The 224,674-nt window shown below is 68.5% G+C and carries 213 protein-coding genes, 5 tRNA genes and 1 pseudogene; 131 read left to right on the forward strand and 88 right to left on the reverse strand.

Annotation, left to right across the window (positions count from 1 at the left end; translation table 11 throughout):
• Nucleotides 1-175 precede the first annotated feature (175 nt).
• From E2L08_RS04900 to tdh, 5 genes are all read left to right on the forward strand, one after another.
• Nucleotides 176-1,000: a glycosyltransferase gene (locus E2L08_RS04900; RefSeq protein ID WP_133395955.1), complete on the forward strand. Its 825-nt coding sequence runs from the start codon at nt 176-178 to the stop codon at nt 998-1,000.
• A complete protein-coding gene (locus E2L08_RS04905) occupies nt 997-1,851 on the forward strand; it encodes an NAD-dependent epimerase/dehydratase family protein (RefSeq protein WP_133395956.1) in 855 nt (284 codons plus the stop codon). The genes E2L08_RS04900 and E2L08_RS04905 overlap by 4 nt, the downstream gene beginning before the upstream one ends.
• Nucleotides 1,852-1,898: 47 nt before the next feature.
• Nucleotides 1,899-1,975 (forward strand) — tRNA-Met (locus E2L08_RS04910).
• Between the two features lie 404 nt (nt 1,976-2,379).
• Nucleotides 2,380-3,567: a glycine C-acetyltransferase gene (locus tag E2L08_RS04915; protein WP_133395957.1), complete on the forward strand. Its 1,188-nt coding sequence runs from the start codon at nt 2,380-2,382 to the stop codon at nt 3,565-3,567.
• Between the two features lie 14 nt (nt 3,568-3,581).
• Nucleotides 3,582-4,610, forward strand: coding sequence for an L-threonine 3-dehydrogenase (tdh, locus tag E2L08_RS04920; RefSeq protein ID WP_133396137.1), 1,029 nt, complete (start codon nt 3,582-3,584; stop codon nt 4,608-4,610).
• 50 nt (nt 4,611-4,660) lie between these two features.
• Here tdh and E2L08_RS04925 read toward each other — a convergent pair whose 3' ends face one another.
• The gene (locus E2L08_RS04925; RefSeq protein ID WP_133396138.1) at nt 4,661-5,125 is read right to left on the reverse strand and encodes an Lrp/AsnC family transcriptional regulator; all 465 of its coding nucleotides are present in this window, start codon (nt 5,123-5,125) and stop codon (nt 4,661-4,663) included.
• A gap of 102 nt (nt 5,126-5,227) precedes the next feature.
• Between E2L08_RS04925 and E2L08_RS04930 the strand changes: the two genes are divergently transcribed.
• The 9 genes from E2L08_RS04930 (at nt 5,228) to E2L08_RS04970 (ending at nt 14,871) form a co-directional block, all read left to right on the forward strand.
• Entirely contained in the window at nt 5,228-6,688 is a 1,461-nt protein-coding gene (locus E2L08_RS04930) for an aminotransferase class V-fold PLP-dependent enzyme (RefSeq protein ID WP_133395958.1), read from the forward strand.
• Between the two features lie 361 nt (nt 6,689-7,049).
• Nucleotides 7,050-8,516, forward strand: a complete 1,467-nt coding sequence (locus E2L08_RS04935; protein ID WP_133395959.1) for an NAD(P)-binding domain-containing protein — start codon at nt 7,050-7,052, stop codon at nt 8,514-8,516.
• A gap of 26 nt (nt 8,517-8,542) precedes the next feature.
• Nucleotides 8,543-8,995 (forward strand): hypothetical protein, encoded by a 453-nt coding sequence (locus tag E2L08_RS04940; protein WP_240758125.1) that lies wholly within the window; start codon nt 8,543-8,545, stop codon nt 8,993-8,995.
• Nucleotides 8,992-9,570, forward strand: coding sequence for a peroxidase-related enzyme (locus E2L08_RS04945; protein ID WP_133395960.1), 579 nt, complete (start codon nt 8,992-8,994; stop codon nt 9,568-9,570). Before E2L08_RS04940 ends, E2L08_RS04945 begins: the two co-directional genes overlap by 4 nt.
• A 99-nt stretch (nt 9,571-9,669) precedes the next feature.
• The gene (locus E2L08_RS04950) at nt 9,670-10,782 is read left to right on the forward strand and encodes an NAD/NADP octopine/nopaline dehydrogenase family protein (protein WP_133395961.1); all 1,113 of its coding nucleotides are present in this window, start codon (nt 9,670-9,672) and stop codon (nt 10,780-10,782) included.
• Nucleotides 10,783-10,823: 41 nt separating this feature from the next.
• Nucleotides 10,824-11,933: an ABC transporter substrate-binding protein gene (locus tag E2L08_RS04955; RefSeq protein WP_133395962.1), complete on the forward strand. Its 1,110-nt coding sequence runs from the start codon at nt 10,824-10,826 to the stop codon at nt 11,931-11,933.
• Nucleotides 11,934-12,004: 71 nt separating this feature from the next.
• Nucleotides 12,005-12,985, forward strand: a complete 981-nt coding sequence (locus tag E2L08_RS04960; protein WP_133395963.1) for an ABC transporter permease — start codon at nt 12,005-12,007, stop codon at nt 12,983-12,985.
• Nucleotides 12,982-13,785, forward strand: a complete 804-nt coding sequence (locus E2L08_RS04965; protein ID WP_133395964.1) for an ABC transporter permease — start codon at nt 12,982-12,984, stop codon at nt 13,783-13,785. The genes E2L08_RS04960 and E2L08_RS04965 overlap by 4 nt, the downstream gene beginning before the upstream one ends.
• A gap of 3 nt (nt 13,786-13,788) precedes the next feature.
• Nucleotides 13,789-14,871, forward strand: coding sequence for an ABC transporter ATP-binding protein (locus E2L08_RS04970; protein ID WP_133395965.1), 1,083 nt, complete (start codon nt 13,789-13,791; stop codon nt 14,869-14,871).
• Between the two features lie 89 nt (nt 14,872-14,960).
• Here the strand turns inward: E2L08_RS04970 and E2L08_RS04975 are convergent, their stop codons facing one another.
• Together E2L08_RS04975 and E2L08_RS04980 are read right to left on the reverse strand one after the other, a co-directional pair.
• Complete coding sequence (locus E2L08_RS04975; protein ID WP_206076967.1) at nt 14,961-16,169, reverse strand: cytochrome P450; 1,209 nt, start codon at nt 16,167-16,169, stop codon at nt 14,961-14,963.
• Nucleotides 16,170-16,343: 174 nt separating this feature from the next.
• Nucleotides 16,344-16,553, reverse strand: coding sequence for a hypervirulence associated TUDOR domain-containing protein (locus E2L08_RS04980; RefSeq protein ID WP_133395966.1), 210 nt, complete (start codon nt 16,551-16,553; stop codon nt 16,344-16,346).
• Between the two features lie 168 nt (nt 16,554-16,721).
• On the opposite strand from E2L08_RS04980, the gene E2L08_RS04985 reads away from it, so the two are divergent.
• From E2L08_RS04985 to E2L08_RS05015, 7 genes are read left to right on the forward strand one after another with little or no spacing between them, the layout of a single operon-like run.
• Nucleotides 16,722-17,462 (forward strand): endonuclease/exonuclease/phosphatase family protein, encoded by a 741-nt coding sequence (locus E2L08_RS04985; protein ID WP_133395967.1) that lies wholly within the window; start codon nt 16,722-16,724, stop codon nt 17,460-17,462.
• Nucleotides 17,459-18,178: a CDP-alcohol phosphatidyltransferase family protein gene (locus E2L08_RS04990; protein WP_240758117.1), complete on the forward strand. Its 720-nt coding sequence runs from the start codon at nt 17,459-17,461 to the stop codon at nt 18,176-18,178. Before E2L08_RS04985 ends, E2L08_RS04990 begins: the two co-directional genes overlap by 4 nt.
• On the forward strand, nt 18,157-19,089 hold the full coding sequence (locus tag E2L08_RS04995; RefSeq protein ID WP_240758118.1) for a lysylphosphatidylglycerol synthase transmembrane domain-containing protein: 933 nt from the start codon (nt 18,157-18,159) through the stop codon (nt 19,087-19,089). The genes E2L08_RS04990 and E2L08_RS04995 overlap by 22 nt, the downstream gene beginning before the upstream one ends.
• Nucleotides 19,086-20,654: an alkaline phosphatase family protein gene (locus E2L08_RS05000; RefSeq protein ID WP_133395968.1), complete on the forward strand. Its 1,569-nt coding sequence runs from the start codon at nt 19,086-19,088 to the stop codon at nt 20,652-20,654. Before E2L08_RS04995 ends, E2L08_RS05000 begins: the two co-directional genes overlap by 4 nt.
• Nucleotides 20,651-21,937: an extracellular solute-binding protein gene (locus E2L08_RS05005; RefSeq protein WP_133395969.1), complete on the forward strand. Its 1,287-nt coding sequence runs from the start codon at nt 20,651-20,653 to the stop codon at nt 21,935-21,937. The genes E2L08_RS05000 and E2L08_RS05005 overlap by 4 nt, the downstream gene beginning before the upstream one ends.
• The gene (locus tag E2L08_RS05010) at nt 21,934-22,833 is read left to right on the forward strand and encodes a carbohydrate ABC transporter permease (protein WP_133395970.1); all 900 of its coding nucleotides are present in this window, start codon (nt 21,934-21,936) and stop codon (nt 22,831-22,833) included. Before E2L08_RS05005 ends, E2L08_RS05010 begins: the two co-directional genes overlap by 4 nt.
• Nucleotides 22,830-23,663 carry a carbohydrate ABC transporter permease gene (locus tag E2L08_RS05015; protein ID WP_133395971.1) on the forward strand — a complete coding sequence of 278 codons (834 nt, stop codon included), beginning with the start codon at nt 22,830-22,832 and terminating at the stop codon, nt 23,661-23,663. The genes E2L08_RS05010 and E2L08_RS05015 overlap by 4 nt, the downstream gene beginning before the upstream one ends.
• An 11-nt stretch (nt 23,664-23,674) precedes the next feature.
• On the opposite strand, the gene E2L08_RS05020 is transcribed toward E2L08_RS05015, so the two are convergent.
• Nucleotides 23,675-24,259 carry a YceI family protein gene (locus tag E2L08_RS05020; protein WP_133395972.1) on the reverse strand — a complete coding sequence of 195 codons (585 nt, stop codon included), beginning with the start codon at nt 24,257-24,259 and terminating at the stop codon, nt 23,675-23,677.
• 207 nt (nt 24,260-24,466) lie between these two features.
• Here E2L08_RS05020 and E2L08_RS05025 point away from each other — a divergent pair, with 207 nt between their 5' ends.
• The 4 genes from E2L08_RS05025 to E2L08_RS05035 are packed head-to-tail and all read left to right on the forward strand — an operon-like array spanning nt 24,467 to nt 29,177.
• Nucleotides 24,467-26,017, forward strand: a complete 1,551-nt coding sequence (locus E2L08_RS05025) for an OpgD/OpgG family glucan biosynthesis protein (protein WP_133396143.1) — start codon at nt 24,467-24,469, stop codon at nt 26,015-26,017.
• Nucleotides 26,014-26,163: a hypothetical protein gene (locus E2L08_RS16945; RefSeq protein WP_168771050.1), complete on the forward strand. Its 150-nt coding sequence runs from the start codon at nt 26,014-26,016 to the stop codon at nt 26,161-26,163. Before E2L08_RS05025 ends, E2L08_RS16945 begins: the two co-directional genes overlap by 4 nt.
• Nucleotides 26,156-27,931 carry a glucans biosynthesis glucosyltransferase MdoH gene (gene mdoH, locus E2L08_RS05030; protein ID WP_133395973.1) on the forward strand — a complete coding sequence of 592 codons (1,776 nt, stop codon included), beginning with the start codon at nt 26,156-26,158 and terminating at the stop codon, nt 27,929-27,931. Before E2L08_RS16945 ends, mdoH begins: the two co-directional genes overlap by 8 nt.
• A gap of 4 nt (nt 27,932-27,935) precedes the next feature.
• The gene (locus tag E2L08_RS05035) at nt 27,936-29,177 is read left to right on the forward strand and encodes an OpgC family protein (RefSeq protein ID WP_240758119.1); all 1,242 of its coding nucleotides are present in this window, start codon (nt 27,936-27,938) and stop codon (nt 29,175-29,177) included.
• A 21-nt stretch (nt 29,178-29,198) separates the two neighbouring features.
• Here E2L08_RS05035 and E2L08_RS05040 read toward each other — a convergent pair whose 3' ends face one another.
• Both E2L08_RS05040 and E2L08_RS05045 read right to left on the reverse strand, forming a co-directional pair.
• Entirely contained in the window at nt 29,199-30,092 is an 894-nt protein-coding gene (locus E2L08_RS05040; protein WP_133395975.1) for a universal stress protein, read from the reverse strand.
• 56 nt (nt 30,093-30,148) lie between these two features.
• The gene (locus E2L08_RS05045) at nt 30,149-31,069 is read right to left on the reverse strand and encodes a mechanosensitive ion channel family protein (RefSeq protein ID WP_206076968.1); all 921 of its coding nucleotides are present in this window, start codon (nt 31,067-31,069) and stop codon (nt 30,149-30,151) included.
• Between the two features lie 144 nt (nt 31,070-31,213).
• Between E2L08_RS05045 and E2L08_RS05050 the strand changes: the two genes are divergently transcribed.
• Nucleotides 31,214-32,491, forward strand: a complete 1,278-nt coding sequence (locus E2L08_RS05050) for a D-amino acid dehydrogenase (protein WP_338069517.1) — start codon at nt 31,214-31,216, stop codon at nt 32,489-32,491.
• 59 nt (nt 32,492-32,550) lie between these two features.
• Here the strand turns inward: E2L08_RS05050 and E2L08_RS05055 are convergent, their stop codons facing one another.
• Nucleotides 32,551-34,914 (reverse strand): YbcC family protein, encoded by a 2,364-nt coding sequence (locus tag E2L08_RS05055; RefSeq protein ID WP_133395977.1) that lies wholly within the window; start codon nt 34,912-34,914, stop codon nt 32,551-32,553.
• Nucleotides 34,911-36,473, reverse strand: a complete 1,563-nt coding sequence (locus tag E2L08_RS05060; protein WP_133395978.1) for a proton-conducting transporter transmembrane domain-containing protein — start codon at nt 36,471-36,473, stop codon at nt 34,911-34,913. Before E2L08_RS05060 ends, E2L08_RS05055 begins: the two co-directional genes overlap by 4 nt.
• A gap of 97 nt (nt 36,474-36,570) precedes the next feature.
• Between E2L08_RS05060 and E2L08_RS05065 the strand changes: the two genes are divergently transcribed.
• The 4 genes from E2L08_RS05065 (at nt 36,571) to E2L08_RS05080 (ending at nt 40,660) form a co-directional block, all read left to right on the forward strand.
• Nucleotides 36,571-37,452, forward strand: coding sequence for a LysR family transcriptional regulator (locus E2L08_RS05065; protein WP_133395979.1), 882 nt, complete (start codon nt 36,571-36,573; stop codon nt 37,450-37,452).
• A gap of 139 nt (nt 37,453-37,591) precedes the next feature.
• Nucleotides 37,592-38,842 carry an extracellular solute-binding protein gene (locus E2L08_RS05070; protein ID WP_168771051.1) on the forward strand — a complete coding sequence of 417 codons (1,251 nt, stop codon included), beginning with the start codon at nt 37,592-37,594 and terminating at the stop codon, nt 38,840-38,842.
• A 4-nt stretch (nt 38,843-38,846) separates the two neighbouring features.
• Nucleotides 38,847-39,725, forward strand: coding sequence for a carbohydrate ABC transporter permease (locus tag E2L08_RS05075; RefSeq protein WP_133395981.1), 879 nt, complete (start codon nt 38,847-38,849; stop codon nt 39,723-39,725).
• Complete coding sequence (locus E2L08_RS05080) at nt 39,722-40,660, forward strand: carbohydrate ABC transporter permease (protein ID WP_133395982.1); 939 nt, start codon at nt 39,722-39,724, stop codon at nt 40,658-40,660. The genes E2L08_RS05075 and E2L08_RS05080 overlap by 4 nt, the downstream gene beginning before the upstream one ends.
• A gap of 25 nt (nt 40,661-40,685) precedes the next feature.
• Here E2L08_RS05080 and E2L08_RS05085 read toward each other — a convergent pair.
• The 8 genes from E2L08_RS05085 to leuC all read right to left on the reverse strand — a co-directional run bounded on the left by E2L08_RS05085 (nt 40,686) and on the right by leuC (nt 48,218).
• Nucleotides 40,686-40,762 (reverse strand) — tRNA-Pro (locus E2L08_RS05085).
• Nucleotides 40,763-40,777: 15 nt separating this feature from the next.
• A complete protein-coding gene (locus E2L08_RS05090) occupies nt 40,778-41,776 on the reverse strand; it encodes a DMT family transporter (protein ID WP_133395983.1) in 999 nt (332 codons plus the stop codon).
• Between the two features lie 81 nt (nt 41,777-41,857).
• Nucleotides 41,858-42,964 (reverse strand): 3-isopropylmalate dehydrogenase, encoded by a 1,107-nt coding sequence (gene leuB / locus E2L08_RS05095; RefSeq protein ID WP_133395984.1) that lies wholly within the window; start codon nt 42,962-42,964, stop codon nt 41,858-41,860.
• A gap of 57 nt (nt 42,965-43,021) precedes the next feature.
• The gene (locus E2L08_RS05100) at nt 43,022-43,993 is read right to left on the reverse strand and encodes an endonuclease/exonuclease/phosphatase family protein (RefSeq protein ID WP_168771049.1); all 972 of its coding nucleotides are present in this window, start codon (nt 43,991-43,993) and stop codon (nt 43,022-43,024) included.
• A 38-nt stretch (nt 43,994-44,031) separates the two neighbouring features.
• Nucleotides 44,032-44,865 carry a hypothetical protein gene (locus tag E2L08_RS05105; protein ID WP_133395985.1) on the reverse strand — a complete coding sequence of 278 codons (834 nt, stop codon included), beginning with the start codon at nt 44,863-44,865 and terminating at the stop codon, nt 44,032-44,034.
• A 283-nt stretch (nt 44,866-45,148) separates the two neighbouring features.
• Nucleotides 45,149-45,754: a 3-isopropylmalate dehydratase small subunit gene (leuD, locus tag E2L08_RS05110; RefSeq protein ID WP_133395986.1), complete on the reverse strand. Its 606-nt coding sequence runs from the start codon at nt 45,752-45,754 to the stop codon at nt 45,149-45,151.
• Between the two features lie 11 nt (nt 45,755-45,765).
• Nucleotides 45,766-46,791 carry a hypothetical protein gene (locus tag E2L08_RS05115; protein WP_133395987.1) on the reverse strand — a complete coding sequence of 342 codons (1,026 nt, stop codon included), beginning with the start codon at nt 46,789-46,791 and terminating at the stop codon, nt 45,766-45,768.
• Nucleotides 46,792-46,796: 5 nt separating this feature from the next.
• Nucleotides 46,797-48,218 carry a 3-isopropylmalate dehydratase large subunit gene (leuC, locus tag E2L08_RS05120; protein WP_133395988.1) on the reverse strand — a complete coding sequence of 474 codons (1,422 nt, stop codon included), beginning with the start codon at nt 48,216-48,218 and terminating at the stop codon, nt 46,797-46,799.
• Between the two features lie 247 nt (nt 48,219-48,465).
• Between leuC and E2L08_RS05125 the strand changes: the two genes are divergently transcribed.
• The 4 genes from E2L08_RS05125 to E2L08_RS05140 all read left to right on the forward strand — a co-directional run bounded on the left by E2L08_RS05125 (nt 48,466) and on the right by E2L08_RS05140 (nt 52,970).
• Nucleotides 48,466-49,788, forward strand: coding sequence for a mechanosensitive ion channel family protein (locus E2L08_RS05125; protein WP_133395989.1), 1,323 nt, complete (start codon nt 48,466-48,468; stop codon nt 49,786-49,788).
• Nucleotides 49,789-49,827: 39 nt separating this feature from the next.
• On the forward strand, nt 49,828-50,151 hold the full coding sequence (locus E2L08_RS05130) for a DnaJ family domain-containing protein (protein ID WP_133395990.1): 324 nt from the start codon (nt 49,828-49,830) through the stop codon (nt 50,149-50,151).
• 37 nt (nt 50,152-50,188) lie between these two features.
• A complete protein-coding gene (gene tspO / locus E2L08_RS05135) occupies nt 50,189-50,659 on the forward strand; it encodes a tryptophan-rich sensory protein TspO (protein ID WP_133395991.1) in 471 nt (156 codons plus the stop codon).
• A 91-nt stretch (nt 50,660-50,750) separates the two neighbouring features.
• Nucleotides 50,751-52,970, forward strand: a complete 2,220-nt coding sequence (locus E2L08_RS05140; RefSeq protein WP_133395992.1) for a mechanosensitive ion channel domain-containing protein — start codon at nt 50,751-50,753, stop codon at nt 52,968-52,970.
• A 3-nt stretch (nt 52,971-52,973) separates the two neighbouring features.
• Here E2L08_RS05140 and crtC read toward each other — a convergent pair whose 3' ends face one another.
• Together crtC and crtD are read right to left on the reverse strand one after the other, a co-directional pair.
• Entirely contained in the window at nt 52,974-53,876 is a 903-nt protein-coding gene (gene crtC, locus E2L08_RS05145; RefSeq protein WP_502243736.1) for a carotenoid 1,2-hydratase, read from the reverse strand.
• The gene (gene crtD / locus E2L08_RS05150; RefSeq protein ID WP_240758120.1) at nt 53,792-55,348 is read right to left on the reverse strand and encodes a 1-hydroxycarotenoid 3,4-desaturase CrtD; all 1,557 of its coding nucleotides are present in this window, start codon (nt 55,346-55,348) and stop codon (nt 53,792-53,794) included. The genes crtC and crtD overlap by 85 nt, the downstream gene beginning before the upstream one ends.
• Nucleotides 55,349-55,444: 96 nt before the next feature.
• Between crtD and E2L08_RS05155 the strand changes: the two genes are divergently transcribed.
• The 12 genes from E2L08_RS05155 to pufX all read left to right on the forward strand — a co-directional run bounded on the left by E2L08_RS05155 (nt 55,445) and on the right by pufX (nt 65,384).
• On the forward strand, nt 55,445-56,317 hold the full coding sequence (locus E2L08_RS05155) for a polyprenyl synthetase family protein (protein ID WP_133395994.1): 873 nt from the start codon (nt 55,445-55,447) through the stop codon (nt 56,315-56,317).
• Nucleotides 56,318-57,403 (forward strand): methyltransferase, encoded by a 1,086-nt coding sequence (locus E2L08_RS05160; RefSeq protein WP_133395995.1) that lies wholly within the window; start codon nt 56,318-56,320, stop codon nt 57,401-57,403.
• A 75-nt stretch (nt 57,404-57,478) separates the two neighbouring features.
• On the forward strand, nt 57,479-58,420 hold the full coding sequence (gene bchC, locus E2L08_RS05165) for a chlorophyll synthesis pathway protein BchC (RefSeq protein ID WP_133395996.1): 942 nt from the start codon (nt 57,479-57,481) through the stop codon (nt 58,418-58,420).
• Nucleotides 58,417-59,448, forward strand: coding sequence for a chlorophyllide a reductase iron protein subunit X (locus E2L08_RS05170; protein WP_133395997.1), 1,032 nt, complete (start codon nt 58,417-58,419; stop codon nt 59,446-59,448). The genes bchC and E2L08_RS05170 overlap by 4 nt, the downstream gene beginning before the upstream one ends.
• A 66-nt stretch (nt 59,449-59,514) precedes the next feature.
• The gene (bchY, locus tag E2L08_RS05175; protein ID WP_133395998.1) at nt 59,515-61,095 is read left to right on the forward strand and encodes a chlorophyllide a reductase subunit Y; all 1,581 of its coding nucleotides are present in this window, start codon (nt 59,515-59,517) and stop codon (nt 61,093-61,095) included.
• On the forward strand, nt 61,089-62,561 hold the full coding sequence (bchZ, locus tag E2L08_RS05180; protein ID WP_133395999.1) for a chlorophyllide a reductase subunit Z: 1,473 nt from the start codon (nt 61,089-61,091) through the stop codon (nt 62,559-62,561). Before bchY ends, bchZ begins: the two co-directional genes overlap by 7 nt.
• Before the next feature lie 4 nt (nt 62,562-62,565).
• Complete coding sequence (pufQ, locus tag E2L08_RS05185; RefSeq protein ID WP_133396000.1) at nt 62,566-62,796, forward strand: cytochrome PufQ; 231 nt, start codon at nt 62,566-62,568, stop codon at nt 62,794-62,796.
• Nucleotides 62,797-62,901: 105 nt separating this feature from the next.
• Nucleotides 62,902-63,051 (forward strand): light-harvesting antenna LH1, beta subunit, encoded by a 150-nt coding sequence (pufB, locus tag E2L08_RS05190; RefSeq protein ID WP_036177768.1) that lies wholly within the window; start codon nt 62,902-62,904, stop codon nt 63,049-63,051.
• A gap of 13 nt (nt 63,052-63,064) precedes the next feature.
• Nucleotides 63,065-63,247, forward strand: a complete 183-nt coding sequence (pufA, locus tag E2L08_RS05195; RefSeq protein ID WP_133396001.1) for a light-harvesting antenna LH1, alpha subunit — start codon at nt 63,065-63,067, stop codon at nt 63,245-63,247.
• 89 nt (nt 63,248-63,336) lie between these two features.
• On the forward strand, nt 63,337-64,167 hold the full coding sequence (gene pufL / locus E2L08_RS05200; RefSeq protein WP_133396002.1) for a photosynthetic reaction center subunit L: 831 nt from the start codon (nt 63,337-63,339) through the stop codon (nt 64,165-64,167).
• A 12-nt stretch (nt 64,168-64,179) separates the two neighbouring features.
• On the forward strand, nt 64,180-65,163 hold the full coding sequence (gene pufM, locus E2L08_RS05205; protein WP_133396003.1) for a photosynthetic reaction center subunit M: 984 nt from the start codon (nt 64,180-64,182) through the stop codon (nt 65,161-65,163).
• A 5-nt stretch (nt 65,164-65,168) separates the two neighbouring features.
• A complete protein-coding gene (gene pufX, locus E2L08_RS05210) occupies nt 65,169-65,384 on the forward strand; it encodes an RC-LH1 core complex protein PufX (protein WP_133396004.1) in 216 nt (71 codons plus the stop codon).
• A 71-nt stretch (nt 65,385-65,455) separates the two neighbouring features.
• Here the strand turns inward: pufX and E2L08_RS05215 are convergent, their stop codons facing one another.
• The 15 genes from E2L08_RS05215 to E2L08_RS05285 all read right to left on the reverse strand — a co-directional run bounded on the left by E2L08_RS05215 (nt 65,456) and on the right by E2L08_RS05285 (nt 78,064).
• The gene (locus E2L08_RS05215; RefSeq protein ID WP_168771052.1) at nt 65,456-66,052 is read right to left on the reverse strand and encodes a L,D-transpeptidase; all 597 of its coding nucleotides are present in this window, start codon (nt 66,050-66,052) and stop codon (nt 65,456-65,458) included.
• A 114-nt stretch (nt 66,053-66,166) separates the two neighbouring features.
• A complete protein-coding gene (gene idi, locus E2L08_RS05220; RefSeq protein WP_133396005.1) occupies nt 66,167-66,697 on the reverse strand; it encodes an isopentenyl-diphosphate Delta-isomerase in 531 nt (176 codons plus the stop codon).
• On the reverse strand, nt 66,694-67,905 hold the full coding sequence (locus E2L08_RS05225; protein ID WP_133396006.1) for a geranylgeranyl diphosphate reductase: 1,212 nt from the start codon (nt 67,903-67,905) through the stop codon (nt 66,694-66,696). Before E2L08_RS05225 ends, idi begins: the two co-directional genes overlap by 4 nt.
• Complete coding sequence (locus E2L08_RS05230) at nt 67,898-69,181, reverse strand: BCD family MFS transporter (RefSeq protein WP_133396007.1); 1,284 nt, start codon at nt 69,179-69,181, stop codon at nt 67,898-67,900. Before E2L08_RS05230 ends, E2L08_RS05225 begins: the two co-directional genes overlap by 8 nt.
• Nucleotides 69,178-70,086: a chlorophyll synthase ChlG gene (gene chlG / locus E2L08_RS05235; protein WP_133396008.1), complete on the reverse strand. Its 909-nt coding sequence runs from the start codon at nt 70,084-70,086 to the stop codon at nt 69,178-69,180. Before chlG ends, E2L08_RS05230 begins: the two co-directional genes overlap by 4 nt.
• A gap of 90 nt (nt 70,087-70,176) precedes the next feature.
• Entirely contained in the window at nt 70,177-70,986 is an 810-nt protein-coding gene (locus E2L08_RS05240) for a DUF1217 domain-containing protein (RefSeq protein ID WP_133396009.1), read from the reverse strand.
• The gene (locus E2L08_RS05245; RefSeq protein ID WP_133396010.1) at nt 70,983-71,384 is read right to left on the reverse strand and encodes a flagellar biosynthesis repressor FlbT; all 402 of its coding nucleotides are present in this window, start codon (nt 71,382-71,384) and stop codon (nt 70,983-70,985) included. Before E2L08_RS05245 ends, E2L08_RS05240 begins: the two co-directional genes overlap by 4 nt.
• Nucleotides 71,384-71,746, reverse strand: coding sequence for a flagellar biosynthesis regulator FlaF (gene flaF / locus E2L08_RS05250; RefSeq protein ID WP_133396011.1), 363 nt, complete (start codon nt 71,744-71,746; stop codon nt 71,384-71,386). Before flaF ends, E2L08_RS05245 begins: the two co-directional genes overlap by 1 nt.
• Nucleotides 71,747-71,830: 84 nt before the next feature.
• Entirely contained in the window at nt 71,831-73,042 is a 1,212-nt protein-coding gene (locus E2L08_RS05255) for a flagellin N-terminal helical domain-containing protein (RefSeq protein ID WP_133396012.1), read from the reverse strand.
• A gap of 186 nt (nt 73,043-73,228) precedes the next feature.
• A complete protein-coding gene (locus E2L08_RS05260; protein WP_133396013.1) occupies nt 73,229-73,864 on the reverse strand; it encodes an ATP-binding cassette domain-containing protein in 636 nt (211 codons plus the stop codon).
• Nucleotides 73,857-75,530 carry an ABC transporter permease gene (locus E2L08_RS05265; RefSeq protein WP_133396014.1) on the reverse strand — a complete coding sequence of 558 codons (1,674 nt, stop codon included), beginning with the start codon at nt 75,528-75,530 and terminating at the stop codon, nt 73,857-73,859. Before E2L08_RS05265 ends, E2L08_RS05260 begins: the two co-directional genes overlap by 8 nt.
• A gap of 21 nt (nt 75,531-75,551) precedes the next feature.
• Nucleotides 75,552-76,745 (reverse strand): ABC transporter substrate-binding protein, encoded by a 1,194-nt coding sequence (locus E2L08_RS05270; RefSeq protein ID WP_133396015.1) that lies wholly within the window; start codon nt 76,743-76,745, stop codon nt 75,552-75,554.
• A 10-nt stretch (nt 76,746-76,755) separates the two neighbouring features.
• Nucleotides 76,756-77,364: a CDP-alcohol phosphatidyltransferase family protein gene (locus E2L08_RS05275; RefSeq protein ID WP_133396016.1), complete on the reverse strand. Its 609-nt coding sequence runs from the start codon at nt 77,362-77,364 to the stop codon at nt 76,756-76,758.
• 102 nt (nt 77,365-77,466) lie between these two features.
• Entirely contained in the window at nt 77,467-77,805 is a 339-nt protein-coding gene (locus tag E2L08_RS05280; protein ID WP_133396017.1) for a hypothetical protein, read from the reverse strand.
• A complete protein-coding gene (locus E2L08_RS05285; protein ID WP_133396018.1) occupies nt 77,798-78,064 on the reverse strand; it encodes a rod-binding protein in 267 nt (88 codons plus the stop codon). The genes E2L08_RS05280 and E2L08_RS05285 overlap by 8 nt, the downstream gene beginning before the upstream one ends.
• Nucleotides 78,065-78,164: 100 nt before the next feature.
• Here E2L08_RS05285 and E2L08_RS05290 point away from each other — a divergent pair, with 100 nt between their 5' ends.
• A complete protein-coding gene (locus E2L08_RS05290; RefSeq protein WP_133396019.1) occupies nt 78,165-79,460 on the forward strand; it encodes a flagellar hook-length control protein FliK in 1,296 nt (431 codons plus the stop codon).
• 6 nt (nt 79,461-79,466) lie between these two features.
• Nucleotides 79,467-80,108: a flagellar hook capping FlgD N-terminal domain-containing protein gene (locus E2L08_RS05295; protein ID WP_133396020.1), complete on the forward strand. Its 642-nt coding sequence runs from the start codon at nt 79,467-79,469 to the stop codon at nt 80,106-80,108.
• Nucleotides 80,109-80,128: 20 nt separating this feature from the next.
• Here E2L08_RS05295 and ubiB read toward each other — a convergent pair whose 3' ends face one another.
• Both ubiB and ubiE read right to left on the reverse strand, forming a co-directional pair.
• Nucleotides 80,129-81,661 carry a 2-polyprenylphenol 6-hydroxylase gene (gene ubiB / locus E2L08_RS05300; protein ID WP_133396021.1) on the reverse strand — a complete coding sequence of 511 codons (1,533 nt, stop codon included), beginning with the start codon at nt 81,659-81,661 and terminating at the stop codon, nt 80,129-80,131.
• Nucleotides 81,662-82,408 carry a bifunctional demethylmenaquinone methyltransferase/2-methoxy-6-polyprenyl-1,4-benzoquinol methylase UbiE gene (ubiE, locus tag E2L08_RS05305; protein ID WP_133396022.1) on the reverse strand — a complete coding sequence of 249 codons (747 nt, stop codon included), beginning with the start codon at nt 82,406-82,408 and terminating at the stop codon, nt 81,662-81,664.
• An 85-nt stretch (nt 82,409-82,493) separates the two neighbouring features.
• Between ubiE and mutM the strand changes: the two genes are divergently transcribed.
• The 8 genes from mutM (at nt 82,494) to xylA (ending at nt 92,831) form a co-directional block, all read left to right on the forward strand.
• Complete coding sequence (gene mutM, locus E2L08_RS05310; RefSeq protein ID WP_133396023.1) at nt 82,494-83,345, forward strand: bifunctional DNA-formamidopyrimidine glycosylase/DNA-(apurinic or apyrimidinic site) lyase; 852 nt, start codon at nt 82,494-82,496, stop codon at nt 83,343-83,345.
• A gap of 62 nt (nt 83,346-83,407) precedes the next feature.
• Nucleotides 83,408-84,184, forward strand: a complete 777-nt coding sequence (locus E2L08_RS05315; RefSeq protein WP_133396024.1) for an enoyl-CoA hydratase — start codon at nt 83,408-83,410, stop codon at nt 84,182-84,184.
• Between the two features lie 154 nt (nt 84,185-84,338).
• On the forward strand, nt 84,339-84,605 hold the full coding sequence (rpsT, locus tag E2L08_RS05320) for a 30S ribosomal protein S20 (protein WP_133396025.1): 267 nt from the start codon (nt 84,339-84,341) through the stop codon (nt 84,603-84,605).
• Nucleotides 84,606-85,073: 468 nt separating this feature from the next.
• The gene (dnaA, locus tag E2L08_RS05325) at nt 85,074-86,468 is read left to right on the forward strand and encodes a chromosomal replication initiator protein DnaA (protein WP_133396026.1); all 1,395 of its coding nucleotides are present in this window, start codon (nt 85,074-85,076) and stop codon (nt 86,466-86,468) included.
• A gap of 115 nt (nt 86,469-86,583) precedes the next feature.
• On the forward strand, nt 86,584-87,702 hold the full coding sequence (gene dnaN / locus E2L08_RS05330; RefSeq protein ID WP_133396027.1) for a DNA polymerase III subunit beta: 1,119 nt from the start codon (nt 86,584-86,586) through the stop codon (nt 87,700-87,702).
• Between the two features lie 89 nt (nt 87,703-87,791).
• On the forward strand, nt 87,792-88,877 hold the full coding sequence (recF, locus tag E2L08_RS05335; protein ID WP_133396028.1) for a DNA replication/repair protein RecF: 1,086 nt from the start codon (nt 87,792-87,794) through the stop codon (nt 88,875-88,877).
• A gap of 99 nt (nt 88,878-88,976) precedes the next feature.
• Nucleotides 88,977-91,394, forward strand: coding sequence for a DNA topoisomerase (ATP-hydrolyzing) subunit B (gyrB, locus tag E2L08_RS05340; RefSeq protein ID WP_133396029.1), 2,418 nt, complete (start codon nt 88,977-88,979; stop codon nt 91,392-91,394).
• A gap of 129 nt (nt 91,395-91,523) precedes the next feature.
• Nucleotides 91,524-92,831: a xylose isomerase gene (gene xylA / locus E2L08_RS05345; protein ID WP_133396030.1), complete on the forward strand. Its 1,308-nt coding sequence runs from the start codon at nt 91,524-91,526 to the stop codon at nt 92,829-92,831.
• A 175-nt stretch (nt 92,832-93,006) separates the two neighbouring features.
• Here the strand turns inward: xylA and E2L08_RS05350 are convergent.
• Nucleotides 93,007-93,092, reverse strand: a tRNA-Leu gene (locus tag E2L08_RS05350).
• 128 nt (nt 93,093-93,220) lie between these two features.
• Here E2L08_RS05350 and E2L08_RS05355 point away from each other — a divergent pair.
• Nucleotides 93,221-94,246, forward strand: a complete 1,026-nt coding sequence (locus E2L08_RS05355; RefSeq protein WP_133396031.1) for a complex I NDUFA9 subunit family protein — start codon at nt 93,221-93,223, stop codon at nt 94,244-94,246.
• On the opposite strand, the gene E2L08_RS05360 is transcribed toward E2L08_RS05355, so the two are convergent.
• Nucleotides 94,243-95,046, reverse strand: coding sequence for an undecaprenyl-diphosphate phosphatase (locus E2L08_RS05360; RefSeq protein ID WP_133396032.1), 804 nt, complete (start codon nt 95,044-95,046; stop codon nt 94,243-94,245). The two genes, E2L08_RS05355 and E2L08_RS05360, sit on opposite strands and share 4 nt — an antisense overlap.
• Before the next feature lie 225 nt (nt 95,047-95,271).
• On the opposite strand from E2L08_RS05360, the gene E2L08_RS05365 reads away from it, so the two are divergent.
• Together E2L08_RS05365 and gltB are read left to right on the forward strand one after the other, a co-directional pair.
• Nucleotides 95,272-96,705, forward strand: coding sequence for an NAD(P)-dependent oxidoreductase (locus tag E2L08_RS05365; protein WP_133396033.1), 1,434 nt, complete (start codon nt 95,272-95,274; stop codon nt 96,703-96,705).
• Between the two features lie 95 nt (nt 96,706-96,800).
• Nucleotides 96,801-101,351: a glutamate synthase large subunit gene (gltB, locus tag E2L08_RS05370; RefSeq protein ID WP_133396034.1), complete on the forward strand. Its 4,551-nt coding sequence runs from the start codon at nt 96,801-96,803 to the stop codon at nt 101,349-101,351.
• A 34-nt stretch (nt 101,352-101,385) separates the two neighbouring features.
• Here the strand turns inward: gltB and E2L08_RS05375 are convergent, their stop codons facing one another.
• The gene (locus tag E2L08_RS05375) at nt 101,386-102,225 is read right to left on the reverse strand and encodes an EamA family transporter (RefSeq protein WP_133396035.1); all 840 of its coding nucleotides are present in this window, start codon (nt 102,223-102,225) and stop codon (nt 101,386-101,388) included.
• 142 nt (nt 102,226-102,367) lie between these two features.
• On the opposite strand from E2L08_RS05375, the gene E2L08_RS05380 reads away from it, so the two are divergent.
• The 7 genes from E2L08_RS05380 to E2L08_RS05410 all read left to right on the forward strand — a co-directional run bounded on the left by E2L08_RS05380 (nt 102,368) and on the right by E2L08_RS05410 (nt 108,025).
• Nucleotides 102,368-102,604 (forward strand): hypothetical protein, encoded by a 237-nt coding sequence (locus E2L08_RS05380; RefSeq protein ID WP_133396036.1) that lies wholly within the window; start codon nt 102,368-102,370, stop codon nt 102,602-102,604.
• 48 nt (nt 102,605-102,652) lie between these two features.
• Nucleotides 102,653-103,399: a monofunctional biosynthetic peptidoglycan transglycosylase gene (gene mtgA / locus E2L08_RS05385; protein ID WP_133396037.1), complete on the forward strand. Its 747-nt coding sequence runs from the start codon at nt 102,653-102,655 to the stop codon at nt 103,397-103,399.
• 78 nt (nt 103,400-103,477) lie between these two features.
• On the forward strand, nt 103,478-104,143 hold the full coding sequence (gene fzlA, locus E2L08_RS05390) for an FtsZ-binding protein FzlA (RefSeq protein WP_133396038.1): 666 nt from the start codon (nt 103,478-103,480) through the stop codon (nt 104,141-104,143).
• Nucleotides 104,144-104,182: 39 nt separating this feature from the next.
• A complete protein-coding gene (locus tag E2L08_RS05395; protein ID WP_133396039.1) occupies nt 104,183-104,926 on the forward strand; it encodes a hypothetical protein in 744 nt (247 codons plus the stop codon).
• Between the two features lie 76 nt (nt 104,927-105,002).
• Nucleotides 105,003-106,043 carry a tRNA epoxyqueuosine(34) reductase QueG gene (queG, locus tag E2L08_RS05400; protein ID WP_133396040.1) on the forward strand — a complete coding sequence of 347 codons (1,041 nt, stop codon included), beginning with the start codon at nt 105,003-105,005 and terminating at the stop codon, nt 106,041-106,043.
• 10 nt (nt 106,044-106,053) lie between these two features.
• Nucleotides 106,054-107,067 (forward strand): App1 family protein phosphatidate phosphatase, encoded by a 1,014-nt coding sequence (locus E2L08_RS05405; protein ID WP_168771053.1) that lies wholly within the window; start codon nt 106,054-106,056, stop codon nt 107,065-107,067.
• Between the two features lie 40 nt (nt 107,068-107,107).
• Nucleotides 107,108-108,025 carry a DMT family transporter gene (locus E2L08_RS05410; protein WP_133396042.1) on the forward strand — a complete coding sequence of 306 codons (918 nt, stop codon included), beginning with the start codon at nt 107,108-107,110 and terminating at the stop codon, nt 108,023-108,025.
• Nucleotides 108,026-108,029: 4 nt separating this feature from the next.
• Here E2L08_RS05410 and E2L08_RS05415 read toward each other — a convergent pair whose 3' ends face one another.
• Nucleotides 108,030-108,899, reverse strand: coding sequence for a branched-chain amino acid aminotransferase (locus E2L08_RS05415; protein ID WP_133396043.1), 870 nt, complete (start codon nt 108,897-108,899; stop codon nt 108,030-108,032).
• 159 nt (nt 108,900-109,058) lie between these two features.
• Here E2L08_RS05415 and E2L08_RS05420 point away from each other — a divergent pair, with 159 nt between their 5' ends.
• From E2L08_RS05420 to E2L08_RS05430, 3 genes are read left to right on the forward strand one after another with little or no spacing between them, the layout of a single operon-like run.
• Nucleotides 109,059-109,562: a MarR family winged helix-turn-helix transcriptional regulator gene (locus tag E2L08_RS05420; protein ID WP_133396044.1), complete on the forward strand. Its 504-nt coding sequence runs from the start codon at nt 109,059-109,061 to the stop codon at nt 109,560-109,562.
• Complete coding sequence (locus tag E2L08_RS05425) at nt 109,559-110,266, forward strand: response regulator (RefSeq protein ID WP_133396045.1); 708 nt, start codon at nt 109,559-109,561, stop codon at nt 110,264-110,266. Before E2L08_RS05420 ends, E2L08_RS05425 begins: the two co-directional genes overlap by 4 nt.
• A 30-nt stretch (nt 110,267-110,296) precedes the next feature.
• A complete protein-coding gene (locus E2L08_RS05430; RefSeq protein ID WP_133396046.1) occupies nt 110,297-111,187 on the forward strand; it encodes an SDR family oxidoreductase in 891 nt (296 codons plus the stop codon).
• On the opposite strand, the gene E2L08_RS05435 is transcribed toward E2L08_RS05430, so the two are convergent.
• Both E2L08_RS05435 and E2L08_RS05440 read right to left on the reverse strand, forming a co-directional pair.
• Nucleotides 111,158-112,222, reverse strand: coding sequence for a hypothetical protein (locus E2L08_RS05435; protein WP_133396047.1), 1,065 nt, complete (start codon nt 112,220-112,222; stop codon nt 111,158-111,160). The two genes, E2L08_RS05430 and E2L08_RS05435, sit on opposite strands and share 30 nt — an antisense overlap.
• Nucleotides 112,219-114,003, reverse strand: a complete 1,785-nt coding sequence (locus E2L08_RS05440) for a hypothetical protein (protein ID WP_133396048.1) — start codon at nt 114,001-114,003, stop codon at nt 112,219-112,221. The genes E2L08_RS05435 and E2L08_RS05440 overlap by 4 nt, the downstream gene beginning before the upstream one ends.
• Before the next feature lie 195 nt (nt 114,004-114,198).
• On the opposite strand from E2L08_RS05440, the gene E2L08_RS05445 reads away from it, so the two are divergent.
• Nucleotides 114,199-115,443: an O-fucosyltransferase family protein gene (locus tag E2L08_RS05445; protein WP_168771054.1), complete on the forward strand. Its 1,245-nt coding sequence runs from the start codon at nt 114,199-114,201 to the stop codon at nt 115,441-115,443.
• Nucleotides 115,444-115,509: 66 nt separating this feature from the next.
• Nucleotides 115,510-115,791, forward strand: a complete 282-nt coding sequence (locus E2L08_RS05450) for a hypothetical protein (RefSeq protein ID WP_133396050.1) — start codon at nt 115,510-115,512, stop codon at nt 115,789-115,791.
• Here the strand turns inward: E2L08_RS05450 and E2L08_RS05455 are convergent.
• From E2L08_RS05455 to E2L08_RS05465, 3 genes are all read right to left on the reverse strand, one after another.
• A complete protein-coding gene (locus tag E2L08_RS05455; protein ID WP_168771055.1) occupies nt 115,773-116,837 on the reverse strand; it encodes a glycosyltransferase family A protein in 1,065 nt (354 codons plus the stop codon). The genes E2L08_RS05450 and E2L08_RS05455 overlap by 19 nt on opposite strands.
• 13 nt (nt 116,838-116,850) lie before the next feature.
• A complete protein-coding gene (locus tag E2L08_RS05460) occupies nt 116,851-118,008 on the reverse strand; it encodes an NAD-dependent epimerase/dehydratase family protein (protein ID WP_133396052.1) in 1,158 nt (385 codons plus the stop codon).
• An 84-nt stretch (nt 118,009-118,092) separates the two neighbouring features.
• On the reverse strand, nt 118,093-119,061 hold the full coding sequence (locus E2L08_RS05465; RefSeq protein ID WP_240758121.1) for a glycosyltransferase: 969 nt from the start codon (nt 119,059-119,061) through the stop codon (nt 118,093-118,095).
• A 144-nt stretch (nt 119,062-119,205) separates the two neighbouring features.
• Here E2L08_RS05465 and E2L08_RS05470 point away from each other — a divergent pair, with 144 nt between their 5' ends.
• From E2L08_RS05470 to E2L08_RS05490, 5 genes are all read left to right on the forward strand, one after another.
• Nucleotides 119,206-120,504, forward strand: a complete 1,299-nt coding sequence (locus E2L08_RS05470) for a multidrug effflux MFS transporter (RefSeq protein WP_206076969.1) — start codon at nt 119,206-119,208, stop codon at nt 120,502-120,504.
• A 36-nt stretch (nt 120,505-120,540) separates the two neighbouring features.
• Entirely contained in the window at nt 120,541-122,367 is a 1,827-nt protein-coding gene (locus tag E2L08_RS05475) for a DUF4422 domain-containing protein (protein ID WP_133396054.1), read from the forward strand.
• The gene (locus tag E2L08_RS05480) at nt 122,364-123,005 is read left to right on the forward strand and encodes a sulfotransferase (RefSeq protein ID WP_133396055.1); all 642 of its coding nucleotides are present in this window, start codon (nt 122,364-122,366) and stop codon (nt 123,003-123,005) included. Before E2L08_RS05475 ends, E2L08_RS05480 begins: the two co-directional genes overlap by 4 nt.
• A gap of 85 nt (nt 123,006-123,090) precedes the next feature.
• Nucleotides 123,091-124,044, forward strand: a complete 954-nt coding sequence (locus tag E2L08_RS05485) for an NAD-dependent epimerase/dehydratase family protein (protein WP_133396056.1) — start codon at nt 123,091-123,093, stop codon at nt 124,042-124,044.
• A gap of 17 nt (nt 124,045-124,061) precedes the next feature.
• Complete coding sequence (locus E2L08_RS05490; protein ID WP_133396057.1) at nt 124,062-125,201, forward strand: hypothetical protein; 1,140 nt, start codon at nt 124,062-124,064, stop codon at nt 125,199-125,201.
• Here the strand turns inward: E2L08_RS05490 and E2L08_RS05495 are convergent.
• Nucleotides 125,198-126,322: a hypothetical protein gene (locus tag E2L08_RS05495; RefSeq protein WP_133396058.1), complete on the reverse strand. Its 1,125-nt coding sequence runs from the start codon at nt 126,320-126,322 to the stop codon at nt 125,198-125,200. The two genes, E2L08_RS05490 and E2L08_RS05495, sit on opposite strands and share 4 nt — an antisense overlap.
• 159 nt (nt 126,323-126,481) lie before the next feature.
• Here E2L08_RS05495 and E2L08_RS05500 point away from each other — a divergent pair, with 159 nt between their 5' ends.
• The 3 genes from E2L08_RS05500 (at nt 126,482) to E2L08_RS05510 (ending at nt 129,290) form a co-directional block, all read left to right on the forward strand.
• Nucleotides 126,482-127,237 carry a phosphoadenylyl-sulfate reductase gene (locus tag E2L08_RS05500; protein WP_133396059.1) on the forward strand — a complete coding sequence of 252 codons (756 nt, stop codon included), beginning with the start codon at nt 126,482-126,484 and terminating at the stop codon, nt 127,235-127,237.
• 65 nt (nt 127,238-127,302) lie between these two features.
• A complete protein-coding gene (locus E2L08_RS05505) occupies nt 127,303-127,965 on the forward strand; it encodes a potassium channel family protein (RefSeq protein ID WP_133396060.1) in 663 nt (220 codons plus the stop codon).
• Nucleotides 127,962-129,290 carry a TrkH family potassium uptake protein gene (locus E2L08_RS05510; RefSeq protein WP_133396061.1) on the forward strand — a complete coding sequence of 443 codons (1,329 nt, stop codon included), beginning with the start codon at nt 127,962-127,964 and terminating at the stop codon, nt 129,288-129,290. The genes E2L08_RS05505 and E2L08_RS05510 overlap by 4 nt, the downstream gene beginning before the upstream one ends.
• On the opposite strand, the gene dxs is transcribed toward E2L08_RS05510, so the two are convergent.
• The 4 genes from dxs to E2L08_RS05530 all read right to left on the reverse strand — a co-directional run bounded on the left by dxs (nt 129,287) and on the right by E2L08_RS05530 (nt 133,328).
• Nucleotides 129,287-131,224, reverse strand: a complete 1,938-nt coding sequence (gene dxs / locus E2L08_RS05515; RefSeq protein WP_133396062.1) for a 1-deoxy-D-xylulose-5-phosphate synthase — start codon at nt 131,222-131,224, stop codon at nt 129,287-129,289. The two genes, E2L08_RS05510 and dxs, sit on opposite strands and share 4 nt — an antisense overlap.
• Before the next feature lie 72 nt (nt 131,225-131,296).
• Entirely contained in the window at nt 131,297-132,157 is an 861-nt protein-coding gene (locus tag E2L08_RS05520) for a polyprenyl synthetase family protein (RefSeq protein WP_370450628.1), read from the reverse strand.
• Complete coding sequence (locus E2L08_RS05525; RefSeq protein ID WP_133396150.1) at nt 132,154-132,369, reverse strand: exodeoxyribonuclease VII small subunit; 216 nt, start codon at nt 132,367-132,369, stop codon at nt 132,154-132,156. Before E2L08_RS05525 ends, E2L08_RS05520 begins: the two co-directional genes overlap by 4 nt.
• Nucleotides 132,370-132,404: 35 nt before the next feature.
• Nucleotides 132,405-133,328, reverse strand: coding sequence for a histone deacetylase family protein (locus tag E2L08_RS05530; RefSeq protein WP_133396151.1), 924 nt, complete (start codon nt 133,326-133,328; stop codon nt 132,405-132,407).
• A gap of 183 nt (nt 133,329-133,511) precedes the next feature.
• Between E2L08_RS05530 and E2L08_RS05535 the strand changes: the two genes are divergently transcribed.
• Nucleotides 133,512-134,987 (forward strand): AMP nucleosidase, encoded by a 1,476-nt coding sequence (locus tag E2L08_RS05535; protein ID WP_133396063.1) that lies wholly within the window; start codon nt 133,512-133,514, stop codon nt 134,985-134,987.
• 144 nt (nt 134,988-135,131) lie between these two features.
• On the forward strand, nt 135,132-135,422 hold the full coding sequence (locus E2L08_RS05540) for an HU family DNA-binding protein (RefSeq protein WP_133396064.1): 291 nt from the start codon (nt 135,132-135,134) through the stop codon (nt 135,420-135,422).
• Nucleotides 135,423-135,505: 83 nt separating this feature from the next.
• On the opposite strand, the gene E2L08_RS05545 is transcribed toward E2L08_RS05540, so the two are convergent.
• The 4 genes from E2L08_RS05545 to E2L08_RS05560 all read right to left on the reverse strand — a co-directional run bounded on the left by E2L08_RS05545 (nt 135,506) and on the right by E2L08_RS05560 (nt 138,796).
• Nucleotides 135,506-136,165, reverse strand: coding sequence for a DUF998 domain-containing protein (locus tag E2L08_RS05545; RefSeq protein ID WP_133396065.1), 660 nt, complete (start codon nt 136,163-136,165; stop codon nt 135,506-135,508).
• 146 nt (nt 136,166-136,311) lie between these two features.
• Nucleotides 136,312-137,406 (reverse strand): site-specific DNA-methyltransferase, encoded by a 1,095-nt coding sequence (locus E2L08_RS05550; RefSeq protein ID WP_133396066.1) that lies wholly within the window; start codon nt 137,404-137,406, stop codon nt 136,312-136,314.
• An 89-nt stretch (nt 137,407-137,495) separates the two neighbouring features.
• Nucleotides 137,496-138,131: a ribonuclease HII gene (gene rnhB, locus E2L08_RS05555; protein ID WP_133396067.1), complete on the reverse strand. Its 636-nt coding sequence runs from the start codon at nt 138,129-138,131 to the stop codon at nt 137,496-137,498.
• Nucleotides 138,132-138,286: 155 nt separating this feature from the next.
• Nucleotides 138,287-138,796, reverse strand: coding sequence for a hypothetical protein (locus E2L08_RS05560; RefSeq protein WP_133396068.1), 510 nt, complete (start codon nt 138,794-138,796; stop codon nt 138,287-138,289).
• Between the two features lie 200 nt (nt 138,797-138,996).
• On the opposite strand from E2L08_RS05560, the gene E2L08_RS05565 reads away from it, so the two are divergent.
• Both E2L08_RS05565 and E2L08_RS05570 read left to right on the forward strand, forming a co-directional pair.
• Nucleotides 138,997-139,278: a hypothetical protein gene (locus E2L08_RS05565; protein WP_133396069.1), complete on the forward strand. Its 282-nt coding sequence runs from the start codon at nt 138,997-138,999 to the stop codon at nt 139,276-139,278.
• Nucleotides 139,250-139,954, forward strand: coding sequence for a winged helix-turn-helix domain-containing protein (locus tag E2L08_RS05570; RefSeq protein ID WP_133396070.1), 705 nt, complete (start codon nt 139,250-139,252; stop codon nt 139,952-139,954). The genes E2L08_RS05565 and E2L08_RS05570 overlap by 29 nt, the downstream gene beginning before the upstream one ends.
• A 9-nt stretch (nt 139,955-139,963) precedes the next feature.
• Here E2L08_RS05570 and E2L08_RS05575 read toward each other — a convergent pair whose 3' ends face one another.
• On the reverse strand, nt 139,964-140,740 hold the full coding sequence (locus E2L08_RS05575; protein ID WP_133396071.1) for a protein-disulfide reductase DsbD domain-containing protein: 777 nt from the start codon (nt 140,738-140,740) through the stop codon (nt 139,964-139,966).
• 104 nt (nt 140,741-140,844) lie between these two features.
• Between E2L08_RS05575 and E2L08_RS05580 the strand changes: the two genes are divergently transcribed.
• Nucleotides 140,845-141,408, forward strand: a complete 564-nt coding sequence (locus tag E2L08_RS05580; RefSeq protein WP_133396072.1) for a YqgE/AlgH family protein — start codon at nt 140,845-140,847, stop codon at nt 141,406-141,408.
• Between the two features lie 57 nt (nt 141,409-141,465).
• Nucleotides 141,466-142,833, forward strand: coding sequence for a phosphohexomutase domain-containing protein (locus E2L08_RS05585; protein WP_133396073.1), 1,368 nt, complete (start codon nt 141,466-141,468; stop codon nt 142,831-142,833).
• 22 nt (nt 142,834-142,855) lie between these two features.
• Here the strand turns inward: E2L08_RS05585 and E2L08_RS05590 are convergent, their stop codons facing one another.
• The gene (locus E2L08_RS05590; RefSeq protein WP_133396074.1) at nt 142,856-143,050 is read right to left on the reverse strand and encodes a DUF1127 domain-containing protein; all 195 of its coding nucleotides are present in this window, start codon (nt 143,048-143,050) and stop codon (nt 142,856-142,858) included.
• Between the two features lie 184 nt (nt 143,051-143,234).
• Nucleotides 143,235-145,850, reverse strand: a complete 2,616-nt coding sequence (clpB, locus tag E2L08_RS05595; RefSeq protein ID WP_133396075.1) for an ATP-dependent chaperone ClpB — start codon at nt 145,848-145,850, stop codon at nt 143,235-143,237.
• Nucleotides 145,851-146,062: 212 nt separating this feature from the next.
• Between clpB and E2L08_RS05600 the strand changes: the two genes are divergently transcribed.
• On the forward strand, nt 146,063-146,338 hold the full coding sequence (locus tag E2L08_RS05600; protein WP_133396076.1) for a hypothetical protein: 276 nt from the start codon (nt 146,063-146,065) through the stop codon (nt 146,336-146,338).
• 112 nt (nt 146,339-146,450) lie between these two features.
• On the opposite strand, the gene E2L08_RS05605 is transcribed toward E2L08_RS05600, so the two are convergent.
• Entirely contained in the window at nt 146,451-147,233 is a 783-nt protein-coding gene (locus E2L08_RS05605; RefSeq protein ID WP_133396077.1) for a hypothetical protein, read from the reverse strand.
• Nucleotides 147,234-147,346: 113 nt separating this feature from the next.
• Here E2L08_RS05605 and pyrF point away from each other — a divergent pair, with 113 nt between their 5' ends.
• From pyrF to E2L08_RS05650, 9 genes are all read left to right on the forward strand, one after another.
• Nucleotides 147,347-148,039, forward strand: a complete 693-nt coding sequence (gene pyrF, locus E2L08_RS05610) for an orotidine-5'-phosphate decarboxylase (protein WP_133396078.1) — start codon at nt 147,347-147,349, stop codon at nt 148,037-148,039.
• 44 nt (nt 148,040-148,083) lie between these two features.
• Nucleotides 148,084-148,160, forward strand: a tRNA-Arg gene (locus tag E2L08_RS05615).
• A 265-nt stretch (nt 148,161-148,425) separates the two neighbouring features.
• Nucleotides 148,426-150,582, forward strand: coding sequence for a PAS domain-containing sensor histidine kinase (locus E2L08_RS05620; protein WP_168771056.1), 2,157 nt, complete (start codon nt 148,426-148,428; stop codon nt 150,580-150,582).
• Between the two features lie 88 nt (nt 150,583-150,670).
• A complete protein-coding gene (locus E2L08_RS05625; RefSeq protein ID WP_206076970.1) occupies nt 150,671-151,693 on the forward strand; it encodes a LacI family DNA-binding transcriptional regulator in 1,023 nt (340 codons plus the stop codon).
• A 151-nt stretch (nt 151,694-151,844) separates the two neighbouring features.
• Nucleotides 151,845-152,903 (forward strand): sugar phosphate isomerase/epimerase family protein, encoded by a 1,059-nt coding sequence (locus tag E2L08_RS05630; protein ID WP_133396081.1) that lies wholly within the window; start codon nt 151,845-151,847, stop codon nt 152,901-152,903.
• The gene (locus E2L08_RS05635) at nt 152,900-154,042 is read left to right on the forward strand and encodes a Gfo/Idh/MocA family protein (RefSeq protein ID WP_206076971.1); all 1,143 of its coding nucleotides are present in this window, start codon (nt 152,900-152,902) and stop codon (nt 154,040-154,042) included. The genes E2L08_RS05630 and E2L08_RS05635 overlap by 4 nt, the downstream gene beginning before the upstream one ends.
• On the forward strand, nt 154,039-155,553 hold the full coding sequence (locus tag E2L08_RS05640) for a sugar ABC transporter ATP-binding protein (RefSeq protein WP_133396082.1): 1,515 nt from the start codon (nt 154,039-154,041) through the stop codon (nt 155,551-155,553). The genes E2L08_RS05635 and E2L08_RS05640 overlap by 4 nt, the downstream gene beginning before the upstream one ends.
• The gene (locus E2L08_RS05645; RefSeq protein ID WP_168771057.1) at nt 155,550-156,548 is read left to right on the forward strand and encodes an ABC transporter permease; all 999 of its coding nucleotides are present in this window, start codon (nt 155,550-155,552) and stop codon (nt 156,546-156,548) included. Before E2L08_RS05640 ends, E2L08_RS05645 begins: the two co-directional genes overlap by 4 nt.
• A 40-nt stretch (nt 156,549-156,588) precedes the next feature.
• Nucleotides 156,589-157,536, forward strand: coding sequence for an ABC transporter substrate-binding protein (locus E2L08_RS05650; RefSeq protein ID WP_133396154.1), 948 nt, complete (start codon nt 156,589-156,591; stop codon nt 157,534-157,536).
• A 42-nt stretch (nt 157,537-157,578) separates the two neighbouring features.
• Here the strand turns inward: E2L08_RS05650 and chrA are convergent, their stop codons facing one another.
• The 6 genes from chrA to E2L08_RS05680 form a co-directional block, all read right to left on the reverse strand.
• On the reverse strand, nt 157,579-158,913 hold the full coding sequence (chrA, locus tag E2L08_RS05655; protein WP_133396083.1) for a chromate efflux transporter: 1,335 nt from the start codon (nt 158,911-158,913) through the stop codon (nt 157,579-157,581).
• A 52-nt stretch (nt 158,914-158,965) separates the two neighbouring features.
• Nucleotides 158,966-162,316, reverse strand: a complete 3,351-nt coding sequence (locus E2L08_RS05660) for an efflux RND transporter permease subunit (protein ID WP_133396084.1) — start codon at nt 162,314-162,316, stop codon at nt 158,966-158,968.
• Nucleotides 162,313-163,776, reverse strand: a complete 1,464-nt coding sequence (locus E2L08_RS05665; protein WP_133396085.1) for an efflux RND transporter periplasmic adaptor subunit — start codon at nt 163,774-163,776, stop codon at nt 162,313-162,315. Before E2L08_RS05665 ends, E2L08_RS05660 begins: the two co-directional genes overlap by 4 nt.
• Nucleotides 163,777-163,864: 88 nt before the next feature.
• Nucleotides 163,865-164,407: a molybdenum cofactor biosynthesis protein B gene (gene moaB, locus E2L08_RS05670; RefSeq protein WP_133396086.1), complete on the reverse strand. Its 543-nt coding sequence runs from the start codon at nt 164,405-164,407 to the stop codon at nt 163,865-163,867.
• A 1-nt stretch (nt 164,408) separates the two neighbouring features.
• A complete protein-coding gene (yghU, locus tag E2L08_RS05675) occupies nt 164,409-165,236 on the reverse strand; it encodes a glutathione-dependent disulfide-bond oxidoreductase (protein WP_133396087.1) in 828 nt (275 codons plus the stop codon).
• 26 nt (nt 165,237-165,262) lie between these two features.
• Complete coding sequence (locus tag E2L08_RS05680; RefSeq protein WP_206076972.1) at nt 165,263-166,039, reverse strand: uracil-DNA glycosylase; 777 nt, start codon at nt 166,037-166,039, stop codon at nt 165,263-165,265.
• A gap of 154 nt (nt 166,040-166,193) precedes the next feature.
• Here E2L08_RS05680 and E2L08_RS05685 point away from each other — a divergent pair, with 154 nt between their 5' ends.
• The 3 genes from E2L08_RS05685 (at nt 166,194) to pyrC (ending at nt 169,078) form a co-directional block, all read left to right on the forward strand.
• Nucleotides 166,194-167,135, forward strand: coding sequence for an aspartate carbamoyltransferase catalytic subunit (locus tag E2L08_RS05685; protein WP_133396088.1), 942 nt, complete (start codon nt 166,194-166,196; stop codon nt 167,133-167,135).
• A gap of 80 nt (nt 167,136-167,215) precedes the next feature.
• Nucleotides 167,216-167,755 (forward strand): hypothetical protein, encoded by a 540-nt coding sequence (locus tag E2L08_RS05690; protein WP_133396089.1) that lies wholly within the window; start codon nt 167,216-167,218, stop codon nt 167,753-167,755.
• A gap of 63 nt (nt 167,756-167,818) precedes the next feature.
• Nucleotides 167,819-169,078, forward strand: coding sequence for a dihydroorotase (pyrC, locus tag E2L08_RS05695; RefSeq protein WP_133396090.1), 1,260 nt, complete (start codon nt 167,819-167,821; stop codon nt 169,076-169,078).
• A gap of 101 nt (nt 169,079-169,179) precedes the next feature.
• On the opposite strand, the gene E2L08_RS05700 is transcribed toward pyrC, so the two are convergent.
• Nucleotides 169,180-170,136 carry an L-threonylcarbamoyladenylate synthase gene (locus E2L08_RS05700; RefSeq protein ID WP_133396091.1) on the reverse strand — a complete coding sequence of 319 codons (957 nt, stop codon included), beginning with the start codon at nt 170,134-170,136 and terminating at the stop codon, nt 169,180-169,182.
• A 126-nt stretch (nt 170,137-170,262) separates the two neighbouring features.
• On the opposite strand from E2L08_RS05700, the gene E2L08_RS05705 reads away from it, so the two are divergent.
• From E2L08_RS05705 to E2L08_RS05735, 7 genes are all read left to right on the forward strand, one after another.
• Nucleotides 170,263-171,342 carry an MBL fold metallo-hydrolase gene (locus tag E2L08_RS05705; protein ID WP_133396092.1) on the forward strand — a complete coding sequence of 360 codons (1,080 nt, stop codon included), beginning with the start codon at nt 170,263-170,265 and terminating at the stop codon, nt 171,340-171,342.
• A gap of 55 nt (nt 171,343-171,397) precedes the next feature.
• Nucleotides 171,398-171,532 (forward strand): aa3-type cytochrome c oxidase subunit IV, encoded by a 135-nt coding sequence (locus tag E2L08_RS05710; protein ID WP_133396093.1) that lies wholly within the window; start codon nt 171,398-171,400, stop codon nt 171,530-171,532.
• A gap of 4 nt (nt 171,533-171,536) precedes the next feature.
• Complete coding sequence (locus E2L08_RS05715; RefSeq protein WP_133396094.1) at nt 171,537-172,142, forward strand: hypothetical protein; 606 nt, start codon at nt 171,537-171,539, stop codon at nt 172,140-172,142.
• Nucleotides 172,143-172,239: 97 nt separating this feature from the next.
• The gene (locus tag E2L08_RS05720) at nt 172,240-173,130 is read left to right on the forward strand and encodes a formate dehydrogenase accessory sulfurtransferase FdhD (protein ID WP_133396095.1); all 891 of its coding nucleotides are present in this window, start codon (nt 172,240-172,242) and stop codon (nt 173,128-173,130) included.
• On the forward strand, nt 173,123-173,746 hold the full coding sequence (gene mobA, locus E2L08_RS05725; protein ID WP_370450631.1) for a molybdenum cofactor guanylyltransferase MobA: 624 nt from the start codon (nt 173,123-173,125) through the stop codon (nt 173,744-173,746). The genes E2L08_RS05720 and mobA overlap by 8 nt, the downstream gene beginning before the upstream one ends.
• A complete protein-coding gene (gene mobB / locus E2L08_RS05730) occupies nt 173,743-174,237 on the forward strand; it encodes a molybdopterin-guanine dinucleotide biosynthesis protein B (RefSeq protein ID WP_133396096.1) in 495 nt (164 codons plus the stop codon). Before mobA ends, mobB begins: the two co-directional genes overlap by 4 nt.
• Complete coding sequence (locus tag E2L08_RS05735; RefSeq protein ID WP_133396097.1) at nt 174,234-176,366, forward strand: molybdopterin-binding protein; 2,133 nt, start codon at nt 174,234-174,236, stop codon at nt 176,364-176,366. Before mobB ends, E2L08_RS05735 begins: the two co-directional genes overlap by 4 nt.
• Here E2L08_RS05735 and E2L08_RS05740 read toward each other — a convergent pair.
• Nucleotides 176,363-177,175: a zinc-ribbon domain-containing protein gene (locus E2L08_RS05740; protein WP_133396098.1), complete on the reverse strand. Its 813-nt coding sequence runs from the start codon at nt 177,173-177,175 to the stop codon at nt 176,363-176,365. The genes E2L08_RS05735 and E2L08_RS05740 overlap by 4 nt on opposite strands.
• Before the next feature lie 153 nt (nt 177,176-177,328).
• On the opposite strand from E2L08_RS05740, the gene E2L08_RS05745 reads away from it, so the two are divergent.
• Genes E2L08_RS05745 through E2L08_RS05755 form a run of 3 tightly spaced genes read left to right on the forward strand, consistent with a single transcriptional unit; the run spans nt 177,329 to nt 179,663 of the window.
• Complete coding sequence (locus E2L08_RS05745; RefSeq protein WP_133396099.1) at nt 177,329-178,006, forward strand: cell division ATP-binding protein FtsE; 678 nt, start codon at nt 177,329-177,331, stop codon at nt 178,004-178,006.
• On the forward strand, nt 178,003-178,905 hold the full coding sequence (locus E2L08_RS05750; RefSeq protein ID WP_370450633.1) for a cell division protein FtsX: 903 nt from the start codon (nt 178,003-178,005) through the stop codon (nt 178,903-178,905). Before E2L08_RS05745 ends, E2L08_RS05750 begins: the two co-directional genes overlap by 4 nt.
• A gap of 41 nt (nt 178,906-178,946) precedes the next feature.
• Nucleotides 178,947-179,663 carry a lysophospholipid acyltransferase family protein gene (locus E2L08_RS05755; protein WP_240758128.1) on the forward strand — a complete coding sequence of 239 codons (717 nt, stop codon included), beginning with the start codon at nt 178,947-178,949 and terminating at the stop codon, nt 179,661-179,663.
• Here the strand turns inward: E2L08_RS05755 and pheT are convergent.
• Entirely contained in the window at nt 179,660-182,062 is a 2,403-nt protein-coding gene (pheT, locus tag E2L08_RS05760) for a phenylalanine--tRNA ligase subunit beta (RefSeq protein WP_133396101.1), read from the reverse strand. The two genes, E2L08_RS05755 and pheT, sit on opposite strands and share 4 nt — an antisense overlap.
• 153 nt (nt 182,063-182,215) lie before the next feature.
• Here pheT and E2L08_RS05765 point away from each other — a divergent pair, with 153 nt between their 5' ends.
• The gene (locus E2L08_RS05765; RefSeq protein WP_133396102.1) at nt 182,216-182,410 is read left to right on the forward strand and encodes a hypothetical protein; all 195 of its coding nucleotides are present in this window, start codon (nt 182,216-182,218) and stop codon (nt 182,408-182,410) included.
• A 49-nt stretch (nt 182,411-182,459) separates the two neighbouring features.
• Here the strand turns inward: E2L08_RS05765 and pheS are convergent, their stop codons facing one another.
• From pheS to pyk, 5 genes are all read right to left on the reverse strand, one after another.
• A complete protein-coding gene (gene pheS / locus E2L08_RS05770; protein WP_133396103.1) occupies nt 182,460-183,533 on the reverse strand; it encodes a phenylalanine--tRNA ligase subunit alpha in 1,074 nt (357 codons plus the stop codon).
• A gap of 415 nt (nt 183,534-183,948) precedes the next feature.
• Nucleotides 183,949-184,314, reverse strand: coding sequence for a 50S ribosomal protein L20 (gene rplT, locus E2L08_RS05775; RefSeq protein WP_133396104.1), 366 nt, complete (start codon nt 184,312-184,314; stop codon nt 183,949-183,951).
• A gap of 12 nt (nt 184,315-184,326) precedes the next feature.
• Nucleotides 184,327-184,527, reverse strand: a complete 201-nt coding sequence (gene rpmI / locus E2L08_RS05780; RefSeq protein WP_133396105.1) for a 50S ribosomal protein L35 — start codon at nt 184,525-184,527, stop codon at nt 184,327-184,329.
• 127 nt (nt 184,528-184,654) lie between these two features.
• Nucleotides 184,655-184,900: a TVP15 family protein gene (locus tag E2L08_RS05785; protein ID WP_133396106.1), complete on the reverse strand. Its 246-nt coding sequence runs from the start codon at nt 184,898-184,900 to the stop codon at nt 184,655-184,657.
• The gene (pyk, locus tag E2L08_RS05790) at nt 184,897-186,342 is read right to left on the reverse strand and encodes a pyruvate kinase (protein ID WP_133396107.1); all 1,446 of its coding nucleotides are present in this window, start codon (nt 186,340-186,342) and stop codon (nt 184,897-184,899) included. Before pyk ends, E2L08_RS05785 begins: the two co-directional genes overlap by 4 nt.
• 131 nt (nt 186,343-186,473) lie before the next feature.
• Here pyk and E2L08_RS05795 point away from each other — a divergent pair, with 131 nt between their 5' ends.
• Together E2L08_RS05795 and E2L08_RS05800 are read left to right on the forward strand one after the other, a co-directional pair.
• The gene (locus E2L08_RS05795) at nt 186,474-186,773 is read left to right on the forward strand and encodes a DUF1244 domain-containing protein (RefSeq protein WP_133396108.1); all 300 of its coding nucleotides are present in this window, start codon (nt 186,474-186,476) and stop codon (nt 186,771-186,773) included.
• Nucleotides 186,770-187,048, forward strand: a complete 279-nt coding sequence (locus E2L08_RS05800) for a hypothetical protein (protein WP_133396109.1) — start codon at nt 186,770-186,772, stop codon at nt 187,046-187,048. The genes E2L08_RS05795 and E2L08_RS05800 overlap by 4 nt, the downstream gene beginning before the upstream one ends.
• A 4-nt stretch (nt 187,049-187,052) precedes the next feature.
• Here E2L08_RS05800 and E2L08_RS05805 read toward each other — a convergent pair whose 3' ends face one another.
• Nucleotides 187,053-187,910 carry a D-amino-acid transaminase gene (locus E2L08_RS05805; RefSeq protein WP_133396110.1) on the reverse strand — a complete coding sequence of 286 codons (858 nt, stop codon included), beginning with the start codon at nt 187,908-187,910 and terminating at the stop codon, nt 187,053-187,055.
• A 150-nt stretch (nt 187,911-188,060) separates the two neighbouring features.
• Between E2L08_RS05805 and E2L08_RS05810 the strand changes: the two genes are divergently transcribed.
• Together E2L08_RS05810 and E2L08_RS05815 are read left to right on the forward strand one after the other, a co-directional pair.
• Nucleotides 188,061-189,017, forward strand: a complete 957-nt coding sequence (locus E2L08_RS05810) for an acetyl-CoA carboxylase carboxyltransferase subunit alpha (protein WP_133396111.1) — start codon at nt 188,061-188,063, stop codon at nt 189,015-189,017.
• The gene (locus tag E2L08_RS05815; RefSeq protein ID WP_133396112.1) at nt 189,017-189,460 is read left to right on the forward strand and encodes a YtoQ family protein; all 444 of its coding nucleotides are present in this window, start codon (nt 189,017-189,019) and stop codon (nt 189,458-189,460) included. Before E2L08_RS05810 ends, E2L08_RS05815 begins: the two co-directional genes overlap by 1 nt.
• 285 nt (nt 189,461-189,745) lie before the next feature.
• Here E2L08_RS05815 and E2L08_RS05820 read toward each other — a convergent pair whose 3' ends face one another.
• A complete protein-coding gene (locus tag E2L08_RS05820) occupies nt 189,746-190,447 on the reverse strand; it encodes a glutathione S-transferase family protein (protein WP_133396113.1) in 702 nt (233 codons plus the stop codon).
• Nucleotides 190,448-190,612: 165 nt separating this feature from the next.
• Between E2L08_RS05820 and mscL the strand changes: the two genes are divergently transcribed.
• The 3 genes from mscL (at nt 190,613) to E2L08_RS05830 (ending at nt 194,856) form a co-directional block, all read left to right on the forward strand.
• Nucleotides 190,613-191,041: a large conductance mechanosensitive channel protein MscL gene (mscL, locus tag E2L08_RS05825; RefSeq protein WP_133396114.1), complete on the forward strand. Its 429-nt coding sequence runs from the start codon at nt 190,613-190,615 to the stop codon at nt 191,039-191,041.
• A 66-nt stretch (nt 191,042-191,107) separates the two neighbouring features.
• Nucleotides 191,108-191,281, forward strand: a complete 174-nt coding sequence (locus tag E2L08_RS16950; protein WP_168771058.1) for a hypothetical protein — start codon at nt 191,108-191,110, stop codon at nt 191,279-191,281.
• Nucleotides 191,282-191,406: 125 nt separating this feature from the next.
• A complete protein-coding gene (locus tag E2L08_RS05830; protein ID WP_133396115.1) occupies nt 191,407-194,856 on the forward strand; it encodes a chromosome segregation SMC family protein in 3,450 nt (1,149 codons plus the stop codon).
• A gap of 18 nt (nt 194,857-194,874) precedes the next feature.
• On the opposite strand, the gene E2L08_RS05835 is transcribed toward E2L08_RS05830, so the two are convergent.
• From E2L08_RS05835 to E2L08_RS05845, 3 genes are all read right to left on the reverse strand, one after another.
• Nucleotides 194,875-195,861, reverse strand: a complete 987-nt coding sequence (locus E2L08_RS05835; protein WP_240758122.1) for a 1-phosphofructokinase family hexose kinase — start codon at nt 195,859-195,861, stop codon at nt 194,875-194,877.
• 1 nt (nt 195,862) lies between these two features.
• Nucleotides 195,863-197,050, reverse strand: a complete 1,188-nt coding sequence (locus E2L08_RS05840) for a lytic murein transglycosylase (RefSeq protein WP_133396116.1) — start codon at nt 197,048-197,050, stop codon at nt 195,863-195,865.
• Between the two features lie 155 nt (nt 197,051-197,205).
• The gene (locus tag E2L08_RS05845) at nt 197,206-198,180 is read right to left on the reverse strand and encodes a glutathione S-transferase family protein (RefSeq protein ID WP_133396117.1); all 975 of its coding nucleotides are present in this window, start codon (nt 198,178-198,180) and stop codon (nt 197,206-197,208) included.
• A 187-nt stretch (nt 198,181-198,367) separates the two neighbouring features.
• Here E2L08_RS05845 and E2L08_RS05850 point away from each other — a divergent pair.
• Nucleotides 198,368-198,444 (forward strand) — tRNA-Arg (locus tag E2L08_RS05850).
• A 211-nt stretch (nt 198,445-198,655) separates the two neighbouring features.
• Here E2L08_RS05850 and E2L08_RS05855 read toward each other — a convergent pair.
• A complete protein-coding gene (locus E2L08_RS05855) occupies nt 198,656-199,084 on the reverse strand; it encodes an RrF2 family transcriptional regulator (protein WP_133396118.1) in 429 nt (142 codons plus the stop codon).
• A gap of 80 nt (nt 199,085-199,164) precedes the next feature.
• On the opposite strand from E2L08_RS05855, the gene E2L08_RS16955 reads away from it, so the two are divergent.
• The 5 genes from E2L08_RS16955 (at nt 199,165) to E2L08_RS05875 (ending at nt 204,365) form a co-directional block, all read left to right on the forward strand.
• Nucleotides 199,165-199,320, forward strand: coding sequence for a hypothetical protein (locus E2L08_RS16955; RefSeq protein ID WP_168771059.1), 156 nt, complete (start codon nt 199,165-199,167; stop codon nt 199,318-199,320).
• Between the two features lie 154 nt (nt 199,321-199,474).
• Nucleotides 199,475-200,737, forward strand: coding sequence for an imelysin family protein (locus E2L08_RS05860; RefSeq protein ID WP_133396119.1), 1,263 nt, complete (start codon nt 199,475-199,477; stop codon nt 200,735-200,737).
• Nucleotides 200,738-200,854: 117 nt separating this feature from the next.
• A complete protein-coding gene (locus E2L08_RS05865; protein WP_240758130.1) occupies nt 200,855-202,357 on the forward strand; it encodes a di-heme oxidoreductase family protein in 1,503 nt (500 codons plus the stop codon).
• Nucleotides 202,354-203,319 carry an imelysin family protein gene (locus E2L08_RS05870; RefSeq protein ID WP_133396120.1) on the forward strand — a complete coding sequence of 322 codons (966 nt, stop codon included), beginning with the start codon at nt 202,354-202,356 and terminating at the stop codon, nt 203,317-203,319. The genes E2L08_RS05865 and E2L08_RS05870 overlap by 4 nt, the downstream gene beginning before the upstream one ends.
• On the forward strand, nt 203,319-204,365 hold the full coding sequence (locus tag E2L08_RS05875) for a DUF1513 domain-containing protein (protein ID WP_133396121.1): 1,047 nt from the start codon (nt 203,319-203,321) through the stop codon (nt 204,363-204,365). The genes E2L08_RS05870 and E2L08_RS05875 overlap by 1 nt, the downstream gene beginning before the upstream one ends.
• Before the next feature lie 7 nt (nt 204,366-204,372).
• Here E2L08_RS05875 and E2L08_RS05880 read toward each other — a convergent pair whose 3' ends face one another.
• Nucleotides 204,373-205,395, reverse strand: coding sequence for a ribose-phosphate pyrophosphokinase (locus tag E2L08_RS05880; protein WP_133396122.1), 1,023 nt, complete (start codon nt 205,393-205,395; stop codon nt 204,373-204,375).
• A 117-nt stretch (nt 205,396-205,512) separates the two neighbouring features.
• Here E2L08_RS05880 and E2L08_RS05885 point away from each other — a divergent pair, with 117 nt between their 5' ends.
• The 9 genes from E2L08_RS05885 (at nt 205,513) to E2L08_RS05920 (ending at nt 214,649) form a co-directional block, all read left to right on the forward strand.
• Nucleotides 205,513-206,115 (forward strand): 2-hydroxychromene-2-carboxylate isomerase, encoded by a 603-nt coding sequence (locus tag E2L08_RS05885; RefSeq protein ID WP_133396123.1) that lies wholly within the window; start codon nt 205,513-205,515, stop codon nt 206,113-206,115.
• Between the two features lie 102 nt (nt 206,116-206,217).
• Nucleotides 206,218-206,961: a DeoR/GlpR family DNA-binding transcription regulator gene (locus E2L08_RS05890; protein ID WP_168771060.1), complete on the forward strand. Its 744-nt coding sequence runs from the start codon at nt 206,218-206,220 to the stop codon at nt 206,959-206,961.
• Nucleotides 206,962-207,207: 246 nt separating this feature from the next.
• Nucleotides 207,208-207,393 carry a hypothetical protein gene (locus E2L08_RS16960; protein WP_168771061.1) on the forward strand — a complete coding sequence of 62 codons (186 nt, stop codon included), beginning with the start codon at nt 207,208-207,210 and terminating at the stop codon, nt 207,391-207,393.
• Between the two features lie 95 nt (nt 207,394-207,488).
• Nucleotides 207,489-208,418 carry a deoxyribose-phosphate aldolase gene (gene deoC / locus E2L08_RS05895; protein ID WP_133396160.1) on the forward strand — a complete coding sequence of 310 codons (930 nt, stop codon included), beginning with the start codon at nt 207,489-207,491 and terminating at the stop codon, nt 208,416-208,418.
• Between the two features lie 9 nt (nt 208,419-208,427).
• Nucleotides 208,428-210,788, forward strand: a complete 2,361-nt coding sequence (locus E2L08_RS05900) for an aldehyde dehydrogenase family protein (protein ID WP_206076973.1) — start codon at nt 208,428-208,430, stop codon at nt 210,786-210,788.
• A 130-nt stretch (nt 210,789-210,918) separates the two neighbouring features.
• A complete protein-coding gene (locus E2L08_RS05905) occupies nt 210,919-211,692 on the forward strand; it encodes an ATP-binding cassette domain-containing protein (protein WP_240758123.1) in 774 nt (257 codons plus the stop codon).
• Nucleotides 211,693-211,727: 35 nt separating this feature from the next.
• Nucleotides 211,728-212,714 carry an autoinducer 2 ABC transporter substrate-binding protein gene (locus E2L08_RS05910; RefSeq protein ID WP_133396125.1) on the forward strand — a complete coding sequence of 329 codons (987 nt, stop codon included), beginning with the start codon at nt 211,728-211,730 and terminating at the stop codon, nt 212,712-212,714.
• Between the two features lie 73 nt (nt 212,715-212,787).
• On the forward strand, nt 212,788-213,684 hold the full coding sequence (locus tag E2L08_RS05915; RefSeq protein ID WP_240758131.1) for an ABC transporter permease: 897 nt from the start codon (nt 212,788-212,790) through the stop codon (nt 213,682-213,684).
• A complete protein-coding gene (locus E2L08_RS05920; protein WP_133396127.1) occupies nt 213,681-214,649 on the forward strand; it encodes an ABC transporter permease in 969 nt (322 codons plus the stop codon). Before E2L08_RS05915 ends, E2L08_RS05920 begins: the two co-directional genes overlap by 4 nt.
• Here the strand turns inward: E2L08_RS05920 and E2L08_RS05925 are convergent, their stop codons facing one another.
• The 10 genes and pseudogenes from E2L08_RS05925 to E2L08_RS05970 form a co-directional block, all read right to left on the reverse strand.
• Nucleotides 214,650-215,654, reverse strand: a complete 1,005-nt coding sequence (locus E2L08_RS05925; RefSeq protein ID WP_133396128.1) for an SIS domain-containing protein — start codon at nt 215,652-215,654, stop codon at nt 214,650-214,652.
• 14 nt (nt 215,655-215,668) lie between these two features.
• On the reverse strand, nt 215,669-216,610 hold the full coding sequence (locus E2L08_RS05930) for an IF-2B domain-containing protein (RefSeq protein ID WP_133396129.1): 942 nt from the start codon (nt 216,608-216,610) through the stop codon (nt 215,669-215,671).
• A complete protein-coding gene (locus E2L08_RS05935; protein WP_133396130.1) occupies nt 216,603-217,637 on the reverse strand; it encodes a carbohydrate kinase family protein in 1,035 nt (344 codons plus the stop codon). The genes E2L08_RS05930 and E2L08_RS05935 overlap by 8 nt, the downstream gene beginning before the upstream one ends.
• Complete coding sequence (locus tag E2L08_RS05940) at nt 217,534-218,724, reverse strand: carbohydrate kinase family protein (RefSeq protein ID WP_133396131.1); 1,191 nt, start codon at nt 218,722-218,724, stop codon at nt 217,534-217,536. The genes E2L08_RS05935 and E2L08_RS05940 overlap by 104 nt, the downstream gene beginning before the upstream one ends.
• A gap of 163 nt (nt 218,725-218,887) precedes the next feature.
• Nucleotides 218,888-220,525 (reverse strand): dihydroxyacetone kinase subunit DhaK, encoded by a 1,638-nt coding sequence (locus tag E2L08_RS05945; RefSeq protein WP_133396132.1) that lies wholly within the window; start codon nt 220,523-220,525, stop codon nt 218,888-218,890.
• Between the two features lie 10 nt (nt 220,526-220,535).
• Nucleotides 220,536-221,531 (reverse strand): ABC transporter ATP-binding protein, encoded by a 996-nt coding sequence (locus tag E2L08_RS05950; protein ID WP_133396133.1) that lies wholly within the window; start codon nt 221,529-221,531, stop codon nt 220,536-220,538.
• On the reverse strand, nt 221,524-222,621 hold the full coding sequence (locus E2L08_RS05955; protein WP_133396134.1) for an ABC transporter ATP-binding protein: 1,098 nt from the start codon (nt 222,619-222,621) through the stop codon (nt 221,524-221,526). Before E2L08_RS05955 ends, E2L08_RS05950 begins: the two co-directional genes overlap by 8 nt.
• 3 nt (nt 222,622-222,624) lie before the next feature.
• Complete coding sequence (locus E2L08_RS05960) at nt 222,625-222,933, reverse strand: hypothetical protein (RefSeq protein WP_133396135.1); 309 nt, start codon at nt 222,931-222,933, stop codon at nt 222,625-222,627.
• Nucleotides 222,930-223,868 carry a carbohydrate ABC transporter permease gene (locus E2L08_RS05965; RefSeq protein ID WP_133396136.1) on the reverse strand — a complete coding sequence of 313 codons (939 nt, stop codon included), beginning with the start codon at nt 223,866-223,868 and terminating at the stop codon, nt 222,930-222,932. Before E2L08_RS05965 ends, E2L08_RS05960 begins: the two co-directional genes overlap by 4 nt.
• A pseudogene (locus E2L08_RS05970) lies at nt 223,865-224,548 on the reverse strand (carbohydrate ABC transporter permease); the annotation flags it as partial. The gene E2L08_RS05965 and the pseudogene E2L08_RS05970, both read right to left, overlap by 4 nt.
• Between the last annotated feature and the right edge of the window lie 126 nt (nt 224,549-224,674).

Genomic DNA, 224,674 nt, shown 5'->3' on the forward strand with positions numbered 1-224,674 from the left:
GGTACTGCGTCTCAAGACGTGGGAGAGTAGGTCACCGCCAGACCTGGCGAACGACATCTAAACGTATCTCTGAAACGATACAAAACACCCCCGCCAGAAATGGCGGGGGTGTTCGTGTGTTCGGGGGGCAAGAATCCGGTGGCGGAGCGATGGCGAAAGGGCGTACCCCAAGGCCATGTTGCCCAAGGACGTCAATCCGGATCGCCGCGCCTATGTGACCCTCGTCACGGCCGACAGCTATCTTCCGGGCGCGCGTGCATTGGTGAACTCGCTGAAGCTGAGCGGCACGGCAGCAGATATCGTCGTGATGCACGACCCTGGGATCGACCTGGCCGGGCTCGACGATCTCGCGACGCGCGGCGCCCGGCTCGTTCCCGTTGAGCTGCCAAGATTGTCCCGCGAGTTCCATGAACTACACGAACGCGGGAATCTCCATGGCCGCGCCCCCTTTTCCAAGGGGAACAAGCCGGCGTTCCATGTGCCCTTGCACAATTTTGCCAAGCTACGTCTTTGGCAGCTCGATTACGACGCGTTGGTTTATATCGATGCCGATGCCATCGTCCTGCGGAATTGCGATCGGCTTTTTTCGTACCCGCAATTCTGTGCCGCGCCCAACCTGTACGAAAGCCTCGTCGATTTCGGTCGGCTCAATTCCGGCGTATTCACGGCACGGCCAGACCCCGCGATCTATGAAGATATGCTGCGCGTTCTGGATCGACCGGGAAAATTCTGGCGTCGTACCGACCAGACCTTCCTCGAAGAATACTTCCCCGACTGGCATGGCCTGCCGATCTATTACAACATGATGCAGTATGTCTGGCTCAACCTCCCCGAGATATGGCGATGGCAGGATATCAGGATCGTGCATTTTCAATATGAAAAGCCCTGGGACACGCCGCATGACAAAAGCTCGCGGCTCCTGCCCCTGATCGAGCTCTGGCGCGCTTTCGAACGCGGCCACGACATTCCCGATCTCTCGACCCTGCCACCGCCCCCATGAGGATCGCGATCACCGGAGGCACGGGCCTGGTCGGAAAGTTCATGGTCGAGCGCGCGTTGGCCGAGGGGCATCAGGTTCTGCTGCTAGGCCGCACGCCCCCCCCGCCGATCTGGCGGAACCTTGGGATTGGACATGTGCGATGGCAGCTCGGGGACCGACCACCTGAATTGCCCGTCGATCTTCTGGTTCATTGCGCGTTTCATCACGTTCCGGGCCGATATCGCGGGGGCGAAGGTGCGGACCCCGAGCTGTTTCGACGGCTGAATGTCGACGGCACCTTGGCGCTGTTCGAGGCTGCACCGCATGTCCGAATCGCGTTTCTCTCGTCGCGCGCGGTCTATGGCCCCGGCCCCCGTGCCGAGCGTCCGAACGAGGCTACGCCACTCAAACCCGATACCCTCTATGGCAGGGTCAAGGCCGAGGTCGAGGCGTATCTCGCGCCACGCGACGCGGTGTCGCTGCGCGCGACAGGCGTCTATGGCCCACCCGCGCCGTGGCAAAGGCATAAATGGGCCGAACTCTTCGACAATTTCCGCGCCGGTCGCCGGATCGCACCGCGCTGCGGAACCGAAGTTCATGGCGCGGATCTGTGGCAAGCGTTGTCACTTGCCATCGACGCGGGCCACATCGGCCCGCTCAACGTGTCGGACCTGATCCTCGACCGCGCAGACCTGCTGCATCGCTATGCGGAAATCAGCCGCATGACCGGCAAGCTGCCGCCACACGCGCCCTTCGACCCCGCAAGCGAGATGGATTGCTCCTTACTTCAGGGTCTAGGATGGCGCCCGAAAGGGAGCGCGGGCCTAGACGAAACGCTCGCACAAATCACCGCCGCGGAACGCAATCTTTGACGCCGAGAACCCCTTGCACCCACGCTGCACACGGTCTATCCACCCCCTGCGGGATGGAGCAGTCCGGTAGCTCGTCAGGCTCATAACCTGAAGGTCGTAGGTTCAAATCCTACTCCCGCAACCAAATCTCCCTGTGTACCGTCAATCATACACGCAGCCTATCGGCGCGGCATTGGCGTTTCCCGCGCCTGCTGAAGCCCGAAGGTCCGCCGTGTTGCGTTACGGATACATCCCCGCAGTTTACCCCCCCCGTGACGCTCTCCCTCGCGAGCGGTCGCCTCGCGGGGCAAACTTCGCTCCGATTGCATAACGCCAAGCCAGCCACTAACTTACGCCCGATCCGCATCGATGGCACCCGCCGACGACCCGCATCACGCGGTAGTTTCTTGCCGTTCGAGACCCGCAATGGTTCACCATGTCCGCGAACGATGCCCTCCTCGCCGGACGGTTCCCGCCAGCGTCGGTGCTTGATTGCGGATTGCCGTCAGCTATGTTTCGCCCTCCGCCGGTAGGAGAGGGGATTTACCGATGTCCGACCGTTTCATCGCCGATCTGCGAAGCGCTCTGGCGGAAATCGATTGCGATGGCCTGATGAAGCGTGAGCGGATGATCACCTCGCCGCAGGGCGCCGAGATCACGGTCGACGGGCGCGAGGTTCTGAACCTCTGCAGCAACAATTATCTCGGCCTTGCCGATCACCCGGACCTGATCCGGGCGGCCTGCGAGGTGATGAACGACAAGGGGTTCGGCATGGCCTCGGTCCGGTTCATCTGCGGCACCCAGGACCTGCACCGTATACTGGAGCGGAAACTCGCGTCCTTCCTGAAAAAGGACGACGCGATACTGTTTGCCGCATGCTTCGATGCCAATGGCGGCCTGTTCGAGCCCCTGCTGGGGGCGGAGGACGCGGTTGTCTCGGACAGCCTCAACCATGCCTCGATCATCGATGGCATACGGCTCTGCCGGGCAAAGCGGTACCGCTATGCAAATAACGACATGGCCGACCTGGAGGCAAAGCTGAGAGAGGCCCGCGACGCCGGCGCGCGGCACGTGATGATCGCCACCGACGGGGTGTTCTCGATGGATGGGCACCTGGCTGACCTGCCCGCCATCACGCGGCTGGCGCAGGAACACGAGGCGGTGGTCATGGTCGACGACTGTCACGCCACGGGGTTCATGGGGCCGAGCGGTGCCGGGACGCCGGATCATTTCGGGGTCGAGGTCGATATCCTTACCGGGACGCTGGGCAAGGCGCTCGGCGGTGCCCTGGGCGGGTATGTCGCCGGTCCCCAAGCGGTGATCGACCTGCTGCGGCAGCGCGCGCGGCCCTACCTGTTCTCGAACGCCCTGCCGCCCTCGATCGTGGCCGCGGGCCTCGAGGCAATCCGCCTGGTGGATGAGGGTGCCGCATTGCGCGAGCGGCTGTTCGAGAATGCCGCCTATTGGCGGAAGGGATTGACCGATCTGGGTTTCGATCTTCTGCCCGGCGAACATCCGATCATACCCGTCATGCTGGGCGAGGCGCCGCTGGCCCAGGAGATGGCCGCCGGGCTGTTCGAAGAAGGGATCTATGTATCGGGCTTTTTCTACCCGGTGGTGCCTCGGGGACAGGCCCGCATCCGCACGCAGATGAATGCCGTCCTCACCCATGCGCAACTCGACCGCGCCCTCGCCGCATTCGCCAGGGTGGGCCGTAGCCTCGGAGTTATCGGATGACCCGGCCCAACACGATGAGGGCGTTGGAGAAATCCCGCCCCGAAGAGGGGCTCTGGATGGTGCAGGCGCCGATCCCCGAGATCGGCCCGGACGAGGTGCTGATCCGCGTCAATGCGACGGGCATATGCGGCACCGATATCCACATCTGGAACTGGGACGACTGGGCCAGAGCCACGGTTCCGGTGCCGATGATCACCGGGCATGAATTCGCGGGCGAGATCGTCGAGATCGGGCGCAACGTCACCGGGCTTGAGATCGGCCAGCGCTGCTCGGGCGAAGGTCATATGGTGGGCACCGAAAGCCGGCAAAGCCGGTCGGGCAAGTTTCACCTGGATCCCGGCACGCGCGGCATCGGCGTGAACGTTCAGGGGGCGTTCGCGGAATACCTCAGACTCCCGGCGTTCAATGTCGTCCCGCTGCCCGATGACATTCCCGACGAGATCGGCGCGATCCTCGATCCCCTGGGCAATGCGGTCCACACGGCGCTGAGCTATGATTTGCTGGGCGAGGATGTGCTGATCACCGGGGCCGGGCCGATAGGCATCATGGCGGCCGCGGTGGCGCGCCATGCCGGGGCGCGGAACGTGGTCATCACGGATATCAATCCGGCCCGTCTCGAGCTTGCGGAAAAGGTCTGCCGATCCGTGCGCGCGGTCGATGTGAGCCGCGAGGATCTGAGCGACGTGGTTCACGAACTGGGCATGAAGCAGGGTTTCGATGTCGGGCTCGAGATGTCGGGAAGCCAGCAGGCGCTGGACCAGATGGTCGCCAGTCTCGTCATGGGTGGCAAGATCGCGCTCTTGGGCATACCGCCGGGCAAATCGCCGGTGGACTGGTCGCGCATCGTGTTCAAGGCGATCACGATCAAGGGCGTTTACGGACGCGAGATGTTCGAGACCTGGTACAAGATGATCGCGATGCTGCAGAACGGGCTGGATATCAGCCAGGTGATCACGCATCGGATGGACGCGACTGCGTATGAGGACGGCTTTGCCGCGATGAAAAGCGGCCAATCCGGCAAGGTGGTGCTGCACTGGCGCTGACCGGGGCACCCGCGCCGTCGAGGACGTCGATCTGTGCGGATGGCGCGGCGTTATCCTAGCGGGATCGGGCGCTGTTCCTCGATCGCCTCCATGGCGAAATAGGACGTCACGGTTTCCAGCTCGATATTCTCGATGAGGCGTTTGTAGACGTCATCATAGCCCGCCATGTCGTGGACGATGATCTTGAGCAGGTAGTCGTATTCTCCGCCGATGCGGAAGAAGTCGATGACTTCGGGGATGGCCGAGACATGCTTGCGGAACAGTTGCAGCCATCCTGCCGAATGATGCCGCGTCTTGATCATCGAGAACACGACGAACCCGCCGCCCAGTCTTTCGCGATCGATCACCACGGTGCGTTTGCGGATCGCGCCGGATGTCTCGAGCGCCTTGAGGCGACGCCAGCAGGCATTCTGCGAAAGCCCGACCCTGTCGGCGAGTGCGCGCTGGGACAAGGACGCATCGCGCTGAAGCTCCTCGAGGATTCGAAAATCAAAATGATCGAGGTCATGCGCCATACGCAGATCATATGACCCAAAAACAGCTACTTCAACGAGAAAAACGGTGATGTTTTTTGCGCCAAGTAGGTCATGCTCGGCTCGATCCAGACAGGGAACGACATGACCGCGCTCGACGATTTCAAGGCTTCGCTGCAAGGCGCCGACGTGCATGAACGCGTCCGCGCGGGGCTGATCGGCGAGGATGCCCGGATCGACGGGCCGTTCGGGTCGCGGCCGATGATCTATGCCGACTATGTGGCATCGGGCCGTGCGCTGGCGCAGGTCGAGGATTTCATCCGCAATTCCGTTTTGCCCTACTACGCCAACACCCATACGCAGGCGTCGTTCTGCGGCGAATACATGACGAAACTGCGCGAGGCGGCGCGGGCCGAGATCGCGCGTCTGACCGGCGCCGATGCGGGCATGAGCGTGGTGTTCACCGGTTCGGGTTCGACCGCCGGGATAAACCGCATCGCGGGCCTTCTGGACCTTGCGGCCATGGCGCGTCAGGGGCAGCGCGTGGTGGTGCTGACAGGCCCTTACGAGCATCATTCCAACATCCTGCCCTGGCGCGAAACCGGCGCCGAGGTGATCGAGATTGCCGAGGCGCCCGGCGGCGGTGTCGACATGGCGGCGCTCGAAATGGCGCTCAGGACGTCGCAGGGCGCGGCGCGGATCGTCGGGACGTTTTCGGCCGCGTCGAACGTGACCGGCATCCTGACCGATGTGGATGCCGTGACGCGGATGCTGCGCGCGCATGGCGCGCTGGCCATCTGGGATTACGGCTGTGCCGGCCCTTATCGCGACATGAACATGAAGGCGGGGACCGATGCGCAGAAGGATGCCATCGTGTTCTCGGCGCACAAGTTCCCCGGCGGCCCCGGTTCCAGCGGTGTCGCGGTCATTCGGGACGGGATCGCCTGCCGGTTGACGCCGACGCTGCCGGGCGGCGGCACGGTCAGTTTCGTGTCGCCCTGGGGGCATGTCTATTCCGACAGGCTGTCTGCGCGGGAGGAAGGCGGAACGCCGAACGTGATCGGCGATATCCGCACTGCCCTGGCGATGCTGATCAAGGAGGCGCTTGGCCAGGACTGGCTGGATGCGCGGCAGACGGAACTCAGGCAACGCGCGCTCGAGGTCTGGGCGCGCAACGATCGGATCGAGTTGTTGGGCATCCCGGATGCCGCCGCGCTGCCCATCTTTTCGTTCCGGGTTCGGGATGGGCAGGGGAGGCTGGTGCATCACCAGTTCTTTACCCGCTTGCTCAGCGATCTGACGGGGGTCCAGGCCCGCGGCGGTTGCGCCTGCGCGGGGCCATACGGCCATCGGTTGCTGGGGCTCGGCCGCGCCGATTCGGATGCGACCATCGCGGCGCTCGCGCAGGGCGAAGAGACCGCCAAGCCCGGCTGGGTCAGGTTGAACCTTTCCGCCCTCATGAGCGACGACAAGGCGGATGCCGTCATCGCGGCAGTGGACAGGCTTGCGCGGATCGCACCCGATTTCGTCGACGCATACCGGGTCGAGACCAGTACCGCGCGGTTCAAGGCCAAAGACCTCGCCGGGGGCATGCTCGCGTCATGATCGCCGCACGGTCCATTCCGGTGTTTCGCAGGTCGTTCGCCGTCCGGTACCGGCGTCCCGTTCCCGCCCCTGCGCAGGCCGCTGCCCGCATGATCGACCCGGTATCGGTGCCGTGATGCCGGTGTTGACGCCGAACGCCGGTATGGCGACCATGGCGGGACCGATCCAGCGGGGATCCCATCCCCTGGCCGGTGATCGCGCCGGAACCGAACGATCGGGCAAAGGCCTCTATCTGCGCAACCCGCTTTTACACAAGGCGCATCATCGGTATGCCCATGACCGCTAGATCGTCGGCTTTCGAACGGATCGGTTCGACGATCGGCCCGGCCGCAGCCGAAACCAGAGTCACAGGAAAGACGCCATGAAACTCGACACCGCCTCCCCGATCGACGGTCAAGGGCTGCCCCGGCTCGAGGCGCGGCTGCACGAGGATCTGAGATTCCTCGGCTGGCCCGGCAAGGATTGGGTTCCGGCCCGCGAGGGGATCAGCGACGTGGTCATCATCGGCGGCGGCATGTGCGGCATGGTGGCGTGGATGGCCCTCAAGACCGGCGGCATCCACAATCTGCGGGTGCTCGACCGCAGCCCGGTCGGACGCGAAGGCCCCTGGCTGACCTATGCCCGGATGGAAACGCTGCGATCCCCGAAAGAGTTGACCGGCCCCGCCTACGGCCACGGCGCCTTGAGCTTTCAGGCGTGGTATCGCGCGCAGTTCGGCACCGAGAAATGGGAGTCGCTGGACAAGATCCCGCGCCCGATGTGGATGGATTACCTGAAGTGGTATCGGAGGGTTCTCGAGATCCCGGTGGAAAACGGCGTGTCCGTCGACCGGGTCGAACCGGAGGGCGATCTGCTGCGGCTGCATCTATCGGGCGCGCGCGAAAGCTCGATCCTCACGCGCAAGCTCGTCTTTGCCACCGGGCGCGACGGCACCGGTCGTCCGAATATTCCGGGTTTCGTTCATGGCCTCGACCGCAAGTACTGGGCGCATAGCGCCGACGAGATCGAGTTCGACCGCCTCAGGGGCAAGCGCGTGGCGGTCGTGGGCGTGGGTGCGTCGGCGGTGGACAACGCGGCCGAGGCGCTCGAACACGGTGCCGCCGAAGTGCGCCACCTGATCCGCCGCAAGGAGATGCCCACCATCAACAAGATGATGGGGATCGGTTCCTTCGGCTTCACGGCCGGTTACGCCAGCCTGCCCGACGAATGGCGCTGGCGCTTCATGCAGTATTCCTTTGCCACCCAGACGCCGCCGCCGCATGGCTCGACAAAGCGGGTCAGCCGCCACCTCAATGCCTACTTCCACTTCGGGAAGGCTGTGGAAAGCACGGTCGAACGGAATGGCGCGGTTCAGGTCGGCTTTGCCGACGGCACGTCCTACGAGACCGATTTCGTGATCCTCGGCACCGGCTTTACCATCGATCCCATGTCGCGGACCGAGTTCGGCGACGCGGCCGGCGACATCCTGCTGTGGCAGGACGTCTATACCCCGCCAAAAGACGAGCCCTCGCGCGACTTGGGGCGCTTTCCCTATCTGAACGAGGATTTCACCTTTCGCGAAAAGGTGCCGGGACAGGCGCCGTGGCTCGGGAATGTCTACTGTTTCAACTACGGCGCCTCCGCCAGCCTTGGCAAGGTCAGCGGGGACATCCCCGGCATCTCGGAAGGCGCCGGATGGCTGACGCGCGCGATCGCGGCAAAGCTGTATGCCGAGGACGTGGCGCTGCATTGGCAGGCCATGCTGGACTATGCCAAGCCCGAGCTCGACGGCAGCGAATGGGTCGCCTCGGAACTGATCTGCGAGGACAGGAAAGGAAAAGTGGCCTGATGGCGCAAGACACGACCGCGTTGCGGGTGGCCGGATCGACAGCCGCCAGCGGGTCTGCCGCCGCCGTCGAGCGGCGCGCGAATATCTTCGGGATGACCCAACAGGCAGAGGTTGCGGTGCTGCGCCCGCGGGATTGCGGCCGGTGGCCGCACGGCTTGCGCGCCGCAATGGCCGCGCGGATCGCGGCGCTGAACGGGGAACCCGAACTCGCCGGGCATTACCGGACGGATGCGGGGGACTACGCCGCGCTCGCCGATCCGTCCGTCGACGGGTCCGGGCAAGGGCTTGCCGAGGTGATGGCCTTCATGGACAAGGTCGCGGTCGAGACGCGCGACGTTTCCGCGCCCGACATCGCGTCGTTGCAGGCGGCGGGGATCGGCGATGCCGATATCGTGCGGCTTTGCGAACTGAATGCGTTTCTTGCGTATCAACTCAGGGTGATTGCCGGGCTGCGCGTGCTGAACGAGGTCTACGCATGACCAGGGTGATCACGAAATTCACCCGCAACGTGCCCCATTGGCAGCCGCGGCTGAAACCGGTCGATCTCGAAGAGGCGAGCCAAGAGCAACTGGACGCGCTCAAGGTCACGCCATCGAACACCAAGGTGTCGGAATACGTCCTGACGCTGGCCCATGATGTCGAAAGCCTCAAGGTACGCTCTCCGCTGTTCAACGCCATCATGTATGACGAAGGCGGCATGTCGCGGTCCGAGCGGGAACTGGGCGCGCTCGGGGCCTCGATGGTCAACCATTGCATCTATTGCGCCGCGGTTCATGCGGCACGGCATGCGCAGCTCGAGAAATCCACAGATGTCACCGACAAGCTGTTCCGCGACGGGGCCCGGGCGGATCTGAGCCCGCGTGATCGCGCGATCTTCGATTTTGCCGTTGCATTGTCCGAGGCGCCGCCTCGGGTCGGGCAAGAGCATGTTGCGGCGCTCAGGGACGCGGGGCTGGACGAGGCCGAGGTGCTGGACCTCATCCTGTCGTCCGCGCTGTTCGGCTGGGCAAACCGCCTGATGCATGTGCTGGGCGATCCCGTGCGGGTGTCGTAAACCTCTTGCGGATCATGTTTTCGAAAGAATGAACGACAATCTGCTATACTGCGACGGGATCGCGGAAACGTATCGCAGAAAGCCGGAGGGGGAGGGGATTTGGGCAAGAAAGTAGGGTTGGCAGGCGCGGGGTCGGTCGCGTTCGGAACGGCGGCCGTTCTGAAAGAGGCGGGCCATGATCCGATGCTCTGGTCGCCCTCGGGTCGCGGCACCGAGGACCTGGCCCAGGGCGGAACGCTGCGCGCGACGGGCGCCGTGGAAACCACGCTCACCCCGCGGATCGCCAACAGCGCGGCCATGCTGGCACGCGAGAACGAGGTGTTGATCGTCGCCTTGCCCGCCTATGGCCACAAGGCCGTGCTCGATGCCCTGGCGCCGCATATCGCGGAGGGGCAGCATGTCATCATGTCCTCCCATGCTTCGCTCGGGGCGGTCTATCTCATGGGGTTACTGTCCGAACGTGGCGTCAGCGCGCCGATCACCGCCTGGGGCACCACGATATGCACGGGGCGGCGGCAATCGGGAACCGAGGTCACGGTGAACACCGTCCGAAACCGGGTCGACCTCTGCACAGTGCCCGCGGATCGCTCGGCCGAGGCGCTCAAACTTTGCCAGAAGCTTTTCGGGGATCGGTTCCAGCCGCGTGACGGGTTGCTGGCGATTTCGCTGTCGAACCTCAATCCGCAGAACCACATGGGCATCGCGCTGGGCAACATCACCCGCATGGAGCGGGGGGAAACCTGGTCCCAGGGTCAGAACGTGACGCCGAAGGTCGGCCGCCTTCTAGAAGAGCTCGACCGCGAAAGGCTGGAGATCGCGCAGGCGCTGGGCTTGGGCGTCAAGACGATCTTCGAGCATTTCCACCTGTCTTTTCACGTTCCCATCGCCTCGATCTCGGAGATGAACCAGCAGATGCACGCCCAGGGCAATGGCGGCACGGGGCCTGCCACGGCCGATAGCCGCTATGTCACCGAGGATGTGCCATATGGGCTGGTCCTGACCGCCGTCCTCGGCCGGCTGGCGGGACATCCGGCGATGCTGCACGAGGCGGGCATCCGCGTCTTTTCGGCGATGTATGGGCGGAACTTCGAGGCCGAAAACGAGATACTTGCGGCGCTCGATCTGGAGCGGTTCAGCCTCGACGATCTGCAGGAAGCCGCGAAAACGGGCCTTTTGCGTGACGCGCCGAACGCGGCCCGCGCGACGGCGTGACTGGCAAATCGACCAACCAGAATCAACAGGGAGACGAAACCATGACGAAACTCATTCTCAACCGCAGGCGCTTTCTCGGCACCGCCTCGATCACGGGTGCGGCGCTGGCATCGCCCGCCTATCTGCGCCGCGCCATGGCCCAGTCGGGCGGCGAGGTGAATATCTGGACCTACAACGATTTCGTGCCCGAGGCTTTCCGCGAGCAGTTCGAGTCCGAGACCGGCATCAAGGTCAATGTCCGCCTCGTCGACGACCAGGGCAAGCAGTTCAACCTGCTGGCGGCCGAACAGCCCAACCCGACGGTCGACATCATGACCGTTGCCGGCCACCGGTTCCTGCAGTTCATCCAGAGCGATCTGCTTGCGCCGCTGGACACCGACCGCCTGTCCAACTGGTCGAACATCAATCCGACCTTCTCGGAAAGCGATTGGTCGACGATCAACGGCAACAAATGGGGCGTGCCGATCCTGTCCGGCATGGAGGTGCTGTCCTACAACACCGAGGTCGTCAGCGAAGAAGAGGCGATGACCTGGGATACGCTGTTCTCGCAGGAATACGCGAACCAGACCGCCTATATCATCCAGGACATGTTCTCGATCATCATGCTCAAGATGGGCTATGACGGGAACATGGTCGAATACATGGACGACCCGGAAAAAGCTGCGGCGATCGTGGAAGAAGCCAAGAATTTCCTGATCGAGAAAAAGCCGCTCGTGCGCAAGTATTACGACAGCGGTGCCGAGTTCCAGCAGATGATGGTCAACCAGGATATCGTCCTGGGCCATAGCTGGAACGGGCCTGCCGCGGCGCTGATCAATGACGGCTTCCCGCTGGGCATGACGATCCCGCGCGAGGGCTCGTATGGCTTTGTCTACACGTTCAACATCGCCAATAACGCGCCCAATTCCGAGAACGCCTACACGTTCCTCGACGCGCTGCTGGCCTCGCCCGAGATCGGCGCCGCAATGACGAAAGCGTCGGGCTTCATCTCGACCTACAAGGGCGCGTCGGAATACCTGACCGATCTGGAACGGAAATCGACCGTCTTCCCCGACGAGCAGCTCGCGAACCTGCAATTCTTCCGTGCCGAGGCGAACGAGATGAAATACAGCCTCGTCGATCCGGCCGTCGAGGCGGTCAAGGCCGCCTGATCGCGCTTCGTCATCCAGGGCCCCGCCTCTTTCGAGGGGCGGGGCAATGACACCAGCGAAAGACAATCCGAATGAGCTTTGACGCATCCGCGAAACGCGGCGGGCATGCCCCGGACAGGCAGGACCGGACCTTTTGGGGTCGCCTTGCCGGATGGGGGCCGTATCACACGCTGATGCGACTGGCGACCGCCTCGCCGCGTCGTCAATTCCTCATCCTGGCCGCCTTTCCGATCCTCTGGGTGCTGACGCAACATCTGGGGCCGATGCTTCAGATGCTGCGCGTTTCGCTGACGGATGCCTACCCGGTCGCGCCGGGGGTGGAGCAGAGCTTCACGCTGGATAATTACGCGCGGTTCTTCGGCGACAGCATCTTCTGGATGCCGTTCTTCCGCACGTTGACCTTTGCCGGGGTGTTCACGCTTTGCACGCTGTTGATCACCTATCCGGTCGCCTATTTCCTCGCCCGCCATGTCAGTCGCCGCAACCAGATGCTGTTCCTGCTGCTGCTGCTGATCCCGTTCTGGGTCGGGGAAATCGTGCGCACCTATGCGATCATGATCCTGCTGGGCAATACCGGGGCGGTGAACCTCGTGCTCAAGACCCTCGGCCTGATCGACCGGCCGATCCCCTTCATGTATACCAGCTTTTCCATGGGCGTCGGCATCGTCTACCTGACCGCGCTCTACATGCTTTTGCCTCTTTATTCCGCTCTCGAAAAGCTGCCGCAAAGCATGAACGAGGCCGCTGCCGATCTGGGCGCGGGCGCCTGGACGCGGTTCCGCCGCATTTCGCTCCCGCTCACGATCGAGGGGATCTCTTCGGGGTGCACGCTCGTGTTCCTTATCTCGACCGGGTTCTACGCCACGCCCGTCCTGCTGGGGGGGCCGTCGACCACGGTTTTCGCCGAGACCATTGCCGGCTTTTTCCACGTCGCGGGGGATGAATGGCCCACCGGGGCAGCCTTTGCCACGATCATGTTCGCGGCCGCGCTCGTCATCACGGCGGCGTTCCAGAAGCTGATGGGCGCCCTGCGCAAGGGAGACAGGAAATGAACGACCGTCCCGAACTCTTCCGCGGCAACCGCATCTTTCTCGCCTGCATCTATTGGTCTTTCGTCCTTTACGTGTTCGTGCCGCTGATCCTGATGGTGCTCATGGGCTTCAAGGACAGCAAGTTCATCGGCTTTCCCATCCGTTCATGGACGCTGGAATGGTATGTGGGGGTCTTTGCCGATGCCGAGATCCTGTCGACCTTCGGCTACTCGGTCGCCATCGCGATCCTGTCGACGCTGATCTCGATCTTTGTCGGCACATGGCTTGCCGTCTTGCTGGAGGGGCGCAAGTTCTGGGGGCGTACCATCATATTCGGCCTGGCGGTGCTGCCGGCGCTGGTTCCGGGGATCATCTCGGCCATCGCGTTCCGTATCTACGCCCGCTGGCTCGGGATCGAGCCGGGCATGGGCGCGATCGTCTGGGCGCATGCGGTGCATAACGTGCCCTTCGTCGTGCTCGTGGTGATGGCGCGCCTCTCGACCCTGCCCAGAAGCCAGATCGAGGCCGCCCGCGACCTGGGGGCCGATCCGCTGATCTCGTTCATCCGCATCACGCTGCCCTATCTCGTGCCCGCCATACTCGGCGCGTCGATCTTCTGCCTGCTGCTGTCGTTCGACGATTTCGTGCGCTCGTTCTTTCTCGGCGGCTACGAACCGACGCTGCCGGTTCTGATCTTTGCCATGCTTCGTTCGGGAATGAGCCCCGAAATCAACGCCATCGCGACCGTCGCGCTGATCCTGACCGCCGTCGTCGGCATCTGGGCCGAGCGTTTCACCCGTCGCATGAACAAGGATAGCTGAGCCATGTCCGACCAGACGCCGCTTGTCCGCATCGAAGGTCTGTCCAAGCATTTCGGCGATACCGTCGCGCTGGACAACCTGACGCTGGACATCGCCAAGGGCGAGTTCGTCACCTTTCTCGGCCCGTCGGGCTGCGGCAAGTCAACCACGCTGCGCATCCTCGGCGGGTTCGAGCGTCCGACGACCGGGCGGGTGATCCTCGACGGCGAGGACGTGACCCGGCAACCGCCGGAAAAGCGGCATGTGAACATGGTGTTCCAGGACTACGCGCTGTTCCCGCACATGACCGTGGCGCAGAACGTGGCCTTCGGGCTCGAGCTCAAGGGGATGAGCAGATCCGAGATCAGGCGCCGGTCCGAAGAGATCATGTCATTTCTCGAGCTCGAATCCTATGCCTCGCGCTATCCCCTTCAGCTTTCGGGCGGCCAGCGGCAGCGGGTGGCACTGGCGCGCGCCCTTGCCCCCGACCCGGCGCTCTTGCTGCTGGACGAGCCGCTGGGCGCGCTCGATGCAAAGCTCCGCGGCCAGGTTCAGCAGGAACTGAAATCGATCCAACGCCGCACGCGGAAAACATTCTTCTTCGTCACGCATGACCAAGAAGAAGCGCTGACCATGTCCGACCGGATCGTGGTCATGAACAAGGGCAAGGTCGAGCAGGACGGCACCCCCGAAGAGCTGTATTTCCGCCCGGCGAGCCGTTTCGTGGCCGAATTCATCGGCGAGACCAACCTGCTCTCGGGCCAGATGCGCGGCACCGAGGGCGACAAGGTCGTGATGGACTGGGAAAACACGACATTGCTGGGAACGGCGCCCGCCGGCATCCCCGGAAAGGGCCAGCCGATCACGGCATCGGTCCGCCTGGAAAAGCTCGGCTTCAGCGCCGAGCGTCCGCAAACCGCGAACGCCGTGCAGGGGCGCGTGGTCGGCAAGACCTTCCTCGGCAGCCGAATGGCGGTACAGGTCGCGGTGGGCGACGGTGACGTGCTTCTCAAAGCCTATGTCGACGTGCAGACCGGGCAATCGGTCGATGACGACCTGATCTGGATCGGTTGGGAACCGGACAACATGGCCGTTCTGAACGACTGAGCGGCCATGGGCCGCCATGCGGACGATGGCGCGGCGGTTTTCCAGGAGTTACCCCCCGCGTCGTCACGCCTGCGCGCCCCGCCGTCCGGTCAGCGCAGGACGATCGGCACCCGGCGATATCCGCCGACGGGGGAAACCTCTCGCTCGGGGTCTTTGCCCGGTGCGAAAGCAAGGCTGTCAACCGCATCGAGGATCGCGCGGAGCGCTATGCGCAATTGCCAGGTCGCCAGGAGCCGTCCGGGGCAAACGTGGCGGCCGATGCCGTAGACCAGGTTGGCGGCCGCGTTCGCTTCGGGCGCAAAGCCGTCGCCGAAAACGGCTTCGTCGCGATTGGCCGATGTCCAGTGCAGCTTCACGCGGGCATTGGCCGGCAGATCCTTGCCGCCGATCCGCACGGGGCAGGTCGTGATCCGCCGGTTCGACACGAAAGGATCGTCGAGGCGCAGGATCTCGTCGATGATCGCATCGGTCTCGGCATCCGATGCACTTCTCAAACGCTGCGCGATCGCCGGTTCTTTGGTCACATGCGCGATCAGCACACCCACGCAAAGCGCGATCGACCCCAGATCGCCCCCGGTCCAGTTGCGCAGAATCGAGACCGTTTCCGCCTCGGTCAACGCCCGGCCGTCGACGGTTTCGCGGCAGAGCCGCGTGGTCACGTCGTCGGGCGCCGCGTCGGGATCGGCCAGGCGCGGCGCCAGCACGGATCGGATGATCGCGTCGAACTGCCCGGCCACCTCCGCGGTGCGCTCGAGGTCGCCGGATCGGGTCGCGGCGTGGTTCGCCTCCATCCACGACAGAAGGCGCGGTTCCAGATCGGCGGGCCAGCCAAGCCACGCGCATTGCGCGCGGACCGCAAAGACCGCGCCGATCTCGCTCACGGCGTCGACCGGCTTGCCGCGCGGCAATGCCGCGACGAGTTCGGCGGCGATCCGCTCGAACACCGGCACGAACGGCTCCAGCGCGGTGCGGGTCAGGTACCGGTCGACGATGCGGCGGAACCGCGTGTGTTCGTCACCGTCAAGGCCGTTCGGAACCTGCAGGAAACGCGACACATCGCTGGAGAACGTGACGTCGTCCAGGGCGGCGGCCACGACATCGGCATGTCTGAGCAGGACCCAATAGCCGGCGTCGTTTTCGATCACGCGGTGCCGCGGCCGCAATTCGTCGGTATAGGCGCGCAGGTCGCGTCCCGCGGGGGTCGCTATATCGGGCATGTGATCCGTCATGGCAAAGCCTTTCCCTGTTCCGGCCGGAACGGCCATGCAGTTGCGGCTGACGGGGTTGCGCAGGTTCATGCCGTTGCGCCGTCAGGCCCATGGCGGGGCGAAGCCGCGCGGCCGGAATACTCGGACGCGGTCGGTATAGGCACGATCCGTCCTGCGGTTCAATTCAGGCACCGGGCATAGACGGAATGTGCGGGGCGCATTGCTCCGTCGCGCAAGGTCAGAGATCGCCGGCCGGGTAGTGCCTCAGTCGATCCGTGTCAGGGCGCTTTCCTTGTGGGCCGCGACATGATCGGTCTTGTCGCTCTCGATCTCGTATTGCGGCTCATCCTCCGACGCGCGTCTCGTGTGGCCCTTGTACTCGAAATCGCTCGTATGGATGGCGCTGATCCTGCCCGAGACGTGACCCGCCTCCGAGTTCCAGCATACGTGATCGCCAATCTCGAACTTCGCCATCTCACGGCCCCCTCTGCGTTCGACTGTCCGAAATCAGCGCTTGCCGACGCCCGAGGTTCCACGCCCGAGCCGCCCGGCCGGTGAAACAATCGGATTGGCCGCCCCGTTGGTCATGCTACGACCGGGCCAGCACCCGCCTGCCGCACCAAAGCCGGATCGACCCTCGACATGGAATCCCTGCCGGTCCTGACATGGAACGTTCACCGCACCGTCGGGCAGGACGGCATCGCGGATGCGCGCCGGGTCGAGAGCGTCATCGCACACGAGGTCGCATCCCGTCGCCCCGGCGTTCTGGCCCTGCAAGAGGCCGATAGCGACGATCCCCCGCACCGGGCGCTGCTCGACCGGGCGTGGATCGAGCGGCAGACCGGTCTGCGCAGCGTTCACGACCGTTCCGATATGCGGTGGGGCGGCGAGAGCGGCGGGTATCTCGGGAATATCGTCCATATCGACCCCGATCTGCAAATCGACTTTCACCGGATCGTCGAGCTGCCGGGCCATTGCCCGCGTGCGGCCGTGCTAGTAGAAGCGCGACTGGGCGGTTCGCGGGTGCGCATCGTGTCCTGCCATCTCTCTCTTTTACAGGCGCTGCGTGCGGTTCAGATCCGTCTGATCGGCCAGGTCATAGCGAGGCGTGCGCCCATGCAAACCATCCTGCTCGGCGATCTGAACGAATGGCGCCCCTGGGGTGGCTTGGCGCTTGCCCCGGCGCTTTCGGGCATGGCGCTTTCGGGGCCGACGGTTCGGACCTTTCCGGCGGGGCGGCCCCTGCTCGCGCTCGACCGTGTCCTGTCCGCCCCCGGCTGCGTGGGCGATGCCGTCGCGCTCGACAGTCCGGCGATCCGCGCGGCGTCCGACCATCGCCCCCTGTTCGCGCGGGTGCGTCTGCGTGGGGAGGCGCGGGGATGAGCATGATCTCGGCCTTTGCGGCCGACCGCAACGCCCCGGCCCGGTTGATCGTCAGCGGGGCCGTCCTGGCCCTGCCGGCGCTGTTGCTGGCCTGGGCGCTCGCACCGCGGGGCGTTGCGATCACGGTTCTCGTCCTTGCGGGAGGCATCGCGCTGGCATCGCGCGCCATGATCCGGAGCTATCCGCATGAACGGCTCGGCGGGGCCAACCTGATCACCACGTCGCGGCTCGCGCTGACCGCCGCGATCTCGGCCGCCATCCTCGCCCCGGCGGGCCGGCCGGGCTGGGTCGACTGGGCGGTGGTCGGGCTGGCGGCGTTCGCGCTGTGCCTCGACGGGCTCGATGGGTGGCTGGCAAGGCGGCAGGGCCTCAGCTCGGGCTTTGGCGCGCGCTACGATCTCGAGGTCGATTCCGCCCTGGCGGCGGTGCTGGCCGCCATCCTCTGGGCGCATCGCGAGGCGGGGGTCGAGCTGATCGTTCTGGGCGCCGCGCGCTATGTCTTTGTCGCGGCCAGGCAGGTCTGGCCTTGGCTGGGCGCGCCTCTTTTCGACAGCATGCGGCGCAAGACGGTTTGCGTGATCCAGATCGCGGCGCTGGTCGCGCTCACCGTTCCGGTCTTTCCCGACGGTCTCGTGCGGCCCGTCGCCATTGCCGCCGCGGCGCTGGTCCTGTGGTCCTTTGCGATCGATATCCGATGGCTGGCGAAACGGGGATGAGTGTCGCGCTCAGGATCCTGATCGGCCTCGTTCTCCTGGGGCTCTTGCTGTGGGCCTTTGGCAGCGCGGATATCGGGGCGCGTCTGCGCTCGGCCGAGCCGACCTGGATGGTCGCGGCGATCGCGTGCCTGCTGGCGCAGACCGCGCTGATGGCGTGGCGATGGCAGCTTGTCGGGCGGTGCCTCGGGCTGCATTTTTCCCTTGGCTGGGCCCTGCGGGAATATCTCGTGGCGCAGATCGTCAACCTGACCGTGCCCGGCGGCATGGTGGGCGACGGGGCGCGCGCGGTCCGGTCCAGGGCGGGCGAGCAGGGGCTGAAGCGCGCGGCACAGGCGGTGGTCCTCGAACGCGCCGCGGGCCAGGTCGGCCTGTTGGTGGTCGGGGCCGCGGGCCTCGGATGGGCGGTGCTGTCCCCCCATGGGTTGAGCCTGCCGCCCGATCTCGCCCGCGGGATCGCCGTGGCCGGGCTTTGCGTCGTCGCGGTGGGGGCCTTCGCCTTTGCGTTCCTGCGGCGCGGACGGATCGCGGCGCTGGTGTCGCGGTGCCTGCCGACCGGACGGATCAAGGCGGCGCACGCGACGCTGTCGCTGGGCGCGGCGCTGTTGAACGTGGCCGCTTTCGCCGCCTGCGCGCGTGCCGTGGGCGTGGTGCTGTCGCCCGGCGCGGCGCTCTTGATCGTGCCGCTGATCCTCACCGCGATGGTCATCCCGCTGGGCATCGCCGGATGGGGCTGGCGCGAGGGCGCGGCCGCGGCGCTATTCCCGGTCGCGGGCGCGGCCGGCTCGGCGGGGGTGGCGGCGGGCATCCTGTTCGGCGTTGCTATGATGATCGCCGCGGCGCCGGGCATCCCGCTGCTGATCCGGGGTGAAAAGACCGGCGTTCGCGACAGGGGCCGGGGGGCGCCCGAATGACCGCCTCGCGCATCTCGACGGTGGTGTTCTGCGCCTTGGCGGTGGCGATCCTGCATGTGGCGATCGTCATGCCGTCGCACCCGGCGGGCCTGACGCTTGCGCGATTCCTCCAGCCGACATGGGAGCTTCCGGCCGTCCTGCTGGCCGTCGCGCTCTTTCCCGCGCGGGGGCTTCGGATGCTGGTCGTCGTGCTGGCGCTGGCGCTTGTCGTGTTGCGCGTGGCCGATCTGGGAACCTATGCGGCCTTCAGCCGGCCGTTCAACCCGCTGCTGGACATGCATCTGCTCGTGTCGGGCTGGGGACTGCTGGCCTCGAGCGTCGGGCGGGTCGAGGCTCTGGGATATATCCTCGCGATCCTGACCGCGCTTGCGGCGGTCGGGTGGCTCTTGTGGATCAGCCTCGCGCGGATCCCGCGCATCGGGCGGGCCGGGCGCGGGGTGACGGTCGCGCTGCCCATGGTGGCCGTCCTCGTGGCGGTGGTGGCGCCGCAATCCGCCCCGTTCGCGGCGACGCCCGTCGTGGCCGGCCAGATCGCGCGGATGACGCGCGGTGTCGCCGATCTGGCAGCCTTTACGGAGGCGCTGGACGAGGCGCCGACGCCGGCGCCGCGCTTTGCGGCGCTGGACGGTTACGACGTGATCCTTGCCTTCGTCGAGTCCTATGGCCGGTCATGGCTCGACGATCCGCAATTCGCCGAAACCGCCGTTCCGCGGCTCGAAGCGGTCGAGCGGCGATTGGCCGAGGCGGGGTGGCACATGCGCAGCGCCTGGGCCGCGGCGCCGACGCGTGGCGGCCAAAGCTGGCTGAGCCACGGGACGCTTCTTTCCGGGCTTTGGGTGGACAGCCAGACGCGGTACGACCGCCTGATCACGTCGGACCGCGCATCGCTGAACGAGTTGTTCCGGCGCGCGGGCTGGCGGACCGGGGCGGCCATGCCGGCGATCACGCTCGACTGGCCCGAAGCGGGCTGGTTCGGCTATGACATCACCCTCGACGCCGAGGCGCTGGATTATGCGGGCAAGCCGTTCGAATGGGTGACGATGCCCGATCAGTACACATGGACCGCCATGGACAGGATGCTACGCGCGCCGGGGCCGGACATGATCGAGATCGCGCTCGTCACCTCGCATGCGCCCTGGACGCCGCTGCCGCGGATCGTCGCATGGGAGGCGGTCGGCGACGGGTCGATCTTTGACGGTACGCTCCGCGACGGGGGCACCCCGCGCGAGGTCTGGTCCGCCCCCGAGACGTTCCGCGCCCAGTATTCGAAATCGCTGGACTACGCGCTTGAAATCGCGGGGCAATATATCGCGAATGATGACGAGGACACCCTGTTCGTCATCCTCGGCGACCACCAGCCCGCACCGCTCTTGACCGGGCAGGACGCGCCGCCCGATGTCCCGGTGCATGTGATCTCGCGCGATCCGTCGCTGCTCGACCGCTTGCCCGCGGCGCATTTCAGCCGAGGTATGATCCCGACACCCGATGCGCCTGTGCTACCGATGCAGGATATTCGCGCAATAATGACGACGGCCTTCGAGGCACCGACAGGAGAGACCCGATGAAGACACTGATCCTCGCGGCGGCGCTGGCTGCCGCACCTGCCCTGGCCCAGGCGCAGGAGCTTGTGACGCGCAACCGCGTCGGCCTGCCGGATGCGCCGAACACGCTGACCTTTCGGCTGACCGCCTATGACCTCTATTCGTCCGACCCGGCGACCAAGGCCACGTTCGAGGATCTCTTCACCGACTTCATCCGGGCCCGTCCCGACTGGAAGATCGAGACCCAGCTCCAGACCGGCAATATCGGGCAGGAGCAGGCGCGGCTCTTGCAGCAGACCCAGGCGGGGCGCGGCCCCGATTGCGCGATGATCGATTCGAGCCAGCTCGCGCTGTTCAAGCAGACCGGCACGCTGCAACCCATGAACATGGTGTTCTCGGACGACGAAATCGCCGACCTGTTTCCCTATGTGCGCGAGGCCGTGACGAACGAGGCCGGCGAGGTTCTCGCCTGGTGGTGGTTTACCGATCTGCGCGTTCTGTATCGCGACACCTCGATCGTGCCCGACGCGCCCCAGACGTGGGAGGCCTTGCGCGAGGCCGGGCTTGCCGCGGTGGATGCGGGCCGCGAAGGCGTGCTGTTCAACGGCGGCCGGTGGGAGGGCACGGCCTTCGACTGGCTCGCGCATTTCTGGGCGCAGGGGGGCCGACTCGTGGACGATGACGGCGCGCCGGTCTTTGCCGAGGGCGAGAACCGCGAAAAGATGCTGCGCGCCGTCGCCTTCTACCGCGACCTCGTCGAAAGCGGCGCGGCCCCCGCGCGCGTCACGGCGATCACCGATTACGACGCGTTCAACGCGGCGGCGGCCGCCGGCACGGCGGCGATGTTCGTCGGCGGCAACTGGCAATACGGACAGCTTCGCGCCACCCTGCCGGCCGAGCAATTCGCCGATTGGGCGGTGTCGGAACTGCCCGGCCCCACCGAGGACGAGCGGGCGACCGGAACCGGCGGCTGGACCATCGCCGCCCTGTCGCCTGACGAGGCCAAGCGCCGCCTTTGCGGCGAGATCGCCAAGGAGATCTATGCCGGTCCGGGCAACGCGGCGCAGGGTCTCCTGCCGACCTCGGCCGCGATCTACGACCGCTATGACGCCTATGACGGCCCCGAGTTCGACCTCTTTGCCGAGGCGTTGCAGAACGGCGTCGCGCGACCGGGGGCGGCGATCTATCCCGAAATCTCGAACCAGATCCAGATCATGCTGGGCGACGTGCTGTCGGGCACCGCCGAACCCGAGGCCGCGCTCGATGCTGCGGCGGATGCGGTGCAGGCCGCCTATGACCGCCAGTGACGGCACGCCCCGACCGCGGGCCGGGCGCGGGCTTTGCGCAGCCCGTGCCGTGGCTGGCGCCCGCGGTCCTCGTGCTGGCGGCGTTCTATGCCGTGCCGGTTCTCGACGTGGCGCGGCTGGCGCTCAGCGACGCGACGATGGTGCGTCCCGCGTCGGGCTTTTCGACCGAGGCGCTGCGCGGTGTCCTGAGCGACCCGGCTTTGCCCGAGGTGCTGGGCACCACGCTGATCTTCGTCGGCGTGAACGTGGTGGCGTTGCAGGTCGTGGGGCTCGTCATTGCGCTGACCATCGTGCGGGGAGAGGGGCGTGAGCTGCCCGGCATGGCCGCCTTTCGCACGCTGGTGCTGGCGGCATGGGTGGTGCCCGGTATCGCCAACGGCCTGATCTGGCGGATGCTCTTCGACGAGGCGCCTTACGGCACCCTGAACAGCCTGCTGGGCTATGCGGGGCTCGGGCCGGTGGCGTGGCTTTCCGATCCGCAGATGGCGCTGGTCTCGGCGGTGATCGCGAATGTCTGGCAAGGCACCGCGTTCTCGATGATCGTCTTTTACGCCGCGCGCCGCGGCATCGACCCGGTCCTCTACGAGGTCGCCGCGCTCGACGCCGCGGGCCCGTGGCGCGTCTTTCGCTCGATCACCCTGCCGTTGCTGCGCCGGGCCATCGCTGTGAACACGGTGCTGGTCTCGGTGCAGACGCTCAACACGTTCGACTCGATCCTCGCGCTGACGGGCGGTGGGCCGGGCCGGGCGACCGAGGTTCTGTCGCTCTTCACCTTCAACACGGTCTTCTACAATCTCGACCTTGCGGGCGGCAGCGTCCTCGCGGTGCTTCTGTTCGTGCTGGGGCTCGGCATGACGCTGGCGGTCCTCGCCGCGGGCGGGCGGAACCCGTCATGACTGGGGCCCGATGGGGGGATGCGGCAACCTATGCCTTGCTGGGTATGCTCGCGTTGTTCTTTGCGGTGCCCTTTGCGTGGCTGCTGAGCCTCGCGCTGCGGACGCCGGCCGAGGTCTATCGCGGCGCCGCGCGGTTCATCCCCGCCGAGCCGACATTGGCCAATTTCGGCGCCATTCTCTCGGATCCGGCATTCCTCGTCTATCTCTGGAACGGGTTGAAACTGTCGGCATCGGGGGCCGCGCTGGCGGTGGTTCTGGCGATCCCCGCCGCCTATGCGTGCTCGCGGTTCGATTTTCGCGGCAAGATGGCGGTGCTCTTGGGCCTGCTGGCCGTGCAGATGATCTCGCCACTGGTCCTGTTGGTGCCGCTTTACCGGTGGATGTCGGCGCTCGACCTGCTCAACCGCGATCTCTCGGTGATCGCGGTCTATGGCGCGCTCGGGATGCCGCTGGCGGTGTGGCTGCTCAAGGTGGCCTTCGACGCCATCCCGATCGAGCTCGAAGAGGCCGCGTCGATCGACGGGGCGTCGCGGGTGCAGACGCTGGCGCGGATCACGCTGCCGCTGGCGCGCTCGGGCATCGCCTCGGCCTTCATCCTCGCGATGGTGATGAACTGGTCGCAGTTCCTCATTCCGTTCATCCTGCTCGAACGCGACGCCGACTGGCCGATCTCGGTCGCGATCTTCAACTTCGCCGGGTCGATCAGCGCCTCGACGACGCAGCTTTTAGCGGCGGCCTGCCTGATCGCAGTGCTGCCGGCCGTGGCGGTCTTCGTGCTGTTGCAGCGGATGATCGTCTCGGCGCTGATCTCGGGCGCGGTAAAGGGCTGAGGCCGCGCCGCTCAGTCGTCGACGCGCATCGCCTCGGTCTCGAGGATGAGTTGCACCTCGTCCCCGACCAGCCCGTTCTCGACGCCATAGGTCATGCCCCAGTCGCTGCGCATGAGACTGCCGCGTGCGGTCAGGCCCAGCGTGAACCGCTTGTGTCCGAACGGATAGGCCTCGGCCTTGTTCAGCGTGACATCGAGGACAAGCGGGTGGGTCTGGCCCAAAAGCGTCAGCTCGCCGGCGACCTGTCCGGTGGTGTCGGTTTCGGGCGTGCCGCTCTGCGCGGTGAACACCATTTCGGGATGCGCCTCGACATCGAGGAAATCGCCCGACCGGACATGCCCGTCGCGGGCATCGTTCAGCGTCTCGATGCTGTCTGTCCTGACGGTGACGACCAGATCGCTCAGGTCCTGGGTTTCCATGTCGTAGGTAAAACTGCCGGAAACTTCGGCGAACAGCCCCAGCGTCCCGGCATAGCCGACATGATCGACCAGAAAGGCGACGGTCGTGTGTTCGGGGTCGAGCTCGTATCGCGCGGGTTCCGCCAGTGCCACGGCAGGGGCCATGACGATTGCGGCAAGGGCAAGGTATCTGGGCATCGCGCAGGCTCCGATTTACTCTTTTCTATTCTAGCGCATCGGCCGATATGGCCAACTGCGCGGATCGCCGCGCCCCGGACCCGCGCGAGGCGAAATTACGCCCATGCCCGGCGACGGGGTTTGCAAAGACCCGCGAGACTCACCATTTCCGCGTCGCAGCAATATGTCCGAGAACACCCCATGCGTCTTTCCGCTACCGGCTTTTCCATGACCCGCCGCGCAATGCTGTGGCTTGGCGGCTCGGCCCTGGCATCCGCCGCGCTGGCCCCGGCGGGTCGGGCACAGACCCCCGAAGGCACGCCCTTTTCCTATGACGCGCTGGTCGAGCGTGCGCGCCGTGCCGCCGCTCAGGAGTACGCCGCCCCCGAGCCGCTGGGCGCGCCGTTCTCGAACCTCGATTACGATACCTATCGCCTGATCCGGTTCCGCGACAGGAACGCGCGCTGGGCCGACAGGGCGCCGGGGCCGGTCGTTCACGCCTATCATCCGGGCTGGCTGTTCGCAGAGACCGTGACGCTTCACGAGGTGGTCGAGGGCCAGGAGTACCCGCTGAGCTTTACCGCCGCCGACTTCATCTATTCCGGCGCCGCGAAAGAGGTGATCCCCCCGCAGACCGATCTGCCGGGCGTCGCGGGCTTTCGGGTGAACGCGGCGCTCAACGCGCCCGATCGTCTCGACGAAGTGCTGTCCTTCCTCGGGGCGAGCTATTTCCGGGCGCTGGGGCAGGATAACCTTTACGGCATCAGCGCGCGCGGGCTGGCCGTGAACACCGCCATCGCCGGCGACGAGGAGTTTCCGCGCTTTAGCGAGTTCTGGCTCGAACGCGGTGATGACGGCAGCGATTCGGTGTCGATCCACGCGCTGCTCGAAAGCCCGTCGGTCACGGGCGCCTATCGGTTCGTCGTGTCGCCCGGCATGACGACCGTGATGGACGTGACGCTGCGGCTGTTCTTCCGCCGCGATGTCGCGCAACTGGGCATCGCGCCGCTGACCTCGATGTTCCTCTTCGGGCCGAACGACGAAGGCCCGTTCCAGGATTACCGGCACCGCGTCCATGACAGCGAGGCGCTGGTGCTCGACCTCGGCGAGACGCGCTTTGTCCGGCCGTTGAACAACCCGCCGCAGCTTGCCAACTCGTATTTCGGCGCGCAATCGCCGCGCGCCTTCGGCCTCGTGCAGCGGCATCGCGAGTTTGCGGACTATCTCGACGCGGGCGCGCATTACGAGCTGCGCCCGTCGCTGATGGTCGAGCCGCTCGAGGATTGGGGCACCGGCACCATCCGCCTGATCGAGATCCCCTCGGAACTCGAGGCGAACGACAACATCGTGGCCTTCTGGATCCCCGAGCGCGATTTCGCCGCGGGCGACGACCTGAGCCTGTCCTATCGTCTTCACTGGGGCATGGACCCGGCACCGGCCCGGACCGAGCTGGGCCGGGTCACGCGGACTCTTGCCGGTTTCGGCGGCGTGGCCGGCGTGGAGCCGCGCAAGGACCTGCGGAAATTCGTGATCGACTTTGCCGGCGGTCCGCTGGCGGAACTCTCGCCGCGGACGGATGTTAAGCCGCGCGTTACCGTCTCGAACGGAACCGTAGAAGGCGAGGTCTTGCAGCGCGTCGAGAATGGCGAAAACGGCCTATGGCGTCTCGTGATCGAGGTTTCCGCGGAACGCGGCTCCACCGTCGAACTGAAGGCCGATCTGGCGCTCGACGCGCGGGCGCTGACGGAGACATGGGTCTATCAATGGATCAGAGAGTGACACAGGAACCCGCCGGGCCCGTAACGGGGCCTTCCATCCCCGCGATGCCCAACGCGCCGCTGGACATGCCGCGCCAGTGCCTAGAGCAGGCGCGGCCGTCGCTGATCGGCCTGCTGATGGCGCAGCTGTTCCACAAGAATGCGTGACGCAGCCCCATATCTGCGCCCCGGCGCGACGCGGCGCTGTCGCATCGCGGCGCTGACCTTTGCCGCGTTCTGCGCGGTGGCGGCGGCCGCGACCCTTGCGCGGGCCGGCACCGACTCGGTGCTGGTCTGGGACGCGCTGCGCGTCGTCTTCATCCTGCTGACGACCGCGTGGCTGGCATGGGGGGCCGCGCAGGCGTTCCTGGGGCTGCGGCGGCTGCCCCCGTTGCCGCGCATGGACCCGCCGGATTGCGCCCCTCCGCCGGTCGCCATCCTGATCCCGATCTGCAACGAAGACCCCGCCGCGGTCCGCGCGAGGGTGCAGGCGATGCGCGCCTCGGTCCGCGCGGCCGGGATCTCGCCCGATTTCATCATCCTGTCCGATACGTCGGGCGAGGCCGCGGTGGTGCGCGAGCAGGTGATGCTCTCTCCGCTTTTCGACGCACGGCCGGGGTTCCCCGCCGTCTATTACCGCAACCGCACCGAGCGTTACGGCCGCAAGGCGGGCAATATCGAGGATTTCATCCGCCGCTCTGGCGGGGCCTACGAGCATGTCGTGATCCTCGACGCCGACAGCCTGATGGAGGGCGAGACCATCGCCCACATGATCGCCCGGATGGAGGCCGATCCCGGACTCGGGCTGCTACAGACCCTGCCGCGGATCACGGGGGCCAGCTCGATCTTCGGGCGGGCGATGCAATTCGCCGCTGGCTTTCACTCGGCGGTCTTTTCGCGCGGTCTCGCGCGGCTTCAGGGGGCGACTGGGCCGTTCTGGGGGCATAACGCGATCGTCCGCGTGCGCGCCCTGTCGCAATGCTGCGGCCTGCCCGAGTTGCAGGGGCCGCCCCCCTTCGGCGGCACCATCCTCAGCCACGACTATGTCGAGGCGGCCCTCTTGGCGCGCGGCGGCTGGCGGGTCGAGATGGACCCCCGGATCGGCGGCTCCTACGAGGAAGGTCCCGAGAACCTGCTGGCCTTTGCCCGGCGCGACCGGCGCTGGTGCCAGGGCAACCTGCAACACATGCGCCTGCTGGGGGCGCCGGGGCTGAAACCGTGGAGCAGGTTCGTCTTTGTGCAGGGGATCGTGTCCTATCTCGTCGCGCTGGCCTGGGCCGCGTTCCTCGTCGTGTCGTTCCTCGCCGCCATGACCGCCGCGCAGCCTGACTATTTTCCCGAGGCGCGACAGCTTTTCCCGGTCTTTCCCGACGACCGGACCCACCAGATCGCCGCGCTGGTGATCGGGATCGGCGGTCTGCTGCTGCTGCCCAAGTTGCTCATTCTCGGCGAGGCCGTCGTGACGGGGCGGGCAGGCGGTCATGGCGGCGCCCTGCGATCGGCGTTTTCGGTTCTGGCCGAGACGGCGATGACGGCCCTGATCGCGCCCGTGATGCTGATGTTCCAGTGCCGCGCCGTGATCGAGGTTCTGGCCGGCCAGGATGGCGGCTGGCCGGCAACCGCGCGCGGCGAGGGCCGGCTGAGCCTTGCGCAGGCGTGGCGTGCGACGCGCTGGATCAGTCTCACCGGCGCGGGCGCGTTGATCTCGATGCGTTGGGTGGCGCCCGACCTTCTGTTGTGGCTCTTGCCCGTGGCGCTGCCGATGATCGCAGCGCCGGTGCTGATCGCCGCGACCTCCCGCCCCTGGGGGCGGGGGCTTTTCGTCGTTCCCGAAGAAATCGCCACACCGCCGGTCGTGGCGGCCTATCGCGAGGCAAGGCACGACGCCGCCCGCGATCACGAGGTGTCGGATGTCCCGCTCGTCCCCCAGGCCTGAGGCGGTGTTGATCCCCCTCCACGGGGGGCCGGCCGCCCCGCCCAACCGCCGCGATCCCCGGATCGACGCGTTTCGCGGGTTGGCGCTGGCGATGATCGTCGTCAACCATATGCCGGGCAACCCGTGGGAAGCCCTGACGATCCGAAGCATCGGGTTTTCGGACGCCGCCGAGGCGTTCTTTCTCATGTCGGGCATCGCCGCCGGGATCGCCTATTCGCCGGCGGTCGCGCGCTGGCTCGACGGCAGCGGCCGGTTGTGGGACGCGGTCCGGCCCATGTGGGCGCGATCATGGACGTTGTTCCTGGTGCAGATATTCCTGACCGTCACGGCTATCGCGCTGTTTTCCTGGGCGGCCGAGACCTTTCTCAGGGCCGAGTTCCGGCAGATGCACAACCTCGCGCGCATCTATGACGACACCGGCGCGGCGCTGATCGGGCTGGTCACGCTGGGCTACCAGATCGGCTATGTGAACATCCTGCCGGCCTATATCGTGCTGCTGCTGGTCGCCCCGGCCATGGTCGCCGCCGGGCTGCGCGCGCCGTGGATCGCGCTGGCGCTGAGCCTCGGGCTCTGGGCCGTCGCGGGGTGGGCGCGGCTCAACATCCCGACATATCCCGGCAATGGCGGCTGGTTCTTCAGCCCCTTCACCTGGCAGGCTCTGTTCTTCATCGGGCTGCTGGTCGGTATCCAGCATCGCAAGGGCGCGCGGCTGGTTCCCGTGTCGTGGCCGCTGTTCTCGCTCGCGTTGGGGTTCCTTGTGTTCGTGCTGGCGTGGCGGCATTGGCCCGGATTGGGCGAAACCCTGAACCACCAGATGGCGCGGCTGGGCAATGCGGGCGTGCCCTACAACTTCGTCGCGCATTCCAAGCCCTATCTCGCGCTGCCGCGGCTTCTGCACGTTCTGGCGCTGGCCTATGTCATCTCGTGCCTGCCCGCCGTGACGCGCGCCTGCGGCAGTTCTCTTGCCGCGCCGTTGCGGCTCTTGGGGCGGCACGGGTTGCTCGTCTTTGCGCTGGGCACGATCCTGTCCCTGGCCGGGCAGATCGTGATGGATGTCGAGCCGGACGTGGTCTGGGTGCCATGGGTGCTGCCGGTCGCGGCCATCGCGCTGTGCTATGCCGCCGCGTCGCTGGCCGAGCGCGCGCATCGCGCGGGCGGTGTTCCGGGTGGTGGTCCCGCGCGACAGGCACGGCCCTCGGCCGGGCTGGGCGATCCGCCGCAAGAGGGGCGCAAGCAGACCGCGTGACACGCCCCGGCCATGGCCGGATCAGGTGGGGGACGTCCCTGCCGTATCGCCGGCCGGCCAGATCAGCACGTCGCACGCGGCATCGCGCAGCAGCTTGCGCGAGACGCTGCCGATAAAGGCGCGGCGGATGAGACTGCCGCGCCCCTGTCCCATGACAAGCAGATCCGCGCCGCCGCGCCGGCAGAACCGCGTCAGCGATCGCGCGGCATCGCCTTTCAGCACCTCGAACGAGGTGTCGCCCCCGAGTTCGCCCGCGAGCCCGCCAAGCTGCCGCGTCGCGTCGTTCCGCAACCTCGCCCGCATGGCTGCAAGTTCCTCGCGCCGCGACCCGACGCGCAGCATCGCCTCTTCCAGCTGGGGCGGGATCTCGACCGACTGGACCAGCGCCAGTTTCGCGCGGGGGCAGATCCCCGACGCGAACCGTGCCGCGGCCAAGGCATCGTCGCGCCCGTCCGTCGCCACGGCGATCCGCGCGTAAGGCCCGCCGTCGGCGCGTTTCACCACGAGGACCGGAACCGTGGCGGTGCTGATGACTCGTTCGACGGTCGAGCCGAGAAACCGCTCGCGAATGTCGCTGTTCTGATGGGCGCGCATGACCATCAGGTCGGGCCCCAGCGCGGCGCAGGCGTCGATCAGCGTTCGCGCATGGGGCCCGATCTCGATCCTGAGATCGACGCGCTCCGGCGCGATCCTCAGATCCGACAGGGCCAACTCGATCCGCTCGCGCGCGGCCGAAACCGCCTGCCCCAGGAAAGAAGTCGGATCGCAGGCCTCGCCCCGATCCCCCGGCAGATCGAGCGCGTGGATCACGCCAAGCACCGCATCGGCGTCCTGGGCGATCCGCGATGCGCGTCCCATCACCGCGTCGTCTTGCGGCAGCTTGCCGATGGCCGCGAGGATCAGTTTCCGTGTCATCGCTCGGTTTCCCGCATTGGTGAGTGGCTGTTCCCTGCGCCGCGTCGCTTGCCGGTTCAACCCGCGGTGGGTCGCGCCGCCGGTGGTTCGGTGTCGGCGGGCAGGGGTGCGTTGACGAGCTGTATCCTCTTGTAAGGCGCAATGCTGCCGGCCTGTCGCAGCGCGTCGTCGATCAGGCTGTAGACCTCGTCGCGGCAATCGACCCCGCGCTCGAAACGCGGCACCCAGTATCGCACCGTGTAGCTGATCCCCCCTTCGTCATAAGAGCTGACGCGGACATCGGGGGCGGGATCCTGGAGGATCGACTTTCCCTCGCCCAGGGCGCGCACCATTATATCTCGCGCCTTTCCGATGGGCAGGACGTGGTCGAGCGTAATCTTTACCTGCGCGCGAAACTCACGTTTGGGGGCAGAGAAATTCGTGATGCGTTGCCGCGCGATCTGGCTGTTGGGCAGGATCATGTAGGTCGCGTCGAGCGTCTGAAGCCGGGTCGTGCGCCACCCGATCTCGATGGCCTTCCCCTGTGCCAGCGTGTCGATATCGATCCAGTCGCCGATCCTGAAGGGCGCCTCGATGGCCAGCGCGATCCCCGACAGGGTGTCCGCGACGACATTGCGGATGGCGAAGCCGAGCAGGGCAAGGATGATCGTCGATCCCGCAAGCGCCCCGATCGCACCCTGTCCCATGAACAGGGTCGAGATTGCGGCCAGCGCGGCCATGAACAGGAATGCGGTTATGAGGTCCTTGAGCAGGCGCGGATAGGGCCGGTTCCCGCTGATCTGATCGAGGACCAGCGACGCGATCCGGCTCGTCACCCATGCGGCCGACAGGTAGATCGCGGCCGTCACCAGCAGGCGGAAGCCCTCGCTATCCGACAGGTAATCCGGCAGCCGGTCGCGGTAGAACGCCGCGGCCGAACTGACGGCCAGCAGGGTGACGGGCAGGACGAGGCGGCGAACATGCTGCTTGATATGCACCTGGAACCCTCATGCCGTGACGCGACCCGCCCGGCCTACAGTAGCGCCCGGACGCCGCTGCGCCATAGCGCAAAGGCCGCCCGCCGGGGGGGCGCGTTGCATCCGCTATGTCACGCGATATGATGCCGCCCTTGCCCGATACGCTTGAAAAAGGAAGCCGAAATGAAGGTCGTCGTAATGGGTGCCGGCGTGATCGGCGTCACGACAGCGTATTACCTGGCCAAGCAGGGCGCCGAGGTCGTCGTGATCGACCGCCAGACCGGTCCGGGGCTGGAAACGAGCTATGCCAATGCCGGGCAATTGAGCTACGGCATGTCCTCGCCATGGGCCGCGCCGGGGATTCCGAAAAAGGCGGTCAAGTGGATGTTCATGAAACGCCGCCCCTTGTTCATCTGGCCGCTGATCGACCCGGTCATGTGGAAATGGTGCGCGCAGATGGTCCGGAATTGTAACGAGGAAAGCTATCGCATCAACAAGGGCCGGATGGTGCGCGTCTCGAGCTATTCGCGCGATGTCATGCCCGACCTGATCGACGATACCGGGATCGCGTATGACGGGCGGCAGAAAGGCACCTTGCAGCTTTTCCGCACCGCCGCCCAGATGAAGGCGTCGAAGGCCGACCAGGATATTCTCGACGAATACGACTCGCCCTACGAGGTTCTGGGCCGCGATGCCTGTATCGCCGTCGAGCCGGCGCTGGCCGAAGTGCGCAATAAGTTCGTCGGGGGGTTGCGCCTGACCGCCGACCGGACCGGCGATTGCCGCATGTTCACCATCGGGCTGACCGAGAAATGCGCCGAGATGGGCGTCGAATTCCAATACGGGCAGACCATCAGGTCGATCGCCGTCGAGAATGACGAGATCGCCGGCGTCGAGACCGAGATTGCGGGGCGGATCGCTGGCGATGCCTATGTCTGCGCCATGGGCAGCTATGCCGTCGACGTGCTCAACCCCGTGGGCATCAAGCTGCCGATCTACCCGGTCAAGGGATATTCCGTCACGCTGCCGGTGGTGGAGGACGCCTTTGCGCCGCAATCCACGATCATGGACGAAACCCACAAGGTCGCGATCACGCGGCTGGGCGACCGGATCCGCGTGGCCGGCCAGGCCGAGATCGCCGGCTATTCGGACCGGCTCGGGCCCCATGCGACCGACACGGTGAAACACGTCATCGCGGATCTTTTCCCCAGGGGCGGCGATATCTCCAAGGCCGAGGGGTGGACCGGGCTCCGCCCCATGACGCCCGACGGCACGCCCGTTCTGGGCGCGACCCGATACCCCAACCTGTTCCTGAACACCGGCCACGGAACGCTGGGCTGGACGATGGCCTGCGGCTCGGGAAAGGCGGTGGCCGACGCCGTTCTCGGCAAGACCCCCGAGATCTCGATGGAGGGGCTGACGGCGGCGCGCTACGGCAACTGATGCCGCGTCGGTCCGGGCGGCCGCGACGTGGCCAGCCGCCCGGACCCCTGCGCTGTCCCTCAGGCCGCGGCGCTCAGCCCCGGCCCGCCGGTCTCGATCCAATGGCCGCCCTCGTAACGCCAGCCGAGCCCGCCCGCCGCATCCATCGCGTAAAGCGCCAGCCACCCGTTGCCGAACAGGTCCCTGAGCGTTTCGTGGCGGTCCAGGATCGCCCCGATGGCCTCGGGCGCCGCGTCGATGACGACGGTCAGGCGTTGCGCGCCGTGGATCGCACGCTCTCCGTCATGGACCGATTGCATGGGCAGCCCGACCCTTAGCGCGCCGCCATTGCCCTCGAGCACGCCGATGCCGCCGACGACGTTATGCAGCAGCTTGTTGCCGGATCCGAAGGTTTCCGGCGCGACGGTCGATCCGTGATATTGCAGCGCGATCCAGCTTGCCACGATCACCGGCGCGGTCAGGATCGTCTCGAGCGTCTCGCCGCGCGGATCCTGCTGCCGGTCGTAGTCGTGAAGAAAAACGCCACCGCCCAAGTCGACGCCGCGGGTCCGCCCGCGGGGCGCGGCGACAAAGGCCGAACAGCCGGCAAGACCCCATTCGGCCCGCAATTCGGACCAGTTTAACCCGCGCGCGGCCATCGTGTCGTCGGTCGCGCGGGGCAGGGCGATGGCCCGCTCGACCCGGACCGCGTGGCCCGCCCGGTCCAGCGCCGCGCGAAGCCGCGCGATCTCGGCGCGGTGCGACGCCGGGGCATCCTCGTCGAACAGGGCGACGCGGTCGGACACGGTGTCGTGCAGCCCAGCAATGACATGGGTGCCATCGGGGATGCGGATGCCGCGCCCGGCCAGACCGGCCCGGATCTCGGGGTCGTTGAGCAGACCGGCCAGCAGCCGGGCGTTCACGTCGCCCGCATGGCCGCCGCAGGCGCCGCATTGCAGGGCGCTGGCATGGGGCGCATTCGTCACACGCGCGCCATGCCCCGCGATCAGGATCAGCCGGGCAAAGCCCTCGGTCAGCGACATCGCCGTCAGGATCCCGGCCGCCGCATCGACCCGGTCGGCAAGCGGCAGGTCGAGCCGCGGTGCGGGGGCGGCTTTCGGCGTGCCCAGCAGCCCGAGCCCGTCGCGCAGGATCTTGCCCACGTAAAGCGGCCCCGCCGCCTCGACAAAGGCAAAGGCCGAGACGGCCGCGCGCTTGAACCGGCCCCATGCGCGGATCGCGCGCTTGTCGATGCGCCGCGCGGTATCCGCGGCCTCGGGGCCGGCCGCGCAGGTCTCGACCGCGGGGCGCAGCAGGATGGGTGCGCGCGCCTCGACGATATCCGAGGCATGGTCGCGATGCGCCACGGCCAGCCCGAAGAAGCCTGCGAAGCCGATGGTCTGGACCGACGGGGCCACGGACTCGAGCGCGCGGCGCATCCGTTCAGACCGCACGTCGATGCAGAACGCGGCCTGTATCTCGGGGGCCGTCCTGTCGCCCGTTTGCGCCGGCCGGTCGAGCTTTTCGGCCAGCCGCCGCTCGGCCGCGCGGTCGGCGGCCTCCTGCAGCGCGGCGTCGATGAGGTGATCGTCGTTCGGGGCGACGGGCTGGCCGAACCGCGCGCGGGCCGCCGCCCAGTCCGGCCCGATTGCGCCCTCGAAGCGTTGCAACACCGCCGCATCCCAGACCAGCCGGATCGTCAGCAGGTCGAACAGCGTCTCGTCAGGCGTGCCGTCCCGCTTGGCCAGCCAGTCGATATGGCGGGCATGTTGCCCCCATCCCGACAGCGTCACCAGCAACCGATGGAAATAGAGCGCCGCGGCCGCAGGCGTCAGCCCAAGCGTCGCGCAGCTTTCGGCAAAGGCCATGCGCGGATCGCTGGGCAGTTCGGCCACCGCCTTGGAAAACCCCGGAAGGCCGGCGATGTCGGGCGACAGGTCGCGCCCGGCGAATGACCGCCACGAGGCAAAGGCGCGGGTCGCCGGCGCGGGCCAGAAGGCCTGCCCCCGGTCGAAATGCGACGCGGCCCAGGCGCCGATCCGTTCGTCGACGAGGTCCGGCCAGTCGACGCCCGTGGCCGCCGCCGCGAGATCGACGACCGTGGGATCGGGTACGATGGCGGCCGGTTCGGACGATGCGGCGTCGCGCAGGTCGGAGGCGCCCAAGCAGGTCGCGCCCGCGGCGGCGGCAAGGTCGTCGGGCCCGATCTCTCCCGCCTCGATCCGGCGCGCGATCTCGGCACGCGGCAGGAACACGCGCCCGGCCCCGGTGCGCGCCATCCGCGCGGCGGCGATGGCGCGATCCTCGCCGATCTGGCCGAGCCACGGGTTGACCGCGACCGTCGCGGCCAGCGGAAAGGCCGGCGGGATGCGATCCATGGCGTCGCGCGCGGCGGCGAAGAGTTCGAGGCTTGGGCCGGTAAAGGCGATCCGGGCGACGCTCATGCGATGTCTCCTTTGGGGGCCCGCCGCCACCGCCCGATCAGGCGGTCGCTCAGGGCATTGATGTAAAGGCCGTTCAGCAGGTGGACCCGCATGCCCGCCGCGGCGGGGTGCCCCGCCCAGAGCGGGAATGTCGTCTGTGCGACCGCGGCGATGGCAAAGCTGATGACGGCCAGGACCAGCGTCGCCCAGATCAGCCCGTCGGGCGCGGGCGGCGCGGGTAGCGTCCCTGCCGAGGCGCGGGTGCTGAGCTCCTGCAGCGCGAAATAGGCGATCGTGACCGCGATCGACATGGCCACCGTGCGCCGGGTCAGAGCGCGGGGCGCCTGGTCGGCCAGCCCCTGCGCCACGAGGTAGACGACGCCGAAGATCAGGATCGCGCCAAGCGCTACGGTCTGCGGGGCCTTGTCGGCCAGTCCGAAGGCAAGACCCGTGGCCACATAGATCGCCAGCGCCACGCCGAATGCCCTGGCGACCGCCGTCAGGTCCGGGACGGCAACCGGGCCGGGGCGGCGGATCGAGGCGACATCCTCGACCGCGTTGCCCGAGGCGAGAAATGCGTGCGCCTTGTAAAGCGAATGGGCGACGATGTGCAAAAGCGCCAGCGGGAACAGCGCCAGCCCGCATTGCAGCACCATGAAACCCATCTGCGCGCAGGTCGACCATGCCAGCGCGGTCTTGACCGCGGGCTGGGTCAGCGCGACAGCGGCACCGATCAGGGCGCTGAACCCGCCGATCAGCGCTAGCGCGGCGAGAACGCCGGGCGCGCTCAGCAACACGTCGGCAAAGCGGATCAACAGGAACCCGCCCGCGTTCACGACTCCCGCGTGCAGCAGGGCCGAGACCGGCGTCGGGGCCTCCATCACTTCGGTCAGCCAGCCATGCGCGGGGATGAGCGCCGAGCGCAGGATCGCCGCCAGCGCCAACAGGCTGGCCGCAAGCCAGATCGGCCCCTGGCCCAGGCCCGCGCGGGCCGCATCGTTGATCGCGGCGAGCTCGACCGTGCCGAACCCGGCATAGAGGATCACGCCCGCGGCGATCAGGGCGACGTTCGAGATCACGCCGCCGACAGCCTCTTTCCGCGCGGCCCGTTGGGCCTTGGGCCGGTCTGCGTAGTACAACAGCAGCCGGCGCAGCGCGATGCCGGTCGCGATCCAGAAGACGACGAGCTGCGGCACCGTTCCCGCCGTCACCAGCAGCAGGACCGACGCGATTGCCGCCGACATCCACGCCATGAAGGCGCCCTGCCGCGCCTCGCCGTCCAGCGCCACCCGCGAAAACCGCAGGACGACCCAGCCGACAAAGGCCACGGTCAACGCCATCGCCATGCTGACGATATCGACGCGAACCGATAGCAGGGTCAGCCCCGAAAGGCCGAACGCCGCACCGCCCGGCCCGTCCAGGGCCAGACCGACCGAGGCCACGAGCCCAAGTGCCAGTGCAAGGGCCGCGGCGATCTCGGGCAGGCGCAGCCAGCGCGATCCCCGCGGCGGCGGTCGAAGGGCAAGGCCCGCGGCGATCAGGACAAGGGCAAGCGGGCCGAGAAAAGGCAAAACGGTCATGCGACGCTCCGATATGGTCGCCGAACGAGCTATGCCGCATCTGCATCATGGTGAAATATATAGATTGGATCGGTTCGATCTGTTTTAGTGAACCCCCATGCGGATCAACTATCGCCACCTCAACTATTTCCGCGAGGTCGCGCATGAGGGGAACCTCACGCGGGCGGCCGAGCGGCTGAACGTTTCGCAATCGGCGCTCTCGACGCAGATCCGGCTGCTCGAGGATCGGCTGGGTCACGCGCTGTTCGACCGCACCGGGCGCAGCCTCGTCCTGTCCGAGGCGGGGCGCATCGCGCTCGACCATGCCGACCGGATCTTTGCCGTAGGCGACGATCTGCTGACGGCGCTGGCGCAGGGCGGGGATCGGCCGCCGCCGTTTCGCGTGGGCGCGCTTTCGACCCTGTCGCGGAACTTTCAGCTGAGGTTCCTGCAACCGCTGCTGGCCGAGGGCGGGCCCGAACTGATCCTGACGTCGGGCAACGGCGATACGCTGCTGCGTGCGCTCGAGGCGCTGTCGCTCGATATCGTGCTGTCGACCGAGCCGCCGTCGCGCCAGGCCTTTCCCAAGCTGGTCGCGCATCGCATCGCCGAGCAACCCGTCGGCCTGTTCGGGTCGCCGCACCGCCTGCGCCATGACAGCCTCGCCGCCCTTCTCGCGGCCGAGCCGGTCATCCTGCCCACGGAAAGCTCGATCCGCACCGGGTTCGACAGCCTTGCCGCGCGGCTCGATATCGTGCCGAGGGTCGCGGCCACGGTCGACGACATGGCGATGGTGCGACTGCTCGCGCGCGAGGATGCGGGGCTGGCGCTGGCCCCCGCAGTCGTGCTGACCGACGAGCTGGCGAACGGGACGCTGGCGGCCGCGCCCTTCGATCTGCCGATTTCCGAGACGTTCTTTGCGATCACCGCCCCGCGGAGCTTTCCGCACCCGGTTCTCGGCGCGCTGCTGGCGCGCGATCTGACCGGCGCCATGCGCTAGCCCCTGTGCCCGCGCGGCTGCGACGAATGGCGCAGGTTACTGGACCGGCACGACCAAGGGCCTACGCTAAGCACACGGGGCCGTGAACATGCGCGGCCCGACCGACGCCGCATCATGCAACCTCAGACGGAGTGCCTCAATGCCGAACCCCGCCCGACCCCTCGTCGCAATCGGCACCGCCCTGATCGCGCTGCCCGCGCTTGCGCAGGACGGCCCTTTGACCGTGGCCATGCACTACACCCAAGATCAGGCCGCGCCCCTGATTGCGTGCCTCGACGCCTACGATGCCGACGGGGTCACGGCCAGCTATCAGCAGATCAGCTATGGCGACTACCTTCAGACGGTGCTGACCGGGCGGCTCGCCGGGCAATCGCCCGATATCTACAACGTATATTCGATCTGGGCCGCGCAGATGGTCGATAACGGCGTTCTCGCCGAGCCGCCCGAGGCGCTGGCCCAATTCGTTCGCGACGGCTATGGCGCGGCGACGGTGGATGCCGCGACCATCGACGGCACGCTCTGGGGCGTCCCGAGCGAGGTGAGCGTGTACATGCTGGTCTCGAACATGGCGCTGCTGCGCGAGGCCGGGATCGAGACCCCCCCGACGACGTGGGACGGCCTCCGCGAGGCCGCCGCCGCCGTGACCGCCCGCAACGACCAGGGCCGGATCGAGACGGCGGGATTCGCCTTTGCCGAAAGCTCGTCGGGGGCGGGGGTCGTCCATCCGTTCTATGCGCTCGTGTTCTCGCAGGGCGGGGACGTCTACTCCGACGACTACACCGAGGCGATGCTCGATACGCCCGAGGCCCAAGAGGCGCTGTCGCGCATGGCCGGGCTGGTCGAGGACGACATCACTGACCTGTCCATCGACGCCTATGATTTCCCCGCTGGCGGCATCGGCATGATGATCATGGCCAACTGGTACGAAAGCGCCATCCGCGACGGTTTCGGCGACCGGTTCGACGAGGATGTGGCCGTCAGCCAGATCCCGATGGGCGACGACTGGCGGACGCTGCAATATGCCTTTTTCATGGGTGTCGACAGCCAGAGCGACCGCCAGGAAGAGGCTTGGGTACTGGTGCGCCACCTGAACGCGCCGCGCGATGGCGGGCTGTCCTGCATGGGCGAGATGCTGGACGGGCTGGGCGCGCTGACGGCCAACGCCGCCGATCTCGCCGCGCAAGAGGCGCCCGACGCCTTTACCCGGCCCTTTGTCGAGGCGCTCGAGAACGACCGCGCCATCGGCCAGCCCAACGTGATGCAGGCCGCCGAGATCGAGGGCATGATGGCCCGCACCTTCGAGACGGTCATCGCGGGCGATGCCGAGCCGGGCCCGGCGCTGCAGGATCTCGATACCGAGGTCGAGGATATCCTGTTCGAGTTCTACTAGGTCGATGCCCCGCCGGGAGTTCGATCCGGGGGGCGGCGGGGCCGCGCCATGGGTGTTCCTCGCGCCGCTCATCGCCTTTGCGGCCGTGTTCTTCGTCATCCCGTTGGGGTTTTCGATCTGGCTGTCCTTCACCCGCTGGAACCCGCTCGGGACGCCGTCCTGGGTGGGGCTCAGGCAGTTCGAGTACCTTTTCACGCGGGACGGCGATTTCTGGCGCTCGATCCTCAACACCTTCGTGTTCGCGTTCGGCTTTGTCGCGCTGGGCGTGCCGCTGTCGCTGGGGTTGGCCTTCGTCTTCAGCCGGGCGAGGGGCAAGACCCTGTGGCGGTCGGTCTATTACCTGCCGCAGCTCACCAATATCGTCGCCATCGCCTATCTGTGGCAATTCGTGCTCGACGATCGCTATGGCGCGATCAACCGGCTGCTGGGCATGGTCGGGCTGGCCGGGCCGAACTGGCTGAGCGACCCGGCCATGGCCATGGTTTCGGTCGTCCTGGTGATGATCTGGTACGATGCGGGCAAGAACATGCTGGTCTTCTCGGCCGCGCTCGAGGGCGTGGATCGCGAGATCTACGACGCCGCCGCCCTCGACGGCGCGTCGCCGTTGCGGACGCTGACAAGCGTCACGCTACCAATCATCCGCCCGGCTTTCATATTCGTGACGATCACCAGCTTCATCACCGGGATGGGGTTCTTTGCGCTGATCCTGGCCATGACCGGTGGCGGCCCGCGGGGCGCCACCGAGGTCACGGCGCTCTATACCTACCAGATGGCGTTCGAGAGCCTGCGCATGGGGCGCGCATCGGCGGGCGCGCTGATCCTGTTCGCGATCATTGGGGTTCTGTCGATCCTGCAGTTCCGTGCCCTGCGGGGCCGGGAATGACCGCGGTGGACCGGACCGGGGCACCGGCCCGAGGCGCGCCCCTGCGGATCGCGGTTGCGCCCCGCTGGCGCCGGGCCATCGGCCCCCTGGTGAAATATGCGCTGCTGTCGCTGGGCGCCCTGCTGATGATCCTGCCCTTTGCCGACATGTTCATCGGTGCGCTGCGCAGTCCCGCGGATGTCTTTGCCTCACCCCCGCGCTACTGGCCGCAGGACCCGCAATGGGGCGTCTATGCCCGCGTCTTTCGCGAATTGCCGATGACCACCTGGTTCGCCAATTCGATCATCGTCACCGTCACGATCACCGCCGCGCAGGTCGCGACCTCGACCATGGCGGGCTACGCGCTGGCGAAATACGAGTTCGGCGGGCGGGCCGCCATCTTTCGGCTGGTCGTCGGGGCGCAGATGTTCCCGTTCTTCCTGTTCATCATCCCGATCTTCTTCATCCTGCGCTTTGCCCCGCTGATGGGTGGCAACGACATCGCGGGGCAGGGGGGATCGGGGTTGCTGGGCACCTATGCCGCACTGTGCCTGCCCTTTGTCGTCACGTGGTACGGCGTGTTTCTCATGCGGCAGTTCTTTGTCTCGATCCCCGACGATCTGCTCGAGGCCGCGCGCCTCGACGGCGCAGGGGAATACCGGATCTTTCGTTCGATCATGCTGCCGCTGGTCAAGCCCGCGATCGCCACGCTGACGCTGTTCTCGTTCGTCTATCACTGGAACGAGTTCATCTGGACGATGACCGTCACCCGCGCGGCGCCCGAGCTTCAGACGTTGCCCGTGGGCATCTACCTGTTGCAGGGCGCGTTCGAGGATCTCGACCAGAAGGCGCTGCAACAGGCCGCGCTGGCGGTGTCGATCCTGCCGGTTATCGTGGTGTTTCTTTGCCTGCAACGCCTCTTTGTCGCGTCCGAGTTCTCGAGCGGGGTAAAGTAGGGCGACGGCGAAAAGGGGGATGAACTGGTCGGAGTGAGAGGATTCGAACCTCCGGCCCCTGCCTCCCGAAGGCAGTGCTCTACCAAGCTGAGCTACACTCCGAACCGTGAGGGCGACCTACTCGCTCGCGCGGCGGCGTGCAAGGGCTTCGTGGCCCGGCGGCGGCGGTTCCGCGCGCCGGCGCAGCGCGGCCACCACCCGCGGCGAGGTGCCGGTTTCGGGCCGCGGCCTCGTGCGCAGAACGGGGGCATTGTCCGAGGCCCCGGTGCTTTCGCGGACGACGACATAGATGCCCGAGGCGATGATGATCGCGGCCCCGATCCAGGTCATCACGTCGGGCGTCTCGTCGAAGAACGCCGCCCCGAAAATCGCGGCCCAGATGATCTGGGAATAGTGCATCGGCGCGACGATGGCCGCGTCCGCCCGGCGATAGGCGGCGATCATCAGCAGCCCCGCGATGAAGCCGAATCCGGCGATGACCGCCATCCAGCCCAGGTCGGCCACCGGCATCGGCTTGTAGACCCAGGGCATCAGCGCGCCCATCACGATGAAATTCGCGAGCATCGGGATCAGCATCAGCACGACGCCCCGCTCGGCCCGCGCGACGCGGCGCATGATGACCGCGCTGAGCGCGCTGCCCGCGGCCGCGATCAGCGCGGCGGCATGGCCGAGTGACAGCACCTGGTCGGCCGACCATGGCCGCAGCACGACGAAAACACCGACCAGCCCGACCAGAACCGCCGCCCACCGGTGCCGCCCCACGGTTTCGCCGAGGATCGGGATGGACAGCATGGTGACGAAAAGCGGCGAGGCGAAGAGCAGCGCATAGACCTGCGCAAGCGGCAGGGTCGAGAAGGCGTAAAACCCCGCGACCCCCGTGGTCATGACGGTAAAGGTGCGCAGCGCGCTCCACCACGGGTGAACCGGGCGCAGCGTCCCCGGATGCGAATCGCGCAGCAGCATGAACATCGCCAGCGGCAGCCCGAACAGCACCGAGAAAAAGATGAGCTGGAACGGCGAATAGGTGCCGCCCAGCAGTTTCACCACCGCGTCATGCGATGCGAACACCCCGAACGAGGCGAGAGCGAAAAGAGGGCCTGTGACCGATGGGCGCATGGCCCGTCTCAACCCCCGTTCGTCCGCCGGGTCAAGGGGGGCCACCCCCGCCCGGCGTCAAACCGCGGCCCGTGCCGCGCGTCAGGTCGCGTCCAGCGCCGCGACGATGGCATCGCCCATTTCCGAGGTCGTGACCGGCTCGGTCCCGTCCTCGCCCAGCAGGTCGGCGGTGCGCAGGCCCCGCGCCAGAACGGCCTCGACTGCGCCCTCGACGAGGTCGGCCTCGGCCCCGAGGTCGAAGCTGTAGCGCAGCGCCATGGCAAAGCTGAGGATGCAGGCGATCGGGTTGGCCTTGCCCTGGCCCGCGATATCCGGGGCCGAGCCATGCACCGGCTCGTAAAGGGCCTTGGGAAGGCCGTTCCTGGCGATGGCGCCCAAGGAGGCCGAGGGCAGCATCCCGAGCGACCCGGTCAGCATCGCCGCGGCATCCGACAACAGGTCGCCGAACAGGTTGTCGGTCACGATCACGTCGAACTGCTTGGGGTTGCGGACAAGCTGCATGGCGCCCGCATCCGCATACATATGGGTCAGCGCGACATCGGGATATTCGTGTTCGTGGACCCAAGACACCTCTTCGCGCCAGAGGATGCCCGATTCCATCACGTTGGCCTTTTCCATCGAGCAGACGCGGTTGTCGCGCTTGCGCGCCAGGTCGAAGGCCGCGCGGGCGACGCGCCGGATCTCTTCGGTGGTATAGCGCTGGGTGTTGATGCCCACGCGCCCGCCGTCGCCGTCGTCGTGGATGCCGCGCGGTTCGCCGAAATAGATCCCCGAGGTCAGTTCGCGGACGATCATGATGTCGAGCCCGGATACGATCTCGGGCTTGAGCGACGAGAACCCGGCCAGCGCGTCGAAACATTGCGCCGGGCGCAGGTTGGCGAACAGGTCCATTTCCTTGCGCAGGCGCAGGAGGCCCCGTTCGGGTTTCAGGCTGAAATCGAGATCGTCGTATTTCGGGCCGCCCACCGCGCCCAGCAATACCGCATCCACCGCCTGCGCATGGGCCATGGTCTCGTCCGACAGGGGCTTGCCATGCGCGTCATAGGCGGCGCCGCCGACCAGGTCCTCGGTCACGTCGAAGGACAGGTTCCGATGCGTCGCGAACCAGTTGATGACCTTGCGCACCTCGGCCATCACCTCGGGGCCGATCCCGTCGCCGGGAAGGATCAGAATGGAATGGTTGGGCATCAGCGGAATCCTTGGAAAAGCGGGGTCAAAGCGGCCTAGCGAGTGACTTCCCGACCGTCAAGAAGGCCCGCCCGGCAGCGCGACCTCGACCCAGACGAGGCGGTGCCGCGTCCCGCGCTCGATCCCGTCGATGGCGGCGATGTCAGCGGGGTCGAGCAGCCCCGAGGCGACGACGCCCAGATCGCGCGAGGGCAGCACATAGGACAGGCGCAGGGCGGTGTCGCCGAAACTGGCCGTCGCGCGGTCGCCCTCGCGTTGGGGGAGGGGGTCGGTCACGCGCGGATCGCCCAGCAGGGCGCGCAGCGCATCGGGCCGCCCGGCACCGCGATCGGGATCGGCATTGGCCAGCCCCGCGATCGCAAAGGGCGGGTCCGGCGCGGGCACGGGCAGTTCGCCGTCGAGCAGCCGCAGGATCACCGCCGTCTCGTCGTGGTTGCGCGCCGCGTTGCTAGGCTGGAACAGGGGCGGGGTGGCGGCCCATGTCACGATATTCAGCCGCGTGTCGCCGACCCTGACGGGGACGACCCAATGCGCCGTGCTCGACAAACGTTGGATGGCCCGAGCCTCGGGCGAAAGGTCGGTCTCGGGGGCGAGGCTGCCGGGAAGATCGGACCATAGAAGGGTCGAGAGATCCCGCACCCCGTCGCGCTCGACCGGGTGGCGGGACAGGATCGCGAGCCCCCCGGCGCCGAAGAACCGGCCATAGCCCTGCGCGTCGCGCGGCTGACCCAATCGCCCGTCGCCGTCGAGGTCGATGCCGCTGGGCAGCCCGCTATTGGGGGCTGCGGCAAAGGCGTGGGGCATGGGGTGGCCCGCCGCCTCGAGCCGATCCTGCATGGCGCGCAGCAGCGCGCCCCCCGCGTCATAGTCGATCCCCTGGAGCATCACGATATCGGGGCGCGCCCGTGCGATCATGCCCAGCACTTGCCGGGCCTCGGGCGCGTCCTCGGTCACGTCGCGCAGGGCAAGGCCGGGCCCGCGGGCCGAGAGTTCGGTGTGAAAGCTGGCGATGCGGACCGTGTCGGCCAACGCCGGAAAGGCGGCGGCAAACGCGATCAGCGCCGCGATCAGGCGACGGCAAGCTCGCCCGGCTGGCCGGTGATTTCGCTGCGCCGGCGCAGGATCATGGCGGCGACCCGCTGCAAGGCGAGCCCGCGCATGATGAGAGAGTAGGGCAAGAAGCCCCAGATCGCGATTGCCCATACCATCGCCTGCGGTTGGTCCAGCGAGATCCGCCCGAAGATCGTATCCGACGACCCGACAAGGACCGGCAGAAGGAACGGCAGGAGAATCCCCAGACCGATATTTATCCGCCCATCCCTGTCCAAACGGTTAACGACATCGCCCCCGCGCGTCGGATCGAAGGTCGGCAGGTTGATCCAGACGTTGAAATTGCCCGAGCGGTCCGGCCACGACCCGCGATGAAGCTCGGATACGAAGAGCGAGACCGAGATCAGCAGAACCATTACCGTGATGCCGGCGGCCGCCCGGACATGCAGAACGAGGTCGGACGAGGCGTCGAGCGGCAGCATGAGCCCCGTCAGCCGGATCGGCGACCACGTGAAATCGAGCGCCGAGCCCACGACATGCCCGATGCTCGACACGAAGGCGGTCAGCGACGACGGATCGGTCATGTCGCGCGCGATCAGGCTGAGCAGCGCGACGGTCAGCAACAGCGACAGGAACCGCGTCCGGTTGAAGGGCGCGGCGTCGCGAAACTCGAAGATGCAGGGATAGGACGAGCCGTATTCCAGGGCCGTCAGCGCCGCGCCGAACACGGCGACGAAGGCCACGATCTGCGCCGTTTCGGATGGCACCGTCGGAAGGATCAGCGACGGGGTCGCCACCAGAAACGCGACAAGGGCGCCGCGCGCAAGATCACCTGCGAGCCTGAGAATCACTGTCTCACTTCCTCAATCCGGACGGGCCCGATGCTTTGCCGAACCCTTGTTCCATGCCGCCCCGCCATGCGGAGGGGTCTGCCTTATTGTGGTCCAATTTCTGCCCCTATCCGGTCGCGAGCATCAAGATTGCATTAACCCTGCCGGAAGGATGAGGCCTTTTCATGGAAAGACTGGTGCGGGATTGCATCATCGCCGCAGCAGAAAAAGGGCCGCCCTCGGTGGCGGCCCATCATCTTGTATTTCTCCGCGATTCAGCCCCTAGCCGGGGCGTGTGCCGGCCTCAGACCCAAGGGCGGGATTGGGCGGCGCGGGATTCGTAGCTGTCGATGGCGGCCGATTTCTCCATCGTCAGACCGATATCGTCGAGCCCTTCCATCAGGCAATGCTTGCGAAAGGCGTCGACCTCGAAGGCGATGACCTCGCCCTCCGAGGTCGTGATCTCCTGCCGCTCGAGATCGACGGTCATGCGCGCGTTCGCACCCTTTTCGGCATCGGCCATCAGCTTGTCGACCTGCTCCTGCGGCAGGGCGATGGGCAGGATGCCGTTCTTGAAGCAGTTGTTGTAGAAGATATCCGCGAAGGACGGGGCAACGATGCAGCGGATGCCGAAATCCTTGATCGCCCAGGGCGCGTGTTCGCGCGACGATCCGCAGCCGAAATTGTCGCCGGCGATCAGGATTTCGGCGTCGCGATAGGCGGGCTGGTTCAGCACGAAACCGGGGATCTCGTTGCCGTCGTCGTCATAGCGCATCTCGTCGAAGAGGTTCACGCCCAGCCCCTCGCGCTTGATCGTCTTGAGGAACTGTTTGGGGATGATCATATCCGTGTCGACATTGATGAGCGGCAGGGGCGCGGCGATGCCGTGCAGGGTGGTGAACTTTTCCATGGGATCTGTCCTCAGGATGGGGGTGTCGGTACGAGGTCGGAGCCGAGCCCGAGCCGGGCCAGCGCGTCGCGGTCCGCCGTGTCGGACCAGAGCCGCGCCGCCGCCGCGATATCCGCGTCGCCGGCCCGCGCGCGCGGCGTTTCGAGATCGGTTCCCGCCTGGCTGTGGCGGTCGAGACAGGCCCGGATCGCGGCGTGACGCCCCGCCGGAACCGGGGCGCCGAGGCAGGTTTCGACGGCCGCCACGGGGTCGTCGAGCAGGGCGCGGAACGTCAGCATCTCCAGCGCGGGGCCGATCCGCGCCATCGCGTTCAGCCCGTGGGACAGGGCGTCGATGCGCCCCGGCAGCGGGTCGGTCGGGAAATGCCGCGCATTAGAGGCGGCCCACCCCTCGAAGTCTCGGGTCAGCAGGATCGGCCGGAGACCGGTGCCGCAGATCGCCGGGGCGGCCTGCATTGCCTGGCTGCGGAACTTGAGCACCAGCGGCCCCTCGGGTGCATGACGCGCGACGTGGCCGGTCAGCGCCGTCGCGATCGCGGCCAGCCGATCCTGCACCGACTCGTCCGACGGCCATCTGCGCGACAGCGGCCCCAGCGCGGTAAAGGCGTCGAGCTCGGACAGCACGACCGCGCCTGCCGCCGTCAGCGCCTGGCCCAACAGGGTCGAGCCGCAACGCCCGATGGAAAACAGCGCGATGACCTGACGCGCGGCGGGCGGCGCGAGCGTGTCGAGGGGGCGCATCTCGATCCGCTGCGCCTCGGCCGATTGGACGGCATAGGCAAAGGGCCGCCCGGCGAGCCTGTCATAGCCGATATCACAAAGGATCGCCGCCCCGCGGAACGCGTCCAGCGCATAGACCGAGCCGCCCGTGATCGGTTCGGCCGCGTCGCCCGGCACGAGGTGGCCGGGCTCGATAAAACTGCGATCGCCGGGCGCGGGGCGATCCGCGACGGCATGGGCGCCCGGCCGAACGGGGCCGGGCGCGAGCAGGGCGGACCGATCCTCCGCCCCTATCGCTGATCGCGATGCGCCATCCATGGCGATCAGGCCGGTTCGGCCTGCGGCTGCATCAGTTCGCGCACATCCGTCAGGTGCCCCGTGACGGCAGCGGCCGCCGCCATCGCCGGGCTCATCAGGTGGGTGCGTCCGCCACGGCCCTGCCGCCCTTCGAAGTTGCGGTTCGACGTGGCCGCGCAGCGTTCGCCGGGGGCGAGCTGGTCGGGGTTCATCGCGAGACACATCGAGCACCCCGCCATGCGCCATTCGAAACCGGCCTGCCTGAAGATATCGGCCAGCCCCTCTTCCTCGGCCTGGGCGCGCACGAGGCCCGAGCCCGGCACGACCATGGCACGCTTTACCTTGATCTTTTTGCCCTCGAGGATCCTGGCCGCGGCCCGCAGATCCTCGATGCGGCCATTGGTGCACGAGCCGATGAACACGGTGTCGATCTCGATATCGCTGAGCTTCTGGCCGGGCTCGAGCCCCATGTAGTCGAGCGACCGGCGCGCGGCGCCGACCTTGCCGCCGGTGAAATCCGACGGGTCGGGCACGTTGGCGGTGATCGGCAGCACGTCCTCGGGCGAGGTGCCCCAGGTGACGACCGGGGCGATATCCTCGCCCTTCAGCGTCACGACCTTGTCCCAATGCGCGTCCTCATCGGATTGCAGCGTTTTCCACCAGGCAAGCGCGGCCTCCCACTGCGCGCCCTTGGGGGCGTGGGGGCGGCCTCTGACATAGGCGAAAGTCGTCTCGTCCGGCGCGATCAGGCCGGCGCGGGCGCCGCCCTCGATGGCCATGTTGCAGACCGTCATGCGGCCTTCCATCGACAAGGCGCGGATGGCCTCGCCGCAATACTCGATGACATAGCCGGTGCCGCCCGCCGTCCCGGTATGTCCGATCACCGACAGGGTGATGTCCTTGGCGGTCACGCCCGGCGCGAGCTTGCCGGTGATCTCGACCTTCATGTTCTTGGACTTGGTCTGGATGAGGGTCTGCGTGGCCAGCACATGCTCGACCTCGGAGGTGCCGATGCCGTGGGCCAGCGCGCCGAAGGCGCCGTGCGTCGCGGTATGGCTGTCGCCGCAGACGACCGTCATGCCGGGCAGGGTCCAGCCCTGTTCGGGGCCGATGATATGGACGATGCCCTGGCGCACGTCCGAGACCGGATAATAATGGATGCCGAACTCGCGCGCGTTGCGGTCGAGCGCCTCGACCTGGATGCGGCTTTCCTCATTCTCGATCCCGGCCTCGCGGCCTTCGGTGGTGGGCACGTTGTGATCGGGCACGGCGATGGTGTTGCCGGGCTTGCGCACCGTGCGGCCGCTCATCCGAAGCCCCTCGAAGGCCTGCGGGCTCGTCACCTCGTGGACGAGGTGGCGGTCGATATAGAGCAGGCTGGTGCCGTCCTCGGCGCAATCGACGAGGTGGGCGTCCCAGATTTTGTCATAGAGGGTCTTGCCGGTCATGGTCTCTCTCCGGTTGAGAGGGATGGAAAGGGGCGGGAAACATGCGGGGCGCGGGTCGCCCGCGTCAGGCGCGTGCGAGGATCGACCGGCTGTCGCCGATGAAACGCTCGGTAAGGCGGGCGCGGTCGCCCATGTCGAACACGGTTTCCATGGGCCGCGACTATAGACAAACCCCGCCCCCGAGGGAAGCGGCGATGCCGCCGCGCATCCGCTTGCGCCGATGGCCGCGGGCGGGCACCTTTCGACGATGGAATCCGAGCTTTCCTCAGTCGCGACCGAGCTCGGCGACATCTGGTCGCTGGTGCGGCTGCAATTTCAGAATCTCGCCCTGCCGTCGCGCCTGTGGCAGCTCGCGCTGATCGCCCTCGCGCTTGTCCTGGCCGAACTTGCCCGCCACTTGCTGACGCCGCGCATGCGCAACTGGATGCGCAGCCTCGAGGGGATGCCGATGTGGCGCCTGCGGGCGCTGCTGGTGGTCAACCGGCGGATCCGGCTGATCGCCTTCACCGCCGCGATGTGGGCGTTCTACCTGATCGTCCGCGCGATCACGCCCTTTCCGTCGCGCAGTTTCATCCTTGAGCTGGTGGCGACGCTTTCGGCGGGGTGGTTGCTGGTGGTCTTCGGCTCGCGGCTCGTGCGCAACCCGCTGCTCAGCTCGGTCGTGCGCTGGGGGTTGCTGGTCTATGTCACGCTCTGGATTCTCGGCCTGCGGGACGAGATCGCCGATACGCTCGACCAGCTCGCCTTTTCCGTGGGCGAGCTGCGTCTCAGCGCGCTGACGCTGCTCAGCGCGGCGGCGGCGCTGACGCTGCTGTTCGTCGCCGCGCGGTTTCTCACGCGGATCGGCACGGATCGCATCCGCAGCACCGAAGACCTGAGCCCGTCGCTGCGCGTTCTGCTGGTCAAGGTGCTTCAGATCGCGGCCTACGGGCTGGCCGTCTATGCGGCGCTCAAGCTGACCGGGGTGGACCTGACCGGGCTCGCGTTCCTGTCGGGCGCCATCGGCGTCGGGCTGGGTTTCGGGTTGCAAAAGGTCGTGTCGAACCTCGTGTCGGGGGTCATCATCCTGCTCGACAAGTCGATCAAGCCCGGAGACGTCATCAGCATCGGCGAGACCTTCGGCTGGGTGAACACGCTGGGTGCGCGCTATACCGCGATCACGACGCGCGACGGCAAGGAATACCTGATCCCGAACGAGGATCTCATCACCGGGCAGGTGGTGAACTGGTCGCATTCCAACAATTTCGTCCGGCTCGACGTGCATTTCGGCACCGCCTATGGCGATGACCCGCATCTGGTACGCAAGGTCGCCATCGCCGCGGCCGTCGGGGTCGACCGCGTTTTGCCAGATCATCCGCCGGTCTGTCACATCGTGGGTTTCGGCGATTCGTCGGTCGACTACATCCTGCGCTTCTGGATCACCGACCCGACCGGCGGGCTGACCAATATCCGGGGCAATGTCTATCTCGCGCTGTGGGACGCGTTCCGCGAGAACGGCATCTCGATTCCCTTCCCGCAGCGTGAGGTCCGCGTCCTCGGCGACGGCACGCCCGGTCGTGCGGCGGACTGAACCCTTGCACGCTGAGGGGTGCCGCCCCATTTTCGCGCCATGTCATGGTTATCGCGCATCGCCGAACGCCTGATCGAGGAAGCCCGCGACGCCGGCGATCTCGACCGCCTCAAGGGCGCGGGCAAGCCGCTGCCCGCGTCATCGGTCGATAGCGGGCTCGATCCGATCGAGGCGGCCGGGTTCCGTATCATGAAACAGGAAGGCGTCGTTCCCGCCGAGGTCCAGCTGCGGCGCAAGCTGGCCGAGGACCGCGCCCGGCTGGCCGCGACGACCGACCCCGAGGCGCGCCGCGCCGCCATGGCCGAGCTGGCCGCCACCGAGATGCGTTACAACATGGCGACCGAGCGGCGACGCCGCTTTTAGGATAGACAGCCCGCCGGGACGGTCTAGCTTGTCGCAGATGGATTGGATCTTGTTCCTCATCTTTCTCGTGTCCTGCGCCGGGGCGGGAACGACCGGCGCCGTGTTCCAGCCCGGCGACTGGTATCGCGCGCTCAACAAGCCGCGCTGGACGCCGCCCGACTGGCTGTTCCCGGTGGCGTGGACGACGCTTTACCTGTGTATCGCGGGCGCGGCGGCACGGGTCGCCCCGCTGGACGGCAGCGGCTATGCCATGGGGTTCTTTGCGGTGCAGATCGCGTTCAACACGCTCTGGACCCCGATATTCTTCGGGCTGCACCGGATGCGCGGCGCGCTGCTCGTGCTGACGGTGCTGTGGCTGGCGGTGCTGGCGACGTTGCTGGCGTTCTGGGCGCTCGACCCGATCGCGGGGCTGCTTTTCGTGCCCTATCTCGCCTGGGTGACGGTCGCCTTTGCCCTCAATCTCAGCGTATGGCGCCTGAACCGCGACAACCCCGCCGTCACGACCTGATCGGCAGGATGCCGCCCAGGCCGTTCGGCGCAAGCGGCCGACGGTCGGGCCGCGCGTTGCCCATCCGAACCACCTATCGCGCCGAGGCCCCATGACCGCGATCATCCGTCTTGTCGCAGCGTTCCTGCTTGCCGCGAGTTTCGTGCCCGCCGTTCAGGCGCAATCCCTTTTCCCCGGTCAGGACGCCCCGGCCGAGACCACGTCCCCCCAGGAAGAGCGCAGCGCGGTCGACCTGCTGATCGACGTGATCTCGGACGATGCGGCCCGCGCCGAGCTGATCGAGCGGCTGAGCGCGGCGCAGGACGCAAGCGAGGCCGCGACCCTCGCGCCCGAGGATGCCGCGGCCGATGAAGATGACTCTTTCGGGCGGCGGATCGCCACGGTCACGCAGGATCTGGCCGCGACGATCACCGACGACATCGCGACATTCTGGGCGCGGCTGGCCGCGGCCCCGAACACCTTTGCGGGGCTGTCGTCGCTTTCTCCGGGGGCGTTCATCTCGGCGGTGTCCGACCTGCTCATCATCTTCGTGGTCACGGTCGGGGTGTTCATCGCGCTGCGCAGCCGCGCCAAGATCCGGTTCAGGCGGTTCGGCGCCGAGGCCGATGGTGCCCCGGTCGCCAAGGCCATCGGGCTTTACTTCGCCTCGGCCGCGCTCGACCTGGCCACGGTGCTTTGCGCCTGGGTCATCGGCTATGTCCTGGCCGCGACGCTGCTGGGTGGCTACGGATCCGTCGGCATCCGGCAATCGCTTTATCTCAACGCGTTCCTCGTGGTCGAGACGCTCAAGGTCGGGCTGCGGATGGTGCTGTCGCCCTCCACGCGCTGCCTGCGGCCGCTGCCCATCGGCGACCGCGCCGCGCGTTACCTGTCCACGCGGATCGGGCTGATCGTAAGCATCGTGGGCTATGGATCGCTCCTGATCGTGCCCATCGTGAACCGGCAGGCAAGCTATGCGGCCGGGCGCGCGGTCACGGCGGTTCTTGCCCTCACGGTTCTGGCGTTGGCCCTGTGGATGGTGCTGCGGCACCGCCGGGACGTGACGCGCTGGCTGATCGGCGAGGATCGCGGGATCAAGCGGCGCGGCTCGGTCAGGTTCCTGGCGCGCAACTGGCACTGGCCGGTTCTGATCTACCTGCTCGGCATCTTTGCGGTGGCGCTGGCCGGGCCCAGCCGCGCCATCTTCTCGACGCTCTTCACCTCGGGGCAGGTCATCCTGACCATCGTGGCGGGCATCGCCGTGGCGGGGCTGCTCACCGGCTGGATGAAGCGCGGGATCGCCCTGCCCGATGCGCTGACACAGCGGATACCGCTGCTTCAGTCCCGGGTGAACAAGTTCGTGCCCGCGGTGCTGTTCGTCATCCGCACGATCATCGTCATCTTCGTGGTGGCCGTCGCGCTGGATGCGCTGGGCTTTTTCGACCTGCGCGAGATCCTCGCGGGCGATCTGGGGCTGCGCCTGACGGGCACGACCATAACCGTCGTCCTGGTGCTGATCGTAGCCTTCGCCATCTGGCTCGCGCTGACGAGCTATGTCGAATACCGGCTCAACCCGGCCTATGGGCAGATCGCGACCCCGCGCGAGAACACGCTGCTCACCCTGGCGCGCAATGCGGGGACGATCGCGCTGGTCGTCGTGACGCTGATGATCGTGCTGGCCGAGATCGGCCTGAACATCGCGCCGCTGCTCGCCTCGGCGGGGGTGCTGGGACTTGCCATCGGGTTCGGCGCGCAAAAGCTGGTGCAGGACATCATCACCGGGCTGTTCATCCAGTTCGAGAACGCGATCAACGTGGGCGACGTCATCAGCGCCGGGACGGCGACGGGCGTGGTCGAGCGGCTGACCATCCGTTCGGTGTCGATCCGGGACGTGTCGGGGGTCTATCACATCATCCCGTTCTCGTCGGTAGACATGGTCAGCAATTTCATGCGCGATTTCAGCTATGCGCTGATCGACATGGGGATCGCCTATCGCGAGGATGTCGCGGATGCGAAACGCGCCATGCACGATGCGTTCGACGAACTGCGCGCCGACCCCGAAAAGGGCGCGCTGATCCTCGACGACATGGAATGGTTCGGCGTCGATGCCTTTGCCGACAGCGCCGTGATCTGCCGGGTGCGGATCAAGACCGTGGCGGGTCAGCAATGGGCGATCACCCGCGCTTATAACGAGATCCTGAAACGCATCTTCGACGCGCGCGGCATCGAGATCCCGTTCCCGCACCAGACGATCTATCTGGGCGAGCGCAAGGACGGCTCGACCCAGACGTTCCATCTGACCCGCGACGACAAGGACGCCGCGGCGGAATAGCGCTCAGGGCCAGCGCGCCCGCCGCGGCACCCGCATGGCGACCAGCGGCATCAGCCACGGGCCGCGCAGGCGGTCGCAATCGAGCACCTCGTGCACCCCGGTCGAGCGATGGCCCCTGACCGTCGTCTCGACCGCCGCGCGCGCATAGAAGGGCGCGTCGAGCATCCCCAGCACCTGCTGGGGCTTGGTGCCCGGATCGCCCCGCGTCTCGCGCGACAACTGCCAGAACGTGCGCGAGATCGAGAGCTTGGGCAGATCAAGCACCTCGACGCGGCCATCGTGGTGAAACAGGAACCCCGCGTCGCGTGTGCTGCCGTCGCGCATCCGCGCGTCGTAGAAACAGGCGGCACCCTCGGGCGTGGGAAAGCGGCCCCAGGTCCAGCGCGAGAAATCGGCCTCGAGCGCGCTGGTGCCGAAATTGCTGTCGAAATAACCCTCGCCCTCCCAGGCGGGCTGGCCCTCGATCTCGACCCGGATGCGCGAGACGGGCGCGAACGGGCGCCAGACATGCTCGCCCCCGGCGCTCAGCGGCAGCTCGACCCCGGTGATCGCCGCGGGGGTGACGATAACGCGGCCGCGCACCCGTCCGAGCCGCGGCGGGGCGCCGCGTTCGTCGAACTCCACGATCAGCCTGTCGCCGTGCCAAGTCATGGTCGACGGTCCGATGGTCAGCTTGTCGTTCTCGGTCCTGAGCGCATCGCGCCCCCGGTCGGTCATCGCGAAAACGCCGCCGCCCGCGCCGTAGGTGGCGACGTTCATGCAGCAATTGTTCTCGGGATCGCGCCGCCCGCTCCAGCGATACCAGGGCGAAAAGACCGAGCCTATGAACCCGATGATCGAGATGCCGCGGGTCTTGTCGTCGCTGATCCCGTCGACATACCACCAGCAATACCCGTCCGCAGGCACCTCGATATCGAAGTTCGGACGTTCAGAATCGTCTCGGCCGCGTGTCGCCCTGAGAGCGCCGCCATCGGCACGCCCGCCCCCGGATGCGTCGCGCCCCCCGCCAGGAACAGCCCCGCGATCCGGCTCTGCGCCGTCGGCCGCGCGAAGGCCGCCATCGTCCCCTCCGGGGAACGCCCGTATAGTGCACCGAGACTGCCGGGAAACAGGGTCGCGAAGCCCCTCGGATCGGTTCGCGTCACCGCCCGCGGCGGCGGGTCCAGCATCAGGCCGCGCGTCTTCAGCAGCGCGGTCGTTTCCGTATGACATGGCGTTTCTCCTTGTAGCGAGGCAAGCGGCGCGGCGTTCACGATGGTCTCGAACCGTTCCAGCCAAGGCGGGCTGCGCCCCGTGCCGCGATCCTGCGCGCAGATGTAAACGGTCGGATCGACAGGGGCCCGACCGCGGGCGAGGGGAGTGAACTCGGTCGCGCGGTCGGCGCCGAAGAACACGTTGTGATGGTGCAGATCGGGCCCCGAGGGCGTGGCGGCAAAGGCATGGACGACCGCCGAGAGGCTGCGCGGCGCGGTCGCCCGCGACGGCACCGCCCCCACGACCCCGCGGCCCAGCAACCCCTCGCCAAGCGCGCGCGGATCGCCCGCGAACAGGACCGCATCGGCCGGGTGGCGCGTGCCATGAACATCGCGCACCGCAACGGCGCGGCCGTTCGCGACCTCGATCTCGGCCGCGCCCGTGCCGAAGGCGAACCGTGCACTGGCGGCGATGGCGGCATCGTGCATGGCATGGGCAAGCCGGTGCATTCCGCCCTCGACGCGCCAGACACCGGCGGCCTCGGCCTCCCAGATCAGGGCGAGAAGCGCGGGGCTGTGCTGGGGCGTGCCGCCGACATAGGTGGAATAGCGCGCGAAAAGCTGGGCGAGCCGCGGATCGTCGAACGCCCCGTCGAGCATCGGCCCCAGTGCCCTGTGCGGCACCATATCGCGCAGGATCGCCGGATCGCGGGCCACGGCCATCCCGACCGCCCCGAGCGACGGGCGCGGCGCGCGCAGGATCGGCCCCTCGAAGCGGTCGAACAGGCGGCGGGCGCGGGCGGCAAAGGCGCGGAACTGCCGCGCCGCCGTTGCACCGGCAAAGCCGTCGATGGCCGCGGCGCTAGCCTCCTCGTCGGTAAAGAGGTCGAGCGTGGTGCCATCGGGCCAGAAATGACGCGCGAGGACCGGTTCGGCCGTCAGGGTCGCATGATCGGACAGGCTCTGGCCGGCCTCGGCGAAAAGCGCCTCGAACACGCCGCGAAGCGTAAGGACCGTGGGGCCGGTATCGACGGGGCCGGCCGCGCTGGGCAGGGTGCGCAACTTGCCGCCGGGGCTGTCTTGCGACTCGAGCACGGTCACGTCGCAGCCTTCGGCGGCCAGCCGCATGGCCGCTGCGAGCCCGCCGATCCCGGCTCCGACGATGATGATGCGCTGAGCAGACATGTCTGGCATAGTTGACAGTAGCCCGCCTCTCTGTCCAGATTGGTTTACACACGTGCCGCGGCGGCCGTCGCGCGCCTCAGTCCAGTGGGGGGCACCATGCCTTTATCGAACCGGATCGACACCGCGATCGCCCGTGCCGTCGCCAGGGGCGCCGCCGCTCCGGCCCCCGATCTGCTGGGCCGCGCGCTCGACTACGCGACCGCACCGGGGGGTGCGCGCATCCGGCCGACCATCCTCACCTCGGTGGCGCTGGCCTGCGGCGACGATGCGCCGGCCGTGACCGACGCCGCTGCCGCCGCGCTGGAGCTTGTCCATTGTGCGAGCCTCGTCCATGACGACCTGCCCTGCTTCGACGATGCCGACACGCGGCGCGGCAAGCCCTCGGTCCACCGCGCCTTTTCGCAGCCGCTGGCGGTCCTTGCGGGCGACAGCCTGATCGTGATGGCCTTCGAGACGCTGGCGAGCCTGCCCGATGACCACGCCGCGCGCGCCATGCGCCTGTCGCGCCACCTTGCGCGCCGCACCGGGATGCCGGGCGGGATCTGCGCGGGGCAGGGCTGGGAAAGCGAGCCGCGCATCGACCTCAGCGCCTATCACAAGGCCAAGACAGGCTCCCTGTTCGTAGCCGCGACGCAGATGGGCGCCATCGCTGCGGGACAGGACCCCGAGCCGTGGGAGGAACTGGGCGCCCGTATCGGAGAGGCGTTCCAGGTCGCCGACGATCTGCGCGACGCGGTGATGGACGAGGCCGCGCTGGGCAAGCCCGCGGGCCAGGACGGGCTCCACCACCGCCCCAACGCCGTGACCGAGCTGGGCCTGGCGGGGGCCGCGCAACGCCTGCGCGACATCCTCGGCGGCGCCATCGCCTCGATCCCGAGCTGTCCGGGCGAGGCGATGCTGGCCGAGCTGGTCAACCGCTATGCCCGCAAGCTGGCGCCGCTTCAGGCCATGGTCGAGCCCGGCGAATAGGTGCTGTCCCGGCTGGATCGCCTGATCGACAACCCGCGCCTGCACGCCCGTGCCGCGCGCACCCCGATCCTGCGCCGGTTCGTTCGCCGCGAGGGGGACGCGATCTTCGACCTCGTCGCGGGGTTCGCCAAGACGCAGGTCACGCTGGCACTGATCGAGTCGGGGCTGCTCGGCCATCTTTCGGTCGGCTGGAAGGACGCGGCCGACGCTGCGCGCCTGTCGGACCTGCCCGAGGCCGAGGCGCGGCTCTTGCTGCGCGCGGCCGTCGCCTGCGGGCTGGTGCGGATGCGGGGCGCGCGGTTCGCGCTGTCGCGGCGGGGCCGCATCCTCGCCGCCGTTCCGGGGCTGGCCGACATGATTCGCCATGATGCCATCCTCTATCGCGACCTCGCCGATCCCGTGGCCTTCCTGCGGGGCGAGACCGAGCCCGAACTCGCCCGGTTCTGGCCCTATGTCTTTGGCGGAGGGGCCGGGGCGCAGGATGCCGCGCGCTATTCGCCGCTGATGGCTGACACGCAGGGGCCGGTGGCCGAACAGACGCTCGACCGGGCCGACCTCTCGGGGGTGCGTTGCCTCATGGATGTGGGCGGCGGCACCGGCACCTTTCTGCGCCACGCCGCGCGCGCGCTGCCCGATGCGCGGCTGATGCTGTTCGACCTGCCCGAAGTGCTCGACGCGGCGCGGGCCGGGCTGGCCGAGCTGGACGGCCGTTTGACGCTGCATCCCGGCTCGTTCCGCGACGGCGCGCTGCCCGAGGGGGCCGATGCGATCAGCCTCGTGCGGGTGCTCTACGACCATGACGACGCGACCGTGAAGGGGCTGCTGGCAGCCGCTTTCGCCGCCCTGCCGCCGGGGGGGCGACTTGTCGTGTCCGAGCCGATGACCGGCGGGGCGGCGCCCACGGTGGCGGGGGATGTCTATTTCGCCCTGTATTGCCGCGCGATGAAGACGGGCCGCGCGCGTGCGCCGGACGAGATCGCGGGGATGTTGCGACAGGCCGGGTTCGCGCAGGTCCGATGCCCCGCGATGCACCAGCCGCATATCACTTCGGTCGTCGAGGGCCGTAAACCTGTCGTTACACCTTGACACCGACGAGTGTCTAGTTAACCTGACACATAACGGATCCGGCATCAGGCCACGGTCCGGAAGGGGGTTCGACAGATGCTCACGTCCACGGCAGTCCTGCTCAACGGATCCCGCGACCTGACGGTCGCCCCGGTTGCGCTGAAAGACCCCGTCGATGGCGATGTCATCGTCGAGATCTCGGCCTCGGGCATCTCGACCGGAACCGAAAAACTGTTCTGGGACGGCCGGATGCCGCCCTTTCCCGGCATGGGCTACCCGCTTGTCCCCGGCTATGAGAGCGTCGGCGAAGTCGTCGAGGCGCGGCCGGGCGCACGGCTAGCGCCGGGCGATCGGGTCTTTGTTCCGGGCGCCGATTGCTACCGCGATGTCCGCGGCCTGTTCGGCGGCGCCTCGCGGCGAATCGTGACACCGGCGACGCGGGTCGTCCGCGTCGATCCGGGGCTTGGCGATACGGCGGCGCTTTTGGCGCTGGCGGCGACGGCGCGCCATGCCATCGCCGGCCTGAACACCACGCTGCCCGATCTGATCGTGGGTCACGGCACGCTGGGCCGCCTTTTGGCGCGTCTGACCCGTGCCGCGGGCGGCCAGCCCACCGTCTGGGAGGTCTCGGACGGCCGGATGGACGATGCGCGCGGCTATGAAATCCTCAAGCCCGCGGACGATTCGCGCCGCGATTACGGCTGCATCTTCGACGCGACCGGGCAGGCCGCGCTGCTGCCCGAACTGATCGGGCGCATTGCCAAGGGCGGCGAGATCGTCCTGGCCGGGTTCTACGAGGATCCGATCAGCTTTGCCTTTCCGCCCGCCTTCATGAAGGAGGCCCGGCTTCGCATCGCGGCCGAATGGACGCCCGACGACATGCGCGTCACCCGCGATCTCGTGGAAAGCGGCACGCTGGACGTGACCGGGCTCATCACGCACCGCAGCCCGGCGGCCAAGGCCCCCGAGGCTTTCGCCACCGCCTTTACCGACCCGACCTGCCTCAAGCAGATCCTGGACTGGAGTGCCATCGCATGAGCCTCGACGATCCCAAGGCCGCCCGAGACGTGCAAGAGGTCCCCGACCTCAAGGGCTATGACGCGAACCTGCGGGCCGAGGCTGCGCAACCGACGCTCGAGGTGCCGCAGGGCGAGCCCACGTCGAAATGCCAGATCATAGCGATCTACGGCAAGGGCGGCATCGGCAAGTCCTTCACCCTCGCCAATCTCAGCCACATGATGGCCGAGCAGGGCAAGCGCGTGCTGCTGATCGGCTGCGACCCGAAATCCGACACGACCTCGTTGCTGTTCGGCGGCAAGGCCTGCCCGACGATCATCGAGACCTCTACCGCCAAGAAGCTTGCGGGCGAGGAGGTCAGGATCGGCGATGTCTGTTTCAAGCGCGGCGGCGTCTTTGCGATGGAGCTTGGCGGCCCAGAAGTCGGGCGCGGTTGCGGCGGGCGCGGGATCATCCACGGGTTCGAGCTGCTGGAAAAGCTCGGTTTCCACGACTGGGATTTCGACTACGTCCTGCTCGATTTCCTGGGCGACGTGGTCTGCGGCGGGTTCGGCCTGCCCATCGCGCGCGACATGGCGCAAAAGGTGATCCTCGTCGGCAGCAACGACCTGCAATCGCTGTATGTCGCCAACAACGTCTGCTCGGCGGTCGAGTATTTCCGCCGCATGGGCGGCAATGTCGGCATCGCGGGGCTCGTCATCAACAAGGATGACGGCTCGGGCGAGGCGCAGGCCTTTGCCAAGGCGGTCGACATCCCGGTTCTCGCCGCGATCCCCGCCGATGACGACCTGAGGAAGAAATCCGCGAATTACCAGATCGTCGGGACCAGTGCCGGCCGCTGGGGCGATCTGTTCGCCGGCCTGTCCGAGGCCGTCGCCGGCGCGCCGCCGGTCCATCCGTCGCCGCTGGACCAGGACGGGCTGCTGGCGCTGTTCGACAGCAAGGATACGGGCGGGGACGTGGTGCTCGAGCCGGCGACGGATGCCGACATGCGCGGCACGAAATCGGCGCCGAAAGCGTCGCTGGAAGTGATCTACGACGAGGTTTGAGCCGGTTTCCGGGGCTTTGCCCCGGACCCCAGAGTATTTTCGGGAAACAGAGAAGCAGCAGGTTCGATGGTCAAGGAAGTGGCATATGACGGCGCCGGCGAGGTCGAGGTGATCTCGGGCGACGCGTCGGCGGCACCCGCGACGGCCGCGATCCCTTCGGGTGACGGGATCGGCTGCCATGCCGGGGCCGATGCGCTCGAGGCGGCGGCGCGCGCCGCCGGGCAAAGCGAGCTGCTCGATCGTTATGCCGCCGACTATCCGAAAGGCCCGCACGACAAGCCGCAAAGCATGTGCCCGGCCTTTGGATCGCTGCGCACGGGGTTGCGGATGCGGCGCGTGGCGACGGTCCTGTCCGGCTCGGCCTGCTGCGTCTACGGGCTGACCTTCGTGTCGCATTTCTACGGCGCGCGGCGGTCCGTCGGCTACGTGCCCTTCGACTCGGAATCGCTCGTCACCGGCAAGCTCTTCGAGGATATCCGCGAGAGCGTCCACGCCCTGGCCGACCCCGAACGCTATGACGCGATCGTCGTGACCAATCTTTGCGTGCCGACCGCGAGCGGCGTGCCGCTGCGTCTGCTGCCCAAGGAGATCGACGGCGTTCGGATCGTGGGCATCGACGTGCCGGGATTCGGCGTCCCCACCCATGCCGAGGCCAAGGACGTTCTAGCCGGTGCGATGCTGGCCTATGCCCGCGACGAGATCGAGGCCGGCCCGGTCGCGGCCCCCGTCGGCGGTGTCGAGGATCGCCCGACCGTGACGCTGCTGGGCGAGATGTTCCCGGCCGACCCGATGATGATCGGCGCGATGCTGGCGCCCATGGGGCTTGCGGCCGGACCGGTCGTGCCGGCGCGCGAATGGCGCGAGCTTTACGCGGCGCTCGATTGCGGCGCGGTGGCCGCGATCCATCCCTTCTATACCGCCTCGATGCGCGAGTTCCGCCGGGCCGGTCGCCCTGTTCTCGGCTCGGCGCCCGTCGGGTTCGAGGGCACCGAGGCCTGGCTATCAGTCATCGGCGACACGTTCGGCGTCGGCGCCGACGCCATCGCCGCGGCCAAGAACGCCTTTCTGCCGTCGATCCGCGAGGCTTTGGCCGGGGCGCGCATCGACGGCACGATCACCCTGTCGGGCTACGAGGGGTCGGAACTGCTGGTCGCGCGGCTCTTGATCGAGAGCGGCGCCAATGTGCCCTATGTCGGCACCGCCTGCCCGAAAACGCCCGAGAGCGCGGTGGATCTGGAGTGGCTCGAGGCGCATGGCTGCAAGGTCGTCTATCGCGCCTCGCTCGAGAACGACCTGTCGGCTATGGAGGGTATCCGCCCCGATCTCGCCATCGGCACCACGCCGGTCGTCCAAAAGGCGAAGGAGCTGGGGCTGCCCTCGCTCTACTTCACCAACCTGATTTCGGCCCGGCCGCTGATGGGCCCCGCCGGGGCCGGGTCGCTGGCCGAGGTCGTGAATGCCGCCATCGGCAATGCCGAGCGGATGACGCGGATGCGCGCCTTTTACGAGGGTGTCGGCACGGGCGACAGCGCGGGCGTCTGGACGGGCGCGCCGAACCTGCGGCCCGAGTTCCGCGCGCAGAACCAGCGCAAGCTCGAAAAGCAGGAGAAGGCGCGGCGCGCGGCGAACGGGGGTGTTCCATGCTGATCGCCGACCATGATCGCGCCGGGGGCTATTGGGGCGCCGTCTATGCCTTTACCGCCGTCAAGGGGCTTCAGGTCGTGATCGACGGTCCCGTGGGCTGCGAGAACCTGCCCGTGACGAGCGTTCTGCACTATACCGACGGGCTGCCGCCGCACGAGCTGCCCATCGTCGTCACCGGTCTCGGCGAGGAAGAGATGGGCGCGGGCACCGAAGAGGCGATGAAACGCGCCTGGGATGTGCTCGACCCCGCCTTGCCGGCGGTCGTCGTTACCGGATCGATCGCCGAGATGATCGGCGGCGGCGTGACGCCGCAGGGCACCAACATCCAGCGGTTCCTGCCGCGCACCATCGACGAGGACCAATGGCAGGCCGCCGACCGGGCGATGACGTGGCTCTTCACCGAATGGGGCCAGACAAAGGGCCGGATGCCGCCCGAGGCCAAGCGCGCCGAGGGCGACCGCCCGCGGGTGAACATCCTCGGGCCGATGTACGGCACCTTCAACATGCAGTCGGACCTGGCCGAGATCCGCCGCCTCGTCGAGGGGATCGGCGCCGAGATCAACATGGTCATGCCGCTGGGCGCCCACCTGGCCGAGATGCGCAACCTCGTGAATGCCGATGTCAATGTCGCCATGTATCGCGAGTTCGGGCGCGGCCTCGCCGAGGTGCTGGGCAAACCCTATCTGCAGGCGCCCATCGGCGTCGAAAGCACGACGAAGTTCCTGCGCACGCTGGGCTCGATCCTCGGGCTCGATCCCGAACCCTTCATCGAGCGCGAGAAGCATTCGACCATCAAGCCGGTCTGGGATCTCTGGCGGTCTGTCACGCAGGATTTCTTTGCGACGGCGAGCTTCGGGATCGTCGCCACCGAGACCTATGCCCGCGGCATCCGCCATTTCCTCGAGGACGAGCTGGGGTTTCCCTGCGCCTTCGCTGTGGCCCGCATTGCCGGGCGCAAGACCGACAATGATGAGGTCCGGCGCCTCGTGCACGGGACGCGCCCGCTGATCCTGATGGGGTCCATCAACGAAAAGATGTACCAGGCCGAGACCTCGGGCGGGCACGGCCCGCGGCCGGCCTTCATCCCCGCCGGGTTTCCCGGCGCCGCGATCCGCCGCGCCACGGGAACGCCCTTCATGGGATATGCCGGCGCGACCTACCTGCTGCAGGAGATCTGCAACGGGTTGTTCGATGCGCTGTTCCACATCCTGCCCTCGGGGCACGAGATGGACGCGGCCGAGGCCACGCCCTCGACCCTGCGGCGCGATCTGCCCTGGGAGCCGGAGGCCCAGGCCGAGCTCGACCGGATCGTGGCCGAGCACCCCGTCCTCACCCGCATTTCCGCGGCACGCCAGCTACGCGATGCCGCCGAACGCGCCACGCTCGCCCAGGGGGCCGAGCGCGTCGACAAGACCATCGTGCAACGGCTGAGCCCGCGCGCGACCCGCAAATCCACCGAAGGAGGATGATCGAATGACCGATATGACCAACAGCGCGGCGATGGCCCCGGCCGAAAGGTCCAGGTCGAGCCTGAAGACCGAGTTCGCGATCTATTTTGCGATCATCTTCACCGCGACGGTTCCGCTGGCCTGCATGACCTGGGCGCTGACCCTGATCCGTTCGGGCCGCCTGCCCGAGCGCGGTCCGGTCGCGCGCGCCTGGAGCCAGGCCCGCATCATAACGCCGATGATCTTCTCGGCGTGACAGAGTCATTCGGGGGCACGTTCCCCCGGTGAAACCTCCGGCATCAGCCGGAACCCGGCCGCGGGGCCCTGCGGCGTCAGTCTTACGATCCAAAGGAGAGTTAACATGGCTGATAGAACCGACCTGTCTTTTACGGGTCTCACGGACGAGCAGGCCCAGGAACTGCACTCCGTCTACATGAGCGGGCTGTGGCTGTTCTCGGCCGTCGCCGTTCTCGCTCACCTGGCGGTGTTCATCTGGCGCCCGTGGTTCTGAGGAGGAACGCATAATGGCTAAGTTCTACAAAGTATGGCTGGTTTTCGACCCGCGCCGCGTCTTCGTGGCCCAGGGCGTCTTCCTGTTCCTTCTGGCCGCGATGATCCACCTCGTGCTGCTCAGCACGGACCGGTACAACTGGTTCGAGCAGGCCGCCGAGAAATACGGATCCGCCGAAGTCGTCGTGGTCGATTGAACCGCGCCTGACAACACGGTGTCGGGCGGTTCGCTGCCCGGCACCCCTTTCGGAACAGCGGCCCGCCGCCGCATCGAGGGAGTCGGACAATGGCCCTTTTGAGCTTTGAGAAAAAATATCGCGTGCCCGGCGGCACGCTTATCGGGGGCGACCTGTTCGATTTCTGGGTCGGACCCTATTTCGTCGGATTCTTTGGCGTTCTGACCGTGTTCTTTGCCGGTCTGGGCACCATCCTCATCTTTTACGCCGCCGCGATCCAGGGGGTCTGGAACCCCTGGCTGATCTCGGTGAACCCGCCGCCCATCAGCTTCGGCCTGGGCGCGGCCCCGCTCGAGATGGGCGGGCTCTGGCAGATCATCACCATCTGCGCGCATGGCGCCTTCATCGCGTGGGCCCTGCGCGAGGTCGAGATCTGCCGCAAGCTCGGGATCGGGTATCACGTGCCCGTCGCCTTCGGCTGCGCCATCGCCGCCTACACGACGCTGCAGGTGATCCGCCCGGTTCTCATGGGCGCGTGGGGTCACGCCTTTCCCTACGGGATCTGGAGCCACCTCGATTGGGTGAGCTACACCGGCTATCTCTACGGCAACTTCCACTACAACCCCGCCCACATGGTCGCGGTGTCGCTGTTCTTTACCACGACGCTCGCGCTGGCGCTGCACGGCTCGCTGATCCTGTCCGCCTCCAGCCCGCCCAAGGGCGAGGAGATGAAACAGCCCGATCACGAGGATACGTTCTTCCGCGACTTCATCGGCTACTCGATCGGACCCCTCGGGATTCACCGGCTCGGGCTGCTGCTGGCGATCAATGCCGGCCTGTGGAGCGCGCTGTGCATCGTGATCTCGGGCACCGTCTGGTTCGACCAGTGGATCGCCTGGTGGGACTGGTATCTCAATCTGCCCTGGTGGGCTGACCTGTAAGGAGGCGAAGACATGGCGATGTATCAGAACATCTTCACCCAGACACAGGTACAGGGGCCGCCCGAGCTCGGGGTCGTCGCCGAAGGCGTCGACCTGCGGGACCGGAGCGGGGCGGGGGGCTTCTCGCAGCTTCTCGGCTGGTTCGGCAACGCGCAGCTCGGCCCGATCTACCTGGGGGCGTTCGGCGTGGTGTCGCTCATCACGGGGGGGCTGTGGTTCTTCCTCGTGGGCATCTCGTTCTGGGTCCAGGTCGATTTCAACCCGGCCCTGTTCCTGCGCGACCTCTTCTATCTCGCGCTCGAGCCGCCCGCGCCCGAATACGGGCTCAGCATCGCGCCGCTCTGGGAAGGCGGCCTGTGGCAGATCGCATCGGCGCTTTTGCTGGTGTCGGTCCTGTCATGGTGGGCCCGCAGCTACGAACTCGCGCGCCAGCTCAAGATGGGCAAGCATGTCTTCTGGGCCTTCGGATCGGCCATCTGGCTGTTCCTCGTCCTTGGCCTGATCCGGCCCCTGCTGATGGGGTCCTGGTCCGAGGCCGTGCCCTACGGCATCTTCCCCCACCTCGACTGGACGAACCTGTTCTCGCTGACCTACGGGAACCTCTTCTATAACCCGTTCCACGCGCTCTCGATCGTCTTCCTCTACGGCTCGGTCCTGTTGTTCGCCATGCATGGCGGCACCATCCTTGCCTGTTCGCGCTACGGCGCCGATCGCGAACTCGACCAGATCCACGACCGCGGAACCGCGGCCGAGCGGGCCGGTCTGTTCTGGCGCTGGACCATGGGCTTCAACGCCACGATGGAAGGTATCCACCGCTGGGCGTGGTGGTTCGCGGTCCTGACGACCCTGACGGGCGGTATCGGTATCCTTCTGACCGGCACGGTCGTGGACAACTGGTTCGTCTGGGCGCAGGAACATGGCTACGGGGCCGAGAACAACTATGTTCCCGCCCGGACGCCTGAAGAGTTCATGATCTATCAACCGCCATCGGAGTGAGCGCCATGAGCAAGAAAACGGACTGGTATCTCGAGAACGACGACCGCTCGATGCATGCCTGGGTGCTGTCTCACATGACGATGGGGGCGGTCTATGCCGCGGTCGCCTTCTTCGGGGTGATCGGCTTCATCCTGGTGCTGCGGCTCATCGCCCGCATCCTGCCCGAAGATCCCTATGCGTTCCTCGACGCGGCGGGGCAGGCGGCACGCGCCCTAGTCTGACCGGGGCGCGGCATCGGAATACGACAAAGGGCCGGCGCATGCGCCGGCCCTTTTGCGTCGGGTGCCCTCGCTCAGCCGGTGCCGAGCGGCTTGTCCCACGGGATCGCGTCGTAGACCTTGACCGTGGCCCCGATATTCACGCGGGGATAAAGCTCGATCACGTCGTCATTGGTCAGGCGAATACATCCCGAGCTGACCGCACGCCCGATGGTCCAGGGCTGGGGCGTGCCGTGAATGCGGTAGAGCGTGTCGCGCCCGCCGCGATAGAGATACAGCGCCCGCGCGCCCAGCGGGTTCTCGGGGCCGCCCGGCATCCCGCCGGCATATTGAGCATAGGTCTCGGGGTCGCGACGGATCATGTTGGCGGTGGGCGTCCAGCTCGGCCATTCGACCTTGCGCTGCACGGTCACGGTGCCGCGCATGTTCCGCCCGACATCGCCAACGGCGATATGGTATTCACGCGCCCAGCCCGGCGAGCGGACGTGGTAGAGCGCGAAGAACTGGGTAAAGACGTGGATCGACCCGACCTCGAGATCGCGCCGAACCTGCACGTCGCGCGCGATCATCGAGCCCCGGTCGCGATGGGGCAGGCCCGCATGGCCCAGAACGGTGCTCGGCGTGGCGATCAGCGCGGCGCCGGTCGCGATGAAGTGGCGTCGTGTCAGCATGGCTGGAATACCCGTCTGTTTCGCTTGGGCGGAAACATACGTCAGGCCGACCCCAAGGCAAACCTGCAACGGCCGAAAACGCGGGCCCGGCCCGCGCATCCCGTCACGATTGCGTCACGCCTGAACCAGATCGCCGAAAATGCGGGTGCGGTGCTCGGCCAGATAGATGCGCAGCCAGGGGGTATAGCGGGCCGGGTGATGGGCCAGGTCGTCCAGGAGGTCGTCAAGCCCGACCCATCGCGTGGCGTCGACCTCGTCGGGGTCGGGCGCGGGTTCCTGCGTCACGGGGATCTCGGCGACGAAGATATCGACCAGCTCATGCTCGATCAGGCCGCCGCCCACATCGGTGCGATACTCCGCCCGGCCCCGGAACTCGGGCGCGGGGCAGTCGAGGCCCAGCTCTTCGGCCATGCGGCGGGTCGCGCAGTCCGACGGCGCCTCGTCCCAATGGGGATGCGTGCAGCACGCGTTCGTCCAGAGGCCGGGCGTGTGGTATTTCCCGGCCGCGCGCCGCTGAAGCAGCGTGTCGCGGCCCCGCATGGCAAAGACCGACACCGCCTTGTGCCTGAGCCCCAGCCGATGAACGGCGAGCTTTTCGACCGGCTGCAACCGGCCGTCCCGCCAGGCCGGGATCAGGATCGTCATGCGTAAGTCTCGGGGACGAGTCTCAGCAGATGCGCGACGTTCTTGGCGCCGATCCGCAGATGCGCCATGGGGCGCGCGCGGACCAGTTTCTTGTTCATGTAGGCCTCGAAGGTCAGGCGCTGGACATCGACATCGTGGCAAAGCGACACGAAGCGTTCGCGCCGTTCGTCGGACTTGTAATAGGCGTCCTGCATGGTGCGCAGGACGCGGAACACGGTCTTGTGCTCGCGCATGAAAAGCTTTCGGGCGAGTTGCAGGTCCTTGGCGCGGCCGCTGGTCAGCGCCGCCTGCGCGGCCGTGGCCGCGACCCGCCCGCCGATCATGGCGTAATAAATGCCCTCGCCCGAACTGGGGGCGACGACACCCGCGGCGTCGCCCGCCAGCACGACATCGCGCCCGTTATCCCATCGGTCGAGCGGGCGCAGCGGGATGGGCGCGCCCTCGCGCCGGATCGTTTCGCAGTCCGACAGGCCGGCGGTCGCGCGCAGGCTGGCGGTCGCGGCCTTGAGATCGACGCCGGAAACGCCCGTGCCCATGCCGACGCTGGCGGTGCGCCCGTGCGGAAAGACCCAGCCGTAGAAATCAGGGCTGATCTGCCCGTCATAGATGACATCGCAGCGCGTGGGGTCGTAGCCCGTCGGCGCAGGACGGTCTTGGGGTGCATCATGTCCCGAGTTCGGCGTCGGGGCGGCGATGATCTCGTGATAGGCGATGACATAGGGAATCTCGCGCCCGCCCGGCACCTCGGCCCGCGCCACGGCCGAGCGCGCGCCATCGGCACCGATGACGAGCCGGGTCACGGCATGGCGTTCCTCGCCGGTCTCGCGGTCGCGCCAGACGACGGCGGTGGTATCCCCGCGCAGGATGCGGATGAAGGTGCCGGTCAGCCGCTCGGCCCCGGCGGCGACCGCCCGGTCGCGGAGGTATTCGTCGAAATCCTTGCGATCGACCATCCCGACGAAACCGTTCTCGATGGGGATATCGACCGACCGCCCGGTCGGCGACACCATCCGCGCGGTTGAGATCCTGGCCACGATGAGGTCGTCGGGGATCTCGAAATCGGCGATCAGCCGCGGCGGGATCGCGCCGCCGCAGGGCTTGATGCGCCCGGCCTTGTCCAGGAGGGCGACCTTGCGTCCTGCGCGTGCCAGATCCTCGGCCGCGATGGCGCCCGACGGGCCGCCTCCGATCACGACGACATCATACATGCGCCTTCCCTCCCGTTGCGGGCGCGCGGCGCGGCCCGTCCATGATCCGTGCGGCCATCAGGGCCGCGGCAAAGAACAGAACCGCCTCGGCGGTGAACACGAGGCCAAAGGCCGATTCGGTCGCCAACCCGTGGCGCAGGGCATCGACCGCCGCGGCGCCGGCCAAGCCCCCGAACCCCGCCGCGATGGCCTGCGCCGCGCCCCAAAGGCCCATGCGCGTGCCCTCGCGCGCCTCGCGGCCCTCTCCGGCCAGCGCCATCATCGCGCCGATGGCGGCGACGGTGAACATCCCGTTGAAAAAGCCGAGCATCACCGACGCCGGGACGAGCAGCCCCGTCCCGGTCTGGCCCAGCGCGGCGATCGCCATCAGCGACAGGCCCGATCCGGTGCAGCCCGCGATCACCCAATCGCGCAGCGCCCCGAGTTTCAGCGCCGTGGCCGATATGCCCACCAGCAGCATGCCAAGGAAAACGCCTCCGTTCTGAGCGCCCGAAAGCGTGGTCGACTGGCCCGGCGTGAAGGCAAAGACGAGCCCGGCGTAGGGTTCGAGGATCAGTTCCTGCATGAAATAGGCCGTCATGCTGAGGAACACGAAACCGGTAAAGGCACGCGCGCGCGGCTCGGCCCAGACCTCGGCCATGCCCTCGCGAAAGGGCATGGGCTCCGGCGCGGGGCGCGGCGTCAACCCGCGTTCGATCCGCCATGTGGCGAGAACCGTGAGCGCAAAGGCCGCGCCGCAGGTGCCCGCGACGATGCGCAACAGCCGCGCCGGCGAATAGGGATCGAGCAGCGCACCGACGATCCCGGCGGTCGCCGCGATCCCGAAGATCATCATCAGCCAGGTGATCATCGCGGCCGCCGCCCGCCGGTCGGGATGGGTGCCGGTCGCCAGCAGCGCCAGCAGTGACGTGCCCGAGGCGCCGACGCCGAACCCGATCAGCGCATAGGCCAGGATCGACAGCAGCAGCCCCACGGCCATCGCCGTTTGCAGCACCGGGATCGCGGCGGCGGCCAGCAGCGCCCCGGCGGCGAGCGTCGCGACCCCGCCCACGATCCAGCGCGTGCGGTGGCCCCCCGAATCGCTCAGGAAACCCCAGTTGGGCCGGGTGATCTGAACCCCGTAATGCAGCGCGACGAGCGCGCCGGGCAGGACCGCCGGCAAGGCAAGCTCCACGATCATGAGACGGTTCAGCGTCGAGGTGGTCAGAACGACCACCGACCCCAGCGCCATCTGCACCATCCCCAGCCGCACGATGGACAGCCAGCCGAACATCACGCGACCCCCAGGCCGCGGATGGCAAAGGCCGTCACCATCATGCCGGCCACGTAGATCGGGACGCCGAAGCCGCTATACCACGTTGCCCGCTCGACCGGTCGGGCAAGAAAGCGGCGCATCAGCACCGCCTGCGCCAGGATGAGCGCGCCGATCGTTGCGGCGGCAAAGGGGCGCCCCCATACGAGCAGCATGACGACGAGGATCGCTTGCGGCAGGATCATCACGGTGCAGGCCAGCCGCGCGGCGACGTCCGGGCCTTTGACCGCCGGAAGCGACCGGATACCCATGGCCCGATCGCCCTCGATCGCCTTGAAATCGTTCAGGACCATGATCCCTTGCGCCCCGATCGCGTAAAGCAGGGCGGCGAGGATGATGTGGAATCCCGGTGCGGCCCCGAGCATCGCGGCCGCCCCCGTGAACCACGGCAGGCCCTCGTAGCACAGCGCGACGAGCATCGGCCCCCACCATCCGTCCCGCTTGAGCCGGATCGGCGGCGCCGAATAGGCCCAGGCGCCCGCGACCGCGACGCATGTGGCGGCAAAGACCCAAGCGCCGAGCGTCCAGGCCAGCAGCAGACCGAGGATGCTCATGACGATGCCCATCGTCAGCGCCGCCGCCGGAGAGACCCGCCCCGACGGGATCGGGCGGCCCGGTTCGTTCAGGGCGTCGACATGACGGTCGCACCAATCGTTGACCGCCTGGCTCATCCCGCAGATCACGGGCCCGGCCAGCAACAACCCCAGCAGGACCAGCCCCGCATCGCCCGGTGTCCAAACGCCGGCCGAGACCACACCGCAGGCAAAGGCCCAGACCGGCGGGAACCAGGTGATCGGCTTCACCAGTTCGAGCAGGGCCAGCGGCGCGGGCAGGCGCGAGCGGTGATGTAAATCCAAGTTGACACTCATGAGGCCAGAAAACACCACCGCGACCCGTCGAGCAAGTCCGAACTGTAAACCTGGCGCGACAGTTCGGCGCGGAGGCGTGCGGCGCGCCGGTCAAGGTCGGCCCCCGCCGGCCGTCAGGATGGCGAGCGCCGAGGCCGCCGGGGTCGTGGCCTGCACCGCCGCAGAGATCTGGGCCTGCGCAAGGAACCGCCGAACGATCTGGGGGCGCATATCGGTGCCGGACAGCTCGGCCAGGTCGGATGTGCCGAAGGCCGCTTCGGCGCGGCTGCGGAACGCGGTGAGTTGTCGGTCGAGATCCAGCGCGCCGGTCGCGGCAGGCAGGCCCAGCGCGCCCTCGAACACCTTGCGCAAGGGCCGCGTGGCCATGATCGTGAACCAACGCGCGTCGTCCGACAGCTCCTTGCGCGCGGTGACGGCGTCCAACTCGCGCCCGAACCCCAGCGCCAGACGCAGGGTCGGATCGCTTTCGCCGACGGCGACCTCGAAACTGCGGTCGAGATAGGCTGCGGAAAGACGGTCGGCAAAACCGGTATCGCCGGTGCGGGGCCCCCCGATATTCCCGAAGCCGAAGAAATCCGCCATGGCGAGATACCGCTTGTCCGAGAACCGGTTGGCAAGCGACGCAGGGTCGGCCGTATCCGACTCGAGGATGCGCGATATCAGGAACCGGTTGTTGATATCGTCTTCGAGCCCGAAGGCCCCCAATGCCACCTCGAGCATGGGGCGATTGGCCATCAATGTTTCGACGTCCCGCACCTGGGCAATGTCCTCGCGGATCGCGGCGAGGTTGCGGGCGATCCGGGGGCTTTCGGACAGCACCTCGGTCTGGGCATCGCGGGTTCGGGCAAGATAGGCCCAGCCGGCATAGCCCGACATCGGCAGGGCGGGGATAAAGCTCATGCGCCTTTTCCCAGAGCGCGATCCTCGCGGGGGAGCAGCCGGCGCAGGGCGCGCAGGGCCTGGTAGGTGCGTCGCGCGATCAGCGCGGCCTTTGCCTCGGCGATGATCCGGCGGCTATCGCCGTCGCACATGGCCGCGGCCAGATCGTCGAGCCCAGCCATGAGCTCCGGCGCGGCATCGCCCAGCGTGGTGTCGCCCGAAAGGACAAGCTGCATCCCGTAGCACAAGCGCCGCGCGGGGGTCGTCGCCTCGCCGGGATGGACCGCGTCGCGCAGGCGCAGGATGTTCGCGCCGGGTGTCACGATGTTCAGGCTGCCGCGCCGCGCACCGTTCTGGATGACGGCGCCGTTGATGAGAAGTCGCTCGTGCGGGGCGAGCTTCAGCACCAGACCGGCCATCAGGCCGCTCCGACGCGGTCGCGCAGACCGCGCATGATCGCGCCGTTGATCTCGATCAGGATGGCCCGATCCGCCTTTCCGGCGAGGATCTTGCTGGTATGGGTAAAGGTGAATTCCGCGAGATAGAGGATGCGCGCGCGGGTTTCGGGCGGCAGCGCGTTCTCGGGTTCGGCGACGAGGCTGCCCAGCAGGGTCCAGAGCCGCCGGTTTTCATGCAGGGCCGAGACCGTCTCGGGGCCGGGCGCGGCGGCGTTCAGGCGCGAGGTGATGCGGGCAAAGGCGTCATACTCGGTATCGGCGGCCGAGCGGACGGGGGCGGAGGCGTGGCCATAGGCCGTTTTGGCGAGAAGGGTGGCGTTCACGACGGGTCCTTTTGGATTCAGCACGTTTCATGCGGTGAACGGTTGCGATGACGCGCGGGCGGGATGCCCGCGCGCCGCCATGGCTCAGCGGAAGAGCGACAGGATCGACTGCGGCGCCTGGTTGGCGATGGACAGCGACTGGATCCCGAGCTGCTGCTGGGTCTGGAGGGCCTGCAGGCGGGCCGAGGTTTCCTCCATATCGGCATCGACGAGCGAACCGATCCCGGTCTTGAGCGAATCGGTCAGCCCGGAAACGAAGTTGGACTGCGTCTCGAGCCGCCCCTGCACCGAGCCGAAGCTTGCCGCGGCATCCGTGGCAACCCCGATCAGCTCATCGATCTTGCCCAGCGCGTCGGTCGCGTTGACGTCGTTGTCGACGCTCAGCGTGCCGAGCGTGCCCAAAAGACCCGAACCGGCATTCTGCCACTGGCCGGTCACGCGCAGGTCGGTGGCGCCGCCATTGGTGAAGTCGAGCGTACCGGGCGTGCCGCTGTCGTAATCGACGGTCAGCCCTGCGATCCCGAGGCCGTCGATCTGCGATTTCAGCTGGGTCGCGACGATATCGGCCGTCGTGGTCGACGCGGCATCGGCGGCGGTGATGGTATAGGACACCTTGTTGTCGCCGATGTTCAGGCTGATCTGATCGCCCTCGGCAAAGGCCGTTCCGTTCTCGGCGATCTCGATCTGCGCGTTGCCGGTCGCCTTGTCGAGGGTCAGCGCCACGGTGTCGCCATCGGTCGAAGACCCGGCCGAGCTGCCCGAGAACACGTCGTTCGCCGTGTAGCCCGCGGTCGACAAATTCTTTGCCGCGACGCTGATGTTCGACGACGTGACATTGCCGGCACTGTCGCGGTTCAGCGACGAGAGGACGTCGATACCGGACCCGGACCCGTCGACGAGGTTCATTCCGTTGAACTGCGCGGCGCCGACCACCGACTTGATCTGTTCCTTGAGCGCCTGGACATCGGCATCCAGCTTGTCGCGGGGGACGTTGTCGCCTTGGGCCGCGGTGATCTTGTCTTTCATCTGGATGAGCAGGTCGCTCACCGTCTCGGCCGCCGAGCGGGCCACCGAAACCGTCGATTCGCCCAGGGCGAGGCTTTCCGAGACGGCCTTGAACCCGGCCACGTCGGATTCCATCACCTTGGAGATGGCCCAGACGGCCGAGTTGTCCTTGGAATTGGCCACGCTCTTGCCCGTCGAGATCTCGGACTGGGTCTTGGCGAGGTTCTGGTTGATCGACTTGAGGCTCTGCAGAGCCACCATCGCACCGGTATTGGTCAGAATGCTGGACATGAACTTTCCTTGTCGTTCATGGGCGCTTCGGCGCCCGAGTGCAGGCCGCCCCTCAAGGCGGCCCAATCCGGTCTTTCTGACCCATCGCCGCGCCCCCGATCGGGGTTCGCGCCGCCATCCGTTCTGGACAGGTGAACCATGCGCGCGGGAAGTGAACATTCCGCTAACGGAAAGAAGAAAATCCGGTCAGATCCGCCCAATTCGGAAAATTTCTCCGCCGGCCGCCTCGGCGTCCTCGGCGTCATGCGTGACCAGCACCACCGGCAGGCCGCGCCGTCGCGCATGATCGAGCACCAGACCGCGCACCGACGACCGCATGTTCGCGTCGAGCCCCGAAAAAGGCTCGTCCAGCAGCAAGGCGCGCGGCATGGCCAGAAGCGTGCGCATCAGGGCCACCCGCGCGCGCTGCCCGCCCGAAAGCGTGGCCGGATCGCGGTCGCCGAACCCCTCGAGCCCGACCTCGGTCAAGGCATCGGCGATTCGCGCGCGCCGCTGCGCCCGGTTTCCGCCCCGCGCGCCGAAGCCGAGGTTCCCCGCGACCGACAGATGGGGAAACAGCATGTGGTCCTGGAACAGGATGCCGATCCCGCGCCGGTGCGCAGGCAGGTCGGTCACGTCGCGGCCGTCCAGAACGATTCGGCCCCGTGCGGTGAATGCGGGGGGCAAGGTTCCGGTCAGGAACGCCAGCAGCGTGGATTTGCCGCTGCCCGATGGCCCCATTACGGTCAGAACGGCGCCCGGCCGAACGGCCCGGTCGAGCGCGATCATCTGCCGCCCGTCCAGCGCGATGCGGATATCGGCAAGCCTCAGCCCCTCAGACATGAAGCCCCGCACGGTTGCGCCAGAGCATCGCGGGCAGGGCGATCGCCAGCGCGAAGGGCAGAAGCGCGGCACCGGTCTGCGCGAGCGCAAAGGCACCGATGGCGCGCCTGTCGCCGCCCGAGGCAAGCGCCACCGCCTCGGTGGTCAGGGTGGCGACCCGCCCGCCCCCGATCAGTAGGGTGGGCAGGTATTGCCCGACGCTTACCGCGACGCCCACCGCGGCCGCCGTCAGGATGGGGCGCAGCAGCATGGGCAGGCGCACCGCCAGCATGACGCGCGCCGGAGAGGCGCCGAGCGCGGCGGCGGCGAGCCCGTGGCGCGGGTCCCAGGCCCGCCACGGATCGCCGAGCGAAAAGAACACGTAGGGCAACACGAACACGAGATGCGCGGCGATGACCGGCGCGTGTCCGGTATCGGCACCGGCGCTCAGCAAGAGCGTTTGCAACCCCGGCAGAAACGCGGTCTGCGGCAGGAGAAGCGGCAGATACAGCAGCCATAGCCCCGTCGGCGTCAGCCGGGTGCCGCGCCGCGCCTCGGATTCGAGACAGCCGATCGTGAGGATCAGCGCGATCAGCGCCGCGATCAGGGCGATCGCCATCGTGTCGACCGCCGCCTCGGCCAGATCGCCGGAATGGCGCGCCCATGTCCGCCCGGTCAGCGATTCGGGCAGGAGGTCGGGAAAGCTCCAGAACCCCGCGACCGACCAGATGGCGAGCGCCGCGAGCCCCGCCAGCACCGCGCCCGCCGACAAGACCGTGAGCCCCAGGCCCAGCGCGCGCACCGGCCCGTCGCCCGGATGCCGTGCGCCCCCCGCGGCCCAACGGCGCCCGTAGCGTGCAACCAGTTTCTCTCCCGCGCGCCAGAGCACGAGCGCGCCGAGGACCAGCAAAAGCTGCAACAGGGCGCCCGCCGCCGCGACGAGGCGCATCTCGAGATCGGGGTCGCCCATCCATTCGACAATCTGCACCGACAGGGTCGGCGGGGTCGAGGGCCCCAGGATCATCGCGACATCGACCACCGACATCGAATAGGCCAGCACGACATAGACCGGCAGGCGGATCTGCCGATAGACGAGGGGAAACACCGTCTTGAGCCAGCCGGTGACGCGCCCGTATCCCAGCGACCGCGCGATGGCCGCCGCCTCGCCGGGGCGGGCCTGTTGCAGTGCCGCCAGCGTCATAAGCAGCAGGAACGGAACCTCCTTGGCCACGAGCCCCGCGGTCATGGCCAGCCCCCAGGGGTCGCCGAGGATCAGCAGATCGGGCGGCCGCGTGACCCCCAGCGGCGTTGCAGCCAGCCGCATGATCCAGCCCGACGGCGCGATCAGAAAGGCGATGCCGAACGCGGCCGCGGCGTGCGGCACCGACAGAAGCGGCGACAGCGCGCGTTCGATCCAGCGGAATGCGCGGGTCCCCGACCAGCCCGCGACGATCAGCACCACGATGACGAGCGATGCCGATGTCGCCAGGACTCCCGTGCCGAGCGACAGCGCGCTGGCGGGGATCAGGCCCGGCCATGCCGCCAGCCGCGCGACGGCGACGGCGGAGGGCTCGTGGAACCCCGCGGCGGGCAGATAGCCCGCGGCCGGCAGGAGCGTGCCGACAAGCCCCGCCGCCACGGGGCCGAACAGCGCGACAAGCGTGAATGCGGGCAGAATCCGCGTCATCGGTCCCCCGCGCGTCGGGCGTTACCTGGCGCCGTAACGCTCGATCCATTCGGCCTCGATGGCCTTTGTCCAGCTTGCATGCGGCTCGGCCAGCGCCTCGCCCAGCTCGGCGGGCGGCAGGGTGGCGATGCCTTGATCGAGCGCCGCGAACGCCCCCGAATCGCCGGGATCGAGCTTGTCCATGTCGAGCACCGTACCATAGCCGAGGATCGCCGGGTCCTGCGCGCGAAGCTGCACCTCGGGGTCGAGCAACTCGTTCGCGACGACCATGGCCGCGGCTTTCGACCCCGAATTGTAGGGAATGGCCACGAAGCTCACGTTCCCGATGGTGCCGTCCTCGGGCACGAAGGTGCGGATCGTGTCGGGCAGCTGGAAATTGGCGATCGCGGTCGAGGCTTCGCCGGGCGACAGGCTGGGGGCGATGTCGATCTCGTCATCGGTCAAAAGCTGGAACTGCGCAGGCCCCGACGCCGGAAAGGCCGCGCCGCCGCGCCACATATAGGGGTGGAGCGCGTCGAGCCAGCTCCACAACGGTTCGGTGACGGTCGCGAAATCCTTCTCGTCGACCGGGGTTTGCAGGCGTTCGGGATCGTCGACAAGCGACACGAGCGCCTGTTTGAGAAAGGTCGTCCCGAGAAAATCCGGCGGTTGCGGATAGGTGAACCGCCCCGGATTGGCGGCGGCCCAGCCCGGCAGATCCTCCATCGCGGCGAAAGGCGCGGCATCGGCGCTGTCATGCATGAAGACGAGCTGCGCCTTGGCCCAGGGCGATTCGAACCCCTCCACGGGAGTGCCGAAATCGGTGTCGATCACGCCATCCTCGACGACCTTCGCGCGGTGGGGCAGCGACTCGGCCCAGGGGCCGAAGAGAAGGTCCTGCTCCTTCATCGCGGCGAAATTGGCCCCGTTGATCCAGATGAGATCCACCGCCCCGTCCTCATCCGCGCCGGCCTGCCGTTCGCTGAGCACCCGCGTCACCGCATCCGCCGTGTCGGTCAGCTTGACATGTTCGAGCACGACGCCGTGGCGATCCTCGACCCGTTCGGCGAGCCACTGGATGAAATCGTTGGTCGACGTCGAGCCGCCCCATGCGTGCCAATACACCGTCTGGCCATGCGCCTCTTTCAGGACCTGATCCCAGTCATCGGGATCGGGCGCGGCCGAAACCGCGATGGGCAGGAACAGGGCGGCGGCAAGCAGGGCGGGAAACTTCATGGACGTCCTTTCACTCGGCGAAGATCTTGGAGGCGGCGTGGATGCGCAGGGTCGCGGTGACGAAACATAGCGCGGCAAAGATCGCGGCCAGTACCGGAAAGGCGCCCGGAAACAGGCAGATCGCCACGAAAAAGGCGATCGTCTCGGTGCCCTCGAGCAGACCGTTCGAAAAGTAGAGCGACTTTTCCCCCTGATGCGAGGTGGCCATCGCACGTTTCTCGGCCAGGATCGCGTAGCCTAGGAACGAGGCGCCGTTGAAGTAAAAGCTCGTCAGCAGCACGCCGCCCGCGATACCGTTCGAGGCGGGATCGGCGAGGATGAACCCCAGCGGAACGGCGCCGTAGAACAGGAAATCCGCCGTTATATCGAGATAGCCGCCGAACGCGGTCTTGCGGGTCGCGCGCGCCACCGCACCGTCCAGCCCGTCGCAAAGCCGCGAGGCCGCGATCAGCAAAAGCGCGAGGCCGAACCGCTCGAACGCGACCGCACCCGCCGCGGCGAGGCCCAGCGCGAGCCCTGCGGCCGTGACCTGGTTGGCCGTCGCCCCCCAGGCGGCAAGCGTCGCGCCGGCGCGGTTCAACGGCCGGTCGATCACCTGTCTCACCGCCGCGTCGAACATCGCCACCCCTCCCACGGTGCCGAAGCTGTGGCGGAATGCCCCCCGTCCCGCAATCGGGCTTACGCAAACGTGAGCGCGGCGGATGGCGGCCCGCCCGTGCGTTCAGGCCCGCCGCTCGAGCTTGCCCCCCGATGCGCCGTCGAGGCATCGCCGCTCGCCCCGTCGGGAATAGGTGCGCGGCTGGGACGCCTCGCGGATATCGTCGATCCGGGCGCGTGCGGCTTCCAGACCGTTGCGGGCGGCGTCGAGGAGCGCACGGTTGCGCGCTGTATCGCGGCGCAGCGCCTCGAGATCGGCGACCGTCATCTTCATGCCGCGCAGCGCCTCGGCCAACGCCTCTTTCTGGGGGAGGAGCGTCGCCAGGCCGCCCAGATCGCCCGCCAGCAACAGGCGCCGTTCCTCGGTCAGCAGCGCGGCGGCACGTTCGGCGGCGTCATCCATCCTGTGCCACCGCCATTGCCCGGACGATCCTCTCGGCGAGGCCGATTCCCCCGGCCTCGACCATCGCGCGCGCGTGTTCGTCGCGCAAAAGCGACGCGAACTGATCCTCGCCCACGCCGCCGGTAAAGGCATGGTCGTCCGGCGTCGGCGCGGCAAAGCGCAGCATTTCGGCAAGAAATCCCGCCTCGAGCTCTTTGGCAGCGCGTTCCAGCGCGGGCGTGGCCCACGGCGGGGCGGCGGCGATCGGGGTCGTTTCCATGCGCGTCTCCTGTTCGATGGCCCGGTTTAACGCGCGGCCGGTAAAGGAATCGTAAGTTTTGGCTGTCTTTCTTGTCCCGACCGGAACGAGGACCGCAGCGATGACCGCAATACCGATAGACCCCGGACCCACGGCGCCAAAACCACGCGCGCCCCTGCCCGACATGTCGCGCGCTGCCGTTTCGGGGCCGCAGTTTCGCGGTGTGCTCGAAAGCCTTCTGCCGGGGGGCGCATCGGCCCCCGGACGCCCCCGGCCCGAGGCCGATGACGCGATCCCCGATTCGCATACCGGCACGGGCGTGGGCGGGAATGCCGTTCCGGCTGACGATATAGCCGACGAGTTCGGCATTGTTCTGCCCCTCGCGCCCGAACCGGCGCCGATCCGCCCCGGCGGGGCGATGCCGTCCGATGCAGGCGCGGACGGGCTCGGCCTGCCCAAGCTGCCCTTGCGGGAGCCGGATGACCCGGTGCCCGAGATGCCCCTGGGTGCGGTCCCGGCCTCGACCCTCGCGGGCGGCTTGACCGGGGTGGCACCATTGACCGCGACCCGCCCCGAGCCTTTGGCGCCGGGCAAGGCGCAGGACAGCGCGATACGGACCCTGCCCATGGCGCCATGGCCGGGCTGGTCCGGAGGGCAGGACGTCACCGGGCAGGCCGGAACAACGGTGCAGGGGGCATGGCAGGCGCCACAGCCGCCATCCGGCAACGACGCCCCGGCCATGACCTTGCCGCGCGAAATCGTCGGCGCCTCGCGTGACACGGCCGGTGAGCCGCCGCGGATCGAATCGGTGCCCGCAAACGCCGCGCCTGACCGCGCCCCGGCGAATGTCGTTCCCGCCTCCGTGCCCGCGCCGCTGCCATGGGGCGCCATGCCGTCGCGCCTGATGGTGGCCCCGACCGAGGTGAAAGAGCCGGCTGCGCCGCTCGACGCGTTGCCTGTCGATGCGCGGATCGAGGCCGTGCCAAGGATGGCCCAGCCGGCCGAGATGCGGTCCATTAGCCAAATCGCGGCACAGACCGACCGCCCCCCGGTCGCGCAGATCGCCGATGCCGTGCTGCGGCGCGTGGGCGACGAGATCGAGGTGTCGCTCCACCCGGCCGAGCTTGGGCGGGTCCGGATCGCGGTCAGCCAGACCGAGACCGGCCTCGGCATCGTCATCACGGCCGAACGCGACGATACCGCCGCGTTCCTGCGGCGGCAGGGCGATGCGCTGGGGGCGGCCCTTGGCGGGCTGAACCTCGGGTCGGTCGATATCGGGTTCGGCGACGGGCGCGGCGGCCGGGACAAGGACGATGGCTCGGGCACCCCGTTCGCGACCGGGTCCCAGCCGGTCGATGGCGGCGATCGCCCTGTCGCGATGGCACTTGTCGGCGACAGCGTCGATTTGAGGATGTGACACAGCATGGAAATCACCCAGACCCCGGCGCCGGTGCCCCGGCCTCCTGCACCCGCCGACACGGCCAGTGCAGTATCATCGGATTTCGAGACGTTCCTGCGGCTGATGACGACCCAGATCCGGAACCAGGATCCGCTCGACCCCATGAAGGCCGAGGAGTTTTCGGTCCAGCTCGCGACTTTTTCGGGGGTCGAACAGCAGGTCAGGACGAACCAGTTGCTCGAATCGCTTGTCGGGTCGGGCGGGGCGGACGGGTTCGCCGCCATCTCGGGCTGGCTGGGCCATGACGTGCTGGCGACGGGGCCCGCCCGGTACGACGGCACGCCGCTGACCTTGCGCCTGCCCCCCGCGCTTGCCGGCGACAGGCACGAGCTGGTGGTGACGGATGCCGCCGGGGTCGAGATCGACCGCCGTTCCGTGACCGGCGCGGGTGCGACGCTCGACTGGCCCGCCGACGGGCGCATGGCCATGGGCCAATACACGTTCACCTTGGACAGTTACGAGGCCGGGCGCGTCGTGGTCAGCGAACCGGTGGCAAGCTATGCCCGCGTGGACGAGATACGCCAAACCGTCGATGGCCCGGTGCTTGTCCTGCCCGGCGGGGTCGAGATCGTGCCGGACGATGTGCTGGCGCTGCGGCGCGCCTGACGATGTGGCCCCGCGCAATCCTAACCCAGAAGCGCGCCGAGGGCGAAGATCGCGGTCGCCGCCGCGGCTCCCGCGCCCCCGGCCATGACAAGGGGCCAGCGGCTCGGTTTCGGCACCGGTTCGGGGGCGCGGGACCGCGCGATCAGCAGATCCTCGGCCAGTCGCGGCAGGCGCGGGCCGAACCGCGACAGCACGACGGCGGTGCGGGTCATGTCGCGCAGGAACGCCTTGGGGCCGATATTGTCGCGGATGTAATCCTCGACGATCGGCTGCGCGACGTTCCAGATGTTGATCTGCGGGTAGAGGCTGCGCGACACGCCTTCGACCACGACCATCGTGCGTTGCAACAGGATCAACTCGGTCCGGGTCTCCATGCCGAACCGCTCCGTCACCTCGAAGAGGTAGTTCAGCAGCCGCCCCATCGAGATGCGAGTGGCATCCATGCCGAAGATCGGCTCTCCGACGGCGCGCAGCGCGCGGGCGAATTCGTCGATGTCGCGGTCGGGCGGCACGTAGCCGGCCTCGAAATGGACCTCGGCGACGCGGCGGTAATCCTTTCGGATAAAGCCGAAGATGATCTCGGCATAGACGCGCCGCGTATATTCGTCGAGCCGCCCCATGATCCCGAAATCGAGCGCGACGATCGCCCCGTCCGCCCCGATCTTGAGGTTGCCCTGATGCATGTCGGCGTGAAAGAACCCGTCGCGCAGCGCGTGGCTGAGAAACAGTTTCAGCACCCGCTCGCCCAGGGCCTGCCGGTCGTGTCCCGCGGCCTCGATGGCGGCGACGTCGCCCGCCGGGATGCCCTCGACCCAGTCGAGGGTCATGACCCGCCGCGCCGAGAGGAACCAATGCACCTCGGGCACGCGGAACCCTTCGTCGCGGGCGGTATTGGCGACGAACTCGGCATTGGCCGAGGTCTCGAGTCGCAGGTCGAGCTCGCCCAGCACCACGCCTTCGAAATGGGCGATCACGTCCATCGGCCTCAGCCGCCGGGTCGAGGGCGCCAAAAGCTCGATCATTCGCGCGGCGAGGTAGAAGGCGTCGATATCGCGCCGGAACGCCCGCTCGATCCCGGGGCGCAGCACCTTGACCGCCACGAGTTGGCCGGTATCGCGCAGGCGAGCCTTGTGGACCTGCGCGATCGAGGCGGCCGCCACCGGCTCGGACAGCTCGGAAAAGATCGTGTCGACCGGCATCTCGAGTTCGGATTCGATGGTCCGCCGCGCCACCTCGAGCGGGAAGGGCGGCAGCTTGTCCTGCAACACCCGCATCTGGGTCGCCAGCTCTTCGCCGACGACATCGGGCCGGGTCGAAAGCACCTGCCCGAACTTGATATAGGCGGGCCCCAGCGCCGTCAGCGCGCGTGGCGCCGGCGGCAGGTTCGGATCGCCCCTGTCGCCCAGCCACTTGAACGGCCAGCCGAGCAGGCGCGCCGCGAACCTGAGCGAGGGCGGCGCCTGAAAGGCGTCGAGCACGACGGGCATCGCCCCGGTACGCTCCAGCGTGGCACCGGTGCGGATCAGCCGCCAGATGTTGTGGGGTCCCCGCATTCAGAGCTTCCAGCCGGAATGGAGCGCGGCAATCCCGAGGCTGAGATTGCGGTATTTCACCTGCTCGAACCCGGCCTCGCGGATCATCGCGGCAAAACTCTCCTGATCGGGAAAGCGGCGGATCGATTCGACGAGATACTGATAGCTGTCGCGATCCCGTGCGATAGCCTGCCCCATGCGCGGGATGACGTTGAACGAATAGGCGTCGTAGAGGCGTTGCAGCATGTCGTTGGGGATCTGCGAGAACTCGAGAACCATGAGCCGCCCGCCGGGTTTGAGGACGCGGTGTGCCTCGGACAGGGCATCGGCGATCCGCGTCACGTTCCGAATGCCGAAGCTGATCGTGTAGACGTCGAACTTCGCATCCTCGAAGGGCAGTGCCATGGCGTCGCCGACGATCCAGTCGAGCCGGTCGGCCAGGCTTTCGGCGGCGGCGCGCTGGCGCCCCTCGATCAGCATGGGCTCGGTCAGGTCGAGCACGGTGGCCCGCGATCCCGGCGCGCGGCGCAGGAACCGGAACGCGATATCGCCGGTCCCGCCGGCGACATCCAGGAGGTTCTGGCCCGGCCGCGGGGCCAGCCAGTCCATCATCGCATCCTTCCAGAGACGGTGAATGCCCAGCGACATGACGTCGTTCATCACGTCATAGCGCGAGGCGACCGAGCTGAAGACGCCGTGAACGCGCCCCGCCTTCTCGTCCTCGGGCACGGTCTGGAAACCGAAATGTGTTGTGCGGTCGTCTGCCATGCCTCTTGCGATCCCTCGTGTGACGCGCCTTCTTATAGGTCGCGTGTCCCGCGGCACAACTTAGGTCGGAGCGTAAAGCCTCAAGATGCCCGAACTCCCCGAAGTCGAGACGGTTCGTCGCGGCCTGGCCCCGGTCATGGAAGGGCGGCGCATCCTCTCGGCCGAGATCCGCCGCCCCGACCTGCGCTGGCCCTTTCCCGAGCGGATGGCCGCGCGGCTGCAGGGGGCGCGGATCGAGCGGCTGGACCGGCGGTCGAAATACCTGCTCGCGGGGCTCGACCAGGGCGAGACGCTGATCGTGCACCTGGGCATGTCGGGCCGGATGAGCGTGCAGGGCGCGCGGATCGGAGCGTTCCACCACGATATTACCCCGCTCACAGCGCACGACCATGTCGTTCTGTCGCTCGAGGGCGGGGCGCGGGTCGTCTTCAACGACCCCCGCCGGTTCGGTGCGATGGACCTCGCGGCGACGCCAGAACTCGGCGATCACCGGATGCTTGCCGCGCTCGGCCCCGAGCCCATGGGCAATGCCTTTCACGCGGACCACCTTGCCGCGGCACTGGCCGGGCGGCGCAGCAGCGTGAAGGCCGCGCTGCTCGATCAGCGGATCGTCGCCGGGCTGGGCAACATCTATGTCTGCGAGGCGCTGCACCGCGCGCGCATCTCGCCGCGCCGGGCGGCGGGGCGGATCGGGGCCGCGCGGCTCGAGACGCTGGTGCGCGAGATCCGCGCGACCCTGACCGAAGCCATCGCCGCGGGGGGATCGTCATTGCGCGACTACAGGCAGGCGGACGGCGCGCTGGGCTATTTCCAGCACGGGTTCCGCGTGTACGGCCGCGAGGGCGCGCCCTGCGTCACGCCCGGATGCGACGGCACGGTGCGGCGGATCGTTCAGTCGGGCCGGTCGAGCTTCTATTGCGCGTCCTGCCAGAGATAGCTTGATCCGCCCCGCCCCGCTGGTAAGTCTCGGGGTCCGACGCAACAGCGAGAGCGCAGTCCATGGCCTACAAGACAATCGTCGTCGAGATCGACGACCACGTCGCCCTGATCCGCCTGAACCGCCCCGACGCGCTGAATGCGCTCAACAACACGCTTCTGACCGAACTGGCCGATGCCGTGGGCGAGGCCGATCGCAACGAAAAGGTGCGCTGCATCGTCCTGACCGGGTCGGAAAAGGCCTTTGCCGCCGGGGCCGATGTCAAGGAAATGTCCGAGCGGACCTTTGTCGAGGCGTTCACCCGCGACCTGTTCGGCCGCGAGGCCACCGCCATCGAGAAATGCCGCAAGCCCGTCATCGCCGCCGTCGCCGGCTATGCGCTGGGCGGCGGGTGCGAGCTGGCCATGATGTGCGATTTCATCATCGCCGCCGATACCGCCAAGTTCGGCCAGCCCGAGATCAACCTCGGCATCGTCGCGGGGCTTGGCGGGACGCAACGCCTGACCCGCGCGGTCGGCAAGTCCAAGGCGATGGACATGCACCTGACCGGGCGCTTCATGGATGCGGCCGAGGCCGAGCGTTCGGGGCTGGTCAGCCGGGTGGTGCCCGCCAAGAAGCTCATGGAAGAGGCGTTGAGCGCCGCGCAGAAGATCGCCGAGAAAAGCCAGATCGCGACGCTCGCGGTGAAGGAGGCGGTGGATCGCAGCTTCGAGACCACGCTGGCCGAAGGCATCCTGCACGAGCGGCGACTGTTCCATGCCCTGTTCGCCTCCGAGGACCAGACCGAGGGGATGGCCGCGTTCCTCGAAAAGCGCGAGGCGCAGTTTCGCGACCGCTGACGCGGGATCGCCTCTTTCCCTCGGGGCGCGTTTGGTCTAAGGGATCGCCGCACATGCGCGTGAGGCCCGCTCTGGCCGGATATGCCGAGGTTTCGCACCCCGGTCACGGGTCGTTTCGCGCGACGGAATTGCACACGACCCGGAGAGATGTCCCATGGCGAATACGCCCCAGTCCAAGAAACGCGCCCGCCAGAACGAGCGCCGTCACCTCATCAACAAGGCCCGCCGTTCGCGGATCCGCACGCATCTGCGCCGCGTCGAAGAGGCCATCGCCTCCGGCGATGCCGAGGCCGCGCAGACCGCGCTGCGCGCCGCCCAGCCCGAGCTGATGCGCGGCGTGACCAAGGGCGTCGTTCACAAGAACACCGCCGCGCGAAAGATGTCGCGCCTGTCGAATCGCGTGAAGGCGCTCGGCCAGTAAGTTTTCGACAATTCAATAAGTTGCAGGGGGCGTGCCGAAAGGCGCGCCCTTTGTTTTCAGGGGGTTGCGGCGAATCTGTGGCATAGAATCCGCGGCTGCCGCTCATGCCCAATCCCGCCGGCCTGTCAACGTCATTGATCGGTTGCGGCGCCCTCGGTCCAGCCGCTAGCTTGCCCATGCGATTCACGGCCCGGGGGGGCGTGGCGCGGAGGCGAACCAAAACGGGCGACCCCATCGCGGGCCGTCCGGCCCCGACCGGAGGCATATCCGGTCCGTTCGGTCGAACTCATTTTGCCGCCCTGCGTAGATCGAGGTTTGTAACGGGTCCGCCCTGTCCGCTGTCGTGGACGGGACAGGGTCTTGCGTCGCCAAGGCGCGCCCGTTCGATCCGACGACCGCCCCCGGTGCCCGCGGGTCCGCGATCCGGCATTGGCCGGGAAAGACACTTTGGGCCGAGGACGGGACGGAATGGGATCTGACGTTTGGGATGCGGTGCAGGCAAAGCTCGAATCGGCAATCGGCGGCAGTCACTACACGGCCTGGATCGCGCCGCTGCGGTTCCTGGGGCTCGATGACGGGGTGCTGACCCTGTCGGTGCCCACCTCCTTTGCCGGAAGCTGGGTGCAGCGCCACTACGGCGACATCATCCTGCGCGTCCTGTCCGATACCGCCCCCGAGGTCCGCCGCCTGTCCTTTGCGGCGGAAAAGACCGCCGCGCTGCGCGATCCGCGCGAACGCGCCGCGGCGAACGGGCCTGCCGACAGCCTCGCCATGCCCTCGGGACGGCGCCCCGCCCCCCGCGCCCCCATGCAGGAAGAGGGGGTCAAGCTCGACCCCACCTTCACCTTTGCCAATTTCGTCGTGGGCAAGACGAACGAGATCGCCCACGCCGCCGCGCGCCGCATCGCCGATGGCGGAGAGCTCTTGTTCAATCCGCTGTTCTTCTACAGCGACGTGGGGCTGGGCAAGACGCACCTGATGCACGCCATCGGCTGGGCGCTGCGCGAGCGCGACCCCGATACCCGCGTGCTCTACATGACGGCCGAGCATTTCATGTGGCGGTTCATCCAGTCGCTGCAATCGCGCACGACGATGGATTTCAAGCAGATGTTCCGGTCGGTCGACGTGCTGATGGTCGACGAGATCCAGTTCATCGCGGGCAAGAACAACACGCAGGAAGAGTTCTTTCACACGTTCAACGTGCTGGTCGACCAGGGCAAGCAGATCGTGCTGTCGGGCGACAAGGCACCCGGCGACATCACCGGGCTTGAGCAGCGCATCGTCAGCCGGATGCATTCGGGCCTCGTGTGCAACATCCACCCGACAAGCTACGAGCTGCGCGTGGGCATCCTGCAACGCAAGTTCGCCGAAAAGCGCCGGCAGTTTCCCGGCGTCGAGATCGGCGACGATATCCTCGACTTCCTCGCCACGCGGGTCACGGGCAATGTGCGCGAGCTCGACGGCGCGCTGAACCGGTTGCTGGTCGAGGGGTCGCTGATCGGCGATCTCAGCCTTGGCGTGGCCGAGGATATCCTGTCGGACCTGGTCCGCGTGTCGGACTGGCGCCCCTCGGTCGAGCATATCCAGCGCGTCGTGGCCGAGCATTACAACCTGCGGATGAGCGATTTCCTCAGCACCAACCGCGCCCGGATCTATGCCCGTCCGCGGCAGGTGGCGATGCTGCTGGCGCGCGAGCTGACCGACCGGTCGCTCAAGGAAATCGCCTTTCGTTTCAAGAAGCGCGACCACACCACCGTTAAGCACGCGATCAGCCAGATCAGCTCGCTCGAGCAATCGGATGCGCAGGTGCGCGAGGATCTCGCGCTGCTGCGCCGCGCCCTCAAGCTGCGCAGCGCGGCCTGAAACCGGGCGCGGGCCGCGCGTTTGAGGTTGATCGCGGCGTGAAAGCGACTAGCGTACCGATCCCGGCCCTGCGCCGGAGGGCAAGCGACAGACGACGCGCAAGGGGATACGGGACATGAAGATCAGCATAGAACGCAGCGCCCTTCTGCGCGCCGTGGCGCGCGCGCAATCGGTCGTCGAGCGGCGCAACACCATTCCGATCCTCGCCAACGTCCTGATCGAGGCCGAGGGCGACACGGTCTCGTTCCGCGCCACCGATCTCGATATCGAGGTGGTCGACCGGGCGCCCGCGCAGGTCGAACGCGCCGGCGCCTCGACCGTCAACGCGGTGACGCTGCACGAGATCGTGCGCAAACTGCCCGACGGCGCGCTGGTCCGGCTGGTCGATGACGGCGCATCGGGGCGCCTGTCGGTCGAGGCGGGGCGGTCCCATTTCGCGCTCGCCACGCTGCCGCGGCAGGATTTCCCGGTCATGGCCAGCAGCGAATACAGCACCAATTTCGCCGCCCCCGCGCCGGTGCTGCGGCGGCTGTTCGACAAGGCGAAATTCGCCATCTCGACCGAAGAGACGCGGTATTACCTCAACGGCGTCTACATGCATGTCGCCGATGGCGAGACCGGCCCGGTCCTGCGTTGCGTCGCGACCGATGGCCACCGGCTGGCGCGGATCGACGCCGACCTGCCCGACGGTGCCGCGAACATGGCCGGCGTCATCGTGCCGCGCAAGGCCGTGAACGAGCTGCGCAAGCTGCTCGACGACGACGAGACCGAGATCGCGGTGTCGGTCAGCGAAACCAAGGTGCGTTTCGCCACGCCGGGGATCGTGCTGACCTCCAAGGTGATCGACGGAACCTTTCCCGACTATACCCGCGTCATTCCGACCGGGAACACCAAGCGGCTCGAGGTCGATGCCGGCGATTTCGCCCGCGCGGTGGATCGCGTCGCCACGGTGTCGTCGGAACGCTCGCGCGCGGTAAAGCTGCAGCTCGAGGAAGACCGGCTGGTTCTGTCGGTCAACGCGCCCGATGCCGGCAATGCCGAGGAAGAGCTTGTCGTGGGCTATGCCGACGAGCCGCTGTCCATCGGGTTCAACGCGAAATACCTGCTCGAGATCGCGGGGCAGGTCGACCGGGAGAACGCCGTGTTCCTGTTCAACTCCTCCGGCGACCCGACCCTGATGCGCGAGGGCGACGACGCCTCGGCGGTCTACGTGGTCATGCCGATGCGCGTCTGACCGCGCGCGAGGGGGACGCTGTCCCCCGTGCCGGCCGCGGCCGGCACCCCCCTGGGATATTTTCCGAAGGAAAACGGCGAGGCGCGGCGATGCATCTGAGACGGCTCGCGCTCTCGCATTTCCGGTCGCACAGGCGGGCTGAAATCGACCTGGACGAGCGCCCCGTCGCCATCCACGGGGCGAACGGATCGGGCAAGACCAATTTGATCGAGGCGGTGTCGCTGCTGTCGCCCGGACGGGGATTGCGCCGTGCGGCGGCCGTCGATCTCATGCGCCGCCCCGAGGCGTTGGGCTGGCGCATCGGGGCCCAGATCGTCTCGGGGCGCGAGACGCACGAGATCGACACGCGGGTCGAGCCCGATCACGGCCGCACGGTGCGCATCGACGGCAAGGCGGCGCCGCAGGCGGCGCTGGCGCGGGTCCTGCGCGTGCTCTGGCTCGTGCCGTCGATGGACCGGCTCTGGATCGAGGGGGCGGACGGGCGGCGGCGTTTCGTCGATCGGATGACGCTGAGCTTTGCGCCCGATCATGCCGAGGCGGTTCTCGCCTACGAAAAGGCCATGCGCGAGCGCAACCGCCTGCTGCGCGACCAGGTGCGCGACCCGGCCTGGTACGGCGCGCTCGAGCGGCAGATGGAGGCGGCGGGGCGGGACATCATCGCGGCGCGGGCCGATGCGCTGGCGCGGGTGGCGGCGGCGCAGGACGGAGGCGGGGCGTTCCCCGTCTCGGACCTGGCGCTGGTCGATCCCGAGGGCGCGCCGCCCTTTTCGGCCGCGGCGCTGGCCGATAGCCGCCCCCGCGACCTTGCCGCCGGGCGCAGCCTCGTTGGGCCGCATCGGGTGGACCTCGTCGCCATCTACCGGGCCAAGGGGGTGGCCGCGGGCCTGTGTTCTACGGGCGAGCAGAAGGCGCTGCTGATCTCGCTGATCCTGGCCAATGCCCGCGCGCTCGGCGCCGAGATCGGCGAGGTTCCGGTCCTGCTGCTCGACGAGGTGGCCGCCCATCTCGACCCCGACCGGCGCGCGGCGCTATACGACGAGATCGCGGCGCTGGGTGCGCAGGCCTGGCTTACCGGGACCGAGCCCGCCCTGTTCTCGGGGCTCGGCGCGCGGGCGCAATATCTCGAGCTGCGCGATGCCGGCGGAACCAGCGAGATCGTTCCCGGCAACGTGTAGGATGCGTGGCGGGCGGCCCTGTCGAATATGGGGGGCGTGCGCGTGACACGGGGCCGAAATCGGCCTAGAAGGTCACACCACGACAGACGGCAGGCACACATGACCGATACCAGCGTTCGACCGGACGATTACGGCGCCGATTCCATCAAGGTTCTCAAGGGGCTGGAAGCGGTCCGCAAAAGGCCGGGCATGTATATCGGCGACACCGACGACGGGTCGGGTCTGCATCACATGGTCTATGAGGTCGTCGATAACGGCATCGACGAGGCGCTGGCCGGCCATGCCGACATCGTCAGCGTCACCATTCACGCCGATGACAGCGTCAGCGTCCGCGACAACGGGCGTGGCGTTCCGGTGGGAATCCACGAGGAGGAAGGCGTGAGCGCGGCCGAGGTCATCATGACCCAGCTTCATGCCGGCGGGAAGTTCGACCAGAACAGCTACAAGGTGTCGGGCGGTCTGCACGGGGTCGGCGTGTCGGTGGTCAACGCCCTGTCCGACTGGCTCGAGCTCAGGATCTGGCGCGATGGCAAGGAGCATTACGCCCGGTTCGAGCGCGGCGAGACGGTCGAGCATCTGCGCGTCGTGGGCGATGCGAATGGCGAAAAGGGCACCGAGGTGCGGTTCCTTGCCTCGACCTCGACCTTTTCCGATCTCGGCTACGTCTTCAAGACGCTCGAGCACCGGCTGCGAGAGCTCGCGTTCCTCAACTCGGGCGTGCGCATCCGTGTACGCGACGAACGCCCCACCGAGCCCGTCGAGCTCGAGCTGTGCTATGACGGCGGTGTGCGCGAGTTCGTGAAATATCTCGACCGCTCCAAGACGCCGCTGATCTCCGATCCGATCTTCATCACGGGCGAGCGGGACGGCATCGCCGTCGAGGTCGCGATGTGGTGGAACGACGGCTTCAACGAGATGGTGCTGCCCTTTACCAACAACATCCCCCAGCGCGACGGCGGCACGCATCTCGCCGGGTTCCGCGGGGCGCTGACGCGGACGCTGAACCTCTATGCCGGGCAATCGGGTCTGGCGAAAAAGGAAAAGATCAACTTCACCGGCGACGATGCCCGCGAGGGGCTGACCGCCGTCCTGTCGGTCAAGGTGCCCGATCCCAAGTTCTCGAGCCAGACCAAGGACAAGCTGGTGAGCTCCGAGGTGCGCCCGGCGGTCGAGGGGCTGATGAACGAAAAGCTGGCCGAGTGGTTCGAGGAAAACCCCTCGGAGGCGCGCAACATCGTCACCAAGATCGTCGAGGCCGCGCTGGCCCGCGAGGCGGCGCGCAAGGCGCGCGAGATGACGCGCAAGAAATCCTCGCTCGACGTGGCCAACCTGCCCGGCAAGCTCGCCGATTGCCAGGTCAAGGATCCCGCACAGCGCGAGATCTTCCTCGTGGAGGGCGACAGCGCCGGCGGATCGGCCAAGCAGGGGCGGTCGCGCTATAACCAGGCGGTTCTGCCGCTCAAGGGCAAGATCCTTAATGTCGAGCGCGCGCGGTTCGACCGGATGCTGGGCAGCCAGGAGATCGGCACTCTCATCACCGCCTTCGGCACCGGTATCGGGCGCGACGAGTTCGATATCTCGAAGCTGCGGTATCACAAGATCATCATCATGACGGATGCCGATGTCGACGGCGCCCATATCCGCACGTTGCTGCTGACGTTCTTCTTCCGCCAGATGCCCGAGCTGATCGAGGGGGGCTATCTGTACATCGCGCAGCCGCCGCTTTTCAAGGTGATGCGCGGCAAGTCCGAAGTGTACCTCAAGGACGAGGCCAGCATGGAGGACTACCTGATCCAGCAGGGCGTCGAGGGGGCGGTTCTGCGCCTGACCGATGGCTCGGAAATCGCCGGGAACGACCTGCTGCGCGTCGTCGAAGAGGCCCGGACCGTGCGCCGTATCCTCCAGCAATTCCCGACGCATTACCCGCTGCGCATCCTCGAGCAGGCCGCGATCGCGGGGGCCTTTGCGCCAGGCGCGGCCGATCGCGACCTGCAGGGCGTGGCCGACGCGGTGGCGCGGCGGCTCGACCAGGTGGCGGCCGAGTACGAGACCGGTTGGCAGGGGCGGATCACGCAGGATCACGGCATCCGGCTGGCGCGGGTTCTGCGCGGGGTCGAGGAAATCCGCACGCTCGACGGTGCGGTGCTCCGCTCGGGCGAGGCGCGGCGGCTGGGCGGGCAGACCGATGCGCTGCGCGGCGTCTATGCCGACACCTCGCACCTTGTCCGCAAGGAACGGGACACGGTCATCCACGGGCCGCTCGACCTGCTCGACGCGATCACCGAAGAGGGCGAGCGCGGGCTCACGCTGCAACGCTACAAGGGCCTGGGCGAGATGAACCCCGACCAGCTCTGGGAGACGACGCTCGACCCCGAGGCCCGCACGCTGCTGCAGGTGCGGGTCGAGGATGTCGCCGAGGCCGACGACATATTCACCAAGCTCATGGGCGACGTGGTCGAGCCGCGCCGCGATTTCATCCGCGCCAACGCGCTGAACGTGGAAAACCTCGACACCTGACGCGGGCCGCACGCGTTCCCCGCCGCCCGGCCCTGAATGGGGTTGCGGCGCGGGGGCGCATCGCGCCTTATGCCTCCGCGCCGGATCGGTTTCCGGCGCGACCGGACGGACAACCGCGTGAGGATTTCCATGACGACAGGCTTCTTCGACGGCATCGCGCCCGTGACCTTCAAGGGCCCCGAGACCGACGACCCGCTGGCCTTCCGCCATTATGACCCCGACGAAACGGTCATGGGCAAGCGGATGGAGGACCACCTGCGTTTCGCCGTTGCCTGGTGGCATTCCTTTGCCTGGGAGGGGGGCGACCCCTTCGGCGGCCAAACCTTCGAGCGGCCGTGGTATCCGCAGGACAGCATGGACGCGGCGCGCCGCAAGGCCGATGCCGCCTTCGAGATGTTCGAGATCCTCGGCCAGCCGTTCTTTTGCTGGCACGATGTCGACCTGCGCCCCGACCAGGGCAATTTCGCCGACAACCTCGCCACGCTGAACGAGATCACCGACTATATCGCCGACCGGATGAAGACCGCGCGGACCCGCTGCCTGTGGGGGACGGCCAACATGTTCAGCCATCGCCGCTGGATGGCGGGCGCCGCGACCAATCCCGACCCCGACGTGTTCGCCTTTTCGGCCGCGACGGTGAAATCCTGCCTCGACGCGACCCACAAGCTGGGCGGGTCGAACTACGTGCTTTGGGGCGGGCGCGAGGGCTACGAGACGCTTCTGAACACCGATATGGGGCGCGAGCTCGATCACATGGGCCGGTTCCTGGCCATGGTCGTGGATTACAAGCACAAGATCGGGTTCAAAGGGCAGATCCTGGTCGAGCCGAAGCCGCAGGAGCCGTCCAAGCATCAATACGACTACGACGCCGCGACCTGCATCGGGTTCCTGCGGAAATACGGGCTCGAGAACGAGGTCAAGCTGAACCTCGAACAGGGGCACGCCATCCTCGCCGGCCATTCCTTCGAGCATGAGCTGGCCGTCGCGGCCTCCGAGGGGATGCTGGGCTCCATCGACATGAACCGCAACGACTACCAGTCGGGCTGGGACACCGACCAGTTCCCCAACAACGTGCCCGAGGTCGCCCTGGCCTATTATCACGTGCTCAAGGCCGGCGGATTCACGCAGGGCGGCACCAATTTCGATGCCAAGCTGCGGCGGCAATCCCTCGATGCCGAGGACCTGATCGCGGCGCATGTGGGGGGCATGGATACCTGCGCCCGCGGGCTCAAGGCCGCCGCGGCGATGATCGAGGATGGCGGGCTCGAAGACGCGCTGCGCGACCGTTATCGCGACTGGGACACGGACGCGGCCAAATCCATGCTGCACAGCGATCTCGGGGCCATCGCGCAACGCGTGCTCGACGAGAACATCGCGCCCGAACCCCGTTCGGGGCGGCAGGAGCGGCTCGAGAATTACGTCAATCGCTTTGTCTGACAGGCACGCGACCATGCGCCCGGCCTTCGTGGTCGGGGCATGGCGCTGACCGCGCGGCGCCCGACCTGGTGCGGGAGCCGCTATACCTGCGGCAAACCCCGCAAGCGCGGCGCCATGACTAACGGATCGGCTATGTTCTGAGGGGGTTTCGCCGCGCGGACAAGCGGCGCGATCTTGGTGCCCAGGAGAGGACTTGAACCTCCACGACCTTGCGGTCACTGGCACCTGAAGCCAGCGCGTCTACCATTCCGCCACCTGGGCCAGTGTGCGTGAAGCGCGATCTAGTAGAGCGCCGCGGGGGTGTCAACGCCATTCGACGGGTTTCGCGCTTGTCTGGCGCGGCGCCCCGCCCTAGACCGTGGGCGGCCCGCAGAGGAAGGGGAATCCGCATGTCCAACCTTGTCACGATCATCGGCGGTACCGGCTTTATAGGCCGCTATGTCGCGCGCCGCATGGCCATGCAGGGATGGCGCGTGCGCTGCGCCGGGCGGCGCCCCAACGACGCGCCCTTCGTGCGGACCTACGGCGTTACGGGGCAGGTCGAGCCGGTGTTCTGCAACATCCGCGACGATGACAGCGTGCGCGCCGTCCTGCGCGGTGCGGATGCCGTGGTGAACTGCGTGGGCGTGCTGGCCGAGGGTCGCAAGCAGACCTTCGAGGCATTGCAGCATCAGGGCGCGGCCCGCGTCGCGCGCATCGCCGCCGAAGAGGGGGCAGCGCGTTTCGTGCAGGTCAGCGCCATCGGCGCGGACGAGAATGCACCGTCGAAATACGGGCGCACCAAGGCGCTTGGCGAGCGCGCGGTGCGCGAGGCGTTTCCGGGCGCGATCATCATGCGGCCCTCGATCGTGTTCGGGCACGAGGACGAGTTCTTCAACCGGTTCGCCGGGATGGCGCGGCTCTTGCCAATCCTGCCGCTTGTGGGCGCCTCGACCCGGTTCCAGCCCGTCTATGTCGATGACGTGGCCCATGCCATCGAGCGCGCTGTCCTCGGCCATGCCCGCCCCGGCATCTACGAGCTCGGCGGCCCCGAGGTCTCGACCTTCCGCGAGCTGATGCGCGAGATGCTCGACGTGATCCTGCGCCGCGCGCTGATCGTGAACACTCCCATGCCGATCGCAAAGGCGATGGGGTGGGGTTTCGATCTGCTGGGCAAGGCCAGTTTCGGGCTGATCCAGGGGCCGCTGACGCTCGACCAGGTCCGCAACCTCGGTCAGGACAACGTGGTGGGCGACACCGCCATGACCTTTGCCGACCTGGGGATCGAGCCGACCGCGACCGAGGCGGTGCTGCCCGATTATCTCTGGCGGTTCCGCCCCTCGGGCCAATATGCCGAGGCCAACGCCTCGGCCGAGAACCTGCGCGGCGGGGCGGGGCGGCTCAAGGGCGGCTCGAACCGAAGCGGGTTCAGCTAGGCATAGGCATAGGTCAGCAGCGCAAGCCCGAGGCAAACGCGATAGACCACGTAGGGCGTGAAGCTCACCGATTTCAGCAGCCGGAACATCAGCTTGAGCGCCAGCAACGCGGCCACCAGAGAAAAGGCCGCGGCGATGGCCGCATCTCGGGCAAGCGCCAGATCGGCCTGCCCGATCACGTCGAGCGACAGCAGCGCCCCCGAGGCGAGGATCGTCGGGATCGACATGAGCATCGCCAGCCGCGCGGCATCCTCGCGCGCATAGCCCAGACGCCGCGCCCCGGTGATCGTGATGCCCGAGCGCGAGGTGCCGGGGATCAGCGCGATGACCTGCCACAGCCCCATGATCAGCGCATGGCGCAGCGTCCATTCACCGGCCCGCCGCGTGCTGGGCCCCGTGCGGTCGGCCCAGAACAGCACCAGCCCGAAGATCAGCGTCGTCCAGCCGATCACCGCGACCGAGCGCAGGTTCGCATCGAGCCCCGACAGTTTCAGCGCCAGCCCCGCAAGGATGACCGGCACCGTCGCGACCAGGAGCGCGAGCGCGAGATAGCCGCCGCGATCCTCGATGCGGGCGCGGAAAAGCTGGGGGATGCCGCGCAGGGCCTGTTTCACGTCGGGCCAGAAATAGAGCACGACGGCGCCGAGCGTTCCGACATGGGCGGCCACGTCGATCGCGAGGCCCTGATCGTCCCGCCCCGTCAGCGCCGGCAGCAGCACCAGGTGCCCCGAAGACGAGACGGGCAGGAATTCGGTCACGCCCTGGACGATGGCGACGAGCAGAAGTGTCAGGATCGGCATGGGACGCCTCGCGCAGAAGTCGCGCGACCATATTCGCCTGCCTGGGAACCGAAAGCTCAAAATCATGTCCGGTTCGGACCTTTAGCCAGGTAAGAAACCGGCCGACCTTGTAAGCGGGCGCGGCAATCCGAAAAAAATGTCAGGCGAGGTGACCTATATGTCGCTTTTTTCTTTATGGGCGGGAAAAACGCGGTTACTCCGTCGCGGGAGACAGGAGGAGAATCCGTGGCCAAGCAACCGATGCTCAGATTCGTCGATATCGCGCGGGACATGCCGGAAAAGCGTCCGCCCGATCTGCGGCGCACGGATTTCGGCGAGATCTATGGCGAGTTCGCGCGTGAAAAGGCGGGCGAGCAGGCCGGCAGGTGCAGCCAGTGCGGCGTGCCCTATTGCCAGAGCCATTGCCCCCTGCACAACAACATCCCCGACTGGCTGCGCCTGACCGCCGAGGGGCGTCTGCGCGAGGCCTACGAGATCGCGCAGGCGACCAACACCTTTCCCGAGATCTGCGGCCGGATCTGTCCTCAGGACCGCCTTTGCGAAGGCAATTGCGTGATCGAGCAATCGGGCCACGGCACCGTGACCATCGGCGCGGTCGAGAAATACATCACCGATACCGCTTGGGACGAGGGCTGGGTCGCGCCCATCACCATTGCCGGCGAACGCCCCGAAAGTGTCGGCATCATCGGCGCCGGCCCCGGCGGGCTGGCCTGTGCCGACATGCTGCGGCGCGCCGGTGTGCAGGTGACGGTCTATGACCGCCACGACCGCGCGGGCGGGCTGATGACCTACGGGATTCCGGGCTTCAAGCTTGAAAAGGACGTCGTGATGCGCCGCAACCGCCAGCTCGAAGAGGGCGGCGTGACCTTTCGGCTGAATTGCGACGTGGGGCGCGACATCTCGTTCGACGAGATCCGTGCGCGACACGATGCCGTCCTGATCGCCACGGGCGTCTACAAAAGCCGCGACCTTCAGGCGCCCGGCGTGGGGGCGGGCGGGATCGTGCGCGCGATCGACTTTCTCACGGCGTCGAACCGCAAGTCCTTTGGCGACGAGGTGCCCGAGTTCGACTCGGGCGAGCTCAACGCCGCGGGCAAGCGCGTCGTCGTCATCGGCGGCGGCGATACGGCGATGGATTGCGTCCGCACCTCGGTCCGTCAGGGCGCGCTGAGCGTCAAGTGCCTCTACCGCCGCGACCGCGCCAACATGCCCGGAAGCCAGCGCGAGGTCGCCAATGCCGAGGAGGAGGGGGTCGAGTTCGTCTGGCTCTCGTCGCCCAAGGGGTTCGCGGGCGACACCGTCGAAGGGGTGATGGTCCAGAAGATGCGTTTGGGCCAGCCCGACGCCACTGGCCGGCAGGTGCCCGAGATCATCGAAGGCGCCGATTACGTCGAGGAGGCCGACCTCGTCATCAAGGCGCTGGGCTTCGAGCCCGAGCCGCTGCCGCGCCTGTGGAACGTCGAGGGGCTCGAGGTGACGCGCTGGGGCACCGTCCTCGCCGATTTCAGAACCCACGAGACCAGCCTGCCGGGCGTCTATGCCTGCGGTGACATCCAGCGCGGCGCGAGCCTGGTCGTCTGGGCGATCCGCGACGGGCGCGAGGCGGCCGAGGCGATCCTTGCCCGGTTCGCGGGCCAGGCGGCCATCGCCGCCGAGTGACCCCGGCGCCGCCGCGAGGCGGCCGGCGTCGGACCATGAGTATTTGAAGAAACGAAGAAGGGCGGAGTTCCGCCCCTGCCGAAAGGGATGCGCGCATGACCACGCACGATGCGGATTGGGTTGCCGGCGAGGAACGCAAGCGGGCCTTCCTGGCCGAGAACGGCCTCTGGCGCCCCGAGGACGAACATTCATCCTGCGGGGTCGGGCTGGTCGCGGCCATCGACGGCACGCCCACGCGGCAGGTCGTGCAGATGGGCATCGACGCGCTCAAGGCGGTCTGGCACCGCGGCGCGGTGGATGCGGACGGGCGGACCGGCGACGGCGCAGGGATCCACCTCCAGATCCCGCGGGCTTTCTTTCGCGCGCAGGTCGAGCGGACGGGCCATACCCCGCGCGAGGGCGAGACCCTGGCCGTGGGGCAGGTGTTCCTGCCGCGTACCAATTTCGGCGCGCAGGAGACCTGCCGCACGATCGTCGAGACCGAGATCCTGCGGATGGGCTATTACATCTACGGCTGGCGCCATGTGCCGGTGGACGTGTCCTGTCTCGGCTCCAAGGCCAATGCGACGCGCCCCGAGATCGAGCAGATCCTGCTGTCCAACAGCAAGGGCGTGGACGAGGAAACGTTCGAGCGCGAGCTTTACGTCATTCGCCGCCGCATCGAGAAGGCGGCTGTCGCCGCCGGGGTGGGCGAGCTCTACCTCGCCTCGTTGTCCTGCCGGTCGATCATCTACAAGGGCATGATGTTGGCCCAGGACGTGGCCGAGTTCTATCCCGACCTGCGCGACGAGCGGTTCGAGAGCGCCTTTGCCATCTATCACCAGCGCTATTCCACCAATACCTTTCCGCAATGGTGGCTGGCCCAGCCCTTCCGCATGCTGGCCCATAACGGCGAGATCAACACGCTCAAGGGCAACCGCAACTGGATGAAGAGCCACGAGATCCGCATGGCCTCGTCGGCCTTTGGCGACCTGGCCGAGGATATCAAGCCGATCATCCCGCTCGGGGCGTCGGATTCCGCCGCGCTCGACGCGGTGTTCGAGGTGCTCGTCCGCTCGGGCCGGTCGGCGCCCATGGCCAAGACGCTGCTGGTGCCGGAATCCTGGTCCAAGCAGGCCGAGGAGCTGCCGCAGGCGTGGCGCGACATGTATTCCTACTGCAACTCGGTGATGGAGCCGTGGGACGGCCCCGCCGCGCTGGCCATGACCGACGGGCGCTGGATCTGCGCGGGGCTCGACCGCAACGGGCTGCGCCCGATGCGCTATGTCGTGACCGGCGACGGGCTGGTCGTCGCCGGGTCCGAGACGGGGATGGTGCCGATCGACGAATCCCGCGCCATCGAAAAGGGCGCGCTGGGGCCGGGGCAGATGCTTGCGCTGGATCTCGAGGAAAAGCGCCTGTTCCACGACGCCGAGATCAAGGACCGTCTTGCCGCGGGCCAGCCCTTTGGCGAGTGGGTCGACCGCATCGTCGATCTCGACGACGACCTGTCCAAGGCCACCGAGACGGCGATGTTCACCGGCGACGACCTGCGCCGGCGGCAGGTCGCGGCGGGCTACACGCTCGAGGAACTCGAGCAGATCCTTGCGCCCATGGCCGAGGACGGCAAGGAGGTGGTGGCCTCGATGGGGGACGACACGCCCTCGGCGGTGCTGTCCGAGACCTATCGCCCGCTGTCGCATTTCTTTCGCCAGAATTTCAGCCAGGTGACGAACCCGCCCATCGACAGCCTGCGCGAGTTCCGGGTGATGAGCCTCAAGACGCGGTTCGGGAACCTCAAGAACGTGCTCGACGAAAGCAGCGCCCAGACCGAGATCATAGTTCTTGACAGCCCCTTCCTGGGCAATGCGCAGTTCGACCGCATGGTGGAGGCCTTTGCCACGCCGATGGTCGAGATCGATTGCACCTTTCCCGCGGGCGAGGGGATGGGGACGCTGCGCCGCGCGCTCGACAGGATCCGCGACGAGGCCGAGGATGCCGTGCGCTCGGGCGCGGGCCATATCGTGCTGAGCGATGCCGGCCAGTCCGAAACCCGCGCGGCGATGCCGATGATCCTCGCCACCTCGGCGGTCCATTCCTGGCTGACCCGCAAGGGGCTGCGCACCTTCTGTTCGATCAACGTGCGCTCGGCCGAATGTATCGACCCGCATTATTTCGCGGTGCTGATCGGCTGCGGGGCGACCACGGTGAACGCCTATCTCGCCGAGGACAGCCTTGCCGACCGGATCGAGCGCGGATTGCTCGATGTCGACCTGACGACCGCCGTGCGGCGTTATCGCGAGGCGATCGATTTCGGCCTGCTCAAGATCATGTCCAAGATGGGCATCAGCGTCGTCTCGTCCTACCGCGGCGGGCTCAATTTCGAGGCGGTCGGGCTGAGCCGGGCGATGTGCGCCGAGTTCTTCCCCGGAATGCCCTCGCGCATCTCGGGGATCGGGGTGAACGGCATCCAGATGAAGGCCGAGGAAATCCACGCCCGCGCCTTTCGCAACGGCGCCGGCGGCGGGGCCGCGATCCTGCCCATCGGCGGGTTCTACAAGGCGCGCCGCTCGGGCGAGACCCACGCGTGGGAAGCCACCTCGATGCACATGCTGCAAATGGCGTGCAATCGCGGCAGCTACCAGATGTGGAAGCAATACAGCGCCAGGATGCGCGCGGCCAAGCCCATCCACCTGCGCGACCTGATGGATTTCGTGCCACTGGGCAAGCCCGTGCCGCTGGCCGAGGTCGAGAGCATCACCGCCATCCGCAAGCGGTTCGTCACGCCGGGCATGAGCCTCGGCGCGCTGTCGCCCGAGGCGCACCGGACGCTCAGCATCGCGATGAACCGGATCGGGGCCAAGTCGGATTCGGGCGAGGGGGGCGAAGATCCCAAGGATGCACTGCCCGATGCCAATGGCGACAACCGCTCGGCCAAGATCAAGCAGGTCGCCTCGGGGCGGTTCGGCGTGACGGCCGAGTACCTGCTGAACTGCGAAGAGCTCGAGATCAAGGTGGCCCAGGGCGCCAAGCCCGGCGAGGGCGGGCAGCTTCCGGGCATGAAAGTGACCGATCTGATCGCCAGGCTGCGCCATTCGACGCCGGGCGTGACGCTGATCTCGCCGCCGCCGCATCACGATATCTATTCGATCGAGGATCTCGCGCAGCTCATCTACGACCTCAAGCAGATCAACCCGCGGGCCAAGGTGACGGTCAAGCTGGTGGCCTCGTCCGGCGTGGGCACCATCGCGGCGGGCGTGGCCAAGGCCAAGGCCGACATCATCCTGATCTCGGGGCATAACGGCGGCACGGGCGCGTCGCCCGCGACCTCGATCAAATATGCCGGCCTGCCGTGGGAGATGGGCCTGACCGAGGCGCATCAGGTGCTGGCGATGAACGACCTTCGCTCGCGTGTGACGCTGCGCACCGATGGCGGTTTGCGCACCGGGCGCGATATCGTCATGGCGGCGATGATGGGGGCCGAGGAATACGGCATCGGCACCGCCGCGCTGATCGCCATGGGCTGCATCATGGTGCGGCAATGCCAGTCGAACACCTGCCCCGTGGGCGTCTGCACCCAGGACGAGGCGCTGCGCGACAAGTTCAGCGGGACCGCCGACAAGGTGGTGAACCTCATCACCTTCTATGCCGAAGAGGTTCGCGAGGTGCTGGCCGAGCTCGGGGCGCGGTCGCTCGACGAGGTGATCGGGCGGGCGGACCTGCTGCGGCAGGTGAGCCGCGGTTCGGCCCATCTCGACGATCTCGACCTGAACCCGTTGCTCATCACGGTGGATCGGGCCGAGGGGGTGACGCTCGACCGCAACCGTCCGCGCAACCCCGTGGACGATACGCTCGACGCCGAGATCGTGACCGATGCGCGGCGGTTCCTCGAGGATGGCGAAAAGATGCAGTTGTCCTATGCGGTTGCCAACACGCATCGCACCGTGGGCACCCGCATCTCGAGCCATATCGTCCGGCGCTTCGGGATGCGGAACACGCTCCAGCCCGATCATCTGCACGTCAAGCTGACGGGCAGCGCGGGCCAGAGCCTCGGGGCCTTTGCCGCGCCGGGCCTCAAGCTCGAGGTGTCGGGCGATGCGAACGACTATGTCGGCAAGGGCCTGTCGGGGGGGCTGATCGTGGTGCGCCCGGCGATGGTCAGCCCGCTCAGCGCGGCCGACAACACCATCATCGGCAACACGGTGCTCTATGGCGCGACGGACGGCTTCCTGTTCGCTGCGGGGCGCGCGGGCGAACGGTTCGCCGTGCGCAACTCGGGCGCGTCTACGGTGGTCGAGGGCTGCGGGTCGAACGGGTGCGAATACATGACCGGCGGCGTGGCGGTGATCCTGGGCACCATCGGCGCGAATTTCGGGGCCGGGATGACGGGGGGCATGGCCTATCTCTACGATCCCGAGGGGCGAACCGACCTGCTCATCAACCACGAAACCCTCGTGACCTGCCCCGTCACCGTCGCCCATTGGGAAGGCGAGCTGAAGGGTCTGATCGAACGCCACGCGGCCGAGACGGGGTCGCAGCGCGCGGCGTCGATCCTGCGCAACTGGGATGTCGAGAAGACGCGCTTTGTCCAGGTCTGCCCGCGCGAGATGCTGAACAAGCTCGCCCATCCGTTGAGCGTCGAGGATCGCGCGATCCCGGCGGAATAGGGCCCGGTCGGGGCGGCGTCGATGCGCGTGCGGCTCAGAGCCGCATCAGCACGACGCCGCCCGCGATCGACGCGACCGCCGCCCAACGGCCCGGCCCGACCCTTTCGCGCAGCACCGTGGCCGAGATCAGCGTGGCGAACAGGATGCTCGTCTCGCGCAGCGCCGCGACCAGCGCGATGGGCGCCTGCGTGAACGCCCAGACCGCGATCCAGTACGAGCCCAGCGACAGCGCCCCCGCCACCGTGCCCGCCCGCCAGCCGGGCCTGAGCGCGGTGAACGCCGCACGCCCCCGAGACGCGGCCGCCAGCGAGACCATCACCGCGGCATCCAGCACGAAGGCCCAAAGGATGAATCCCGCCGCCGTGCCCGCGATGCGCGCGCCGACCCCGTCGACCATCGTATAGCCCACGGTGAACCCGGCCGTGGCCAACGCATAGCCGATCGCCAAGCCCGACATCCGCCCCTCGCGCGGGCCGCCCAGCGCCATCGCCAGCAGCCCGGCCGAGATCGCCGCGATGCCGATCAGGGCCGCAGGCTCGAACCGTGCCCCCAGCACCCAGACCGAAAGCAGCGCGACCACGACCGGCGCCGTGCCACGCGCCAGCGGATAGGCCTGGCTCAGGTCGGCATGGGCATAGGCGCGCACCAGAAGCAGCTTGTAGCCGGTATGCAGCAGCGCCGATCCGGCGATCCAGGGCCATGCGGCCGGATCGGGGCGCGGCGCGACGGGCAAGAGCGGCAGCGCGATAACGCCCTGCGCGATGGTCAGCAGCAGCATGGTCGAGACCCGGTCGAGCCCGATCTTTACGATGGCGTTCCAGCTTGCATGCATCAGCGCGGCGAACAGCACCGCGGCAAAGACATACCCCTCCATCGCCGGGCCCTTTCGCACCGTGTCGCCCCGGTGAGTATCGGCCGGCGGCCGCGCGGGGAAGCGCGGGTTTCGCGCCCCGAGCCGAAACATATCGCGGCCCTGCCGCGTTTGCGGCCGGAACGATCTGCGAAAGGGCGACGAGATGCACGAGACGGTGAGATCCGCGATAGGGCGGCTCGAGGCGGGCGACTGGGATGCCGCGCACGATCTCGCGCAGGGCGATCCCAGCCCCGAAGCCGCCTGGCTGCACGCTCATCTGCACCGGATCGAGGGCGATACGGCGAACGCGGCCTACTGGTATCGCCGCGCGGGCCGCGCGCCCTTTCCCGGAAACATCGCGGCCGAGCGCGAGGCGATCTCGCGCGCCGTGCAGGAGTGATCCGCCGCCGCTTCACCTTGTGGCGCCGCGGGGCTATGCACGGCGGCGATGGCACGGGCAGCGAAATCCACGGCGAAACGCAAACCGCGATCCGCGGCCCCTCCGGCGGGCCGGCGGTTCGTCGCGGGCCTGCGCCGCTGGGCGTTGCGCAGTCTCGGGGCGCTGGTGGCGCTGGTGCTGGCCGCCGTGCTGGTGTTCTCGGTCTTCAACCCTCCGACGACCCCCTACATGTCGGCCGAGCGGGTGCGGCTGGGCGCGGTGGATCACGAATGGATCCCCATCGGTCAGATCGCGCCGGTCATGCTGGCCTCGGTCGTCGCGGCCGAGGATGCGCGGTTCTGCGACCATTGGGGTTTCGACGTGCCGGCGATCCGCGCGGCCATCGAGGCGGGCGGGCGCAACGGGGCGTCGACAATCACGCAGCAGGTGGTCAAGAACGTCTATCTCTGGCAGGGCCGAAGCTGGGCGCGCAAGGCCATCGAGGCGCTGCTGACCCCGCTGGTCGAGGCGTTCTGGTCCAAGCGCCGCATCCTCGAAGTCTATCTCAACGTGGCCGAGTTCGGCGAGGGCGTGTTCGGGATCGACGCCGCGTCCTATGCCGCGTTCCGCGTCCCGCCCGCGCGGCTCGATGCGGAGCAGGCCGCGCGGCTGGCCGCGGTGCTGCCCGCGCCCAAGCGGCGCTCGGCCGCCTCGCCCACGCAGGCCACCGCGCAGCGCGCCGCGCGCATCCGCGACGGGGCCGCGACGATCGTGGCGCAGGGGCGGGATGCGTGTTTCCGGCCCTCGGGCGACTGAAATCGGCCCGCGCCGGGTGTTGATCGCCCGCGCGCTTCGGGCGAAGGAAGGCGGGACCTGACCCGCGCGGAGTGTTCGATGTATCGCCTCTATCACGTCCCCCTGTCGCCGTTCTGCCGCAAGGTGCGGCTGACGCTCGCCGAAAAGCGGATCGAGGTCGAACTGGTCGAGGAACGCTATTGGGAAGGCTCGTCCGAGTTCCTCAAGCGCAATCCCGCGGCCAAGGTCCCGATCCTGCGGGTCGATGGCCGCAACCTGCCCGAAAGCTCGGCCATCTGCGAATATCTCGAGGAAACCCATCCCGAGCCGCCCCTGATGCCGCAAAGCGCGGTGGGCCGCTACGAGGTGCGGCGGCTTGTCGGCTGGTTCGACGACAAGTTCCACACCGAGGTCACGTCGAAACTGCTCTACGAGCGGATCAACAAGAAGATCCAGAACTCGGGCTATCCCGATAGCGGCCGCATCAAGGAAGGCTCGAAGGCGATCCGCTTTCACCTCGATTACATGGCCTGGCTGCTGGAGCAGCGCCGGTGGCTCGCCGGCGACATGCTGACACTGGCCGATTTCGCCGCGGCCGCGCATCTGTCGGCGCTCGATTACCGCTCGGATGTCGACTGGAACCGCCAGCAGGGGGTCAAGGACTGGTATGCCAAGATCAAGTCGCGCCCGGCCTTCCGGTCGATCCTGGCCGACCAGGTGCCGGGCTTTACTCCGCCGCCCCATTACGCCGATCTCGATTTCTGACGGCTTGACGGGCGGCCGGGCCGGACCATCTGGCGCGGCATGACCGCCCCCGATATCCTGTTCTGCATCCCCGTCATCGCCCGCGCCGCCACCCGCGACTGGGAGGTGGTCCTGCGCTGTCTCGACCGCACGCTCGGAACGCTGCTGGCGCAGACCGATCCCAACTGGCGCGCGGTGGTCTGCGGCCACGATCCCATCGACTTTCCGGACGATCCGCGCATCACCGGGCTGACGGTCGACACGCCGCTCGACGGGGACGACAAGTGGCGCAAGATCACCGCCATCGTCGCCGACGAGGACGATCCCGACACGCTGCTCTTTGCGCTGGATGCCGACGACCTGCTGGTGCCGGGGCTGGTCGCGCATATGCGGGCCGAACCGGCCGATGCCTGGCTGATCGTCGAGGGGTGGTCGCTGGATGCGCGGACCGGTGCGCTGGGCCGCCACGGGGTGCCCGACGCCGCCCATCCGCGCCGCGCGCCGATCTGGAAATGCTGTGGATCGGCGGGGGCGGTGCGGCGCGTGCCGGGCGATCTCAAGGCGACGCGGCAGATGATGGTGCGCCACTTCGAATTGCCGGAAACCGCGCCGCGATACGGGCAGACGTTGCGCGAGGTGCCGTTCCCGGCGGTGGCCTATCTCGTGGCGCATGGCGAGAACCAGGAAAGCCGGTCGGGCCGCGAGGACGACAAGCTGCGCTATATCGCGGCCAATCCCGTCGATCCGGCCGAGGCGGCCGAGGCGCGCGCGCTGCTCGGACTGGCGCCCGGCCCGGTCGACTAGGTCGCACTGGACGTGCGCTCGGGTCTGTGTTTGGACCCGGTCAGCCGCCGGGTGGCGGCGTCCGAAAGGCCAGGGAATGACCGGATCGCTCAAATCCGACCTGACGCGCGAGGCGCTCGAGGCCGGGTTCGCCAAGGTGGGCATCTGCCGGCCCGACGCGATCCCCGAGGCCGCCGGACGCCTGCGCGCCTTTCTCGACGCGGGCTGTCACGGCGAAATGGGCTGGATGGCCGAGCGCACGCATTGGCGCGGCGATCCCGCCGCGCTCTGGCCCGAGGCGCGGTCGGTGGTCATGCTGGCCGAGGCCTATACGCCCGACCACGATCCGCTCGAGGATCTGGACCATCCCGACCGCGCGGCGATCAGCGTCTATGCACAGGGGCGCGACTATCACGACGTGGTGAAAAAGCGGCTCAAGCGGGTCGGGCGCTGGCTGCTCGAACGGGCGCCGGGGCACGGGATCAAGGTGTTCGTCGATACCGCGCCCGTCATGGAAAAGCCGCTGGCGCAGGCAGCCGGGCTGGGGTGGCAGGGAAAGCACACGAACCTCCTGGGGCGCGATCTCGGCAACTGGGTGTTCCTCGGCGCGATCTTCACCACGGTCGAGCTCGAGCCCGATCCGCCCGCGGCCGAAAGCTGCGGATCGTGCCGGCGCTGTCTCGACATCTGCCCGACCGATGCCTTTCCCGCGCCGTTCCAGCTCGATGCGCGGCGCTGCATATCCTATCTCACGATCGAGCATTCCGGCCCGGTGCCCGAGGATCTGCGCGCCCGGATGGGCAACCGCATCTATGGCTGCGACGATTGCCTTGCCGTCTGCCCGTGGAACAAGTTCGCGGTCCGGGGCCGCGACATGCGGCTCGCCACGCAGCCGGGGCGGCGCCTGCCGGAACTGGCCGAGCTGGCCGCGCTCGACGATGCGGCGTTCCGCGCGCGGTTCTCCGGCTCGCCCGTCAAGCGGATCGGGCGCGACCGCTTCGTGCGCAACGTGGCCTATGCCATCGGCAACTCGGGTGTGCCCCGATTGTCTCAGGCGGTGGCTCCGCTGCATGACGATCCCTCGCCTGTTGTTGCGGATGCGGCACGGTGGGCTAGCCTGCGCCTTCGGAAAGACTAGGGGAAGGTCGATGCGGCTGGGGGCCATCGCGCATCGCGCGGCGCTTTGGATCGAAGAGGGGTGGCATCGCCTGCGCCGCCGCAAACCGCCCGAGGCGCCGGTGCTGGACGCCTATCGCGGCTTTGCCGTGCCGGGCGGGCTGGTCCTGCGCGGGCGCGTGCTGGCCGCGCTGCGCCGCACCACCCCCGATCCGGGTCAGAGCCGCTGGCAGAACCTGCGCGAGATCGTGTCGCTGTTCCTAACCCACGAGGTCGCGCAGGTGCCCGTGGTCGTCGCCGGCGGCGAGGGCCGGGCAATCAGCGACGAGGAAGGGTATGTCTGGCTCGAGGTCGCCGGCAGCTTTGCGCCCGGCTGGGCCGAGGTCGAACTCGAGATCGAGGGCAAGCCCGAGACCCGCACGACGTTCCGTGCCATGGTCCCCGACCCGGAGGCGCGGCTCGGGATCGTGTCCGATATCGACGATACCATGCTCGAGACCGGCGCCTATTCGCTGGCGCGCAACCTCTGGACGACCTTCACCGGGTCGGCCCGGACGCGGCGCATCTTTCCCGATGCCATCGTCCTGATGGATCACCTCAGCGAACACGGCCGCAACCCGGTCTGGTATGTCAGCTCGTCGCCGTGGAACCTGCACGCGTTTCTCGACAAGGTGTTCGACCGCGCGGGTCTGACCATCGGCCCCATGTTCCTGCGCGACCTCGGGCTGTCGCAGGACGGATTCCTCGCCGGGGGGCATGGCGCGCACAAGGGTGACGCCATCGACCGGATCATCCGGGCCAATCCCGGCCTGTCCTTCGTGCTGGTGGGCGATACCGGCCAGCATGACGCCGAGATCTATCTCGAGGCGTGCCACCGCCATGCGGGGCGCATCGCCGCCGTGATCCTGCGCGAACCGGGGCCGGGGCCCGACGATGCCTCGCGCGCGGCCATCGCCTCGATCCGGCGGCTGGGCGTCGTGGTCGTGCATGGCCCCGATTTCAGCGCGGTGGCCGGCGCGCTCGAGCGGGCCGGGCTGCTGGTCTGAGCGTATGGCCCTTGCCGCGGCGGAGGTGTAGGCCGCAGGGATGGCACCTATCCGCGGCATCGTCCTGATCCTGATCGCCTTCTCGGTCCTCACCATGATGTCGGCCTTCATCAAGGCCGTGGGCGATGACGTGCCGACGGGCCAGATCGTGTTTTTCCGGGCCTTCCTGTCGCTGCCGATCATCGCGCTGTGGCTGTGGTCGCGCGGGGACCTGCGGCGCGGGTTGCATGTCGAGAACTGGAAGGCCCATGCCGTGCGCGGCATCGTCGGCACGACCTCGATGGCGCTGGGCTTTTCCGCGATCACGCTTTTGCCCCTGGCCGAAGTTCAGGCGATCCGGTTCGCCACGCCGATTTTCCTCGTCATCTCGGCCGCGATCTTTCTGGGCGAGGGGTTCCGCCTCGTGCGTCTGTTCGCCGTGGCGCTGGGTCTCGTCGGGGTGCTGGTCATCATCTCGCCGCGGCTGGGCGCCACCGATCTGGGCGATACGGCACTGTTGGGAGCGGGGCTCGCGCTGACCTCGGCGGCGCTGGCGGCGATGGCGCAGACCTTCGTCAAGGCCATGTCGGGGCGCGAGCGGAGCGAGGCCATCGCGTTCTATTTCCTCGCGACCGCGGCCGCCTTTTCGCTGCTCTCGGCGCCGTTCGGCTGGGTCTGGCCCGCGCCGCGCGATCTGCTGTTGCTGATCGGTTGCGGGGTATTCGGCGCGGTCGGCCAGATGCTGCTGACGGCGAGCTATGCGCATGCCGATGCCTCGGCGCTGGCGCCGTTTTCCTATGTCTCGATGCTCTGGGCGGTGGTGATCGGCTTTGTCTGGTTCGACGAGGTGCCGGGGCTGTCCACGCTTGCCGGTGCGGTGCTGGTCATCGCCTCCGGCGTGGTGATCGTGCTGCGCGAACGCCAGATTGCCCGCGGCGGGACCGCCCGCCGCAAGCTCAGGGCCAAGGGGATGATGTAGCGCCTCAGCGCCGCACCAGTTCCTCGTATCCCAGCGCGATATCGCGCGTGAGTTGCCCCACCTCGAAGCTGAACTCGCCGATCCGGCCGACGGGCGTCACCTCGGCGGCGGTGCCGGTCAGCCAGCATTGTTCGAACCCCTCGAGCTCGGCCGGCTCGATATGGCGCTCGTGGACGGTGACGCCGCGTTCGCGCAGCATCCCCAGCACGGTCTGCCGCGTGATGCCGTTCAGGAAACAGTCGGGCAGGGGGGTGTGAACCTCGCCCTCCTTGACGAAGAACACGTTGGCCCCGGTCGCCTCGGCGACGTAGCCGCGATAATCCATCATCAGCGCGTCCGAACATCCCTTTACCTCGGCGGCGTGCTTTGACATCGAGCAGATCATGTAGAGCCCGGCGGCCTTGGCGGCCGAGGGGATGGTTTCGGGGCTGGGACGTTTCCATTTCGACAGGTCGAGCTTGGCGCCCTTCATCTTGGCATCGCCGTAATAGGCGCCCCATTCCCAGGCCGCGACGGCCATGCGGACCGGGTTCCGGGCCGAGGCGACCCCCATATCCGGCCCGGCCCCGCGCCAGGCGATGGCGCGCACATAGCCGTCGGTCAGGCCGTTCGCGTCGAGAGTCGCGCGCTTGGCGGCCTCGATCTCGTCGACGGAATAGGGGATCTCGAAATCGATGAGCTCGGCCGATTTGCGCAGCCGTTCCGAATGGCGGCGGCTTTCGAAGATCTTGCCGCCATAAGCCCGCTCGCCCTCGAAGACCGACGACGCGTAATGCAGCGCATGGGTCAGGATATGTACCTTAGCATCGCGCCATTCGACCAGCGTGCCGTCCATCCAGATCTTGCCGTCACGGTCGTCATAGGGCAGGGACATCTGGTCATTCCTTTCGCGTCATTGCCGGGGCGTTGGTTCCTGCGACACAATATGTCGCATCCCGTGGGGTTGGCGTATCTATCCGGCCTTGGAATGTCAACGAGGCTGACATAAACTGTGATGCGAAAGCGGGCAGCGACCGACCCGCGCGAGGATAAGATGGCCGACCTGCGACGAACCGGCGGCGAGACGCTCCTGTTTCTGACCGATGCGCAGTTGCGCAAGGGGATCGAAGCGATGTTCTTTGCCTATCGCGGCTTCACCGCCGATCCCGACCGCATCCTCGAACGCTTCGGCTATGGGCGGGCGCATCATCGCGCGATCCATTTCATCAACCGCTCGCCCGGCCTGAACGTGAACACGCTTCTGACGATCCTGGGGATCACCAAGCAATCGCTGAACCGGGTGCTGCGCACGCTGATCGAGGACGGGATGGTGGAAAGCCGCGTGGGCACGCGCGACCGTCGCGAACGTCATCTGCACCTGACCGAACGCGGCGCCGCGCTCGAGGGGGATTTGTCCATCGCGCAGCAGGCGCGGATGCGCGACGCCTTTCGCCGCGCCGGGCCCGATGCGGTTGCCGGGTTCCGCGCCGTGCTCGAAGAGATGATGGACCCCGAGCTGCGCCGCTATTTCGATGCCGATACGGGGGGCGAGACATGAGCCAGCCGCTTCACCTGCTGGTCGTCGACGACGACGAACGCATCCGGCGCCTTCTGGCCAAGTTCCTGAGGCGCAACGGGTTCTACGTCACCACCGCGCGCGATGCGGCCCATGCGCGGCGTATCCTGGGGGGGCTCGAGTTCGACCTGATCGTGCTCGACGTGATGATGCCGGGCGAGGACGGGATTTCTCTCTGCGCCGACCTGACGGCGAACCGGTCGGTGCCGATCCTGCTCCTGACCGCGCGCGGCGAGACCGCCGATCGTGTGGCCGGGCTCGAGGCCGGGGCCGACGACTACCTCGCCAAGCCCTTCGAGCCCAAGGAGCTCCTGCTCAGGATCAACGCCATCTTTCGCCGGATGCCCGGCCCCGAGGTCGCACCGACCGCGCCCACGTCGCTGTCGCTGGGCATCGTGCGCTATGATACCGGGCGCGGCGAACTCTGGTCCGGCGACGACCTGGTGCGCCTGACCGGCACCGAGGCCGCGCTGATGCGGATCTTTGCCGCCCAGCCCGGCGAGGTGGTCAGCCGGCAACGCCTGATCGAGGATCTCGGCCGCACCGGCCCCGATGGTGAAAGCGCGCAGGATCGCGCGGTCGACGTGCAGATCACCCGCCTGCGCCGCAAGATCGAGGCGGACCCCAAGCAGCCGCGCTATTTGCAGACCGTGCGCGGGGCGGGCTACATGCTGGCGCCCGACTGACGCGCCCCCAAGGACGATCGGACCACGCCCATGAGATTGCTTTCCCTCGGCCACGGCTATTGCGCCCGCGCGCTGGCGGCGCGGCTGCTGCCGCGGGGCTGGCAGGTCGCGGGCACGACTCGCAGCGGCGACAGGCTGGCAGAGATCGAGGCCACGGGCGTTCGCGCGCTGCTCTGGCCCGGTGGCGATCTGCCTCCCGAGATCGAGACCGCGACCCATATCCTGATCTCGGCCGCGCCCGACGCCGAGGGCGACCCGGCCATCGCCGCGCTCGGCCCCGCGATCGCGCGCGCCGCGCCGCATCTCGACTGGGTGGGCTATCTCTCGACCACCGGGGTCTACGGCGACCAGGCCGGCGGCTGGGTGGACGAGACCGCGCCGCTCGAGCCCTCGACCCGCCGCGGCGCCGCGCGCGTCCGGGCCGAGGCCGCCTGGCGCGCGCTTGCCGCGCAATCGGGCCTGCCGCTGCATGTCTTTCGCCTCGCGGGGATCTACGGCCCCGGCCGCGGCCCATTTGCCAAGATCCGGGCGGGCACCGCGCGGCGTATCGTCAAGCCGGGCCAGGTGTTCAGCCGCATCCATGTCGCGGATATCGCGACCGTGCTCGAGGCCTCCATCGCGCGGCCCGATCCCGGCGCGGTCTACAACGTCTGCGACGACGACCCGGCCCCGCCGCAGGACGTGATCGCCCATGCCGCCGATCTGCTCGGCCTGCCGCGCCCGCCCGAAATCGCCTTTGACGAGGCCGAGATGAGCCCGATGGCGCGCAGCTTCTACGCCGACAGCAAAAAGGTGCGAAACGATCGCATCAAGACCGATCTGGGCGTGACGCTGGCCTATCCCGACTATCGCAGCGGGCTTGCCGCGCTATTGGCCGAGGAACGAGCCGCGTCAGCCGAGCAGGTCGGCAAGCGGCGGTAGCCGCCCGAGGCTCTGCCCCTCGGCATTCAGCATCTCGAACCGGACCCCGGCGGCGATGCGCGCACGCGGCACGGCGACCGAATTGGCCTGCCCCCGGAACTGGAACCGGAACGGCGCGTCGTCGGGCTGATCGACCGGATAGCGCGGACCCTCGCCCGGCTCGATCAGCGCGCGGGGCTGCTGCGCCTCGTCGGGGCAGCCGATCAGCGTCAGAACCGTCTGGTCGCGCTTGCGCGCGTTGCGTGGATTGCACAGCAGGAACCCGCCCGCATCGTTGCGAAACAGCCAGAGCGGGCTGCGGATGCTCGGTGCGCCATCGGGAGTCTTGACCGTCGCGCGGATCAGCTTGCCCGGCGCGATATCGGTGCGCAGCGCAAAGCGGCGCAGCCGCTGCTGGCCCGACCAGGTCCCGGCGGTGCGCGCCCCGATCTCGTCGCCCCCGATCGTGGCGGCCAGGAACACCTCCTGCCCCGGCGCCGAAGCCGCGCTGGCATAGCCCTCGAGCAGGCCGTTGCGCAGGAACCGCACCGGCATGACGGTGTCGGCAGGGGGCGTCGCCGCCGCGGCGATCACGTCGCTGAACAACAGCAACCCGTCTTCCTCGATCTCGACGGTGTGCAGGCTGTCGGCTGTCAGCCCCTCGGGCAGGGGGATGTGATGGGTCTGCCACCCCTCGGCATTGCGCGTCAGGTAGTCGAAACGCATCTCGTACCGCCCGTTCAGCACCACGGTCAGTGCGCGCGGCTGGCCATCGGGTCCGGGCGACGGGGCTCCGGTCCCCCCAGTGGCGCGGATGACGATGCACCCCGTCCGCGGGCCGGTGATCTCGAACCGCGCGGTGTTGCGCAACGGCGTGACCAGCGGTTCGGGATAGGTGCCGACGGGGCGCAGGCGGCGGCTGTCGGCACGCCGCGTGTCGGGGTCGGTGTAGCCGGATGGCCCCCAGGGCGGGGGCGGCGCGGTCTTGCGCGCCTCGGCGATGCGGGCATAGAGCGCCTGGAGCGGCGTCCGCTCGGGCAAGTCGGGCGCGGTCATATGATGGCCCCCATGAAATCGAGCCCCGGCCGGCGCGGCCCGTTGAGGTTGAGCTGATGCGCGCCCGCGGTCCATGTGTGGCTCTTCACGTCAGAGCGGCGCACCTGGATGAAGTTGAACGGATCGCCCGACAGGATCGCCTTGCCGCGGTCCTGCGCGTTGTACAGAAACAGCGTGTCGGCATAGCCGCGCACATCCTCGGGGAACCACTCGGCCCCCTGGCGCACGACCAGCGTGCCGCCGCCCACGGTCTGGATATAGGTATCGCGCAGGTCCATCCGCCGCGTATGCATCCGGTCGCCGCCCTCGAACCAGTTGAAGAACGCGGCCTTTCCGGTGATGTCGAACCGCGCGTATTTGCGCTGCAACAGCAGGTCCGACAGGTAATGCGGGCCATAGATGTCATCGTCGTCGAACTTGGCCCAGAACGGCGCCTCGACCTGATCGACCCCGTAATTGATGCAGTAGCCGATGCTCTTGTCGTTGGGCATGGAATGGAGCGTCGCCGTCGGGTGGGCCTCGACCAGGCGGCGATACTCGGGCGGCACCTCGACCCCGTTAACGACGATGCTCAGCGCCACGTCAGGGTGGATCTGCGCGTCGACCGTATCGAGCAGAAAGGGGATCAGCTCGGGGCGGATCGTCGGCACCACGACGTTCACCTTCGCATCGGGCGGCTCGGACCAGTCAGGCGCGACGCCCAGCCGCGCGAGGATCGCCGCCACCGCGTCGAGCGTCGTGCATTCGCTCATCACATGCCGCCAGGCGAGGTGTTGCAACGCGTTGGCGCCCACCTCGTCGGTCAGGAGCCATTCGACCGCGCGCCCGATGGCGTCGGGGCCGTCGGCATGGCGGATGAAGGGCAGCGTGGCCAGCGCGGCGTCATCGGTCAGCACCGCCGTCTTGCAGGCCCCGGCCTCGAGACAGCGCCGCCGCGCGTAATGCGGCCGCGCCTCCGTCAGCGAGCTGTGCAGAACCAGCGCCTGCGCCAGCCGCAGCGGATGGGCCAGGTCGCCGCCCTTGAGCGTCCCCATGAAACGCCGACGCATCGCGGCCGAATGCTTGTTGTCGTTGTTGCGGATATCGACCGACCCGTCGAAGGCCCACCAGTTGTAGTCGAGCAGCGGCCCCAACCAGTCCATCATCTCCGCGGGCGAGGTCTTCATCCCGATCTCGTGATAGCCGTCGAGCAGGAACGAAAAGAGCGGCATCCGCGCGCGCGCCTCGTCAAAGGCCGGGGCGATGGGGTTGAACACCCGCGCATCGACGTGCGGCCCCTGCCGCAGGACCGGGCGGGTGTCGTCCACGGCAAGGCCGGGGGGAGCGACGATCAGGTCGGCATGGGAAAAGAGATGGGCGAACATGCCCTCCGCCCCCGGCTCTTCGGCAAGCCAGAGCACCACGGGCACGCCATGGCTGCGCGCATCGGCCACGAGGAACGCAAGCAGCGGTGCCTCGTCGCGCAGGCCCAGCAGGGCGCGGCGCCAGGGCTCGTGCATGGGCAGGATCCCGGCGCAGATCACCAGCGCGTCGAGCGCGCCCCAATCGGTGCCGTCCACTACCGTCTCGGGGGTCAGCGCGACCGTGTCCGCGGCGCGCCAGAGGCTTGCCGCCGCCTGCGCGCCCGCCACCACCCCCACCCGGTTGCGCAGCCAGAGCGGCGGACGCCCGCCGCGCGGACGGGTGATGAGCTTTTCGGTCCTGATCGGGGTGAACCCGCGGGTCCGGTCGAGAAACTTGTCGCGCAGCGTCGGCGCGGCATCGGCATCGGCCTCGGACATGGAACCCCCGGTCTCGCATGCGGGCCGCCGGTCTGGCGCGGCCGCGACGTTTCGCGCAGTGACTAGCGCAGGACAGGCGCATCGCCAAGCGAGCGATGCGCGATTCGGTGCCGTGTTGCCCGGCCGATCCGGTTCCTGTAGCGAAACGCCGGAGTCGCCACCGCCTGAACACGCGACATGACGGAGACCGCTGCGATGAAACCTGTATTTGTCTCAAGGAAACGCGATGGACTTGGGGAACGCCTTAGAGGGCTGGTCAATGCTTTTGCAGTGGCTGACCGTTTCGGGGGCGAAGTTCGCTTCGCATGGCGACTTATGGGTTCAGCGGCGCAACCGTTTCATGCGATCTGCGAAGCAGAGAAGCTATTTTCTGAAAGGTTCCTCGAGCGCTATCTTATGAGTCCCGAGGCTGCCGACGCATTGGTATGCTGTCCAATAACCGACATAGAGTCCAATGGATTTGGTCTTGTCGAGCCCCAGCAGGGGTATAGTGTCTTCCAAAACCCGTTAACCTCCATGTTGCCCTCATATTTCAGCAAAGAGGATTTGGGTTCAGTTCTGCAAACAGCCTTCTCCAAAATAGAATTCAGTTCCGAGATTGCGAACATCAGGGAAAAGGTTTCCGGTCTGAAGTTGCCGGAGAACGCGGTGGCCATCCATCTTAGGGCGGGTGACATTGTATATGGTAAGTATCGCTTTTCAAATGATTTCCGTGTGAAGGTCATATCATACCCAATTGCAGTAGAGATTATTAAGACCAGTCATGCGAGGAATGAGAAACCAGTTCTTTTTGGCCAAGATAGGGAGTTAATTCGATGGCTTGCGGATGAGTATGGGGCTATCTCGAGTGTTGAATTATTCGACGCGGTGGAGCGGGATCCGCTCCACTTAGCCATGAGTGAGATCTTTCTTATGGCTCGAATGAACCGTTTGGTCAGTGGTAATAGCGGTTTTGCGCTCCTCGCTTCCGCGGCCGGTGCGGTCCCTCACGAAAATCCTTACTTGAGCCGAACCAAGGAAGAAAACGAAGCAGCAGTTGCGCGTCATATGCTGGATCGTGACTTTTCGGCGCCGCCGAGTTTGCTGCAAAAAGCTAACGCATGCTGTAGTATGATGTATCAGAGGCGGGGAATCATAGCCAAGAATCGCGAGCAAATTGCACTGTTGCGAAATGCGATAGCTTACGATCCCGATAATCCGTTCTATCGAGTTTCTCTCGCCGTCAGTATGCTAAACCGTGGCTCCGAGGATCGAGCGGAGAAAATTATCACTCGGTTGCTAAACATTCATAATGCGAATTGTGGTGAAATATTCAATGCGGACGCTTTGAGTAGGCCAGGGCTTATGGAACTTGTCGAAAGATTAAGGCCCTGTGCCGGCAAGGCTGAATGTCCAAATATATCTAAGTTTATCGAGCGGGTCGATGAAGTTCGTGCCTGACGAACGGACTGTTCGGACATAACCGCCAGCCGTTCCGCCCAGACGGACAACCGTCTCAAGGTCTTCATGCCCTGTCTCGACGCGGCACTCGAACGCGACCTTCCGGTTGCACGGTTCCTTCAGGCGATCTTTCTGGCGGCCGAGGGCGATGCATCGGGTGCGCTCGCCGCGTATGAGCGATACGCGGCGAAGCGTCCGGCACGGCTGGCCAAGGTCGAGGCCAAGTATCGCCCCGATCTCGATTACCCGGAATCCCTGTTGCCCGCACCGCCGCCCAAGCCCGCCAATGCGCGCCGCAGGGCCGGGCAGCGCAAGCGTGCGGCGCGAAATCAGCCCTCGGCCGATTGAGGCCGGCTGGCCGTGTCGCCCGTGGGGTGATTGCGCAGATGCGCCATGACCGCGTTGAGGCGGTCGATGCGATCCCGATGATCCGAAAGCCGGTCCCGCAAGGTATTCATGGCTTGCCGTTCCCCCAACAAGGCCGCGCCGAACCCGCGTCGCGTGGCGAGGCGGGGCGGCAGGTCGTCCGGCAGGGCGAGGATGGCGTCGGGCGTGTCGGCGCCCGCGATCTCGGTAAAGAGGCGCATCACCGATTGCACCTCGCGCGCGGCGAGGTTGCGCAGCGCCGCGGCGCGCTCTTCCTCGGGCAAGGAGTCGTGAAAGACGCGCTCGATCAGGTCGTAGGCGGTTTGCAAATCGCCCGCCATCTCGCGCAGCGCGGACGCGCCCGTGATGGCGGTCATCTGGTCGGGGTGCTGGACATAGCGATAGCCCGCGATCTCGCGATGTTCGAAACTGTCGGCCATCCCGAAGGCCAGTGCGTTCAGCGCAAGGTCCTCGTAGTGGTTGAGCCGCGGATAGCTGCCGATGGCCGCCCTCTGCCGTTCCAGCAGATCGCGGCGATAGAGCTTGTTCCAGACCGAGAACAGGTAGCGGAAATCGAGAAAGGCGCCGAGTATCGCGGGGGCGCCGTCAAGGCGGTGCGGCGGGTGGGGCTCACCCCGCGGCACGACCGTGCCGTCGGCATGGACGGTGAGGGCGCGAAAGCCCACGATATCGGTCTCGAGCGGCGCGGCATCGAGAGCGGCATAGAACCCGCCCTCGACCACGTCATCGGCATCGGCGAACTGCACGTAATCGCGCGTCGCCAGTGCCACCCCCGCCGCGCGGGCGGCGAAAAGCCCCCCGTTGGTCCCGAGCCGGTGCACCCGCGCATGATCCGGCACGGCGCTGCCCTGCAACACCTCGGACAGCGGCACGTCCGAGCCGTCATCGATCAGCACGATCTCGGGCCTCGCGTCGAGCGCGAGGACGCCGTCCAGCAGACGCTCGATATCGTCGCGCCCGGCATTGTAGGCGCACACGATCAGCGAGATGCGGTCCTGTGCGCCCACGAGCGGCGAAGCCTCAGCGCCAGAGCGAGACGCAGGGGATCTTGGTCTTGTCGCAGCGATCCGCGTATTTCTGCGCGATTTCCTTGACCTCGGACATGACGCCGGTCTCGAGCTTGATCGGCTCGAGCCCCATGCCGAGGAAGCGGTCGTTGGCCACGAACAGGTCGTTCTCGTCGGCCTCGTTGCGCGGGTTGTCGAGATAGGCGATCTCGGCCCCCATGGCGTCCGAGATCATCTTGGCCAGGTCGCGCACGCGGTGGGTCTCGGTCATCTGGTTGAGGATGTTCACCCGCTCGCCCTTTTGGGGCGGGTTCTCGAGCGCCAGCTCGATGCAGCGGCATGTGTCCTGGATGTGGATGAAGGCCCGCGTCTGCCCGCCCGTGCCATGCACGGTCATCGGGTATTCGACGGCCGCCTGCATGATGAACCGGTTGAGCACCGTGCCATAGTCGCCGTCATAGTCGAACCGGTTGATGAGCCGCTCGTCCATGCGGGTCTCTTCGGTCTGGGTGCCCCAGACGATGCCCTGGTGCAGGTCGGTGATCTTCACCCCGTCGTTCTTGTTGTAGAAGTGGAAGAAGAGCTGATCCTGCGACTTGGTCATGTGGTAGATCGAGCCGGGGTTCGTGGGATACAGGATCTCCTGCTCGGCCACGCCCTCGGCGGTGTCGACCTTGACCCGCAGATAGCCCTCGGGGATCTTCATGCCGGCGGTGCCGTAGCCATAGACGCCCATCGTGCCGAGATGGATAAGGTGGATGTCCTGCCCAGATTCGACGATCGCGGCCAGCACGTCGTTGGTCGCGTTGAGGTTGTTGTTGACGGTATAGCGCTTGTGCGAGCTCGATTTCATCGAGTAGGGCGCGGCGCGCTGCTCGGCGAAATGGATGATGGCGTCGGGCTTTTCGTCCTGGATCAACGTCAGCAGGCGGTGGTAATGCTCGCCCACGGTAAAGTTCTCGTGCCGGATCTCGTTGCCGGTCAGTTCCTTCCAGACGCGCAGACGCTCGCCCAGCGGGCGGATCGGGGTCAGGCTGTCGACCTCGAGCTCCAGGTCGATCTGGCGGCGGCTGAGATTGTCGACGATGATGACGTCGTGTCCGCGCCGGGACAGGTAAAGCGCGTTCGGCCAGCCGCAAAAACCGTCGCCGCCGAGAATGATGATCTTCATACCGCCAGAACCCCTTGCAGTCTGCGTTTCGCGGCTCTCTAGCGGGCAGGGGGGCGGAAGGCAATTCTTTTGCCGGTTCCGCGATCAGCGCGTGATCGCGCGCCCCTCGGCCCAAGCCATGACACGGGAATGCGGCACGTCGAGCCGTACGTGCAGGCCATCGCGCACCGCCCGCGCCGACAGCGCGAGATGACGGCGCGGCGCCGGCGCCCGGCGCGCCTGCCAGAGCCATTTGCCCAGCACCAGAGGCAGCACCGCCCAAAAGGCGCGCCCGGCCGCGCGGCGGTAGAAGATCAGGCTGTTGCGGTAGGCGTAATAGGCTTTCCACGGCGGCTGGAACAGCCGGTCCGCCCCCTCGAAGGTGGCGCAATCATGCTCGAAGCCCAGCCGCGGGTCGAACGCGACCCGGCCGCCGAGCTCGCTCAGCCGCAGGGTATAGAGCACGTCGTCGCCATAGATGAAGAGCCGCGGATCGGGCAGCCCGGCCAGCGCGATGGCGTGGCGCGAGAAGAAGAACCCGACGAAAGACCCCCCGTCGATGGGGGTCGGCGCTTCGGCCTCGTAGGCCGCGTCGGCGATGTGAAACCCCCGCCGCCCCGACAGCGCCGTGCGCCCCATGGCGTCGCGATGCCAGAACGGATTGACCCAGGGGCGGTTCATCTCGCAGATGCCGCCCGCCGGATAGCGCACCGCGGCGGCCCAGGCGTCGAACCCGTCGCGCGGCTCGGCGTGGAACCGCGCCATGCAGCCGGGCGCGGGGCGGGCGTCGTCGTCCATCACCAGCACCCAGTCGGGATCGAGCGTGTCGCGGGCGTGGCGCATCCCCGCCTCGAACCCGCCCGCGCCGCCGACATTGGCGGCCAGCGGCAGGACGGTCAGGCGCGGATCGTCCTGCGCGGCCAGCCAGTCGCCGGTGCCGTCGGTCGAGGCGTTGTCGACCACCACCACATGCGCGAGCATCGCGGCCGGCTCGTCCAGCAACCGCGCGAGCGTCGCCCTGAGCTTGTCCAGCCGGTTGAACGTGACTACCACGGCCGCGACCCTGTCGCCCATTCGATCCTCCGAACCCATGCGGCCAAGGACACGGAACGGGGCCGGGTGTCAAACCGTGCCCGTCGGCTTGCCATCGGCGGCGAGCGGCGTAGGTAACGCCGGCCGGGCGCCCATGCGCCCCCTCCCAGCAAGGCGGACAGGATCATGGCGTTCATCGTTGCCGACAAGTCGCGTGCCGACGCCATCTCCTACGCCGAGTTCGTGGCGATGATCGCCCTGCTCATGGCGCTGAACGCGGCGGCGATCGACGTCTATATCCCCGCGCTTGCCGATATCGGCACCGCGCTCGGCGTGGCCGAAGAGAACCGCCGCCAGATCATCATCACCGCCTATGTCGTGGGCTTCGGTGCGGCGCAGATCGTCTATGGCCCGCTATCGGACAGGTTCGGGCGCCGGCGGGTGCTGTTCGCCGGGCTCGCCATCTATATCGCGGGCAGCATCGCGGCGGTCTTTGCCGGCAGCTTCGAGGCGCTGCTGGCCTGGCGCTTCGTGCAGGGGGTGGGCGCGGCGGCGACACGGGTGGTCGCGACCTCGGTCGTGCGCGACCGGTTCAAGGGCGCCGAGATGGCCAGCGTCATGTCGCTGGTAATGATGGTCTTCATGGTCATGCCGGTATTCGCGCCCAATCTCGGCGCGCTGGTGCTGCTGGTGGGCAACTGGCGCGAGCTGTCGGCGGTGATGACGGTGTTCGGCCTCGTTGCACTGGTCTGGAGCTGGGCGCGCCTGCCCGAGACGCTGGCCCCCGAACGGCGCCGGCCGCTGACCGGCGCCAAGCTGGTCGAGGCGTTCGGCATTGTGGTCACGGACCGCATCGCGGCCTTCTACACCCTCGCCATGGCGTCGTTCTTCGGGGTGCTGTTCGCCTTCATCGCGCAATCCGAGCAGGTGTTCACGCAGGTCTTCGGCCTCGGAAAGGGGTTCACGCTCTATTTCTCGCTCATCGCCGTGTTCATGGCGGGGTCGAGCTTTGCCAACTCGCGGCTGGTGCGCCGGATCGGCACCCACCGGATCTCGCAGGGGGCGCTTTGCGCCTTCATCGCGCTGTCGGCGCTGCACCTGGGGTTGGCGCTGGCCATGGGCGGCGCGACCCCGTTCCCGTTGTTCCTGGTGCTGTTCATCCTGACCATGTGCTGCTTTGGCTTCGTGCCGACCAATTTCAACGCCCTCGCGATGGAGCCGCTGGGCCATGTTGCGGGCACCGGCTCGGCGGTGCTGGGCGCGGCGCAGACGATGCTGGGCGGGTTGCTCGGCGCAGGGGTCGGGCTGCTTTACGACGGGACCATCGTGCCGCTTCTGGCCGGGTTCACGGGGCTCGCCACCCTGTCGCTGGTGCTGGTCGCCGTGGCCGAGCGGGGCCGCATGTTCCCCCCGCCGCGCGAACAGCCGCCGCGGGCGGTCGCGGCTGGCGCAGCCCGCGTTGACAAGGCCGGGGGGCGTGGCTAACCCGACCGCGGTTCTTTGCAGGAAAAGGCGGGGCCCGTGAAAGCGACGATCTACACGGCATATCACATGGCCGCGCCCGTCCTCGAAAGCGCCTCGATCGTGCCGATCCATGTCGGCCGGGCACGGGCCCGCACGCCGCTGCCCGACATGATCGGGGACGATACCGGCGATCATATCTCGTCGCGCAACGACACCTATTGCGAGCTTACCGCGCTTTACTGGGCGTGGAAGAACGGGCGGGCATCGGATTACGTCGGGCTGATGCATTATCGCCGGGTGCTGGACCTGACCGGGCGCCGCGACAGCCCGCAAACCGAGCAGTTCCTCGACCGCTTCGACATCCGCGAATGGACGGCCGAGGCCGAGGACTGGATCGCGCGGACCGATGTCGATCTCGTGGTGCCGCGGATGCACACCATGGCCCTGACGGTCGAGCAGAACTATGCCCGCGGGCACAAGGCCGAGGATTTCGCGCTCACCCGCGCCGTCGTGGCCGAGCGGCATCCCGACTGGCTGGCCGATTTCGACGCGATGGCGGCAGGGACGGGCATCCGTCTCGCCAACATGTTCCTGATGCGGCGCGACCTGTTTGAGGATTACTGCGCCTTTGCCTTCGACATACTCGAGCAGGTCGATGCGCGCGGCGGCGACCGCCGGGCGTGGTACTCCATGCAGGACTGGCGGTATCTCGGTTTCATCGCCGAGCGGCTGTTCACCCTCTACGTGACCCGGATCATGCGCGACCGCCCCGAGTTGAAGGTGCGCAAGGTCAATATCCTCAATATCGGGCGCGCCGCCGTCACCCCCTATATCTCGGGCAAGCGGCTGACCGGCCCCGAACACGTCAACATCGCCTTTTCGGCCGACCGCGCCTATCTGCCCCATACGGCGGCGATGCTGCGGTCGATGGTCGATCACGTCTCGCCCGAGCGGCAGTACAACCTGTTCTTCCTGCAATCGGGCGTCGGCGCCAAGGCGATGGAGGCGCTGCGCACCATGCTTGCGCCGTTCCCGAATGTCGCGCTGCACGCGATCGACGTGGGCGACCGCTTTGCCGATGCGCACCGGTCGGCCACGCGGGCGCCGTCGAACGCGACCTATAACCGGTTCCTGCTCTTCGACCTTCTGCCCGACCTCGAGCGGCTCCTGTATCTCGATGTCGACATGATCGTGCGCGGCGACGTGGCCGAGATCTTCGATGCCGATATCGGCGACGCGGCCATCGCGGCCGTGCCCGACTTCATCATGACCCGGACCCTGACCGGGCGCACGCCGACCATCGACCCCGACGTGCCCGACCTGGGCGCCTACCAGCGCGACACGCTCAAGATGACCGAGGCGCAGATCTCGCGCTATTTCAACGCCGGGCTTCTGCTGTTCAATTTCGCCGCGATGGACACGGCCCGGGTCGGCCGCGACCTGATGAAGATGGCGGCCTCGGGGCGCTACCTGTTCCGCGACCAGGATATCCTGAACAGCTATTTCCGCGACCGCTATTTGCCGCTTCCCGCCAAGTACAACGTCTTCAACACGATCGCCTCCGGCTATGGGCGGGTGCCGCGCGACAACCACGAACAGGCGCTCGCGGCCAAGCGCGATCCGTTCATCGTCCATTTCGCCGCGGGCGACTACAAGCCGTGGGACGGGGCCACCGTGCCCTGGGCCGATCTCTACTGGCAATCGCTGATCCGCACGCCGTTCTACGGCGAGGTCATCGGGATCCTGCGCGAGGTGATGGAGGAAAAGCATCGCCGCGGCTTTGTCCGCCGGCAGGGCCGCGCCCTGATCGAGACCTTTCCCGCCCTGCGCCCCGGTCTCATGTCGATCTATCGCGGCCTGTCCCGCGTGCGGAGGCTGCGTTGACCGACCGCGTGATCCATATCGTCGCCTCGCCCTACAAGACCGCGACCTCGTCGGTGGGCGATGCGCTGATCCGCCTGGGCGTCGGTACGCGCGACATGGGCTACAAGCCCAGGGTGCAGCGCGCGATCAAGCCGCTGCTCAAGCCGCTCAACGCCGAGGCCGACGCGGCCACGGATCTGCGTGCCTGGATGTCCGGGAACGCCGCGCGGGTGCGCGAAACGCTCGTCCCCGTGATCGAGGCAATGGCGCCTTATGACGTCTTTTCGGACGCGCCTTGCGGTCACGCCCATATCCACCCCGCGATCCACAAGATCCTGCACCCGGCCGCGCGGCTGATCTGGGTCGACCGCGACGAGGAAAGCTGGGTCGCCAGCGTCCGCAACTGGGAAATCACCCATCCCGACGTCTACAAGCAGCATCACCTCTGGGACGAGAACCCGGACCTGCGCCGCAAGCGCATCCTCGCGCGGCGCGCGCAGCGCCGGGGCCGGTTCGCGCGCACGGCCGAGCTGTTTCCAGACGACATGCTGACCGTGCCGATGGCCGATCTCGACAGCTATGCCCCGCTGTGCCGGTTCTACGGCGTGGCGATCCCCGACGAGGGGTTCCCGCGCGCGAATGTCTCGCGCAAGGCTTGAGCGCACCGCCCGCGATTGAACTTGCGCGGGGGCTGGCGTAAGGGGCGCGCACCTGCCGCAACCTGACGAAAGACGCGTATCGCCCATGAAGAACTCATCTTCGCTCATCCTCGTCGGCGGCTTCGGTTTCGTCGGGCGCAACATCCTCGAGGCGATCGCCGACGACCCGAGCTTCGAAGGGCTGTCGCCCGCGGTCATCGACGACCTGTCCAACGCCGCGCCGGGGCACGAAACGCTCGATCTGCCGTTCTTCGCGGGCGACTACCAATCCGGCGGCGCGCTGGAATTCGCCGACGGGATGAAGGACGAGGGGCGCATCTTCGTGTTCCTCGCCGGCGAGACGCGCGTGGCCGAGTCCAAGGACCGGCCGATGGATTTCATCGAGGCCAATATCACCGCGCCCTCGCAATTCGTGATGCGCGCGGTGCGGCCGGGCGACCACTTCATCCTGATCTCGACGGCGGGCGCGCTTTTCGACGGCACTTTCGAGGTCCGCACCTCGTCGGCCTATTGCCCCAAGAATTTCTACGGCGCGACCAAGGCGGCCGAAGAGTTGATCCTCGAAAAGCTGGTCGAGCTGCGCGGCGGCAGCTTCAGCGTCATCCGCATGACGAATGTCTATGGCCGCCATTCCGAGAAAAAGAAAAGCGCGATCCATGCCTTTACCCGCGCCGTCCTGTCGGGCGACAAGGTGTTCGTGAATGGCGACGGGCGGCAAAGCCGCGACTTCATCTATTCGGGCGATGTCGGGCGCGGGATCGCGACGCTGGCCCGCCGCCTGCGCGACGGCGAGCCGACCGACCGGGTCAACATGCTGGGTGCGGGCGAATCCACCAGCCTGATGGATGTGGTCGAGGCGATCGAGGCCGCGGCCGGCAAATCGCTGAACTACGAAAAGGTGCCTGCCGCCGACCTGCTGGCGACCGAGCCGCGCGACGTGATCGCCAGCGGCGAGGATGTGCGCGTTCTGCTGGGCGACGGCATCACCCCGTTGCACGAAGGCATCCGGCGCACCTACGATTTCTATCGCGACCTCTGACCCCCGACGGAGCCGCCATGACCCGCCTCGTTGTCCATGTCGGCGATCCCAAGACGGGCACCAGCGCGCTTCAGCGGGCGTTCTTCTTCGGCATGGTCGATGCGCCGAAAGGGTCGCTGGCCTATTGGCGCCGGCTCAACGCGAACGACCTCGTGCGTCCGCTCAAGGCCCGCGGGCGCGACACCGGCCAGACCGCGTGGCAGCATCTGCCCGGATGGCTGTCGGACTGCGGGCCGGACACCACCGCGGTCATCTCGGCCGAGCTGTTCTCTTCGGCCGATCCGCGCGCGCTCGATGCCGCGCTGCGGCGCCACGTGCCGGGTCCGGGGGACGAGGCGCTGATCGTCTGCTATGTCCGCCCCCATCTCGACCGCTTCCTCGCCGCCTACATGCAGCGGATCAAGACCGGCGGCATCTTCGGCACAATGGACGAGTTCGAGGTCCAGTCCGACCAGATCGGCCTGCTCGAGTTCGGAACCCGCCTGCGCGCCTGGCGCGAGGTTTTCGGCAAGCGGCTCGTCGTGCGGCCGTTCCTGCGTGACAGGCTGCGCGGCGGTGACGTGGTCGAGGATTTCCTCCATGTCATCCGGCCCGACGGGGCGTTCCGGCTGAAACGCCAGGTCCGCTTCAACGAAAGCACGCCGGTCCGTGCGCTGGCCGGGCTGCGCCCGTTCCACAGCACGCTGAGCGAACGGGGCGTGGACCGTCCGACCCGCCACACGATCGGCGCCGCCATCGCGCATTGGCCGCTGAAATCCGCGTCGGTCGAAAAGCCATGGATGTCGGCCGAGATGGCGGGGCGCCTGCGCGACCGCTGCGTCGCGGATGCCGCGATGCTCGATGCCGAGTTCTTTGGCGGCGAGGCGGTGATGGTCCCCGCGCTCGACAGGAATGCCGACGCCGCGCGCGACACGCCCATGCAGCTCGAACCCGAGCTGCATTTCTCGCCCGACGAGATGGGCGCCCTGCTGGGTCATGCCGAATGGCTGGCGGCGAAACTCGCCAGCCGCGATCTGGACTGGCCCGCCCATTACCGCGCCGCCTATGTCGAGCGGCGCCCGGCCTATCGGTGGTTCCGCCATGTCGTGCCGGGGGGCCTGTTCCACACGGCGATCGACCGGCGGATCGGCCGGATCGCGCAGATGCTCAGGGGCTAGACCCCGTCACGGACGCCGCTGCCCTCGCGCAGGGCCGCGATGCGGAACCCGCGCAGGCGGGCCCGCCAGTCGCCGCCGTCGCTCATCAGTTCGGACGCCAGCTCGGCCAGCGCCTCGACCGCCGCGCGCTCGCCGGGGGCAAGATGGTCGCCCGGCTCGACCGATTGCCGCTCGGCCGGGGCGTCGCGCACCGCGCGGGCCAGTTCTGCGCGCAGCACATCCTCGCCGCCAAAGAACGCCGCATCGACCGCGGCCGCGTCATCGGCGAACCGGGCCGCGATCCGTTCGGCCAGATCGCGCGGCAGGCGCAGCTTGTCCTGTCGGCCCGCGGGCCGCGCCTTGCCCAGCAACCGGGCAAGTTCCCACCCGACCGCGTGACGCTGGCCCTTGGCCATATGCGCCAGCTTGTCCTGCACCACGCGCATCACCATCAGCTCGTGCAGCGTGAGGCTTTCGTTGTCGGCCGCGCCCGGCCCGATCTCGAAAGGCGCATCGCCCAGCGCCGCCCCGAGGAAATCGTCGATGACCGAGCCGTTCCTCAACCGCTCTCGGATCATCGGCCGCAGCTCGAACGCATCGCCGAAAACACGGCGCCATTTGCCGAACCGATCGGCATAGTGGAACCGCGGGTTGTCGAGCGCGCGCGCGATGAACTCGTCCAGCCCCTTGCGATACCAGCCGATCTTGATCTGCTCGGCATAGCTCGACAACAGCCGCGCGGCATGGGGGCGGACATAGGCGATGATGCGGATCTCGTCCGCCCAGCCGGCAAGATGCGTGTCGATGGCCGCGCGCAACTGGCGCGGGGGGGTCGCCTCGAACACCTCGCCTGACAGGATGCACAGCCCCGCATCATGCGCGTCCATCTGCGACCGCACCCATTCCAGCCGATCCTGCGCGCCGCCCTTTTCGACCTGCGGGCGCAGGTGGTTATGGTTCAACTGGTCGTCCCGGATCGGGTAGATCAGCGTCGTGCCCGGCGTCGTCACCCGCCCCATCGCCAGCGCGTTCTGGATCGAGGTCGAGCCGGTCTTGTTATCGCCGACGTGAAAGATCAGCCGCCGGGCGGCATCGGATGCCGGGGCGGTTCTGCGGCGGAGCGCGGCGGGGATCAGACGCATGAGTGGGCCTCGGGCGGTGAACGACGGCCAGCCTCTAGCCCACGACGCCCCCGCTGTCACGGCGCCCCGCGGGCAAAGCGTCGCCTATTCGCCGCTCTTGCAGGGGCGCGTGTCCGCCGCGGTCTGGGCAGGCTGCGCGATCTGCTGTAACCGGATCGCATGAGCCCTGTGCCGAACGCCCCTTTCGAGACCTCCGCCCGGATCGCGCTGCGCGACCGCGCCGCTTCCCTTTCGGCCGCCCATGCCGGGCGCACGGCCGAGGACGTGCTGAAATCGGCCATTCGGGACGAGTTTCCGGGCCGCATCGGGCTTGTTTCGTCCTTCGGCACCGAAAGCGCGGTCCTGCTGCGCATGGTGGCCGAGATCGACCCCTATGTGCCGGTGATCTTTCTCGACACGGACAAGCATTTTCCCGAGACGGTGGCCTATCGCGACCGGCTGATCGACACGCTGGGCCTGTGCAACATCCAGATCGTGCGCCCGCGCCCCGTCCGGCTCGCGGCCGAGGATCCCGACGGCACGCTCCATGCGCGCAACCCCGATCTGTGCTGTCACGTCCGCAAGACGCTGCCCATGCTCTCGGCGCTCAGGTCGCTCGATTGCTGGATTACCGGGCGCAAGCGCAGCCAGGCCGCCACCCGTGCCGAGCTGGCGCTGTTCGAGACGCAGGATCGCTGGCTCAAGGTCAATCCGCTGGTCGAGTGGTCGCGCGACGACATCGCCGCCTACATGACCCGTCATGACCTGCCCGACCATCCGCTCAAGGCGCAGGGCTACCTGTCGATCGGCTGCGCGCCCTGCACCCGCGCCGTGGCACCGGGCGAGGATGCGCGGGCCGGGCGCTGGGCCGGGCAGGACAAGGTCGAATGCGGCATCCACATCGTCGACGGCAAGATCGTCCGCCGCGGCGGATAGCGCGCGCTGCTCTGGGCGAGGGGCGCGGGCGGTCTAGGTGTTCGATGCCCTGACGGAGTAACCCCATGCCGCGCGACAAGATGACCTTTCTCGTGATCGGCCTCGGCAATTTCGGCGCGGCGGTGGCCAAGGACCTCAAGCGGTTCGGCAATTACGTCATCGGCGTCGACACCGACGAGAGCATCATTTCCGACCATGCCGAGCAGCTCGACCAGGCGCTGATCCTCGATGCGCGCGACGAACACGCCCTGCGCGAGATCGGCGCGGCCGATTGCGACGTGGGCGTGGTCGGGCTGGGCCACGACCTCGAGGCGAGCGTTCTGGCCACGATGAACCTGCGCCTCGTCGGCGTGGACAAGATCTGGGCCAAGGCGTCGTCCAAGACCCATCACCGCATCCTCACCCGGCTGGGCGCCGACCGGGTCATCCACCCCGAGGAACGGGTCGGCAAGCAGGTCGCGCAGATGCTGCACAACCCGCTGATCCGCGACTATGTCAGCCTCGGCAACAGCTATCACGTCGTGAACCTGCGCATCCCCGACGAATTGAACGGCAAATCCACCGAGGCGCTGAACCTGGCCAAGTTCGACCTGCGATGCCTCGGGATCATGCGCGGGACCGAGTTCCTCGCCTATGGCGACGAGACGGTCGAGCTCGAGGGCAACGACATGCTTCTGGTGCTTGGAAAGCGGGGCGATCTGCGCGCCTTCACCTCGAGCATCGGATGATCTCGCTCCGCCGTCTCGGCCGCTTTCCGCCCCCGGCGCTGCTGGCCCTGTTCTACTTCGGCGCGGTCGTCGCGGGCACCGTGTTGCTCAAGCTGCCCATATCGACCCGCGTCCCCATAAGCTGGAGCGACGCGGCCTTCACCTCGACCTCGGCGGTGACGGTCACGGGGTTGATCGTGGTCGATCCGGGCACCGTATTCACCTATTTCGGGCAGGGTGTGCTTGCCGTGCTGATCCAGGCCGGCGGGCTGGGGCTGATGACATTCGCCGCGCTGGTGGCAGCCATGCTGGGGCTGTCGGTGGGAATGCCGCAGCGCATGATCCTGCGCGACGACCTGAATCAGACCGCGATGAGCGACCTTATGGCGCTGGTCCGGGTGATCCTGCGTGTCGCGCTGTTGTTCGAGCTTGGCGGGGCGGCCCTGCTCGCGGTGATCTTCGTGCCGCAATTCGGCTGGGCCGAGGGGCTGTGGCAAGCGGTGTTCCACGCGGTATCGGCCTTCAACAACGCGGGGTTCTCGCTGTTTTCCAACGGGCTGATGGATTACGCTGACACGCTGATCGTGACGGTCACGATCCCCTTTCTCTTCATCACGGGCGGCATCGGGTTCGTCGTCCTGGCCGACATGGTGTCGAAACGGTCCTGGCAGCCGTTGTCGCTGCATTCCAAGCTGATGCTGACCGGAACCGCCGTTCTGATCCTATTGGGCTGGGTCATGTTCGCCGCGCTCGAATGGACCAATCCCGGCACGCTTGGCGGGCTCGACTCGATGGGCGCCCGCATCCAGGCCGCGTTTTTTCAGGCGGTGACGCCGCGCACGGCGGGGTTCAACACCGTGGCCACCTCCGAGATGGGCGACAGTACCGCGCTGCTGACCATGGGGCTGATGATGATCGGGGGCGGATCGGCCTCGACCGCGGGGGGCATCAAGGTGACGACCGCCATCGTGCTGATCCTCGGCACGCTGGCCTTCTTCAACCGCGAGAAGGAGCCTCATATTTTCGGCCGGTCGCTCGGCTCGAACGAGGTGACGAAGGTGATGGCGCTGACCACGCTGGCGGCGCTGATCGTCTTTGCCGGGACATTCGTGCTGACCCTGCGCAATGACGGCGATTTCCTGGTGCTGATGTTCGAGGTCGTTTCGGCCTTCGGCACGGTGGGGCTGTCGATGGGCGCGACCTCGGAACTCGACTGGTCGGGCCGGGCGGCGATCTGCGTCATCATGTTCCTCGGGCGCGTCGGCCCGCTGGTGCTGGGCTTCTACCTCGCGACCCAGCTTCGCCCGCGGGTGCGTTATCCCGCGGGCCAGATCTACCTGGGCTAGGAGGCGCCCTGACCCTTGGAGCCGATGCTCTCGATCCCGAGGACCGACAGCACCTTAGCCTCGATATCCTCGGCGTTCAGCCCGGCGACGGCGTACATGTCGCGCGGGTTGGCCTGGTCGATGAAGATATCGGGCAGCACCATCGACCGGAACCGCAGCCCGGTGTCGAACACGCCTTCTTCGGCGAGGAGCTGCGCGACATGGCTGCCGAAACCGCCGATGGCGCCCTCTTCGATGGTGATCAGCGCGTCATGCTCGCGCGCGAGCCGCAGGAGCAACTCGCGGTCGAGCGGTTTCGAGAACCGCGCATCGGCGATCGTGGGCGTGATCCCGCGGGCGCGCAGCGCCTCGCTGGCATCCATGACCTCTTTCAGCCGGGCGCCGAAACTCAGGATCGCGACGCCGCGCCCTTCCTGGATCATGCGGCCGCGCCCGATCTCGAGCGGCACGCCGCGTTCGGGCATGTCGACGCCGGTGCCCTCGCCCCGCGGGAAACGGAACGCGATGGGGCCGTCGTCATGGGCCACCGCGGTCGCGACCATGTGGCGAAGCTCGGCCTCGTCGGCGGCGGCCATCACCACGAAGCCCGGCAGGTTCGACAGAAAGGCGGTGTCGAAAGCGCCCGCATGGGTCGCCCCGTCGGCGCCCACCAGCCCGGCGCGGTCGATGGCAAAGCGCACCGGAAGCCGCTGGATCGCGACGTCATGCACCACCTGGTCATAGCCGCGCTGGAGGAAGGTGGAATAGATCGCGCAGAACGGCTTCATCCCGCCGCCAGCGAGCCCGGCCGAGAAGGTGACGCCATGCTGCTCGGCGATGCCCACATCGAAACACCGCTTGGGGAACCGCTCGGCAAAGAGGTTGAGCCCCGTGCCGTCGGGCATGGCGGCGGTGACGGCCACGATGCGGTCGTCGCGCGCCGCCTCGTCCATGAGGGTCTGCGCGAACACCTTGGTGTAAGAGGGCGCGTTCGACGGCGCCTTTTTCTGCTCGCCGGTGACGACGTTGAATTTCGAGACGCCATGCCCCTTGTCGGCAGCGTCCTCGGCGGGGCGGAACCCCTTGCCCTTTTTCGTGATGGCATGGATCAGCACCGGCCCCGTGGCCCGCGCCCGCGCCGTCCGCAGAACGGGGAGCAACTGGTCCAGATCGTGCCCGTCGATGGGGCCGACGTAAGAGAACCCCAGCTCTTCGAACAGGGTGCCGCCGATGGTCATGCCCTTGACCAGCTCATGCGCGCGCCGCGCGCCCTCGCGGAAGGGCGGGGGCAGCATCGACACCGCGCCCTTGGCCGCGGCCTTGAGTTCCTGGTAGGGCGCGCCCGCATAGAGGCGCGACAGGTAGGACGACATCGCGCCCACCGGCGGCGCGATGGACATCTCGTTGTCGTTGAGGATGACGAACAGCCGCCGGTCGAGATGGCCCGCGTTGTTCATCGCCTCGTAGGCCATGCCCGCCGACATCGCCCCGTCGCCGATCACCGCGATGCCGTCGCCGAGCGACGGGTCGGGCGCACCGCCCAGCTCGCGCGCCATGGAAAAGCCGAGCGCCGCCGAGATCGAGGTCGAGCTATGCGCCGCGCCGAACGGGTCGTAGGGCGATTCCGACCGCTTGGTGAATCCCGACAGCCCGTCCTTCTGGCGCAGGGTGCGGATGCGGTCGCGCCGCCCCGTCAGGATCTTGTGCGGGTAGCACTGGTGGCTCACGTCCCAGATCAGCCGGTCGCGCGGCGTGTCGAACACCGCGTGGATCGCGACGGTCAGTTCGACCACCCCCAGCCCGGCACCGAGATGGCCGCCCGTCTGGCTCACGGCCGAGATGGTTTCGGCGCGGAGCTCGTCGGCGACGCGGCGCAGGTCCTGGTCGGACAGCTCGCGCAGGTCGGCCGGGCTGTTGATGCGATCGAGAAGAGGGGTATGGGGCGTGTCAGTCATGGCGGGCCTCGTCTGGGGCTGCTTGATCGTAGGGGATCGGAACGCCCGGCGCAAACCGGTCGGCACCGCGGTTCAGCTTTGTCGCGCGATCACGTAGGCCGCGCAATCGCGCAGGGCATCGGCCCGCGCGCCATAGGGCGACAGGGCGTCGCAGGCCTCTTCGACGAGGGTCGCGGCCCGGCTCTTGGCGCCGTCGAGCCCCAGTAGCGAAACGAACGTCGCCTTGCCCGCGCCCGCATCCTTGCCCACCGCCTTGCCGGTCGCCTCCGCCGAGCCCTCGACGTCGAGCACGTCGTCCGCGATCTGGAAGGCCAGCCCCAATGCGCGCGCATAGGCTCCGAGCGGCGCGGGATCGGCACCGGCCAGAACGGCGCCCGCGCGGCCCGACCATTCGATCAGCGCGCCGGTCTTGCCCGCCTGCAAAGCCTCGATCTCGGACAGGCCGAGCGGGTGCGCGGCACTTTCGGCCGCGATGTCGAGCGCCTGTCCCATCACCATTCCCTCCTGACCCGCGGCGCGCGCCAGCGACAGCACCAGCGCCGCGCGGATGGCCGGGTCGGGATGCGCCTTCGGTCGCGCCAAGAGCTCGAAGGCCAGCGTCTGAAGCGCGTCGCCCGCAAGGATCGCCGTCGCCTCGTCCCAGCGCACATGCACGGTCGGCTGGCCGCGGCGCAGGTCGTCGTCATCCATCGCGGGCAGGTCGTCATGGACCAGCGAATAGGCGTGAAGCGCCTCGATCGCCGCCGCGGCATGGGTGGCATCGGGCCCGTCGCAGATGCGCGCGCCCTCGATGACGAGGAATCCGCGCAGCCGCTTGCCGCCCGTGACGGCATGGCGCATCGCATGGTGAACGGGCATGTCGCCGCGTACCGCGTCCGTCAGGCAGGCGTCGATGGCGGTGCGGGCGGCGCCGAGGCGGGATCGAAAGCTCACGGGTCGAGAGGCTCGGTGCCCTTGGGATTGCCGCGCTCGTCCAGCGTGATCGCGGCGACCTTTTCCTCGGCCGCCTTGAGCGCGTCGGCGCAGCGTTTGCGCAGGGCCGCGCCGCGTTCGTAAAGCGCAATCGATTCCTCGAGAGCCACGTCCCCGGTCTCGAGCCGCGACACCACGTCCTCGAGCTCGCGCATGGCCTGCTCAAAGCTCATCGCGTCGACGGGGGCGCGATCCGGGGTCTTGTCGTTCACGGGCAACGTTCCTTCAACATGCCGACATGCGCGGCCACCGAGATTTCGAGCGCGTCCAGATCATATCCCCCCTCCAAAGTCGAGACGATCCGCCCGCCGCTGAACTCGTGCGCGACGTCGCAGAGCCGTTCGGTGATCCAGGCGAAATCCTCGGCCTCCCAGTCGAGATTGGCAAGCGGGTCGCGCCGGTGGGCGTCGAACCCGGCCGAGACGATGATCAGCCCCGGCTGGAACCGCCTCAGCGCGGGCAGGACCTGCCGCTCATAGACCAGCCGCATCGCGCCCCCGTCCGTGCCGGGGTCGAGCGGCAGGTTCAGGATCTGCCCGTGCGCGCCGCGTTCACGAGGGTTGCCGGTGCCGGGAAACAGCGGCATCTGGTGCGTTGAGACGAACATCGCGTTGCGCTCGGACCAGAGCAGATCCTGCGTGCCGTTGCCGTGATGCACGTCGAAATCGACAACCGCCACCCGGTCGAGGGACCAGCGTTGCAGCGCATGGCGCGCGCCGATGGCGGCGGTGCCGAACAGGCAGAACCCCATCGCGGTCTCGGTCTCGGCGTGGTGGCCGGGCGGGCGGCACCCGACAAAGGCCGATCCCGCCTCGGCGCCCAGCACCGCGTCGATGGCGGCGATCGTGCCGCCCACCGCGTGCCGCGCGGCGGCAAGCGATCCGGGCGCGAGGATCGTGTCCCCGTCGAGCGCGGCGTGGCCTTGCGTGGGCAGGCGCGCCTCGATCCGGCGCAGGTATTCCGCCGGGTGGCACAGGGCTATGTCCTCATCGCTGCAATCGGGCGCCTCGCGCCGGTCGAGCCCCAACGGGGCAAGCCCTCGCTCGACCGCATCGAGCCGCGCGACCCGCTCGGGATGCCCCTCGGGGGTGACGTGATCGCGGCCCGAAGGGTGAGAGAACCAGATCGTCATCGGCATGCCTTTCGCAATCGGGCGCGATGCCCGTCGGTCGAAGGGCAAGGAAAAGGCCATCCGCGGCCAAGCGCAAGAGGGGCCGCCGCGCCCGTGCGCGCCCCCGCGCGCCGGGGCCGCCCGCCTTGTCGGGCAGGGTTCCAGCGGCTAAGCCCAAGACCGGATGTTGAAGGACGGCCCCACATGACCGAAAGCCTGCCCATCGAAAGCCCCGAGCTGCCCGAGGCCGAGAACTTCACCGACCCGGCCGCGGCGGTGGCCCGGCTGCGCGAATTCTACGATATCTCGGTGGATTTCCTGACCCGGCGGCTTGCCGACGCGGTCGGCGGCGCCCGCCCCGAGATGCGCTATCGTGCCTTCTATCCCGAGGTCAGGCTGACGACGACGAGTTATCACACCGTCGACACGCGACTGAGCTTTGGCCACGTGACCGAGCCGGGGCGCTATTCGACCACCATCACCCGGCCCGACCTGTTCGCGAGCTATCTCGAGCAGCAGCTCGGCCTGCTCATCAAGACCTCGGGCGTGCCCATCCGCGTCGATGTCTCGCAAACGCCGATCCCGGTTCACTTCGCCATCGGCGGCGGCACCGGGCTGACCGTGCCGCAGGACGGTGCTATGGATTTCACGCTGCGCGACTATTTCGACGTGCCGGTGCTTCAGACGACGCATGACGATATCGTCAACGGGGTCGGCTATGTCTTCGAGGACGGATCGCGGCCGCTCTCGCCCTTCACCGCGCAGCGCATCGACTACTCGCTGGCCCGGCTCGCGCATTACACCGCCACGGACCCGGTGCATTTCCAGAACCACGTCCTTTTCACGAACTACCAGTTCTACATGGAAGAGTTCGAGGCCTATGCGCGCTCGGCGCTGGCCGATCCCGACAGCGGCTACGACAGCTTCGTGGGGCCGGGCAACAGCGTCATCACGACCGCCGACGGCGTGCTCGACGTGCCCGCCAAGATGCCCCAGATGCCCAGCTATCACCTGACGCGCAAGAACGGGCAGGGGATCACGCTGTGCAATATCGGCATCGGCCCCTCGAACGCCAAGACCGCGACCGACCACATCGCGGTCCTGCGCCCCCATGCCTGGCTGATGGTGGGTCATTGCGCCGGCCTGCGCAATTCCCAGCGGCTGGGCGATTTCGTGCTCGCCCATGCCTATCTGCGCGAGGATCACGTTCTCGACGACGATCTGCCCGTCTGGGTGCCGATTCCCGCCCTGGCCGAAATCCAGATCGCGCTCGAGAACGCGGTGGCCGACGTGACCGAGCTTCAGGGATTCGAGCTCAAGCGGATCATGCGCACCGGCACCGTCGCGACCATCGACAACCGCAACTGGGAGTTGCGCGACCATTCCGGCCCTGTCCAGCGCCTGAGCCAGAGCCGGGCTGTCGCGCTCGACATGGAAAGCGCCACGATCGCGGCCAACGGGTTCCGGTTCAGGGTGCCCTACGGCACGCTTTTATGCGTCTCGGACAAGCCCTTGCACGGCGAGCTCAAGCTGCCCGGCATGGCGAGCGACTTCTACCGCAGCCAGGTCTCGCGCCATCTGCTGATCGGGGTGCGCGCGATGGAGGCGATCCGCGAAATGCCGCTCGAACGCATCCACAGCCGCAAGCTGCGCAGCTTCGAGGAAACGGCGTTCCTGTAGGGCGACCTAACGTAAATCCGCCGATTCGGATAAAAACACCTTGTTTCATGGCCGATTTCATCCCAAGCCATGGACCGTGCCCGAACCGAGGGCGTAAACGGTGTCTCCCGCCGCATAGGGCGCAGATAAAAAGGATCATCGCAGATGGCGACCAAACCGATGACGAAGACCCAGCTCGTGGCCGCGCTGGCCGAGCGTATGGACAGTGACAAGAAAAGCGCCGGCGAGGCGCTGGACGCGATCACCGCGATCATCACCGAAGAGGTGTCGCAAGGCGGCGCCGTGACCCTGCCCGGTGTCGGCAAGATCTATTGCCGCGAGCGTCCCGAGCGGATGGTGCGCAATCCCGCTACGGGCGAGCAGATCAAGAAGGACGCCGACAAGGTGGTCAAGATGACCATCGCCAAGGCCCTCAAGGACAGCGTCAACGGCTGACCTGCGCGGGCGGCGTCATTGCCGCCCCGACTCGCCCCGGTCCGGCCGCGCCCGCGTTCATGCGGCGGGCCTTCCGGGGCGCTTCACCCCATCCTGTCGCGACCCCGCACGATCATCATGATCGACAGCGGCACGGTCCACAAAAGCGTCGCGGCGATCGCGATCTTTTCGACGAGCCCGTCATAGGCGTCGGGCGACAGCTTGAACGCCACCGCGAACACCGCCCAAAGCACCGCCGCGGCCACGAAGGCCCAGCCATAGGCGGGGCGCACCCCGCCCGCGCCCTTGGCCATCAGCAGCGGCCCGGCCACGAAAAGCGGCCCGAGCAGGAAGGTGAGCCGGGTATGCACGCTCATGCCCTGCGGATTCTCGGAGGTGCGCCCGAACTCGTCCCATAGCCCCAGAAGCACGACGACCAGCGCCAGGAACGCGAGCGCGAAGATGCCCAGAGACCAGCCCGCGCGGCCCAGATGCGCATGGGCCGCCGCGATGGCGAGCCCCAGAAGCCCCGCCGCGTGGAAATAGAACCCCACATCCATGATCCACTTGCGGTTGCCGCGCGCCGCATCGCTGACCGTGTCGGCGATGAAGTCGTGATCGGTGACGAGCGCGGCCCAGCTCAGCGCGGCAAGCGGCATGAGACAGCCGATCAGCCCCACCAGCCCGGAAAAGATCAGAAGCTCGGGCCGCTCCTTCGCCACGATCTCGGCGCTGGGGTGACGGTCTTCGGATGCGTCGAACACGGGCGGCCCTCCGGGGTTGCGTCGCTGTTCACCTAGGCCGATCCCGCGATAAAAAACCCCGCCATCCGGGGATGGCGGGGCAAGGTTGTGCCGCGCGGTGGCCCCTCGGGACCATCGCGGCGCGGCACAGGCGGTAACTCGTGGGATCAGCGCATCTCGGCGCGGATCTGCTGGCGCAGGGCGTCGATGGGCACCTGTTGGCCGTCGCGGGTATAGGTCCAGTAGGTCCAGCCGTTACAGGACGGCGCCCCGTCCAGCGCGGCGCCGACCTGATGGATCGACCCCTTGACGCTGTCCGACACCAAGGTGCCGTCGACGCGGACGCGCGCTTGCTGGCCGCGCGCGTTCACCAGAACCTCGCCGGGGCGCAGCATCCCGCGCTCGACCAACTGGCCGAAGGGCACGCGCGGCTCGGCGCGCTTGCCGGTCGTGACCTCGAGCGCCTCGTTCGACAGCTTGCGCACCCGCGACAGGCGCCTTTCGGCGATCTCGACATAGGCCGGGTCGCGCTCGATCCCGATGAAATCGCGGCCAAGCATCTTGGCCACCGCGCCGGTGGTGCCGGTGCCGAAGAACGGGTCGAGCACCACGTCGCCGACATTGGTCGACCCGACCAGCACCCGGTGCAGCAGCGATTGCGGCTTTTGCGTCGGATGGGCCTTGTCTCCGGCCGCATCCTTGAGCCGCTCGCCGCCCGCGCAGATGGGCAGCACCCAGTCGGAACGCATCTGCACGCCCTCGTTGAGCTGCTTGAGCGCGTCGTAATTGAAGGTCGGGCGCGCGCTTTCGGACCGGCCGGCCCAGATCAGCGTCTCGTGGGCATTGGTCAGCCGCTTGCCGCGAAAGTTCGGCATCGGGTTCGTCTTGCGCCAGATCACGTCATTGAGAATCCAGAACCCGAGATCCTGCAGCGATGCGCCGACCCGGAAGATGTTGTGATAGCTGCCGATCACCCACAGCGCACCGTCGGGCTTGAGTACCCGGCGGGCCTCGGCCAGCCAGGCGCGGGTGAACCGGTCATAGGCCTCGAAACTGGCGAACCGGTCCCAGTCGTCATCGACCGCATCGACCCGCGAATTGTCGGGGCGATGCAGCTCGCCCTTGAGCTGGAGGTTGTAGGGTGGATCGGCAAACACCAGGTCGACGGAACCCGCGGGCAGGGCCGCCATCGCCTCGATACTGTCGCCGCACACGATCTGATTGAGGGGCAGCGACGCCGCCCCCGTTCTTGTACTTGTCATGCTCACTGCCTCGTCGCGACCTCTTGGCGGGCCGCGTTGTTTTTTGGTCGTGAGCCAAGGATGCTGAGCGCATCCCGGAGGGTCAAAATCTATTTGTCGCCCGGTGGTGCATAATTTTCTTGAAACAACATCTGGTGGACGGGGCGAAAGGAGCGGCGATGATGTTGCGTCACGCCGTGGCTTTTCAGCCCGTCGAGATGTTCGCGGGTGCCGTAGCCCATGTTCCGCTCCCATCCGTAAAACGGATGCTGTTGCGCCAATCCCACCATGCCCAAATCCCGCCATGTTTTCGCCATGATCGAGGCCGCCGAAATCGACAGGGACAGGGCGTCTCCCTTGACGATGGCCTGCGCGGCGCAGGGCAGATTCGGGGGCAGGCGGTTGCCGTCGATCAACAGGTGATCGGGCCGGACCGGCAGCGCCTCGATGGCCCGCCGCATGGCGAGGAACGTCGCCTGGAGGATGTTCAGCCGGTCGATCTCTTCGACGGTGGCGGCGCCGATGCCGATGCGGGCGCAGTCGCGCAGATCGGCCGCGATCCGGTCGCGCCGCGCGGCGGTCATGGCCTTGCTGTCGTCCAGCCCCTCTGGCCAGCCGCCCGCATCCAGCACCACCGCCGCGGCCACCACCGGCCCGGCCAGCGGCCCGCGCCCGACCTCGTCCACGCCGGCGACGATGCGGGATCCGCCGCGCCGCGCGGCAAGCTCGTGGGTGAAATCGGGCATGGCGCCGTGATGCCCGCCCGCGGACCGCGCGGCAAGGCCCGCGATCCAGGGCAGGGCGGGGCCCCTCAGTCCGGCCCCGCCCCTGTCCCGCCGCGATGCCCTCGGGCCCGGATGTGCGAACCGGCCCTCGGGCACCCGCGCGGGCATTCCGTGCGTCAGTGCCGCGCGACGCGATATCCGCGGTCGCGCAGGCACCGCGCGTCATAGGCGCGGCGATCCTTGCCGAACACCCGCGCCGTGGTCCGGCAGCGATCGGGCAGGCGGTCGGCATGGCGGTATTCGCGGCTGAGGCACTGCGCCCCGAACACGGTGCGCGTCGCATGGCGCTCTTCGGCGCGGTGCAGGCAGCTCACCGGCAGCCGTTTCGAAAACCCGTCCTTGTCCTTGTCCTTGTCGTCGTCATCGTCGTCGTCACCGCCGCCGGTCAGGTCGCTCAGCGAAAAGCCCGCGGCCGCCAAAAGCGCGGCGATGGCCAGGATCTGTTGCCAGTCGAACCCCCCGATCCCGCCGCCGAAACCGGGTGCATAGGGCTGCGCGGGAAAGGCCTGCGGAGGGGGGTAGGGGTAGGGATAGGCATTCAGCCCGCCCGAGACGTTGCCCGCCCCGGCCGTCGATCCCGTGACGAGGGCCAATGCCGCCACGGCGGCCGTGATGGTGCGTTTCATCGTCTCTCTCCTTCTCCCGGTTCTGGGCCCCGGCCTTGTCGGTGAAAGGTCCGGGGCCGTGCCATCCAGATCGGCCGGACCCCCCGCGACAGGCAATGTCGCGGCGCTGTCATGCGATGACATCGCGCCCCGATCCCCCTTGTCATTGCACGACGCGCCGGAATACGGCCCCATGGCGTCAGCCAAATGAGGGAGCGATCATGCGACGCAGATTGACGACGATGGCCGTTGCGCTGGCGCTGGTCGCGCCGATGGCGCAGGCTGCGTGTTTCGTGGATTACAAGGCCAAGCGCGACGATCCGCTGCGCCTGCATTATGGCGTGATGCGGCTGGCCGAGGCCGAGTGCGACCAGCCCGAGCGCGCCGTGGCCGCGCGCATCGCCGTCGATGGCTGGCAACTGCTCGCCATCGAGGGGCAGTTCGACCGACGCGGCGCCGAGACCAGAAAGGAAGATGCCGGTGCGTTTTACCTCCGTTATTGAAACGAGCCGCGGCGTCGGGCGAATCGTGACCCTGGGGCTCGCTGCGGTGGTCGCGATCCTCTTTGCCGCGGCGGTCGGGCTTTTCATCAGCCTGCCCGACGCCAACGCCTTCGACGCGCGGGTGGAGCGGATCTTTGTCGAGAACACCTCGCTCACCGATCCGGGCGAGGTGCGCCTGCTCGAGATCCTCGCCCAGTCGGGCACCGCCTTTGCCGAGGTTCTGACAAGCTACCGGCTCATCATCTTCGTGCTGCTGGTGCTGGCCGCGGCGCTCTTGCTGGCGACGGTGGCGTTTCTGTTGACCATCGTCGCGCTGAACCGGCGCATGGGCGAGATCGAGCGGGCGGGCATCCGCGTGTCGTCGCTACTCATCAGCCGGGACGAACGGACCGTCTATCTCAACAATACCGAACTCAAGCTGACCGAGGCCGCGATCGAGACGCTGAGCGTGCTGGCCGAGGCCCGGATGGATGACGACGTGCTGTCGGGCGCCGAGATCGAGGCGATGGTCTCGGGGCGGTCGGCCTCGGAATGCGACGAAGCATCGGGCGCCACGCGGATCAAGCGGCTGCGCGACGCGCTGGGCAACCAGCTCGTCAGCGAATTGCTGGTCAAGACCATTGCGCGGCGCGGCTACATGCTGTCCATCGACAAGGGCGTGATCCGCATGGTGTGACGCGGGCGCCTAGCGGCAGCCGTCGATCTGCACCGCGCCGTTGGTCCCAAGCACCGTCAGCGTGATCGCGCCGCGGTCGAGCGCCAGCGGCTGGCCGCGCGGCGGCAGGATCTCGGCCGTCGCGATCAGCGTATCGCCCTGCCGCGCGGTCTGCGTGCGGCCCACGCGCAGGCCCGGATCGCCCGCCTCGATGGCCGCGACCTCGACACCGCCCTGGGGCGGCATCTCGACCGTGGCCGTCAGGCGCCCGCCCCGCCCCGAGGGCGTGACCTCGCAGGCGACCCGGCCCACCCCGCCATCCGCCCGGTCGAGCGGCCGCCGGGCCAGCGCCGCCCGGATCCGTGCATCGGCGCGGACCGTCTCGGGCGGCAGGCTGCCGTCCAGCTCGACCGTGACCGGCACGCAGATTTCCTCGCAGATCCCGAACTCCATCGACAGGTCCACCTCGATGGGCGCACCGGCGCGGGTCGGGGCGATCTCGATGGGCAGGATCACCGCGTCCTCGTAGCCGATGGTGGTGAACCCCGATTGCCGGAACGCCATCGGCGCGGGCCAGTGGATCTGCGCGGCGGCCAGATTGTCCGAGCCGCGCCAGTCGAGCCGGGGCGGTATGCCCGCCTCGCCCGGCGCGCGCCAATAGGTCTTCCACCCCTGGTCCAGCCGGATCTCGAGCGCGGCCATGTGGTTTCCGTTCTCCATCCGCCATCCCGGCAACAGGCGCACATCGGCCTCTTGCGCGGTGGCGGGCAGGGCGAGGCAGACGAGGAGGAGGGCAGTTCTGAACATGACCGCCGTTGTGCCGTGCCGTTCGGCACTTGGAAAGTCACATGACGGCGACCGGGGGTGCGATTGGCCTTGTGCGCGGGCGCGGTCGCGCCATCTTGAGCGGCATGACCGAACCCACCGACCTGACCGGAAAACTGCTGATCGCCATGCCCGGCATGGGCGATCCCCGATTCGAACGCGCCGTGATCTTTCTCTGCGCGCATGGCGAGGACGGCGCGATGGGCCTGATCGTCAACAAGCCCGCGACCGAGATCTCGCTGTCCGACCTGCTCGAACAACTCGATATCCCGATGGCCGAGGGGCCGGATACGCGGGTTCATTTCGGCGGCCCGGTCGAGGGGCGGCGCGGCTTTGTCCTGCATTCGCCCGATTACGAGGCGGGCGAGGGCACGCTCGATGTCGAGGGGCGGTTCGGCATGACCGCCACGCTCGACGTGCTGCGCTCGATGGGCGACGGCGCGGGGCCGCGGCAGGCCATCGTGGCGCTGGGCTATGCCGGCTGGGGGCCGGGCCAGATCGAGTCCGAGATCGCGGGCAACGGATGGCTCGTGGCCGACGCCGATCCCGAGGTCGTGTTCGGCGGCGACGACGCGGGCAAGTGGATGCGCGCCATCGAGGGGCTGGGGTTCGACCCGATCCTGCTCTCGGGCACCGCGGGCACCGCCTGACTTGCCGCGCGGCCCCCCGCTGTCTAGAGCGGTAGGGCGACCGGCAGGGGGGCGAGCATGGCACCGAAATTCGGAACGAGCGGCCTGCGCGGCCTTGTCACCGAGCTGACGGATGCGCTGGTGGCCGACTACACCCGCGCCTTTCTCTCGGCCTGCGATACCGGCGGCCGCGTGCTCGTGGGCCGCGACCTGCGTCCCAGCTCGCCCCGGATCGAGGCGGCGGTCATCGCGGCCGCGCGGGGCGAGGGCGCCGAGGTCATCCGCTGCGGCGAGGTGCCGACCCCCGCGCTGGCGCTTGCCGCGCAAGACGCGGGCGGGGGCGCCATCATGATCACCGGCAGCCACATTCCCGCCGACCGCAACGGGCTCAAGTTCTACGACCGCGCGGGCGAAATCGCCAAGCCCGACGAGATCGCGATCACGGCCGCGCTGGGCCGGGCGGCGGCGGGGCGGGCGGGCCGGGTTTCGGACCGTCCGGGCGCCGGGGCCGCGTGGGCGGACCGGGTGGCGCGCGGCTTTGGCCCGGCCGCGCTGGCCGGGCTGCGTCTCGGGGTCTGGCAGCACAGCTCGGTCGCGCGCGACCTGCTCGGCGCGGCGCTCGAGGCGATGGGGGCCGAGGTGGTGGCGCTCGACCGGTCGGACGGGTTCGTGCCCGTCGATACCGAGGCGGTCGACGCCGCGACCCGCGACCGGCTTGCGGCATGGGTGGACCGTCACGGGCTCGATGCGCTGGTCTCGACCGATGGCGACGGCGACCGGCCGCTGGTCGTCGACGGCTTGGGCCGCGTGGTGCCGGGCGATATCCTCGGGCCGCTGACCGCGCGCGCCATCGGGGCGCGGCGGCTGGTCACGCCGGTGTCGTCGAACACGGCGGTCGAGGCGATGGGGTTCGACCGGGTCGAACGCACCGCCATCGGCTCGCCCCATGTCATCGCCGGGATGGAGGGCGGCGGCGCCGTCGCGGGCTACGAGGCGAATGGCGGTTTCCTGCTGGGCTTTGCCGCCGAGGGTCCGGCGGGCCGGATCGCGCCGCTGATGACGCGCGATTGCCTTCTGCCCATCGCGGCCCCGCTCGCCGCGGCCCGCGCCGCGGGTCGGACGCTGGCCGAGACGGTTGCGGCGCTGCCGCAACGGTTCACCATGTCGGACAGGGTGCAGGACGTGCCCGCCGAAAGATCGCAGCCCTTCCTCGCCCGGCTCATCGGCTCGGACGCGGAACGGCGCGATTTTCTGGGTGGGGTCGAACGTGCGGTCGATCTGACCGACGGTCTGCGGATCACGCTGGCCTCGGGCGATATCGTCCACCTGAGGCCATCGGGCAACGCGCCCGAGTTCCGCATCTATGCCGAGGCGGGCAGTCCCGCCGCGGCCGAGGATCTGGTCCGGCGCATCGCCGCAAATGTGGCGGCGCGCCTCAAGCCCTGAGGGCCGCAAGGCCCCTCGGAGGTCACTTCATCGCGCTGCGGGCGACGCGCTCGATATCCGCGCGCGAGATGCCGATATCGGACAGTTCGCGGTTGCTGAGCATTTCCAGCTCGCCACGGACGCGCAGGTATTCGGCACGGCGGGCGCGGTTCTGCCGCAGTGCGGCAAGCATCTCGGCAAAGCGCGAGCGCGGGGCGGTTTGGGTCATGTAGGCCATTGTCATCTCCGGTTGTCGTTCGTTTCGGCTTGCCCCCTATTTGGCCCTTTCCGGCGCTAACACAATCGACACAACCGAGATGCCGCGTTGCGGCAAACGCATGGCTGCGCCTGCGGCAAAATGGCCCGAAACGCAAAAGGGCCCCCGCGTGGGGGCCCTCGGTCTGCCGGATGCTGCCCGGCGGTCAGTGCACCACCGCGTCCTGCGGCGGCTGGCGGTTGCTCGTCGAGACGCGGTCGCCGACCAGCAGCCCGTCGGCCCCGGCGCTGACCGATACGGTCGCGCCGTCCGCGATGTCGCCCGCGAGGATCATCTCGGCAAGCTGGTCCTGCAGGGCCCGCTGGATCACCCGCTTGAGCGGCCGCGCCCCGAAGACCGGGTCATAGCCCTCGTCGGCCAGCCAGGTCCGCGCGGCGTCGTCCAGATCGAGCGTGATCTTGCGCGCGGCAAGCCGCTGCTCGAGCCGGCGAAGCTGGATCGTCACGATGCCGTCCATGTCGGCGCGGCTGAGCCGGTCGAAGATCACCGTCTCGTCCAGCCGGTTCAGGAACTCGGGGCGGAAATGGGCCCGCACCGCCTCCATCACGTCGTGACGCGCCTGTGCCGAGTCGGCGCCTTCGGGCATCCGGCTCAGCGCCTGCGACCCGAGGTTCGAGGTCAGCACGATGAGCGTCTGCTTGAAGTCGACCGTGCGCCCGTGACCGTCGGTCAGAACCCCGTCGTCGAGCACCTGCAACAGCACGTTGAACACGTCCGGGTGCGCCTTTTCGACCTCGTCGAACAGGATCACCTGGTAGGGACGCCGCCGCACGGCCTCGGTGAGGACGCCGCCCTCGTCATAGCCGACATAGCCCGGAGGCGCGCCGATCAGCCGCGCGACCGCGTGCTTTTCCATGAACTCGGACATGTCGACCCGCACCATCGCCTGGTCGTCGTCGAACAGGTATTCCGCCACGGCCTTGGTCAGCTCGGTCTTGCCGACGCCGGTGGGGCCGAGGAACAGGAAACTGCCCAGCGGGCGGTTCTCGTCGTTGAGCCCGGCACGCGCGCGGCGCACGGCGTTGGCCACGGCCTTGACCGCCGCCTGTTGCCCGATGACGCGCTTGCCCAGTTCCTCTTCCATTCGCAGCAGCTTGTCGCGCTCGCCCTCCAGCATCTTCGAGGTCGGGATGCCGGTCCAGCGTTCGACCACCTGCGCGATCTGCTCGGGGCGCACGGCTTCCTCGACCATGAGGTCGTCGTCACGCTCCTCGGCCTCGCCCAGCTTGCGCTGAAGCTCGGGGATGATGCCGTAGGACAGCTCCCCGGCGCGGGCGAGATCGCCCTCGCGCTTGGCGATGTCGAGCTCGGCCCGTGCCCGGTCCAGCTCTTCCTTGAGGACGCGCCCGGCATCGAGCTTGTCACGCTCGGCCTGCCACTTGGCGGTCATCTCGCCCGCGCGTTCCTGAAGGTCGGCCAGTTCCCGCTCCAGCGTCAGCAGCCGGTCGCGCGAGGGCTGGTCGTCCTCTTTCTTCAGGGCCTCGGCCTCGATCTGCATCTGCAGGATCTGCCGGTCGAGCGCGTCGAGTTCCTCGGGCTTGCTGTCGACCTCCATCCGCAGGCGGCTGGCGGCCTCGTCCATCAGGTCGATGGCCTTGTCGGGCAGGAACCGGTCGGTGATATAGCGATGCGACAGGGTCGCGGCCGCCACCAGCGCCGAGTCCGAGATCCGCACACCGTGGTGCAGTTCGTACTTTTCCTTGATGCCGCGCAGGATCGAGACGGTATCCTCGACCGTCGGCTCGTCGACCACGATGGGCTGGAACCGCCGCGCCAGCGCCGCGTCCTTTTCGACATGCTTGCGATACTCGTCGAGCGTCGTGGCGCCCACGCAGTGCAGCTCGCCCCGTGCCAGCGCGGGTTTCAGCAGGTTCGAGGCATCCATCGCGCCATCGGCCTTGCCCGCCCCGATCAGGGTGTGCATCTCGTCGATGAACAGCACGATCTCGCCCGCGGCGGCCTCGATCTCCTTGAGGATCGACTTCAACCGCTCCTCGAACTCGCCGCGATACTTCGCGCCCGCGATAAGCGCGCCCATGTCGAGCGCCAAGAGCTTCTTGTTGCGCAGGCTTTCGGGCACGTCGCCATCCACGATCCGCAGGGCGAGCCCCTCGGCGATGGCGGTCTTGCCGACGCCCGGCTCGCCGATCAGCACCGGGTTGTTCTTGGTGCGGCGGCTGAGCACCTGCATGGTGCGCCGGATCTCGTCGTCGCGCCCGATGATCGGGTCGATCTTGCCCTCGCGGGCGCGGGCCGTCAGGTCGATCGAGAACTTCTTGAGCGCCTCGTAGCCGTCCTCGGCCGAAGCCGAGTCCGCGGTCCGGCCCTTGCGGATGTCGTTGATCGCGGTGTTCAGCCCCTGCGCGCTGACCGCGCCGGCATCCAGCGCGTCCTTGGCCTTGGACTTGACCATGGCCAGGGCCATGAGGATACGCTCCACCGGCACGAAACTGTCGCCCGCCTTGGTCGCGAGCTTTTCGGCCTCGTCCAGCACGCGGGCGGTGGACTGGTCGAGATAGACCTGCGCGCCGTCGCCCGTCACCCTGGCCATCTTGCCAAGGTGCAGCTCGACCTGTTCGGCGACCCGTTGCGGGGCGCCGCCGGCGCGGGTGATGAGGTTGGCCGCCAACCCCTGCTCGTCGTCCAGCAGGGCCTTCAGCAGGTGTTCGGGGACCAGCCGCTGGTGGTTCTCGCGCATCGCGATGGTCTGGGCCGCCTGTATGAAACCGCGCGACCGTTCGGTGAACTTCTCAAGGTTCATGTGTCGTCTCCTTGCTAAGCGCCCCGGTGCGGATGCCCTGTCGCAGGCACATCCCGGTGGGGCCTTGTGCTTTCTATCTGGGAAGCGCGGGGGGCCCGATCAAGACGCGCCCTCACGCCGGGGTGAGCGGCCCCGCGGGAACTTATCCACATTCCCGCGCTTGATTCCCCGAAGCGTCGGATAACGGCGCACCGCAGTAAACGAGGCACAAGATGAGCAGAGATTTCCCCCTCGTCGCCATGGACGCGTCCGGCATCGTCGCGCGGGCATCGTTCAGCCACGTCCATCTCGATCGCGATTTCGGCCGGGTCGAGGCCGTGGTCGACCTGATCCTGTCCCGCCCCGGTCAGCCCGCCCGCCACGCGCGGCTGCGCACCTCGGTGCCGCGCAACGGCGACGCGCCGCTGCGCGAGCGGCTGATCCGCGACGCGGCCGAACTGTCCCGCCGTCTCGCCCCCCGCACCCCCGAGATCTCCGAGGCCGCCTGACCGCCTTCCCTCCGGCAGCAGGCCGACGCGAAAAGCCGCGCCCTGTCACGGGGCGCGGCTTTGTCATGCCGGGGCATGCCCTCCGGGCATCCTGCCCGAAGGGCGGAGCGGCCTATTCGATGGTCGCCGCGTTGTCGTCGCGGCCTTCGGGGCCCGAGGGGGTCGGGATGAAGGGCGTGCCGCCATCGTCGGTGTCGCGGATGATCTCCTGCCCCTCTTCGGGTTCGAGATCGGTCCGCGCGTCGCGTCCCTCGGGCGCATCGGGGGCGTCGCCCTCGACGGGGGTGTCGATGGTGGCCGCGTCGCCGCCCGTCGTCTCTTCGTCCAGAAGGAACTCTTCGGTGGCGTCGCTATCCGCGCCCTGATCTATCTCGGCCGCCGGCGGCTCGTTGCCAAGCTCGCCATCCGCGCCGCCCGTTCCCGCCTCGCCGGCAGGCAGCAGGTCGGCGCCGTCCTCGCCCGCGCCCGAGCCCGAATCCGACACGCCGTCGGGCGAGCCCTCGCCCGCGTCCGAGCCGTCGTTCACCACGGGGCTGTCGACGGTGCCCGTCACCTCTTCGTCGGCCGTGGTCTCGCCCTCGATCTCGGGGGCGCCCTCGACATCGGCGGCGGGCCCCTGCTCGGCGGCGGGGATGGTATCCTCGCCCTGTGCGGCCGGGGTCACGGCATCGACGGCGTCGGTCACGCCTTCCATGTTCTCGTCGGCCTCGCCCTCGGGGTTGGTCCCGGCGCCTGCGGGCCGCGCCTCGATATCGTCCTCGGCGATCACGGTCGGCTCGTCGGGCGGCGTCTCGTCGATGAACAGAAAGATCCCGGCGATCACGACGACCACCGCGGCCGCAACGATACCGAGAGGAAGCAGCGGGTTTCCCGCGCCTTTGGATGAATTGGCCATATCGGGCTCCTTGCTGTTGTATAGCGCAACGGAGGGCATGACGGCCGGGTTCCGGCTTGCCCGTCTGCGGCCGCCCCCCTAGGGAAGATCGACCCCGCAATATGGAGCGCGCGATGACGGATGACAGGCTGATCGTGGCCCTCGATGTGCCCGACGCGGTCAGCGGACTGGCCCTGGCCGGAACGCTCGGCGACGCCGTGGGCTTTTACAAGATCGGGCTCGGCATGCTGACCGGCGGCGGGCTGGCGCTGGCCGCCGAACTCAAGGCCGATCACGGCAAGCGCATCTTTCTCGACATGAAGCTCTTCGATATCGGCGCCACGGTCGAGGCCGCCGTCCGCGGGCTCGCGCGGTTCGACATCGACTTTCTCACCGTCCATGGCGATCCCCATGTCGTGCGCGCCGCCAAGGAGGGCGCGTCGGGCAGCGATACGCGGATTCTCGCCGTCACGGTGCTGACCTCGCTCGACCGGGCCGATCTCGACGAAAGCCTGATCCGCGCGGGCGACATGGCCGAGATCGCGACCGCGCGGGCCGACGCGGCCTTTGCCGCGGGGGCCGACGGGGTCATCGCCTCGCCGGTCGAGACGGCGGCGATCCGCGCGCTGCCCTCGGCGCGGGGGCGGCTGATCGTGACGCCCGGCGTCCGTCCCGAGGGCTCCGATCCCGGCGACCAGAAACGCATCGCGACGCCTGCCGATGCCATCGCCGCGGGGGCCGATCACATCGTCGTCGGCCGCCCGGTCTGGCAGGCGCGCGACCCCCGCGCCGCCGCCCGCGCCATCACCGACACGTTGCCCGCCTGACGGGCTGGACGCGCGCGCCCCGCGCGACTAGACCGTGCCCGGCCGGTCCCGTGGCTCAACTGGATAGAGCAGCCCCCTCCTAAGGGGCAGGTTGCAGGTTCGAACCCTGCCGGGATCACCACCCCCCCCGCCCCGAACCCATGCCCCGCGCGGCCGCCTACGATTGTTGCGCGGCGCCTCCGATGAGCGTGGACGGCCCCGTTTTTTGCGCGTATTCGGGTCTCAGGGCACCGGTGCGCCGGGTGGCCCGCACAGACAGGCGGCCGATCCGCCACTCCCAGGGGTTCATGGACGGACAATGCACGCGATCGTTCCGATGCCAGCACGCGGCGATGCCGATGGACCCGGATCGGGGGGCGGAGGTCATGCGGAGGGGTGAGATCGGAATGACACCCCTCGAAGACCGCGCCCTCGCGACGGCGATCCCCGCGCCGTCGTTCAAGCAGCTTTTCGACGCGGCGCCCGCGCTGATCTCGGTGCATGAGGGGCCGGACCATGTCTGCATCTACGCCAACCCCGCCTACGAGCGGGCGGTCGGCCCCCGCGTCCTGATCGGCCGCGCCTATCGCGAGGTCTTTCCCGAACTCGACGGCATGGGGTTCGCCGAGACGCTGGACCGGGTGTTCCGCACCGGCGATCCGGTCGAGCTGCCGCAGGCCCGCGCCGTTCTCGACATGGGCGCGCAGGGCAGGGTGCCGAAATGGTATCGGCAGGTCGTCCAGCCGTGGCAGGACGATGACGGCGCGATCAAGGGTGTCATGTCGTTCTCCTTCGACGTGACCGAGCAGGTCGAGGCCCGGATGCGGGCCGAGGACAGCGAACGGCACATGTCCTATGCGCTCAAGGCCAGCGGCACGGTCGGCACGTTCCACTGGGACACGAAAACCGACCAGATGGCGGTGGACGAGGCTTTCGTGATCGCCTTCGGCTTTCCCGCCTTCCGGGTGGGCGCGCGGCTGCCGCTCAAGGCCTTCACCGACGTGATCCACCCCGCCGACCGCGACCGGGTGCTGGCGGCGATCGAGCACGCCGTCGACACCGGCGAGCCCTACGAGGAACAGTATCGCACTGTCGACGACAGCGGCATCGTGCGCCACATCCTCGCGCAGGGGCGCTGCGTGCGCGATGCCGATGGCGCGCCCGACCGGTTCACCGGGGTCATCATCGACACCACCCGCCAGCGCCGCGCCGAGGATGCGCTGCGCGAAAGCGAGGCGCGGCTGAGATCGGTCTTTTCCTCGATCGACCAGGGCTATTGCCTGGCCGAGATGATGCTCGACCGCGAGGGCGAGCCGGTCGATTACCGCTTTGTCGAGGTCAATCCGCTGTTCGAGCAGATGACCGGCCTGAAGGACGCCGAGGGCCGCACCGCGCGCGAGCTGGTTCCGGGGCTCGAGGCGAAATGGATCGAAACCTATGCGCGGGTCGCCTTTCGCAACGAAACCCTCAGGTTCCAGGATCGTTCGGACGTGATGGGACGGCATTTCGACGTCTTCGCCATGCCGGTCCCGCCGCTCGGGCGGTTCGTCATCGTCTTCAAGGACATCACCGAAGAGCAGCATATCCGCGAGGCGCTCGTCCGCAGCGAGGCGCAGTTCCGCAGCATCACCGAGGCGATGCCCCAGATGGTCTGGGCGACGCGCCCCGACGGGCACCACGATTTCTTCAACGCGCGCTGGTACGAGTTCACCGGCGTGCCCGAAGGGTCGACCGATGGCCATGAGTGGAACGGCATGTTCCACCCCGACGACCAGGTCAAGGCGATGAAGCTGTGGCAGCACTCCCTCGCGACCGGCGAACTGTACGATATCGAGTATCGCCTGCGCCACCGCTCGGGCGAATATCGCTGGGTTCTGGGCCGGGCGCAGCCGGTGCGCGACGAAAGCGGCGCCATCGTCCGCTGGCTCGGCACCTGCACCGATATCCACGAGATCAAGAGCGCCGAAGAGCAGCGCGAGCTGATGCTGGGCGAGATGAACCACCGGGTGAAGAACACGCTCGCCATGGTGCACGCGATGGTGTCGCAGACCCTGCGGCAGGCCGACAGCCTCGCGGACGCCAGCGCCGCGATCCATGTGCGCATCACCAACATGGCGCAGGCCAGCGACCGGCTCATCAACTCGACCTGGTCCGAGACCCGCATCCCCGCCGTGGTCGACGCCGCGCTGGCCCCGCACTGCCTGAGCAGGAGCCGTTTCACCATCGAGGGCCCCGACCTGCCCATCGGCTCCAAGCAGGCGCTGGCCCTGACCATGGCCCTGCACGAGCTCGCGACGAACGCGACGAAATACGGCGCGCTCTCGACCGAGGGCGGGCGGGTGACGGTCGCATGGGGGGTCGAGGACGGCCCCGAGGGCGCGTTCCGCTTTTCCTGGACCGAGCATGGCGGCCCCCCGGTCGCCGCGCCCGCGCGCCGAGGCTTTGGCAGCCGCATGATCGAAGAGGCGCTGGCGGGCTATTTCAACGGCACCGCCGCGCTGGACTATGCACCCGCGGGCCTGACCTTCGTGCTGCACGCGCCGCGCGCGGGCCTCGTCGACTGAGGGGCCGCGCCCCGTCATCGCGGGTTTGCGCGGCGTAAACCTTCCGTGCAAGAAATCGTCCGCGATGTTAGCGGCCGAGAGGGTTCGGATGACAAGATCGACCATCCACGACGTGGCCCGCGTCGCAAGGGTCAGCCTTTCCACCGTCGACCGAGTCCTCAACGACCGCAACCGGGTGCGCCCCGCGACCCGCGCCCGCGTCGAAGAGGCGGTGCGCGCGCTGGGCTATGTCCGTAACGCGGCGGCGGCGAACCTGTCGCGGCAGCGCCGGTTCCGCTTTCTCTTCGTGCTGCCGGCCGGGGCCAACAGCTTCATGCGCAATCTCGAGCGCGAGGTGGTCGCCTATGCCCGGTCGCTGGCGGCCGAGGGCGTCGAGGCCGAGGTGCGGCTGGTCCCGCCCTTCGACGGGGAGGCGCTGTTTCGCGAGCTCGATGCGCTGACCCCCGGCGCCTTTGACGGCACCGCCTTCGTCGCCGTCGATTCGCCTGCCGTCCGGCGTGCCGTCGCGCGGTTGCAGGCCGCCGATCTGGGTGTCGTCACCCTGGTCTCGGACCTGCCGGCCGATCTGCGCGCGCATTTCATCGGCATCGACAATATCCGCGCCGGCCGCACCGCCGCCCGGCTGCTCGGCGGGTTCTGCGGCGACCGCGCGGGCCGGATTGCCGTCGTCGCGGGCGCGATGCGGGTGAACGACCATGCCGAGCGCTATGCCGGGTTCCGGCAGGTGCTGGCGCAGGATTTTCCCCATCTCGAGGCGCTGCCGCCGGTCGAGGCGCTGGACGACGCGGGCAGGGCCGAGACGCGGCTGGCCGCGCTGCTCGACGCGACCGAGGACGTGGTGGGCATCTACAGCCTCGGCGCGGGCAATCGCGGGGTGGTTGCCGCGCTGGGGCGCCGCGACCCGGCCCCTCCCGTCGTCGTGCACGAGCTGACCGAACATTCGCGGCGCTGGTTGCTCGAGGGCCGGATCGACGCGGTCATCCGGCAAGACCCCGCCCGCGAGGCCCGCGCCGCCCTGCGCACCCTGCTGGCCCTGTCGCAGGGCAAGCCCTTCGACCGCGACGAGAACCGCGTCGGGATCGAGATCTTCCTGCGCGACAACCTTCCCTGAACGTGCCGCGCGGCGGGGTTTCGGACGGGCGGGGGCGCAAGGCCCTTTTCCCGGCCGAAAAATGAGGTACGTTGGTCAAAACGCGGGCGACCGGCGGCGCGGCCCTGCATGACGGGGCGCGCGCGCGATCGGCACCAGAGGGGAGGATTGCATGAAGACCATCAAGGGGCCGGGCCTGTTCCTGGCGCAGTTCGCGGGCGACGAGGCTCCGTTCAACTCGTGGGGCGCGATCACGAAATGGGCGGCCGATTGCGGCTACGAGGGCGTGCAGGTGCCCGTCTGGGACAGCCGGCTCGTCGATCTCGACAAGCTCGCCGAATCGCAGGGCTATTGCGACGACTGGGCGGGCGAGGCGCGCGATAACGGCGTCGTGGTCACGGACCTCTCGACCCATATCCTCGGCCAGCTCGTCGCGGTGCATCCCGCCTATGACGCCTGGGTCGACGGGTTCGCCGCCCCCGAGGTTCAGGGCAAGCCGCAGGCCCGCACCGAATGGGCGGTCGAACAGGTCAAGAAGGCGCTGACCGCGTCGCGAAACCTCGGCATCGGGCAGCATGTCACCTTTTCCGGCGGGCTGTGCTGGCCCTTCATCTACCCGTTCCCGCAGCGCCCGCAGGGCCTCGTCGAGCAGGGCTTCGACGAGCTCGCCCGCCGCTGGCGCCCGATCCTCGATCATGCCGAGGAATGCGGCGTCGATGTCTGCTACGAGATCCACCCGATGGAGGATCTGCACGACGGCATCACCTTCGAGATGTTTCTCGAACGGCTCGACGGGCATCCGCGCTGCAACATGCTTTACGACCCGTCGCATTACGTCCTGCAATGCCTGGATTACCTCGACAATCTCGACATCTATGCCGAACGCATCAAGATGTTCCACGTCAAGGATGCCGAGTTCAACCCGACCGGCCGGCAGGGCGTCTATGGCGGCTACCAGCCCTGGGTGAACCGCGCCGGACGATTCCGCAGCCCCGGCGACGGGCATGTCGATTTCGGCGCGATCTTTTCCAAGATGGCGGCCAACGATTTCGACGGCTGGGCCGTGGTCGAATGGGAATGCGCGCTGAAACACCCCGAGGACGGCGCGCGCGAGGGTGCGCAATTCGTCCGCGACCACATCATCCGCGTGACGCCCCACGCCTTCGACGATTTCGCGGGCGGGGACGTGGACGCGGCCACCAACCGCAAGCTGCTGGGGATCGACCGATGACGCGGATCAGGCTGGGCATGGTCGGCGGCGGGGCCGACGCCTTCATCGGCGGGGTGCACCGCATCGCAAGCCGCATCGACGGGCATTACGACCTCGTCGCGGGGGCGCTGTCCTCGACCCCCGAAAAGGCCCGCGAAAGCGCCGCCGCGCTCGGGCTCGACCCCGAGCGCAGCTATGACAGTTTCGACGCCATGGCCGAGGCCGAGGCGGCGCGCCCCGACGGGATCGAGGCGGTCAGCATCGTCACCCCCAACCACGTCCATTACCGCGCCGCGCAGGCGTTCCTGTCGCGCGGCATCCATGTCATCTGCGACAAGCCCCTGACCGCGACCTTCGACGATGCCGAGGCGATGGAGCGGGCGGTGCGCGACAGCGACGCGCTGTTCGTGCTGACCCATAACTACACCGGCTATCCCATGGTCCGGCAGGCCCGCGCCATGGTCGAGGACGGCCAGATCGGCACGATCCGCGTCGTTCAGGTCGAGTATCCGCAGGACTGGATGACCAGTTCGGTCGAGAACGAGGGCGTGAAACAGGCCGAGTGGCGCACCGATCCCGAACGCGCCGGCGCGGGCGGGGCCATCGGCGATATCGGCACCCATGCCTACAACCTCGCAGGCTTCGTCACCGGGTTGACCGGCGCCGAACTCGCCGCCGATCTCAGCAGCTTCGGCGCGGGGCGCAAGCTCGACGACAATGCGCACATCCTGCTGCGCTACGAGGGCGGGGCGCGGGGGATGCTGTGGTGCAGCCAGGTCGCGCCCGGATGCGAGAACGGGCTGCGCCTGCGCGTCTATGGCGACAGGGGCGGGCTAGAATGGGCGCAGGAGGATCCCAATTACCTCTGGTTCACGCCGCATGGCGAACCCACCCGCCGCATCACCCGCAACGGCGCCGGCGCGACCGATCCCTCGACATCCGTCAGCCGCATCCCGCCCGGCCACCCCGAGGGCTATCTCGAGGGTTTCGCCAACATCTACACCGAGGCCGCCGCCGCGATCCGCGCCGTTCAGGACGGCCAATCGCGCGAGGCGGCGATGGGCAAGCTGCCCGGCATCGCCGCCGGGATGGAGGGGATGGCCTTCATCCGGGCCTGCGTGACCTCGGCGCGCGACAACGCCGCCTGGGTCGCCATATGACCGCCAGCCCCGTCCTGGCGCTCGATCGCGTCAGCAAGAGCTTCGGGCCGATCGAGGTGCTGCACGGCATAGACCTCGCCCTGCGCGCGGGCGAGGTGCTGGCGCTGATCGGCGAGAACGGGGCGGGCAAGTCCACCACCATGAAGATCCTCGCCGGATACCAGCCGGCAAGCTCGGGCCGCATCCTTCTCGACGGAGAGGAGATCACCTTCGGCTCGCTGCACGAGGCCGAGATGGCCGGGATCGTGATGATCCATCAGGAGTTCAACCTCGCCGAGCAGTTGACCGTCGAGCAGAACATCTTTCTCGGGCGCGAGCTTCGGCGGGGATGGCTGCTCGACAAGGCGCGGATGCGGCGGCTGACGCGCGAATATCTCGACCGGGTCGAATGCCGCGTGCATCCCGACACGCTGGTTTCGGAGCTGTCCAATTCCGACAAGCAGATGGTCGAGATCGCCAAGGCGCTCAGCCGCGACGCGCGGGTGCTCATCATGGACGAGCCGACCGCGGTTCTGACCGGCACCGAGACGCGCGTGCTGTTCGAGCAGGTGCGCGCGATGAAGGCCGCCGGGACCGCCATCCTGTTCACCTCGCACAAGCTGGGCGAGGTGGCCGAGATCGCCGACCGCGTCACCGTGCTGCGCGACGGCGCCTTGGTCCATGACGGCCCCGTCGCGGAAATCACCGAGGACGCGATGGCCACCGCGATGGTCGGGCGCGACGTCTCGGACCTCTATCCCGCCAAGCCCGGAGACGCGTCCGACGGCGAAATCCTGCTGCGGGTCGAGGGGCTCGACGTGCCGGGCCATGCCAGCGACATCGGGTTCGAACTGCGCCGCGGCGAGATCCTGGGGATCGCCGGGCTGATCGGCTCGGGCCGCACCGAGGCGATGGAGGGGCTTTGCGGTCTGCGCCCCGCCCATGCCGCCCGCATCGAGATCGCGGGCCGGACCGTGACCATCGACCGCCCCGGCGACGCGCTGGCCAATGGGCTGTGCTACCTCACCGAGGATCGCAAGCTGCGCGGGCTGCTGCTCGACAAGGGCCTGCGCGAGAACCTGACGCTCCAGGCGCTGCACAAGTTCGGCGGCATCCTGATCGACACCGCCGCCGAGGAGCGCGCGCTCGACCGCGCGATCGAGACCTTCGACATCCGCGCCGGGCAACGCGGCGTGCGCGTCGGCAACCTCTCGGGCGGCAACCAGCAGAAACTGCTTCTGGCCAAGGTGATGCAGTCCGACCCCGCGATCCTGATCGTGGACGAGCCGACGCGCGGCATCGACATCGGCACCAAGCAACAGATCTATTCCTTCCTGCGCGACCTGGCCCGCGAGGGCTGCGGCATCGTCATGATCTCGTCCGAAATGCAGGAGGTCATCGGCCTCGCGGACCGGGTGATGGTGATGCGGTCGGGCCGGATCGCCGGCGTCCTGTCGGGCGACGGGATCACCGAGGACGCCATCGTGAGGCATGCGATGGGCGTCGGCCAAATGGAAAAGGCAGCGTCATGACCACCGATACCGCCCCACCCGCCGCGCGGCGCACGCTCCCCTCCATGAGCGTGCTGGGCCCCGTCATCGCGCTGGTCGTGCTGATCGTGATCGGCGCGCTGCTCAACCCGAATTTCCTCGGGCCGGCCAACATCACCAACGTGCTGGCCCGCTCGGCCTTCATCGGCATCATCGCCGTGGGCATGACCTTCGTCATCACGGCGGGCGGGCTCGACCTGTCGGTGGGCTCCATGGCCGCCTTCATCGCGGGGCTGATGATCCTCGTGATGAATGCGGCGCTGCCGACGCTGGGCGTGGGCGTGCCGATCATCCTGCTGGGCATGGCCGTGGCGCTGATCGCGGGCATCCTCGCGGGGCTTCTCAACGGGTTTCTCATCACCGCGCTGGGGATCGAGGCCTTCATCGTCACGCTGGGCACGATGGGCATCTATCGCAGCCTCGTGACGTGGCTTGCCGATGGCGGCACGCTCAGCCTGGATTTCGAGCTGCGCGGCTTTTACCGGCCGGTCTATTTCGACGGCATCCTCGGGGTGAGCTGGCCGATCATCGTGTTCGCGCTGACCGTGATCGCGGGCGAGATCCTGTTGAGCCGCGCGCGTTTCGGGCGGCATTGCGCGGCCACCGGGTCGAACGAGCATGTCGCGCATTATTCCAACGTCGACGTGAACCGTACGCGGCTGCTGACCTATGCCATGCTGGGGATGCTGGTCGGCGTGGCGACGATCATGTACGTGCCGCGCCTCGGCTCGGCCTCGGCCTCGACCGGCGTCCTGTGGGAGCTCGAGGCCATCGCCGCCGTCATCATCGGCGGCACGCTGCTCAAGGGCGGGTTCGGCCGCGTCTGGGGCACCGTGATCGGCGTGCTGATCCTGAGCATGATCGACAACATCCTTAACCTGACCGACCTGGTCTCGCCCTATCTCAACGGCGCGATACAGGGGGTCATCATCATCCTCGCGGTGATCTTGCAGCGAGGGGCCAAGGCGAAGGGCTGACGACCCCGCCATTTCCAGGGAGGAAACTCGAATGTCCTACATGAAGACGATGCTCGCCGGTTGCACGGCGCTGGCCTTGACGACGGGCGCGGCGCTGGCGCAGGACGGCGAAACCAAGGTGATCGGCGTCTCGATCCCCGCCGCGACCCATGGCTGGGCGGGCGGCATGAACTTTCACGCCCAGCAGACCGTCGAGCGCCTCGAAGAGGTCTATCCCCAGCTCGATTTCGTCCTGTCCACGGCGTCGGACCCCGGCAAGCAGGTGAACGACATCGAAGACATGGTCGCCACGCGCAACATCGACGCGCTGGTGGTCCTGCCCTTCGAATCCGACCCGCTGACGCCGCCCGTCCAGGCCGTCGCCGAAAGCGGCGCATGGGTCACGGTCGTCGATCGCGGCCTCTCGGTCGAGGGGGTCGAGGATCTCTACGTCGCCGGCGACAACCCCGGCTTCGGCCGCGTCTCGGGCGAATACATGGCCAGCCGGATGCCCGATGGCGGCAAGATCGTCGTGCTGCGCGGCATCCCCACCACCATCGACAACGAGCGCGTCGAGGGGTTCCAGCAGGCCATCGAGGGCTCGGGCATCGAGGTTCTCGACATGGAGCACGGCAACTGGAACCGCGACGACAGCTTCAACGTGATGCAGGATTTCCTGTCCAAGCACGAGCAGATCGACGCGGTCTGGGCCTCGGATGACGACATGGCGGTGGGCGTTCTGGCCGCCATCGACGCGGCGGGCCGCGACGACATCCAGTTCGTCCTCGGCGGCGCCGGCATGAAGGAGATGATCAAGCGCGTCATGGATGGCGACGAGATGATCCCCGCCGACGTCACCTATCCGCCCTCGATGATCGCTACCGCGATCGAGATGACCGCCGTCGGCCTGACCTCGAACGCGCCCGTCTCGGGCAAGTTCACCATCGGCTCGGTGCTGGTCACGCCCGAGAACGCCGAGCAGTTCTACTATCCCGACAGCCCGTTCTGATCGTTCGCGCCGGGCGGGGATCTCTTCGCCCGGCGCCCCCTTTCACCCCGCCAGCACCAGCCCCGCGCCCAGTGCGGCGCAGGCGGCCAGCGTCGCGGGCACGCCCCATCGCACCCGCATCAGCAGCAGCGCCGCCACCGCCGCCACCACCGCCCCGCGCCAGTCGAAGCTCGCGATCTCGGGCAGGGCGATGCGGGCCGGCCCGGCCGCGACGGTCCCGACCTCGCCAAAGAGGACATGCAGCCCGAACCACAGCGACAGGTTGGCGATGACGCCGACCACGGCCGCCGTCACCCCCGCCAGCGCCGCGCGCAGCCGCGGCCGCGCCGAGATGCGGTCGATCCAGGGCGCCCCGGCAAAGATCCACAGGAAACACGGCGCGAAAGTCGCCCAGAGCGTCACCGCCGCCGCCCCCAGCCCCCAGAGCAGCGGCGAAGCGCCGGCCGGCGCCGCGCGATGCCCGGCGAGGTATCCCACGAACTCGGTCACGAGGATCAGCGGCCCCGGCGTCGTCTCGGCCAGCCCCAGCGCGTCGAGCATCTCGGCGGTGCTCAGCCATCCCTGCGTCGCGACCGCCTCCTGCGTCATGTAGGCCAGCACCGCGTAGGCCCCGCCGAAAGTCACCGTGGCCAGCACCGAAAAGAACCGCGCCACGTCGCCGAACACCTCGGGCGCGAGCGCGCCCACGACCGCAAGCGGCCCGAGCCAGATCGTGAGCCACAGCGCCGCGGTGGCGAGCGTCGCGGCCAGCGGATGACGGCGCCCGACGGCGCGGACGGGCGGGGCCGCGGCCTCTGCGGGCCGGGACAGGCGCAGCGCGCCCCATGCCGCCGCGCCGATCACCACCAGCGGATAGGGCAGCGCGAACACGAACAGCGCGGCAAAGGCCGTGCCCGCGATCACCGCCGCCTCGGGGCCGACCAGCGCCCGGCGCGCCACGCGCAGCAGCGCCTCGACCACGATGGCCAAGACCGCCGCCTTGACCCCGAGAAACAGCGCCTCCACCGCCGGCAGGTCGCCGAACCGCGCGTAGAGTGCGGCCAGCACCGCGATCAGCACCGCGCCCGGCAGCACGAACAGCCCCCCGGCCACCAGCCCGCCGCGCACCCCGTGCATCCGCCACCCGGCATAGGTGGCAAGCTGCATCGCCTCGGGGCCGGGCAGCAACATGCAGAAAGAGAGGGCGTCGAGGAACTGCCGCTCGGTCAGCCAGCGGCGCTCGTCGACGACCATCCGGTGCATCAGCGCGATCTGCGCCGCCGGGCCGCCAAAGGACAAAAGCCCGATCCGCCCCCAAACCGGCCAGGTCGCGCCGAGCGTCGGGGCCGGGGGCGTTTTCGCCTCGTGATCGGGGTCGCCGGGGGTCCGCGCAGCCATGCGCCGGACGGTGCCCCGGATGCCGGGCGGCCGCAAGCCGCCCGCACGCGCCTCAGGCCCGGCGGGATCGCGGCCGCGGCAGCGCCGCCGCCACCGCGACCGCCAGCACGGCGATCCCCGCGACTCCGGCGGCAAAGGCGGCAAAGCTGGCGATCCCCCCGCCCAGCGGCAGCAGCGGCGCGCCCGTCACAGCCCATGCGCCGACCGTCGCCGCGAACCACAGCGCGGCGGCGACAGCCCCGCCGGTGACGACGGCGCGCACCCCGCCCCGCCGTATCCTCAGGGCCCGGCGCAGAGCGCGCAGGCTGCGCCCCGCATCGAGCTGCATCGCCGTCATTGCGGGCACCAGCAGCAGCACCAGCGCCATGCCGAAGCCCAGGCCATAGACCAGCGTGATGATCGTCGGTTTGAGGAACTGCGCCTGCGACGAGGACTCATACAGCAGCGGCGTCAGCCCCAGAACCGTGGTCAGCGTGGTCAGCAGCACCGGGCGCAGGCGGTCGCACGTGGCATCGACGATGGCCGGGATCAGGCCGCGCCGCTCGGCATATTCGTCGATGGTGGTCACGAGCACGATCGAGTCGTTGATGACGATCCCCGTCATGCCGATCAGCCCCACGATCGAGAACATCGACAGCGGCACCTCCCAGACGTAATGGCCCCAGACCGCGCCGACGAGGCCGAAGGGGATCACCGCCATGACCACGACGGGGCGGGTCCAGCTCGCAAAGATCCACGCGAGGCACAGGTAGATCCCGATCAGGCACAGCACGAGCCCCAGCAGCGCGTCGGCAAGGAACGCGTCCTCGTCCTCGGACAGGCCGGCCAGCCGGGTGGTCACGCCGAATTCCTGCTCGAGCGCGGGCAGGATCGTGGCGCGCAGCGTCTCGGTGATCTCGGTGGCGCGGGCGGGGTCGTCCTCGGACAGGTCGCCCGTCACGCTGACGAGACGGATGCCGTTCTCGCGCCGGATGGTCGAGAACCCCTCGCGGTCGGTGACGCGCACGAGATCGGGCAGGGCGGCGAACCCGCCGCCGGGCGTGGCCAGCACCACCCGGTCGAGGAAATCGGCCGTCATCTCGTCCTCGGGCAGCTCCACCCGGATCTCGCCCGAGCGATTGCCCACCGGATAGGTCGCGGCCTCGATCCCCGACAAACGGTCGCGCAGCCGCTGGCCGATCCCGTCGATGGTAAAGCCCAGCGCCTCGCCGCGCGGGGTCAGCTCGAGGATCAGCTCGCGCTTGTCGTAGGCCAGCGTATCCTCGAGCGCCGAGACCTCGGGGAACCGCGCCAGCCGCGTCTTGAGCGCCTCGGCCGCCTCTTTCAGCGTGGCGACCGGCGCATCGGCGATCTGCACGTCGAGCGCGTCACCCCCCGGCCCCGACCGCCAGCCGCGGAAACTGAGCTCCTCGAGCAGCGGATGGCGCACCACCTCGTCCTGCAACCGCGCCACGAACTCGAAGCTCGAATAGGGGCGCAGGTCGGGGTCGATCAGCTCGACCGAGATCGCGCCCAGCAGGTCGGGCTCGGTGTTCTCGGTCCCCGACAGGCCCGGCCCGGCGGTGCCGCCGACCTCGGCGATGGCATAATCGACGGGGCTGCGGCCGAACTCCTCCTCGTACTCGGCGCCCAGCCGGTCGAGCGTCTCCTGGATCAGCCGCACCTGCTCCAGCGTATCGGCGCGCGTGGCGCCCGCCGACATGGCGAAATTGCCGGTGACGCTGCCCCGCTCGGGCGCGTTGAAGAACCGCCACTGCACCTCGCCCGAGATGAACAGCACCGCCTGGAGCGACAGCAGCCCGACCGCCCCCGCCAGCACCGGGTAACGCGCCCAGATCACCAGCCGGATGAGCGGGCGAAAGAGACGGTCGCGCACGACGCCGAAGCCGCGATTGACCGTCCGCGACGGCAGGTCGTACCAGCGCAGCCCGGCGCCCACCGTATGCGACAGGTGATTGGGCAGGATCAGGAAACACTCGACCAGCGAGGCGGCGAGAACCGCGATCACCGTAAAGGGAATGTCCGAGATCAGCCGCCCGAAGGTGCCGCCGATGACGACAAGCCCGAAAAAGGCGATCACCGTGGTCAGGGTCGACGAGAACACCGGCGCGAACATGCGCCGGGCGGCGTTCTCGGCGGCCTCGACCGGGCCTTCGCCCAGCACGCGGGCGCGGAAATCGGCGTGTTCGCCCACGACGATGGCATCGTCGACCACGATGCCCAGCGTGATGATGAGCGCGAACAGCGAGATCATGTTGATCGTCAGCCCCGCCGCATACATCATCGCGATGGCCGCCAGCATCGCCACCGGGATGCCGGCCGCCACCCACAACGCCGTGCGCGCGTTCAGAAACAGAAACAGCAGCCCCACGACCAGCGTCAGCCCCAGCAGCCCGTTGTCGAGCAGGATGGTCAGGCGCCCCGAGATATACTCGGCCCGGCCGCGGATCAGGTCGATCTCGACCCCCTCGGGCAGGCTCGCGCGCATCGCGTCGGCCACCTCTTCGACGGTGGCCTGTATCTCGAGCGCGTCGCCCGCCTCGGTGCGGTCGACGCGGACCGAAACGGCCGGGTTCTCGCCGACGAAATAGGCGCGTTCGCGGTCGGGGCCTTCCTCGACGACGCGGGCCACGTCGCCCACGGTCAGGGCGCTGCCGTCGCTCTGGGCGCGCAGCACGATGCCCGCCACCTCTTCGGCGCCGCGTTTCTCGACACCGACGCGCACCCGCGCCGTGCCGCCCACGTCGCCCGCGGGGTTGGCATCGGTTTCGGCGCCGATGGCCTGCGCGATCTGCGCCAGCGTCAGGTCGTATTGCACCAGCGCCATCGACGGCACCTCGACCAGCACGCGCGGCGCGGCGATGCCGCGGGTGGTGGTGCGGGTCACGCCTTCCTGGAACAGGCGGGTGGTGAACTCGTCGGCGATGCGGCCGAGCTGACCGACCGAGACCGGCCCGGTGATGACCACGTCCGTCACCCGGTCGCGCCAGCCGCCGCGGCGGATCGTCGGGTCCTCGGCCGCTTCGGGCAGGTCGTTGGCCTCGTCCAGCGCCGTCTCGACATCGTCCGATGCCCGGCCCATGTCCCAGCCCGGCTCGAACTCGAGCGAGATGACGGCGCTGCCCTCGCCGGCGCGCGAGCTGCTTTCGGTCACGCCCTCGACGGCCAGCAAGGCCGGTTCGAGCACGGCCACGATGCCGGTATCCACGGCATCGGCCCCGGCACCGGGCCACGCGATGCTGACGGTGATCTCGTCGCTGACTACGTCGGGAAAGAACTGCGCGCGCATCCGCGGCGCGGCGAACAGCCCCGCCACGATCAGCAGAAGCAAGAGCAGGTTCGCCGCCGTCCGGTGCCGCGTGAAATACGACAGCAGCCCGCCCGCGCCCGCGAACCGCCTCATCCGCTGCCCTCGATGCGGGCGACGACGCCCGCGGGCACACGCTCGGCCCTCAGCTGGGTGAGCATCCGCGCCTTGTCGTCCTCGGCCATCGCGTCATCGCCCTCGACGCGGGCGATCAGCGACGCGCGCCGCTCCGCGCTCAGCTCGACCAGGTCCTCGGCGGGCGGGGCGGCGGTGCGCGCGGCGCGGTCCTCGGGGCGCAGCGGGCGCACCTTGATCCCCGCGCCCAGCAGCGGCGAGCGTTCGGCCACGACCTCGCGCCCGTCCAGATCCGGGGCGCGCACCAGCACCGTGTCGCCCTGCCGGCGCAACAGCTCGACCGTCGCCAGCTCGAGCCGGTCGTCGGCGCCCAGCACCAGCACGCCGCCCGCGCTGTCCACCGCCGCGGCGGGCAGCCACGCCACCTCGGCAAGCTCGGGCTCGGCCACGCGGACCCGGACGAAATCGCCGGGCCGGAACCCCTCGGGGGCGGCGAGCCGCGCGTATAGCCTGCGCCCCGTTTCGCCCTCGGCCACGGCGGCGGCCTCGCGCGTGATGGTGGCGGGGCTCTCGATGGCGAGATCCCCGACCTCGAGCGAGACCTCGGCCGCGGTATCGGCGAGCGGCCCGCCCTCGCCGCGCAGGCGGGCATATTCCTGGGTCGAGACGCGGAACACGACCTCGAGCGCCTCGGGATCGACCAGCGTCGCAAGCTGTTCGTTGGCGCTGACCAGCCCGCCCTCGGTCGCCGTCACATCGGCCAGCCGGCCGCCGAAGCGCGCCGTGATCTCGGTATCGCCGAGCAAGCGGCGCGCATCGTCCAGCGCGATGCGGCGCCGTTCCAGCGCGGTCTCGGCCGAGGCGATGCGCGCCTCGGCGGCGGCCAGCGCCTGCCGCCGCGACAGGACCGCCTGCCGCGCGGTCTGAAGCGCGAGCTCGGCCTCCTCGACGGCGGCGGCGGCATTGATGCCCCGCTCGGACAGGTCGCGCTGGCGGGCAAGGGCACGGTCGCGCAGATCGACCTGTGCCCGCGTGGTCTCGAGATCGTCGCGGGCGAGATCCAGCGCGCGACGCGCATCGGCTAGTTCGGCCTCGGCATCGGCGAGATCGGTGCGCGCTACCGCCAGCCCCCGCTCGGCTGCGACGGGGTCGATGCGGAACAGGAGCTGCCCCGCGTCGACGCTGCCGCCTTCCTCGACGCCGGGGCCCATCTCGACCACCCGCCCGGCGGTGGCGGCGCGCACCTGGAGGCTGCGGCGACTCTCGATCCGGCCGAAGGTCGACAGCACCGGCACCGCGTCGCCCGAGGCAAAGGGCACGACATTGGCGGCATAGACGCGTTCCTCGGCCTGGCGGGGGCGGATCTCGCGATTGGCCCGCTCTTCGAGCGCGCTGCGCACCGTCCCGCCGGCAAGCGCCAGAAGCCCCGCGGTCAGCGAGACGAGGAACAGTCCCGTCAGGGCACGTCTGAGAAAGCGCATGGTCGGTTCCCGGCGTTATCAGGCACATATAACCATGCGCGCCCGGCGGACAAACCACGCGGGCGTGAGCCGCGCGCCGGGCGGACGGTCATTTACGGCGCAGGTGTTCGTCGAGCCGCGGCATGATCTCGACGAAGTTGCAGGGCCGGTGGCGATAGTCGAGCTGCAGCGACAGGATCTCGTCCCAGGCATCGCGGCAGGCGCCCGGCGATCCGGGCAGCGCGAAAAGATAGGTGCCCTGCGCCACACCGCCGCAGGCCCGGCTCTGCACCGCCGAGGTGCCGATCTTGGCAAAGGACACCTGCGTAAAGACCACGCCGAAGGCGTCGATCTCTTTCTCGTAGACGTCGCGATGCGCCTCGACGGTGACATCGCGCCCGGTCAGCCCGGTGCCCCCGGTGCTGAGGATCACGTCGACCTGCGGATCGGCGCACCACGCCCTGAGCTGCGCCGCGATATCGGCGCGCTCGTCGCGCACGATGGCGCGATGGGCGAGGATGTGGCCCGCCCCGGTCAGGCGTTCGACCAGCGTATCGCCCGACCGGTCGTCGGCTTCGCCGCGGCTGTCCGAGACGGTCAGAACCGCGATGCGGCAGGGGATGAACTCGAGCGTTTCGTCTATGCGCCCCATGTCAAAGCCCCTCGATCCCGTCGAAATCCGCGGCCGAGTGACGCTCGCGCAGCCCCCCGTCGAGCTTGTTGACCAGCTTGCCGCGCCGGACCGCCGGACGCTCGGCGATCTCGTCGGCCCAGCGGCGGACATGGGTATAGTCCTGCACCGACAGGAACGTGCCCGCGCCATAGCTTTCGCCGAAGACGGTGCGCCCGTACCACGGCCAGGTCGCGATGTCGGCGATGGTGTAATCCTCGCCCGCGAGGAACCGGTGCTCCGCGAGGTGGCGGTCCAGCACGTCGAGCTGGCGCTTGACCTCCATCGCGTAGCGGTTGATCGGGTATTCCATCGGCTCGGGCGCATAGGCGTAGAAATGCCCGAACCCCCCGCCCAGGTAGGGCGCCGAGCCATGCAGCCAGAACAGCCAGGACAGCATCTCTGGGCGGTTCGCGCCGAGGAAGGCGTCGAAGCTCTCGGCCAGGTGCATCAGGATCGCGCCCGATTCGAACACGCGCCGGGGCGCCGCGCCGCGCAGATCCACTAGCGCGGGGATCTTGGAGTTGGGATTGGCCGCGACGAAGCCCGAGCCGAACTGCGCGCCCTCGCGGATCTCGATGGGCCAGGCGTCGTATTCGGCCCCCGCGTGGCCGGCCTCGAGCAGCTCTTCGAGCAGGATCGTCACCTTCTGCCCGTTGGGCGTACCCAGAGAATAGAGCTGGAGCGCATGATCGCCGCGCGGCAGTTCGGCGTCATGGGTGGCGCCCGCGACGGGGCGGTTCAGGCTGCCCCATGTCCCGCCGTTCTCGGCGTCCCAGGTCCAGACCTCGGGGGGGGTGTAGTCGGTCATCGGTGCAATCTCCGTCAGTGAACAGGTCAGCCGATCCGCGCCGCGAGGGCGAGCAGATCGGCCCAGGCGTCGCGCTTGGCGGCGGGCACGCGTAAAAGGTGGGCGGGCGAGAGCATCGGCAGGACCGGACGGCCTAGCGCCTCGGTCCAGCCGCCGCGCAACCGCCCGATGCCGTCGCGCCCCAAAAGCATCCGGCAGGGCAGGTTGCCCATCGCCACCACGATTCGCGGATCGGCCAGCGCGATGTGGCGTTCGAGAAAGGGCTGCATGGCGGCGATCTCGTCCGGCTCGGCGTCGCGGGTCTGCGGCAGCCGCCACGGCATCGCCGCCGCGAGATAGATGTCGCCGCCCGCGCGCGACATCCCGATCGCCGCGAACATCCGGTCGAGCAGCGCGCCCGGCGCCCCGGCAAAGGGGTGGCCCGCATTGTCCTCGTCGCGGTCGGGCGCCTCGCCCACCACCATCACCGGTGCGCCCGGATCGCCGTCGGAAAACACGAGGTTGCGCGCGCCCTGCTTGGCCTCGATCCCCTCGAAGGCGGCGAGCGCGTGGCGCAGCCCCTCGAGATCGGCGGCGGCCCTGGCCACGGCGCGCGCCTGCGCCGCCGGGTCGGGCCGCGCATCGGGCGCGCGCGGCGCATCGGCCACGGGCGGCGCGGCCGCCGCGGCCGCTTTCGCCTCGGCCGCCGCGTGCGCGGCGGCATAGCGGTCCACGGGCGTCTCGCAGATCGCCTCGTCGGCGCCGAGTTCGACCTGCCATTCGAGACAGGCCAGCGCGTCGTGATACTCAGCCGGGTCCAGCATGACCGCAGAGCTACGCCCTGTCGCGCCCCGCGGCAATGGAGGCGCCGCCCCCGCACGCGGAGTTGGGTATTTGGGAAGAGAAGAAAGACGGAAAACCGGTGGCGGGCGGCGCCCGGTTCGCGATAGACGGGGGCGCGATCGAGGGAGCGGCGCCATGACATTCCGGCAGAACCATCTTCTGGGCATCGAGCCGCTGGCCCCCGACGAGATCACCGCCATTCTCGATCTCGCGCAGGATTACGTCGCGCTCAACCGCGGCCCCGAGAAACATTCCCGCGCGCTGGCCGGGCTTACCCAGATCAACATGTTCTTCGAGACCTCGACCCGGACGCAGGCGAGTTTCGAGATCGCGGGGCTGCGGCTCGGGGCGGACGTGATGAGCATGTCGATGGAGGCGAGTTCGATCAAGAAGGGCGAGACCCTGATCGACACCGCGCTGACGCTGAACGCGATGCATCCCGACCTGCTGGTCGTGCGCCACCCCCATTCGGGCGCCGTCGGGCTCTTGGCGCAAAAGGTCGATTGCGCCGTGCTGAACGCGGGCGACGGCCGCCACGAACACCCCACTCAGGCGCTTCTGGATGCGCTCACGATCCGCCGTGCCAAGGGCCGGCTGCACCGCCTGACCGTCGCCATCTGCGGCGACATCGCCCATAGCCGGGTCGCGCGGTCCAACATTTTGCTGCTGGGCAAGATGGAGAGCCGGATCCGCCTTGTCGGGCCGCCGACCCTGATCCCCGCGGGCGCGGCCGATTGGGGCGTCGAGGTCTGCCACGACATGCATGCGGGGCTCGAGGGGGCCGACGTGGTGATGATGCTGCGCCTACAGAAAGAGCGGATGGATGGCGGGTTCATCCCGTCCGAGCGCGAGTATTTCCACCGCTACGGGCTGGATGCGGCCAAGCTTGCCCGTGCGAAGGACGACGCCATCGTGATGCATCCCGGCCCCATGAATCGCGGGGTCGAGATCGACGGCACGATCGCCGACGACATCAACCGCTCGGTCATCCAGGAACAGGTCGAGATGGGGGTCGCGGTGCGCATGGCGGCGATGGACCTGCTGGCGCGCAACCTGCGCGCGGCCCGCGCGGCGTGACCGCGCATCCGCAGCACCCTAGGGAACCCGCAGCGGTCCACGGGCGCTGAGCGGGACACAACCGCAACGAGGCGCCCGCCATGTCACAGACCGTCGACCTGTCATCCGCCGACCGCGTGTTCGTCTTTGCGCTCGACCTGGCCATGGCCGAGGCCGAGCGGATCGAGGGCGACGCCCGTCGCCTCGCACGCCTTTTCGACGGCGCCGAAATCGACGTGGGCAAGGCCCATGTGCTCGACCCCAAGGCGCTGGCGGGGCTGGGGCTTGCCGCCTATCTCGCCGAGGGCGAGGGGGTCGAGGCCACCGCCGCCGGGCGCGACCGCTCGCGCCTCGACGCGGTGCAGCGGCCGGTGCTGATCCTGCGCCCCGGCGCCGGGCGCGGCCGCGTCACGGTGGGCACCCCCGCAAGCCTGATCGGGAGCTATCCGCTCGAGACCGCGCTGGGCGATACCGGTCCGGTCCGCAGCACCAGCGCCGAAACCCCAGATGCCACGGCCGCGCCGCCCCCCGCCGCGCCGCGGGACGGCGCGTCGTCGCGCCGCGCGGGCGGCATCGTGGCGATGATCGCGCTGGGCGTCGCGCTGCTCATCACCTTTCTCGTCTGGGCGATCTCGGTCTGAGACCCGCGTTGCCCCGGCGGGCGCGCGGCGTTATCCCGTGGCACGCGCCGCCGGGAGATTGCCATGACCCTCCGTTTCATCAATGCCCGTCTCGTCGATCCCGAGGCGGGAGAGACCCGCGAGGGCGAGCTCTGGGTCGAGGACGGGCGGATCGCCGCGCCGGGTGATCCGCAGGCCGAGACCGTGGATTGCCGCGGCGCCTGCCTTGCACCCGGTATCGTCGATTGGGGCGTCAAGGTCAGCGAACCGGGCGAGCGCCACAAGGAGAGCTTTCGCACCGCCGGGCGCGCCGCCGCGCGCGGCGGGGTCACGACGATGGTCACGCGCCCCGATACCGACCCGCCCATCGACACGCCCGAGGTGCTGGAATTCGTCCACCGCCGTGCCCAGGCCGATGCGCGCGTGCGCGTCGTGCCCATGGCCGCCCTGACCAAGGGGCGCGAGGGGCGCGAGATGACCGAGATCGGGCTTTTGCGCGACGCGGGCGCCGTGGCCTTCAGCGATTGCGACCGCGTCGTCGCCGATACCCGCGTGTTCGCCCGCGCGCTGACCTATGCGCGCAGCCTCGGCGCGCTGGTCGTGGCCCATCCGCAGGATCCGGGGCTGAGCCGCGGTGCCGCGGCCAGCGCCAGCGCCTTCGCGTCGCTGCGCGGCCTGCCCGCGGTCAGCCCGATGGCCGAGCGCATGGCGCTCGACCGGGACATGGCGCTGATCGAGATGACGGGCGCATCCTATCACGCCGATCAGGTCACCTGTGCCCGCGCGCTGCCGGCGCTGAGCCGGGCCAAGCGCAACGGGCTGGACGTGACCGCCGGGATCGGCATCCACCACCTGACGCTGAACGATTACGACGTCGGGGATTATCGCACGTTCTTCAAGCTCAAGCCGCCCCTGCGCCCCGAGGACGACCGCCGCGCGCTGGTCGAGGCGGTGGCCTCGGGGCTGGTGGACGTGATCTGCTCGATGCACACGCCGCAGGACGAAGAGAGCAAGCGTCTGCCCTTCGAAGAGGCGGCGAGCGGGGCGGTCGGGCTCGAGACGCTGCTGCCCGCGGCGCTGCGGCTTTACCATGCGGGCGACCTGTCGCTGGCGGCGCTGTGGCGGGCGATGTCGCTGAACCCGGCGCGGCGGCTGGGCCTGCCGGTGGGGCGGCTGGCCGTGGGCGCGCCGGCCGACCTGGTGCTGTTCGACCCGGACGCGCCTTTCGTGCTGGACCGGTTCGCGCTGGCGTCGAAATCCAAGAACACGCCGTTCGACGGTGCGCGGATGCAGGGGCGGGTGCTGGGCACCTGGGTCGGCGGGGCGCGGGTCGCGACCGACTGAACCCCTGCTGTATTCGATTTTTCATCCGAAAAATCGCTTTCCGAGGGTAACGGGCGCGGGTTTACAAAGCGTTGACGGCGGGCGGTGGGGCCGCCGAAATTTCACTCCCGCGGGGCAGCGGCCCGGCGCAGGCGGTCGTTGATGGCGCGGCCCAGCCCCCGCTCGGGGACGGGCGAGACCGCGATTGCGGCGTGGCCCGCGCGGTCCAGCATCTGAAGATGGCGAAACAGCATCGCCGCCGCCTCGGTCAGGTCGCCCGCGCGCGACAGGTTCAACTCGGCCTCGACCGAGCCGAACCCCAGCAGCACCTCGCCCGGCCGCAGATCGGTCGCGTTCAACCGGACCTGCCCGCGCGGCGCGTAATGCGACGCCATCTGCCCCGGCGCGCTGGGCGCCGCGGGGTCGTCCGCGCCCTCGGCCGGCATTTCGCCCAGCACGCGGGCCAGCGCCTCGGCGGGCACGCCGCCATGGCGCAGCAGCCGCGGCCCGCCCGTCAGCGACAGGATGGTGGATTCCACCCCCACCGCGCAGGCGCCGCCGTCGAGCACGGCGTCGATCCGCCCGTCGAGCCCGGCCAGCACATGCGCGGCCTCGGTCGGGCTGACCCGGCCCGAGGGGTTGGCGCTGGGCGCGGCCACCGGGACGCCCGACCGCGCGAGGATCGCGCGGGCCAGCGCCGTGCCCGGCACCCGGACGGCGACGCTGTCCAGCCCCGCGCTGACCAGGGGCGACAAAAGCCCCCCCGCGCGCCGGGGCAGGACGAGCGTCAGCGGGCCGGGCCAGAAGGCCGCGGCCAGCGCGCGGGCCTGCGGGCCCATCTCGGCCACCGCGGCCGCCGCGTCGGTATCGGGCAGGTGCACGATCAGCGGGTTGAACCGCGGCCGTCCCTTGGCCTCGAAAATCCGTGCCACGGCCCGGTCGTCTGTCGCGTCGGCACCCAGCCCATAGACCGTCTCGGTGGGGAACGCGACGAGCCCGCCCCCGCGCAGCAGATCCGCCGCGCGCGCGATGCCGGCCGCGTCGGAGGCCAGCCGTTCGGTCTCTCTGCCCTCGGTCATGCCCGGCCCCCGGTTGCCGTCGGCGGCGGCCGGGGCCAGATTGCGCCCGTCCGCCCAGTGAAAGATCCGCCATGGCCTATCCCGCCCGCTTGCCCGACCGCAAGCATTCCGGTCGCCGCGCGGCCCATGCCGTCTGACCGCGCGCGCGGCCCCCGCCCCGAGCCGTTGCGGTTCCTCGTCCCGTCGCCGCCCCGGTTCGGCGCGCCGGTCGAGATCGCGCCGGGCCTGCGCTGGCTGAGGCTTCCGCTGCCCATGGCGCTCGATCACGTGAATTGCTGGATGCTCGACGAGGGCGCGGGGGTGGCGGTGGTCGATACCGGGCTCGACACGCGGCGGACGCGGGCGCTGTGGCGCGCGGCGCTGGACGGGCGGCGGGTGACGCGCGTTCTGTGCACCCATCATCATCCCGACCACATGGGTCTCGCCGGCTGGTTCGCGGAAACCCACGGTGCCGAGATCCTCATGCCGCGGACCGGCTGGCTGACGGCGCGCAGGCTGCAACGCGACGTGCAGGACCGCCCCGCGCCGGAAACGGTGGCCTTCTGGCGCGCGGCCGGGATGGATGCGGCCATCCTGTCGGCCCGGCTGGCCGAGCGGCCCTTCAACCTCGCCGATGTCACCGCGCCCCTGCCGCCGGGCCATACCCGGTTGCGCGGCGACACGCGGATCGTGCTGGGCGGCCGGCGCTGGACCGTCCGCATGGGCGAGGGGCATGCGCCCGAACATGCGACGCTCTGGGACGAGGCGGGCGGGATCGTGCTGGGCGGGGACCAGATGTTGCCCTCGATCTCGCCCAATCTCAGCGTCTATCCCTCCGCGCCCGAGGCCGACCCGGTGGGCGACTGGCTCGCCTCCTGCGCGCGGCTGCGGGGCCATGCCCGCGACGGGATGACGGTGCTGCCGGGGCACGGGCTGCCCTATCGCGGGCTCGCCAGGCGGCTGGGCCAGATGATCGACAACCACCTGGGCGCGCTCGACCGGCTGCGCGCGCATCTCGCACGGCCGCGCACCGCCTGCGCCTGTTTCACGCCGCTTTTCGGCCGCGAGATCGGGGCGGGGGCCTATGGCCTCGCGCTGGGCGAGGCGGTGGCGCATTGCCAGCACCTCGTTCACCGGGGCGAGACGCGGCGCGACCGCGACCCCGCCACGGGCGCGTGGCTCTATCGCATGGCGAACGCGGGCGAGGGCGCGGATCTGCCCCGGTGACAGCCCTGCCCGAATGGTCTAAGACCCGCGACGACACGCGCAACGGAGCACCGCGATGGCCAAGCACACCCCCGGCTCGATGGATATCGAAGAGCAGGAAAAGACCTTCAACGGGTTCATCAAGTGGACCACGCGCCTGACGATCGGCATCATCGTCGCGCTGATCCTGCTTTATATCGTCAACGGCTGAGCGGGTGTTCCGCCCGGTCGCGGCGGGCGTCGCGCTGGCCGCGCTCGCGGCCTGCGGCGGGGCCGACCTGCCCGCGGATGACGCGCCCCTGGCCGAGGTGCAGCGCCGGGCCTATTCCGACGGCGGCGCCACGCAGATCAAGCTTTTCACCGTCCTGCGCGAGGGCGAGACGCAGGGGCTGCATACCGCGCTGCTGATCGACGGGCAGCGGCGCGTGCTCTGGGATCCGGCGGGCAGCTTTTCCCTGCCCATCGTGCCCGAACGGGGCGACGTGCTGCACGGCATCACGCCGCGGGTCGAGCTTGCCTATACCGATTACCACGTCCGCGGCGATATCGAGATGACGGTGCAGACCCTGCCCGTGCCGCCCGAGACCGCCGCGCGGCTGACCGGGCTGGTCGAGGCGCATGGCGCCGCCGACAAGGCCACCTGCGCCCGCGAAACCAGCGCCATCCTGCGCGAGGCGGGGTTCGACCTGCCGCAGACCTGGTATCCGCGCGTGCTCATGCGCGGCTTCGGCGCGCTGCCGGGGGTCGCCACCGTCCGCATCGACGAGGCGACGGTCGACACCTCGCACGGCGTCACCTTCGTCGGGCCCGGCGCGGGCTAGCGGCGGCGCTCTGGCATCCCGCTTGAGGCCGCTCTAGGGTCGGGCGGGCGGCCCGGCCTGGCCGGGGCGCGCACCCCGCAACCGACCCGAGGCCGCCATGCCCGCCGACGATATCCCCGTGTCCGACCGCCCCGGCTACCTGATCGCGCCCGACCCCGAGGCGCCCCGCCTGACCCGCGCGGTCGAGGGCACCGATCACGAGGGCCGCGCGCAGACCATCGCCGTGGTCGAGGAACGGCCCCTGACCATCTATCTCAACGGCCAGGAAATCGTCACCGCCATGACCATCGGCGACTATCCCGACCTTCTGGCGCTGGGATTCCTGCGCAACCAGGGGATGCTGCGCGACGGCGAGACGGTGACGGGGGTGGACCATGACGACGATCTCGACGTCGTGGTCGTGCGCACCGACCGCCCCACGAATCACGAGGAAAAGCTGGCGCGCAAGACCCGCACCAGCGGGTGCGCCGTGGGCACCGTGTTCGGCGACATGATGGAGGGGCTCGAGGCGCTGACCCTGCCCCCCGCCGAGATCCGCACGAGCTGGCTCTATGCGCTGGCCGAGCGGATCAACACCACCCCATCGCTCTATCTCGGCGCCGGGGCCATTCACGGCACCGTCCTGTGCCAGGGCGACCGCCCGCTCGTCTACATGGAGGATGTCGGCCGCCACAACGCCGTCGACAAGGTGGCGGGATGGATGCTCAGCACCGGCACCGGGCCCGCCGACAAGATCCTCTATACCACCGGGCGCCTCACCTCGGAAATGGTCATCAAATGCGCCCATATGGGGATTCCGGCGCTGGTGTCGCGCTCGGGCTTTACCGCCTGGGGGGTCGAGATCGCGCGGCAGGTCGATCTGACGCTGATCGGGCGGATGCGGGGGCGGCGCTTTGTCTGCCTGTCGGGCGAGCACCGCCTGATCCGCGATGCCGATCCCGCGGGTGCATCCTCGGACCGCCCCCGGCGGAGCGCCGATCATGGCTGAGCCGGTGACGGCGCCCCTGGGCGTGATCCTGGCCGGCGGGCAGGCGCGGCGCATGGGCGGGGGCGACAAGGGCCGGCTCGAGATCGGGGGGCGCAGCATCCTCGATCACGTCCGCGACCGGCTGGGGCCGCAGGTCGAGGCGATGGCGCTCAACGCCAATGGCGACCCGGCGCGTTTCGCCGATACCGGCCTGCCGGTTCTCGCCGACAGCATCGACGGGTTCGCCGGGCCGCTGGCCGGGGTGCTGGCCGGGCTCGACTGGGCGGCGGGGCAGGGCGCGCGCCATATCGTCACCGTCGCAGCCGATACGCCGTTCTTTCCCGCCGATCTCGTGCCGCAGCTTTTGCTGGCGGCCGAGGCGCAGGGCAAACCCATCGCGCTGGCCGCGACGCCGGACCCCGAACGCGGGATCGCGCGGCATCCGACCTTCGGGCTCTGGCCCGTGGCGCTGCGCGAGGATCTGCGCGCCGCGCTTGCCGCGGGCACGCGCAAGGTCGTCGCCTGGACCGACCGGTACGGCACCGCGCTGGCCAGTTTCCCCGTCGACCGGGGCGACCCGTTCTTCAACGTGAACACCCCCGACGATCTCGCCCGCGCGCGCGAGCGGTCGGCATGAGGGTCTTTGGCGTGACCGGCTGGAAGAACGCCGGAAAGACCGGGCTGATGGAGCGTCTGGTGGCCGAGTTCACCGGCCGCGGCGTGTCCGTCTCGACGCTGAAACACGCCCATCACAGTTTCGACGTGGACCCGCCCGGCAAGGACAGCCGCCGCCACCGCGAGGCGGGGGCGCGGCAGGCGATGCTGTCCAGCAGCAACCGCTGGGCGCTGATGACCGAGCTGCGCGGCGCGCAGGAGCCGACGCTCGCCGATCTGCTGGCGCGGCTCGACCCGGTCGACCTGGTGCTGATCGAGGGTTGGAAACGCGACCGTCACCCCAAGGTCGAGGCCTGGCGCGCCGAGACCGGGCACCGGCTGATCGCGCCGGGCGATCCGACGATCCGCGCCGTGGCGGCCAAGGGCGATCCGGGGCCGCTCGACCGCCCGCTGCTCGACCTCGACGACACGGGCGCCATCGCCGATTTCATCGCGGCGGAGGTGGGGCTGTGAGGGGGTTCGACACGATCCTCGTCGTGGACTGGTCCGCCGCCGAAGGCGTGCGCCGGGCCGAACGCGATTCGATCTGGATCGGCGCCGTGAGGGACGGTATGGCCGAGAAACCCCGCCCCATGCCCACCCGCCGCGAGGCCGAGACCTGGCTCGCCGACCGGATCGGGTCCGAAATCGCGGCCGGCCGGCGCGTCATGGCGGCGTTCGACTTTCCGTTCGGCTACCCGGCCGGCTTTGCCGAGGCCGTCACCGGGGCGTCCGATCCGCTGCGGCTCTGGGACTGGCTGGCCGAGCGGATCGAGGACGATGCGCGCGGTCGCAACAACCGCTTCGAGGTGGCCGCGGACCTGAACCGGCTTTTCCCCGGAACCGGCCCGTTCTGGGGCAAGCCGCACCGGGACCGTTTCCCCGACATCCCCTATCACGGCCGGTCCCGCGACGGGCACGGTATGGCCGAGAAACGCGCTTGCGAGGTCGCCTCGGGCGCCTCTTCCAGCGTGTGGCAGTTGTTCTTCAACCCGACCGTCGGCAGCCAGGCGCTCATGGGTCTGCCGATGCTCTCGCGCCTGCGCCGGATCGAGGGCCTCGCGGTCTGGCCGTTCGAGCCCGTCGACGACGCCCCGGCGGTTCTGGCCGAGATCTGGCCCGGCCTGATCGAGCAGGCCGTCAGGGGCAGGGAGGGCATCCGCGACATGCAGCAGGTCGCGCGCCTTGCCTGGGCGTTCTCGCGGCTTTCCACTGCCGAGCTGACCGATATGATGGACGTGGACGCGCCCGAAGAGGGCTGGATCCTCGGGGCCGGTCACGGCCCGCGCCTGACGGAGCTTGCCATGACCGCGCCCGATCCGATGGCCGACCCGCCCCCCGCCGCACGCGCCCCCCTCGAACCTCCGCCCCTGTCGAACGACTGTTTCGCCCTGCCGCCCGGCGTTCACTGGACCCCGGTCGACGAGGCGCTGGACCTTCTGCGCGCGCGGCTCTCGCCCGTGGCGGGGCGCGAGACGGTCCCCGCGGTGGGGGCGGATGGCCGCATCCTCGCGGCCGATGCGGTGGCGCGCCGGGCCAACCCGCCGGGGGCCAACAGCGCGGTGGACGGCTACGGCTTCGCCCACGAAGCGACCGGCGCCGGGCCGCAGCACCTGCCGCTGATCGCGGGGCGCGCCGCTGCGGGGGCGCCCCTTGCCGGCGCCGTGCCGCGGGGGCAGGCGGTGCGCATCCTCACCGGGGCGCTGATCCCCGAAGGGGTCGATACCGTCGTGCTCGAAGAGGACACGCGCACCGATGGCACGGCCATCGCCTTCAACGGGCCGGTCAAGCGCGGTGCCAATACCCGCCGCGCGGGCGAGGATGTCGATGCGGGCGCGGTGCTGCTGCCCGCGGGCCACGCGCTGCGCCCCGCCGACCTGGCGCTGTTGGCCGCGACCGGTGTCGCCGAGGTCGAGGTGTTCCGCCGGCTGCGCGTGGGCGTTCTGTCCACCGGGGACGAGCTGGGCGCGCCGGGCGTCGATCCCGATCCGGCCGTCACCTATGACGCGAACCGTCCGATGCTGCTCGCGCTGGCCGCGCGCTGGGGCCACGAGCCGGTCGATCTGGGCCATTGCGCCGACGACCGCGACGCCCTGCGCGCCGTTCTGGACGGGGCGGGCACCGATGTGATCGTGACCTCGGGCGGGGCCTCGGCGGGCGACGAGGATCACGTCTCGGCGTTGCTGGGCGAGACCGGCAGCCTTGCCGCGTGGCGCATCGCGCTCAAGCCCGGCCGCCCTCTGGCGCTGGGCATCTGGAAGGGGCGGCCCGTCTTCGGCGTGCCCGGCAACCCGGTCGCGGCCTTTACCTGCGCGCTGATCTTTGCGCGCCCGGCGCTGTCGCTGCTGGCGGGCGGCGGCTGGCGGGCGCCCCTGGCCATGACGGTGCCCGCGGGGTTCGCCAAGCGCAAGAAGGCCGGGCGGCGCGAGTTCCTGCGCGCCCGGCTGCGCGACGGGCGGGCCGAAGTCTTTGCCTCCGAAGGGTCGGGGCGCATCTCGGGGCTGGCCTGGGCCGAGGGGTTCGTCGAACTGCCCGACGGCCCGGCCGAGATCGCGCCGGGCGATCCGGTGCGGTTCCTGCCCTATGCGGGGTTCGGGCTTTAGCCCGCCAGACCCGCGATGGCCGAGGCCGCGCTTTGCAGCAGCGCGTCGACCTGCGCGCGCATCCCGTTCGCCGCCTCGACATAGCCCGCCAGCGCGGGCCTGAGCGACGGCACCGCCTCGGCCAGCGCGGGGGCAAGGAGGTAAAGCGCGACGAGCCCCGCTCCCAGCGCCACGACCAGCGCGAATCCCACCCTGAAGCCGCCGCGCCCGCCGGACTCGTCACCTTCGGGATCGGCATCGGGCCCGGCGCTGCGGCCGGTGAGGGTCGAATTGATCTCGTCGATATCGGGCAGCAGGTCGCCGCGCGAGGCGGCGGCGCGGCGCGCGTCCTCGGTGGTGCGGCGGATGCGGGGCGGGGCGCCCGGGGACGCGGGGTCGGGCACCGCCTGCGGCCCCTCGTGCATCGCCGCGTCGAGCGGCCCGGCGGCGGGCTCGGGCGCGTCCTGCGCCGCATCCGTGTCGGCCGTCGCACGGGCCTCGGCCTCGGCCTCGGCGCGGCGGGTGCGGCGGGCGGCGGCCTCGCGCTCGGCCTCCTCGCGCAGGATGCGCCGCGTCTCGGGGTCGAGCTCGCGCTTGGGCGGCTCGGGCGGCTCGAACCCGTCATCGCCGGCGTCGTCCCCGTCGCCGCCGTCGTCGTCGTCATCCGCGATATCCTCGGGACGGGGCGCGGGGGGCGCGATCCGGGCGCCCGGCGGGGTAAAGAACCACATATGGCCGCATGTCGAACACTGCACGTCGCGCCCGTTCTCTGGGATGAGGCCGGGGTCTATCTCGTATTCCGCCGCGCAGTTTGGGCAGGTCAGCCGCATCGTCCCATCCGATCTGCCGCCCGAAACTCCGGTCCCGCGGGCGGCTGTGAGCGTTTCTAGCGATTCGCGCCGGGCTTTCAAAGCCTTGCCGACACGGACGATTGAATCGGCGCCCCGAGTGAGGCAAAACACCCCCGCCGGGGGGAGTGCAACGTGATCGAGCTGAGCGACGTCAGGTACGGATATGACGGGACCGCCCTGCTGACCGATATCAATCTCGCGCTCGTGCCCGGATCCTTTCACTTCCTCACCGGACCGTCCGGCGCGGGCAAGACCACGCTCATCAAGCTGTGCTATCTCGAACTGACGCCCTCGGGCGGGCAGGTCATGGCCTTCGGCCGGCCCGCCAGCCGGATGCGCCGCGACGAGATCGCGATGCTGCGCCGCAGGGTGGGCGTCGTTCACCAGGATTGCCGGTTCCTCGATCACATGAATCTGCGCGACAACGTGGCCCTGCCGCTGTCGGTGGCGGGCGAATCGCTGACCGCGCATCGTGCCGAGATCGACGAGCTGATCGCCTGGGTGGGGCTCGCGGATCGCGCCCATGCCCTGCCGGCCGAGCTGTCGGGCGGCGAGAGGCAGCGTGCCGCGCTCGCCCGCGCGCTGATCCTGTCGCCCGACGTGATCCTCGCCGACGAGCCGACCGGCAATGTCGACTGGGAGATGTCGCTCAAGCTGCTGACCCTGCTGATCGAGCTGAACCGCATGGGCAAATCGGTGCTGATCGCGAGCCACGACCTGAACCTGATCCGCGCGGCCAAGGGACAGGCCAACGCGCGGGTTCTGCGGCTGCGGGCCGGGCGGCTGGAAATGGCGGGGGCGGACCTGTGACGCTGATCTCGGACGCCATGTCGATTACCCGGCCCGAGCGCGGCTCGGACGGGGTGGTGCCGCCCACGGGCTTTACCGCGCGGCTGACCCAGTTCACCGCCGCCGGGATGGCCTTTCTCGCCGTTTTCGCGCTGGCGCTGTCGATGGCGACCGAACGGCTGGCCGACCGCTGGGGCGAGGCGCTGGCGCAAAGCGCGACCATCCGCATCTCGGCGCCATCGGAGCAGCGCGCGGCCCAGACCGAGGCGGTGCTGGAGATCCTCGGCGCGACGCCGGGGGTGGCGCAGGCCCGCGCGCTGGACGCGACCGAGCAGCAGGCGTTGCTGGCGCCGTTCTTCGGCCCCGATCTGCCGGTCGAGACGCTGCCGATCCCGCAGCTGGTCGAGATCGTCACCGCCCCCGCGGGGTTCGACGCCGAGGGGCTGCGCCTGCGGCTGCGGGCCGAGGTGCCGGGCGCGGTGCTTGACGATCACACCGCCTGGCGCCGCCCGCTGATCGCCGCGGCCGAACGGCTGAGCTGGCTCGGCATCGGGGCGATGGCGCTGATCGCGCTGATGACGGCGGCGATGACGACGCTGGCGGCGGGCTCGGCCCTGGCCGCGAACCGGCAGGTCTTGCAGGTGCTGCGGCTGGTCGGGGCGCAGGACGGGTTCATCGCGCGCGCCTTCGTGCGCCGGTTCACCTTTCGCGCGTTGACCGGCGCCGCGCTGGGCACGCTGGCCGGCATGCTCGCGATCTGGAGCTTGCCCGAGGTCGCCACGGGGGGCGGGTTCCTGACCGGGCTGGGCTTTTCCGGGGCGGGATGGCTCGCGCCGCTTCCGGTGCCGTTCCTGACCGCGGTGGTCGCGTTCCTCGCGACCCGCATGGCCGCCTTTCGCGCGCTCAGGGCCATCCCGTGAGGCTGTGGCTCTACCTGCGCTCGGCCCTGTTCATCGGGCAGATGTACCTCGTGATGGCGGTCATGGCGCTGGCATGGCTGCCGGTGGTGCTGACGCGGCCCGACGGGGCCAGTCGCGCCATCCGCAGCTATTGCCGCTATGTCCGCTGGTCGGCGCGGGCGATCTGCGGGCTCGCATCCGAGGTGCGCGGCCCCGTGCCCCAGGGCGAGGTGCTGATCGCGTCCAAGCATCAGTCTTTCTTTGACATCATCCTGCTGTGTTCGGTCCTGCCCGCGCCGAAATTCATCATGAAGAAAGAGCTTTTGCGCACCCCCATCGTCGGCTGGTACGCCACGCGCATCGGCTGCGTTCCGGTCGACCGGGGCCGCAAGGGCCGCGCCGTGGCCCAGATGATCGAGGGGGTGAATGCCGGGCGCGGCACCCGGCCCGGACAGCTCGTCATCTATCCGCAGGGCACGCGCACCGCGCCGGGGGCCGATCTGCCCTACAAGACCGGCGCCGCGATCCTCTACGAGCAGCTTTCCGAACCCTGTGTGCCCGTGGCGACCAATGTCGGGGTGTTCTGGCCGCGCAGCGGGCTGCGGCGGTCGCCGGGGCTGGGCGTGGTCGAGTTCCTCGAACCCATCGCGCCGGGGCTCGATCGCGAGGCTTTCATCGAAGAGCTGCGCGACAGGATCGAGACCCGCTCGGACGCGCTAATGGCCGAGGCGGGCTGGACCGCGCCGCTGCCGCCGCCCGCGCGGGACCCGGCCCCCTAGCGCCTGAGCGTCCCGCCCGTCGCGGCCTCGACCTTGGTGACGATCTTCGCCGATACGGCCTCGATCTCGGGCTCGGTCAGGGTCGCGGTCTGGGGTTGCAGCCGCACCGCGATGGCGAGCGAGATCTTGCCCTCGCCGAGGCTCGCCCCCTCGAACCGGTCGAAGACGCGCACATCGGCCACCAGCGCCTTGTCGGCGCCCTGGGCTGCGGCCACGACGGTCTGCGCCTCGGTCCGGGCATCCAGCACGAAGGCGAAATCGCGCTCCACCGGTTGCAGGTCCGACAGGTCGAGCCGCGCGCGCGCCGCGCCCTTGCGGCGCGGGGCCGGCACGGCGTCGGGCCAGACGACGAAACCCACGGCCGGGCCTTTCACGTCCATCGCGCGCAGCACCCGCGGGTGCAGCTCGCCAAAGACGGCCAGCACCTTCTTGCCAAGGCTGATCTGCCCGTGCCGACCCGGATGCCACCATGCCTCGCCGTCGCGCCGGATCTGGGCGTTGGCGGGGGCGCCGATGGCGGCCAGCACCGCCTCGGCCGCGGCCTTGGCGTCGAAGGCATCGCGCGGGCGTGCGGTGCCGTGCAGATCCTTGGGGCCGGTCGCCCCGACGAAAAGCCCCGCCGCCTCGGTCCGCTGGTCGCCCGGCTCGCCGCCGGTAAAGCCCGCGCCGACCTCGAAAAGGGCAAGGTCGGACTGCCCGCGTTTCTGGTTGCGCGCCGCGGCCAGCAGCAGCCCCGTCAGCAGCGAGGGCCGCAGATGCGACAGGTCCTGGCTGATCGGGTTCTCGAGCGCCAGCGCAGCATCGCCGCCGAACAGCTCGGCCGAGGCCCGGTCGACGAAGGCATAGCTCACCACCTCGTTCATGCCGAGCGCGGCGCAGGAGCGGCGCGCGGTCTGCTCGCGCGACTGGGCGAGCGTCAGGATCGGGGCCGGCACGCCGGGGCGCGGCCGCGGCAGCGCGCGCGGCGCCAGCCGGGTGAGCGAGGCGATGCGCGCGACCTCTTCGACGAGGTCGGCCTCGCCCTGCACGTCGGGCCGCCAGGACGGAACCGCCGCCATGTCGCCATCGAGCGCGAAACCCAGCGCCTCGAGCGAGGCGCGTTGCGTGGCCGGGTCGATCTCCATCCCCACGAGGCTTTGCACCCGGTCGGTGTCGAGCCGGTAGCGGCGCGCGTGATCGGGCGCGGCGCCGGCCTCGACCACGTCCGAGGCCTCGCCGCCGCACAGATCGAGGATCATCCGCGTCGCTTCCTCGAGGCCGGCGCGGGTGAAGGCCGGGTCGACCCCCCGTTCGAAGCGGTAGCGCGCGTCCGAGTTGATCTTGAGCGCGCGGCCCGTCTGCGCGATCCGCACCGGGGTCCAGTAGGCCGATTCGAGGAACACGTCGGTCGTGTCCTCGCCGACGCCGGTGGGCGCCCCGCCCATGATGCCGGCGATGCTTTCGGGGCCATTGGCGTCAGAGATCGCGATCATGCCGGGGGCGAGCGTATAGTCGCGCTCGTCCAGCGCGCGCAGCGTCTCGCCGCCCTCGGCCCGGTGCACCCGCAGATCGCCCGACACCTTGGCCGCGTCAAAGACGTGCAGCGGGCGGTTGGCATCGAAGGTAAAGAAATTGGTGATGTCGACCAGCGCCGAGATCGGCCGCAGCCCGATGGCCTTGAGCCGCTCCTGCAACCAGCGCGGCGAGGGGCCGTTGACCACGCCGCGGATCAGCCGCCCCGTGAAATGCGGCGCGTCGTCCAGCGCGTCGTCGTCGATCGAGACGCCGATGGGGCAGGGAAAGGCGCCCTCGACCGTGACCGGATCACGGTGTTTGAGCCGTCCGAGCCCCCGTGCGGCGAGGTCGCGCGCGATGCCCCGCACGCCCAGCGCATCGGGGCGGTTGGGGGTGATCGCGATCTCGATCACCGGATCGACGGCGCCGGGGCGGTTCGCGGCCAGCCAGTCGGCAAAGCTGGTTCCGACCTCCGACGCGGCCGACTCCTCGGGCAGTTCGATGATGCCCTCGTGTTCGTCGGACAGCTCGAGCTCGCGTTCCGAGGCCATCATGCCGTGGCTCTCGACGCCCCGGATGCGGCCGATCTGGATGGTGGTGTCGATGCCCGGAACATAGGTGCCCGGCGCGGCCACGACGACGGTGATCCCGGCACGGGCATTGGGCGCGCCGCAGATGATCTGGCTTTCGCCCGCGGCGGTGGCCACGCGACACACCCTGAGACGGTCGGCATCGGGATGCGGCTCGGCCGCGAGAACCCTGCCGATGGTAAAGGGGCGCAGGCGGGCGGCGGGGTCCGAGATATCCTCGACCTCGAGGCCGAGATCGGTCAGCGCCTCGGCGATGGTGTCGAGCGACGCGTCGGTGTCGAGGTGGTCCTTGAGCCAGGACAGGGTGAACTTCATCTCCGGCTTCCCGCTTGTGGCATGGCGAGTGGGGGTTAGCCCACGGATGGGGAAATGAAAAGCTGACCTCGACCCGTTTTGGAAACAGACAGTTTAGGCAAAACTAAGGCTGTCTGACACAATCGTGCCACAATTCGGGCCGAAAATCACCGCATGACACATCGTGGACCCATCCTTATCCTGATCGCGCTTTTCTTGGTCGCCGTGCCGGCGGTCCGGGCCGTCGGTCCGAACCTGCCGCTGATCGGGACGGTATCGCTGGGGGCGCTCTGCCCCGGCTCGGCCATGTCCAGGGAACCGTCGCCGCTGAACTTCCTCTGCCGCGCCGGCGTCCTGCCCGCGGGCTGAGGTCCGGGCGGCCGAACCGCCCCGAACCCTACGCCCGACCGGCCCGCCGTCAGACCCCCGCGCGCAGCGTCGGAACCTGGAGCGCGCCGAAGCCGTAATGGCGCAGCCAGCGCAGGTCGCTGTCGAAAAAGGCGCGCAGGTCGGGGATGCCGTATTTCAGCATCGCAAGCCGGTCGATCCCCATGCCGAAGGCAAAGCCCTGCCATTGCTCGGGGTCGATGCCGCCCGCGCGGAGCACCTTGGGATGAACCATGCCCGAGCCCAGAACCTCGAGCCAGCCGTCGCCCTCGCCGACCTTGACCGTGCCCCCTTCGAAGCTGCACTGGATGTCGACCTCGGCCGACGGCTCGGTAAAGGGGAAATGCGAGGCGCGGAACCGGGTGCGGACCTCGGTGCCGAAAAATGCGGTAAAGAACTGCTCGAGCACCCATTTCAGGTGGGCCATCGAGATATCGCGATCCAGCGCCAGCCCCTCGACCTGGTGGAACATCGGCGTGTGCGTCTGGTCGTAATCGGCGCGGAAGGTGCGGCCGGGACAGATGACGCGCAGGGGCGCGCCCTGCGCCTCCATCGTGCGGATCTGCACGGGCGAAGTATGGGTGCGCAGCACATGGGGCGGCCGGTCGTCGCCCGCCGCGCGCGACATGTAGAACGTGTCGTGTTCCTGCCGGGCGGGGTGATGGGCGGGGATGTTCAGCGCGTCGAAATTGTACCAGTCCGATTCGACCTGCGGCCCCTCGGCCACGGCAAAGCCCATGTCGCCGAAGATCGCGGTGATCTCTTCCCAGACCTGGCTGACGGGGTGGATCGTGCCGCGGCCCGGATCGGGCGCACCCCGCGCGGGCAGCGTCACGTCGAGCCATTCCCGCGACAGCCGTTCCTCGAGCGCGGCATCCTCGAGCGCGGCCTTGCGCGCGGCGATGGCCGAGGTGATCTCGTCCTTGAGCGCGTTGAGGCGCGGACCGGCCTCCTGCCGCTCTTCGGGGGTCATGCGGCCCAGTTCGCGCATGGCCAGCGACACCTCGCCCTTCTTGCCGATGGCGGCAAGCCGCGTGTCCTCGAGCGTGGCCTCGTCGGTGGCCGCGTCGATGCGGGACAGGTATTTCGCGCGCAGGTCGTCCATTCCGGCCTCCTTGAGGGCAGTCCGCGCGCGGTGCTACCGCGCGGGTCGCTGCATGACAAGGCAGGCCGGAGGGCGATGCGCCAACGCCGCGGCCCGGCTGACCGCCGATCTGGCGGGCCGGGTCGCGTGCGTGGTGTAAAAGAGGGGCCGGCGCCGGCCCCGATGTGATCCGGTCATGGACTGCCCGCGCGGACCGGATGCCATCCCGGCCGCGTGATCGTGGACATGGCGCGGCCGATGAGCCGCGCCCCGTGGATCGACCGCGCCGGGATGTAAGCCCGGACGCGCAAGAGCTCTCGCCGCCATGGATAGCCGCCGCGGGTGAAGATCGCGTAAACGCGGCGCCCGCCCCCGAACGGAAAAGGGCCGCCCGGTGACGGGGCGGCCCTTGAATCGCTGGCGATGCGCGCGCGGCTCAGGCCGGCAGGGCGCCTTTCGCCTGGTCGACGATGGCGTTGAACGCATCGGGCTCGTGCACGGCGAGATCGGCCAGCACCTTGCGGTCGACCTCGATCCCGGCCAGCGCCAGACCGTTGATGAAGCGCGAATAGGTCAGCGATTCGTCATGGGCGCGGACGGCGGCGTTGATCCGCTGGATCCACAGCGCGCGGAAATTGCGCTTGCGGTTCTTGCGGTCGCGCGTGGCGTACTGGTTCGCCTTGTCGACGGCCTGGGTGGCGGTGCGGAAGGCGGTGCTGCGGCGGCCGTAATAGCCTTTCGCGGCCTTGATGACCTTCTTGTGACGGGCGTGGGTGGTCGTTCCACCTTTGACTCGGGCCATGGTCGGACCTCCTTAACCGGCGTAGGGCATGTAGCGCTTGGCGAGCTTCTGGTCGGGCTCGCTCAGCACACGGGTTCCGCGGGCGTCGCGGATGAACTTGTTCGATCGCTTGATCATGCCGTGCCGCTTGCCGGCATGGCCGCCCATGACCTTTCCGGTCGCCGTCACCTTGAAACGCTTTTTCGCGCTCGATTTCGTCTTCATCTTGGGCATTTCCGTCTCCTCGTGCGGGGTCGGTGTCGCGCGGGGGACTCGGCATGCCACATCGGCCGGCCCCCGCGGTTGAAGCGCGGTCTATAGGCAGATCGCGCGCCCCGCGCAAGACCCGCGGGCCGCCGGGTCAGTTCACGATCTGCGCCACGACGCGGACGAAGGAATGGGGGATCTCGGCGAAATCGTAGATGCCCGGATATTCGCGGAACACCAGCCAGATCAGCCCGCCCCCGATCGCGCAAAGCACGATCGCGACCAGCGGCAGGCGGCGGTCGGCGAAGGCCGCCAAAAGCGACGGCACGCCGAGCGCGATGAGCAGAACGCCCGCGACGATGGCGTAGTCGGGGTCGATCTGCCCGAGCGCGTCGATCATCCGGGGTCGGTCGCCGAGATCAGCCGCTCTTCGCAGGGGGCGACGCGCAGGATGTTGGTCGTGCCGGCGGTCCCGAAGGGCACGCCCGCGGTCACGACGATCTGGTCGGCGGGCTCGGCGAAACCCTCGTCGCGGGCGGCGCGGATGGCATAGATCACCGCCTGCTTGAAGCGTTCGACCTCGCCGGTCAGCACGCAATGCATGGCCCAGCTCATGCACAGCCGCCGCGCGGTGGCGGGGATCGTGGTCAGCGCGATGATCGGGACGCTCGGCCGCTCGCGCCCGACCAGAACCGCGGTGCGGCCCGATTCGGTAAAGCAGCAGATCGCCTTGATATCGGTGGTCTCGGCGATCTCGCGCGCGGCCGACACGATGGCGTCGGCCACCGTTTCCTTGAACCCGCCGCGGCTGGCGTTGATGACGGCGAGATAGGTGGGGTCGTGCTCGACCTCGATCGCGACGTTGTTCATCGTCGTCACCGCCTCGACCGGGAAGGACCCGGCGGCCGATTCGGCCGAGAGCATCACGGCGTCGGCGCCCTCGTAGATGGCGGTGGCCACGTCGCTGACCTCGGCGCGGGTGGGGACGGGCGAATCGATCATCGACTCGAGCATCTGGGTGGCCACGATCACCGGCTTGGCCGCGGCGCGCGACTTGCGCACCAGCCGCTTCTGGATCGGGGGCACGTTCTGCACCGGCAGCTCGACGCCCAGATCGCCGCGCGCGACCATGATGCCGTCCGAGGCCGCGAGGATCGCCTCGAACTGGGCGACGGCGGCGGGTTTCTCGATCTTGGACATCAGCGCGGCGCGGCCCTTGACCAGCTCACGCGCCTCATCGACATCGGCGGGCCGCTGCACGAAGCTCAGCGCGAGCCAGTCGATGCCCAGCTCGCACAGGAACTCGAGATCCTCGCGGTCCTTTTCGCTGAGCGCGGCCAGCGGCAGCACCACGTCGGGCACGTTCACGCCCTTGCGGTTCGAGATGGTGCCGCCCACCATGACCTCGCAATCGGCATGATCGGGGCCGCAGTCGCGCACCTTGAGCCGGATCTTGCCGTCATTGACCAGCAGGGTCGCGTCGGGCTCGAGCGCGTCGAAGATTTCCTTGTGCGGAAGCTGGACGCGCGTCGCGTCGCCCTCGGCGGGATCGAGATCGAGCCTGAAGCTCTGCCCCACCTCGAGATGTTCCTCGCCCCTGGCAAAGGCGCCGACGCGCAGCTTGGGCCCCTGGAGGTCGGCAAGGATCGCGATGGGCCGGCCGACATCGGCCTCGACCTTGCGGATGATGCGGTGCCGCTCGGCGATTTCGTCGTGGTTGCCGTGGCTCATGTTCAGGCGGAACACGTCGGCGCCGGCCTCGAAAAGGGCCCGGATGCACTCGTAATCGCTCGAGGCGGGGCCGAGGGTCGCGACGATCTTGATCTTCCGCAGGCGTCTCATGACATACTCCCGTTAGCGTATTTCAGGCTTATGGGCGAAAGCCCTTTTGGCCGCAACAGGGCCGGTGCGGCGGGCTTGACGCATCGCCCCGCGGCCCACACCTGCAAGACGAGCGACAGGGGAGAGACCGCATGGACGACGCCACAAGAACCGAACTCGAGGCGGCCGCGTTCCGCCGGCTGCGCGATCATTTGCAGGCCCGCAGCGACGTGCAGAACATCGACATGATGAACCTCGCCGGGTTCTGCCGGAACTGCTTGAGCCGCTGGTATCAGGAGGCCGCGGCCGAGCGCGGCATCGACATGGGCAAGGAGGATGCGCGCGAGGCCTTTTACGGCATGCCCTATGCCGAGTGGCGCGCCGCGCACCAGACCGAGGCGAGCGACGACCAAAAGGCCGCCTTTGCCGAGTCGCACAAGCACGCGACATGACACGGATCGCCGCCGCCCTGCTGGCCGCCTGCCTCGCGTTGCCCGCGGCGGCCGTGGCGGACCAGCGGGGCGACACGGTCGCGCGCCCCAACCCGCAGCTCGCGCTGAGCGTGGCGCGGCGCGCGGCCTTCTACGGCGTGGCCATCGCCCCCGAGGCGCTGACGCTGGCACAGGCCGCGGCGTTGCACATGGCGATGGTGGCGGGCGGGCGTTCGCGCGTCGAGACACGGCGCCGGATCGAGCAGATCCTGCGCAGCGACGCCTTTCGCGACTGAACCCTTACAGCGCCGCGCGGCGGCTTTCGTCGATATAGATCTCGCGCAGGCGCCGCGCGACCGGGCCGGGGGTGCCGCCGCCCACCGCCGCCCCGTCGATCTCGATCACCGGCAGCACGAAGGCCGAGGCCGAGGTGACGAAGGCCTCGTCGGCGGCGCGGGCCTCGTCGAGGGTAAAGGGCCGCTCTTCTATCTGCATCTGCGCCTCGCGCGCGAGCCTCAGAACCGCCGCGCGGGTGATGCCCGACAGGATCTCGTGGCCCAGCCCGCGGGTCACGATGCGTCCGTCCTTGACGATATAGGCGTTGTTCGACGTGCCTTCGGTCACGGCGCCGTCCTCGATCATCCAGGCGTCGTCGGCGCCGCGGGCCCTGGCCTCCATCTTGGCCATGGACGGATAGAGTAGCTGCACCGTCTTGATGTCGCGCCGGCCCCAGCGCAGGTCGGGCAGCGACACGACGCGGATGCCCTCGCGCGCGGCGGGGGTGTCGGCAAGCCCCGGCTTGGCCTGCGTGAACAGAACCACGGTCTGCGGCGTGTCGGCGTCGGGATAGGCGAAATCGCGGTCGGCCGCGCCGCGCGTCACCTGCAGATAGATCAGCCCGTCCTCGATGGAATTACGCGCCACGAGGTCGCGGTGAACCGCGAGCAGCGAGTCACGCGGCATCGGCATCGGCATGCCCAGCTCGCCCAGCGACCGTTCGAGCCGCGCGGCATGGCCGTCGAAATCGATCAGCCGCCCGCCCAGCACGCTCGTCACCTCGTAGACGGCGTCGGCAAAGAGAAACCCGCGGTCGAAGACCGAGACGCGCGCGGCATCCTCGGGCAGGTAGTCGCCGTTGACATAGACGATGCGGGTCATGGGCCGGGCTCCGGTTGCTTTGCCGCGCGGATGCCCTGTCGCGCCGGATCGGTCAAGCGCCGAGCGGGGGGGGCAACCCCGGCCGGGCGCGGGGCGTTGAACTTCCCGGCCGGTGCGGCTAGGCCAATCGCGGCGCGACCGGAGGGCGACATGCAGTATCTGGACTTCGAAAAGCAGCTTTCCGAGATCGAGGGCAAGGCCGAGGAACTTCGGACCATGTCGCGCGGCGAAGGGGCCGAGGACGTGTCCGACCAGGCGCGCGCGCTGGACGAAAAGGCCCGCGCCCGGCTCGAGGCGCTGTATCGCAACCTCACGCCCTGGCAGAAATGCCAGGTCGCGCGCCATCCCGAACGGCCGCATTGCCGCGACTACGTGCGCGAGCTGTTCACCGACTGGATGCCGCTTGCGGGGGACCGGGCCTTTGCCGACGACCAGGCGGTGGTGACGGGGATCGGCCGGCTCGACGGGCGCGCGGTGATGGTGGTCGGCCACGAAAAGGGCCACGACACGCGGTCGCGGCTCGAGCACAATTTCGGCATGGCCCGCCCCGAAGGCTATCGCAAGGCGCGCCGTCTCATCAACATCGCCGACCGGTTCGATATCCCGGTCATCACGCTGATCGACACGCCCGGCGCCTATCCCGGCAAGGGCGCCGAGGAACGCGGCCAGTCCGAGGCCATCGCCCGCGCGACGCAGAAATGCCTCCAGGTCGGGGTGCCGCTGGTGTCGGTCGTGATCGGCGAGGGCGGGTCGGGCGGCGCCGTGGCCTTTGCCGCGGCCAATGCGGTCGCGATGCTCGAACATTCGATCTATTCGGTGATCTCGCCCGAGGGCTGCGCCTCGATTTTGTGGAAAGACAGCGACAAGATGCGCGAGGCCGCCGAGGCGCTGCGCCTGACCGCGCAGGACCTGCGCAAGCTCGGCGTCATCGACCGCGTAATTCCCGAACCGCTGGGCGGCGCGCAGCGCGCCCCGAAAGAGACGATCGCCGCCGTCGGCGAGGCGCTGAAATCCATGCTCGCCGGGTTCGACGGCATGGACCGCGACACCCTGCGCCAGGCGCGGCGGCAGAAATTCATCGACATGGGAACGGAGGGTCTGGCCTGATGAAGGTATATCTCAGCGGCGAAATCCACACCGACTGGCGCGAGCGTATCGAGACCGGCGCCGAGGGCTTGGGCATCACCTTTACCGCGCCCGTCACCGATCACGCCGCCAGCGACGATTGCGGCGTGGCGATCATGGGGCCCGAGGACGACAAGTTCTGGCACGACCGCAAGGGCGCGTCGCTCAACGCGATCCGCACCGGGCTGGGCCTGCGGCAGGCCGATGTCGTGGTCGTGCGCTTTGGCGAGAAATACAAGCAATGGAACGCGGCCTTCGATGCCGGGATGGCCGCGGCGCTGGGCAAGCCCTTGATCGTGCTGCACGATCCGGAACATGCCCACCCGCTGAAAGAGGTCGATGCCGCGGCCAATGCCGTCTGCGAGACGCCCGAGCAAGTGGTGGATTGCCTGCGCTACGTCCTGACCGGCAAGCTGCCGGGCTGAGCGCGCCGCGTTAACGCGATCTTCATGCGCGGCGTGGCATGACACTGGGGCGCGCATGAAGGAACAGCGGGATCGGGGCCTGTCCGGCCTGGAAATCGGACGGGCTGCCAACGGTCTCACCGGTGGGATTCACGGCCGGGGGTAGCGCCCCGTCACCCTCTCTCCGCGACCACGAACCAAGGGCGGCGCCGCCACTCTTTCGTCATACGGGGGGATGTCGAAAACACCCCCCCCGCCCCTCGATCCGGCGCGCCCCGCATGGGCTGCGCCGGGCGATGGGGGCTGTCAGCCCTCCGGGCCGTCGGGGTCGGGGATGCGCTTGCCGCGGCCCACCGCCTCGCGTTCGTAGAACCGGGCGGTATAGGCCTTGACCCACGGGAAATCGTCCCAGCCGACGGCGTCCTGCGCCTCGTAGAAGGCAAGCGCGTTCAGCCACGGCGCGATAGCGATATCGGCGATGGAATAGTCGCCCGCCACCCAGTCGCGCCCCTCGAGCCGGGTCTCGAGCACGGCGAGCAGCCGCTTGGCCTCGTCGGTATAGCGCGCCTTGCCATAGGGCACGTCCTCTTTCGCGAGCTTCACGAAATGGCCCATCTGCCCGAACATCGGGCCGAGCCCGGCCACCTGCCATGTGAGCCAGGTCTGCACCTCGATCCGGCCGCGCGCGCCCTCGCCGCCGAAACGGCCCGTCTTGTCGGCGAGCCAGGTCAGGATCACGGCCGATTCCCATAGTCCGATGGGGCGCCCGTCCGGCCCGTCGGGGTCGATGATCGCGGGGATCTTGTTGTTGGGGCTGAGCGACAGGAACTCGGGGCTGCGCACGTATTCGTCGCCGAGCCGTACCAGATGCGGCTCGTAGGGCAGGCCCGTTTCCTCGAGCATGATCGACACCTTGACCCCGTTGGGCGTCGGATAGGAATACAACTGGATCACGGACGGGTCGCGGGCGGGCCATTTCCGCGTCACGGGAAAGTCTGAAAGAGACATCGGGTCGCTCCTGTTGGGTATGTCGCGTCAAGCTAGCGGCCCCCGCGCCGCCCGCCACCCGCGCAGGCGCAGGGGCGTTGTGCGCGGCGCTTGACCGGGCGGGGCGGATGCCCGTTTCCTGCGACCGGCGCGGAGGTGTCCGCGCGGATTGGACAGGACCGGAATATGCTCAGGGAATTCAAGGATTTCATTGCCAAGGGCAATGTCATGGATCTCGCCGTCGGGATCATCATCGGCGCGGCCTTTACCGCCATCGTGTCGTCGCTGGTCAACGATCTCATCAACCCGGTGATCGGCCTGCTGCTGGGCGGGGTGGATTTCACCGCGATGTATGTCGTGCTCTCGGGCGAGGTGCCGCCGGGCCTTGGGCTCGACGCCGCGCGCGAGGCCGGGGCGGCGATCTTTGCCTATGGCGCCTTCGTCACGGCCTGCATCAACTTTCTCATCATCGCCTTCGTGGTGTTCCTGCTGGTGAAATTCGTGAACCGGATCAAGGCCATCGCCGAACGTCCCGACGATGTCGAACCCGAGGTGAAGACCGGGCCGAGCCAGCTCGACGTGCTGCTCGAGATCCGCGACAGTCTGAAGCGGTAGGCTTTCGCGCGCCGGGCGGACCCCTTGCCCGGCCGCCCGCGTTTCCCCCGCCAGAACGGAGGTCACATGACACGCGACAGCGACAAGACCAAATCGAGCGATTTCGGCATCAGCCATGCCGAGCCCGGCAAGACCGGCAAGACGCCCCTCGACAAGCCCTCGACCGGGGACGAGGATTTCGCCATCGACGAACGGCGCGACAAGCCGATCCGCGGCCCCGAGCCGCACGACGACGACTGACCCCCCTCGGCCCGGCCGCAACATCTGGGGGGTAGGCGCGCGCTGCGGGGTCTATGTCGCGCGCGGCGGTTGACTTGCGCCCGGCGCGGCCCGATCCTGCGACCCGACGCAGGCAAGGGGCGCCCATGCAGTTCACCCGGCTCAGGCTGAACGGATTCAAGTCCTTCGTGGACCCGACCGATCTCGTGATCCAACGCGGGCTGACGGGCGTGGTCGGGCCGAACGGCTGCGGCAAGTCCAACCTGCTCGAGGCGTTGCGCTGGGTCATGGGCGAGAACCGCCCCACCGCCATGCGCGGCGGCGGCATGGAGGACGTGATCTTTGCCGGGACCGCGCGCCGCCCCGCGCGCCATTTCGCCGAGGTGTCTCTGACCGTCGACAATGCCGACCGGCTGGCGCCTGCGGGGTTCAACGATGCGGGCGTCATCGAGATCGTGCGCCGCATCACCCGCGACGCGGGCAGCGCCTACAAGGCGCAGGGGCGCGACGTGCGGGCGCGTGACGTGCAGATGCTGTTCGCCGATGCCTCTACCGGCGCGCAATCGCCGGCGCTTGTGCGGCAGGGACAGATCTCGGAGCTCATCAGCGCCAAGCCCAAGGCGCGGCGCCGCATCCTCGAGGACGCGGCCGGGATCGCGGGGCTTTACCAGCGGCGCCACGAGGCAGAGCTCAAGCTCAAAAGCGCGGAGGCCAACCTGCTGCGCGTCGACGACACGATCGAGGCGCTCGCCGCCCAGCTCGGCACCCTCGCCCGGCAGGCGCGGCAGGCGGCGCGCTATCGCGAGATCGGCGCGCGGCTGCGCGAGGCCGAGGGGCTGCTGCTTTACCGCCGCTGGCGCGAGGCCGATGCCGCGCGCGAGGCCGCGCGCGCCGCCCTGACCGACCGCGAAACCGAGGCCGCCGCCGCCGAACGGCAGGCCCGCGCAGCCGCCACCGACCGCGAAACCGCCGAGGCCGCGTTGCCCGCCCTGAAGGAGGAGGACGGCATCGCCGCGGCCATCGTGCAACGTCTGGGGATCGAGGCCGCGACGCTCGACGACGAGATCCGCCGCGCCGACGACCTGATCGCGCGGCTCGACGGGCGGCTGCGCCAGATCGCCCGCGATGCCGAGCGGGAGGCGGCCTTGGGCGCGGATGCCGACGGGGCACTGGCTGCCCTGCGCGCCGAAGAGGCCGAGCTCGGCGCCGCCGATACCGGGCACGAGGCGGCACTGGCGCAGGCCGCGGCCGCGGCCGAGGACGCCGCGCGCCATCTGGCCGAGCGCGAGGCCGCCCTGTCGCAGCGCACCGAGGATGTCGCCCGGCTGGCCGCGCGCCACCAATCCGCCGAACGCGCGGTCGCGGATGCGCGCGCCGATCACGCGCGCGCCAGCCGCACCGTGGACGAGGCGGGGCAGGCCGTGACGCAAGCGCAGGCCGCGGGGCAGGCGGCCGGGACGGCGCGTGCCGCCTCCGAGGCGCGGATCGCCGAGGTGACGACCGCCGCCGCGCAGGCCGAGGCCGATCAGGCCGCCGCCGAAGAGGCCCGCGCCCGGATCGAGGCCGAGGAAAGCGCCGCCCGCGCCCGTGCCGCCGCCGCGCAAAGCGGGCTCGGCGCGCTCGAGGCCGAGGCGCGCGCGCTATCGGGGCTGATCGCGCGGGGGGCGGGGGGCGCGGCGGGCCTGCTCGACGCGCTGCGCGTGGCCGAGGGGTTCGAGGCCGCGCTGGGCGCCGCGCTTGCCGACGAGCTGCGCGCGCCGGAAACCGCGTCGGGCACCGGCTGGCGCGGGCTCGCCCCCTATGACGACGCACCGCCCCTGCCCGAGGGTGCCGCGCCGCTCGCCCCCCATGTCGAGGGCGCGCCGGTGCTGGCGCGACGGCTGGCGCTGACGGGGGTGGTCGCGGCGGCGGATGGCGCGCGGCTGCAACCCGGCCTGCGCCCCGGTCAGCGCCTCGTCAGCCCCGAGGGCGATTTGTGGCGCTGGGACGGCTATGCCGTGGCGGCAAGCGACGCGCCGAGTGCGGCGGGGCTGCGGCTGCAACAGGTGAACCGGCTCGCCGCGCTCGGCCGCGAGATCGACGAGACCCGCGCCGGGGCCGAGACCGAGGCGGCCCAAGCGCGCGAGTTGACCGAGCGACTGGCGCAAGCCACCGCCGCCGAGCGCGCGGCCCGGACCACGCGCCGCACAGCCGAAGCCGCGCTGTCGGATGCGTCGCGCGCCCGGTCGAAGGCCGAGGCCGAGGCGACCCTGACCGAGGGGCGTCTGGAATCGGCGCGGGCGCGGCTTGCCCGCGGGGCCGAGGATCGCGACGCGGCGGCCGCCCGCCTGTCCGAGGCCGAAAGCGCGTTGGCCGGGCTCGACGACCTGGGGGCGCTCAGGGCGGGAACGGCGACGCTCAGGGCCGAGGTCGACGCCGCGCGGGCGGGGACGATGGCGCGCCGGTCGGCGCTGGACGCCCTGCGGCGCGAGGGCGAGGCGCGGGCGAGGCGCCTCGCCGCCATTGCCCGCGAGATCGGCGGATGGGAGGCGCGGCAGGGCAGCGCGGGCGGGCGGCTCGACGAGATCGCGCGCCGCCGTGCCCGCACCGAGGACGAGCTTGCCCGCGCCCGCGAAGAGCCCGCCCGCCTTGCCGCGCGGCGCACCCGGCTGGCCGAGGGGCTGGCACAGGCCGGAACGCGCCGCCAGGCCGCCGCCGATGCCCTGTCGGCGGGCGAGGAGCACCTGCGCGCCACCGCCGCCGCTGAGCGCGAGGCCGAGCGTTCCGCGGGCGAGGCGCGCGAACGGCGTGCCGCCGCGCAGGCCGCCGCCGATGCCGCCACCGCGACGACGCAGGCCGCCGCCGCCCGCATCCGCGAGGATCTGGACCTCGCCCCCGAGCGGCTGCTTGCCACGCTGGGCGCCGATCCCGAAAGGATGCCGCCCGCCGCCGAGATCGAGGACGAGATCGCGCGGCTGCGCCGTCAGCGCGACGGCATGGGCGCGGTGAACCTGCGCGCCGAGGACGACGCCCGCGAGGTGCAGGACGAACATGACCTGCTGGTTCGGGAAAAGACCGATCTCGACGCGGCCATCGCCGAGCTGCGCCGCGGCATCGCGGGGCTGAACCGCGAGGGGCGCGAACGTCTGCTGACCGCGTTCGAGCAGGTGAACGCCAATTTCGCCACGCTGTTCACCCATCTTTTCGGCGGGGGCGAGGCCCGGCTCGAACTGATCGAATCCGACGACCCGCTGGATGCGGGACTCGAGATCCTGTGCCAGCCGCCGGGCAAGCGCCTGTCGGTGCTGAGCCTCTTGTCGGGGGGCGAGCAGACCCTGACCGCCATGGCGTTGATATTCGCGGTGTTCCTCGCCAATCCGGCACCGATCTGCGTGCTGGACGAGGTCGACGCCCCGCTCGACGATGCCAACGTGACGCGGTTTTGCGACCTGCTGGACGAGATGACCCGCCGCACCGAGACGCGGTTCCTTGTCATCACGCATCACGCGGTGACGATGGCGCGGATGGACCGGCTGTTCGGCGTGACGATGGCCGAGCAGGGGGTCAGCCAGCTTGTCAGCGTCGATCTGAAACGGGCCGAGGCGATGGTGGCCTGACCGGACGGCGGGCCGCCGTCACAGGGCGATCTGTTCGAGCCTGCATTCGGGGCGCAGCGCGATCACGGTGTCGGGGTCGCAGATCTGGGTGCCGGGGGTGGTCACGGCGGCCGATGCGGCGGCGGTGCCCCATTGCAACGCCTCGGCCGCGGTTTCGCCGCGGGCCATCGACCATGTCAGCGCCGCGAGAAAGCTGTCGCCCGCGCCGATGGTCGAGACCGCCTTGACCGGGGCGGCACGGGCGAACCAGACGCCATCGGCATCGGCGAGGATGTTGCCCTCGGACTGACGGCCGACGACGATGCGCCGCGCCGCGCCGCGCGCGACCAGCTCGGCCGCGAAACGGGCGGTGTCGAGCCGCTCGGGCAGGGGGCGGCCGGCGGCCTCTTCGGCTTCGTGATGGTCGAAGCGCAGGATCTCGGGGCGGGCCGACGGCTCGGGGGCGGGGTGCGTCACGAGATAGTCGAGCGCCGCGCCCGAGGTGTCGATGACGAGCCGCACCCGCTTGCCCGCCAGCGCGGACAAGAGCCGCGCGGGCACGTCCGGCGCGGCGCCCGTAGGCAGCGAGCCCGAGATGACGACGAAATCGCCTGTCGCCGCCTCTTCGGCCAGGGCGGTGGCCGCGGCCTCGTATTCGGCGGCAGACAGTTCCGGTCCGGGCAGCATGAAGCGATACTGCGCCCCCGTCGCCCCGTCCGTCACCGACAACGATGTGCGCGTCTCGTGCGCGATGGGAATGATCCGGGTCGAGATATGTTCGGCTTGCAACGCCGAGACCAGCCGCATCCCCACGCCGCCGCCCAGCGCGACAAAGGCGGTGGTGTCGCCGCCCAGCCGCGACACCAGCCGGGACACGTTGATGCCGCCGCCGCCCGGATCGAGCCGCGGCGCCGAGCAGCGCAGCTTGCGGCCCGGCGCCACCTCGGGGGTGAGCGTCGAGAGGTCGAGCGCGGGGTTCAGCGTTACGGTCAGGATCGCGGGGGGCGTGTCGGGGGTCATGGTCATCTCACAGCGCGTTCAGAAGCTGCCGAGTGGGCCAGGCATCGGCGGGCAGGCCCAGCCGGGCCTGTTCGGCGCGCACCGCCGCACGGGTGCCCGCGCCGAGGATCCCGTCGATCTTGCCCACGTCATGGCCGCGCGCGGCCAGCCGGGATTGCAGGTCCTTCATCTCGGCATCCGACAGTCCGGGCGCCGGGTTGCCGGCGTCGAACACCTCGGCCCCGCCCAGCCGCGTGGCGAAATAGGCGGCGGTCAGCACGTAGGTAAAGCTCTGGTTCCATTCGAAGAACACGTTGAAATTGGGATAGGCCAGAAAGGCCGGCCCGTCCTTGCCCTGCGGCAGCACGATCGACGCCGCGAGGTCGGGCCGGTCGAGCGTGCCGTCGCGCGGACGCACGCCCATCGCCTGCCATTCGGCGGCCGGACGCGTGACCTCGAGCGCGGCCTCGCCCCAGGGGAAATCGGCGGGCAGGGCGACTTCCTCGATCCAGGGCTCGTTCGGGCGCCATCCGAGATCGTTGAGCATCTTGCCCCCCGACATGAGCGCATCGGGCACGCTGGTCTTGAGCCGCACATGGCCGTCGCCGTCGCCGTCGACGCCGTTAAGCAGGATGTCCTCGGGCAGCATCTGCACCATCCCGATCTCGCCCGCCCAGGCGCCGGTGGTGGTCGCCGGGTCCAGATCGCCCAGGCGGTAGAGGTCGAGCGCCGCCAGAAGCTGCGGCTGGAACAGTTCGGGGCGGCGGCAGTCATGGGCCAGCGTCGCCAGGGCATTGACGGTGTTGGAATCGCCCTGGATGGCGCCGTAATCGGTCTCGAACGCCCAGAAGGCCAGCAAAACGGTGCGATCGACGCCGAACTCGGCCTCGACACGGTCAAAGATCGCGTCCCATTCCCGCGCGTTGCGCCGCCCCGCCACCAGCCGGTTCTCCGAGATCAGCCGCCGCGCGAACTCGGTGAAGGGCGTGGTGAAGATCCCCTGCCGCCGGTCGGCGTCTAGCGTGCGCTGATCCTGCCGGACGCCCGAGAGGAACGCGCGCACCTCGGCCGGATCGTGGCCCATGCCGATGGCGTGATCGGCGATGCGCGTCTTGAAATCGGCAAAGCTGCCGCCGCAGGCGACGAGTGGGGCCTCTTCGGCGCCGGCGGCACCGGCGGACAGGGCGAGGGCGAGGGCAAGAAGGGCAGGGCGCATGATCGGTCCTTGCGAGGGTTGGACCTCAACCGCATAGCAGCGCCTTTCGTTCACGCAAGTGCCGTAGCGTCAGGCGCGCGGGCGCCGGACGGGCGGCACCGACCCCGCCCCGGAGCCGCCCGCCGCCCTTGTTTCATGGGGTTCCGCGCCGCCGCTCAGCCCCGGCCATGCGGTTCGGTCCAGTCGAGAACCGGGTTGATCGGGATGATCCGGTGCGGGTTCACGGTGTCGTGACTGTAATGATAGTGCCGCACGAAATGGTCGAACTTCACCTCCTGGGCGATGCCGGGCCATTGGTAGAGCTCGCGGTTATAGGCCCAGAGGTTGGGGTAGTCGCGCAGGTAGTTGCGATTGCACTTGAAATGCGTGTGATAGACGAGATCGAACCGCACCAGCGTCGAGAACAGCCGCCAATCGGCCTCGGTCAGGCGGTCTCCCATCAGGTAACGGTTCTCGCCCAGCCGTTCCTCGAGCCAGTCGAGCGTGTCGAACAGCGGCCCCACGGCGTCGTCATAGGCCGATTGGGTGGTGGCGAACCCGGCCTTGTAGACCCCGTTGTTGAGGGTGTCGTAGATGCGCGCGTTCACCGGCTCGATGGCGTCGCGCAGCTCTTCGGGCCAGTAATCGTCGGTATTGCCGGTGATCCCGTCGAAGGCCGAGTTGAACATGCGGATGATGTCGGCGCTTTCGTTGTTGACGATGGTGTTCTGCTCGAGATCCCAGAGCAGCGGGACGGTGACGCGGCCGCTCATGTCGGGGACGGCGCGCAGATAGACGTCGCGCAGGAAGGGCAGGCCAAAGACCCGGTCGCCGGTCGTTCCGGGGAAATCGGTGCGGAACTCCCACCCTTCGCCCAGCATGTCGGGATGCACGACCGAGACGCCGATCAGGTCCTCGAGCCCCTTGAGCCTGAGAAAGAACAGCGCCCGGTTGGCCCACGGGCAGGCATAGGAGACATAGAGGTGGTAGCGGCCCGCCTCGGCCTTGAAGCCGCCGGTGCCGGTCGGGCCGGCCGCGCCGTCGGGGGTGATCCAGTTGCGGAACTCCTGGGTGGAGCGCTCGAACTTGCCGCCCGTGCTTTCGGTATCGTACCAGACGTCCTTCCAGATGCCGTCGACCAGTTTGCCCATATCGTCCTCCGCGGGTGTGGATGCGTGTCGGGGATGGACCTAGCCTTTGGGCGGGCGCACGCAAACCCGGCTTCGGGCGCAGGTCATGTGCATATGCGCAGGGCCGGCCGCGCCGAGCGCCGCGCCGGGCGAAATCGCGACAGGCCCCCTTGCCAAACCCCCGCAGGGCCGTTAGCAACCGCGCCACGCGCTGGTAGCTCAGTTGGATAGAGTATCTGACTACGAATCAGAGGGTCGGGGGTTCGAATCCTCCCCAGCGCGCCATTACCTTTCTAGCAAAATTGAAGTGTCGACGCTTTACGGCGTGTCTCCACGTTTGCGGAAACTGTTCCCACCGTTCTGTTCGTCTTTCCTGCACCATGCCGGCGGCGCGGCGGGTGTAAGGCTTGCTTTCATTCGGAGATTCGTGGACGGTCCAGCGCGCCGCTTGCCCCAATCCAGATGCTGCCATGCAGGAGGCGTGCATCCGCCCGGTTCACCCCGCCAGCAGCGTCGCGAGGTCACGTTTCGAGGCGGTGATGTCGGCCAGCGTGTAGTCGTCTAGCGTGCGGAAGAAGGCCTCCTGCGCGCGGGCGAGGGGGGTTCGCAGGCCGCAGGCGGGCAGGATCAGGCAGGACCGGTCCGAGCCGAAACACTCCACCACCGCGTTGCCGCGCATCATCGCGCGCACGATGGCGCCGACGGTGATCTCGTCGGCGGGGCGGGCCAGGGTGAGGCCGCCGTTGCGCCCGCGCACGGCGGTCGCGAACCCTTCGCGCGAGAGGCGGCTGGCGATCTTGGCCAGGTGGTTCTCGGACAGACCGAAGATCGTGGCGATCTCGGAGACGGAGACCCTGTCGGGGCTCTTGACGGCCAGGGTCATCATGACGCGCAGCGCGTAATCGGTGAACTTGTCGAGTTGCATGGGTGATATTTAGACTTTGCAATGCCGAATATGAAGCCATATCTGTGACCGAACGGCATTGCGCCTCAAGGAGCGACGATATGACCCTCTCCGAAGCGATCCTGTGGCCGGGCACCAAGGTCTGCGAAAAGCTCGGTCTGAACCCCGAGGGCGAGGCGGCGCTGATCCGCTGGCTGGTCAACACGCTGGTCTACCTGGTCGTCAGCCTCGCCGTGGTCTGGATCATCGTGGTCTGAGCGCGGCACGGTCCGGGGCGGCACCGCGGCCGCAAACCCGACCCGTTTGATCGCCTATTGCAATCTCCGACAAGTTTTGTCAGCTTTCAGCGGCAGGCGAACGGCCTTCCGTTTCGTCGCGACGACGCCATGACATGAACCCGGAGATCCCCCCGTGCACAAGTTGACCGCCGCCGCGCTTTGCGCCGCGCTTGCCACCCCCGTTCTCGCCGTCGACCGCGCGGATGTGCTGGCGACCTATGCCGATATCGCGCAGGCCGGCTATACCGACAGCCTGACCACCGCGAAAACGCTGCAAACCGCCATCGACGCCTTCCTGGCCGAGCCGTCGGCCGAGCGGTTCCAGGCCGCGCGCGAGGCCTGGCTGGCCGCGCGCGTGCCCTATCAGCAAACCGAGGTCTATCGCTTCGGCAACCCCATCGTCGACGATTGGGAGGGCCGCGTGAACGCCTGGCCGCTGGACGAGGGGCTGATCGACTATGTCGTGGCCGCGGGCAGCGCCCCCACCGAGGGGACCGAGGCGAACCCGGCCGCCAATCTCAACGTCGTGGCCAACGAGGTCTTTACCCTTTCGGGCGAGGAGGTCGATGCGCGCGAGATCACGCCCGCCCTGCTGGAGGAGACGCTGCACGAGGCCGGCGGCGCCGAGGCGAACGTGGCCACCGGCTATCACGCGATCGAGTTCCTGCTCTGGGGCCAGGATATCGGCGCCTATGACGCGACGGCGGGCCAGCGTCCCTGGACCGATTACGCCGCGGGCGATGCCTGCACGGGGGGCAATTGCGACCGGCGCGGCGCCTATCTCAAGGCGGCGACCGACCTGCTGGTGTCCGATCTCGAATACATGGCGAATGCCTGGGGGCAGGGCGGCGAGGCGCGCGAGGCGGTGCTGGGCGACGAGGACGGCGTCTCGCGCATCCTGACCGGCATGGGCAGCCTGTCCTACGGCGAGCAGGCCGGAGAGCGGATGCAGCTCGGCCTGTTGCTCAACGATCCCGAAGAGGAACATTCCTGCTTTGCCGACAACACCCATAATGACCATTTCTACGACGCTCTGGGCATTCGGAACGTCTATAACGGCTCTTATGTCGGGGTCGACGGCACCGTGACCTCGGGTCCGTCGCTGCGCGACCTGCTGGCCGAGGCCGATCCGGCCGTGGCCGACGCGCTGGGGGCCGCGCTCGATCATACGCAGATGGAGATGACCGAGCTCAAGCTCGCCGCCGAGGCGGGAATGCATTACGACATGATGCTCGACCCCGCGAACGAGGCGGGCGGCGCGCTGATCCAGGCCGCCATCGACGGGCTGATCGCGCAGACCCGCGAGATCGAGCGTGCGGTGACCGCGCTCGGCGTCGATGCCATCGCCTTCGAGGGGTCCGACAGCCTCGACGACCCCGACGCGGTGTTCCAGTAAGCCGGCGTTTCCGGCAGGCGGCGCGGCCCGAGGGTCGCGCCGCCCCTACAGGCTGAGAGGTGGGCCATGAGATACGGCGTTTTCCTTGGGATCGGCGTGCTTGCCGCAGGTGTCGCGATGGCCGCGCCTGACGGGGACGGGATGCAGGCCATCCTGTCCGAGCCGCATCTGGACATCGTGCCCCGGACCGAGGCCGAGGCGGCGCGCGTGGCCGCGGTCACGGCACCCCCCGAGCGGTTCGATACGGCCCAGCGTTTCGAGGCCAATCCGGGCGGTGCGGCCACGGTGCGGCGGCGCGACGACAACGCCGCCTTCAGCCTGCCGCAGGATAACCTGACCTTTGCCCAGCAGGCCGATTTCGCCGTCGGCAACGGCCTGTTCGAGCGGCTCTGGGTGACGGCGCCCGCCTCGACGCTGGCCTCGGACGGGCTGGGGCCGATGTTCAACGTCCGCTCCTGCCAGGATTGCCACATCAAGGACGGGCGCGGCCATGCCCCGGTCGATGCCGCCGACGATGCCGGGTCGCTGGTCGTGCGGCTGGGCCGGCCGCTGACGCGGGACGCGGCGGGCGAGGGGATGGACGATCTGCGCCGCTATCTCGGCGCCGCGCCCGATCCGGTCTATGGGCACCAGTTCTCTGACGATGCCAATGCGGGGATCGCGCGCGAGGGCCGAGTCGAGGTGACGTGGATCGAGGACGAGACCGTGACCCTGCCCGGCGGCGAGGCGGTGACGCTGCGCCGGCCCGAATGGCGGCTGGCCGATCTGGCCTATGGCGCGCTCGCGCCCGACACCGCGCTGAGCCCGCGGGTCGCGCCGCAGATGATCGGGCTGGGCCTCGTCGAGGCGATCCCGGCCGCCGATATCCTCGCCCATGCCGACCCCGACGACGCCGATGGCGACGGAATCTCGGGGCGCCCGCATGTCGTCTGGTCGCCGGAATACGACCGCCCGATGCTGGGCCGGTTCGGCGTGCGGGCGACGACGCCCACGCTGCGCCAGCAATCGGCCGATGCGTTCAACGCCGATATGGGCCTCTCGACGCCGCTGCGCCCCGATCCGGCGGGCGATTGCACCGAGGCGCAGGCCGCGTGCCGCGCCGCCCCCGACGGGGCCGATGCCGAACAGGGCGGGTTCGAGGTGGCGGGCGACAGCCTGGACCTCGTGGCGTTCTACAGCGGCACGCTGGGTGTGCCCCGGCGCGAGGGGGTGGAGGACCCGCAGGTTCTGCGCGGCAAGCAGGTCTTTCACGAGGCGCAATGCAGCGCCTGCCACGTCCCGAGCTTTGTCACCCACCGGCTCGAGGATCGCCCCGAGCACAGTTTCCAGCTTGTCTGGCCCTATTCCGATTTCCTGTTGCACGACATGGGGCCGGGGCTGGCCGACGGCCTGCCCGCGGGGCAGGCGACCGGGGCCGAATGGCGCACCGCGCCGCTCTGGGGGCTGGGACTTTCGGCGCAGGTTGCGGGGCAGGCGGAATATCTGCATGACGGCCGCGCCCGCTCGATCACCGAGGCGATCCTGTGGCACGGTGGCGAGGCGCAGGGACCGCGCGACCACTTTGCCGCGTTGGAGCCCGAGGATCGCGCCGACCTGATCGCCTTTCTGGAGTCGCTATGAGATATCTTCCGACCGTGCTGGCCGCGTTTGCCCTGGGGGCCCTGACCGCCGGGCCGCTGGCCGCCGATGTGGATGCCGCGCTCGACGAGCATGTGCTGCCGCGGATGGAGCGGCTGGCCGAGGCGACCGCGACGCTGGCCGATGCGCCTTGCGAGGCCGACGCGCTGCGCCCGGCATTCGCCGGGGCGGCGGCGGCCTGGGCGGGGGTGTCGCACCTGACGCTCGGCCCCGCCGAGGAAAGCGGCCGCGCCCGCGCCGTGCTGTTCTGGCCCGACGAGCGCGATTCGACCGCGCGCGGGCTGCGCCTGCTGGAACAGCAGGGCCCCGAGGCCTGGACCCCCGAGGCCATCGCCCGCGCCTCGGTCGCGGCGCGGGGGCTCGGTGCGCTCGAGCGGCTGATATTCGAGCGCGACGCCGCGCCCTGCGCGCTGACGCTGGCGCTGGCCGACGACCTGGCCGCGACGGCGGCGGCGATCCGCGACGGCTGGACCGGCGGCTTTGCCGACCTGATGCGCGACCCCGGCGGCCCCGGCAACACGCGCTTCCTGACCGCGGGCGAGGCCGAGGCGGCGCTCTTCACCTCGCTCATGACCGGGCTCGAACTGGTCGCGGACCAGCGGCTCGGCCGGCCCCTGGGCAGTTTCGACGATCCGCGCCCCAGGGCGGCCGAGCTGTGGCGCGCGGGCGTGTCGCAGGCGATGGTGGTCGAAAGCCTGACCGCGCTGCGCGAACTGGCCGGGCTGCTGGCGCCCGCGCCGCGCACCACCGCCGCGCTCGACGCGGCCATCGCGCAGGCCGCGCGGCTCGACGATCCGGCTTTTGCCGGGGTGGCCGACCCCTCGGGGCGGTTCCGGGTCGAGGCGTTGCAAACGGCCGTCTGCGAGGCGCGCAACATCGCGGGCGACGAGATCGGCGGCGCGCTGGGCGTGCGCGCGGGCTTCAACTCGGCGGATGGCGACTGATGCTGTCGCGCCGCGGGTTTCTTGCCGCCACAGGCGCCGCGCTGGCCGCGGTGCCGCCTGCCTGGGCCGAGATCGGCGCCCCGGCCTTTGTCGCCGCCGCGCGCGAGGCCGATGGCGCCCATGCCCTGTTCGGGCTGCGCGATGACGGGCAGATCGCCTTTCGCGTGCCGCTGCCCGACCGGGGCCATGCCGCCGCCGCCCATCCCGTCCGGGCCGAGGCGGTGGGGTTCGCGCGCCGGCCCGGCACCTTCGCGCTGGTGCTCGATTGCGCCGAGGGGCGGGTGCTGCACCGGCTCGACACGCCCGAGGGGCGGCATTTCTACGGGCACGGCGTCTTTGTCGATGGCGGGCGCATCCTTGCCACGACCGAGAACGACATCGCCACCGGCGAGGGGCGCATCGGGCTGTGGGATGCGGCGAACGGCTATGCCCGCCTGGACGAGATCGCCTCGGGCGGGATCGGCCCGCACGAGATCACGCGGCTTTCGGACGATACGCTGGTCGTCGCCAATGGCGGCATCCGCACCCATCCCGACCACGGGCGCGACAAGCTGAACCTCGACACGATGCGGCCGAACCTTGCCTATCTCGTCGAGGGGCGCGTGGTCGAGACGGCCGAGCTTGCCGATCCGAAGCTGTCGATCCGCCATATCGCGGCCCGCGCCGACGGCACGGTGGCCATCGGGCTGCAATCGCAGCGCGACCCGTCCGAGCGGGTGCCGCTTTTGGCGACGCACAGGCGCGGCGCGGCGGCCCGGACCTATGGCGCGGACCTGGCTGCGACCTGCGCGGGCTATGTCGGCTCGGTCGCGTGGTCGGGCGACGGGCGGCGCGTGGCCATCACCGCCCCGCGCGGGGCGCGCGCGGTGCTGTTCACCGAGGGCGACGACACCCCCGAGATCGTGCATCGCCCCGATATCTGCGGCGTGGCGCCGACCGCCTCGGGGCTGGCCTTTACCGACGGGACCGGCGGGGTGCTGACCGATCGGGGCGCGGCCAAGCACGCCCTGTCATGGGACAATCACCTCGTCGCGATCCGGGGCTAGGGCGGGCTCAGACCTCGGAATAGAGGCCCTGGTAGATCGGCTCGATCGTGTCGAGCTCGAAGAGCGAGCTGACCGATGTGCCGTTCCAGATGTTCAGGATCGCCTGCGTCAGCATCGGCGCCATGGGCACGACCCGGATATTGGAGCAGTTCCGCACGGCCTCGGAGGGTTCGATCGAATCGGTGATGACCAGCGATTTCATCACCGACCCGCCGACGCGCTCGATCGCGGGGCCGGACAGGACGCCGTGGGTGATATAGGCATGCACTTCGGCCGCGCCTGCCTCGACCAGCACCTCGGCCGCCTTGCACAGCGTTCCGGCGGTGTCGCAGATATCGTCGACGATGATGCAGGTCTTGCCCGTCACGTCGCCGATCACGGTCATCTCGGCCACCTCGCCGGGCTTTTCGCGGCGCTTGTCGACGATGGAGAGCGGCGCGCCGATCCGCTTGGCCAGTTCGCGGGCGCGCGCCACCCCGCCCACATCGGGCGAGACGACCATGAGATCCTGCATCCCCCCCTTGAAGCGGTGCAGGATATCGAGCGCGAAGACCGGCGAGGCATAGAGGTTGTCGACCGGGATATCGAAGAACCCCTGGATCTGCGCGGCATGCAGGTCGAGCGTCAGGACACGCTCGATCCCGGCCTCGGTCAGCATGTTGGCGACGAGCTTGGCGCTGATCGGGGTGCGCGCCTTGGTGCGGCGATCCTGGCGGGCATAGCCGAAATAGGGGATGACGGCGGTGATGCGCGCGGCCGAGGACCGGCGCAGCGCGTCGGTCATGATGAGCAGCTCCATCAGGTTGTCATTGGCCGGGTTCGAGGTCGACTGGATGATGAACATGTCCTCGCCGCGCACGTTCTCGAACACCTCGACAAAGATCTCGGCGTCGGTGAACCGCTCGATCCGGGCCGAGACCAGTTCCGAGGCCGATCCGCGGTGCATCCCCATCCGCCGCGCGATGGCCTTGGACAGGCTCTGGTTCGCGTTGCCGGCGATGAGCTTGGGTTCGGTCGAATGTGAGGGCATGGGTCCGGTGATCTCCGAAAGGCGGCATCCGTTCCGCGGCCGCGCCTTGCCGCGCCGCGTTGACACCGCCTAGCAGGAACCTACCCTGCCGCAAACCGCGTAAAAGGGGGGCGTGCCATGGCCGCGCGACGGATAGACTACTTTTTCGCGGCGATTTCGCCCTACACCTACCTCGCCGGCACCCGGCTCGAGCGAATCGCCGAGGCCGCCGGGGCGCAGGTCGTCTATCGCCCGCTCGACATCATGCAGCTTTTCGCGCGGACGGGCGGGCTGCCGCCCAAGGACCGGCATCCCAACCGGCAGGCCTACAGGTTGCAGGATATCGAGCGTTCGGCCGCCATCGCGGGGATGCCGCTCAACCCCCGGCCGCGGCACTGGCCGACCAACCCCGCGCCCTCGGGCTTTGCCATCATCGCCGCGCAGAACGCGGGCGGCGGCGACCTGGGCGGGATGGTGCACGGGCTGGCCCGCGCCTGCTGGGCCGAAGAACGCGACATCGCCGAGGACGACACGATCCGCGACTGCCTGCGCGCGGCCGGGTTCGACCCCGCGCTTGCCGATAGCGGGCTGATGACGGCGGCCGAGACTTATGGCCGCAACCTCGAGGATGCGGTGGCCGCAGGCGCCTTCGGCGCGCCCTTCTACATCACCGATGACGATCAGCGTTTCTGGGGGAGCGACCGGCTGGATCATCTCGAATGGGCGCTGGCGCGGGGCTAGGGTGGGGCCGTCGCTCGGCAAACCGGCACCGCGCGCCGGTCGGATGGCCGCGGCGCCGCGCGGTGTTCCCGCAGGTCGCAGGCCATGGGGCGGCTCGGGGCCATGACGCGGCCGAGCGGGTCGGCCGAACGCAACGCGCGCATCTGCCTGCTGCTGGAGGTGACGCCGTCGCTGCGCCTGCGCGATGTCGCGCGCGATCTGGGCGTGGCCGAGATGACGTTGCGGCGCGATGCCGCCTCGGGCAAGGCGGGGTTCATCTGCCAGGGCGGCTATCTCGTCCGCGGGCGCGGCACCGACACCTATGATTTCGAGGAACAGATGCGCCGCGCCAGCGAGGCCAAGCTCGCCGCGGCCGATCATGCCGCGGCGCTGGTGCCCGAGGGGGCCTGCGTCTTTCTCGATACCGGCACGACGGTGCCGCATCTCGCGCGTGCGCTGACCCAAAGGCGGGTGAAGCGCGTCGTGACCCATTGCCTGACCTCGGCCGAGCTTTTGCACGGGCGGACCAGCGCCGAGGTCGAGTTCATCGGCGGCCGGCTTCAAAGCCGCACCCGGTCCTGCCATCCGCCCGATCCGCTCGGGCTCCTGCGGCCGCTCGGCATCGAGATCGGTTTCCTGTCGGCAGGCGGGTTGTGGGAGAACCGGGAGCTCAGTTGCTCGCATGAGTACGAGGTCGCGATGAAGCGGGCGGTCCTCGAACTGGCGGCCGAGAACTGGGTCGTGATGGACTCCAGCAAGATCGGCCTGCGCCGGGCGGTTCGGTTCGCGAGCCTCGACGAAGTGTCGGGCGTCGTGACCGAACACGGCGTCGGCGAAACCCCTGCGCGGGGCGTGCAAACCGGATGAGCGTCGGTGATGGGTGCTTGACCTGCGACGGCGTCTGCGATTGGGTCGGTAGTTATGTTGCGATTTGAACAGAAGTGATCGCAACCCTGCCGATCGACCCCGAGGGCGACCCCGTGTTTCCGGCCCATGCGCCCAGGAGGGAGGAGAGATCACGATGAAAACCCATATGCTCCGGCTTGCCATGACCGCGGCAGGCGCCGCGGGCGTCACGCAGGCACGGGCGGGGTCTTTGTCGGGCTCTGCCGCGTGAGGCCGCGCCTGCGGGCAATGGCCGGTCCCGCCCGCGCGGTGCTGCCCGACCCGGCCACGCGCGCTTATCACGACCGGAAATTCTCGGTACTCAAGGCGATGCAGGCGCATTTCGACGATGCCCGCCGATTGATGGCCGGCGACACCGAACGCACCACCGCCCCAAGCGGTCGAGAGGTCTGACCATGTCCCATACAGCAAACGCCCGGCCTGCCACCGCCACTTCGGGGGGGCTTCCCGCGACGCTGGCGCGCGAGGGGGCCGGTCGCAATGCCGGGATGGCGCTGGATCCGTCGATGTTCCAGGGGCACCCGGTGAACCGGTCCGCGACCGAGCGGCGCGCGGCGACGCTGGGCACGCGGCGGTCGGTCAAGAAGCTCTACCAGGCGGCCTGGCTGGTGAACGCGATTCGGCTGATCGACCTGACGACGCTTGCGGGCGACGACACGGCGGCGCGGGTGCGCAGGCTGTGCGCCAAGGCGCGGCGGCCGCTGGCCGACCGCATCGCCGAGGGGCTGGGGATCGCCGATATGGGGCTCACGGTGGGGGCGGTCTGCGTCTATCCCACGATGGTGCCCCACGCGGTCGAGGCGCTCGAGGGATCGGGCATCCCGGTGGCCAGCGTCGCCACCGGGTTTCCCGCGGGGCTCATGCCGCTCGATCTGCGGCTGCGCGAGATCGAGTGGGCCGTGGCACAGGGCGCGGCCGAGATAGATATCGTCATCACGCGCGAGCATGTGCTGCGCCAGGATTGGCAGGCGCTCCATGACGAGATCCGCCAGATGCGCGCGGCCTGCGGCGACGCCCACATGAAGGCGATCCTCGCCACCGGCGATCTGCAAACGCTGCGCAACGTCTATGCCGCGTCGATGGTGGCGATGCAGGCGGGCGCCGATTTCATCAAGACCTCGACCGGCAAGGAGGGCGTGAACGCGACGCTTCCGGTCGGGCTGACGATGATCCGCGCGTTGCGCGACTATGGCGCGGCGACGGGCCATCGCATCGGCTTCAAGCCCGCGGGGGGCATGAAACAGGCGAAAGAGGCGCTCGCCTGGCAGATCCTGATGAAGGAAGAGCTGGGCCGCGACTGGCTCGAACCCGATCTTTTCCGCTTCGGCGCCTCGTCCATGCTGGGCGATATCGAGCGGCAGCTCGAACACCATGTCACCGGGCGCTATGCCGCCTCGCACCGTCACGCCGCGTCGTAAGGGGCCGCCATGAGCATCCAGGAGATACTGAAGTCGATGGAATACGGTCCCGCGCCCGAGGATTCGTCGATCGTGCGCAACTGGCTCGAAGCCCGCTCCGGGGGCTTTGGCCACTTCATCGACGGGGCGTTCACCCCGCCCGGCACGACATTCGCGGTGGACAACCCCGCAACGGGCGAGACCATCTCGCAGGCCACGCAGAGCAGCGCCGCGGATGTCGATGCGGCGGTCGCGGCCGCGCGACGCGCGCAGCCGGGCTGGGCCGCGCTGGGCGGTCACGGGCGGGCGCGCTATCTTTATGCCATCGCGCGCCACGTGCAGCAGCACGCGCGGTTTCTTGCCGTGCTCGAGAGCATCGACAACGGCAAGCCGATCCGCGAGACGCGCGATATCGACGTGCCGCTCGTCGCGCGCCATTTCTACCACCATGCGGGCTGGGCCGAGATCGCCGCGGACGAGTTGCCAGGAACCGAACCCTGGGGCGTCTGCGGCCAGATCGTGCCGTGGAACTTTCCGCTGCTGATGCTGTCGTGGAAGATCGCGCCGGCGCTGGCCGCCGGGAACACGGTCGTTCTTAAACCCGCCGAATACACCCCGCTGAGCGCGCTGGCCTTTGCCGGAATCTGCGCCGAGGTGGGCCTGCCCGCGGGGGTGGTGAACATCGTCACCGGCGACGGCGAGACCGGCGCCGCCATCGTCGCGCATGAGGGCATCGACAAGCTAGCCTTCACCGGCTCGACCGAGGTGGGGCGGATCATCCGCCGCGAGACCGCCGGGACGGGCAAGGGCCTGACGCTCGAGCTTGGGGGCAAGTCGCCCTTCGTGGTGTTCGCCGATGCCGATCTCGACGCCGCGGTCGAGGGCGTGGTCGATGCGATCTGGTTCAACCAGGGGCAGGTCTGCTGCGCGGGGGCGCGCATCCTCGTGGCCGAGGCTGTGGTCGAGCGGTTCACCGCGCTGTTGCGCGCCCGGATGGCGACGCTGCGGGTGGGCGACCCGCTGGACAAGTCGACCGACATGGGGGCCATCGTGCATCCCGTGCAGCTTGCGCGCATCCGCGATCTCGTCGCGCAGGGAAAGGCCGAAGGCGCGGTGATCGAGCAGGGCGACGCGCCGCAGGGCTGCTTCTACCCGCCGACCCTCGTCACGAATGTCGACCCCGCAAGCGTGCTGTCGACCGAAGAGATCTTTGGCCCGGTGGTCACGCTCACCGCGTTCCGAACGCCTGCCGACGCGGTCGAACTGGCCAACAACACCCGCTATGGGCTTGCCGCCTCGATCTGGTCGGAAAACGTGAACCTCTGTCTCGACATCGCCGCGCAGGTCAAGGCGGGCGTGGTCTGGATCAACTGCACCAATGTCTTCGACGCGGGCGCGGGGTTCGGCGGCTACCGCGAAAGCGGCTTTGGCCGCGAGGGCGGGCGCGAGGGCATGACGGCCTATCTGCGCGCGCCGCGACGTGCCGCGCCCCAAGGGGTCGGCGATCTGCCCGAACCGGTCGCGCAACCGGGCGAGGCGCCCACGCAGTCGGGCGGGATCGACCGCACCGCCAAGCTCTTTGTCGGGGGCCGCCATGCACGGCCCGATTCGGGCTACAGCTACACGGTCGAGGGGTCGAAAGGCCCCGTGGGGCTCGCCGGGCTCGGCAATCGCAAGGATATCCGCAACGCGGTCGAGGCCGCGTCGAAGGCCGGCGGCTGGGGCAAGGCCACCGGGCATAACCGCGCGCAGATCCTCTATTACCTGGCCGAGAACCTGTCGGCCCGCGCCGCGGGCTTTGCCGACCGCCTCGCGGGCTTCGGGGCGACGCAGGCCGCCGCCGAGGCCGAGGTCGAGACCGCGATCCGGCGCTGTTTCTGGTACGCGGCGCAGGCCGACAAGTTCGACGGCGCGGTGCACCAGACCAAGTCGGCCCATGTGACGCTGGCCATGCCGGAGCCGCTGGGCGTGATGGGCGTGGTCTGCCCGACGCGGGCGCCGCTGGCGGGGTTCCTGGCGCTGGTCCTGCCCGCCATCGCCATGGGCAACCGCGTGGTGGCGGTGCCGTCGCAAACGCACCCGCTGGCGGCGACGGACCTCTACCAGGTGCTCGAGACATCGGACGTGCCGGCGGGCGTGGTGAACATCGTCACCGGCCCGCGCGATGCGCTGGCCGCGACGCTGGCGGGCCATGACGGCGTGGCCGGGCTTTGGTATGTCGGCAGCCCCGAAGGCGCAGCCATGGTCGAACGCGAAAGCGCCGGCAACCTCAAGCAGACCTGGACCGAAACCGACGGTGCCCGCGACTGGTCCGGCCACGAGGGGCAGGGCCGCGCCTTTCTTTCGCGCGCCACGCAGATCAAGAACATCTGGGTGCCCTACGGCGAATGACCCACGCCGGCCGGGCGCACCCCGGCCGGGTCCGTGTGAAACGTCGCCTCGCGAGAAATCGTTTGACATCACGCCAAGGATGCCGCGAGATTGCTATCGGTGAAACGTTTCAATCGGGAGGGGAGACGGAGTGGCCGAGACGCTGAAGCTGTCCATGACGGGCATCGTGAAACGGTTCGGTGGCGTCACGGCGCTTGATTCCGTCGATTTCGAATTGCGGCGCGGCGAGGTCATGGCGTTGGTCGGCGACAACGGCGCCGGCAAGTCAACGCTGATCAAGACGCTTGCGGGCGCGCACATGCCCGACGAGGGTGTGATCGCGCTCGACGGCGAAGCCGTCCGGTTCACATCTCCTCAGGACGCGTGGCGGCGGGGCGTCGCGACCATCTTTCAGGAGCTTGCGCTTGCCGGAAAGATGACGATCGCCGACAACATCTTTCTGGGCCGCGAGATCACCCGCACCGTCGCGGGGATCAAGTTCCTCGACCGCCGGGCCATGCACAGGCGCAGCCGCGAGCTGCTGGAACAGCTCGACGTGGTCGTGCCCGATATCCACACATGGGTGGAGTATCTTTCGGGCGGTCAGCGACAGGGCGTCGCCATCGCGCGGGCGTTGAACATCGATGCCGATGTGATCGTGATGGACGAGCCGACCGCCGCGCTGGCCGTGGCGGAGGTGCGCAAGGTGCTCGAGTTCATCAAGACCCTGCGCCGGCAGGGCAAATCCGTGATCCTCATTTCGCATAACGTGCCGGATGTCTTCGAGGTGTCGGACCGCATCACCGTGCTGCGGCGCGGCAAGCGAATCGGGCTTTTGGAGACCGACAAGACCACCCCCGAAGAAGTGGTCGGATACATCACCGGCGCGACCGAGGCCAAGCGCCACGCAAGAACGGCGCATTGAAACGACGGCAACCAACAGAACCAGTGGAGGTTATAATGACGCGCAAACATACGCTTTTCGGCGGGGTCGCCCTTGGACTGACGGCGGCGCTTCCGACGTTCGCACAGGACGATACGACCCGCATCGCCTTTATCCCGCAAATCGCCGGGATCCCGTATTACGTCGCGATGGAAGAGGGCGCGATGCGGGCCGCCGAGGAACTGGGCGTGGAATACGTGCAGGAGGGGCCGACCAGCACGAACGCCGCCGACCAGCTTCGCATCTTCGAAAGCTTCGTGAACCAGGGCTTTGACGTCATCGCGATCTCGCCCCTTGACGGCGAGACGCTGAAGCCCGCGATTTCACGGGCGATCGAACAGGGAATCGTCGTGCTGACCGCCGATGCCGATGCGCCCGACAGCGACCGTCAGTTTTTCGTGGCGCAGGCGTTGGACCGCGATCTGGGCTACACGCTGCTCGACGAGGCGGTGGAGCGCATCGGGGAGAGCGGCAAGATCGCGATCGTGTCGGATTCTCCCACCATCCAGTCGATGCAGAACTGGATCGCCGCCATCGAGGAACGCGCCGAGACGACCTATCCCGATATCGAGATCGTATCGGTCGACCATACCGACGGCACCGCGCAACGCGCCTATCAATTCGCCACCGATGCGATGACGCGCAACCCGGATCTCAAGGCGATCCTCGGCATGGCGTCGACGACCTGTCCGGGCATCGCCCAGGCGGTCGAGGCCGCGGATCTCGTGGGCGAGGTGCTGACAGCCGGCTACTGCTCGCCCAACACGGCGCGGGACTACATCAAGTCGGGCGCGATGCCGTTCTCGGTGCTGTGGAACCCCGCCGACCTTGGCTACCTGACCGTCTGGGTCGGCGATCATCTCGTCGATGGCGGTGAAATTACCGGCGCGTTCGAGGTCGAGGGACTGGAACAGACGATCGAGTACCTGCCCGAGAACGACGTGATCCTGCTTGGTCCGCCGTCCGTCTTCACCGAAGAGAATGTGGACGATTTTGACTTCTAGGGCACAAACCGCGCGCTCGACGCGCAAGGCATTCTCCCGGCCGTTTCGTATCGGTCGGGAGGGGCTCTTGCTCGTGGCCTTGGCGGTGCTCTGTGCGATCTTCGCCAGCCAGTCCGAGTTCTTCCTGTCCGAGCGCAATCTGACGACGATCCTTCGCAACTCGGTGGACCTTTCCGTGGTCTGCGCGGGGATGACGATCGTCATCATCCTCGGCGGCATCGACGTGAGCGTCGGCGGCATCCTCGCGGTCTCGGCGGTGCTGATCGGCCGGGCCTATCAGTACGGGATGCCGGACTGGGTCGTGATCCTCGTGGGCCTCGGGGCCGGTGCGCTGCTCGGGGCGATGAACGGCGCGATCATTGCAAAGACGCGCGTGCCGCCCATCGTCGCCACGCTCGGCACGATGTATATCTTTATCGCGGTCCTTTTCCTCGTCATCGGGGGCGTCTGGATCAGCGGTTTGCCGAACACGCTCTCGTTCCTGGTTCTGGGCGATTTCGTGGGCGTGCCGGCAGGCGTTTTCGTCATTGGGCTGGTCTATGCCTTCTCATGGCTGTTGCTGCGTCGCACGCCCTGGGGTCAGCGCGTCGTCGCCATCGGCTGCGACGAGGTGGCGGCGAGGCTGGTGGGCATCCAGGTCGACCGGACCAAGATCCAGGCCTACGCGCTGCTCGGCCTTTTCGCGGGCATCGCCGCAATCCTCTATGTCGCGCGCCTGAGGAACGTCGAGGTCAATATCGGGACGAATATCGCCCTCGAGGCGATCGCGGCGACGATCCTCGGCGGCGCGAATATCCGCGGCGGGATCGGCAGCCTCATCGGAACGCTGATGGGCGTTCTTTTCATCAAGATCACGCAGAACGGGCTGGTGCTCATAGGAGTCTCGTCGCTCTGGGAAACGGTCGTGATCGGCGGGCTTCTCATCGTCGTGCTGATCCTCGACGCGCTCGAGACACGGAGAGTCTCATGAAGGATCCGCTGGCGCAGCGCATGTTCTTCCTGTTCGGCCTCCTGATCGCGGCCGGCGTCATGGGCGCCCTGCTTTCCCCGCACTTCGTGCAGACGTCCACGGTGGCCTACCTGCTGCAATACGTTCCCGTCCTGGGGGTGCTCGGCATGGCGCAGACGCTCGTCATGCTGTCGGGCGGGCCCGGTATCGATCTTTCGATTGGGGCCACCATGTCGCTTGTCGGGCTTGCCATTGCCGGTCTTTTCGCGCTCGGCGTGCCGATGGTCTTGGCCTGCATGATCGGTCTGGCGATCGGGGGATTGCTGGGGGCAGTGAACGCCTTTCTCGTCTGCGTGGTCAAGGTGCCGTCGCTGATGGGCACGCTTGCAACGTTCTTTGCCTATTCCGGCTTGGCGCTTGCCTTGACCGGCGGCTCGCCCATCGGTGGGATCCCCGACTGGTTCGGCATCCTCGCGCAGGGGCGTATCCTGGGTATTCCGGTGCATATGTGGACGGTGTTCGTGCCGCTCGCCATCGTTCTGCACGTGATGCTGACCTATACGCGGGTCGGGTCGCATATCTATGCGGCCGGAAATGACGAGCGGGCGGCGTTCCTGTCCGGCGTGAAGGTCTGGCGCCTCCGCTTTGGCCTGTATTGCCTGAGCGGCGTCATCGCCGGGCTCGCCGCGATCATGACGCTGTCATGGTTCCAAGCCGCGCGCCCCGACGCCGGCGAGGGGATGGAGCTTTTGTCGGTCACGATCGCCGTGCTGGGCGGCGCGCATATCTTCGGCGGTATCGGGCGGATTTCGGGCACGGTCTTGGCGGTGCTGATCGTCACGACGCTGCAGGTGGCATTGCAGCTCGCCAATATCTCGCAGGCGTGGCAGCTCGCGGCGATCGGCCTTCTCCTGATCGGCAGCGTGGTTGCCGATAATGCCGTGGGCGAAAGGCTGAGGGCGCGGACGCGCCGCGCCGGCACCTGATCAGCGGGAGGACCAGCCGAACCAGTCGCGCTGGACCTCGGCGGCCGCAGAGCCGCGCGCCGGATCGGCGACGTTCAGATCGCGCGCCTCGGCGACCGCGAGGCAAAGCGTCTGCAACGCCAGCGCAGCCCGCAGCGCCGTCGACAAGGGCGGCTCGTCCCGGCCGTCCAGCCCGGCCGTGCCGACCGAGACCCCGAGCCGTTCGAGCCCCGCGCGCATTGCCTTTGTTCGCGCGTCGGCGGGGCCGCCGCCGCCGCAAAGAATGACGTGGTCGCCCGGACGCAGCATGAACTGCGCGCCATGGGCGAAATTCTCGGACTCGAACGACCACGCAGGAAGTCCCCCCGCCTCGTGCATCTTGGCCGCCCCGAAATTCGCGGACCCGAGCGCCGCACCGATGCCGAGAAAGAAGAAGCGCCCGTCCGAAGGCATCCTTGCCGCGATGGACCGCGCGTTCTCAGCGAGCTGCCCGGTGCTGTCATCGAAGATGCCCCGAATGGCGGGCCCATCGAGCGGCGCGCACAACGCGGCGAGCGCGAGCAGCGTGATGTGATAGTCGAGCCCGTGCGGGATGGCACGGCTGATCGGTGTGTAGGGCAGGGGAAGAATGCCGGCCGCCGCGCGCGCCAGATCGCTTTCGGGCTTGAGGGTGATGGCGAGTGTATGCGCGCCCCTTGCCGCGGCGTCCGAGATGGCCTCGACCGTACGGCGGGTAGAGCCCGAGATGGAAATGCCGACGACCGTATCATCGGCACCGACAGGCGCGTCCCAGAGCATGTCGGCCGCGCTGACCGGGCGCATGTCGTAACCATGTTGCCGAAAATGCCGCACCATGGATTGTGCGGCGAAAAGGCTGTCGCCGCACCCACCGATCCAAACGGGGCGATCCTTGCGGATTCGAAGACGTGACGCCGCCTTGGAAAGCGCGTCGGCTGCGGCCCCGAGGATGACCGGCTGTTCGTCGAGTTCACGCTGCATAAGCGCGCGGCTTTCAAAGGGCGTCATGGGATCTCCCTATCTCAGGCGGAACGATGGGCGAGCGCGGCCGAAAGATCGGCCGGCGCCACCGGCCCCAGTTCCGTCAGGATGGCGGTCACAAGGTCCGGCGGCACGATCTCGAGTTCGGGCGCCGAGGTCGAGGCGACCTCTCCCTCTTTCAGCAGGAAATCATAGGTTCTCGCGTCGGGCGCGGGCAGTTCGGCGGCCATGCGCTTGCCCACCTTGAAGAGGTCGGCCGCACCATAGACCGCCACGTTGTGCGCCTGTGCCGCTCGGGCGGCGAGGGTCGAGCCGATGGTATTGCTGATCCCGCCGTCCCGCGTGACGCTTTCGGCACCCAGAAGCACTGCATCCGATTGCGACATGGCGTATTCCAGTGCCGCGTCGGGCAGGAACAGGATGGGGACGCCCAGATCCGCCAGCGCGGACATGTAGCGCCGGCCGCCGTCGATGGCGCGGCTTTCGGGGATGACGATGCGGCTCAGCCCGCCACCCGAGGCAAGCGCCCGAACCAGATCGGCCACCGTGCTGGAATAGTCGTAGATCAACGGATTTCGGCACGCGGACAGCGCCGCGACACCGCGTTCGATCAGTTCCCTTCTCCGGGTGGCGGCGGCCGTATCCCAGGCCTCGGCCCGTTCCTGGAGGCGTTCGATCGCCTCGGCGGGCGAAAGGTCTTCTATTCCTTCGGTTTGCCAGTTCAGTGCATTGGCCACGATCGGCGCGCCGACCCCGCGGGTGCGGGCGATGAAACGGGCGAGTTCCATCGCTTCGGTCAAGGCGGTCGGCCGGTCGGCCCGCGCCTTTCGGGCGACGAGCGGTAGCGCGAGTGCGACGTGGTTGGAGGCGCCCAGCACGCCCTCGTCCACGATATCGCGAAGCCCGTGCATCGTTTCGGCATCCGGGTCCGGCAAATCCGCCTGCCGCAGGATATCGCGGTATTCGAAACGTCTCTCAGGCATTCGAGCCCTCACATGATCGGAGTTTCAGGAAATCCTCGACCTCGCGCCGTGTCGGCAATCCTGCCTGCGCACCGTAACCGCGGGTCGAGATCGCCGCCGCCGCGTTCGCGAAATGCAACGCCGCGAGATCGTCCGCACCGGACAAACGGGCATGTAGGAAGCCCGCGGCGAACGCGTCGCCCGCACCGGACGTGTCGGTGACGGCGACCTTGTGACCGGCCACATCGAGCAGGGTCGACCCATTTTCGAGCCGAGCACCGCGTTTCCCGCGGGTCATCACGATGGTCTTGCCATGCCCCGTGGCCAGCGGACCGATGCGGCGTTCGATTTCGCTCCGGCTTTGTTCGCTGACGAAAAGAAGATCCACGTTTTCGATCAATTCCCCCACCCGGCCGCCGCCTGGCGGAACGTCCGCCGCCTCGAGGTCCAGCGAGACAGAGGCGCCGACGCCTCTTGCCCGGACCAGGGCCGCTGCGGCGAGATCGTGCTCGGTAAAGGTCAGATGGACGTGATCGACCCCCGCGAAGGCCTCGGGCGTAAGATCGTCGGGCCGGGGCAGGTATGCCGGGCTCACCGCCTTGACCAGCGATTTTTCGCCCTCGTCATCCACCATGACGACGCAGAAAAACGTGGCCGAACCGTGCCGCGTGGCGACGTGGGAAAGATCGAGCCCCTCATTCCCGAGCGACCCGAGGGCCTCTTGCCCCATCGCGTCGTCGCCCACCGCACCGAGGATCCGCGTCCGGGTTCCCAGCCGACAGGCCCCGACAGCCACATTGGCTGCCATCCCTCCCGCGCTTTGCGCGACCTGCCTGCCATCGACCTTCTGATCCCGTCCGGGCGGGTGCGGAACCCTGAGGATAATGTCGATATCTATGTCGCCGAGGCACAGCAGCAGCGGCGTCGTTCCGGCTTGCGTCATTTCACGCTCCGCCGGCCGTGGCCTGCGCCGAAACCTCGTCCGTCGTGGGCAGGCGTCCCTGCGCGCCGAGGGCCGAGAGGGACAGGCTCGCCCCCCGAACGGCATGGGAGAGAGCCATCGCGAGATCGCCCTGCGACAGCCACGAGGCGAGGAAGATCCCGGTAAAGGCGTCCCCGGCACCGGTCGCGTCAACCACCTCGACGGACGGGGCCGCGCAATGCACCGGCTTTTCGCCCGGTCGAAGGAGAACCGCCCCCTCGGCACCGCGGGTCAACAGGATGGCACGACAGACGTTTCGCGGTACCAGATCGAAGAACCGCTCGGGCGTCCGGCCGATATCGGGAATGTCTTCGGTCAGGCGCTCGAAAGAGCCTTGATCGAGGAACAAAAGGTCGAACGTCTCCAGCAGGTCGCGACGATCCGGCAGGTTCCCCTGCGCCACATCGAAACCGGCGGAATGCAGCGACATCAGGTAGCCGGCCGCGCGCAGGTCCTCGCGCATCTCGCGGGCCGCCTGGAAATGGAAACCGTCGAAATGGACGCAGGCGGGTGCGGCATTCGGTGAACGGCGGGCGAGATGCTGGGCAAGGAAATCCAGAGGTACCTGGAATGGCTCGTTGATGATCGTTCGCCGGCCGCTGCCTTCGACAAGGACGATGCATCGCGACAATCGGTCGTTGGGCTGCTGCAATGCGCCGCTGGCGTCGACGTTCCGGGCCGTCAGTTCCTCGAGCGCCCACAGGCTGTCCGCATCGGTGCCCAGATGCGTGACCATTTCCGCACCGATCTCGAGCGGTTCGCCAAGCGCGGCGGCAAAGACGGCGACGTTGGCGGCCGGTCCGCCCAGCATCTTTTCGATGGAACGGGAGGTCGTCCGGTCGCCGAACCGGGGGACGGCGTCGATCCTGACCATGTAGTCGATCGAAATATAGCCCACCGAGATCAATCGCGGCCGATCGGGCCGCGAGGTGCGCTCGGCACGCGGACGATGCGCGATGAGCGCTCGGGCGAGGCTGTTGGGACGGTAGCCGAGTTCGGCCACGGCCTCGCGCACGGCCTGTCGTGCGCGCGCAGAAACCGACTTGCTATCGTTCAGGACATGGGAAACGGTCCCCACCGAAACGCCGGCCTTGAGCGCGACATCGCGGATCGTCGCCCGACGGCCGGGAGCTGAACCTTGGCTTTGTGACATTCCCGTTTCGCCGCCCTGTTGCCGCAGACCGCTTGAAACGTTTCACCCTTTGAGGACGGGCTGTCAACTCCACCCGCCGGCAGGGGCGAGATCCGCCAGGAGTATCGGAAAGCGACCGGACGCAGCCAATGGCGGCGATCATGATTGAGGATCCTGCAGACCGCTATTCCCCGCGTTCGGAAATCCGGGCGAGATGCTCGAAGAGACGGGCGACGGCTTCGGCGCCGGGGTCGGTGTGCCCCTGTAGCTGCCGCGCGCTGATATAGGATGCCCGCCCGGCTTTGGCTTCGGTCATCTCGGCGGTCCGATCGGCGCCCGAACGCGCTGCCCTTGCCGCGTGCCCGAGTCCCTTGTCCAGCTCGTCGAGCGCGGGTTTCAGAGCGTCGATCATCGTGCGGTCGCCCAGATCGGCGCCGCCGATCTCGCTCATGCGGGCCAGCCCGGTTCTCAAGGCACCGCGCATGGGCATTCCGCTCGACGACGCATCGCCGGCTGCAGCAAAGAAAATGGCCAGCAGCACGCCGGACGATCCGCCCATCGTCTGGCTCAGTTCCTGACCAATGGCGCGATAAAGCTGGGTCTGATCGGCGAGCGGCAGACGATCCATGCTGTCCAGCAGGGCCCGCGCCGCGTTGGCCAGCGTCGTGCCGGTATCGCCATCGCCCGTTTTCGCGTCGAGCGCGTTCAGATCGCCTTCGGCGTCGATCAGGACCTTGCAGCATTCCTCGAGAAAGGCGGCGGCTGCGGCATTGCTCGATGGCATCGCCTTGATCGGGGCGAGCCCGTCGGGAAGCGGCAGGACCGTCTCGGGTGCCATCGCGACCATGCCCGGCCACGCGGTCACGCCGCAAGGTGCGGCCAGCAAGGCCAGTTCGTCCTCGGTCGCCGCCAGCAGGGATACGGATACGCCGTGCATGTCGAGCGATGTCATCAGGGGCGCGGGACCGATAAGGTGGCCGATCCGCGCCCCGATCCCGGAGCGCTGGACCTCGTTCGTAAGCAGCGACATTTCCAGCGTGGACGTTCCGCCGAGGTTGTTCACGAGAGCGACCTGCGGGCCGTCGGATATGGCGGGAGCGAGCCTGTCCATCATGGTGGCGATCGCCGTGCGGGCGTCTTCGTAGTCGACCTGTTCGACGCCGGACTCGCCATGTATGCCCAACCCCACCTCCGCCTTGCCTGCCTCGATCCTGTTTTCCTTGGGCGATCCGGGGACGGTGCAGGTGTCGAGCGACATTCCTATGCTGTGGATCCGGGCGATCACACCGCGCGCCGCGGCGGCGACAGTGTCGAGATCCGCGCCGGTTTCGGCCAGCGCACCGGCGATCTTGTGCACGAAAAGCGTTCCCGCAAGCCCGCGGGCCTGCGGAAGATCCGGCAGAGCCACATCGTCATCGACGACGACCATCTCGACCCGCCGGCCGAAGCCGCGTGCGCGCTCGGTCGCGAGACCGAAATTCAGACGATCGCCGGTGTAGTTCTTGACGATCAGAAGACAGCCCGCCTCGCCGGTCACGGCGAGGATACCCGCCAGAACCGCATCCACCGAGGGGGACGCGAACACATCCCCGCAGACTGCGGCGGTCAGCATACCCCGCCCGACGAAACCTGCGTGGGCGGGTTCGTGTCCCGAACCGCCGCCCGATACCAACGCCACCCCGGAACGATCCCAGTCGGCGCGGATCACGACGCGGATATGCGGATAGCCATCGAGCCGTGCAAGCGTGCCGCCCGATGCGGCAAGCATGCCTGAAATGGCATCGGTGACGATCGTGTCCTTGCCGTTCATGAAATGGGCCATCGAATATTCCTCAGACAATTCGTGCGCCGTCGGCGCCGAAATAAAGCGGGTTGCGGGGGCGGATCTTGACGGTATCGCCGCTGGTGAGGTCGGTATGGGCATCGGTGACCGTGACGACGTCGTGATCGCGCAGGTTCAGGTGCAGGCGGGTCTGATCGCCCAGCCGCTCGACCCGCCGCACGATGGCCTCGGTGCCGTCGCCCTGCGCGATATGTTCGGGCCGAAGCCCGATATAGACGGCGCGATCGGGGGCGCCGCCAAAGAGTCCGGCCGGCAGGACGTTGATGCGAGGCTGTCCCAGACGGCCGGCGGCATAGATGCTGACCGGTTCCTCGTATACCTCGCGCGGGGGGCCGAATTGCACGAGCCGCCCGCGATCCAGCACGCCCACATGCGTGGCCATGGTCATCGCCTCGATCTGGTCGTGGGTCACATACAGCATCGTCGCGCCCGTATTGGCCTGAATGCCCTTCAACTCGATCCGAAGGTCCGACCGGAGTTTGGCGTCCAGCGAACTGAGCGGCTCGTCCATCAGGAACACCGCCGGATCGCGAACCAGTGCCCGCCCGATCGAGACGCGTTGCATCTCGCCGCCCGACAGGGCCGTCGCGCGGTTGTCGAGCTTGTGCGAGATCTGGAGCATCTCGGCGACCTCGGCCACCTTGCGGGCGATCTCGTCTTTTGGCGTCCGCAGAACCGGCGATTTAAGGGGAAAGGCCAGATTGTCGCGCACGCTGAGATGGGGATAGAGCGAGTATTGCTGGAATACCATCGCCACGTCCCGCTGCGCCGGTGCGAAACCGGCCATCGGCCGGCCGCCGATGGCAACGGTGCCGCTATCGGGAACGTCCAGCCCCGAGACCATGCGCAGGGTGGTAGTTTTTCCGGCCCCCGTCGGGCCCAGCAGAACCACAAAGGATCCGTCGGGTACGGTCAACGATACATCCTCGAGGGCCAGATCGTTTCCAAAACGCTTGGATACCGACTCCAATACCACTTCAGCCATGGGTCAGGACCTCGCGGTTGGCGGTCGATACAAGCGCGCGCCCGGATCCCGCATCGAACACGGTCAGGGTCCGCGCGTCGAACTCCAGCCCCACGGTGTCGCCGACCTGCACCGGGTCGGATGACGCGACCCGCGCCTTGACCTGGCCGTTCGGCGTCTTCAGCGTGACGATCTGCGTTGTGCCCAGATATTCGCTTGCCGCGATCCGCCCCCGGTATGCCCCGCTGTCGGTCAGCCGGACATGCTCGGGCCGTACGCCGAGCGTAAGTTTACCGCTTGCCCCGTCGATCTGGCGCGGAACCCCGATCGTCGCGTCGCCCAACCGAATGCTGTCTGTGCCCTTGTCCATGACCGCGTTGAAATCGAGGAAATTCATGGGCGGCGAGCCGATGAACTCGGCGACGAATCTGGTCGCCGGCCAGTCGTAGATCTGCTGCGGCACACCGAACTGTTCGACGACGCCGTGGTTCATCACCACGATCTTGTCCCCCATCTGCATCGCCTCGAGTTGATCGTGGGTCACGTAAACGGTGGTCGCCCCCATCCGATCGTGCAGCGCCCGCAGCTCCTCGGACATCCGTTCGCGGAACTCGGCATCGAGTGCGCCGAGGGGTTCGTCCATGAGAAACGCCTTGGGTTCGCGGACGATGGCGCGGCCCAACGCGACCCGTTGCCGGTCGCCGCCCGAAAGACGGCCGACAGGGCGATCGAGCATGTCCTCGATGCCGAGGATGCGTGCGACCTCGGTCACCCTGCGCTTGACCTCGGCGCGTTTCATCCCCTGGCTTCGCAGCGGATAGCTGATGTTCTTGCGGACGTTCATATGCGGATACAGAGCGAACATCTGAAAGACGAAAGCGATGTCGCGCTGGCTCGCCGGTTTCTGGCCGACCTCCTCGCCATCTATGTAGATTTCGCCGGATGTCGGGAGTTCGAGTCCAGCCAGCATGCGCAGCGTCGTCGTCTTGCCGCAGCCGGAAGGCCCAAGAAGCATGAAGAACTCGCCGTCCTCCACCGTGAAGCTCGAGGATTTCACGGCCGTGAAGCTGCCGAAATCCTTGCGGACGTTCTGAATGCGGATCTGGGCCATCGACTACTCCGGGAAATGACTGACGATCAGGAACATGACCGTTCCCGTCAGTGTCACGGCGAACGACCAGCTATAGGCCCAAAGGAAAAAGGGCTGCATCAGCATGACCACTCCCAGCCCGATCAGGATCGACGCCGCCATCTCCCATGGGCCCCGTACGAAGATCCGCGCAGCGGGATGGGCGCGGTAGCCGCGATCGTGTTCGCCGCGCGTATCCTCGACGGTCGGTTTCGGCGCCCCGGCCCGTTCGCGCCGTTTCTGCGCGCGGGTCAGGCTTTCGTCATCGTCGAATGGCGACTTTGCGTCTGTCATTTGCGAACCGCTCCGAACGTGATCCCGCGCAACAGGTGCTTTCGCAGGAGAATTGTGAAAACCATGACCGGCACGAGGAAGATCGTGGCGCCGGCCGCCACGGCGGGCCAGTCCTTGCCGCCGACGCAGATGATGGTGGGAATGAAGGGCGGCGCCGTCTGCGCCGTTCCGCTCGTCAGAAGAACCGCAAAGGCGTATTCGTTCCAGGCGAAGATGAGGCAGAAGATCGCGGTCGAGGCGATGCCGGTCGCGGCCTGTGGCAGCACGACCTTCCAGAAGGCCTGGAACCTCGTATAGCCGTCGATCAATGCCGCTTCTTCGTATTCCACGGGGATCTCGTCGATGAACCCCTTCAGAAGCCATACCGAAAGCGACAGGTTCACCGCGGTGTAAAGCAGGATCATCCCCAGATGCGTGTCGTTGAGTCCGAGCTGGCGGAACATCAGAAAGATGGGGATGGCGACAGCGATAGGCGGCATCATCCGCGTGCTCAGGATAAAGAACATCAGGTCGTCCTTGAGCGGCACGCGGAACCGGCTGAACGCGTAGGCCGCCATGGTGCCCAGCACCATGGTCAGGAAGGTCGAGCCGAAGCCGATGATGACCGAGTTCAGGAACCGCTCTCCGTAGCGCGACGGCCCGGCGATCACCATGCGGCTATCCCGCACGATCTGATCGTACCACGTTTCGGGCGGCGGCAAGGCTGCGAACGCCTCGTCGGTGACGCGGGTTCGAGTGGTAAAGAGGTTCACGTAGCCTTCCAGCGACGGCTCGAAGAAGACTTTCGGCGGGTAGGCGATGGCATCGGACGGGGATTTGAAACCCGTCGCGATGATCCAGACGAGCGGCAGCAGCGTGATTATCGCATATCCCGCGACGAGGATCCCGGCGATTATCTTTGTGCGGCGTGCAGGCTCGGTGACCGAAAAGCTCATCGCTCTTTCACCTTGTTCAAGGCTTTGACATAGATCGACGCCAGACCGAACACGGTGACGAACAGGATCACCGCGTATGCGGACGAATACCCCGTGCGCCAGCGCTCGAACGCCTCACGCTTGAGGTCGATGGAGGTCAGGGTAGTCGCATTGCCCGGCCCGCCCCCCGTGAGTTGCACCACCAGGTCGAACATCTTGAAGTTCTCGATCCCACGGAACAGCACCGCGAGCATTAGGAACGGCAGCGCCATGGGAACGGTGATCGTCCAGAATTGCCGCCATTTGCTGGCCCGGTCGCATTCCGCCGCTTCGTAGATCGTGCCGGGGATCGAACGCAGCCCGGCAAGGCAGATGAGCATGACGAACGGCGTCCACATCCACGTGTCGGCGATGACGATCGCCCATGGGGCGAGGTTGTAGTCTCCGATCATCGAGAACGCGGCCGGATCGGTGCCCGTGAAGAACGCCACGACATAATTGAAGAGCCCGATCTGCGGCTGGTACAGGAACGTCCAGAAATTTCCGACGACCGCGGGGCTGAGCATCATCGGCAGGACGATCACAGTCGTCCAGATATCGCTGCCCCGAAACTTGCTGTTGATCAGCAGCGCCAGCGCGAAACCGATCAGAACCTGCAGCACCAGTGTCCAGACCAGAAAATGCGCAGTCGCCTGCATCGTGGCCCCCGGAGTTCGACAGTTAATCCGATAAGCGATTGATATTGTTGACGCGGGTCAAGCGTTTTTGTGACGACATCGAGCGTCAGGCGGGTTTCGGGAGGTTCAATGCATCGAAGAGGTCGAGTT

The sequence above is a fragment of the Palleronia sediminis genome (genome assembly GCF_004358695.1).
In the GTDB taxonomy this organism is placed as follows: Bacteria; Pseudomonadota; Alphaproteobacteria; order Rhodobacterales; family Rhodobacteraceae; genus Palleronia; species Palleronia sediminis.

Coding starts and splice junctions, on each gene's coding strand:
- E2L08_RS04900 (WP_133395955.1), top strand. CDS start 176: ATGTTGCCCAAGGACGTCAATCCGGATCGCCGCGCCTATGTGACCCTC.
- E2L08_RS04905 (WP_133395956.1), top strand. CDS start 997: ATGAGGATCGCGATCACCGGAGGCACGGGCCTGGTCGGAAAGTTCATG.
- E2L08_RS04915 (WP_133395957.1), top strand. CDS start 2,380: ATGTCCGACCGTTTCATCGCCGATCTGCGAAGCGCTCTGGCGGAAATC.
- tdh (WP_133396137.1), top strand. CDS start 3,582: ATGAGGGCGTTGGAGAAATCCCGCCCCGAAGAGGGGCTCTGGATGGTG.
- E2L08_RS04925 (WP_133396138.1), bottom strand. CDS start 5,125: ATGGCGCATGACCTCGATCATTTTGATTTTCGAATCCTCGAGGAGCTT.
- E2L08_RS04930 (WP_133395958.1), top strand. CDS start 5,228: ATGACCGCGCTCGACGATTTCAAGGCTTCGCTGCAAGGCGCCGACGTG.
- E2L08_RS04935 (WP_133395959.1), top strand. CDS start 7,050: ATGAAACTCGACACCGCCTCCCCGATCGACGGTCAAGGGCTGCCCCGG.
- E2L08_RS04945 (WP_133395960.1), top strand. CDS start 8,992: ATGACCAGGGTGATCACGAAATTCACCCGCAACGTGCCCCATTGGCAG.
- E2L08_RS04955 (WP_133395962.1), top strand. CDS start 10,824: ATGACGAAACTCATTCTCAACCGCAGGCGCTTTCTCGGCACCGCCTCG.
- E2L08_RS04960 (WP_133395963.1), top strand. CDS start 12,005: ATGAGCTTTGACGCATCCGCGAAACGCGGCGGGCATGCCCCGGACAGG.
- E2L08_RS04965 (WP_133395964.1), top strand. CDS start 12,982: ATGAACGACCGTCCCGAACTCTTCCGCGGCAACCGCATCTTTCTCGCC.
- E2L08_RS04970 (WP_133395965.1), top strand. CDS start 13,789: ATGTCCGACCAGACGCCGCTTGTCCGCATCGAAGGTCTGTCCAAGCAT.
- E2L08_RS04975 (WP_206076967.1), bottom strand. CDS start 16,169: ATGAACCTGCGCAACCCCGTCAGCCGCAACTGCATGGCCGTTCCGGCC.
- E2L08_RS04980 (WP_133395966.1), bottom strand. CDS start 16,553: ATGGCGAAGTTCGAGATTGGCGATCACGTATGCTGGAACTCGGAGGCG.
- E2L08_RS04985 (WP_133395967.1), top strand. CDS start 16,722: ATGGAATCCCTGCCGGTCCTGACATGGAACGTTCACCGCACCGTCGGG.
- E2L08_RS04990 (WP_240758117.1), top strand. CDS start 17,459: ATGAGCATGATCTCGGCCTTTGCGGCCGACCGCAACGCCCCGGCCCGG.
- E2L08_RS04995 (WP_240758118.1), top strand. CDS start 18,157: ATGGCTGGCGAAACGGGGATGAGTGTCGCGCTCAGGATCCTGATCGGC.
- E2L08_RS05000 (WP_133395968.1), top strand. CDS start 19,086: ATGACCGCCTCGCGCATCTCGACGGTGGTGTTCTGCGCCTTGGCGGTG.
- E2L08_RS05005 (WP_133395969.1), top strand. CDS start 20,651: ATGAAGACACTGATCCTCGCGGCGGCGCTGGCTGCCGCACCTGCCCTG.
- E2L08_RS05015 (WP_133395971.1), top strand. CDS start 22,830: ATGACTGGGGCCCGATGGGGGGATGCGGCAACCTATGCCTTGCTGGGT.
- E2L08_RS05020 (WP_133395972.1), bottom strand. CDS start 24,259: ATGCCCAGATACCTTGCCCTTGCCGCAATCGTCATGGCCCCTGCCGTG.
- E2L08_RS05025 (WP_133396143.1), top strand. CDS start 24,467: ATGACCCGCCGCGCAATGCTGTGGCTTGGCGGCTCGGCCCTGGCATCC.
- mdoH (WP_133395973.1), top strand. CDS start 26,156: ATGCGTGACGCAGCCCCATATCTGCGCCCCGGCGCGACGCGGCGCTGT.
- E2L08_RS05040 (WP_133395975.1), bottom strand. CDS start 30,092: ATGACACGGAAACTGATCCTCGCGGCCATCGGCAAGCTGCCGCAAGAC.
- E2L08_RS05055 (WP_133395977.1), bottom strand. CDS start 34,914: ATGAGCGTCGCCCGGATCGCCTTTACCGGCCCAAGCCTCGAACTCTTC.
- E2L08_RS05060 (WP_133395978.1), bottom strand. CDS start 36,473: ATGACCGTTTTGCCTTTTCTCGGCCCGCTTGCCCTTGTCCTGATCGCC.
- E2L08_RS05065 (WP_133395979.1), top strand. CDS start 36,571: ATGCGGATCAACTATCGCCACCTCAACTATTTCCGCGAGGTCGCGCAT.
- E2L08_RS05070 (WP_168771051.1), top strand. CDS start 37,592: ATGCCGAACCCCGCCCGACCCCTCGTCGCAATCGGCACCGCCCTGATC.
- E2L08_RS05075 (WP_133395981.1), top strand. CDS start 38,847: ATGCCCCGCCGGGAGTTCGATCCGGGGGGCGGCGGGGCCGCGCCATGG.
- E2L08_RS05080 (WP_133395982.1), top strand. CDS start 39,722: ATGACCGCGGTGGACCGGACCGGGGCACCGGCCCGAGGCGCGCCCCTG.
- E2L08_RS05090 (WP_133395983.1), bottom strand. CDS start 41,776: ATGCGCCCATCGGTCACAGGCCCTCTTTTCGCTCTCGCCTCGTTCGGG.
- leuB (WP_133395984.1), bottom strand. CDS start 42,964: ATGCCCAACCATTCCATTCTGATCCTTCCCGGCGACGGGATCGGCCCC.
- leuD (WP_133395986.1), bottom strand. CDS start 45,754: ATGGAAAAGTTCACCACCCTGCACGGCATCGCCGCGCCCCTGCCGCTC.
- E2L08_RS05115 (WP_133395987.1), bottom strand. CDS start 46,791: ATGGATGGCGCATCGCGATCAGCGATAGGGGCGGAGGATCGGTCCGCC.
- leuC (WP_133395988.1), bottom strand. CDS start 48,218: ATGACCGGCAAGACCCTCTATGACAAAATCTGGGACGCCCACCTCGTC.
- E2L08_RS05125 (WP_133395989.1), top strand. CDS start 48,466: ATGGAATCCGAGCTTTCCTCAGTCGCGACCGAGCTCGGCGACATCTGG.
- E2L08_RS05130 (WP_133395990.1), top strand. CDS start 49,828: ATGTCATGGTTATCGCGCATCGCCGAACGCCTGATCGAGGAAGCCCGC.
- tspO (WP_133395991.1), top strand. CDS start 50,189: ATGGATTGGATCTTGTTCCTCATCTTTCTCGTGTCCTGCGCCGGGGCG.
- E2L08_RS05140 (WP_133395992.1), top strand. CDS start 50,751: ATGACCGCGATCATCCGTCTTGTCGCAGCGTTCCTGCTTGCCGCGAGT.
- crtD (WP_240758120.1), bottom strand. CDS start 55,348: ATGTCTGCTCAGCGCATCATCATCGTCGGAGCCGGGATCGGCGGGCTC.
- E2L08_RS05155 (WP_133395994.1), top strand. CDS start 55,445: ATGCCTTTATCGAACCGGATCGACACCGCGATCGCCCGTGCCGTCGCC.
- bchC (WP_133395996.1), top strand. CDS start 57,479: ATGCTCACGTCCACGGCAGTCCTGCTCAACGGATCCCGCGACCTGACG.
- E2L08_RS05170 (WP_133395997.1), top strand. CDS start 58,417: ATGAGCCTCGACGATCCCAAGGCCGCCCGAGACGTGCAAGAGGTCCCC.
- bchY (WP_133395998.1), top strand. CDS start 59,515: ATGGTCAAGGAAGTGGCATATGACGGCGCCGGCGAGGTCGAGGTGATC.
- bchZ (WP_133395999.1), top strand. CDS start 61,089: ATGCTGATCGCCGACCATGATCGCGCCGGGGGCTATTGGGGCGCCGTC.
- pufQ (WP_133396000.1), top strand. CDS start 62,566: ATGACCGATATGACCAACAGCGCGGCGATGGCCCCGGCCGAAAGGTCC.
- pufB (WP_036177768.1), top strand. CDS start 62,902: ATGGCTGATAGAACCGACCTGTCTTTTACGGGTCTCACGGACGAGCAG.
- pufA (WP_133396001.1), top strand. CDS start 63,065: ATGGCTAAGTTCTACAAAGTATGGCTGGTTTTCGACCCGCGCCGCGTC.
- pufL (WP_133396002.1), top strand. CDS start 63,337: ATGGCCCTTTTGAGCTTTGAGAAAAAATATCGCGTGCCCGGCGGCACG.
- pufM (WP_133396003.1), top strand. CDS start 64,180: ATGGCGATGTATCAGAACATCTTCACCCAGACACAGGTACAGGGGCCG.
- pufX (WP_133396004.1), top strand. CDS start 65,169: ATGAGCAAGAAAACGGACTGGTATCTCGAGAACGACGACCGCTCGATG.
- E2L08_RS05215 (WP_168771052.1), bottom strand. CDS start 66,052: ATGCTGACACGACGCCACTTCATCGCGACCGGCGCCGCGCTGATCGCC.
- idi (WP_133396005.1), bottom strand. CDS start 66,697: ATGACGATCCTGATCCCGGCCTGGCGGGACGGCCGGTTGCAGCCGGTC.
- E2L08_RS05225 (WP_133396006.1), bottom strand. CDS start 67,905: ATGTATGATGTCGTCGTGATCGGAGGCGGCCCGTCGGGCGCCATCGCG.
- chlG (WP_133396008.1), bottom strand. CDS start 70,086: ATGAGTGTCAACTTGGATTTACATCACCGCTCGCGCCTGCCCGCGCCG.
- E2L08_RS05240 (WP_133396009.1), bottom strand. CDS start 70,986: ATGAGCTTTATCCCCGCCCTGCCGATGTCGGGCTATGCCGGCTGGGCC.
- E2L08_RS05245 (WP_133396010.1), bottom strand. CDS start 71,384: ATGGCCGGTCTGGTGCTGAAGCTCGCCCCGCACGAGCGACTTCTCATC.
- E2L08_RS05255 (WP_133396012.1), bottom strand. CDS start 73,042: ATGTCCAGCATTCTGACCAATACCGGTGCGATGGTGGCTCTGCAGAGC.
- E2L08_RS05260 (WP_133396013.1), bottom strand. CDS start 73,864: ATGTCTGAGGGGCTGAGGCTTGCCGATATCCGCATCGCGCTGGACGGG.
- E2L08_RS05265 (WP_133396014.1), bottom strand. CDS start 75,530: ATGACGCGGATTCTGCCCGCATTCACGCTTGTCGCGCTGTTCGGCCCC.
- E2L08_RS05270 (WP_133396015.1), bottom strand. CDS start 76,745: ATGAAGTTTCCCGCCCTGCTTGCCGCCGCCCTGTTCCTGCCCATCGCG.
- E2L08_RS05275 (WP_133396016.1), bottom strand. CDS start 77,364: ATGTTCGACGCGGCGGTGAGACAGGTGATCGACCGGCCGTTGAACCGC.
- E2L08_RS05280 (WP_133396017.1), bottom strand. CDS start 77,805: ATGGATGACGCCGCCGAACGTGCCGCCGCGCTGCTGACCGAGGAACGG.
- E2L08_RS05285 (WP_133396018.1), bottom strand. CDS start 78,064: ATGGAAACGACCCCGATCGCCGCCGCCCCGCCGTGGGCCACGCCCGCG.
- E2L08_RS05290 (WP_133396019.1), top strand. CDS start 78,165: ATGACCGCAATACCGATAGACCCCGGACCCACGGCGCCAAAACCACGC.
- E2L08_RS05295 (WP_133396020.1), top strand. CDS start 79,467: ATGGAAATCACCCAGACCCCGGCGCCGGTGCCCCGGCCTCCTGCACCC.
- ubiB (WP_133396021.1), bottom strand. CDS start 81,661: ATGCGGGGACCCCACAACATCTGGCGGCTGATCCGCACCGGTGCCACG.
- ubiE (WP_133396022.1), bottom strand. CDS start 82,408: ATGGCAGACGACCGCACAACACATTTCGGTTTCCAGACCGTGCCCGAG.
- mutM (WP_133396023.1), top strand. CDS start 82,494: ATGCCCGAACTCCCCGAAGTCGAGACGGTTCGTCGCGGCCTGGCCCCG.
- E2L08_RS05315 (WP_133396024.1), top strand. CDS start 83,408: ATGGCCTACAAGACAATCGTCGTCGAGATCGACGACCACGTCGCCCTG.
- rpsT (WP_133396025.1), top strand. CDS start 84,339: ATGGCGAATACGCCCCAGTCCAAGAAACGCGCCCGCCAGAACGAGCGC.
- dnaA (WP_133396026.1), top strand. CDS start 85,074: ATGGGATCTGACGTTTGGGATGCGGTGCAGGCAAAGCTCGAATCGGCA.
- dnaN (WP_133396027.1), top strand. CDS start 86,584: ATGAAGATCAGCATAGAACGCAGCGCCCTTCTGCGCGCCGTGGCGCGC.
- recF (WP_133396028.1), top strand. CDS start 87,792: ATGCATCTGAGACGGCTCGCGCTCTCGCATTTCCGGTCGCACAGGCGG.
- gyrB (WP_133396029.1), top strand. CDS start 88,977: ATGACCGATACCAGCGTTCGACCGGACGATTACGGCGCCGATTCCATC.
- xylA (WP_133396030.1), top strand. CDS start 91,524: ATGACGACAGGCTTCTTCGACGGCATCGCGCCCGTGACCTTCAAGGGC.
- E2L08_RS05355 (WP_133396031.1), top strand. CDS start 93,221: ATGTCCAACCTTGTCACGATCATCGGCGGTACCGGCTTTATAGGCCGC.
- E2L08_RS05360 (WP_133396032.1), bottom strand. CDS start 95,046: ATGCCGATCCTGACACTTCTGCTCGTCGCCATCGTCCAGGGCGTGACC.
- gltB (WP_133396034.1), top strand. CDS start 96,801: ATGACCACGCACGATGCGGATTGGGTTGCCGGCGAGGAACGCAAGCGG.
- E2L08_RS05375 (WP_133396035.1), bottom strand. CDS start 102,225: ATGGAGGGGTATGTCTTTGCCGCGGTGCTGTTCGCCGCGCTGATGCAT.
- E2L08_RS05380 (WP_133396036.1), top strand. CDS start 102,368: ATGCACGAGACGGTGAGATCCGCGATAGGGCGGCTCGAGGCGGGCGAC.
- mtgA (WP_133396037.1), top strand. CDS start 102,653: ATGGCACGGGCAGCGAAATCCACGGCGAAACGCAAACCGCGATCCGCG.
- fzlA (WP_133396038.1), top strand. CDS start 103,478: ATGTATCGCCTCTATCACGTCCCCCTGTCGCCGTTCTGCCGCAAGGTG.
- E2L08_RS05395 (WP_133396039.1), top strand. CDS start 104,183: ATGACCGCCCCCGATATCCTGTTCTGCATCCCCGTCATCGCCCGCGCC.
- queG (WP_133396040.1), top strand. CDS start 105,003: ATGACCGGATCGCTCAAATCCGACCTGACGCGCGAGGCGCTCGAGGCC.
- E2L08_RS05405 (WP_168771053.1), top strand. CDS start 106,054: ATGCGGCTGGGGGCCATCGCGCATCGCGCGGCGCTTTGGATCGAAGAG.
- E2L08_RS05410 (WP_133396042.1), top strand. CDS start 107,108: ATGGCACCTATCCGCGGCATCGTCCTGATCCTGATCGCCTTCTCGGTC.
- E2L08_RS05415 (WP_133396043.1), bottom strand. CDS start 108,899: ATGTCCCTGCCCTATGACGACCGTGACGGCAAGATCTGGATGGACGGC.
- E2L08_RS05420 (WP_133396044.1), top strand. CDS start 109,059: ATGGCCGACCTGCGACGAACCGGCGGCGAGACGCTCCTGTTTCTGACC.
- E2L08_RS05425 (WP_133396045.1), top strand. CDS start 109,559: ATGAGCCAGCCGCTTCACCTGCTGGTCGTCGACGACGACGAACGCATC.
- E2L08_RS05430 (WP_133396046.1), top strand. CDS start 110,297: ATGAGATTGCTTTCCCTCGGCCACGGCTATTGCGCCCGCGCGCTGGCG.
- E2L08_RS05435 (WP_133396047.1), bottom strand. CDS start 112,222: ATGACCGCGCCCGACTTGCCCGAGCGGACGCCGCTCCAGGCGCTCTAT.
- E2L08_RS05440 (WP_133396048.1), bottom strand. CDS start 114,003: ATGTCCGAGGCCGATGCCGATGCCGCGCCGACGCTGCGCGACAAGTTT.
- E2L08_RS05445 (WP_168771054.1), top strand. CDS start 114,199: ATGAAACCTGTATTTGTCTCAAGGAAACGCGATGGACTTGGGGAACGC.
- E2L08_RS05450 (WP_133396050.1), top strand. CDS start 115,510: ATGCCCTGTCTCGACGCGGCACTCGAACGCGACCTTCCGGTTGCACGG.
- E2L08_RS05460 (WP_133396052.1), bottom strand. CDS start 118,008: ATGAAGATCATCATTCTCGGCGGCGACGGTTTTTGCGGCTGGCCGAAC.
- E2L08_RS05465 (WP_240758121.1), bottom strand. CDS start 119,061: ATGGGCGACAGGGTCGCGGCCGTGGTAGTCACGTTCAACCGGCTGGAC.
- E2L08_RS05470 (WP_206076969.1), top strand. CDS start 119,206: ATGGCGTTCATCGTTGCCGACAAGTCGCGTGCCGACGCCATCTCCTAC.
- E2L08_RS05485 (WP_133396056.1), top strand. CDS start 123,091: ATGAAGAACTCATCTTCGCTCATCCTCGTCGGCGGCTTCGGTTTCGTC.
- E2L08_RS05490 (WP_133396057.1), top strand. CDS start 124,062: ATGACCCGCCTCGTTGTCCATGTCGGCGATCCCAAGACGGGCACCAGC.
- E2L08_RS05495 (WP_133396058.1), bottom strand. CDS start 126,322: ATGCGTCTGATCCCCGCCGCGCTCCGCCGCAGAACCGCCCCGGCATCC.
- E2L08_RS05500 (WP_133396059.1), top strand. CDS start 126,482: ATGAGCCCTGTGCCGAACGCCCCTTTCGAGACCTCCGCCCGGATCGCG.
- E2L08_RS05505 (WP_133396060.1), top strand. CDS start 127,303: ATGCCGCGCGACAAGATGACCTTTCTCGTGATCGGCCTCGGCAATTTC.
- E2L08_RS05510 (WP_133396061.1), top strand. CDS start 127,962: ATGATCTCGCTCCGCCGTCTCGGCCGCTTTCCGCCCCCGGCGCTGCTG.
- dxs (WP_133396062.1), bottom strand. CDS start 131,224: ATGACTGACACGCCCCATACCCCTCTTCTCGATCGCATCAACAGCCCG.
- E2L08_RS05525 (WP_133396150.1), bottom strand. CDS start 132,369: ATGAGCTTTGAGCAGGCCATGCGCGAGCTCGAGGACGTGGTGTCGCGG.
- E2L08_RS05530 (WP_133396151.1), bottom strand. CDS start 133,328: ATGACGATCTGGTTCTCTCACCCTTCGGGCCGCGATCACGTCACCCCC.
- E2L08_RS05535 (WP_133396063.1), top strand. CDS start 133,512: ATGACCGAAAGCCTGCCCATCGAAAGCCCCGAGCTGCCCGAGGCCGAG.
- E2L08_RS05540 (WP_133396064.1), top strand. CDS start 135,132: ATGGCGACCAAACCGATGACGAAGACCCAGCTCGTGGCCGCGCTGGCC.
- E2L08_RS05550 (WP_133396066.1), bottom strand. CDS start 137,406: ATGACAAGTACAAGAACGGGGGCGGCGTCGCTGCCCCTCAATCAGATC.
- rnhB (WP_133396067.1), bottom strand. CDS start 138,131: ATGCCCGATTTCACCCACGAGCTTGCCGCGCGGCGCGGCGGATCCCGC.
- E2L08_RS05560 (WP_133396068.1), bottom strand. CDS start 138,796: ATGAAACGCACCATCACGGCCGCCGTGGCGGCATTGGCCCTCGTCACG.
- E2L08_RS05565 (WP_133396069.1), top strand. CDS start 138,997: ATGCGACGCAGATTGACGACGATGGCCGTTGCGCTGGCGCTGGTCGCG.
- E2L08_RS05570 (WP_133396070.1), top strand. CDS start 139,250: ATGCCGGTGCGTTTTACCTCCGTTATTGAAACGAGCCGCGGCGTCGGG.
- E2L08_RS05575 (WP_133396071.1), bottom strand. CDS start 140,740: ATGTTCAGAACTGCCCTCCTCCTCGTCTGCCTCGCCCTGCCCGCCACC.
- E2L08_RS05580 (WP_133396072.1), top strand. CDS start 140,845: ATGACCGAACCCACCGACCTGACCGGAAAACTGCTGATCGCCATGCCC.
- E2L08_RS05585 (WP_133396073.1), top strand. CDS start 141,466: ATGGCACCGAAATTCGGAACGAGCGGCCTGCGCGGCCTTGTCACCGAG.
- E2L08_RS05590 (WP_133396074.1), bottom strand. CDS start 143,050: ATGGCCTACATGACCCAAACCGCCCCGCGCTCGCGCTTTGCCGAGATG.
- clpB (WP_133396075.1), bottom strand. CDS start 145,850: ATGAACCTTGAGAAGTTCACCGAACGGTCGCGCGGTTTCATACAGGCG.
- E2L08_RS05600 (WP_133396076.1), top strand. CDS start 146,063: ATGAGCAGAGATTTCCCCCTCGTCGCCATGGACGCGTCCGGCATCGTC.
- E2L08_RS05605 (WP_133396077.1), bottom strand. CDS start 147,233: ATGGCCAATTCATCCAAAGGCGCGGGAAACCCGCTGCTTCCTCTCGGT.
- pyrF (WP_133396078.1), top strand. CDS start 147,347: ATGACGGATGACAGGCTGATCGTGGCCCTCGATGTGCCCGACGCGGTC.
- E2L08_RS05620 (WP_168771056.1), top strand. CDS start 148,426: ATGACACCCCTCGAAGACCGCGCCCTCGCGACGGCGATCCCCGCGCCG.
- E2L08_RS05625 (WP_206076970.1), top strand. CDS start 150,671: ATGACAAGATCGACCATCCACGACGTGGCCCGCGTCGCAAGGGTCAGC.
- E2L08_RS05630 (WP_133396081.1), top strand. CDS start 151,845: ATGAAGACCATCAAGGGGCCGGGCCTGTTCCTGGCGCAGTTCGCGGGC.
- E2L08_RS05635 (WP_206076971.1), top strand. CDS start 152,900: ATGACGCGGATCAGGCTGGGCATGGTCGGCGGCGGGGCCGACGCCTTC.
- E2L08_RS05640 (WP_133396082.1), top strand. CDS start 154,039: ATGACCGCCAGCCCCGTCCTGGCGCTCGATCGCGTCAGCAAGAGCTTC.
- E2L08_RS05645 (WP_168771057.1), top strand. CDS start 155,550: ATGACCACCGATACCGCCCCACCCGCCGCGCGGCGCACGCTCCCCTCC.
- E2L08_RS05650 (WP_133396154.1), top strand. CDS start 156,589: ATGAAGACGATGCTCGCCGGTTGCACGGCGCTGGCCTTGACGACGGGC.
- chrA (WP_133396083.1), bottom strand. CDS start 158,913: ATGGCTGCGCGGACCCCCGGCGACCCCGATCACGAGGCGAAAACGCCC.
- E2L08_RS05660 (WP_133396084.1), bottom strand. CDS start 162,316: ATGAGGCGGTTCGCGGGCGCGGGCGGGCTGCTGTCGTATTTCACGCGG.
- E2L08_RS05665 (WP_133396085.1), bottom strand. CDS start 163,776: ATGCGCTTTCTCAGACGTGCCCTGACGGGACTGTTCCTCGTCTCGCTG.
- moaB (WP_133396086.1), bottom strand. CDS start 164,407: ATGGGGCGCATAGACGAAACGCTCGAGTTCATCCCCTGCCGCATCGCG.
- yghU (WP_133396087.1), bottom strand. CDS start 165,236: ATGACCGACTACACCCCCCCCGAGGTCTGGACCTGGGACGCCGAGAAC.
- E2L08_RS05680 (WP_206076972.1), bottom strand. CDS start 166,039: ATGCTGGACCCGGCTGAGTATCACGACGCGCTGGCCTGTCTCGAATGG.
- E2L08_RS05685 (WP_133396088.1), top strand. CDS start 166,194: ATGACATTCCGGCAGAACCATCTTCTGGGCATCGAGCCGCTGGCCCCC.
- E2L08_RS05690 (WP_133396089.1), top strand. CDS start 167,216: ATGTCACAGACCGTCGACCTGTCATCCGCCGACCGCGTGTTCGTCTTT.
- pyrC (WP_133396090.1), top strand. CDS start 167,819: ATGACCCTCCGTTTCATCAATGCCCGTCTCGTCGATCCCGAGGCGGGA.
- E2L08_RS05700 (WP_133396091.1), bottom strand. CDS start 170,136: ATGACCGAGGGCAGAGAGACCGAACGGCTGGCCTCCGACGCGGCCGGC.
- E2L08_RS05705 (WP_133396092.1), top strand. CDS start 170,263: ATGCCGTCTGACCGCGCGCGCGGCCCCCGCCCCGAGCCGTTGCGGTTC.
- E2L08_RS05710 (WP_133396093.1), top strand. CDS start 171,398: ATGGCCAAGCACACCCCCGGCTCGATGGATATCGAAGAGCAGGAAAAG.
- E2L08_RS05720 (WP_133396095.1), top strand. CDS start 172,240: ATGCCCGCCGACGATATCCCCGTGTCCGACCGCCCCGGCTACCTGATC.
- mobA (WP_370450631.1), top strand. CDS start 173,123: ATGGCTGAGCCGGTGACGGCGCCCCTGGGCGTGATCCTGGCCGGCGGG.
- mobB (WP_133396096.1), top strand. CDS start 173,743: ATGAGGGTCTTTGGCGTGACCGGCTGGAAGAACGCCGGAAAGACCGGG.
- E2L08_RS05740 (WP_133396098.1), bottom strand. CDS start 177,175: ATGCGGCTGACCTGCCCAAACTGCGCGGCGGAATACGAGATAGACCCC.
- E2L08_RS05755 (WP_240758128.1), top strand. CDS start 178,947: ATGTACCTCGTGATGGCGGTCATGGCGCTGGCATGGCTGCCGGTGGTG.
- pheT (WP_133396101.1), bottom strand. CDS start 182,062: ATGAAGTTCACCCTGTCCTGGCTCAAGGACCACCTCGACACCGACGCG.
- E2L08_RS05765 (WP_133396102.1), top strand. CDS start 182,216: ATGACACATCGTGGACCCATCCTTATCCTGATCGCGCTTTTCTTGGTC.
- pheS (WP_133396103.1), bottom strand. CDS start 183,533: ATGGACGACCTGCGCGCGAAATACCTGTCCCGCATCGACGCGGCCACC.
- rplT (WP_133396104.1), bottom strand. CDS start 184,314: ATGGCCCGAGTCAAAGGTGGAACGACCACCCACGCCCGTCACAAGAAG.
- rpmI (WP_133396105.1), bottom strand. CDS start 184,527: ATGCCCAAGATGAAGACGAAATCGAGCGCGAAAAAGCGTTTCAAGGTG.
- E2L08_RS05785 (WP_133396106.1), bottom strand. CDS start 184,900: ATGATCGACGCGCTCGGGCAGATCGACCCCGACTACGCCATCGTCGCG.
- pyk (WP_133396107.1), bottom strand. CDS start 186,342: ATGAGACGCCTGCGGAAGATCAAGATCGTCGCGACCCTCGGCCCCGCC.
- E2L08_RS05795 (WP_133396108.1), top strand. CDS start 186,474: ATGGACGACGCCACAAGAACCGAACTCGAGGCGGCCGCGTTCCGCCGG.
- E2L08_RS05800 (WP_133396109.1), top strand. CDS start 186,770: ATGACACGGATCGCCGCCGCCCTGCTGGCCGCCTGCCTCGCGTTGCCC.
- E2L08_RS05805 (WP_133396110.1), bottom strand. CDS start 187,910: ATGACCCGCATCGTCTATGTCAACGGCGACTACCTGCCCGAGGATGCC.
- E2L08_RS05810 (WP_133396111.1), top strand. CDS start 188,061: ATGCAGTATCTGGACTTCGAAAAGCAGCTTTCCGAGATCGAGGGCAAG.
- E2L08_RS05815 (WP_133396112.1), top strand. CDS start 189,017: ATGAAGGTATATCTCAGCGGCGAAATCCACACCGACTGGCGCGAGCGT.
- E2L08_RS05820 (WP_133396113.1), bottom strand. CDS start 190,447: ATGTCTCTTTCAGACTTTCCCGTGACGCGGAAATGGCCCGCCCGCGAC.
- mscL (WP_133396114.1), top strand. CDS start 190,613: ATGCTCAGGGAATTCAAGGATTTCATTGCCAAGGGCAATGTCATGGAT.
- E2L08_RS16950 (WP_168771058.1), top strand. CDS start 191,108: ATGACACGCGACAGCGACAAGACCAAATCGAGCGATTTCGGCATCAGC.
- E2L08_RS05830 (WP_133396115.1), top strand. CDS start 191,407: ATGCAGTTCACCCGGCTCAGGCTGAACGGATTCAAGTCCTTCGTGGAC.
- E2L08_RS05835 (WP_240758122.1), bottom strand. CDS start 195,861: ATGACCATGACCCCCGACACGCCCCCCGCGATCCTGACCGTAACGCTG.
- E2L08_RS05840 (WP_133396116.1), bottom strand. CDS start 197,050: ATGCGCCCTGCCCTTCTTGCCCTCGCCCTCGCCCTGTCCGCCGGTGCC.
- E2L08_RS05845 (WP_133396117.1), bottom strand. CDS start 198,180: ATGGGCAAACTGGTCGACGGCATCTGGAAGGACGTCTGGTACGATACC.
- E2L08_RS05855 (WP_133396118.1), bottom strand. CDS start 199,084: ATGCAACTCGACAAGTTCACCGATTACGCGCTGCGCGTCATGATGACC.
- E2L08_RS16955 (WP_168771059.1), top strand. CDS start 199,165: ATGACCCTCTCCGAAGCGATCCTGTGGCCGGGCACCAAGGTCTGCGAA.
- E2L08_RS05865 (WP_240758130.1), top strand. CDS start 200,855: ATGGCCGCGCCTGACGGGGACGGGATGCAGGCCATCCTGTCCGAGCCG.
- E2L08_RS05870 (WP_133396120.1), top strand. CDS start 202,354: ATGAGATATCTTCCGACCGTGCTGGCCGCGTTTGCCCTGGGGGCCCTG.
- E2L08_RS05875 (WP_133396121.1), top strand. CDS start 203,319: ATGCTGTCGCGCCGCGGGTTTCTTGCCGCCACAGGCGCCGCGCTGGCC.
- E2L08_RS05880 (WP_133396122.1), bottom strand. CDS start 205,395: ATGCCCTCACATTCGACCGAACCCAAGCTCATCGCCGGCAACGCGAAC.
- E2L08_RS05885 (WP_133396123.1), top strand. CDS start 205,513: ATGGCCGCGCGACGGATAGACTACTTTTTCGCGGCGATTTCGCCCTAC.
- E2L08_RS05890 (WP_168771060.1), top strand. CDS start 206,218: ATGACGCGGCCGAGCGGGTCGGCCGAACGCAACGCGCGCATCTGCCTG.
- deoC (WP_133396160.1), top strand. CDS start 207,489: ATGGCGCTGGATCCGTCGATGTTCCAGGGGCACCCGGTGAACCGGTCC.
- E2L08_RS05900 (WP_206076973.1), top strand. CDS start 208,428: ATGAGCATCCAGGAGATACTGAAGTCGATGGAATACGGTCCCGCGCCC.
- E2L08_RS05910 (WP_133396125.1), top strand. CDS start 211,728: ATGACGCGCAAACATACGCTTTTCGGCGGGGTCGCCCTTGGACTGACG.
- E2L08_RS05920 (WP_133396127.1), top strand. CDS start 213,681: ATGAAGGATCCGCTGGCGCAGCGCATGTTCTTCCTGTTCGGCCTCCTG.
- E2L08_RS05925 (WP_133396128.1), bottom strand. CDS start 215,654: ATGACGCCCTTTGAAAGCCGCGCGCTTATGCAGCGTGAACTCGACGAA.
- E2L08_RS05930 (WP_133396129.1), bottom strand. CDS start 216,610: ATGCCTGAGAGACGTTTCGAATACCGCGATATCCTGCGGCAGGCGGAT.
- E2L08_RS05935 (WP_133396130.1), bottom strand. CDS start 217,637: ATGCCGTTCGGGGGGCGAGCCTGTCCCTCTCGGCCCTCGGCGCGCAGG.
- E2L08_RS05940 (WP_133396131.1), bottom strand. CDS start 218,724: ATGTCACAAAGCCAAGGTTCAGCTCCCGGCCGTCGGGCGACGATCCGC.
- E2L08_RS05945 (WP_133396132.1), bottom strand. CDS start 220,525: ATGGCCCATTTCATGAACGGCAAGGACACGATCGTCACCGATGCCATT.
- E2L08_RS05950 (WP_133396133.1), bottom strand. CDS start 221,531: ATGGCTGAAGTGGTATTGGAGTCGGTATCCAAGCGTTTTGGAAACGAT.
- E2L08_RS05955 (WP_133396134.1), bottom strand. CDS start 222,621: ATGGCCCAGATCCGCATTCAGAACGTCCGCAAGGATTTCGGCAGCTTC.
- E2L08_RS05960 (WP_133396135.1), bottom strand. CDS start 222,933: ATGACAGACGCAAAGTCGCCATTCGACGATGACGAAAGCCTGACCCGC.
- E2L08_RS05965 (WP_133396136.1), bottom strand. CDS start 223,868: ATGAGCTTTTCGGTCACCGAGCCTGCACGCCGCACAAAGATAATCGCC.